Annotated in this window: 189 protein-coding genes and 1 pseudogene (1 of these 190 running past the window's edge); 107 read left to right on the forward strand and 83 right to left on the reverse strand. The window is 42.9% G+C overall.

Going from position 1 to position 230,686, the window contains the following annotated elements; all coding sequences use genetic code 11:
* The 4 genes from AACS00_RS08265 to AACS00_RS08280 form a co-directional block, all read left to right on the forward strand.
* Positions 1 to 2,059, forward strand: partial view of a response regulator gene (locus AACS00_RS08265; RefSeq protein ID WP_110167081.1) — the 3' portion only. The gene continues 1,361 nt to the left of window position 1, outside the view; only the last 2,059 of its 3,420 coding nucleotides appear in the window; its start codon lies off the left edge, out of view; the stop codon is at positions 2,057 to 2,059.
* A gap of 16 nt (positions 2,060 to 2,075) precedes the next feature.
* Positions 2,076 to 2,678, forward strand: coding sequence for a response regulator transcription factor (locus tag AACS00_RS08270; RefSeq protein WP_072670905.1), 603 nt, complete (start codon positions 2,076 to 2,078; stop codon positions 2,676 to 2,678).
* A 436-nt stretch (positions 2,679 to 3,114) separates the two neighbouring features.
* A complete protein-coding gene (locus tag AACS00_RS08275; RefSeq protein ID WP_110167276.1) occupies positions 3,115 to 3,651 on the forward strand; it encodes a winged helix-turn-helix domain-containing protein in 537 nt (178 codons plus the stop codon).
* Positions 3,652 to 3,742: 91 nt separating this feature from the next.
* Positions 3,743 to 6,265: a hypothetical protein gene (locus AACS00_RS08280; RefSeq protein WP_110167082.1), complete on the forward strand. Its 2,523-nt coding sequence runs from the start codon at positions 3,743 to 3,745 to the stop codon at positions 6,263 to 6,265.
* A gap of 189 nt (positions 6,266 to 6,454) precedes the next feature.
* On the opposite strand, the gene AACS00_RS08285 is transcribed toward AACS00_RS08280, so the two are convergent.
* Complete coding sequence (locus tag AACS00_RS08285) at positions 6,455 to 8,020, reverse strand: hypothetical protein (RefSeq protein WP_110167083.1); 1,566 nt, start codon at positions 8,018 to 8,020, stop codon at positions 6,455 to 6,457.
* 504 nt (positions 8,021 to 8,524) lie between these two features.
* Here AACS00_RS08285 and AACS00_RS08290 point away from each other — a divergent pair.
* From AACS00_RS08290 to AACS00_RS08395, 22 genes are all read left to right on the forward strand, one after another.
* Positions 8,525 to 8,773 carry an EscI/YscI/HrpB family type III secretion system inner rod protein gene (locus AACS00_RS08290; protein WP_072670908.1) on the forward strand — a complete coding sequence of 83 codons (249 nt, stop codon included), beginning with the start codon at positions 8,525 to 8,527 and terminating at the stop codon, positions 8,771 to 8,773.
* Complete coding sequence (locus tag AACS00_RS08295; protein WP_072670909.1) at positions 8,773 to 9,318, forward strand: type III secretion protein; 546 nt, start codon at positions 8,773 to 8,775, stop codon at positions 9,316 to 9,318. The genes AACS00_RS08290 and AACS00_RS08295 overlap by 1 nt, the downstream gene beginning before the upstream one ends.
* Positions 9,305 to 9,772 carry a hypothetical protein gene (locus AACS00_RS08300; RefSeq protein ID WP_072670910.1) on the forward strand — a complete coding sequence of 156 codons (468 nt, stop codon included), beginning with the start codon at positions 9,305 to 9,307 and terminating at the stop codon, positions 9,770 to 9,772. Before AACS00_RS08295 ends, AACS00_RS08300 begins: the two co-directional genes overlap by 14 nt.
* A gap of 36 nt (positions 9,773 to 9,808) precedes the next feature.
* Entirely contained in the window at positions 9,809 to 10,294 is a 486-nt protein-coding gene (locus tag AACS00_RS08305) for a tetratricopeptide repeat protein (RefSeq protein WP_072670911.1), read from the forward strand.
* A gap of 94 nt (positions 10,295 to 10,388) precedes the next feature.
* On the forward strand, positions 10,389 to 11,540 hold the full coding sequence (locus AACS00_RS08310; protein ID WP_072670912.1) for a hypothetical protein: 1,152 nt from the start codon (positions 10,389 to 10,391) through the stop codon (positions 11,538 to 11,540).
* A gap of 137 nt (positions 11,541 to 11,677) precedes the next feature.
* Entirely contained in the window at positions 11,678 to 13,135 is a 1,458-nt protein-coding gene (locus AACS00_RS08315; protein ID WP_072670913.1) for a hypothetical protein, read from the forward strand.
* A gap of 14 nt (positions 13,136 to 13,149) precedes the next feature.
* Positions 13,150 to 13,878, forward strand: coding sequence for a type III secretion system protein (locus tag AACS00_RS08320; protein WP_072670914.1), 729 nt, complete (start codon positions 13,150 to 13,152; stop codon positions 13,876 to 13,878).
* A gap of 38 nt (positions 13,879 to 13,916) precedes the next feature.
* Positions 13,917 to 14,468 (forward strand): hypothetical protein, encoded by a 552-nt coding sequence (locus tag AACS00_RS08325; protein ID WP_110167084.1) that lies wholly within the window; start codon positions 13,917 to 13,919, stop codon positions 14,466 to 14,468.
* A complete protein-coding gene (locus AACS00_RS08330; protein WP_072671217.1) occupies positions 14,458 to 14,871 on the forward strand; it encodes a hypothetical protein in 414 nt (137 codons plus the stop codon). Before AACS00_RS08325 ends, AACS00_RS08330 begins: the two co-directional genes overlap by 11 nt.
* A gap of 5 nt (positions 14,872 to 14,876) precedes the next feature.
* A complete protein-coding gene (locus AACS00_RS08335) occupies positions 14,877 to 15,446 on the forward strand; it encodes a hypothetical protein (RefSeq protein WP_072670916.1) in 570 nt (189 codons plus the stop codon).
* Between the two features lie 298 nt (positions 15,447 to 15,744).
* Positions 15,745 to 18,264, forward strand: a complete 2,520-nt coding sequence (locus AACS00_RS08340) for a hypothetical protein (RefSeq protein WP_110167085.1) — start codon at positions 15,745 to 15,747, stop codon at positions 18,262 to 18,264.
* A 151-nt stretch (positions 18,265 to 18,415) separates the two neighbouring features.
* Positions 18,416 to 19,012, forward strand: a complete 597-nt coding sequence (locus tag AACS00_RS08345) for a hypothetical protein (RefSeq protein WP_072670919.1) — start codon at positions 18,416 to 18,418, stop codon at positions 19,010 to 19,012.
* Positions 19,009 to 20,901, forward strand: a complete 1,893-nt coding sequence (locus AACS00_RS08350; RefSeq protein ID WP_072670920.1) for an FHIPEP family type III secretion protein — start codon at positions 19,009 to 19,011, stop codon at positions 20,899 to 20,901. The genes AACS00_RS08345 and AACS00_RS08350 overlap by 4 nt, the downstream gene beginning before the upstream one ends.
* Positions 20,902 to 20,910: 9 nt before the next feature.
* The gene (locus AACS00_RS08355) at positions 20,911 to 21,951 is read left to right on the forward strand and encodes an EscU/YscU/HrcU family type III secretion system export apparatus switch protein (RefSeq protein WP_110167086.1); all 1,041 of its coding nucleotides are present in this window, start codon (positions 20,911 to 20,913) and stop codon (positions 21,949 to 21,951) included.
* Positions 21,935 to 22,693 carry an OmpA family protein gene (locus tag AACS00_RS08360; RefSeq protein WP_072670922.1) on the forward strand — a complete coding sequence of 253 codons (759 nt, stop codon included), beginning with the start codon at positions 21,935 to 21,937 and terminating at the stop codon, positions 22,691 to 22,693. The genes AACS00_RS08355 and AACS00_RS08360 overlap by 17 nt, the downstream gene beginning before the upstream one ends.
* Positions 22,683 to 23,078, forward strand: coding sequence for a hypothetical protein (locus AACS00_RS08365; RefSeq protein WP_072670923.1), 396 nt, complete (start codon positions 22,683 to 22,685; stop codon positions 23,076 to 23,078). Before AACS00_RS08360 ends, AACS00_RS08365 begins: the two co-directional genes overlap by 11 nt.
* A complete protein-coding gene (locus tag AACS00_RS08370) occupies positions 23,065 to 24,066 on the forward strand; it encodes a hypothetical protein (protein ID WP_110167087.1) in 1,002 nt (333 codons plus the stop codon). Before AACS00_RS08365 ends, AACS00_RS08370 begins: the two co-directional genes overlap by 14 nt.
* Positions 24,067 to 24,081: 15 nt before the next feature.
* Positions 24,082 to 24,726: a hypothetical protein gene (locus tag AACS00_RS08375; RefSeq protein ID WP_072670925.1), complete on the forward strand. Its 645-nt coding sequence runs from the start codon at positions 24,082 to 24,084 to the stop codon at positions 24,724 to 24,726.
* A 3-nt stretch (positions 24,727 to 24,729) separates the two neighbouring features.
* Positions 24,730 to 24,942 carry a FliM/FliN family flagellar motor switch protein gene (locus tag AACS00_RS08380; RefSeq protein WP_072670926.1) on the forward strand — a complete coding sequence of 71 codons (213 nt, stop codon included), beginning with the start codon at positions 24,730 to 24,732 and terminating at the stop codon, positions 24,940 to 24,942.
* A gap of 13 nt (positions 24,943 to 24,955) precedes the next feature.
* Positions 24,956 to 25,510 carry a winged helix-turn-helix domain-containing protein gene (locus AACS00_RS08385; protein WP_083545027.1) on the forward strand — a complete coding sequence of 185 codons (555 nt, stop codon included), beginning with the start codon at positions 24,956 to 24,958 and terminating at the stop codon, positions 25,508 to 25,510.
* A 1,049-nt stretch (positions 25,511 to 26,559) separates the two neighbouring features.
* Entirely contained in the window at positions 26,560 to 28,095 is a 1,536-nt protein-coding gene (locus AACS00_RS08390; protein ID WP_375152948.1) for a methyl-accepting chemotaxis protein, read from the forward strand.
* A 340-nt stretch (positions 28,096 to 28,435) separates the two neighbouring features.
* A complete protein-coding gene (locus tag AACS00_RS08395; protein WP_110167088.1) occupies positions 28,436 to 29,533 on the forward strand; it encodes a YdcF family protein in 1,098 nt (365 codons plus the stop codon).
* A 163-nt stretch (positions 29,534 to 29,696) separates the two neighbouring features.
* Here AACS00_RS08395 and AACS00_RS08400 read toward each other — a convergent pair whose 3' ends face one another.
* Positions 29,697 to 30,299 (reverse strand): Fic/DOC family protein, encoded by a 603-nt coding sequence (locus AACS00_RS08400; protein WP_110167089.1) that lies wholly within the window; start codon positions 30,297 to 30,299, stop codon positions 29,697 to 29,699.
* A 259-nt stretch (positions 30,300 to 30,558) separates the two neighbouring features.
* Positions 30,559 to 31,281, reverse strand: a complete 723-nt coding sequence (locus AACS00_RS08405; protein ID WP_258306846.1) for an epoxyqueuosine reductase QueH — start codon at positions 31,279 to 31,281, stop codon at positions 30,559 to 30,561.
* A gap of 280 nt (positions 31,282 to 31,561) precedes the next feature.
* On the opposite strand from AACS00_RS08405, the gene AACS00_RS08410 reads away from it, so the two are divergent.
* The 3 genes from AACS00_RS08410 (at position 31,562) to AACS00_RS08420 (ending at position 35,222) form a co-directional block, all read left to right on the forward strand.
* The gene (locus tag AACS00_RS08410) at positions 31,562 to 32,485 is read left to right on the forward strand and encodes a cation diffusion facilitator family transporter (protein ID WP_110167090.1); all 924 of its coding nucleotides are present in this window, start codon (positions 31,562 to 31,564) and stop codon (positions 32,483 to 32,485) included.
* An 87-nt stretch (positions 32,486 to 32,572) separates the two neighbouring features.
* Positions 32,573 to 33,961: a DEAD/DEAH box helicase gene (locus tag AACS00_RS08415; RefSeq protein WP_110167091.1), complete on the forward strand. Its 1,389-nt coding sequence runs from the start codon at positions 32,573 to 32,575 to the stop codon at positions 33,959 to 33,961.
* Between the two features lie 130 nt (positions 33,962 to 34,091).
* The gene (locus AACS00_RS08420) at positions 34,092 to 35,222 is read left to right on the forward strand and encodes a conjugal transfer protein TraF (protein WP_072670933.1); all 1,131 of its coding nucleotides are present in this window, start codon (positions 34,092 to 34,094) and stop codon (positions 35,220 to 35,222) included.
* A gap of 135 nt (positions 35,223 to 35,357) precedes the next feature.
* Here AACS00_RS08420 and AACS00_RS08425 read toward each other — a convergent pair whose 3' ends face one another.
* Both AACS00_RS08425 and AACS00_RS08430 read right to left on the reverse strand, forming a co-directional pair.
* On the reverse strand, positions 35,358 to 37,892 hold the full coding sequence (locus AACS00_RS08425; protein WP_110167092.1) for a zinc-dependent metalloprotease: 2,535 nt from the start codon (positions 37,890 to 37,892) through the stop codon (positions 35,358 to 35,360).
* A 431-nt stretch (positions 37,893 to 38,323) separates the two neighbouring features.
* Entirely contained in the window at positions 38,324 to 39,532 is a 1,209-nt protein-coding gene (locus tag AACS00_RS08430; RefSeq protein ID WP_110167093.1) for a NupC/NupG family nucleoside CNT transporter, read from the reverse strand.
* A 935-nt stretch (positions 39,533 to 40,467) separates the two neighbouring features.
* Between AACS00_RS08430 and astA the strand changes: the two genes are divergently transcribed.
* The 3 genes from astA (at position 40,468) to AACS00_RS08445 (ending at position 45,367) form a co-directional block, all read left to right on the forward strand.
* Complete coding sequence (gene astA / locus AACS00_RS08435) at positions 40,468 to 41,511, forward strand: arginine N-succinyltransferase (protein WP_110167094.1); 1,044 nt, start codon at positions 40,468 to 40,470, stop codon at positions 41,509 to 41,511.
* Positions 41,512 to 41,550: 39 nt separating this feature from the next.
* Positions 41,551 to 42,894 carry an N-succinylarginine dihydrolase gene (astB, locus tag AACS00_RS08440; protein WP_110167095.1) on the forward strand — a complete coding sequence of 448 codons (1,344 nt, stop codon included), beginning with the start codon at positions 41,551 to 41,553 and terminating at the stop codon, positions 42,892 to 42,894.
* A 331-nt stretch (positions 42,895 to 43,225) separates the two neighbouring features.
* Positions 43,226 to 45,367, forward strand: coding sequence for a sensor domain-containing diguanylate cyclase (locus tag AACS00_RS08445; protein ID WP_110167096.1), 2,142 nt, complete (start codon positions 43,226 to 43,228; stop codon positions 45,365 to 45,367).
* Between the two features lie 36 nt (positions 45,368 to 45,403).
* Here AACS00_RS08445 and AACS00_RS08450 read toward each other — a convergent pair whose 3' ends face one another.
* From AACS00_RS08450 to AACS00_RS08475, 6 genes are read right to left on the reverse strand one after another with little or no spacing between them, the layout of a single operon-like run.
* On the reverse strand, positions 45,404 to 47,047 hold the full coding sequence (locus tag AACS00_RS08450; protein WP_110167278.1) for a BatD family protein: 1,644 nt from the start codon (positions 47,045 to 47,047) through the stop codon (positions 45,404 to 45,406).
* The gene (locus tag AACS00_RS08455; RefSeq protein ID WP_110167097.1) at positions 47,047 to 48,867 is read right to left on the reverse strand and encodes a VWA domain-containing protein; all 1,821 of its coding nucleotides are present in this window, start codon (positions 48,865 to 48,867) and stop codon (positions 47,047 to 47,049) included. Before AACS00_RS08455 ends, AACS00_RS08450 begins: the two co-directional genes overlap by 1 nt.
* On the reverse strand, positions 48,860 to 49,828 hold the full coding sequence (locus tag AACS00_RS08460; protein WP_110167098.1) for a vWA domain-containing protein: 969 nt from the start codon (positions 49,826 to 49,828) through the stop codon (positions 48,860 to 48,862). The genes AACS00_RS08455 and AACS00_RS08460 overlap by 8 nt, the downstream gene beginning before the upstream one ends.
* Positions 49,815 to 50,300, reverse strand: coding sequence for a DUF4381 domain-containing protein (locus AACS00_RS08465; RefSeq protein ID WP_072670941.1), 486 nt, complete (start codon positions 50,298 to 50,300; stop codon positions 49,815 to 49,817). The genes AACS00_RS08460 and AACS00_RS08465 overlap by 14 nt, the downstream gene beginning before the upstream one ends.
* 5 nt (positions 50,301 to 50,305) lie before the next feature.
* On the reverse strand, positions 50,306 to 51,235 hold the full coding sequence (locus AACS00_RS08470; protein WP_110167099.1) for a DUF58 domain-containing protein: 930 nt from the start codon (positions 51,233 to 51,235) through the stop codon (positions 50,306 to 50,308).
* A gap of 9 nt (positions 51,236 to 51,244) precedes the next feature.
* Positions 51,245 to 52,201 carry an AAA family ATPase gene (locus tag AACS00_RS08475; protein ID WP_072670943.1) on the reverse strand — a complete coding sequence of 319 codons (957 nt, stop codon included), beginning with the start codon at positions 52,199 to 52,201 and terminating at the stop codon, positions 51,245 to 51,247.
* Between the two features lie 287 nt (positions 52,202 to 52,488).
* Between AACS00_RS08475 and AACS00_RS08480 the strand changes: the two genes are divergently transcribed.
* The 6 genes from AACS00_RS08480 (at position 52,489) to AACS00_RS08505 (ending at position 61,288) form a co-directional block, all read left to right on the forward strand.
* Positions 52,489 to 54,402 carry a methyl-accepting chemotaxis protein gene (locus AACS00_RS08480; RefSeq protein WP_072670944.1) on the forward strand — a complete coding sequence of 638 codons (1,914 nt, stop codon included), beginning with the start codon at positions 52,489 to 52,491 and terminating at the stop codon, positions 54,400 to 54,402.
* Positions 54,403 to 54,755: 353 nt separating this feature from the next.
* The gene (locus AACS00_RS08485; RefSeq protein ID WP_110167100.1) at positions 54,756 to 56,672 is read left to right on the forward strand and encodes a methyl-accepting chemotaxis protein; all 1,917 of its coding nucleotides are present in this window, start codon (positions 54,756 to 54,758) and stop codon (positions 56,670 to 56,672) included.
* A 64-nt stretch (positions 56,673 to 56,736) separates the two neighbouring features.
* On the forward strand, positions 56,737 to 56,937 hold the full coding sequence (locus AACS00_RS08490) for a restriction endonuclease subunit S (RefSeq protein WP_072670946.1): 201 nt from the start codon (positions 56,737 to 56,739) through the stop codon (positions 56,935 to 56,937).
* Between the two features lie 297 nt (positions 56,938 to 57,234).
* Positions 57,235 to 58,593: an alpha-amylase family protein gene (locus tag AACS00_RS08495; RefSeq protein ID WP_072670947.1), complete on the forward strand. Its 1,359-nt coding sequence runs from the start codon at positions 57,235 to 57,237 to the stop codon at positions 58,591 to 58,593.
* Between the two features lie 442 nt (positions 58,594 to 59,035).
* Positions 59,036 to 60,265: a peptidase T gene (gene pepT / locus AACS00_RS08500; protein ID WP_110167101.1), complete on the forward strand. Its 1,230-nt coding sequence runs from the start codon at positions 59,036 to 59,038 to the stop codon at positions 60,263 to 60,265.
* A 144-nt stretch (positions 60,266 to 60,409) separates the two neighbouring features.
* Positions 60,410 to 61,288 carry a mechanosensitive ion channel family protein gene (locus AACS00_RS08505; RefSeq protein ID WP_110167102.1) on the forward strand — a complete coding sequence of 293 codons (879 nt, stop codon included), beginning with the start codon at positions 60,410 to 60,412 and terminating at the stop codon, positions 61,286 to 61,288.
* A gap of 9 nt (positions 61,289 to 61,297) precedes the next feature.
* Here AACS00_RS08505 and norR read toward each other — a convergent pair whose 3' ends face one another.
* Positions 61,298 to 62,884, reverse strand: a complete 1,587-nt coding sequence (gene norR / locus AACS00_RS08510) for a nitric oxide reductase transcriptional regulator NorR (RefSeq protein ID WP_110167103.1) — start codon at positions 62,882 to 62,884, stop codon at positions 61,298 to 61,300.
* Between the two features lie 189 nt (positions 62,885 to 63,073).
* On the opposite strand from norR, the gene hmpA reads away from it, so the two are divergent.
* Entirely contained in the window at positions 63,074 to 64,273 is a 1,200-nt protein-coding gene (gene hmpA / locus AACS00_RS08515) for an NO-inducible flavohemoprotein (protein WP_110167104.1), read from the forward strand.
* Between the two features lie 65 nt (positions 64,274 to 64,338).
* Here the strand turns inward: hmpA and AACS00_RS08520 are convergent, their stop codons facing one another.
* A complete protein-coding gene (locus AACS00_RS08520; RefSeq protein WP_004396923.1) occupies positions 64,339 to 64,548 on the reverse strand; it encodes a cold-shock protein in 210 nt (69 codons plus the stop codon).
* 501 nt (positions 64,549 to 65,049) lie between these two features.
* Between AACS00_RS08520 and AACS00_RS08525 the strand changes: the two genes are divergently transcribed.
* From AACS00_RS08525 to AACS00_RS08540, 4 genes are all read left to right on the forward strand, one after another.
* Positions 65,050 to 65,409 carry a hypothetical protein gene (locus tag AACS00_RS08525; protein ID WP_072670952.1) on the forward strand — a complete coding sequence of 120 codons (360 nt, stop codon included), beginning with the start codon at positions 65,050 to 65,052 and terminating at the stop codon, positions 65,407 to 65,409.
* Positions 65,410 to 65,677: 268 nt separating this feature from the next.
* Entirely contained in the window at positions 65,678 to 66,682 is a 1,005-nt protein-coding gene (locus AACS00_RS08530) for a response regulator (RefSeq protein WP_110167105.1), read from the forward strand.
* Complete coding sequence (locus tag AACS00_RS08535) at positions 66,682 to 67,125, forward strand: hypothetical protein (protein WP_110167106.1); 444 nt, start codon at positions 66,682 to 66,684, stop codon at positions 67,123 to 67,125. Before AACS00_RS08530 ends, AACS00_RS08535 begins: the two co-directional genes overlap by 1 nt.
* 42 nt (positions 67,126 to 67,167) lie before the next feature.
* The gene (locus AACS00_RS08540) at positions 67,168 to 68,643 is read left to right on the forward strand and encodes an NAD(P)H-hydrate dehydratase (RefSeq protein WP_110167107.1); all 1,476 of its coding nucleotides are present in this window, start codon (positions 67,168 to 67,170) and stop codon (positions 68,641 to 68,643) included.
* Here AACS00_RS08540 and AACS00_RS08545 read toward each other — a convergent pair.
* Positions 68,633 to 69,631: a 2-hydroxyacid dehydrogenase gene (locus tag AACS00_RS08545; RefSeq protein WP_004396926.1), complete on the reverse strand. Its 999-nt coding sequence runs from the start codon at positions 69,629 to 69,631 to the stop codon at positions 68,633 to 68,635. The two genes, AACS00_RS08540 and AACS00_RS08545, sit on opposite strands and share 11 nt — an antisense overlap.
* Before the next feature lie 555 nt (positions 69,632 to 70,186).
* Between AACS00_RS08545 and AACS00_RS08550 the strand changes: the two genes are divergently transcribed.
* Both AACS00_RS08550 and AACS00_RS08555 read left to right on the forward strand, forming a co-directional pair.
* Positions 70,187 to 71,233: a GMP reductase gene (locus AACS00_RS08550; protein WP_110167108.1), complete on the forward strand. Its 1,047-nt coding sequence runs from the start codon at positions 70,187 to 70,189 to the stop codon at positions 71,231 to 71,233.
* 323 nt (positions 71,234 to 71,556) lie between these two features.
* Positions 71,557 to 71,831, forward strand: a pseudogene (locus AACS00_RS08555) (regulator); the annotation flags it as partial.
* 244 nt (positions 71,832 to 72,075) lie between these two features.
* On the opposite strand, the gene AACS00_RS08560 reads toward AACS00_RS08555, so the two are convergent.
* A complete protein-coding gene (locus AACS00_RS08560) occupies positions 72,076 to 73,812 on the reverse strand; it encodes an ATP-dependent nuclease (protein ID WP_181397524.1) in 1,737 nt (578 codons plus the stop codon).
* 462 nt (positions 73,813 to 74,274) lie between these two features.
* Positions 74,275 to 76,356 (reverse strand): TonB-dependent receptor, encoded by a 2,082-nt coding sequence (locus AACS00_RS08565; protein WP_110167111.1) that lies wholly within the window; start codon positions 76,354 to 76,356, stop codon positions 74,275 to 74,277.
* A gap of 180 nt (positions 76,357 to 76,536) precedes the next feature.
* Here AACS00_RS08565 and fes point away from each other — a divergent pair, with 180 nt between their 5' ends.
* From fes to AACS00_RS08580, 3 genes are all read left to right on the forward strand, one after another.
* Positions 76,537 to 77,865, forward strand: coding sequence for an enterochelin esterase (fes, locus tag AACS00_RS08570; protein ID WP_110167112.1), 1,329 nt, complete (start codon positions 76,537 to 76,539; stop codon positions 77,863 to 77,865).
* 2 nt (positions 77,866 to 77,867) lie between these two features.
* Positions 77,868 to 78,062, forward strand: coding sequence for an MbtH family protein (locus tag AACS00_RS08575; RefSeq protein ID WP_110167113.1), 195 nt, complete (start codon positions 77,868 to 77,870; stop codon positions 78,060 to 78,062).
* 68 nt (positions 78,063 to 78,130) lie between these two features.
* A complete protein-coding gene (locus AACS00_RS08580; protein WP_110167114.1) occupies positions 78,131 to 86,599 on the forward strand; it encodes an amino acid adenylation domain-containing protein in 8,469 nt (2,822 codons plus the stop codon).
* Between the two features lie 34 nt (positions 86,600 to 86,633).
* Here the strand turns inward: AACS00_RS08580 and AACS00_RS08585 are convergent, their stop codons facing one another.
* From AACS00_RS08585 to AACS00_RS08595, 3 genes are read right to left on the reverse strand one after another with little or no spacing between them, the layout of a single operon-like run.
* Positions 86,634 to 87,401: an ABC transporter ATP-binding protein gene (locus AACS00_RS08585; RefSeq protein ID WP_258306847.1), complete on the reverse strand. Its 768-nt coding sequence runs from the start codon at positions 87,399 to 87,401 to the stop codon at positions 86,634 to 86,636.
* Between the two features lie 43 nt (positions 87,402 to 87,444).
* On the reverse strand, positions 87,445 to 88,482 hold the full coding sequence (fepG, locus tag AACS00_RS08590; RefSeq protein WP_110167116.1) for an iron-enterobactin ABC transporter permease: 1,038 nt from the start codon (positions 88,480 to 88,482) through the stop codon (positions 87,445 to 87,447).
* A complete protein-coding gene (locus tag AACS00_RS08595; RefSeq protein WP_083545006.1) occupies positions 88,482 to 89,552 on the reverse strand; it encodes an iron chelate uptake ABC transporter family permease subunit in 1,071 nt (356 codons plus the stop codon). The genes fepG and AACS00_RS08595 overlap by 1 nt, the downstream gene beginning before the upstream one ends.
* 122 nt (positions 89,553 to 89,674) lie before the next feature.
* Between AACS00_RS08595 and entS the strand changes: the two genes are divergently transcribed.
* Positions 89,675 to 90,958, forward strand: coding sequence for an enterobactin transporter EntS (entS, locus tag AACS00_RS08600; protein ID WP_004396937.1), 1,284 nt, complete (start codon positions 89,675 to 89,677; stop codon positions 90,956 to 90,958).
* 121 nt (positions 90,959 to 91,079) lie between these two features.
* Here the strand turns inward: entS and fepB are convergent, their stop codons facing one another.
* On the reverse strand, positions 91,080 to 92,102 hold the full coding sequence (gene fepB / locus AACS00_RS08605) for a Fe2+-enterobactin ABC transporter substrate-binding protein (RefSeq protein WP_110167117.1): 1,023 nt from the start codon (positions 92,100 to 92,102) through the stop codon (positions 91,080 to 91,082).
* A 355-nt stretch (positions 92,103 to 92,457) separates the two neighbouring features.
* Here fepB and AACS00_RS08610 point away from each other — a divergent pair, with 355 nt between their 5' ends.
* A complete protein-coding gene (locus AACS00_RS08610) occupies positions 92,458 to 93,342 on the forward strand; it encodes an isochorismatase (protein WP_110167118.1) in 885 nt (294 codons plus the stop codon).
* A gap of 57 nt (positions 93,343 to 93,399) precedes the next feature.
* Here AACS00_RS08610 and AACS00_RS08615 read toward each other — a convergent pair whose 3' ends face one another.
* Positions 93,400 to 95,025, reverse strand: a complete 1,626-nt coding sequence (locus AACS00_RS08615) for a (2,3-dihydroxybenzoyl)adenylate synthase (protein ID WP_110167119.1) — start codon at positions 95,023 to 95,025, stop codon at positions 93,400 to 93,402.
* 9 nt (positions 95,026 to 95,034) lie between these two features.
* The gene (locus AACS00_RS08620) at positions 95,035 to 96,216 is read right to left on the reverse strand and encodes an isochorismate synthase (protein WP_072670968.1); all 1,182 of its coding nucleotides are present in this window, start codon (positions 96,214 to 96,216) and stop codon (positions 95,035 to 95,037) included.
* A 145-nt stretch (positions 96,217 to 96,361) separates the two neighbouring features.
* Here AACS00_RS08620 and AACS00_RS08625 point away from each other — a divergent pair, with 145 nt between their 5' ends.
* Positions 96,362 to 97,135, forward strand: a complete 774-nt coding sequence (locus tag AACS00_RS08625) for a 2,3-dihydro-2,3-dihydroxybenzoate dehydrogenase (RefSeq protein ID WP_072670969.1) — start codon at positions 96,362 to 96,364, stop codon at positions 97,133 to 97,135.
* A 54-nt stretch (positions 97,136 to 97,189) separates the two neighbouring features.
* Here AACS00_RS08625 and AACS00_RS08630 read toward each other — a convergent pair whose 3' ends face one another.
* A complete protein-coding gene (locus AACS00_RS08630) occupies positions 97,190 to 98,263 on the reverse strand; it encodes a 3-deoxy-7-phosphoheptulonate synthase (RefSeq protein ID WP_110167120.1) in 1,074 nt (357 codons plus the stop codon).
* Positions 98,264 to 98,494: 231 nt separating this feature from the next.
* On the opposite strand from AACS00_RS08630, the gene AACS00_RS08635 reads away from it, so the two are divergent.
* From AACS00_RS08635 to AACS00_RS08645, 3 genes are all read left to right on the forward strand, one after another.
* Positions 98,495 to 99,217, forward strand: coding sequence for a 4'-phosphopantetheinyl transferase family protein (locus AACS00_RS08635; RefSeq protein WP_110167121.1), 723 nt, complete (start codon positions 98,495 to 98,497; stop codon positions 99,215 to 99,217).
* 175 nt (positions 99,218 to 99,392) lie between these two features.
* Positions 99,393 to 100,241 (forward strand): TauD/TfdA dioxygenase family protein, encoded by an 849-nt coding sequence (locus tag AACS00_RS08640; protein ID WP_072670972.1) that lies wholly within the window; start codon positions 99,393 to 99,395, stop codon positions 100,239 to 100,241.
* Positions 100,226 to 101,704, forward strand: a complete 1,479-nt coding sequence (locus AACS00_RS08645) for an FAD-binding protein (RefSeq protein ID WP_110167123.1) — start codon at positions 100,226 to 100,228, stop codon at positions 101,702 to 101,704. Before AACS00_RS08640 ends, AACS00_RS08645 begins: the two co-directional genes overlap by 16 nt.
* A 154-nt stretch (positions 101,705 to 101,858) precedes the next feature.
* Here AACS00_RS08645 and AACS00_RS08650 read toward each other — a convergent pair whose 3' ends face one another.
* Positions 101,859 to 102,749: a LysR family transcriptional regulator gene (locus AACS00_RS08650; RefSeq protein WP_072670974.1), complete on the reverse strand. Its 891-nt coding sequence runs from the start codon at positions 102,747 to 102,749 to the stop codon at positions 101,859 to 101,861.
* 232 nt (positions 102,750 to 102,981) lie between these two features.
* On the opposite strand from AACS00_RS08650, the gene AACS00_RS08655 reads away from it, so the two are divergent.
* Positions 102,982 to 104,811, forward strand: coding sequence for an L-tyrosine/L-tryptophan isonitrile synthase family protein (locus AACS00_RS08655; protein WP_110167124.1), 1,830 nt, complete (start codon positions 102,982 to 102,984; stop codon positions 104,809 to 104,811).
* A 145-nt stretch (positions 104,812 to 104,956) separates the two neighbouring features.
* Here the strand turns inward: AACS00_RS08655 and AACS00_RS08660 are convergent, their stop codons facing one another.
* Positions 104,957 to 105,886, reverse strand: a complete 930-nt coding sequence (locus tag AACS00_RS08660) for a sodium-dependent bicarbonate transport family permease (RefSeq protein WP_110167125.1) — start codon at positions 105,884 to 105,886, stop codon at positions 104,957 to 104,959.
* Positions 105,876 to 106,106, reverse strand: coding sequence for a hypothetical protein (locus tag AACS00_RS08665; RefSeq protein WP_110167126.1), 231 nt, complete (start codon positions 106,104 to 106,106; stop codon positions 105,876 to 105,878). The genes AACS00_RS08660 and AACS00_RS08665 overlap by 11 nt, the downstream gene beginning before the upstream one ends.
* 124 nt (positions 106,107 to 106,230) lie before the next feature.
* Here AACS00_RS08665 and AACS00_RS08670 point away from each other — a divergent pair, with 124 nt between their 5' ends.
* Positions 106,231 to 107,166 (forward strand): LysR family transcriptional regulator, encoded by a 936-nt coding sequence (locus AACS00_RS08670; RefSeq protein ID WP_110167127.1) that lies wholly within the window; start codon positions 106,231 to 106,233, stop codon positions 107,164 to 107,166.
* 69 nt (positions 107,167 to 107,235) lie between these two features.
* Entirely contained in the window at positions 107,236 to 107,919 is a 684-nt protein-coding gene (locus AACS00_RS08675) for a TVP38/TMEM64 family protein (protein ID WP_110167128.1), read from the forward strand.
* Between the two features lie 37 nt (positions 107,920 to 107,956).
* Here the strand turns inward: AACS00_RS08675 and AACS00_RS08680 are convergent, their stop codons facing one another.
* The 6 genes from AACS00_RS08680 to AACS00_RS08705 all read right to left on the reverse strand — a co-directional run bounded on the left by AACS00_RS08680 (position 107,957) and on the right by AACS00_RS08705 (position 112,645).
* Positions 107,957 to 108,367 carry a VF530 family protein gene (locus AACS00_RS08680; RefSeq protein ID WP_072670980.1) on the reverse strand — a complete coding sequence of 137 codons (411 nt, stop codon included), beginning with the start codon at positions 108,365 to 108,367 and terminating at the stop codon, positions 107,957 to 107,959.
* A 260-nt stretch (positions 108,368 to 108,627) separates the two neighbouring features.
* A complete protein-coding gene (rihA, locus tag AACS00_RS08685) occupies positions 108,628 to 109,581 on the reverse strand; it encodes a pyrimidine-specific ribonucleoside hydrolase RihA (RefSeq protein ID WP_110167129.1) in 954 nt (317 codons plus the stop codon).
* A 133-nt stretch (positions 109,582 to 109,714) separates the two neighbouring features.
* Complete coding sequence (locus AACS00_RS08690; RefSeq protein WP_110167130.1) at positions 109,715 to 110,398, reverse strand: Crp/Fnr family transcriptional regulator; 684 nt, start codon at positions 110,396 to 110,398, stop codon at positions 109,715 to 109,717.
* Positions 110,399 to 110,552: 154 nt separating this feature from the next.
* Entirely contained in the window at positions 110,553 to 111,281 is a 729-nt protein-coding gene (locus tag AACS00_RS08695; RefSeq protein ID WP_110167131.1) for a nucleoside phosphorylase, read from the reverse strand.
* On the reverse strand, positions 111,278 to 112,024 hold the full coding sequence (pnuC, locus tag AACS00_RS08700) for a nicotinamide riboside transporter PnuC (protein ID WP_110167132.1): 747 nt from the start codon (positions 112,022 to 112,024) through the stop codon (positions 111,278 to 111,280). The genes AACS00_RS08695 and pnuC overlap by 4 nt, the downstream gene beginning before the upstream one ends.
* 144 nt (positions 112,025 to 112,168) lie before the next feature.
* Positions 112,169 to 112,645, reverse strand: coding sequence for a hypothetical protein (locus tag AACS00_RS08705; RefSeq protein ID WP_110167133.1), 477 nt, complete (start codon positions 112,643 to 112,645; stop codon positions 112,169 to 112,171).
* Between the two features lie 355 nt (positions 112,646 to 113,000).
* Between AACS00_RS08705 and AACS00_RS08710 the strand changes: the two genes are divergently transcribed.
* The 4 genes from AACS00_RS08710 (at position 113,001) to AACS00_RS08725 (ending at position 117,241) form a co-directional block, all read left to right on the forward strand.
* Positions 113,001 to 115,151 (forward strand): TonB-dependent hemoglobin/transferrin/lactoferrin family receptor, encoded by a 2,151-nt coding sequence (locus AACS00_RS08710; protein ID WP_110167134.1) that lies wholly within the window; start codon positions 113,001 to 113,003, stop codon positions 115,149 to 115,151.
* A 280-nt stretch (positions 115,152 to 115,431) separates the two neighbouring features.
* The gene (locus AACS00_RS08715; protein WP_110167135.1) at positions 115,432 to 116,130 is read left to right on the forward strand and encodes an energy transducer TonB; all 699 of its coding nucleotides are present in this window, start codon (positions 115,432 to 115,434) and stop codon (positions 116,128 to 116,130) included.
* Positions 116,130 to 116,837 (forward strand): MotA/TolQ/ExbB proton channel family protein, encoded by a 708-nt coding sequence (locus tag AACS00_RS08720; RefSeq protein WP_004396959.1) that lies wholly within the window; start codon positions 116,130 to 116,132, stop codon positions 116,835 to 116,837. Before AACS00_RS08715 ends, AACS00_RS08720 begins: the two co-directional genes overlap by 1 nt.
* On the forward strand, positions 116,834 to 117,241 hold the full coding sequence (locus AACS00_RS08725) for an ExbD/TolR family protein (RefSeq protein ID WP_110167136.1): 408 nt from the start codon (positions 116,834 to 116,836) through the stop codon (positions 117,239 to 117,241). Before AACS00_RS08720 ends, AACS00_RS08725 begins: the two co-directional genes overlap by 4 nt.
* Here the strand turns inward: AACS00_RS08725 and AACS00_RS08730 are convergent.
* Positions 117,238 to 118,134 (reverse strand): helix-turn-helix domain-containing protein, encoded by an 897-nt coding sequence (locus tag AACS00_RS08730; RefSeq protein WP_072670990.1) that lies wholly within the window; start codon positions 118,132 to 118,134, stop codon positions 117,238 to 117,240. The two genes, AACS00_RS08725 and AACS00_RS08730, sit on opposite strands and share 4 nt — an antisense overlap.
* A 241-nt stretch (positions 118,135 to 118,375) precedes the next feature.
* Here AACS00_RS08730 and AACS00_RS08735 point away from each other — a divergent pair, with 241 nt between their 5' ends.
* Complete coding sequence (locus AACS00_RS08735; protein ID WP_072670991.1) at positions 118,376 to 119,587, forward strand: sugar efflux transporter; 1,212 nt, start codon at positions 118,376 to 118,378, stop codon at positions 119,585 to 119,587.
* 43 nt (positions 119,588 to 119,630) lie between these two features.
* Here the strand turns inward: AACS00_RS08735 and trhO are convergent, their stop codons facing one another.
* Positions 119,631 to 120,620, reverse strand: a complete 990-nt coding sequence (trhO, locus tag AACS00_RS08740; RefSeq protein ID WP_072670992.1) for an oxygen-dependent tRNA uridine(34) hydroxylase TrhO — start codon at positions 120,618 to 120,620, stop codon at positions 119,631 to 119,633.
* A 307-nt stretch (positions 120,621 to 120,927) separates the two neighbouring features.
* Here trhO and AACS00_RS08745 point away from each other — a divergent pair, with 307 nt between their 5' ends.
* Positions 120,928 to 121,374 (forward strand): DoxX family protein, encoded by a 447-nt coding sequence (locus AACS00_RS08745; RefSeq protein WP_072670993.1) that lies wholly within the window; start codon positions 120,928 to 120,930, stop codon positions 121,372 to 121,374.
* 89 nt (positions 121,375 to 121,463) lie between these two features.
* On the opposite strand, the gene AACS00_RS08750 is transcribed toward AACS00_RS08745, so the two are convergent.
* The 4 genes from AACS00_RS08750 to AACS00_RS08765 all read right to left on the reverse strand — a co-directional run bounded on the left by AACS00_RS08750 (position 121,464) and on the right by AACS00_RS08765 (position 125,221).
* Positions 121,464 to 122,303: a CPBP family intramembrane glutamic endopeptidase gene (locus AACS00_RS08750; protein ID WP_110167137.1), complete on the reverse strand. Its 840-nt coding sequence runs from the start codon at positions 122,301 to 122,303 to the stop codon at positions 121,464 to 121,466.
* A gap of 332 nt (positions 122,304 to 122,635) precedes the next feature.
* Entirely contained in the window at positions 122,636 to 123,898 is a 1,263-nt protein-coding gene (gene tyrS, locus AACS00_RS08755) for a tyrosine--tRNA ligase (protein ID WP_110167138.1), read from the reverse strand.
* Between the two features lie 149 nt (positions 123,899 to 124,047).
* The gene (locus AACS00_RS08760; RefSeq protein WP_072670996.1) at positions 124,048 to 124,839 is read right to left on the reverse strand and encodes a response regulator transcription factor; all 792 of its coding nucleotides are present in this window, start codon (positions 124,837 to 124,839) and stop codon (positions 124,048 to 124,050) included.
* Positions 124,840 to 124,849: 10 nt separating this feature from the next.
* Positions 124,850 to 125,221 carry a rhodanese-like domain-containing protein gene (locus AACS00_RS08765; RefSeq protein ID WP_110167139.1) on the reverse strand — a complete coding sequence of 124 codons (372 nt, stop codon included), beginning with the start codon at positions 125,219 to 125,221 and terminating at the stop codon, positions 124,850 to 124,852.
* A gap of 350 nt (positions 125,222 to 125,571) precedes the next feature.
* Between AACS00_RS08765 and AACS00_RS08770 the strand changes: the two genes are divergently transcribed.
* The gene (locus tag AACS00_RS08770) at positions 125,572 to 126,084 is read left to right on the forward strand and encodes an outer membrane beta-barrel protein (protein WP_072670998.1); all 513 of its coding nucleotides are present in this window, start codon (positions 125,572 to 125,574) and stop codon (positions 126,082 to 126,084) included.
* A 180-nt stretch (positions 126,085 to 126,264) separates the two neighbouring features.
* On the opposite strand, the gene AACS00_RS08775 is transcribed toward AACS00_RS08770, so the two are convergent.
* A complete protein-coding gene (locus AACS00_RS08775; RefSeq protein ID WP_181397526.1) occupies positions 126,265 to 127,803 on the reverse strand; it encodes an EAL domain-containing protein in 1,539 nt (512 codons plus the stop codon).
* A 325-nt stretch (positions 127,804 to 128,128) separates the two neighbouring features.
* Between AACS00_RS08775 and AACS00_RS08780 the strand changes: the two genes are divergently transcribed.
* Entirely contained in the window at positions 128,129 to 130,855 is a 2,727-nt protein-coding gene (locus AACS00_RS08780) for a cation-translocating P-type ATPase (protein WP_110167140.1), read from the forward strand.
* A 77-nt stretch (positions 130,856 to 130,932) separates the two neighbouring features.
* Here AACS00_RS08780 and AACS00_RS08785 read toward each other — a convergent pair whose 3' ends face one another.
* The gene (locus AACS00_RS08785) at positions 130,933 to 131,583 is read right to left on the reverse strand and encodes an HAD family hydrolase (protein WP_110167141.1); all 651 of its coding nucleotides are present in this window, start codon (positions 131,581 to 131,583) and stop codon (positions 130,933 to 130,935) included.
* Positions 131,584 to 131,879: 296 nt separating this feature from the next.
* Between AACS00_RS08785 and AACS00_RS08790 the strand changes: the two genes are divergently transcribed.
* On the forward strand, positions 131,880 to 133,619 hold the full coding sequence (locus AACS00_RS08790) for a SulP family inorganic anion transporter (RefSeq protein ID WP_110167142.1): 1,740 nt from the start codon (positions 131,880 to 131,882) through the stop codon (positions 133,617 to 133,619).
* 38 nt (positions 133,620 to 133,657) lie between these two features.
* Here AACS00_RS08790 and nagB read toward each other — a convergent pair whose 3' ends face one another.
* Positions 133,658 to 134,458, reverse strand: coding sequence for a glucosamine-6-phosphate deaminase (gene nagB / locus AACS00_RS08795; protein WP_072671003.1), 801 nt, complete (start codon positions 134,456 to 134,458; stop codon positions 133,658 to 133,660).
* Between the two features lie 407 nt (positions 134,459 to 134,865).
* Between nagB and AACS00_RS08800 the strand changes: the two genes are divergently transcribed.
* Entirely contained in the window at positions 134,866 to 135,117 is a 252-nt protein-coding gene (locus AACS00_RS08800; protein WP_072671221.1) for a DUF3081 domain-containing protein, read from the forward strand.
* 268 nt (positions 135,118 to 135,385) lie between these two features.
* Here the strand turns inward: AACS00_RS08800 and AACS00_RS08805 are convergent, their stop codons facing one another.
* The gene (locus AACS00_RS08805; protein WP_004396976.1) at positions 135,386 to 135,745 is read right to left on the reverse strand and encodes a DUF413 domain-containing protein; all 360 of its coding nucleotides are present in this window, start codon (positions 135,743 to 135,745) and stop codon (positions 135,386 to 135,388) included.
* Between the two features lie 217 nt (positions 135,746 to 135,962).
* Between AACS00_RS08805 and AACS00_RS08810 the strand changes: the two genes are divergently transcribed.
* Positions 135,963 to 136,868, forward strand: a complete 906-nt coding sequence (locus AACS00_RS08810) for a LysR family transcriptional regulator (protein WP_110167143.1) — start codon at positions 135,963 to 135,965, stop codon at positions 136,866 to 136,868.
* Positions 136,869 to 136,987: 119 nt separating this feature from the next.
* On the opposite strand, the gene AACS00_RS08815 is transcribed toward AACS00_RS08810, so the two are convergent.
* The gene (locus AACS00_RS08815) at positions 136,988 to 137,236 is read right to left on the reverse strand and encodes an Lpp/OprI family alanine-zipper lipoprotein (RefSeq protein WP_072671005.1); all 249 of its coding nucleotides are present in this window, start codon (positions 137,234 to 137,236) and stop codon (positions 136,988 to 136,990) included.
* Positions 137,237 to 137,788: 552 nt separating this feature from the next.
* Here AACS00_RS08815 and AACS00_RS08820 point away from each other — a divergent pair.
* Positions 137,789 to 139,171 carry a DEAD/DEAH box helicase gene (locus AACS00_RS08820; protein WP_375152949.1) on the forward strand — a complete coding sequence of 461 codons (1,383 nt, stop codon included), beginning with the start codon at positions 137,789 to 137,791 and terminating at the stop codon, positions 139,169 to 139,171.
* Between the two features lie 115 nt (positions 139,172 to 139,286).
* On the opposite strand, the gene AACS00_RS08825 is transcribed toward AACS00_RS08820, so the two are convergent.
* Together AACS00_RS08825 and AACS00_RS08830 are read right to left on the reverse strand one after the other, a co-directional pair.
* Positions 139,287 to 140,666 carry a YjiH family protein gene (locus tag AACS00_RS08825; RefSeq protein ID WP_072671006.1) on the reverse strand — a complete coding sequence of 460 codons (1,380 nt, stop codon included), beginning with the start codon at positions 140,664 to 140,666 and terminating at the stop codon, positions 139,287 to 139,289.
* Between the two features lie 387 nt (positions 140,667 to 141,053).
* Positions 141,054 to 142,712 (reverse strand): SulP family inorganic anion transporter, encoded by a 1,659-nt coding sequence (locus tag AACS00_RS08830; RefSeq protein WP_110167144.1) that lies wholly within the window; start codon positions 142,710 to 142,712, stop codon positions 141,054 to 141,056.
* 201 nt (positions 142,713 to 142,913) lie between these two features.
* On the opposite strand from AACS00_RS08830, the gene AACS00_RS08835 reads away from it, so the two are divergent.
* Positions 142,914 to 143,225 carry an isoamylase early set domain-containing protein gene (locus tag AACS00_RS08835; RefSeq protein ID WP_072671008.1) on the forward strand — a complete coding sequence of 104 codons (312 nt, stop codon included), beginning with the start codon at positions 142,914 to 142,916 and terminating at the stop codon, positions 143,223 to 143,225.
* A 358-nt stretch (positions 143,226 to 143,583) separates the two neighbouring features.
* Positions 143,584 to 144,897, forward strand: coding sequence for a peptidoglycan DD-metalloendopeptidase family protein (locus AACS00_RS08840; protein ID WP_072671009.1), 1,314 nt, complete (start codon positions 143,584 to 143,586; stop codon positions 144,895 to 144,897).
* A 76-nt stretch (positions 144,898 to 144,973) separates the two neighbouring features.
* On the opposite strand, the gene AACS00_RS08845 is transcribed toward AACS00_RS08840, so the two are convergent.
* Positions 144,974 to 146,803: a putative bifunctional diguanylate cyclase/phosphodiesterase gene (locus tag AACS00_RS08845; RefSeq protein WP_110167145.1), complete on the reverse strand. Its 1,830-nt coding sequence runs from the start codon at positions 146,801 to 146,803 to the stop codon at positions 144,974 to 144,976.
* A 286-nt stretch (positions 146,804 to 147,089) separates the two neighbouring features.
* On the opposite strand from AACS00_RS08845, the gene AACS00_RS08850 reads away from it, so the two are divergent.
* The gene (locus tag AACS00_RS08850; protein ID WP_110167146.1) at positions 147,090 to 147,443 is read left to right on the forward strand and encodes a hypothetical protein; all 354 of its coding nucleotides are present in this window, start codon (positions 147,090 to 147,092) and stop codon (positions 147,441 to 147,443) included.
* A gap of 99 nt (positions 147,444 to 147,542) precedes the next feature.
* Positions 147,543 to 147,677, forward strand: coding sequence for a hypothetical protein (locus AACS00_RS08855; protein WP_258306848.1), 135 nt, complete (start codon positions 147,543 to 147,545; stop codon positions 147,675 to 147,677).
* A gap of 55 nt (positions 147,678 to 147,732) precedes the next feature.
* On the opposite strand, the gene AACS00_RS08860 is transcribed toward AACS00_RS08855, so the two are convergent.
* Together AACS00_RS08860 and AACS00_RS08865 are read right to left on the reverse strand one after the other, a co-directional pair.
* A complete protein-coding gene (locus AACS00_RS08860) occupies positions 147,733 to 148,356 on the reverse strand; it encodes a glutaredoxin (protein ID WP_110167147.1) in 624 nt (207 codons plus the stop codon).
* A gap of 247 nt (positions 148,357 to 148,603) precedes the next feature.
* Positions 148,604 to 149,575 carry a porin gene (locus AACS00_RS08865; RefSeq protein ID WP_110167148.1) on the reverse strand — a complete coding sequence of 324 codons (972 nt, stop codon included), beginning with the start codon at positions 149,573 to 149,575 and terminating at the stop codon, positions 148,604 to 148,606.
* A 275-nt stretch (positions 149,576 to 149,850) separates the two neighbouring features.
* Here AACS00_RS08865 and AACS00_RS08870 point away from each other — a divergent pair, with 275 nt between their 5' ends.
* Both AACS00_RS08870 and AACS00_RS08875 read left to right on the forward strand, forming a co-directional pair.
* Positions 149,851 to 150,465, forward strand: coding sequence for a fumarylacetoacetate hydrolase family protein (locus AACS00_RS08870; RefSeq protein WP_072671014.1), 615 nt, complete (start codon positions 149,851 to 149,853; stop codon positions 150,463 to 150,465).
* Positions 150,466 to 150,535: 70 nt separating this feature from the next.
* Positions 150,536 to 151,183: a LysE family translocator gene (locus tag AACS00_RS08875; RefSeq protein WP_110167149.1), complete on the forward strand. Its 648-nt coding sequence runs from the start codon at positions 150,536 to 150,538 to the stop codon at positions 151,181 to 151,183.
* 59 nt (positions 151,184 to 151,242) lie between these two features.
* Here the strand turns inward: AACS00_RS08875 and AACS00_RS08880 are convergent, their stop codons facing one another.
* Complete coding sequence (locus AACS00_RS08880; RefSeq protein WP_110167150.1) at positions 151,243 to 152,949, reverse strand: phospho-sugar mutase; 1,707 nt, start codon at positions 152,947 to 152,949, stop codon at positions 151,243 to 151,245.
* 377 nt (positions 152,950 to 153,326) lie between these two features.
* Here AACS00_RS08880 and aroG point away from each other — a divergent pair, with 377 nt between their 5' ends.
* Positions 153,327 to 154,379, forward strand: coding sequence for a 3-deoxy-7-phosphoheptulonate synthase AroG (gene aroG, locus AACS00_RS08885; protein ID WP_110167151.1), 1,053 nt, complete (start codon positions 153,327 to 153,329; stop codon positions 154,377 to 154,379).
* A gap of 63 nt (positions 154,380 to 154,442) precedes the next feature.
* On the opposite strand, the gene AACS00_RS08890 is transcribed toward aroG, so the two are convergent.
* The 3 genes from AACS00_RS08890 to AACS00_RS08900 form a co-directional block, all read right to left on the reverse strand.
* Positions 154,443 to 157,277 (reverse strand): FAD-binding and (Fe-S)-binding domain-containing protein, encoded by a 2,835-nt coding sequence (locus tag AACS00_RS08890; protein WP_110167152.1) that lies wholly within the window; start codon positions 157,275 to 157,277, stop codon positions 154,443 to 154,445.
* 25 nt (positions 157,278 to 157,302) lie between these two features.
* A complete protein-coding gene (lldD, locus tag AACS00_RS08895; protein ID WP_110167153.1) occupies positions 157,303 to 158,439 on the reverse strand; it encodes an FMN-dependent L-lactate dehydrogenase LldD in 1,137 nt (378 codons plus the stop codon).
* 109 nt (positions 158,440 to 158,548) lie between these two features.
* Positions 158,549 to 160,252, reverse strand: coding sequence for an L-lactate permease (locus AACS00_RS08900; RefSeq protein WP_181397528.1), 1,704 nt, complete (start codon positions 160,250 to 160,252; stop codon positions 158,549 to 158,551).
* Here AACS00_RS08900 and AACS00_RS08905 point away from each other — a divergent pair.
* Together AACS00_RS08905 and AACS00_RS08910 are read left to right on the forward strand one after the other, a co-directional pair.
* Positions 160,251 to 160,418, forward strand: coding sequence for a hypothetical protein (locus AACS00_RS08905; protein ID WP_181397530.1), 168 nt, complete (start codon positions 160,251 to 160,253; stop codon positions 160,416 to 160,418). The two genes, AACS00_RS08900 and AACS00_RS08905, sit on opposite strands and share 2 nt — an antisense overlap.
* Before the next feature lie 34 nt (positions 160,419 to 160,452).
* Complete coding sequence (locus AACS00_RS08910; RefSeq protein WP_110167155.1) at positions 160,453 to 161,352, forward strand: LysR family transcriptional regulator; 900 nt, start codon at positions 160,453 to 160,455, stop codon at positions 161,350 to 161,352.
* A gap of 48 nt (positions 161,353 to 161,400) precedes the next feature.
* Here AACS00_RS08910 and AACS00_RS08915 read toward each other — a convergent pair whose 3' ends face one another.
* Positions 161,401 to 161,895: a hypothetical protein gene (locus AACS00_RS08915; protein WP_072671022.1), complete on the reverse strand. Its 495-nt coding sequence runs from the start codon at positions 161,893 to 161,895 to the stop codon at positions 161,401 to 161,403.
* Positions 161,896 to 162,121: 226 nt separating this feature from the next.
* On the opposite strand from AACS00_RS08915, the gene AACS00_RS08920 reads away from it, so the two are divergent.
* Positions 162,122 to 164,482: a Lon protease family protein gene (locus AACS00_RS08920; protein WP_110167156.1), complete on the forward strand. Its 2,361-nt coding sequence runs from the start codon at positions 162,122 to 162,124 to the stop codon at positions 164,480 to 164,482.
* 51 nt (positions 164,483 to 164,533) lie between these two features.
* Here AACS00_RS08920 and AACS00_RS08925 read toward each other — a convergent pair whose 3' ends face one another.
* Positions 164,534 to 164,998 (reverse strand): DUF2850 domain-containing protein, encoded by a 465-nt coding sequence (locus AACS00_RS08925; protein WP_072671223.1) that lies wholly within the window; start codon positions 164,996 to 164,998, stop codon positions 164,534 to 164,536.
* Positions 164,999 to 165,163: 165 nt separating this feature from the next.
* Between AACS00_RS08925 and ppnP the strand changes: the two genes are divergently transcribed.
* Positions 165,164 to 165,445: a pyrimidine/purine nucleoside phosphorylase gene (gene ppnP, locus AACS00_RS08930; RefSeq protein ID WP_110167157.1), complete on the forward strand. Its 282-nt coding sequence runs from the start codon at positions 165,164 to 165,166 to the stop codon at positions 165,443 to 165,445.
* Positions 165,446 to 165,699: 254 nt separating this feature from the next.
* On the opposite strand, the gene AACS00_RS08935 is transcribed toward ppnP, so the two are convergent.
* From AACS00_RS08935 to AACS00_RS08945, 3 genes are all read right to left on the reverse strand, one after another.
* On the reverse strand, positions 165,700 to 166,548 hold the full coding sequence (locus AACS00_RS08935; protein ID WP_110167158.1) for a pirin family protein: 849 nt from the start codon (positions 166,546 to 166,548) through the stop codon (positions 165,700 to 165,702).
* Positions 166,549 to 166,719: 171 nt separating this feature from the next.
* Positions 166,720 to 167,331 (reverse strand): alpha-ketoglutarate-dependent dioxygenase AlkB family protein, encoded by a 612-nt coding sequence (locus AACS00_RS08940; RefSeq protein WP_110167280.1) that lies wholly within the window; start codon positions 167,329 to 167,331, stop codon positions 166,720 to 166,722.
* Positions 167,332 to 167,676: 345 nt separating this feature from the next.
* A complete protein-coding gene (locus AACS00_RS08945; protein ID WP_072671027.1) occupies positions 167,677 to 169,215 on the reverse strand; it encodes a DUF3612 domain-containing protein in 1,539 nt (512 codons plus the stop codon).
* A gap of 158 nt (positions 169,216 to 169,373) precedes the next feature.
* Between AACS00_RS08945 and AACS00_RS08950 the strand changes: the two genes are divergently transcribed.
* Entirely contained in the window at positions 169,374 to 169,955 is a 582-nt protein-coding gene (locus AACS00_RS08950; RefSeq protein WP_110167159.1) for a hypothetical protein, read from the forward strand.
* Between the two features lie 119 nt (positions 169,956 to 170,074).
* On the opposite strand, the gene AACS00_RS08955 is transcribed toward AACS00_RS08950, so the two are convergent.
* Positions 170,075 to 171,091: a GGDEF domain-containing protein gene (locus AACS00_RS08955; RefSeq protein ID WP_181397533.1), complete on the reverse strand. Its 1,017-nt coding sequence runs from the start codon at positions 171,089 to 171,091 to the stop codon at positions 170,075 to 170,077.
* Between the two features lie 100 nt (positions 171,092 to 171,191).
* Positions 171,192 to 172,118 carry a chemotaxis protein gene (locus AACS00_RS08960; protein WP_072671030.1) on the reverse strand — a complete coding sequence of 309 codons (927 nt, stop codon included), beginning with the start codon at positions 172,116 to 172,118 and terminating at the stop codon, positions 171,192 to 171,194.
* A 184-nt stretch (positions 172,119 to 172,302) separates the two neighbouring features.
* Here AACS00_RS08960 and ppiC point away from each other — a divergent pair, with 184 nt between their 5' ends.
* A complete protein-coding gene (gene ppiC, locus AACS00_RS08965) occupies positions 172,303 to 172,581 on the forward strand; it encodes a peptidylprolyl isomerase PpiC (protein WP_072671031.1) in 279 nt (92 codons plus the stop codon).
* A gap of 323 nt (positions 172,582 to 172,904) precedes the next feature.
* Positions 172,905 to 173,552 carry an outer membrane protein OmpW gene (ompW, locus tag AACS00_RS08970; protein ID WP_110167160.1) on the forward strand — a complete coding sequence of 216 codons (648 nt, stop codon included), beginning with the start codon at positions 172,905 to 172,907 and terminating at the stop codon, positions 173,550 to 173,552.
* 88 nt (positions 173,553 to 173,640) lie between these two features.
* Here ompW and AACS00_RS08975 read toward each other — a convergent pair whose 3' ends face one another.
* The 3 genes from AACS00_RS08975 to AACS00_RS08985 form a co-directional block, all read right to left on the reverse strand.
* Positions 173,641 to 175,980 (reverse strand): VolA/Pla-1 family phospholipase, encoded by a 2,340-nt coding sequence (locus AACS00_RS08975; RefSeq protein WP_110167161.1) that lies wholly within the window; start codon positions 175,978 to 175,980, stop codon positions 173,641 to 173,643.
* 16 nt (positions 175,981 to 175,996) lie between these two features.
* Positions 175,997 to 177,229: an outer membrane protein transport protein gene (locus AACS00_RS08980; protein WP_110167162.1), complete on the reverse strand. Its 1,233-nt coding sequence runs from the start codon at positions 177,227 to 177,229 to the stop codon at positions 175,997 to 175,999.
* 519 nt (positions 177,230 to 177,748) lie between these two features.
* On the reverse strand, positions 177,749 to 179,794 hold the full coding sequence (locus tag AACS00_RS08985; RefSeq protein WP_072671035.1) for an alpha-amylase: 2,046 nt from the start codon (positions 179,792 to 179,794) through the stop codon (positions 177,749 to 177,751).
* Between the two features lie 302 nt (positions 179,795 to 180,096).
* Between AACS00_RS08985 and AACS00_RS08990 the strand changes: the two genes are divergently transcribed.
* Together AACS00_RS08990 and AACS00_RS08995 are read left to right on the forward strand one after the other, a co-directional pair.
* Positions 180,097 to 180,639: a hypothetical protein gene (locus AACS00_RS08990; protein WP_110167163.1), complete on the forward strand. Its 543-nt coding sequence runs from the start codon at positions 180,097 to 180,099 to the stop codon at positions 180,637 to 180,639.
* Between the two features lie 77 nt (positions 180,640 to 180,716).
* The gene (locus AACS00_RS08995; protein ID WP_072671037.1) at positions 180,717 to 181,625 is read left to right on the forward strand and encodes an aldo/keto reductase; all 909 of its coding nucleotides are present in this window, start codon (positions 180,717 to 180,719) and stop codon (positions 181,623 to 181,625) included.
* A gap of 89 nt (positions 181,626 to 181,714) precedes the next feature.
* On the opposite strand, the gene AACS00_RS09000 is transcribed toward AACS00_RS08995, so the two are convergent.
* Both AACS00_RS09000 and nadE read right to left on the reverse strand, forming a co-directional pair.
* Positions 181,715 to 183,040: an anaerobic C4-dicarboxylate transporter gene (locus AACS00_RS09000; protein WP_072671038.1), complete on the reverse strand. Its 1,326-nt coding sequence runs from the start codon at positions 183,038 to 183,040 to the stop codon at positions 181,715 to 181,717.
* Positions 183,041 to 183,455: 415 nt separating this feature from the next.
* Positions 183,456 to 184,295: an ammonia-dependent NAD(+) synthetase gene (gene nadE / locus AACS00_RS09005; protein WP_072671039.1), complete on the reverse strand. Its 840-nt coding sequence runs from the start codon at positions 184,293 to 184,295 to the stop codon at positions 183,456 to 183,458.
* A 130-nt stretch (positions 184,296 to 184,425) separates the two neighbouring features.
* On the opposite strand from nadE, the gene AACS00_RS09010 reads away from it, so the two are divergent.
* Both AACS00_RS09010 and AACS00_RS09015 read left to right on the forward strand, forming a co-directional pair.
* Positions 184,426 to 184,941, forward strand: a complete 516-nt coding sequence (locus AACS00_RS09010; protein ID WP_110167164.1) for a nicotinate-nicotinamide nucleotide adenylyltransferase — start codon at positions 184,426 to 184,428, stop codon at positions 184,939 to 184,941.
* Positions 184,942 to 184,974: 33 nt separating this feature from the next.
* On the forward strand, positions 184,975 to 185,448 hold the full coding sequence (locus AACS00_RS09015; RefSeq protein WP_110167165.1) for a hypothetical protein: 474 nt from the start codon (positions 184,975 to 184,977) through the stop codon (positions 185,446 to 185,448).
* Positions 185,449 to 185,549: 101 nt separating this feature from the next.
* On the opposite strand, the gene emrD is transcribed toward AACS00_RS09015, so the two are convergent.
* Positions 185,550 to 186,755 carry a multidrug efflux MFS transporter EmrD gene (gene emrD, locus AACS00_RS09020; RefSeq protein ID WP_110167166.1) on the reverse strand — a complete coding sequence of 402 codons (1,206 nt, stop codon included), beginning with the start codon at positions 186,753 to 186,755 and terminating at the stop codon, positions 185,550 to 185,552.
* Between the two features lie 322 nt (positions 186,756 to 187,077).
* On the opposite strand from emrD, the gene AACS00_RS09025 reads away from it, so the two are divergent.
* From AACS00_RS09025 to AACS00_RS09050, 6 genes are all read left to right on the forward strand, one after another.
* Positions 187,078 to 187,356 carry a hypothetical protein gene (locus AACS00_RS09025; RefSeq protein ID WP_110167167.1) on the forward strand — a complete coding sequence of 93 codons (279 nt, stop codon included), beginning with the start codon at positions 187,078 to 187,080 and terminating at the stop codon, positions 187,354 to 187,356.
* 228 nt (positions 187,357 to 187,584) lie between these two features.
* Positions 187,585 to 188,493, forward strand: a complete 909-nt coding sequence (locus tag AACS00_RS09030; RefSeq protein ID WP_110167168.1) for a siderophore ABC transporter substrate-binding protein — start codon at positions 187,585 to 187,587, stop codon at positions 188,491 to 188,493.
* A 274-nt stretch (positions 188,494 to 188,767) separates the two neighbouring features.
* On the forward strand, positions 188,768 to 189,706 hold the full coding sequence (gene vctD / locus AACS00_RS09035) for an iron chelate uptake ABC transporter permease subunit VctD (RefSeq protein ID WP_072671045.1): 939 nt from the start codon (positions 188,768 to 188,770) through the stop codon (positions 189,704 to 189,706).
* Positions 189,696 to 190,646 (forward strand): iron chelate uptake ABC transporter permease subunit VctG, encoded by a 951-nt coding sequence (vctG, locus tag AACS00_RS09040; protein WP_072671046.1) that lies wholly within the window; start codon positions 189,696 to 189,698, stop codon positions 190,644 to 190,646. The genes vctD and vctG overlap by 11 nt, the downstream gene beginning before the upstream one ends.
* Positions 190,647 to 190,652: 6 nt before the next feature.
* Entirely contained in the window at positions 190,653 to 191,414 is a 762-nt protein-coding gene (vctC, locus tag AACS00_RS09045; RefSeq protein WP_072671047.1) for an iron chelate ABC transporter ATP-binding protein VctC, read from the forward strand.
* A 210-nt stretch (positions 191,415 to 191,624) separates the two neighbouring features.
* Complete coding sequence (locus AACS00_RS09050) at positions 191,625 to 192,818, forward strand: acetate/propionate family kinase (protein ID WP_110167169.1); 1,194 nt, start codon at positions 191,625 to 191,627, stop codon at positions 192,816 to 192,818.
* A gap of 342 nt (positions 192,819 to 193,160) precedes the next feature.
* Here the strand turns inward: AACS00_RS09050 and AACS00_RS09055 are convergent, their stop codons facing one another.
* The 3 genes from AACS00_RS09055 to gcvH form a co-directional block, all read right to left on the reverse strand.
* Positions 193,161 to 193,397, reverse strand: coding sequence for an RNA recognition motif domain-containing protein (locus AACS00_RS09055; RefSeq protein ID WP_072671049.1), 237 nt, complete (start codon positions 193,395 to 193,397; stop codon positions 193,161 to 193,163).
* A gap of 178 nt (positions 193,398 to 193,575) precedes the next feature.
* A complete protein-coding gene (gene gcvP, locus AACS00_RS09060) occupies positions 193,576 to 196,440 on the reverse strand; it encodes an aminomethyl-transferring glycine dehydrogenase (RefSeq protein ID WP_110167170.1) in 2,865 nt (954 codons plus the stop codon).
* A 191-nt stretch (positions 196,441 to 196,631) separates the two neighbouring features.
* Positions 196,632 to 197,012 (reverse strand): glycine cleavage system protein GcvH, encoded by a 381-nt coding sequence (gene gcvH, locus AACS00_RS09065; protein WP_072671051.1) that lies wholly within the window; start codon positions 197,010 to 197,012, stop codon positions 196,632 to 196,634.
* Positions 197,013 to 197,336: 324 nt separating this feature from the next.
* Between gcvH and AACS00_RS09070 the strand changes: the two genes are divergently transcribed.
* The 3 genes from AACS00_RS09070 to AACS00_RS09080 all read left to right on the forward strand — a co-directional run bounded on the left by AACS00_RS09070 (position 197,337) and on the right by AACS00_RS09080 (position 200,781).
* Positions 197,337 to 197,960 carry a helix-turn-helix domain-containing protein gene (locus AACS00_RS09070; protein ID WP_072671052.1) on the forward strand — a complete coding sequence of 208 codons (624 nt, stop codon included), beginning with the start codon at positions 197,337 to 197,339 and terminating at the stop codon, positions 197,958 to 197,960.
* 234 nt (positions 197,961 to 198,194) lie between these two features.
* Entirely contained in the window at positions 198,195 to 199,328 is a 1,134-nt protein-coding gene (gene gcvT / locus AACS00_RS09075; RefSeq protein WP_110167171.1) for a glycine cleavage system aminomethyltransferase GcvT, read from the forward strand.
* Positions 199,329 to 199,674: 346 nt separating this feature from the next.
* Positions 199,675 to 200,781, forward strand: coding sequence for a S1 family peptidase (locus AACS00_RS09080; RefSeq protein WP_110167172.1), 1,107 nt, complete (start codon positions 199,675 to 199,677; stop codon positions 200,779 to 200,781).
* A gap of 5 nt (positions 200,782 to 200,786) precedes the next feature.
* On the opposite strand, the gene AACS00_RS09085 is transcribed toward AACS00_RS09080, so the two are convergent.
* From AACS00_RS09085 to AACS00_RS09095, 3 genes are all read right to left on the reverse strand, one after another.
* Positions 200,787 to 202,484, reverse strand: a complete 1,698-nt coding sequence (locus AACS00_RS09085) for an EAL domain-containing protein (protein WP_110167173.1) — start codon at positions 202,482 to 202,484, stop codon at positions 200,787 to 200,789.
* A gap of 273 nt (positions 202,485 to 202,757) precedes the next feature.
* Complete coding sequence (locus AACS00_RS09090) at positions 202,758 to 204,062, reverse strand: inosine/guanosine kinase (RefSeq protein ID WP_110167174.1); 1,305 nt, start codon at positions 204,060 to 204,062, stop codon at positions 202,758 to 202,760.
* Positions 204,063 to 204,226: 164 nt separating this feature from the next.
* Positions 204,227 to 204,703 carry a CreA family protein gene (locus AACS00_RS09095; RefSeq protein WP_110167175.1) on the reverse strand — a complete coding sequence of 159 codons (477 nt, stop codon included), beginning with the start codon at positions 204,701 to 204,703 and terminating at the stop codon, positions 204,227 to 204,229.
* Between the two features lie 173 nt (positions 204,704 to 204,876).
* Between AACS00_RS09095 and AACS00_RS09100 the strand changes: the two genes are divergently transcribed.
* Positions 204,877 to 205,410, forward strand: coding sequence for a hypothetical protein (locus tag AACS00_RS09100; RefSeq protein WP_258306849.1), 534 nt, complete (start codon positions 204,877 to 204,879; stop codon positions 205,408 to 205,410).
* A gap of 282 nt (positions 205,411 to 205,692) precedes the next feature.
* Complete coding sequence (locus tag AACS00_RS09105; protein ID WP_072671065.1) at positions 205,693 to 206,397, forward strand: HAD-IA family hydrolase; 705 nt, start codon at positions 205,693 to 205,695, stop codon at positions 206,395 to 206,397.
* A gap of 24 nt (positions 206,398 to 206,421) precedes the next feature.
* On the opposite strand, the gene AACS00_RS09110 is transcribed toward AACS00_RS09105, so the two are convergent.
* Positions 206,422 to 206,652, reverse strand: a complete 231-nt coding sequence (locus AACS00_RS09110) for a hypothetical protein (RefSeq protein ID WP_072671066.1) — start codon at positions 206,650 to 206,652, stop codon at positions 206,422 to 206,424.
* Positions 206,653 to 207,167: 515 nt separating this feature from the next.
* Between AACS00_RS09110 and AACS00_RS09115 the strand changes: the two genes are divergently transcribed.
* On the forward strand, positions 207,168 to 207,791 hold the full coding sequence (locus AACS00_RS09115) for a DNA-J related domain-containing protein (protein ID WP_072671067.1): 624 nt from the start codon (positions 207,168 to 207,170) through the stop codon (positions 207,789 to 207,791).
* A gap of 160 nt (positions 207,792 to 207,951) precedes the next feature.
* On the opposite strand, the gene AACS00_RS09120 is transcribed toward AACS00_RS09115, so the two are convergent.
* The 3 genes from AACS00_RS09120 to tesA form a co-directional block, all read right to left on the reverse strand.
* Complete coding sequence (locus AACS00_RS09120) at positions 207,952 to 209,607, reverse strand: ABC-ATPase domain-containing protein (RefSeq protein ID WP_110167176.1); 1,656 nt, start codon at positions 209,605 to 209,607, stop codon at positions 207,952 to 207,954.
* Between the two features lie 204 nt (positions 209,608 to 209,811).
* The gene (fabV, locus tag AACS00_RS09125; RefSeq protein WP_110167177.1) at positions 209,812 to 211,008 is read right to left on the reverse strand and encodes an enoyl-ACP reductase FabV; all 1,197 of its coding nucleotides are present in this window, start codon (positions 211,006 to 211,008) and stop codon (positions 209,812 to 209,814) included.
* Positions 211,009 to 211,153: 145 nt separating this feature from the next.
* Positions 211,154 to 211,771: a multifunctional acyl-CoA thioesterase I/protease I/lysophospholipase L1 gene (gene tesA / locus AACS00_RS09130; RefSeq protein WP_072671070.1), complete on the reverse strand. Its 618-nt coding sequence runs from the start codon at positions 211,769 to 211,771 to the stop codon at positions 211,154 to 211,156.
* On the opposite strand from tesA, the gene AACS00_RS09135 reads away from it, so the two are divergent.
* The 3 genes from AACS00_RS09135 (at position 211,770) to AACS00_RS09145 (ending at position 216,765) form a co-directional block, all read left to right on the forward strand.
* A complete protein-coding gene (locus AACS00_RS09135; protein ID WP_004396609.1) occupies positions 211,770 to 212,465 on the forward strand; it encodes an ABC transporter ATP-binding protein in 696 nt (231 codons plus the stop codon). The genes tesA and AACS00_RS09135 overlap by 2 nt on opposite strands.
* Complete coding sequence (locus AACS00_RS09140; protein ID WP_110167178.1) at positions 212,462 to 214,903, forward strand: ABC transporter permease; 2,442 nt, start codon at positions 212,462 to 212,464, stop codon at positions 214,901 to 214,903. The genes AACS00_RS09135 and AACS00_RS09140 overlap by 4 nt, the downstream gene beginning before the upstream one ends.
* Positions 214,904 to 215,298: 395 nt before the next feature.
* Entirely contained in the window at positions 215,299 to 216,765 is a 1,467-nt protein-coding gene (locus AACS00_RS09145) for an FAD-dependent oxidoreductase (RefSeq protein ID WP_110167179.1), read from the forward strand.
* Here AACS00_RS09145 and AACS00_RS09150 read toward each other — a convergent pair.
* Positions 216,762 to 217,502, reverse strand: coding sequence for a 5-oxoprolinase subunit PxpA (locus tag AACS00_RS09150; protein WP_110167180.1), 741 nt, complete (start codon positions 217,500 to 217,502; stop codon positions 216,762 to 216,764). The two genes, AACS00_RS09145 and AACS00_RS09150, sit on opposite strands and share 4 nt — an antisense overlap.
* Before the next feature lie 251 nt (positions 217,503 to 217,753).
* Here AACS00_RS09150 and galE point away from each other — a divergent pair, with 251 nt between their 5' ends.
* Positions 217,754 to 218,779 carry a UDP-glucose 4-epimerase GalE gene (gene galE, locus AACS00_RS09155; RefSeq protein WP_110167181.1) on the forward strand — a complete coding sequence of 342 codons (1,026 nt, stop codon included), beginning with the start codon at positions 217,754 to 217,756 and terminating at the stop codon, positions 218,777 to 218,779.
* 155 nt (positions 218,780 to 218,934) lie between these two features.
* On the opposite strand, the gene AACS00_RS09160 is transcribed toward galE, so the two are convergent.
* Together AACS00_RS09160 and AACS00_RS09165 are read right to left on the reverse strand one after the other, a co-directional pair.
* Positions 218,935 to 220,359 (reverse strand): methyl-accepting chemotaxis protein, encoded by a 1,425-nt coding sequence (locus AACS00_RS09160; RefSeq protein ID WP_110167182.1) that lies wholly within the window; start codon positions 220,357 to 220,359, stop codon positions 218,935 to 218,937.
* Positions 220,360 to 220,590: 231 nt separating this feature from the next.
* Positions 220,591 to 221,796, reverse strand: coding sequence for an aromatic amino acid transport family protein (locus tag AACS00_RS09165; RefSeq protein ID WP_110167183.1), 1,206 nt, complete (start codon positions 221,794 to 221,796; stop codon positions 220,591 to 220,593).
* A gap of 310 nt (positions 221,797 to 222,106) precedes the next feature.
* Between AACS00_RS09165 and AACS00_RS09170 the strand changes: the two genes are divergently transcribed.
* Both AACS00_RS09170 and AACS00_RS09175 read left to right on the forward strand, forming a co-directional pair.
* The gene (locus tag AACS00_RS09170) at positions 222,107 to 222,238 is read left to right on the forward strand and encodes a hypothetical protein (protein WP_256593214.1); all 132 of its coding nucleotides are present in this window, start codon (positions 222,107 to 222,109) and stop codon (positions 222,236 to 222,238) included.
* A 164-nt stretch (positions 222,239 to 222,402) separates the two neighbouring features.
* Positions 222,403 to 223,665, forward strand: coding sequence for a DEAD/DEAH box helicase (locus AACS00_RS09175; protein ID WP_110167184.1), 1,263 nt, complete (start codon positions 222,403 to 222,405; stop codon positions 223,663 to 223,665).
* A gap of 63 nt (positions 223,666 to 223,728) precedes the next feature.
* Here the strand turns inward: AACS00_RS09175 and AACS00_RS09180 are convergent, their stop codons facing one another.
* Both AACS00_RS09180 and AACS00_RS09185 read right to left on the reverse strand, forming a co-directional pair.
* Positions 223,729 to 224,508: a TetR/AcrR family transcriptional regulator gene (locus AACS00_RS09180; protein WP_072671077.1), complete on the reverse strand. Its 780-nt coding sequence runs from the start codon at positions 224,506 to 224,508 to the stop codon at positions 223,729 to 223,731.
* 119 nt (positions 224,509 to 224,627) lie between these two features.
* Positions 224,628 to 225,143, reverse strand: coding sequence for an NUDIX hydrolase (locus tag AACS00_RS09185; protein ID WP_072671078.1), 516 nt, complete (start codon positions 225,141 to 225,143; stop codon positions 224,628 to 224,630).
* Positions 225,144 to 225,481: 338 nt separating this feature from the next.
* Between AACS00_RS09185 and AACS00_RS09190 the strand changes: the two genes are divergently transcribed.
* Both AACS00_RS09190 and viaA read left to right on the forward strand, forming a co-directional pair.
* Positions 225,482 to 227,131 (forward strand): ATPase RavA domain-containing protein, encoded by a 1,650-nt coding sequence (locus AACS00_RS09190; protein ID WP_110167185.1) that lies wholly within the window; start codon positions 225,482 to 225,484, stop codon positions 227,129 to 227,131.
* Between the two features lie 13 nt (positions 227,132 to 227,144).
* On the forward strand, positions 227,145 to 228,587 hold the full coding sequence (gene viaA, locus AACS00_RS09195) for an ATPase RavA stimulator ViaA (protein ID WP_072671080.1): 1,443 nt from the start codon (positions 227,145 to 227,147) through the stop codon (positions 228,585 to 228,587).
* Between the two features lie 3 nt (positions 228,588 to 228,590).
* On the opposite strand, the gene AACS00_RS09200 is transcribed toward viaA, so the two are convergent.
* The 3 genes from AACS00_RS09200 to AACS00_RS09210 form a co-directional block, all read right to left on the reverse strand.
* Positions 228,591 to 229,250 (reverse strand): hypothetical protein, encoded by a 660-nt coding sequence (locus tag AACS00_RS09200; RefSeq protein ID WP_072671081.1) that lies wholly within the window; start codon positions 229,248 to 229,250, stop codon positions 228,591 to 228,593.
* A complete protein-coding gene (locus tag AACS00_RS09205; RefSeq protein WP_110167186.1) occupies positions 229,171 to 229,902 on the reverse strand; it encodes a hypothetical protein in 732 nt (243 codons plus the stop codon). The genes AACS00_RS09200 and AACS00_RS09205 overlap by 80 nt, the downstream gene beginning before the upstream one ends.
* A gap of 180 nt (positions 229,903 to 230,082) precedes the next feature.
* Complete coding sequence (locus AACS00_RS09210; RefSeq protein WP_072671083.1) at positions 230,083 to 230,556, reverse strand: peroxiredoxin; 474 nt, start codon at positions 230,554 to 230,556, stop codon at positions 230,083 to 230,085.
* Positions 230,557 to 230,686 lie beyond the last annotated feature (130 nt).

Genomic DNA, 230,686 nt, shown 5'->3' on the forward strand with positions numbered 1-230,686 from the left:
AATCAGTAAGGAAAATGATAATGCTAAATTGATACAGAGTATATTAGATAAAGCTATAGAAAATTTGGGGTTTTCCTATGTTGATGGATTAACTGCGAAGTGGGACTCTTATTTAATAAACTCAAGTGAAGTATGGGTTGATAAAGAAAGAGAAATAAAAAAATACTATTATTTAATGTTGGCCTTATTATTTTCTATATTGATCTATACTGTTTTTTATTTTATCAATGACTTCAAAAGAAAAAGACGATTAGCTGAATATGAATTTAAGTCTCGATTAATAGATGGTATCCCAATACCAATTATTGTTCGAGACAATGAATCTAAACTTATTCATGTTAATAAGGCATTTACGGATTTTTATCTATCCACTGAAGAATTAGTTTTAGGAAAGAAGACTTCTGAATATCGTAATGACTTTCTGGATGATGACTTTTTCATTAATAGTGAAATGGAGTTTTTTGAAATAATTAAAAATAGAGAGTCGGTCTATAAAGAAATAACCCTGACCCGTAATGGAGAAAAATTAATATTAAATGAATGGTCTGTTCCCTATTACTATGATGGAAATATTTCAGGTGTGATTACGGGTTGGATTGATATGACGGAAATAAATTATCTAAACTCGCAGCTCATTATCTCTAGAGATGAAGCATTAAAAGCCAACAGGGATAAATCAAACTTTATAGCAGTTATGAGCCATGAAATAAGAACCCCATTAAATGCTATTATTGGTTCATTAGAAGTTGCACTTATCGATAATGAAAAAAAATATCTTAACCAAGCATACACAGCATCATTAGATTTAATGTATATTTTGAAAAGCATTCTAGATATTTCAAAGGTTGAATTTATATCTTCGGATTTAAATATTGAGTGTGTGAAAGTTAAAAATTTAATTGAGAGTGTTTCTTATATATTTAAACCATTATCTATAAGTAGAGGGATAGACTTTGTTATAGATATTTCAATAGACGATGATATTGAAATATACACGGAGGTTAATTATTTAAAACAAATATTGAACAATATAATAAGCAATGCAATAAAATACACTGACGTTGGTTCTGTGTCCGTTATTTGTTATTTAATGAATAAGGATATAAACATTGAGATAATTGATACTGGAATTGGGATGTCTCAACAGCAAATTAATAATTTTGAGCACCCATTTGTGACTGAATCAGTAAAAAATGATAGTTATGGATTAGGTTCATCGATTATACATAAATTATGTTCAACATTGAATATACAGTTGAATATAATAAGTGAAGTTAATCAAGGGAGTAAATTCCATTTAATTATTCCAAATGCATTTAAGTTAAAAGGTTTAATTAAAAATGACACAGGAAGTCAAGATGATATTGATTTAAAAGGAAAGAAAGTACTTGTTGTTGATGATTATGAAATGAATTGCAATATAATTGAAAGACAACTAAATACTTTAAATATAGATGCAACAATATGCAGCAGTAGTATTGATGCTTGGAATTTAATCATTCGTGATCAAACAAAGTTTGATTTAATAATTACAGATTGTTACATGCCAGAAATGACAGGTTTTGAGTTGAGTGAAGTTATTCGATCGTGGGAAGTTAAAAAAAATAAAAAACCTATACCTATATTAGGTTTCACCGCCAACGCTCAGCAAGAAACATTTTCATTATGTATAGAGTCTGGAATGAATGATTGTATATTTAAACCAGTAACACTTAAATTGTTAAAAGAAAAAATCATTGCGACATTACAAAAAAACTATTGTTTTGATATGATTAATATTTATCGCACATCACATGAAATAGGTATGCCATTTGAAGAATTAATGGTATTAGTAAGCAATGCGTTAAAAGACGCTTATGACAATATCATGATGCCTAACAACTCTAGTGCTGATGTTTCAAATTTTATTCACAAATTAAAAGGCATAACTAAAATAATTGGTGATAAAAAAATCCTGGAGCTAATTAATGATTTTGAAAAATATAAAACGGAAGATGCACTAGATGATATTTTATTAAGGCTTGAGTTTTTAATCGAAAATATAGATTTGTTAAAATAAATTTTGAGGGTAACTTATGGCTAAGTTTTTACTGGTAGATGATCACTCTATAATAAGAGAGTTTTTAAAGAACATGCTAGTATCTATGGGGCATGAAATAGTCGATGAAGCAAAAACAGGCATAGAAGCGATAAAAAAAATTAAGGATTTAAATCCTCATTTTGTTATTTTAGATGTCGGTATACCTGAGCTTGACGGATTTGAAGTTATTAAGCGCTGCCCATCAAATGAAGAATTGAATTATATTATATTTTCTTCTATGCCAGTTAATAACATCAAAGAACAATTTAGTCAGTTTAGTGGTATATCCATTATATCAAAACAAGAAGATGTATATGATATAAAAAGAATGTTAGGTTCATTTATAAACAAAACCAGCTTGACATATAATAATCAACAAAATTCTTCAAATTCAGAAAATGCCACATATAACTTATCCTCACGAGAGTTACTGGTATTAAAGTACTTGTCTCAGGGGTATAGGAATAAAGAAATAGCTAACATATTAATGATTAGTGAGAAAACAGTAAGTACCTATAAAAAGAGAATAATGGATAAACTCGGTTGTTCAACAATATCAAGCCTTATATTATTCTCACACAGAAATAATATTTTATAATTGTATTACTACAGCAAAACAATGCTTATTTCATCAACTTGATGTCGAGTATTGTACTCCGTGTCGAGGGTTAAACCGTTGCCATGGACGGTGAAATTTCACGATGTTTATAGGACCAAAACCAGGTTGGTCTAACACACTATCTACTTTATTAGCTCAACGCTCTTGAAGGCCAGTTGTAGGCTAAGGGTAACTAGAACGCATAGGTGCAATTACGCTATTAGCTTGAAGTCAATAGAAAAAATTGCTTTACCTGAACACAAAGATGTAGGAATTTTCCTAAACATTTGTGATTCATTAGATGCTTTTCATTTTTGGTAATAATATTTCAGTCATTAGTTGTTGTCTTATGTTGAATGTGACGTCAAGAAAGCGTTTGCATTGAATGGTTAAGACGATCTTAAGATGCTTGGTCATTATGATTAAATGGGTTTATATGAGTGATAGATACTATCTTTTGGGTGAAACAGTAGCCTTTGACACATTGAAAAGAGAAATAACCGTAAATGAGAATGTTTACAATTTAGGGGGAAGAGAGTCTGACCTTTTAAAATTACTGTGTGAAAACCAAAATCAAGTATTGAAAAAACAAGATATACATATGAAAGTATGGGGCAGTATTTATGTCAGCGATACATCTCTGACAAAAGCCATCTCTAATTTAAGAAAGCAGCTTAGAGTGATTAATGGATTAGATTGTAGTATAAAGACCGTGCCTAAAGAGGGTTATGTTTTGATATCTGATAATTTATTAATGACAAAGTCTTCAGTGTCAGTCCAACAGGAAAAAACTGAAATTTTTGAAGATGTGCTTGAAAAAAGAAGTGACAATTTCCACGTTGAGTTTGAAAGTAAGGGAAAAAAAATTAAAAACTTCTTTGGTGACAGTATTTTTTATATATTATTTACATCTGTTTTTTCATCATCAATAATATTTCTTGTCAACTACACATTAGGGTGGCATTATTTGTGAAATTTAATGGTTTTTGTATTTTTGTATGTTTTTTTACTAATAGCTATGACACCATCTAATCATTATTTTATTATTAGATGGGGCGCTAGCAATGTTGAATTTTTTGGGATTAAAAAACAAAGAAGAATCCATAGAAATTGAATTGATTAATAATACGGATAACGAAAAAGAGCGAAGTGAAGCTATTGATTTATTTAAAAAAATAAAAAACATCAGAAATGACGAAATGATAGAAGAAGGGCCTAATCTATCAATGTTCAATCCTAATCTGAGTTTAAACGTAAAAAAAATATTGCTAGGTAGTTTATTATTTTCAGGAACTATACATTCAAAAAATTCATATCAGTCTGGCAATAATAAAAGTTTAGACTTCGATGAAAATTTTACATCAACAAAATTAAGTCACCGATCACTTCGGCATGCTATATTTCCTTCAACTACCATAAAGCCGATAGCTCAAGATGATGTAAAGATAGTTAAACTATTCGATTTCTCTTGTTTAAATAATGGAGAAGATTTAAGTTTTTCAAAAATAATACGTCAAATTGGAAAAACATTACAACAACCGATAACGACTATGGCTATAGAAAGTCAGAATGTTCTTAGTTGGAATAGAGGCGTTGGCTGCCCTCAGCAAGAAAAGATACAGGACATCACTCGTATTACTAAAGAAATTGATTCGATTGTTTCTCAAGTTGTCACTTTGCTTCCGGGGAGTAATGCTTTGGCTATCGCTCAGTATATCGTTGGCCCTCTTCTAATATTCGCTGCTAATGATCTTGAAGGTAAGCCTACGTCGCCTGAAGATGAACTGAATCTAATAGAACAAATTATTCAACAAGCCAAGGCATCTATTAGCACTAGTAGTCATATTGAACAGCAACACCTACGCACTAACCCATTGGGTGAGTCTCATTCTATATCAGTAGATCTTCCCAAGTTTAGTATTCATAATGGCATTAATCATATACCTATTAAAATAAATGGAAACCATGAGTTAGTGCAGATAAACATCAATAATGGTAAGTTATTGGCAGTTTTTCCTACAGGGGAAAACGGTATAAATGATCACCGTGAAGTATATTTTAATTATTTGGACCGAGAGTGGAGATTGACCGGAAACGGTAAACTTAATCGCTTTAGTAAAAAAGAACAACGTTTAGCACATGAACTATCTATTTATTCTACTCACTATCATAGGAAGGTTGATGAGGCGTTCCATGTGTATGGTGTTAAAAATCCTTTTTCTGAAAAACCGTTATATTTAAATGTTATAGATCTATGCGGACGATTAGTTCCATATCGACGCGATTTAGTTACAGGTAAGGAATTTATTTATGACTTCATGGTTCCTACATCTTCTGCTCATGAAGTAGAAAATCGATTTGGCGAATGGCATCTTAAATCAAAGCATACTCTTAATGTCTCATCTGCATTAAAATCATCAATTAATCAATATGGAATTGAACCATTAAAAATCAGTTCAGATGAGTTATCTTCACCAAATCACATTGGAATTCAGTTTTCTCGGAGTGGAAAATCTGTAATAAAGATTGATAATAATTATTATCTGGTCACTCAGCAGGGAAAGCAACTTCACCTAGGACATCGGAAAAACTTCCCGATTAATTTGAGAAAAATCAACAATCATGAAGTCAGAATAGAATTATCTGAAATGATATCGTCAGACAACAAAGCATTTAATTTATCAGATGTACCTATAATTAATGGACCTTGGAAAAATCGTATAGCACATCGGTTGATTAGTAAGTCTCTACCTATTGCGAAAGCTAAGATTAAAAATTCCTTAGAAATTATGAATAATCCTCAGTTTAACGATCAAGTTAAACTGGCACAAAATGCATACTTTGGCCGAGGATTTTCAGAAAACCCTCAAGGCCTAACGAAGTTACACCATACGCTATTTCAAATGGACTATGACTTAGGGCGTATCAGCAAGAAAAATTTTAATTTTATGCGTCATACTGGTGGGCATGCCACTGTAGCTGAGTTATCCAAAGAGCAGTATCGATTGTTAGATAAAAAACCTAATAGCAAGATTATAAACGTAGGGCGTGATGGATTTTATACTTATTATCAGAGAATGGGAAAAAGTAAATCAGCAGTCGCTGATTTATTGATTCATGAATTATCTCATGGAGCACCAAATACTCTCGACTTCGTCTATATTGGTACTAAACGACAAGTTAAAGCTGGTGATGTCGATGTTTTTGAGTTGATAAACCTCGGTAATAATAACCTCTATCGAAATCAGCGAGGTCATGTGCCACAAAGTGTTTACGCAGGGGCAGACCTAAGATCTATTGATAATATCAATGTTGCAGGTTCTAAAGGTTTGACAAATGCAGACTCAATTGCTCAATACATCTCTTTTTTGAGTAAAGCAAAAGATAATCCAGAGTCATTTAACAAAGATTATCAATCCTTACTTTCTGCAGCGAAAGTGTCTAATAATTTTCTAAAAAGGATAGAGGAAAGTGTGCTTGTTAGTCGTAGTCGTCGCGCGATAAAACCATTAAGTACGACTTTAACCAGTGTGATTTTAATGGTGGAAAGGAAATCTGGTCGCTATCATATTTATCGCCCGATTTAATAATGTAAATCAAATTTATATTCAGATACTTTTAAAAAAGACCCCGATATTATGGGGTCTTTTGGGGGTTGTAGTTTAATTCAACTAGGCTTAACCATTCTGATTTTATAGATAACTAAGCGACGTTAGTTATTTATACAATGGATTTCTATGATTAAAAACCAAAAAATATATTCGGCTTAGCATATGCTATTTTTTATGAGCCAGTTTTAGTTGTGCAAGCTCAGCTTTTAAACGTTCATTCTCTGCAGATATAGATTGATAAGTGAACTCACTGAAGCCTGTCGGCAGTCTTTGTTTAAGGAAGCTTTTAATGCTTTCTTGCAGTTTTTCTGGATTTTTAATTGCTTTACTGAATTCATGCTCCAATTTTCTAGCAGCAGTTTTATCGAGATCAGAGAAAAAACCATTAAATATATCAATGTTTCTGAATGACGAGGTAACTTGGCGCTGATAATCATTACTTAGTAGCTCAGTTCGAGTTGAATCATTGATTAATGCTATGCTAGCTTTTTGAGCTTTGGAAAATATCTCGCTGGTTTTTTCTCTTGTGGAAGCTACAGAACCATCGTTATACCTTTTCCTTGATGTAAGTGATGGTTGCTTTTGCATTTTATTTAGTCCCTCGCTTACGGTTAACCACCGGGAAGGGGATTCAATGTTACTTTCTTTGTTACTAAGCTGCATTTCCTCACTGATTTTTATTGGTTGATGACTATTGGCAACAATATCTGATTTCTTAAATATTGAGTGACTAAATAATGGTGAATTTTCTGTATCTTGTGTATAAGGTTTAATAATATTGAAATAAGCACGACAGTAATCTGGCATGTTGTCAATATCAGCCTGAGTCACGTTATTCGCTGGTAAAGAACCGATATGTTCATTAATTTTTGCTAAAATATCGAGTTCTATAGACTGGATTATCGCGTCACTAATGAATCCTGTTACCATATCTCTATCGCTGTTAGATAAGGATGAATATTGACTTAGAATTTTATCTGGTTGTTCTAATATAAGTTTCTTACCCGGTGACAATTCACTATCGCTTGATTTTGATTGTGTGATTTTTTCTGATTGGATGGACTTCTTTAACCCCTGAGTTCCACCAAACTTTCGGATTTGCGCGAACAGTTCATTTTTACTTGTGTTTGAGGATGAAACTTTACTCAGTGATTTCTCTGGTATTGGCATTGGTGGTGGCGGTGGTGGTGCAACCTGATCCCGATTATTATTTTCTTGATATTTAACGAGTGTCTTTAACCCCTGGGTTCCACCAAACTTTCGGATTTGCGCGAACAGCTCGTCTTTACCTGTACTTAAGGCTGAAACTTTAGTCATTGATTTCTCTGGTATTGGCATTGGTGGTGGCGGTGGTGGTGCAACCTGATCCCGATTATTATTTTCTTGATATTTGACGAGTGTCTTTAACCCTTGAATTCCATCAAACTGTCGGATTTGTGCTAATGTTTGTGTAGGCAGAGTGGCTTGAGGGAGTGCGTTTGACGGTTTGGATGTCTTACTATCGACCTCTTGTTGATTAAGTAGCCTATCGAGATCATCAGTGAGCTTATGAATAGTTATCTTGTTCTTATCTATATCTTTGTGTAGATCGGTAATAACACTTATGAGCCTCATCACTTTTTCTGGACTCACATTTGTTACTTTGTTGACCGGAAAAACTCCATCGCTTTCCTTTCTATCAAGTGGTTTCATTTTACAATTATTGGATTGAACAATAGCAGCTGGGTTCATGGTTTTATCCTAGTTGTTAGACACAGAAAATAATATCCCCTATGCAATAGTTAAATTCACGATAATATTTATGAAATATCCTTAATGCTGTTCCTTCCACTTGTCGTCAAGCTGTAATTTTAAGTCGATTGTGTATGGGTAAATTGTGGCGAACTTATTGTTCTTGCAGCCCTTCTTGTTGCGACTGTGAAAAGTTTTTGTTCGACTCGCGAAAATCTATGACGTGATTGAGTAACATTTAGAGTCCTAGATTGTTGTATAAACGTGCTTCACTACATCCGATTTATCAAAAAAGATGCATATCGATTCTGGCCTGCATGGTCCGATTGATCATTTGGTCTGGATTTTTCAGAAAAATTCCAGTTTACCCATTGGAGAAAATATAGAAAAGCTGGCATGTTGGGTAGGTGGTGAGTGATGTATGGGTTGTAACCCAAGTGAATATTGAGTTGGTTTACTCCTACATCCATTTTGTTTTTAAGCGAGCGGAGTTTATGTAAGACAATGATAGAGCTAGATATCCAAGCGATAAGACCATCAGTACTTGAAGATACGTTCAACAATATTGGTCAAGGCTTTCAAGAGATACTTGATGCATTAGATAAAGCGAATGCAAATGGGCAGACGTTAACAGTTCAAGATACCCTAGCGCTGCAGCAATCGGTTTTTCATTATACGATGTTCCAAGAAACCGTAACTAAAATTGCATCAAAATCGGCTAACGCCATTAATGAAGTGGCGAAGGCTCAATAATGAAATTTTTTTACCCATTGTTGCTACTTTTTTTATTTGGTTGTAGTGAGAAGGGCTCAACGCAAGTTGCCATTTTTGAGTCTGCGGATGTTGCAAACAAGGTCGTTGTTATGCTTTCTCATTATCAAGTCCCAGCAACATTATCTACTCAAAAGGAAAATTTTTTAGTACTTGTCGATAAATCTCAAGAAGGAAAAGCGAGAGCCTTATTAACAAAATTTAATTTCTATTTTCAACGTGAAGACCTTAATGATCTTCTAGAGTCTAAATTTGCCAGTTTAAGTAAACTAGAAACGGTTAAAGGCAATCTATTACAAAGTAAAGAAATTTTTAACAAATTAAGTGTTATTCCAAATGTGATGAGAGCAAGTGTCGTTGTTAGTGGTGATGTCAATAAACAGATATCAGTCCTGATCATGAGTTTTGAGGATCTCGAACCAGAAAACAAAAATAATATAGAACGGTTTCTAAAAGGGTTGGTTTCAGAAAAAGACAAGTTGACAATTAGCTATTTTGTTCAGAATTTATCAAATGAAACCATGTAAAAAACGTTATAAAAAGATACTCCATTATTATCTAAGTAAAAAGAAATTATCATCATCTGAGTTCTTTGTTTTGACTTCTTTAACTGAAGATGAAATAGCAGCTTGCTTCTCTTTATCTAGGCATGATGTTAGAGAAAATCTATTACTTTTAGGATTAGTAGTAGAGTATCAAGTGCTTCGTTTAAATACAGAAAGGAAAGCATTTTTATCATTACGCGATAAAATAGGACAAAAGTTATACCTATGGTCAGATGTGGTTGGTTTTTATGATATACCAATGGTTTCAGACACTATTTTGTCTGGACTTTTATTATTAAGAGAACATAACAAAAGACATGCATTGATATTAGCGATGAGATTAGGTCTCGATATACCAGAGGCATCAATTGGTATTAAATACCCTTATCGTTTGAGTAATTTTATCCAAAGAGTAATGAACTCTTCTTTAAGTTAGTAAATTTAAACTAGCCATGATGATTTAGGGTTATATATGAAAGAAGCAAAGATTGATTTCAATACCTCAGATGAGGAAAGCTTAGCTCTACTTGATAGTAAAAGCATCGAGCAGAAACTGTCTCAATTACGTCAGTCTAAAAAAGTCACGATAGACGACCTTAAAAGTATTTTTGCTTTAGGTGTTAAGTTTTATAACGATTTTCAATTCAAAGAAGCTGAAATTATTTTTTCTTCTTACACATCATTGAACCCATACGATCATCGCGGACCTGGCTCTTTGGCTGCAATTTATCTAGAAAATGGTCAATTTAACAAAGCGTTAGATGTGCTTAACGTTTTAAAAACCTACCCAACCAATGATTTGGATGAAACAGTGTTAAATATCGCGCTATGCCATTATAAATTAAAAGAATATTTACAGTCAGCAGCGATGTTACTAATCGTTAAATCAGAGAATTTGAGTGATTTTAACTCGAAAAGATATGCTTATCTTTCTCAGCAATTACGACCTTATCTTTGAATTTTATTTAAAAAATTTATGGTTATAGTCACTCTAACATTCTGTTTTTGTTATGAGTCTTACTTAAACCCATAAGTAAACAGCAGGGATTATTATGAGAATAAATGCTTTTAACGAACCATACTATAACGTTGATTATCAGAATGCTACGGATAAAAATAAGTATGGTTCTTTAGATAAAGATCTAGAGAAAATTGATCAAGCTCAAAAAGAGTTAATGGAAATAGATAAGCAGGTGGCTGCTACAGATAAACAGCCAAGTAATCCTGAAGTCATGGGAATGATTGCTACACATCAAAGTCAAGTTGTGAAGTCAATGTTAGAGGGAAACCCTGAAGAAGCGATTGCGCTGCTTCTAGCGAAAAGTATAGAAACCTATGCAAAGCGGCTGCAAGAAATTCAAGACTCAACCGGTGGTAAGGCTGCGTTTAGCGACGCATTACAAATCATGTTTGATAGTCTGATAAAAAAGGGGACACCAAGCGGACATGATTTAGAAAATATATTTCAGCTAGCCATCATGGACTTCATGTCAAATGAATATGAAGATTTAACACCAGATCTAAAAGAGGCGATGAGCCACTTTCTTGAAAGTACTGGTTCGGGATCTCATGGTGTGCATGAAGGATGGAATGGCCCTCACTTTGCCAACAACGTTGATAAATTATTTGATTTCATGCTGAAATATGCGCCGAAAGATAGCCTTTGTCATAAAGCTCTGAACAGTATAGATAAAAGTAGTTTAAAGTCACAATTAAAGAACAACTTTGATAACGAGGGCGGTTTTGTCGGTCTTAATGATTATGATAAAAATCCATCACATGGGTTATCGCCAATGCTGCGTATTGCCATCACGGCAGCGTATTTAAAAAATAACCCACTTGAATTAAAGGATGTTAATTTATTACTAACAGGCTCGATGGCTGATCTAAATGCATACATTAATAGTAATACTGAATATTCATCGGCAATGGAGTTTCTTTTTGCTAATGATGATAGTGGGCCTGGAGAAGGCTGGCGAATTGTAGATCAAGATGGAAGAAAAGTTATCGACTGGGAAGGTGTTGGATTATCGATAGAATACTTTGAAGGTATTTATAATCACTTTCCACAGCGAATATTAACCGAAGATGAGCTGAAAGAAGTTAACCGAATTGGTGACCAAGTAAAAATGTTGCAAGAAACTTTAAAATATTGGTTATCAATTATGCGTGATGAGCGTTTATCTACCGTACGAAATATTTAGAATTAGCAATAAAATTAAAATAAAAGAGTATACCATCGCTGGGGGATATACTGCTCGTTGGACGAGAAATGTGTAGTAATAAAATAGTACACATAATCCCAGCTAATCACATGAAGGGACAATACATGAGTACATTCATGAATAATATCTCACCGCAAGTTTACGTTAATGCGGTAGAAGAGGATAACCAAAAAGCCCAAGCTAAATCAGCCTCGTCCTCAGTGGTTGATGACATTAAGCCTAATCAACCTCTACCAGGTAGCGCTATTTCTCTTAATGCGTTATGGCGTTTGGTTGAAGAGCAGATGAAAGAAGTGGCTAATGCTATTTCAGGGACAGGGAAAGAAAACTCTGCAGCGAAAAAATCGCTGATTGATTTACAAAAAGATTCGCAAATCAATCAGTTGAAAGATCGTGAAAAGCAGCTTGAAGACCAGAAAAAAGCCCAGGCGAAGCAAGATTTCTGGAGCAAGTTTACCATGGCACTCGGTTTTATCGCTGCGATTGTTATTGCGCCTTTTAATCCAGTAATGGCTGCTATCATGATCGTGACTATGGTTGCGGCTATCGTGATCCCCAAAATTGCGGATAAAATTATGGAGTCACAGGGGGTTCCTCAGGCGACCCGCGATAAAGTAAAAATGGGGCTTGAAATTGGCATCGGCATTATTGGTATGTTGGTCAGTTTTAATCCTGCACAACTGGTGAGAAATGTCGCAAAAATGGCGGCAGATACTGCAATTAAAGCTGCTGCGATGGCTGAAAGAGCGATCATTGCGATGCGTAGTATGTTAGTGAATTTGAATCCTGCCAAATTGGCAGGCATGTTGGGTAAATCCGCTGCAAATAGTGCATCTAAAGTGACAAAGTTACTTGATACCGCACTTGACGCTCTCAAAGCCTTTAAAACGACGGTTGTGAATGCAACTAAAGAGGCCTTATCAAAAGCAGCCGATGCAGTATCTAAAGTTATTGAACAAGCATTGAATGCTATTAAGCAGTTAAAGTCACAACTGCTGAAAGCATTGGACAGTGCGACTGATGCGATTAAATCAACGGGTTCAGCGATTAAAGAGCAGCTAACGCATTTGAGCCAAGCTGTCGGCAAGGTTTCGTCCTCGATGGATGATTTGTTAGTCAGTTTAAAAAGTTTGAGTCCTGCAAACCTGATGAACAAAGTGTCACAAATGGTTGAAAAAATGTCTGACTTGCTGAGTTCAATGAAAGCAATGCGACCAAGCCAATTGCTGACTAAAGCCAAGCAAATGCTGGACGATGTGGTTGAATCACTCAAAAATTGGATGACTAACAGCGATAAAGCCGCGTTGCGTGCTACTCGTGTGAATCAGGCGATTGAAGTGGGTTCTAATGCCACCTCTGTTGTCAGCATGGGATACAGTATCAAATCAGCCGATATTAGGAAGGATATGGATATTTCTCAAGCTAAACAGGAAGCTTTGGAGACACAGATACAACAGATTTTAATGTTGCTTTCGCAAGCTATGCGAGCGGTGACACATGCCTTTGAATCACTATTTAAAACCCAAAGTGATTTCCGTCAATTTAATGAAAAAATGATTTCGATCAACATGTGATCCGGAGATAAATAATGACTTCAATTGTATTCAATACCCAGCTTTCAGACATTACGTTTTCCGAAAAATCTCAAGCTCAAAACAGCGTGACGTTTAATGAAAAACAGTGGAACAACTATGGAGACACACTCGATAAAGTCGAGAAAGGCTCTGTTTCAATGAGCGAGTTATTGGCTTTACTTGCACAAATCATCGAGTCATCCCAGCGTTTGCGTGCTCAAATGATGCAAAACCGTATCACAGAAGCCGTAGCAACAAATGACTTAGCGATAAAAATGTCTGGTGATAAATGTAGCGATGCCCAGCGTAAATTTGCTATTACGCTTGCTGCTGGAGTTGCAACAATGGCGATGTCTACCGCTGCCACAGTGCGTATGGGACAGAGTAAGACTTTAACTGACAAGCATGTGACTGATTTAACTAAAGGCAAAAATACCTCAGTGAGTTCACTTGATGCAAAGTCGATTAATCAGTTTACGGCTAGCTTGCAAGAAGCTCGCACCGCTAAATATCGCTCAGTTGCACAAATGAGCGAAATGGGCAGCAACATGACCGGTAATGTCAATGAAATTCAGCATGCTGATCAAGTTCGCCAACAAGAAGAATCTCAAGCGAGTAAAGATCTTAAAGAAAAATTTGATGCTCAGCTTGACCAATATATTCAAGATTTAACTCAAGAAGCTGTAAAGCTGAATGAAATCTTGGATGCAGTCGCCAAAGCCAGTTTGGCGACTAACCGATAACGGAGTGGGAGCGGGCTGCGGCTCGCTTCATTTAATCTATGCGTAGTGTATCATTTTCTATTTTCTCGAAAACAGAGAGAGTGTCAGAAGTTTCTTCTACTAAACAGACACGAGAGGAAAGTCAGCCGAAACGTGTAAGAGATGTTAAGCAAGTAGCGAAAAGAACAAAAAAGCATCCACGTCTATTTCGTATTCGTCGAAAGATGATGACTCCCCAAAATCAGCGTCAATTCGCTAGGTTATTGCAGGGTTATCAGTTAAAAGCTTTGAGAGATTGGCAGGGTTTTACCGATACGATTGTGGACCTTAAATCACTCAACGATGCGCAGCTATTTATTCTACAAGCGGCTTCGTACTCTGAACATTTATATCCTGAGTATCTTCGTAAAAAGCTTAAGCAGTATATTGATTCTTTGGGTGTTTTAGAAGAAGGGTTGGAGGCGGATAGTGGTACGTTGCAACAACTAATTGCTTATGAACATTATCTTGAAGGCCTACTTTCGCTGTTAGCATTGTGTAGAAAATACGACACTCGAGAGCGTAGTGGTCCGAAGGTAATGCGTAAAAATGGGCAAGATGATGAAAAATAACAAGACTCGTATCACTCATTGTCAGTTAGAAAATAAGCTCCTCGATCCTTATGAGATTTTGAAAAGTAAGTCTCAACGTTTGAGCTGGAACCAGTTATCAGATGCTGAGATACATCTTGATAAAAGAGCGGTAATTTCTTGGTTTGAACGATTAAGAAATTACTCAGAGGAAATGGTTAAAGCCATTATTGTTGAAGGAATTCTGGAAAGCCAGTTTCACAACATTACCTTTATTTTGCGTCTAATCCAGAGCCCAGATTTTACAGCAATGACTTCTAAGGAAAGCTATCAGTTGTTGTATGACATGGTATGTGAGATACCACAAGGGATCCGAGATTGGATTGATGAAAAAGATTATTTAATGAGTCGCGATGTACTTGCGCTCCTTTCACGGAATCGGTGAAGAGTATGAAACAACAGACAAAAGTAACGATCGAGGCCCGATATCAATTAACATCTGATATGCACGATAAAATCAATAGTATAGCAGGATGTCAATTTGACAATCGCTCGATAACACTTGATTTTATTGCGCCACGCTGGAAACGGGATTTTGAGGAAGATCTGCTTGAAATACGTGTTGTGCACATCGGTATTGAAGCTACTGGTTATATCCGTGCTTCTGAGGTGGAACGCTTGATAGGTGTTCAAGTAAAACACTTAGAAAACGATTATCTTGCTTACTTAATGACACAAGCGGTGGCAACAAAAGGTATTCATTACCAAGGATATTATTCTAACAAAGCGGTTACCAATACACTGTTTGAGAGTGTTCTGAGCTGTGGAGACTGGCAGGTTACTCTTTATGTAGATATCCAATCGTTAGATATTGACGATGACTATCTTGAGATTCAGCCCTGCCAACTCGATGGGAATCTTCGCTTGGCTGTCAGTTTCACTCCTTTTGAAACTTATCTCGATACGAACGAGATAATAGGCTTATCTGATGACGATATCGTTGTTGTTTTTCCGAAATAGATTCCTGTGAAACTTAACGATGTCGAGCAGTTCTTACTGCACTTAGAACAGAACGAAGGAATCGTGTTTGAACAGTATCCAAATTATGTACTCCTTCCGATAATCCCTTTTTTTCAACTGATTCATGTTCAGAATACATTGCAGGTTATTAATAGATTGCATTGTTTTGAACCCGCATCAAATGGCTTTTTGATTCGTGTAGATGGTTATCTGACCTTAGCTTGTGAAGAGCATAGCATAAGATATGATGATTTTCGCCGCATCACTATTCAATTACTAGAGACAATGAGGTTTTAATATGCCGTCATTCACACCTGTCAGTTCCCCTATATTCCCTGCCGGTTCTTCACTGCCTGCACTCGACGCTCAAATAACAAAAGTCAGTCCAAGTTCATCATTACTTACAAACCAACCCGTTAATGTAATGGTTAATCCGTCTCCGATTGCTCCTAATAGTGCATTACCTACCGAGTCTATACTAGCGAGTAATCAGGACAGTGATTCTTCATCTGAAAGAGCGGAAACTATTGAAACACCCGAACAAAAATTTAACAAAAAGAAAGTAAACACAAAGTCTAATAAATACGATAACAAATCTAAGGCAAAAGTCCATTTGGGCGCCTGCGCAGTGGGTAGCATTACCTTAGGAATACTTGCAGGACCGCTTGGGCTTATTTTTGCAGCGGCTTACATTAATGCGATGTGTGGGGTTATGTATGGAGGCTCTGAGTTTTATACGGGCGACAAAACTAATCAAGCAAAGAAAGAACCAGATCTTCAGCCTAAAGATACTCCGCATAAAACGACTCGAAATTTCAGCGTTCCTTCTTCAGAAGATGGGAGAATTCCCGATGAGACAGATGCTGGACGAGAAAAAGATCAAGACAGTAAAGATAATGTCTTTATTTTTGCTCCCGTGATTAATAACGACAACCGTACGACTATTCATGGTAACGTTTACTTTTTTAATCAAAATAATCAAAAAAATGATTCGTCAGCAGAGCCAAAAAGCTCATCGAATTTTTCTCAAACGGACAAGGAGACGAATACGACTCCAACGATGAGAGGAGCAAGACTGATTAGCCAACAAGAAGCAGAGCAATTAATTTCCCATTCATCAGTAGTTAATACTGCGGTTGAAAATGTGGATGATATTATTAACCAGTTTCATGGCGCTGAGCTCATACACGTTGATTTTCATGATGGAATGAACGCGATTGTTGATGCTCCTGAATCGCTCCGACACCAGATCTTATTACATCATAATGAAATCGGATCTCATACACCAACCTCAGCATCGTATAACGTGCAAGGTGCTGAAGATACCGGCGTTACAAGGAAGCGGCTTCTCCAATCTAACGTTTCCCAGCATCACCGAGGCGCTGATTTTGATGCTTTCATCGGTACACAAATCGCTCATTCCCAGGCTTCCGCTCGCTTGGTGGCGGATGAGTTACAAGAAAAACCGGTTATTGGGGCCACGGGGAGCCATCATTGGCAGCAAACCGAACAAGGAAGTTGGGTATTACAACCGAATAACCCAGCTCAAGCGCAAGCAGCATCAGCAATGGGAAGTTCGCTACAATCAACGCCAATTAACGCACCAGTGAGTGAGGGAGCGAATGACGTAACGAATGCTCAGACTGTAATTTCGACAACGAATAACATGAAGCGCAGCGATCATACTAGCGTAAAGGATAGTCCTCTAGCTAAAGCTGCTCTGCATCATCGAGGAGCCGATTTTGATGCTTTGATTGGTGAACAAATCGCTCATTCCCAGGTTTCTGCTCGTTTGGTGGCAGATGAGTTGCAAGAAAAGCCGGTTATTGGGGCCACGGGTAGCCATCGTTGGCAGCAAGCAGAACAAGGAGGTTGGGTATTACAACCGAATAACTCAGTTCAAGCGCAAACTCCATCAGCAATGGGAGGTTCATTACAATCAACGCCAATTAACGCGCCAGTGAGTGATGGCACGGATGCTCAGACTGTAATTTCGACAACGAATAACATGAAGCGCAGCGATCATACTAGCGTAAAGGATAGTCCTCTAGCTAAAGCTGCTCTGCATCACCGAGGAGCTGATTTTGATGCTTTGATTAGTGCACAAATTGCTCATTCCCAGACTTCTGCTCGTTTGGGGGCAGATGGGGTGCAAGAAAAGCCGGTTATTGGGGCCACGGGTAGCCATCGCTGGCAGCAAGCAGAACAAGGAGGTTGGGTATTACAACCGAATAACTCAGTTCAAGCGCAAACTCCATCAGCAATGGGAGGTTCACTACAATCAACGCCAACTAACGCGCCAGTGAGTGATGGCACGGATGATGTAACGGATGTTCAAGCACCAACTCTGACACCGGATTACGTCAAGCGTAGCGATCGTACCAGCACAGACTTAAAGAAAGTTATCAACGTTCATTTGACGTTTGATACTGAGAATTCTCATATAAATTTGGTTCCTACGACAAGCCAAGGTAGTCAGATAATTTCAGAAATTTTGCCACCGGTAACACCGGCAGATTTATCTAAAAAAATATCATCTTCCTGGACCAGAGTCATTTCTGAAGATGGTCAGGTTCGTTGGGTTAATCCGTTCCAATCTGCAGATCAATTAGTACTATTAACTGCAGGTCCTATTAGTGGTCTTGGGGGCAACTATACAAAAGGCACATGGAATAATCTACGCGATATAGAAGAACATCGAAAAAATCGGCTTAATAACCTTCAGAACAACCTAAGTTCTAAGGACTACAAAATGTTCAATATTCTCGATGGTAAGCTGGCTTGGCCGTTGCAGGAGGCAAACTTAAAGATTGCATAAGTAGTTGATTGCATAAGATGCCAACAGGTAAATGGCACTAAATTTTATAAAAAGACCAAATCAGGTTTATTCAGGTTTGGTCTTTTTTTTTCTTTTGCTTTGGCGATGAGTCTTAATTACTTTGTTCTTAATAGTAAAAGGAAGGTGTCCATTGTATATCGAAATAGAATCTGCAGATAAAGGTGTGCCTCAAATCACTTTTAAGCGAAATCTAAATACTAATATCATCAAAAAATCTGAACTGAATATATACCATGAAGCAAGAGCTTTATTGATGGCAATGGAAGACCATCTATCTGACTATCAAGCTGTATTAGAACAGAAAGTCATACAGATGATTGAAGATAAGGAGCAGTTTTTAAATTTTCGAATTAATAATACTTACCAATCAGTAGTCGAACAGTGGGTAGAACAACAAAAGCGTTGGTTAGATACCGCGGAAGAGCGTTTGGAGTCATTACTAGAAGAAGAAGAAAAAAAGATAAACCTTTTAAAAGATGAAATAAAAAAATCAATTATTTCAGCTATTCAATCAAGGATGACGAAATTGAGCCAAAGTGATAGCTTGATTTGCCATCTTATTGAATTCTTGCATGGTGAAGCAGAAGATGAAATGAAAACACTGAACGTTGATCATGTTCGTGATAATAATGGTGTTACACTTACTATCGAAAACCAAGATAGTATTATCAGTATCAGTACATCAGAACTTATTCATGAGCTTTATATCGGTTTGGAGCAGATATGATTCCGTTTTTTAAACGTTATCCAGTAATGTTTAACCCGAGTAGCGTTATTATTACTCTGTTATTACCGACCATTATCTTGGTAACTTTACCGGGTGTGGTAATTGATTCTTTAATCTTACTCAGTTTTATCAGTTCGATATTACTGTTAGTCATTATGTTAGAAAACGATCAACCATTGAGAGTCACATTTTTACCTACGGTGGTACTTTTATTAACAACATTCCGTCTATTGTTATCGATAGCGACAACTCGAAATATCATTGCTAATGAGGATGTTGGCCACGTCATTGAAACTGTTGGTGAGTTTGTCATGGGTGGCAACCTAATTTCAGGATTATTGATTTTTGTTATCATTACAATTGTTCAATTTTTAGTCGTCACTAAAGGCGGAGAACGTGTAGCCGAAGTGGGTGCTCGTTTCTCACTTGATGCATTACCTGGCCGACAAATGACTATCGATGGTGATCTAAAAAGCGGTTTGATCAGTGGTGAGCAAGCACAAAAACTTCGCGCAGATCTAAGTACAGAAAATAAACTTTTTGGCTCTTTAGATGGTGCAATGAAGTTTGTGAAAGGTGATTCAATTGCAGGAATTTTAATCAGTTTAGTGAATTTATTTGGTGGTATATATGTCGGTATTAACCAATTTGATCTTTCGTTATCGGAAAGTGTTAGTCGATTTTCAGTTCTGACAATTGGCGATGGATTAGTTTCACAAATACCAAGTTTATTACTATCGTTAGCGTGTGGTGTGTATTTAACTCGTATAAAAGGTGTTGAAGAAGATTCTAAACCTTTTATTGGTCAGTTAATGACACAAATCCGTTCTTTTTGGAAAAGTCTGTTAATTATTGGGGGCGTGATATTATCACTTGGTATAGTAAATTTAAATTTATTATATGTTTGTCTTCCCTTGGCTTTATTATGCACAATTCTTGCTCTAATTTTGCGCAGTAAGAATGCTGATATTTCTGGTACTGTAATTAATTTTGAACCAAAAGGAAGTGGAGTATTTGAAACTTTAAAATTCGTCTTGCGTGATAATCAGATGAAAATAGTTATTCAGCATCGGCTTGAAATGATGGAGAGGTCTATCTGGGGTCAACATGTTGGTATGCCAGCAATTATCGTAGATGAAGGACAAGAGCACGATATTGAAGTATTTGTATCGGATATTCTTATGTTCAGATTTTTACAGTCTGACACGAGTGATTTAATTGAAATAATGAATGATGAAGTTTTTCTCTTCAGTAATGATGTGCTAAAAAATATCTCCCAGATTGCAGATTACTTTATGCGCAGGCGCTTTGTTGATAAATATAATTTACAGTACACCAGTAATATTATTTTAGATTTAGCCAAGGAAAGTGAAGTTATTAAGAATGAAGTAGACGCTGCTATTGGACTAAATCGAGTGCACGATGTGTTAAAAGAGATGATTCGTTCACCTGAGTTTTATCTTGATCGCGTTAGTTTTTTTGAAGCATTGATTTATTGGTCTCGTATGGAAAATGAACCAAAAAATTGGTTGACGCGTATTCGTAATCAGGCTAAATATGAAATTACCTCTCGACTTATAAATGAAGATAATAAGATCCACGTTGCACTTTTGGACCCATTATTAACAGAGTTAATTGAGTCTTTTGTAGCAGGAGAAATAGAGGATGTAGATCAACTGATTGATTTACAATGCTCGCTAAGAAATGAAGTTTTACGTTTAACTCGCTTAAATGGTAACAAGCCCATTTTAATGGTTAATGATAATGAAATAACGAGTGTTAAGGCTTTCTTTCAAAAAGTAATGTCAACTTTACCAATATGCAGTCATAGTGATATCGCTGATTCCATTTATGTCGCTTCGTCTGAAGTTTTGCAAATTAAAGTTTAAGGATATTGTATGGAGTCAACAGAACCTAAAAAATATCCGCCTACTGAAAAGAAATTACGCGATTTAAAAAAAAAGGGTCAGTTTCCCAAAACGGAGATCGCCGAGCCAACTTTTGAATTAATTGCTTTTGTATTGATATTTTGCAGCATGATTTTTCTAATGTTTGAGTATAACAACGAATGGTTTGAATTAATACTTTATTCGGACACTCAAGTTGGTTTTCATCTTGTAAAATCTATACTAGGTTTATTTATAGGCAGTGTGTTCCTAGTTAAATTAATAATGGCTGTAATAAATTGGGTGTTAATAAACAATACAGTAATAAATACTGAATCATTAGGGTTAAAAATAGAGAAAATTCATCCTGTTACTGGCTTTAAAAATATTTTTGGTATAGCAGCACTTTCTCGTTCATTACGTAAGGTTCTAGAGTTAATTTTTCTTATTTTTTTGATGAAGTATGTTTTTGATGTTACTCATGGTGAATTAAACATACTAAAAGAAACGAACAACAGTAGCGATTTTCTCTATAAGTTTTTATTTTATATTATAGTGGTATCAATAATTTATATCGTTTATGGTGTATGTGTTGGCAGTGTTGACTTCTTGATTGAGCGCTATCACTTTCATCAAAAAAATAGAATGACTTTTACGGAAATGAAGAATGAGATGAAGGAGACTGAAGGATCGCCAGAAATTAAATCTGAGCGAAAACGTAAAATGCGAGAGGTCATGGATTCTCCAATAGTTAAAGGTCGACAACCGACTTTTGCTTTGGCTAATCCCACGCATATCTTAGTTCCAATATGTTATGACTTAAACATTGATAGAGCTCCAGTTGTCTTACAGATTTGTACAGATTTTTTAGCTCAAGAGGAACGGAAACGTTTGCAAGAAATGCATGTACCTATTATTGAAAATAAGCAGCTTGCGCGCGCCTTCTATCATAAAATGAAAAATGGTGAAGATTTTATTCCTAAGGAATTTTATCATGATGTAGCTATTATTCTATCAGCACTCAAAAGGAAAAATAATGCAAAGAAAATATAAGTCAGGTTTTATTTTTTCAAGTTTGCTAACTCTGATCGCTTGTAGTAATCCAATACGTGATGACAACGTAGTCCTTGACTATGACTGGGAACCCGATATTTATAACCTCGTTTATTCTCATGTTGCCGATGTAGATAACCTACATTTTTGGGTACGGAGAGCACCTGAGTATAAGGACGGTTCTCCCCATCAACGTGGATGCATTGAAATTGCTCAACCTAAAATGTCTAACCGATTTTACATCGCTAACCTTAATAGCTATGGATTAACGGAAGTTAAGAGTTGTGAAGGTGATTATTCCGCATTTAATAATATTATCGCACCAATACAAAGTCGAGCATTTGATATGTCTGTATGGAGCAGCAACAATCGAATGACTGTAACAGAGCTTGATGGTGCCCATTGGTTACTAAAGTTTGAAAGCTTATTTGTTGTTAATCAGTACCAATTGACCGACCAAGGACGTCATACTCTTGTGCGAATGGTTAAAGAGCTACAGACCCTCCCTATTGAAAGCTTATTGGTTTATGGCGTTGCTGACTCGTCGGGATCATACGCAGTGAATCGACAGTTGTCCGATAAACGCTCACAAGTTGTACGTGAATTTCTAGTCGAAGAAGGGATGAGAAACATCCCTATTAATATTAGAGGAAGTGTTGAAAATGCACGTTCAACAGCGCAAGAACGAGTCACTCAACGTCGTTTTATGATTGAGGTAAAGTTAAAAAATAATGGAAAATAGACGATTCTCTTTATTAGCTAGTGAGTTTATTCAGTTTACTCAGGGTACTGTAATGAAAGTAAAGCTTGGTGAAGCTTTGTCTTGTCAATATGGTGAACGTCAGTGTCGTATTGAAGATGCTCAACGAGTCGGGTTAGCTAATCAATTGTTAATCTTGGTGGAAATCCCTGAATTGACAACACGATCAGAGATTGCTTTACATTTGAACGGTGAATTTCATCTTAGTTCAGATGGCTATTTAGCTCGCCTTAGTAACGGAGCTTTTTATTTTATTCGCCATCGCCCGATCACTGAATATCCACAAGAGCTTGTTCGTTATTTAAGTGAAAGTGTAAAGATTGCCGAATGCTTGAGTACAGAGATAAAAGATTATGTGGTTGATTGAGTTTGTTGGTGGACATTTACATGGGGTAAGGTTACCGCTCGAATCATCGTTAGAAATAACTGGAAACAAAGAGAGTAAAAATCTTGAGGCATTAATTGTGCCTGAAATTTTACCAACGGACATGACATTGTTGTTTGAACTGAATGGGGCAGTACCAGTAGTCAAAGGCTTTAATAAAAGTCATCGATTGAAGCGTTTATCTGCCAATCGAGTGTATTGTTTTGAAGGGTTAAGTTTCTTTTTATTTAAGGAAGGTTCGCGTCGTCCAAGTTTGAGGCGTTATCGTTTCCGAGAGTATCGAACTTTGATCGTATCAAGTCTTCTACTCAATATTTTACTGACTGGGTTGGTGTTTTTTTTGTTTCAGATGCAACATCAATCGATGGTCGTTGGTTACTTAAAACAATTAGGTTCGGGTTATCTTAAAGAGGGAAAACTGTATGTTTTTGAAGAAAAGTCATTGGTAGGTTTGCCCAATAGCTGGCTTAGTCATATTAACCTGGTGAGTAAAAATGATTATTTACGAGCATCTCAGTTAACTCTTGAATTAGTCTCTGCATCCTCAGGTAAACCTCTTGTCAGTAAGATTATTCAACGCGAAGGACGAGACCAGATACGAGTAGAAATCGATGAAATAGATAATCGAGTTATGACATTATTTGGTCAATATGGTATTAGCTTTAAAAAAATAGATAATGACTGGTTTGTTTCTGATCAAGGAATAGCAACTCAACTGTTAAGAGAATCTGGCCTACATCAGGTTTTAAGTCATGTTAGATCAAGAGAAGTCGAGGAAGAAATTATTTATGAAAAAGATTTCCCGTATTCAATTTTTTATTCTACGACAGCCGGTCGTTATATCTATAATTCCCAGGTTCGTTATTGGGAGGGTAGTGAAGTACCAATGCTTGGTACAATAAAAAGTATTAAACCTAGTAAAATAATATTTGAAGATGGTTTAAAAAAACGTTTGTTTTTAATTAAATAGAATTAGGATTATAGTATGACAATGATCAACCCTTATATATCCACTTCTACTAACTCTGAATTAGTAGATAAGGAAAAATTATCATTATTGAAAAATGATACTCCTCAATTTTTTAGTGAGGATACGAAAGAAAATTTATTTAAAACACTTTTTTCATCGAATACTAAAGATGCTCTATTATTAATTGATCAAATTTTATCACAATACACAAGTAATCAAACTATTAAAGCTGATCGTATGGCAAAAGATATTGAGAATAAAGCAAAAGCGATTGCTGAAATAAATCGTTTATGGGGGTTAATTATGCAAGATAACTTGCCTCATACTAACCCTACAGATAATGATAAAAAGACGCCGTTGGGAGATAGTGTTTCAGGTAAATATCTAGATGAAATAAATAAAATTATATCATCATCTTTAAGTGATAAGCAGGGAATAGCAGCTATTACTGGAAAAGACCTAGAAAATTCTAAGAAACATAATGTTAATTATAATGAGCTTCAGGCGATGAACGCTACGATGACCGCTTATTGTGACACGATTCAAGTAGATTTAGACAGTCACCAGCAGCTGTTTAAAAATATCATGACTGAGCTCTCTTCTACGCAAGAAGAAATTCGTGATGTACGTCGCTCGATCGTTGCTATAGCGAAGGGGTAAAGCATGAAAATTGCTATTGATGTTGTGATTGGTCATTGCACTATGACTTTAAATGAACTTCAACAGTTACAAAAAGGGAAAATAAAATCTCTTTCTGACTTTGTACAATCGCAAGTGATGTTGAAGAGTGGCAATGAATTAATTGCTGTAGGTACTTTAATAAAAGTTGATGATCAATATTGTGTCTCTATTGATCAGGTTAATAAAAATGATTGATGAGGACAAGCCTATGGAAAGAAAGTTTTTTCTAGGAAACCAAGTTGTTTTCGATACTTTAAAGGGCGAAATTTCTTCAGATTTAAAATCAGTCGGGCTAGGTAGTAGAGACGCTGCCATCTTGAAACTACTGTGTGAGCAGAGAAATAAAGTTGTTCAAAAAGAAGATATCCATCAGCATGTATGGGGTAAAGTTTTAGTCAGTGAAACATCATTGACAAAAGCGATTTCAAATTTACGAAAATCATTGTCTTTATTTGAAGAGTTGACTTGTCAAATTAAAACTATACCAAAAGAAGGGTACGTGTTAATACAAGAAGATGATGTCTCAGATAGTTTTTGGCTAGATGAACTCTCTACATTTGATATAAAAAATGTCATAAATGGAAAAGCAACTAATAATAATGATTTTCTTTATATCCCTAAAGATGAAAGAGATTTGTTTTTTTCTAAATATGAGGAAAAAAACTTCCCTGAAAATAAATTTTTTTTCTTCTATTCAGTCTCTGTTGTTATATTAATTTTTGCTTCTATATTTTTGTTTTTCTATTGGGGGACTGTATTTTAGATATCTATAAAGGCGGGATCTAACTTTAGTCAATTCAAATGTTGGATTTTTTATATCCGATTGAATTTTTTAGATATTATATTAATCAGATCTTTTTTTTAACTACTGATTAAACAAAACGGTCATGATCAAATATTTAGATAAAATGTATAATTCCCTCTCACATATCAATTAGGTCAACCCCACGTTTGTGGTTGACCATGGGGGGATCTTACTCATCACATCTTAAAGAAAGAGGTAAGGGAAGCGATTAGAAGTTCGCTTGATGCATTCAATATCGCGATTTTTTGCTGATGGCTGATCAGGTAGAAATGCTTAAAAAATCGTTGATAAGGTAGATAATATGCTGGTTGAGGTTAAGAAAAACTAGCCAGCACCGCTTAATGAAATTTATACGCAGTGCCATGCTTATGGGGTATTACCGTAAAAGCCCCCGAGTTTTACGCTAGCACAACAACAGAGGGCATGGTTGTACGGAAGTTATGTAGTAAATGAGTTCTTGGTAAAAGAACGATTTTAGGATAACCAATCATGAGTGCTTGTTACGGTATTTTTCAAGTGAGTTATCATGATCTAACTCCTTAGGTGTGATGCATGTTGCATTTAATTATAGTATTGAATTGCCATCCATTCATAGGTTGATTGAATTCATTATACAAAGCCATTTTTCTACATAAAAACATAGAATTGAGATTCTAACTAATAAGTGCAATTCATGTTTTTTCATAAATCTATTTATAGCCAATAGTTGGTGACTATGATTGGTTTTATTGTAAAGATAACTAAATTTTAATTATAACTTTTTGTTCTATAAATATTTTTTGGTTTAGATATTATTTTATAATTTTTCACTTGGAGGATTTGTACAGCAAGGTTTACATTTGCTTACCTTTTAAACTCCATTTTTAGTTTCTTTGAAAACTACCATCATCCATTTGGATAAACATCTATGCAATTTTCATTAAAAAATTTTTCTATTCGGGTGCAAGTTATGCTTCCCGTTTTAGTTGCTACATTCGCTTTAACGGTCAGCTTATGGATCATTAAAAATGATCTGGAAGGAAAGTGTACGAGAAAACGCTTCAGTGATGAGAGTCTTATATCAAGATCAAACGGATGCGCTATCCGTTAATGTCGTCGATGATATTAATGATATGCGTCTTCATGTGGCTGATTCTATAATCTCTCCAGCCATTCGAAAGGACCTCATGGCTAAATTATTACAAAGACAAAAAAACATCAGTACTCATTTAAAAATATTACAGCAAGATGAGTATTATCAAAGCGATGTACCTCATATTCTTAATCTTGTTGATGAGTTTTTAAATCGTTCAAAACAGATGCTCACATTTTTAGAACAGTATGAAGAAGGGACAGCTTCTGAGAGTGAATTTGTTGCGAAGAATGCTTCGTTTCGAGATCAGGCAATAGATTTACTCGCGACAGTTGTCAATGTCAGTAATAGAGCAAAGGAGCGTGAAGCGAAAGCCTATGCTGATATTGAGGCGTACGAACGTTATGAAATGAATGTTGCTATGGCGATTGTCTTGTCTGTGCTTGGGATATCATTGATGATTGCTTGGGTGCTTTCAAAAATGATTGTTGCACCTATTCAGCATATTCAAGGAGTGATGCGTGAGTTGGCACAGGGGAATTTGACGGTCCGGGCAACAGTTGAGGGTAAAAACGAAATTTCAATTCTCAGTCAGGATGTCAATACCACCGCTTCTCAACTACATAGTATGGTCGATCATCTGAATCGAATCAGTGAAGAAGTGGCATCGGCGTCAACGGAATTAGCAGCGGTCATGACTCAAGCGGAATCAAATGCACAGCAAGAATTGTCTGAAGTTGAACAAGTGGCCTCTGCAGTGAATGAGTTGTCGAGTACGGCTGATAATGTCAGTGATAATGCCTCCGTTGCCGATTCGACGGCTCGTATGGCTGATGAATTAGCTAAATCCGGTTTGGCGATTTCTCAAGAGAGTGTTCAAGCGAGTGTTCAAATGTCGGAGGCATTGAACCATGCGGCAAGCTTAGTACAACGTTTGAAGGAGCAATCAGAGAAAATCAATGATGTCGTTGAAGTCATTCGTAACGTCTCTGAGCAAACCAATTTATTAGCGTTGAATGCGGCGATTGAAGCGGCTCGTGCTGGTGAAACGGGACGGGGTTTTGCTGTGGTCGCCGATGAAGTAAGAATGCTCGCGGGACGTACAGAAAGTTCGACTAAGGAAATCGGCGTGATTATTGAGGATTTGCAAAATCAATCCGTTTTAGCCAATGATAGTATGCAAACTACGATTGAAATGTTGGCTCATAATAGTGAGTTGACCCAGCGTGTAAGTGATGCATTGGTTGGCATTTCAGAATCGGTTTCGGATATTAATGATTCTAATACTCAGGTCGCCACTGCAGCAGAGCAGCAATCACAAGTGACACAAGATATTAATCGTAACGTGGTTAACATTTCTGAGCTTGTGCATCAGAATGTCACTGGTATTAGCCAGAGTGCCAGTGCGAGTGCTGAGCTTTCGCAACTTGCTGAGAAGCAAAAAGCACAACTTGCCTTCTTTAAATTGTAAATTTCTAGTCTTGTGTGCAAAGCCGTATTACTCGAAAGAGAATACGGCTTTTTTAATAAGGTGGTTTACATTTATTTTGTGTGTGGATAAATGATAAATTTTCAGGAAAGACAGGCAGTGTACTACTGAAAAGTGTAGATCGATAAAAACCTTAATTTTCTAGGTGAAATTTCAGTGTGGATACAGTGCGGATATAATCGGTTTTTGAGAGGTTGAGCCAGAGTTTAGCTATATTAAGTGCTTGAAAATAGTAATTTGCGAGTGATTTCACAATCATTATTTTGGGTAAATTTACAATGAAAAATTACTTGTTCATTTTTACTTAATAGAGAGTTAAGCCATGAAAAAAACTATTGTTGCTATGATGTTAGGTAGTGCTATGACGTTGGTGATGCCCGTTTACTCATTGGCGCAAACTCAAACGGCGGCAGTTCATTCTCGCGTTGACTACGCACAACTGGTTACTAAGCGTCAGGTTGTGGACCAATTGTTAGCGGATGCCGTTACTGCCTTTAAATCCCCCTCACGTATTTCTCATGCTGGTTTTACGGCCAAAATGCCGACGAACATGCAAATCGTCACTGACCGATTATTAGAGGCCTATCAGCTTGAGCCTTACCGTACCGATTTATTAATTTCCGCAGCGAATGCTCAAATATACAATAACGACATTGATAGGGCACTCGATCTTTACCAGCAAGCGTTAGCTGTTGCTCCTGACGATATCGATCTTCATTCTTATCTTGCGGTGTGGTTAAGAGTCAAAGGGGATGAGACGAAATCAAAGCAACATATGAATGCATTGGCTAAGCTGAACCCCGGCCGTTTATCCGATTTACAGAAGATTTTTGCTGTGGTGGATCGAATATTAACAACGCCATTAAAAGAAATTGCACATCAGCCTAAGGCTGGAAAAAATGCGATTGTCACTCTGGGGTATGCACTCAACCCCGATGGTTCAATGCATGATATTCTGATTGCTCGTTTAGAAACAACGTTGACGATGGCGAAGGCGGATCCTAATGCCGTGATCATATTAACAGGCGGTGTTCCTCAAAATCATAAAACTGAAGGCAAACTGATGGCAGATTGGTTGAGAGAGAAAGGCATCAACCCGAATCGCATTATTGAAGAGAACTACGCAACAAGTACGGTTGATAATGCATTATTCAGTAGCTACGCCTTAGCAAGACATAAAATAGATCATGCCACAATCATCAGTTCTGCTAGTCATGTCCGTCGTGGGCAGGCCTTATTTGAAATTGCCAGTTGGCAAACCGGCCCTCATGGTATTACTTTTGATACGGTCAGTTATCCTGATAAACCACTTGCCGATTTAAAACAAGTTAGTCAATCTGAGTTATTGGGTATTTATCGTGATGCCTTGAGAACTTATGGTATGTGGAGCTACCGTTCTTATCCACTAGAAGCTCGCTAAGGACACGTCACGTAATTTGTTGTTGCCTGCGGTGTTAGTGGTAACAACAAATTAGGCTTAATCTAATCGGTTGACACTGAGTATGCTTTGCTGGCGTATTTGACTAACGAGTATCAGTTTATGTCGCATTAATGAGGAAAGTTGTCGATATCGATAAAGCAATTTACAAGAGCTTGGTTTGGCTGATCGCTCTATCAAATAGTTCTTCGAGAAGCGATAAATTGCCGTGATAACCTTGAATATTGGCTTCAAGCCAGTGGTCTTTGGATACTTCAGGCCAATCCAGTTCATATCCTGCAACAAAAACTAACTCTTCAAAGAAAAAGCGTGTTGCTCTGCCATTACCTTCGCGAAAGGGATGAACGATATTAATTTCACAGAAAATATCAGCAATAAGATGTACAAACGCAGCTCTATCGACACAGTTACGTAGCTGAGGGATTCTTGCCAATTGGCGATTTAGCTCTTTTTCGATATAGAGGCAATTACAAAATCGGGTTGTGCCCTTGCTAATATCAACATCGCGGTATTTCCCTGCCCATGAGTAGACGTCTTGAAAAAGCACCCAATGCAGGGCTCGAAAGTGTTCAATGTCGAATTGCTCTAAAGTAGAAAGTTGGCTGACATAGTTGATGTATCGGTATTCAGCAAAGGCAGTTTCTGCTTCATGCAGTTCATCGCCGTCTTGAATATTCAGTTGATTTTTGAGTGTATCTGAATCGGGGTAGCAATAATGATCCCGACTGACGCCGTATTTATCTCGCATATCGGCGCTTTAGGGCTTCTAGGGTTGACGGTTTACCACTCGCGTTTAGGCCTTCGTAGGCAGTACTGACCTTAAAATTACTCAGCTTAGGCACAAATTTTCTTTCAATGGAGCGCTCTGGAATATCAATTTTGGCATAACTATTTTGCATATATTCACTCAACCTTATGATGTCACGTTGTCAGTGTAATGGTGTGGTTAATCAGGATCAAATGTTAAACGTAAGATTTTTTGGTTCGGTGATCTAGGAATAAGTGACTTACTCATCAGTATAATACTGCACACCAATTTGAATCCGTGGCCTATCATTGGCCACTCGCCAGCGGTTGGTATCACGCAGTGAGTAAATACAGCCGCAATACTCTTGTTGGTAAAAACGTTCTCGCTTGGCGAGTTCAACCATGCGACTTGCACCGCCTTGTTTGCGCCAGTTAAAAGTCCAGTAAGTCAGGTTTGGGTAACGTGCTGCAGCGCGTTGACCACAGTCATTAATTTGCTGCATATTTTTCCAACGCGAGATCCCTAAGCAACTGGTGAAAGTGTCAAACCCATTTTCATGGGCGTACAACGCAGTGCGTTCAAAACGCATGTCAAAGCACTCAGTGCAGCGAATACCGCGCTCTGGCTCCCATTCCATGCCTTTAACCCGTTCAAACCAGTTTGGCGCGTCATAATCTGCATCTATAAACGGAATACCCAGCTTCTCGGCAAAACGAATGTTCTCTTCTTTACGGATCAAATACTCTTTTTCTGGATGAATGTTTGGGTTATAGAAAAAGACGGTGAGTTCAATCCCCGCGTTAACTATTCGCTCCATCACATCACCAGCGCAAGGGGCGCAGCAAGAATGAAGCAGGACTTTATTGGATACATTGGCGGTTTCGAGAACGATAGTTTGTAAAGTGGGCATAAGAGTAAAGACATGATGGTGAATAAATAATGTTAACGTATTGTACCAATATGCAGTCAGTTTTCTAGTCATTAATGCTCAGTATAAAAATTGGATGAAAGTGGGCTCTTTTTTGGTTTTTGTGGTTTAAACATAACGATATTTTATGTTTATATCCGAGTTTTAATCAAATACTAATCTAAGTAGTGATAATTGTTTTTATTCAATTTTATAGTGTTGTTTTTATTAATTTTTATCTTAATGATTTAGCATGCTTATGATTGTATTTTTTATGAAAATTATAGACGTATTGTGTAAAAAACTTGTGCTATGATTCGCGGCGGTGAGTTGGGTGTTTTTGTGGAGTTCGGGAATGAATCGTAAAACCAGCGCAGCACTTATTTCGGTGGGTTCTAATAGCACGCTAATTGTGATGAAAATGACGGTGGGCATTTTGAGTGGCTCGGTGAGTATCATTTCAGAGGCAATACACTCTGCCATGGATCTTATTGCGGCGTTAATTGCGTTATTTGCCGTTAGTACCTCAGATTTACCCCCAGACGATAACCATCCTTACGGACACAGTAAAATTGAGAACGTTTCTGGTGTGTTAGAAGCGTTATTAATTTTGGGTGCAGCAGCTTGGATCGTTTATGAAGCGATTGCTAAGCTATTCGACCCTCAACCAGTGAGTGCTATCGGGTTAGGGGTGATCGTGATGCTGATTTCAGCTCTGGTGAATATCTTGGTTTCAAAACATCTTTATCGCGTAGCGAAAGAAGAAGAATCAATCGCGCTACAAGCGGATGCTCTGCATTTAAAGGCCGATGTATTAACCTCACTCGGTGTGGCGGTGGGACTATCAGTGATGTTGGTCGCTGGGTACTTAGGTTATGACTGGTATTTTATCGATGCGATTGTGGCCATCTTTGTTGCGGTATTTATTTCTCGTGAGGGAGTGAGCCTGTTGTGCGAAGCGTTTCATCCTTTGTTAGATCATCGTATTTCTGATGAAGAGTTGGCGCTGACTCGCCAAACCATTGAAACGGCTTGTGGATCAGAGATGAGTTTCCATCAGTTACGTACTCGTTACTCGGGGCGTCGTCGCCATATAGATTTTCATCTTACTGTACCTAAATCGATGTGTGTTGATGTTGCCCATCAACAATGCGATCGGATTGAAGCGGCGATCATGGCTGTACTGCCGAATGCGGAGGTGTTAATTCATGTTGAGCCTGATTATAGCCATTCAAGGCAAAGCGTTGTGAGCCGTCAATCGGTTGGTATTTGTAATTAACGGTTGCTACCCAATAGTAAAGGCCTCAAAATGGCGGACTTTGCGCGGTCTGCCGCGTTGTTTATTTATTACTATTGAGAATCATATATGGGTTTTACCTCGCTCGGTCTGTCTGCACCAATCCTTAAAGCTATTGAAGAAAAAGGGTATAACACGCCTTCGCCTATCCAAGTGCAGGCCATTCCTGCGGTATTAGAGGGCAAGGATGTCATGGCAGCAGCTCAGACTGGCACAGGAAAAACAGCCGGTTTTACTCTGCCCATTTTGGAGCTTTTATCAAAGGGTCCAAAAGCGAGAGCTAATCAGGTGCGCGCTTTAATTCTTACTCCTACCCGTGAGCTGGCTGCGCAAATTCAAGAAAGTATTCTAGTCTACGGTCGCCATTTACCGTTAAGCAGTGCCGTCGTATTTGGTGGAGTGAAAGTTAACCCACAAATGCAGCGGATGTGTAAAGGTGCAGATATTTTAGTGGCTACCCCTGGCCGATTGATGGATCTGTATAACCAAAATGCGGTTAAGTTTGATCAACTGGAAATTTTGGTTTTGGATGAAGCGGATCGAATGTTAGATATGGGCTTTATCCGTGATATTCGTAAGATACTGAAACTATTGCCAGAAAAGCGTCAGAACTTATTATTCTCGGCAACGTTTTCGGCTGAGATCCGAGAGCTTGCCAAAGGCTTAGTCAATAACCCGGTTGAAATTTCAGTCAGCCCTGCCAACTCAACGGCAAGAACCGTTGAACAGTGCATTTATCCGGCTGATGTGAAAAAGAAACCAGCCATGTTAGTTAAATTGGTCAAAGAGGGTAATTGGCAACAAGTGTTGGTGTTTATGCGTACCAAACATGGTGCTAACCGCTTAGTGACGTATTTAAATGAACAAGGTTTAACTGCGGCGGCGATTCATGGTAATAAAAGTCAAGGCGCACGTACCCGTGCGTTAGCCGATTTTAAAGCGGGTGATATCCGCATTTTGGTCGCCACCGACATTGCTGCACGTGGTATCGATATTCCTCAACTGCCACAAGTAGTCAACTTTGAATTGCCTAAAGTGGCTGAAGATTATGTCCATCGTATTGGACGTACTGGTCGCGCTGGAGAAGTAGGCAAAGCGGTCTCGTTTGTGTGTCAATTGGAAGCGCCAGAATTATTTGCCATCGAGCGTTTAATTCAAACAGTGTTACCACGAGTCAGCTTGGCAGGCTTTGAGCCTAGCAATGCGGTGCCTGAATCAAAGTTGGATACACGACCTTTAAAACCTAAAAAGCCTAAAAAGGTAAAACAGCCAGCCGAGGCGGTTGCGGGACAGAAAAATGCAGGTCACCGCGGACAAAGATCCAATGAGGCTCGACCTGCGAATAAATCTAATCCTAATTCAGCAAAAAAGAGTCCGTCTCATCGTACGCGTCGCCCTTCATCGACAACCAAAACGTCGACGGCTAAACCTGCACCTCGCTCAGCGAAATCAAACTAAGCGAATAATAGTCGCGCACTCATTTTATCAATAAGCGTGCGCGGTTAAAAAAATGGACAGTAATTTAGCGAGTTAGCTTTTCGTGTATTAACCTTATTGATGAGTGTTTTCACGTACAGGTGATAAGGATATGCAAAAATACACACAACTGGCAGTGGTGCTTGGGGCGTTTTTTTCTGGTTCTGCGTTAGCGGCGAATGCGGTCGCTGATGCGCGAGGGAATGCAATGGGTAATACAGGGGTGACCACCTCTGATTATCTATTAGCGCCGTTTTATAACCCAGCGTTAACCGCGGTTTATCGTAGCCGAGATGACTTTGGCGTCTTATTACCCGCCGTCGGTATTAACCTGCGCGATAGCGATGATAATTTATCGACGATTGATGATTTACAAGATGTGATCAAAGCGTTTGAAGCTGGTGATACTTCGCAAGCAACGCAAGATCGATTGAATCGTTATTTAGATGACTTAAATAACAATAAACCTTTTGCGGTGTCTGGTGGTTTAGGTGTTGCCGTCGCCATTCCGATGAACCGAGTTTCATTAAACTTTTTTGCGCGCGGCTACGTTGAGATCCTCGCGAAAGCACAGATCAGTGATGATGTTGATCCGGTCACTCGCTATCAAGACTCCAGTGTTGATCTCATGGCCTTTGGTTATTCCGAATACGGGCTTGCAGTGGCTAAAATGGTGCAGTATCGCGGCCACCAATGGGCTATCGGTGTAGCGCCGAAAATCCAACAACTCAAAACTTATCAACAGAGCTTAAGTGTTAAAGAATTTGATTTAGATGATTATGATCAGAGTGAAACCAGTGACAGCGCTTTTAACCTCGATTTAGGTGTCGTGTGGCTAAAAGATAACTATCGCGCAGGTGTGGCGGTAAAAGATCTGTTTAGTCAAAAAATCACGACATTTAATGGCATCAATCAATACAAATTGGATACTCAAGTTACCGTATCGGGTGGTTATGTCACCGATGCTTTCACCGCTGCTGTGGATTTAGATCTCACCAAACAATCTCGTTTTGACGGCAAAGGGGATGATACCCAGTTCTTACGCTTTGGTATTGAAGGTAATGCATGGCGCTGGGCGCAATTACGTGCTGGTTATGAGATTGATTTAGAAAGTAATCTTGATAATGCTATTACCGCAGGTATTGGTTTTAGTCCGTTTGATGTGGTGCGCTTTGATTTAGCAGGGAACTACGCCGGTAAACATCAGATGGGGGTTGCCGCTAACCTTTCGCTGACTTTTTAAGCTGATATTTATCGCGTCATTGTCTTTAGAGTGATGCTCTTTGCTAAAATAGAGATAAAGCGGCGGGCAATATGTCCACCGCTTTGACATGTATAACCGCTTCAGGTCTACTCGACGTTGAAGCGGTTTTTTATTTTATTTCAATGCGTTATTTATCATCTGATTAATAAACTGATAATGATTTTTCACTTCATCGCTCACGTGTCTTGAAAGGCGCATTTTACGAATCGCGTGGAGTTGCGCTAAAGCCTCAGAGCGAGTCACAAAATCGTGCTCACTTTCATTCTCTTTATCAAGATTTGCGATCACAATCAGACGTTGTACATAGCTAACCTGCAGCATTTGACTGATGCTGTTGACTTGTCTGGCATCGACAAAAATAGCGTTAGTTAATTCACTGAGCATCTGATTGACGCTGTATTGGTTACCATACAATCGACTATCGCTGAGACGCATCGTGACGTTAGGATGCAATAGATGATCGAGGACCATTTGCTGCATAGCAAAGAGGCGTTGGTGAGGTTTCGGATCCTCATTGATACCGTATCGATCAAATCCGCGTCGTTGAGGCTGCATATAATTGAGTAGCGGCATCATCTCTTGTAAGACATCAGGGGCAAAGACATAGTTGGCTAAAGTACGCATTGCGCGCTGTTGATCAGCAAGGGCGACGGGAGTAAATGGTTTGACTTGTGGATCCTGTCCAACCACCGCTCGCTCAACATAAATACCACCGATATAGCGCGAAACAACATTGGCCTGATTGAGATAGTGATTAAAGAGCACATTCGCGCTGATCAATAACTGCTGATGAGATTGACCAGGTACGCGAGCCGTTTGCAATAATTGAGGATAGGTGTGCTTAATCAGCTCAAAACGTTGCGTCGCATAGGTAATAGGATCTGAGCTGTGTGCGCCAATCATTGCTCGAGGGTCAATGTGGACGCCAGGAAAGAGCATATCATCCGCATCGTTAGCAAATGCCAATTCAGGTTGATGGGAACGCTGTAAAATACTTTCTAGGCGTTGCGACTCTTGTTCAGGATCTGCAAGGGCGGGAGAGTAACCATATTCAATCGCCCAGATATCGTAAGGCCCAGGTAAATAACTGTAATAATCACCTTGAGGTTTACCGACGGGGGCTAAGTTAATCGGCGCGTAATCCATTACCGATCCCGACAAAACCCCTTTAGTGAGTGACTTATCATGAATTTGCTCATTATCCCATAAAGAGTGTGACTTCATATTATGGCTCAGCCCCAAGGTATGCCCGATTTCGTGCATCACTAAATGGCGTAAACCTTGTTGTAAACGCTCATTGTCGGCAAAGGCTTCGCCAGTCGGTAAACCATAAGTTGCTCTTGCCATCATCAAACCTTGCTGTAGAGAATGGGCGGCAGAGCAATGCACTTGTTGTCCGTTAATGGTATGAGTGTGCGTTTGCTGAGTTTGATTGACAGGCGCGAACACTTGCTCGGTTAACCAAACATTAGACAGAAAAATATGCTCTAACATGATGTTTGCGGCAATAATTTCACCGGTTAAAGGGTTCGCCAGCGAAGGGCCGTAACCGCCAAACAGAGGTTGAGGAGAAGAGGTCCAGCGTAGTACGTTATAATTAATATCTCCCGCTTCCCACTCGGCATCATCCGGCTGCTCTTTGACGACCAATGCATTTTTAAATCCCGCAGCTTCAAAGGCGATATTCCATCCTTCTACTCCTTGACGAATCGCTTCTCGCCATTCATGAGGAGTGGTGTTTTCAATCCACCACACAATAGGTTCTACGGGTTCTGAGAGCGCTTGCTCTGGGTGTTTTTTCTCTAAGTGCCAGCGATTAATCACATCACCATAAGGAGCCCAACTGCTATCGGTCATCCGATCAAACGATTGAGTAAAGTAGCCAATTCGCGCGTCATCGACGCGTGGTTGATAGTTATTCTCAGGCAGTGCAATCAATGAATGTTGAAGACGGATTTGCGTGATCCGTGCATCGGCTTGAGCAGCAGAGCTCTCTTGTGGCTCATTGTTTAAGAATACATAGTCGATCACCACGTCGACATTACGCGGATAGACGCGCTCTGCGCTAAAACGCGAGCGATGTTCAAGCAGCTCTCCCATCATAAACCCTGCTCCTGATGAACGTCGGTCGAGAGTAGGCGTCAGTTTATGCAGTGCATCGCCGATGAATAATCTATCCGCGCTTAGTAGGATTTGCCCTTCTTCCTCGGCAATGATTGGTAGGGTTGCGAGGGTTGCTTGGCTAATATTCGCGTTAGCTGCTCGGGATAGAGGATTGTTGGGATCAAATTGAAAACGAGGATTCAACGCAACGATATCAATTCTATCGAAATAGCGACGAAATTCGATGACGCGAGTTTCACGAAAGTTGCCCCGAAAATGCCCTGCTTCAACAATACCATCCAGACTTTGGGCAAGATAAATCATTGGCTGATTGAGCTGTGATTCATTGATGGCAAATAGCGTCTCACCGGTAGTTTGGTCGCGATAAAAATTAATGAAACCTTCTTTATGACTCATGGTTTCAACGATACTGCTGTAACTCATGGAGTCATCGACAGTAGGCTCTTCAGCCCATAGTGGCGAGGAACTTAATAACGCTCCAGCAAGTAGCGCGGTAACTAAACGTTGACGAGAATGCATTATCATGCGGTAACGGTCCTTTATTATTGGAGGATATACCCTTCCTATTGGAGACGGTAGCGGTGTTTACTGTGAGCCTTTACCCTAGTCACCGAGTTATCTGTGTCTAGGGAATAATTAAACTGGCTAACTATCTGCAATGCCAAGTCGATAGACGCACAGGCAACCACACACTTCAAACCTAGCTCATTGAATAGTCGCGAGTATTGAGCTCGGCTATCAGACCATTATGCAACAATAAAGTTTATTTATGGAGAGTAGAAAAGAGTAAATCATGAGGCTCTCGATGCAATAACTAGCAAAACCCAGTGGGTAATCCAGTCAATCATTGAGCATAGAAGGGCGAAGATTAGATAAGATCTCTCTTGCTCTCAAAGGAGGACGAATCAGAGAGATAAGATAATGAAGAAGGGCTGAGCCCTTCTTCATCAAGAGATTTACAGTGAAATAAACAAACCAGCCAAACAAGCACTCATTAGGTTAGCAAGAGTGCCAGCAATCACGGCTTTCAGGCCTAAATTGGCGACCTCTGCTCGACGCTCTGGTGCCATAACGCCAATCGAACCGAGCTGAATCGCTATCGAACCAATATTGGCAAAGCCACACAAAGCAAAGGTAATAACCACTTGGCTGTACTCAGACAGTGCTTCTTTATGTTGGATAAAATCAATAAAGGCCACAAACTCATTCATGATCACTTTTTGGCCGATATAAGACCCCGCTTGAATCATTTCATGAGCAGGGATACCGAGTATCCAAGCCAGTGGTGCAAACAGATAGCCGAGTAAGAGCTGTAAAGTGATACCTTGTAAACCAAACAGTTCAGCAAAGCTCTCTAACCCAGTATTGACCATAGCGATTACGCTGACAAACGCGATGAGCATGGTTCCGACCGCGACAGCCACCTTCATGCCATTCATTGCGCCGCTTGCCAGAGCATCAATCACATTACTTTGTTCGCTACCATCAATGTGTACATCGGTCTGATCGCACGGTTTTCCTGCTTCAGGGACGATGATTTTCGCCATGAGCAAGCTACCGGGCGCCGCCATAAAGCTAGCGGCAATCAGATATTTTAGCTCAATACCGAGTCCTGCATAGCCTCCGAGCACACTACCTGCTACAGAAGCCATTCCGCCAGTCATTACTGCAAATAGCTCTGAGCGAGTTAATTTAGGTAAGAAGGGACGCACTAATAGCGGGGATTCACCTTGTGACAAGAAAATGTTGCCCGTAGCGACTAAAGACTCGGCTTTGCTGGTGCCTAAAAAGCGCTGGATCCCGCCGCCTAACCAAGCGATGACTTTTTGCATAATGCCTAAATAGTACAGCGCAGAGATCAGCGCGCTAAAAAAGATAATGATCGGCAAAACACGAATTGCAAAGATAAACCCAGTATTGGCTAAATCACCAAATAAGAAGGCGATGCCTACATCAGCAAAGCCTAACAGACTTGAAACACCTTGACTGAGCGCACCCAGTGCGGCTTGTCCCCAAGGAAAGTATAAGACCAGTGCAGCAAAGCTGACTTGCAGTAATAGCGCCCGTGAAACCGTTCTCCAATTAATAATCGTACGTTTCTCTGAGAGCAGATACGCCAAAGCGAGCAAGACCAGCATGCCCAATAAACTAAAAATAATTGTCATAATTTTTTTCGATGTCGTGAATGAATGGAAAGAGAGTGGGTGTCATGTTTATAAAAGGCGGGAACAGGCTACGGCACTGGCTAGCAGTGTAGGAGGGAAGTAATGACCTAAGCGGTCGCCGTTGTCTGTTCATAAAGCACCTTTACAAGCAAAGTTAACGAGCTGGTCCTATCCTAGGGTCGTTCACTATTCCATATGACGGCTTGTATTGGTGAGTTCGGATGCACACCGAGCGCGGAGTATAGCGATACAAAAAGAGATTTTCATCACATTTATTCAATTAATGAATGCGCAGTTTCGATTCTTTCACCGATTAAGCTAAGTAATCGGTTGCTTTGAACATTCCCTGCCATATTTTTTATTGGATCATCATTTATGATGTCTTGAAATAAATGGTTTATTTATAAAATAAAGTTTCATAAAGCCTAATTATCGAAAATAAGAGTAATAATATACGGCATGACTATGCATCAATGGTGATTATTTTTTCTCTTTTCGATTATGGGTTTCTATTTACTGAGTCGTGGATATTAAGCCAATCAATGTAGATTTTTGAGAGCGGGAAAATAAAAAAGGCTTAAATCTGCATTACCATCTATTAAAGTAATTCACTTATTTTTCAGTTTATTACGTTGGTTTTTGTTATGTTATTGACTTGCTTTGGTTGGTTTTTTGTTAAAAGTGTTGATATTTTTCTTTGTTTGAATTTACTATGTGAACAAGACAAAGTTAATTAATGTTTAGTAATAACCACCAAATTTTAAATAAATAGTAGCACTTCTGGATAATAATCCTTACTTGTTAGCATAACGTGTCAAAAATAATGCATTTTTAGTGATGAGTAGACAGTAAGAATTATTTGTGTGGCTATTTTGCATGGTTATGTTCTTCGTTTACGCCCAAGAACATCGCCCATCACAACAAGGATTCAAGTTATGATGCTTATTCGCCCAGTGACTAGGGATGACAAACCCGCATTGCTAGCTTTAGCTAAAAAAACCGGAGTGGGATTCACTTCGTTACCTCATCATGAACAGCGTTTAGCGCAGCGAATTGAAAGAATGCTGGCGACTTGGCAAGGAGACGCGCCACTGCATGATCAAGGTTATCTGTTTGTCTTGGAAGAGACAGAAAGCCAGCAAGTAGTTGGTGTCAGTGGTTTAGAAGTGGCGATTGGTTTAAATGAACCGTGGTACGATTTCCGGGTTGGGACTTTGGTGCATGCGTCCAAAGAGCTCGATGTTTATAACCAAATGCCGACCTTATTTTTGAGTAATGATCATACGGGATGCAGTGAGCTGTGCACACTCTTTCTCGATCCTGATTTTCGATTAGGTAAACATGGCCATTTATTATCGAAAAGTCGTTTGCTGTTTATGGCGAGTTTCCGAGAACATTTCACCGATAAATTAATTGCTGAGATGCGTGGTGTATCTGACGATAGTGGTTATTCACCGTTTTGGGAAAGCCTTGGGCGACGATTCTTTTCGATTGAGTTTAGTCAAGCGGATCATTTAACAGGGATTGGTCAAAAAGCGTTTATCGCCGAATTAATGCCGAAACATCCTCTGTATGTCGATTTTTTATCGGAGTCTGCGCAGCAGGTGATTGCTAAGGTGCATCCGAATACTGAACCTGCGCGTAAAATTCTTGAAGATGAAGGGATGCGCTATGAAGGCTACATCGATATTTTCGATGCGGGTCCGACATTGGAAGCGTACATTGATGATTTACGCATGGTTCGCGACAGTGAGTTATGTGAGGTGTTGATCGTTGACTCACCGCCCCAAGGTGAGATCACGTGGCTGATTGGTAACCTAAGTTATCATCACTATCGAGCAATGATCAGTAATGCGCAATACGCTGATCAGCAGATAAGGTTGACCGCTGAGCAAGCGGATCAATTGCGGGTCCAACAAGGTGATAAAGTCAGAATTGCCTCATTATTTGCGCAGCCGCGTGTGGCCGCGAGTTATTAATGTTCCCTTTTAAAATCAATAACAATAAGGACGTTGTCTATGTCAGCTTATGAAGTGAATTTTGATGGTCTAGTTGGGCTTACCCATAATTACGCTGGATTATCGTTTGGTAATGTAGCGTCAACTTCGAATAAAAATGCGGCTTCCAATCCGCAGCTAGCTGCGCTGCAAGGGCTCAGCAAGATGAAAGCACTTCATGATATGGGGTTCGTACAGGGTATATTACCTCCCCAAGAACGCCCTTGTATGGCGACTTTGCGTGAATTAGGCTTTAGTGGACGCGATGAGCAAATACTGGCTAAGGTTGCCAAGCAAGCTCCACAGCTGTTGGCTAATGTGAGTTCCGCTTCATCGATGTGGGTTGCTAATGCTGCGACGGTTTCTCCTTCGGCGGATACGGCCGATAACAAGGTTCACTTTACGGTTGCTAATCTGAATAATAAATTTCATCGTTCAATTGAAGCCACGACAACCCGCCGAGCACTGCAAGCGGTATTTTCTTCTGTTGAGCATTTTGTCCACCATGCTGCGTTGCCTCAACAAGCCCTTTTCGGTGATGAAGGGGCGGCAAATCATAATCGGTTATGTCGTGATTATGCAGCTCCCGGGGTCGAGTTGTTTGTGTATGGTCGTCAAGCATGGGGAGGAGATGTTGAACCACAGCGTTTTCCTGCTCGACAAACTCGTGAAGCGAGTGAAGCGGTGGCACGGTTGCATCAATTAAACGCTGCGCAGCGAGTGTTTATCCAGCAAAATCCGGCGGTGATCGATCAAGGGGTTTTTCATAATGATGTGATTGCGGTCAGCAATGGACCGGTGCTTTTCCATCATCAGCAAGCGTTTCTCGATCAAGCGCGCGCTTTTGCTGAGCTAGAACAAAAGCTGAACGCTTTAGACAGCCCATTTATCCCGATTGAAGTTCCGACCGAGTTAGTTGCGGTGCAAGATGCGGTAGACAGCTATTTATTTAACAGCCAGCTACTCACTAAAACCGATGGCAAAATGCTGATTGTCGTTCCTGAAGAGTCCCGTCAAAACCCGCGAGTGTGGGCGTATCTGCAGCAATTGATCAGCAGCGGTGGTCCGATTGATGAAGTTAAGGTGTTTGACCTGCGCGAAAGTATGTGTAATGGCGGCGGTCCGGCTTGTTTACGTTTGCGTGTTGTTCTCAATTCACAAGAGCTTAAAGCAACCAATTCGCGCTGTTTAATGAATGATCAACGCTTTGAAACGCTCAATCAATGGGTGAAAAAGCATTATCGCGATCGATTACTTGAGGCGGATTTGGCTGATCCACAATTATTAATAGAGAATCGAACCGCGCTTGATGAGCTAACTCAGATCATGGGCTTAGGATCGTTATATCCATTTCAGCGAGCCTAATTGGTTGAATCTGAAAAATAAAGGTCAGTTCTCTCACGGATGGACAAGAGCAGGACGTGGCTTCCTGTTACAGCTGGTTATCCTTTTTATCGTCCGTGTTTAAGGGTTAACCTTGTCTGTGGAAATTCTCACTATTGAGAATTTCCACAATTAATTATTGTGCTTTCCAAATAAAATGGAAACAACCTCTCAAAAATGCAGCTCATCTCTAAGATACATAAACCCTTTTAGTTAATTTGCGGCGCGGTTAACAGAGACTATTGGATCCGATTGAGTAACACAGCTGGATTCTCTAATTTGACTCTAGGCACTCTTGATTTAGGCTATGGTCATGTCTTCTCGTACCCTAGTAAAACAGCTCTCGACTTGCAGTAGTCATCGTATGTTGACTGAGGTTATCTTTCCCTTTTTACGCCAGATACTCTTACCTCAGGCGATGCACATCTTCCATGCACCTTCTCATCCCCATCAGGCAAAGAGTATTTTTACCGTAGGGCAACCGCTGTCAGTAGCTCAGTATCCAGAGACATTTTGGTTGTGGGCCGCTCAATTTGATTGCGCCGATAGCTTGATCCCGCTTGCGACCAATACTTGCAACTGGGATTATCAGCAAGCTATCCCATCAGAAGCGTATTTATTCACCCTCGATAACCACAGCGATAAACGTACCTATTTATTGTTTGAGGGAGTTTGTGAGCAGCGGGTGAGTCAGTTATTAGCGACAGGGGGACTTGAATGTTTACCGCTGATAGCGGCTCGTTGGCAGTGTATCCGTGCTGAAACAGACGCCGCACAAGAGTTTAAGCTCCGTGATAGCCGTGAGGCTAAGTATCGCGATGAGTTAACGCAGCGCGAAATTTTTATTGATAACATGAAACTGGTGCATCAATTAGCTCTTACCTTATCAAATCCGAGCAATTTGGATGAGTTGCATCGTGCATCGGTTGAAGCGGTGCGCGATAAGCTGGGGTTTGATCGAGTGGCTTTATTTTTATTAGACATCAAAAAACGCTGTTTTAGCGGCACTTATGGGACGGATGAGCAAGGACGAACGATAAGTGAGCATCATACTCAGTTCGATTTACATCAGTTAGAGCCACGATATATCGAAGCGATCGCCGACGGAAACTCAACGTTGGTGATCATCGATGATGCGCCGTTGTATACCGCAGGTGAGGTGATAGGACAGGGATGGAACGGCATGCTATTGTTGCGTGATGGTGAAGAAGTGTTTGGTTGGATAGCGATGGATAATTATTTTCGTCGTCAACCGATAGGTGATTATCAACGCCAAATGCTCGGATCTTTTGCTTCGTTATTAGCGCAAATTTATATCCGCAAACGGCAGGAACAAAACATGCGCATGTTACATGCGAGTATGGTCGAGTTATCGCGTTGTTTGACGGTGAGTGAAGTGTGTAAAACGGCGGTAGCCTTTGCGATTAAGCGCATGGGTATTGATCGTATGGCGGTGTTTCTGACCGATGAACAATGCAGTTACTTGCAAGGAACTTGGGGAACCGATATTCAAGGGAATATCGTCGATGAGGCGTATTTTCGTAGTTCTGCCATCGATAGTGAAATCGTCCTTTTAGCCAAACAATCACCGAATGAGGTGGTATTTAAAGAATCGGTGCCCATTTATCACGACAGTCAAATTGTTGGATTTGGTTGGACGGCGATGACGATGTTGACTGATAACGATAAACCATTGGCGTTTATTTCAGCCGATAACCTGATCCGCCGCTCTCCGTTAACGTCTCAGTTACGAGAAGTGATCCGCATGTTTGCCTCCAATTTAACCGAAGTTTTAATGCGTGCTAAAGCTCAGCAAGCGATCAATGAATTGAATGAAAACCTAGAGCGTGAAATCTATAATCGTACCCGAGAGCTACAAAAAGCCAATGAGAAGCTGGATTTACTGGCCAAAATGGATCCACTGACGCGTTTAGGCAATCGGCGTATGTTGACTCATTTGTTAGAGCAAATCTGCGAACAACATACCGTTCATTCGGTTGATTACGGCGTGATTCTGCTCGATATTGATCACTTTGGCTTATTTAATAACTATTATGGGCATCTTGAAGGAGACATCGCATTAATGCGGATTGGTAAAGTGCTCAGTCAACATACTCAGTCTGATGGAGAGCAATTTTGCCGGATCGGCGGCGAAGAGTTTGTCTTGCTACTGGCTAGGCATAATGCTCAGCAAGTCGCCTCGTTAGCAGAAACGATTCGCTGTGCGGTCGAGCAAGAGAATATTCCACATCACACTAGCCCTGTTTCTTCATGTTTAACGGTCTCGATTGGTTACTCTGTTGCTCGTTTTACGCCGAGTGAAATTCAATTTGAGCGTATGTACGCTGAAGCCGATAAAGCGCTTTATCAAGCAAAGCATCAAGGACGCAATACCGTAGTTGGGGCCGAATTGACCCCAACGTTGCCGGATTCATTGGATCATCTGCTCTCCTAATGACAAAGCCAATGCGCCTTGTCTTCACCTAGCCCGTTATAATTTCGCTAAGGGATGTTGAGTCTTAGCTGACCGCTTTAGCGCTTCTTGTTGAAGACGTTTTATTAGCGTATTAAGGGCTTGGTAGTCGCACGTTTGGTTTTTTAATGAAAATTTATTTTCATGCAGTGTATTCAGGGTTTGTCGTACTTGCTCTCGCTCTGCATCAGTCAATGGACTTTCATTTAACCAGCGTGAGAGGGCATGGTTAATCATCATCGCATCTTGAGTGGTTAAGGCATTCTGTAGCTGTTGCCAAGCGGAGCTAGGCTGAATATTGGTTGTTTCTTGTTCATTCAATCGGGTATGTTTTCGATATAAACGCCAATACAATCCGAGCGTGACTAGCCAGAAAGTTGCCAATAAGGCGGCCAGATACGGCCATAATCCTGCCTCTTTAACAATTATTGTTTGAGCAGACATTGCTGTCGTATGGTTCGGTTCAGAGGGCGAGATAGCATTGATGGGCTGAGTCGCTGAAACATCAAGGGATAAGCCTTTCGCTTGACTTAATTGGGCCTGTTTAGTGCGGCTATTCCACCAATGAATATTGATATCCGGCAGTTGGATTTCACCACTTCGCCGCGGGATCAACACCTGTTTGAGTTGCATCAGTGTATCTCCGTTATCTAAAGTGGTGAATTGTGGCTTTTGCTCGTAAACGCTAATCGAATCAGGATAACTCAGAGCAAGAGAGGGCAACTGCTCTGCAGAGAGCCCAGCCACTTGCAGGGTAATATCTCGGGTTAGAGCCTCTCCCACTTCGAGAGGATAAACGCTATCGGTGATAGGTGTGCCTTGACTGTTGGTCCAATGATCGGTGAGCGTCAACTGTGAGGTCGGTAGCCATGCCCCTTGGTAGTCACTCGGCTGCGGTTCAACCACTAATGAATAAGTGTTGGGTTCAGTCTTGAGGGGAATAATGCGCGCTCCACCATGTAACGTATTCCCTAAAAGGTATGAGCCTTGAAAACGAGGTTCAACTAAACGATATTCCCCTGCTTGAGTCGCTGTTAAGCGATACTGTTGCTCAATAATGGTCGCTTCTATCCCTGCGATCACCGTCTGATATTGTTGAGTTTCACCAATCTGATCAATAGTCATCCCATCCACGGACGGTGGTGTGATGTGGGTGTTTTGTAAGCGGCGGCGATCCGCTTTGATGGTAAGACGAGTCGTTAAGATAGTACTTTCTGCTGGATACAGAGTATCTCGTGACAAGGTACTGTGTAGTTGAACCAGTTCATCCATCTGTGGTGCTTGTTCATCAACACTGACTTGTATCGAGATGGGGTCGGTGTGTTGGCCGTTAAGCTCAAAGCTTGGGATAGTTAAGATACCTAAGCGATTGGCGGCTAGCGATAATGTCCATTCGCTGCGCTGGCTACGTTGATTGTTAATGATATTGACTGAAGACGCAAAGCTTGGGCGGCTGGTAAAAAAGTCCTCTTCTAGATGACTAAAATCAATCGCTTCTGCATTGGCAGGTTGATCACTGACAAGACGCAGTTGAAAGACTTCGTTTTGGACGACTTTATTTTTGCTGACCGTAGCATAAAACGATGCACTATAAGCCGAGAGACTGATGCTAGTGAGCAATATCATTAGCCAAAATGAAAAGTTGAGTCGTAACAATTTCATCACCATGGATTACCTTGATTTTGGGGAGTTGATTTCTCTTGAGCTTGTAAATACAGCTGTGCACGTAATAAGAGACTCGGATCGCGAGCGCTCTCGACTTGCTCTAAACGGCGCAGTAGCGGATCGCTTTCTTGTGTACTAGCTGGGGTTTGATCCACCGTTGGCTCATGGGGCAAATCTGGTTCTGATGCATTCGGCTCGGTCGGTGTTGCTGCTGAGTCAGATGTCTTTTCATCCGTATTTAACGTATCTGTATTTGACGAAGCCGAAGGTTCTGCATTCGGGCTGTTATCTTGGGGCGATTCTGATTGCGCTGACGAATGTGAGTCATCCCCGTTTTGGGGCGAGCTTTTCTCTTTCTCAGAGCTCGGATTGGCTTCGTTGCCCGGTGACGAATCTGCTTGCGACGAAGCATCGTCAGCGTCAGACTCTTGTTGCTGTTGCTGTTGCTGTTGCTGTTGCTGTTGCTGTTGCTGTTGCTGTTCAAGCGCTTGCTTTACCACCATTAAATTATGCTGCGCATCAGCATGCTGCGGATTATTGGCGAGTATATGCTGATAACGTTGTAGCGCTTCGGTCAGCTCACCAGCTTGGGCGAAAGCATTGGCTAGATTATATTGTACTTGCTCGCTGGGATTCTTGATTTGACTAAGCACGTCAATCGCACCTTGATAATCTCCGGCTTGATAGCGCGCAACACCTTGCCATTCTGGTTGAGAAAATAACCGTGCTGCGGTTTGATAATCACCTTGTTGATAAGCCTGCAGCGCTTGCTGATTTTGATTTAGCCATGCAGAGGCGTGTGCCGGTGAAACGGTTAAGCTACTACTCAGTGTTAGTAACGCCACCCAAATATAGCCACGTCTAAATAGTAATGCGGCTGGCAAAATGAGCAATAAAATCAACCAATAGCCTTGGTTTATTGCCACCGAGAGTGGCTCGGCTGATGTGGATAATGAAGCCTGATACTGAGATTGAGTGGCACTTAATAGACGGGTGACATCCTGATCATCTCCTCGATAAGCAACGAATAAGCCTTGCACTTCGTTAGCTAAATCTTGCATCAGTGAAAAATTGGTTTTAGCAATGACCGGTTGGCCATATTGATCGTTGAGTAGTGTGCCATCAGGCATAGCAATGGGTGCTCCACTTTCGGTTCCGATACCGAGCAAGCTTAACTGCCATGGTTTACCACGCACTAAAGCAGAGATCGCCGATGCTTCATTGGCGGAAAGATCGTCGGCGATTAATAGAATATCGCCTTGTTGAAATCCCGCTTGTTGGAGCATCTCAATGGCCAGTGCTACCCCTGCCGCCGCATTGGCTCCCGGTAATGGCATGATACTTGGCGATAAGTTCGGAACTAAGCTCGCAATCGTGGCTGTGTCGGTAGTTAAAGGGCTGACAATATAGGCATCCCCAGCGTAGGCGACCAAACCTGTGCTGCCTTCTTGCCAGCCGTTGAGTAAATCGAACACTTTGTAACGAGCTTGAGACAGTCGATTTGGCTTGATATCGGTAGCATACAGCGATCGTGACATGTCCATCACCACGACACGGCCACTCTGCTGGCTATAACTTGGCCGAGGCTGTTTTTCAAAACTAGGTCCTGCTAAAGCAATGAGGGCGATTAGCCAGCACACACCGAGCCCACCCAAAACAAGTGATTGCCGCTGACGACCCGCTAACCCTAATGCTTGGGCCAAATGGGGAGCAATGAGAGGTGTGGTTGTGGCGTATCGCAAAAGCCCAATAAGCACGAGGCCAACAGGTAGGATCCCGAGTAACCATAGGGGCGAAAGAAACATAAACTCAGACATGATGTCTCCTCAGCATCATCAAAATGATAGAAAGTAACAAACTTAGTGCTAACGGATAGCTGAATATTTCTTTTTGAGGTCGCCAAACATGAGTCGCTTGCTGAATCGGTTCAAGTTTATCGATCGTCTGATAAATGGTCTGTAAATCGTGTTTATCGCGCGCTCTGAAATACTGTCCCCCCGTCAAATCAGCAATCTTTTGTAGGGTTGCTTCATCAAGATCTTCAGCAGTATTAATACGACGCGTCATAAAAAAATCTCTTACCATCATTTCACCAGCCCCCACGCCCACCGTGTAAATCGTGGTGTGATACTGTTTAGCGATGTGTGCGGCTTCGATAGGGTCAAGTACGCCGGCATTGTTACTGCCATCACTGAGGAGGATCATCACCCGCTGCGGGGCATTACTCTCAATAAAGGTTTTGGTCGCAAGGCCAATACCATCGCCGATGGCAGTTTGAGTGCCGATCAGACGTAAAACGGCTTGATTAAGCTGTTGAGCGACCGTGGTTCTATCGAGAGTGAGCGGTGTTTGTAAATAGGCGTGATCCGCAAAAAAAATCAGTCCGAGGCGATCGCCTTGCCGCTGAGCGATAAAGTCACTAAGTACCTGTTTGACTGCCGTGAGACGATCGATATATTCATCGCCTATTTGCATGTCTTTTTGATTCATAGAATAAGACAGGTCGACCACCAACATCATATCTCTATGAGGCTGAGAGTGTGTAATGGGTTCACCATACCAAACAGGGCGTGCTGCCGCTGCGACGAGGCATATCCAAAGTGTTAGCACCAAACCTTTCATCAGCCATTGCTGTGGTTGGTGGTTATCACTGGACGGAGGAAGATAAGTGAGAGGTACTGCAGTAGTGGGTGGTTGCGGCGGTAAAAAAAAGTACACCAACAGTGGCAGTGGCAGTAAAGCCCACAGCCACCACCATACAAATTCAACGTTTGCCAAGGTTTCCTAAACTCCTCTTTTTCGGGGGCAATGCTTTATCTATCCACAAGTAGCAATCCGCAACCAAACGCTCCGGATGCTCGATGGGTTGTTTTTGATATAAGGCTTGTTGCCATAACGTGAGATTTGGCACAAAGAGAGGTTGCCCCAATTGGTTATCTAAAAAAACGTACCAGTCATGGCCCGTGAGGTGAGCAATGTCTTCACGTGGGAAATAACACAGCGCTGCTTGTCTCAGCAATTCAATCGCAGAAGAGGGGGTCTGATAACCCGCAGGCATACCGAGTAAACGTAGGGCTGTTTTTTTCGGAGCGAGGCGCTTACGTTTCCAGTGGATAAAAAAAGCAACCAATAGAATAACGCTAACAGCGCCTGCTGCGCTTGCCCACCATCCCCATGCTAATGGCCACCAAGAGGGCAAAGCAGGAAGATGAAGAGCATTAAGGTCGAGTAGTGATGAGGCTGCCTGCATTTAATTTAGAGTCCGGATAGTTGTGGTAACAAAGGCCGCCCACAAGAGAGTAGGCGATAGTCCATTGCCATACGTTGGCTCAATAATTTTAGTTTTAGTTTCTGAGATTCAAAGGATTTTTTGATACCGTCGCGGGTATTATTTGCTGAAAAGTTGAGCCAGCGCGTGTGTTGGTTATTTCTTACACGTTCTATACCACGAAAAGCGGTGATACCTTGCTCCAATGGATCGGCAATCTGTACTATGCGGACTTGATTATGGCGGCTTAATCGACTTAGTAATGGCTGCATTCCGTCATCATAGCGTACGAAATCGCTGAGCAAGATAATCTCACTGCCTTTAGGACAGAGTCGATCAAGCGTGAGTAAACCTTCCTGCATGGACGAATTTGATGCAGTAGTCGTTTGTTGCGCTTGTGTTTGTCTACTGACTAGTTCAGATAGAATACGCAATGCGCCATTACGCCGTGCGGTGGGTTTTAGTTCAATTAACTGGTTTCCAAGATCAATAACCGCACCAATTCGATCTTGTTGTGCCACGGCTAACCAACTGATTAAACTTGCCATATGAGCAGCTTGCACGGATTTAAACAGCAAAGTCGAACCAAACTGCATCGAAGGGCTAAAATCGACATAAACAACAACGGGTTTTTCTCGTTCTTCACAAAAGAGCTTAGTGTGTGGTTTACCCGTTCTTGCTGTTACTCGCCAATCGATGCTTCTGATATCATCGCCAGCCTGATATTGGCGCACTTCAGCAAAATCCATTCCACGGCCAAGTTGACGGCTTTGATGCTGACCGAGCAATGGAGCCCACAAACTTTTAGCTGGAGGGAGCCATTTCACGGCCTGTTGCTGGTAAGGCAGTAGTTCTTCAAGGCATAAGGTAACGCCATTGGCGTGCTCAGGTAATGATGATAGAGAAAGATTGGTCATCTATTTATCCTAGGCACTGCCGACTAATGTCAATAAGTGAGCAATAACTTGGTTGGGCGTGATGCCTTCTGCTTGCGCTTGATAAGTTAACAGTAATCGATGGCGAAGCACGGGATAGATCATCGCTTGGACATCCTCCGGGCTGACAAAATCTCTGCCGCTGAGCCAAGCATGCGCACGAGCACAACGATCTAAGGCGATAGTTGCGCGTGGGCTAACCCCCATCTCAATCCATTGAGCTAGTGTTGGGTCATACTCACTGGGATGACGGGTGGCCATGATAAGGCGGATGATATACTGCTCGATGGCCTCAGCCATATGGATATTGAGTACGGTTTGTCGAGCAGAAAAAATATCCGATTGACTCAAGACTGGCGGAGTAATAGAACGCTGTCCCAGAGCTTCTCCACGGTTAAGACGCAAAATAGCCAATTCATGTTCAGCATCAGGATAGCCCACTTCTAAATGCAATAAAAACCGATCCAACTGCGCCTCAGGTAAAGGATAAGTCCCTTCTTGCTCAATCGGGTTTTGTGTCGCCATCACTAGAAAAAGTGGCGGTAGTGAGTAGGTTTGACGTCCTGCGGTGATTTGTTTTTCAGCCATCGCTTCTAGCATTGCCGCTTGTACCTTGGCAGGAGCACGGTTTATTTCATCAGCGAGAACCAGTGAATGAAAAATAGGCCCAGGTTGGAAGGTGAATTCTCCTGTTTCTGGGCGGAAAATATCGGTACCGGTTAAGTCTGCTGGCAGTAAATCAGGGGTAAATTGTATACGATGAAACTCGCCTTCAATGCATTCAGCCAGTGATTTTACCGCACGAGTTTTTGCTAATCCTGGCGGGCCTTCAACCAAAATATGCCCATCCGCCAGTAAAGCAATCAGCAACTGTTGGATTAATGAGGATTGACCAATCACTTGCTGGTTTAAATAGTCTTGTAGTGTTTGAAAGGTAGTTAACTGCATGGACCTTAAACTCCCGATAGAAAAATCAGCTTTTGGTCAATGTATTACCCGAAAAGTTCCCACCAATACAGCAAAAAAATGCGGTACTTGAAGCGATTGGTGATGATTTCGACGCCGACGTTACGATGAGAAATGGAACGAAGTTCGGTATATAAATAAATGATTGGAAGAATACTCACCAAATTGCAATCCATTTCGTGATTTTTGATGGTTTTGTGCTAAACCTCTAAGTAGCAAAATTTCGATTTTATTAGTCTCAGCAGACATTGTTTGGTGAAGAGGATCCCATGCTCAAAAAATTAAGAATGACATCAAGACTGATCATTGTGTTCAGTATTCCTTTGACCATCAGTTTGTTACTGGCTGCTTGGATAGTAACCAATCAAGTCAGCTCCAGAGTGGTGGGATTAGGAGAGACATCGGTAAGCCGTACGGCGCAAAGTAGTTCGGAAATGGTCAGCAGTTGGGTTGAAGCCCGTATGGCGGTTGTCCGCTCCTTGGCACAAACCGAGACGTTAGCTTCAGGAGATACGCAAGCCATTTTTAACTACGTTAAACACTTTGGCAAAAACATGAGTTCAGAATTTGAAGTGATGTTCTTTGTCGATCTGAAAGGGGATGCTTACCACCACAATGGCGTTGTCGCGAGTCGAGCCGATCGTGGTTACTTTCAGCAGTTAGTGGTACAAAAAACTCAGCAGTCACTGGTCAGTGACCCGCTTTATTCGGGAACTTCAGGCAATGCGATCATTGTGTTGGCTCATGTGGTAAAAAATCATCGTGGTGAAGTGATTGGTTTATTAGCCGCAACCGTAACGTTGAATACTTTGACTCAACTGGTTGATAGTGTCGCTACCAATAATTCAGAAGCGTGGCTGGTTGACTCGCGCGGTGTGTATGTGGCACACAAAACGGCAGCCAAACGCCTAAAAGATAATGCAACTCAGGACAGCAACGCGGCTTACGCACAAATGAGTCGCTTAATGGTTGCTGGTCAATCAGGGTTAACCGATCTGTATTTAGAAAATAAGCAACATTATATGGTGGCTTACCATCCAGTTGCGAATACCCCTGGCTGGTCGCTTGCTGTTGCTCAACCGTACGATGATATTATCTCTACGGCACGTGAATTAACGGTCACCTTGTTACTGGCTTTTGCGGTGACCTTGATTTTATTAATTGTCATCATTCTGTTGGTCGCCAAAATGATTGTCAGGCCTATCAACGAAACGCGTGAGGCACTAGAGCAAATTGCTGCGGGAGATGGTGATTTAACTCAGCGTCTTAATGAAGAGCGCCACGATGAGTTTGGCGATTTGGCGCGCAGCTTTAACGCGTTTGTGGGCGGAGTGCATAGCTTGGTAAAACAAGTGGCTGAAGCTTCCATTCAGTTAGGTGCCGCGGCTGAGCAATTGGCGGTTTCAAGCCGAGAAGCGAATGATCAAGTACAGAAACAACGTCACGAAACGGATCAAGTGGCGACCGCGATGACCGAAATGGCTGCAACGGTGAACCAAGTTGCAGAAAATGCCGGTAATGCGGCTCAAGCGGCGGACCGCTCAAGTAAGTTTGCTCAAGAAGGCGAAGTAGTGGTAACGAAAACCACTAACGAAGTCCTATCCTTAGCGAAAGAAGTACAAACCGCGGTAAATGTAATAGAGAAACTGCAGCAAGACGCAGATTCTATCGGCAAAGTGCTTGAGGTGATCCGTAGCATTGCTGAACAAACGAACTTACTGGCTCTTAACGCTGCAATTGAAGCTGCCCGAGCAGGTGAACATGGTCGCGGTTTTGCGGTCGTGGCGGATGAGGTTCGAACATTGGCGACACGTACGCAAAGTTCTACCGAAGAAATTCGTGACATTATCGAGAAACTACAATCAGCGTCGAAGAATGCTTCGCAAGTTATGGATGGTGGTTATCGTAAGGCTAATGAAGTGGTCGATTGGGCCGAACAGGCTTCGGAAAAGCTGCGTGAAATTACCACCGCAATCATTACGATCAATGATATGAACATCCAAATTGCGACGGCAACTGAGCAACAATCGATAGTGGCTGATGATGTAAACCAAACACTCAACCGAATCAGCGGTGGAGTAGAGCAACTATCTGATGGCTCAACCCATATTGCGGCGGCCAGTGATGAATTGGCACGTTTAGCGACGGATCTACAGAATAGAGTCGGTCGCTTTAAGGTTTAAATTTTACTTTCTTTTCAATCCATATCGCCCCTAAAACTAGGGGCTTTTTTATATCCTTTCTACCTAAAAATCGAGTCATACTCACTGCCATTATTACTCTCAATGATCCTCAAAGACCAATCGATGATGCTATCAATCTATTGAAAAAGTGCATGTTTGATTGACGGTCTCGCTGTGGTCTTAAGCGATTGGAGTATTGATGTGCGGTGAATAATTATCAGTTTTTAATGAATTGAAGGCTTACTATGATGGTGAGCTATGCGTAAATATGAATTGGTTGCCGATTCTATTATACTCCTGACTTGATAATGTTGGTTCTACCCCCTGAAGGGATATCTATATAAGGTTGTACTATGTTTACATTCAAAAACATGACCATAAAAAGTAAGGTTGTGCTCGGTATGACGCTAGCCGTTTTAGCGTCGACGACCATTCTTGGTTTAATGGCTCAGCATCAAGCTAGGCAGACGCTAGAGCACCGTTTGGTTGATATTGAGCTCCCAACGATGCTGCATCGAATTGCGGAACAAATTGATCGAGACGTTAGTACCCTATTGCAAGCTTCTCAACAGATTGCAAACAATGTGTTTATCCAAGAAGTGATTGCGACCACTGATAGAAATGCAGAGCAAGAAGCTCAGCTTGTTCTTCAGCTCAACAATATTCGTCAGCAATACCGTTTAGATGATGCTTCAGTGGCGAATCGAGAAACGGCTTTTTATTGGAATCAAAATGGATTTCTCCGCCAATTGAATCGTCAGCAAGATGGCTGGTTTTTTGGTTTCACGGACTCTCAACAGCCAACGATGGTCAGTATGTTTAGAGAGCCGACTGGTGAGGTAAAACTGTTTGCTAACTACCAAATTGTCAATGGGATTAGTATGTCGGGTTTGTCTAAATCAATGGATGACATGGTACGTTTATTGACCAGTTTTAAGATTGAACAAACCGGCTTTGTTTATCTAGCGAATGCTCAGGGTGAGATTCAGGTTCATCATCAAAATGATAAACATCAACGTTCATTAACTCATATTTATGGCCCACAAGCTTCATCTCTACTTAATAAATCCACCTTTAATTTAATCACGGCTCAAGACAGCGGCGAAGAGGTATTTGTTGCCAGTCTCTATATCCCGAGTATGGATTGGTTTGTCGTTGCTTCTGTGCCTGTTCGAGAGGTTTTCGCTGATCTGAATAGCATGGGACAACGGATGATATTATTAACCTTGATGGTTGCTGGGGGCTTCATTATGGTGGGGATCCTTCTGGCTAACAGTATCGCCAAACCTATCCGCCAGATCGCTCAACGATTTACCGATCTCGGACAAGGTGATGGTGATCTTTCTCAACGTATTGAGATTGAAGGCACCGACGAAATTGCTCAATTATCACAAGGATTTAATGGCTTTATTGATAAAATTCATCAATCGATGAAAGAGGTTTCTGCGACGAGTCGAGCATTGCATCATGCTGCAGCGAACGTCTCGAATAAATCGCAGACCACGTTTGATAATAGCCAGCACCAGCGTGAACAGACAGTCCAAGTCGTGACAGCCATGAACCAAATGGGATCGACGATCAGTGAAATCGCCGCTAATGCTGCTACCGCTGCTGAAACCGCCAATGAGGCAGCAACAAGCACGCTACAAGGCAAAAAAGTGATCACTCAAGCCAAAGACACCATCGATCGTTTAGCCATTGATATGACAAATACAGGCGAAGTTGTTGGAGAGTTGGCGAAAAAAACGCAAGATATTGGCAGTATTTTAGATGTGATTCGAGAGATATCTGAGCAAACCAATTTATTAGCATTGAACGCAGCGATCGAAGCCGCGCGCGCAGGTGATCAAGGTCGGGGCTTTGCGGTTGTTGCCGATGAAGTTCGTAATTTAGCCAGTCGTACAGCAAGCTCGACGGAAGAGATACAAACTATGATCCATCAACTACAAGCTGACGCGAAAGAGGCGGTACAAGCGATGGAAATGGGACAAAGTATTTCAACTGAAGGGGTTGAATTCACCCAATCAGCCGCTCAAGAGCTAGAAACCATTTTACTGAAAATCCGAGATATTACCGATAGAAACACTCAAGTTGCTACGGCGACAGAAGAGCAATCGACGGTTGTTTACACCATTAACAGTAATGTTGAAGAAATTAATGTTGTGAATGAGAAAACGACGGTAACGGCGGAACAACTTGCTCAAGCCAGCCAAGAGTTAAGTGACTTATCACAGCGTCTTGATTCTATGGTGAGTAACTTTAAACTCTAACGTAGTCTAGCTACCTTGTGGTGACTTAAGTAGACTACGAGGTTTTTAATTGAAGAGGCATAGTATGAACGATATTGAACAAGAGTTAGAGAACATGACTGCTCAACTCAGTGATCAACCTGAAATACCATTACCCAGTCTAGAAGAGCAGCGCGCTTTAGTGGCTGAATTTAAGCGTTTAGAAGCGGCGGGTGAACTGACCCCAGAAATTCTAGAACAACATTTTGGGCAGTTTTTTGCTACCAGTGATGCGCCAGTTCATTAATATTGCTTTTTATTCAATCACAAAGGCATTGTAATGCCTTTGTGATTCTCACCATGCAGTCATACGACAAGTAAACGTATTTTCTCGACCGTTGTTAATCCTTTCCTCGCATTTGGTTACTTAGCCAAAGGGTGATTCTACGCCTTGAGTCTCCACCATCAATAATTCCACAAAGGGGGATGGCGCTTTAACCAAGCAACTTATAATCATGAGCACTATAATAGAAGCGTTCTAGCGAGCCGCATTCATTGATTTTCAAGTCTTCTTTCGCTGGCTAGACAAATAGGAGTATTCAGGATGATCAGTTCCCAGCCGACGGATGTCATTTTACACGCTTTTGATTGGCCTTATGCTCAAGTTACCGAGCATGCGTCAAAGATTGCTAAAGCAGGCTATAAAGCCGTACTTGTTTCACCACCCATGAAGTCTTATCAACAGCCGAGCGGTACTCCTTGGTGGCAGCGTTATCAACCACAAGATTATCGAGTTATTGATAATCAATTGGGCAATACCAGCACGTTTCAAGCAATGGTTGCGAGTTTAGAAGCGCTCGGTTTATGGGTATACGCTGATGTGGTATTTAACCACATGGCCAATGAATCAACCCATCGCTTGGACTTACAATACCCAAGTAATGACGATCTTAACGACTATGCTCAGCGTAATGAGTATTACCAACAACAGCGTTTGTTTGGTGACTTATCTCAACCTCTGTTTACCGAAGATGATTTTGTCGAAGCTTTTGGTATTAAAGATTGGCAAGATAAGTGGCAAGTGCAAAACGGACGTATTTCAGGTGGGCCACATGATGCAGGCTTACCTACGCTACGTGATAATTCTCATGTTGTGGAACAGCAAAAAGCCTATCTGTTGGCGCTAAAAGCAATGGGCGTGAAAGGGTTTCGGATTGATGCTGCCAAGCATATGACCATTGAGCATCTCAAGCGTGTGTGGAGTGAAGAGATCACTCATGATGTGCATATTTTTGGCGAGATCATCACCGATGGGGGAGCGACCAAAGCGGAATACAAACTGTTTTTAGAGCCCTATTTAGAGCAAACCCGTTTGGGAGCTTATGACTTCCCATTATTTCAGACCGTCTTTAATGCGTTACAGCCGAAAGGCAGTTTAAAAGCGTTAATTGACCCCTACTGCTTTGGTGAAGCGTTATCGAAAGAGCGCGCTATCACGTTTGCTATTACTCATGATATTCCTAATAACGATGTGTTTATGGATCTCGTGATGCCAGAAACGTTAGAGTCGCTGGCGTATAGCTATATTCTTGGTAGAGATGGCGGAGTACCGTTGATCTACACGGATTTAAACCCAAGTGGACTCTGTGCTCGTAATGGAAAACCGCGTTGGCAGAATGCTTGGTGTGATCCTAAGATTTTGGCTGGGATTGCCTTTCATAATCAAATGCATGGGCTACCCATGTTACCTATCGAAGCCAGTGATGATCTATTCGTCTTTCGTCGTGGTGAACAAGGGGTCGTGATCATCAATAAATCGGCTCGTAGCCAATCGGTTGAGCTTAAGCAATGGACGAATCAATTGTACGATCTCTACACTGGTGAGACGTTTGAAGCTCAAGGTAGTATGACGGCGATTGAAACACCAGCAATGAGCAGCCGAATGCTGGTAGTTCAACAATAGTGGATGATTTATCATCTTGATTCGAAAAAAAGAGCCTCTTGAATCGATAAGTTGATATCAAGAGGCAAGACGTCGTTAGCGAGATGTTTAGAGAGTGTAAGCCGTTTGAATCGTTAATATCTGTACATTAACCAGAGTGAGTTACCTTATCATTCTAGTTATGATGATGAAAAACGCCAATCGACAGCGCAATAATTGTCCATTTAATGATTTTTATTGGAGCAATGTCTCACTTATTTTGAGCGTTATCTTTCACCGCTTAGTGCTTCTGTTGAGACTAATCCACTAAAAACTGATTTATAGCAAGTTATCTGATCAGCAAAGACGTACTATCAAGAGCAATCAGTCGCGTATAAGGTGAAACCCTCTTAGTCTATTGGGCGAAGAGGGGCTTCGATACGTGTGCATTTTTAATTGCCTTGCCGAATAGTGAGTATTTACTATGCAGAATCTTGTTGAGCGTTTTTTACGCTACGTCACTTATGATACCCAATCTAAGCCAAAGAATACGCATACGCCAAGTTCTAGCGGACAACTCGTTTTTGCACAACATCTGGTTGAAGAATTACAGCAAATCGGATTGAGTGAGGCGAGTGTGGATGAATACGGCTATGTAATGGCCTGCTTGCCCTCTAATGTTCAGTACACGGTTCCGGCCATCGGGTTCATCGCTCATTTAGATACAGCACCAGACGCTTCAGGTAAACACGTCAAACCGCAAATTGTCGAACATTATCAAGGTGGCGATATTGCCCTTGGTAAAGGTGATGAGATTCTCTCACCGATTCAATATCCAGAACTGCATCAACTGCACGGTGAGCACTTAATTACTACCGATGGTAATACCTTGCTCGGTGCTGATAATAAAGCGGGAATTGCCGAAATCATTACCGCTATTGAGATGCTGATTGCCGATCCTTCCATTCCTCACGGTGATATTTACATCGCTTTCACTCCTGATGAAGAAATTGGTCGCGGTGCTGATCATTTTAATCGGCAAAAGTTTGCTGCGGAGTGGGCCTATACCGTTGATGGTGGTCCTGTCGGGGAACTGGAGTTTGAAAACTTCTACGCAGCTACCGCTCAGGTTATTTGCTACGGTGTTAATGTTCATCCTGGAACAGCAAAGAATAAGATGGTGAATTCGATGTATCTTGCCAGTGACTTCATTGCCATGATGCCGATGCAAGAGACACCAGAGCATACCGATGGCTATCAAGGTTTTTATCATCTTAAATCCGCTAAGATGAGCGTTGCATTATCACAGTTAGATTACTTAATTCGTGATTTTTCACGTCAAGGGTTTGCCGCTCGTAAAGCATTTATGCAGCAACAAGTACAGCAGCTTAATCAACGTTTGGCTAAAGGCCATATTGAATTGGTCATAACGGATCAGTATGCCAATATGAAAGAGCAAGTGATGGCGCACCCACATATCATTGAACTAGCCCAATCCGCGATGCTTGAGTGTGGCATCTCGCCAATCATTAAGCCTATCCGTGGTGGAACAGATGGTGCGCGTTTATCCTTTATGGGATTACCTTGCCCGAATCTTTTTACTGGCGGCTATAACTTCCATGGTATTCATGAGTTTATTACTATTGAGGGAATGGAGAAATCGGTGCAAGTGATTGTAAAATTAGCAGAAAAAACCGCACAGCGTTACGCATAAAGGATTGTTGTCAATCAACGCTAAGGGTTCCCTTTAGCGTTTTTTTATGGTTTTTTGATGCCTAAGCAACTTCATGTAGGCATAAGACCATCAATACGGTATAAAACACTCAATAAAAAAGATAATGGATTAGGAATTTTTACCATGCAACATCTCTACGTCGCCATTGCGTTTTTACAAGAAAATAAGTTGATATTAACACTACTTATTATTTTCTTGATCATGGCACTAAAACGGTTAGTGTTATCGCAAATTCGTGGTGAAGTCTCTTTTTTGACGGAAGAGCAGCGTAAATGGATGTCACGGACGAAAAATGGTGCTTTTGTTGCCACGATTTTAATTTTATTTTTACTCTGGAAATCAGAGATCAGTCAGTTTGCATTATCGGTAACCGCGATTGCCATTGCGATTGTCGTGGCTTCAAAAGAGATCATTCTTTGTTTCACCGGCTCTATTCAACGCGCCAGCTCTCGCTCATTTCGTATGGGGGATTGGATAGAAGTGGGCAAACTGTGTGGTGAAGTGATTGAGCACAACATGATGGCGACCGTCATTCAAGAGATTGATTTGCAGCATGGTCAATACCATTACACAGGCAAAACGGCGACGCTACCTAACAGTATGTTTTTCACTTACCCAGTGAAAAATTTAAACTTTATGAAGCGTTATGTCTTCCATAATTTCACTATTATTGTACCCCGATTCGTTAATTTGTATCCCTTGTTACCGATCATGTATCAGCGAATGGAAACGCATTTTGCTCATTTTATTGATGTCGCTCGGCGTTATAACAATATGATTGAGAAACATGCTGGCGTTGATTTACCCAGTGCTGAACCACACATTGAAATTTCCAGTGCAGGAGCTGGCGAGCAAGTGGTGCACTTTATGATCTTTTGCCCAACCGATAAAGCGAACCAATTAGAGCAATTGATCCGCCGAGATTTTATGGAGGCGTACGAAAAAGCTTTTCCACCTGAGCCACCTGTAGCGCAAGAACCCGCCCAAGAGAGTGAGAGTTAACGCGTCAAGTCATTCAATACTGTGGTTTCTGTGCAGTTGTATGCCAAGTCGTTTGGCAAGACGAGTTAAGTTGGCACGATCCACATCAAGTCTCCGTGCCGCTTTGGCCCAGTTGTATTCCGCTTCCTCTAAAGCTTGACAGATCAATTGACGCTGAAACGCATCGGTTGCGGTGCGTAAGCCTAATGATTTCTGATCTGACCCCCTGACAGCTTGCTCGACACAAGCTTGTGGAGGATGAGTCGTGATTAAAGACTCATCGAGAGTCCCGATTTCCATTAAATCAATGGTCACTAAGGATTGGTTAGACTGCAGAGCGCGAGCTTTGAGTGCGGAACGATTAATGACATGCTCTAACTCTCGAACATTGCCAGGCCATGAGTAATGGATAAGGTAACTGAGCGCTGGAGCGGCGATTTTTAATTGCACGATACCGAGTTTACGCCGGGTTTGTTCCAGAAAGTATCCGACTAATAAAGCTATATCACCGGTGCGTTCACGAAGTGGGGGGACCCAAATTGGATAAACACTTAATCGATGGTAAAGATCGGCTCGAAAACGACCGGCTTGAACCTCTTGTTTTAAATCCCGATTCGTTGCGGCGAGAATGCGAACATTGACGGTCTGTACCGTATCTTGACCGACGGGTTGAATCTCATTATTTTGTAATACACGCAGTAATTTACTTTGCGCTAATAAAGGCAATTCACCAATCTCATCTAAAAATAATGTTCCCCCATCTGCTAAAGCAAATTTCCCCATTCGATGACGTTCAGCGCCGGTAAAAGCGCCTTTTACATGCCCAAATAGCTCACTTTCAACTAAATTTTCAGGGATAGCGGCACAGTTCACATAGACCATAGGTTGATGTTTGCGAGCAGATAGCTGATGAATAGTGCGCGCAACCAACTCTTTTCCGACCCCTGTTTCACCATGAATCATAATGGTGAGATTGGATGGGGCGACAACGTGAATATCCGATATCATGATCTGTATTGCATCACTATTACCAATAATATCCCCTTTTTCTCGTAGCCAAACGTCTTCGTTGAGGGCTTCTAGACGCTGCTGGCTATACTTAGCTTGAGCTTCCAGTTGCGAGAGCGTCAACGCCAGTTTTAGCGTGGAGGCCGCGATCGCCGCTAAAGCCTCTAGACTACGCATGGGGATGTCATTAAAAGCGTTGGGGGTGAGGCTATCGAGGGTCAGAACGCCTAATAACACATCGCCAAAGAGCAAAGGTAGGCCCATACAAGCGTGAATCGGCAGATCATCGTCATGCTCCATCAGTAAACCATCAAAAGGATCGGGGAGTAGGCAGTCGGCTCCGAATCGCACTGGATAAGTCGATTGACAAATAATATCCAGTCTCGGGTGCTCTGAGATAATAAAACGCCGCCCCAGTGTGTCTCGGGTTAAGCCTTGCATGGCCAGTGGAATAAGTGTGTCATTTTGCCGTGACATCAACACCACACAGTCACATTGAATGGTCTTGCGAATCGCATCCAATAAGCGATGAAAACGATCTTGATCGTTAATACCGCTGGCTAAGCCAATCGTCATGTCTACTACGGTGGAAATAGAAAAATCTTGCATGGTCATCGCTCCTTTTGGACATGATAGAGTCAAAATGACCAATTTAAAAGAAGTTAATTTGACATGGTTTTATAGAGGGTTGTGTTATTATCTTTTAATAACAATATGTTAAGTGTTGGCATTGAACCTGCAATGGGATAGTGGAAGTCAGTTTGTTTTCAATTATCTTATATCAGGAGACGTCGATTTATGCTCAACAACCATACTATCGCAATCATTAAAAGTACGATTCCTTTACTAGAGTCTGCAGGACCCGCACTTACGGCTCATTTTTATCAGCGTATGTTTACTCATAACCCTGAATTAAAAGATATTTTTAATATGACACATCAAAAAACAGGTCGTCAAAGTGTTGCTCTGTTTAGTGCTGTCGCAGCTTACGCTAAAAATATCGATAACTTAGCGGCTCTCACTAGCGCTGTTGAACGTATCGCTCATAAACATACTAGTTTTAATATCCAACCGGATCATTATCAAATCGTTGGTCATCATTTGATTGAAACATTACGAGAGTTAGCACCAGAGGCCTTTACGAGCGAAGTAGAACAAGCATGGACAGAAGCCTATCTCTTCTTAGCACAAATTTTTATTGATCGGGAAGGCGAACTCTATTTACAGCGTAAACAAGCGATTGGCGGTTGGTCTAATGCGCGCGAGTTTATTGTTGCAGAAAAGCGCCCAGAATCATTATTGGTGACCAGTTTTATCCTAAAACCCAAAGATGGTTTACCAGTACTTGCTCATCAAGCAGGTCAGTATATAGGATTAGAAGTGAAACCTGCGGGACATCGATATCAAGAAATCCGCCAATATTCGTTATCTCACGCGACAAACGGCGAGTATTACCGGATATCGGTCAAGCGTGAAGGAGCGGACAATCAACACGCAGGGCTAGTCTCGCACTATTTGCACGATAACGTTCAAGTTGGCGACTCGGTTGCTCTCTATGCGCCAGCGGGTGATTTTTATTACGTTGAGCGTCAGCGTCCCGTGGTACTTATTTCTGCTGGCGTCGGTGTTACTCCGATGCAAGCGATGTTACAGACTCTTGCCGAGCAGGATAAAAATCAGGTTCATTATTTATACGCTTGTCATGACCGACAGCAACACACCTTTTTAGAAGAAACGGCGACACTCATTGCAGCGCAGCAAACCTCAGGCAAAGAATGGCAACAGCAGGTTTGGTATTTACGTGGTGAAGGCGCTAATACGCATACTGGTCAAATGGATTTATCAGCCGTAACTTTGCCAATTGATGACGGGGATTATTATCTCTGTGGTCCACTTGGTTTTATGGAAAATATAGTCAAACAGTTGATGAGTTTAGGCGTTGATGCGGAACGGATTCATTATGAAGTGTTTGGTCCTCATGCCGAGCTGAATCGTTAAGATATGAGAATATAAAATGAAAATAGCCAGCTAAGAAGCTGGCTATTAAGTATTAGGTTCGTCTATTACAGGACTTTGATGCTTTCAGCTTGAGGGCCTTTTTGACCTTGTGTGATCACAAACTCAACTTTTTGGCCTTCAGCCAAAGTGCGGAAACCTTCACTTTGGATAGCACTGAAATGAGCAAAAACGTCAGGACCGTTTTCTTGTTTAATGAAGCCGAAACCTTTAGTTTCGTTGAACCATTTAACGGTACCAGTAACAGGAGTAGACATAGTAAAAATCCTAAAAAACATTTTGTATATAGGCCGAATTCGGCACGGATAGCATGGAAAAGTAGATTGCTATTGCGTACGACACGACGGGAGTTACAAGGAATCCAACGAAACAATGTGTATACAACGAACTTCATTTCTAGCTGTCAATGAGTCTAGATCAATCTGTATCGTTGTCAATTGGAACTTGCGATGAATTGCAAGAGTTTTCGTTATTTTTTGCTCTAGGTGTCATTTCTGTGTAATTGATCATGTACTCAGTTCACTTTTAGCTCCAGTATGGGGAAATCTTTGAGCATTTATTGCTTGTTAAAGAAAGGTTTGTTATCGCTATAGCGCGAAAATTACTCTGTGAGCTAACCTCAAGAGTTCAATGATCAACCTTGTCTTTTATTATGCAAGGGCGTACATAATAAAGCGTTAATATGAGGTGTGGGTCGAGGTGGGTAGAACGGCCTCATTTCAGCGGCATACTTCCTCCTTTCACTAAGGTAGGCCACGATGAAAATATTAATCATTGCTGCGGTCTCTTTATTCGTCGCTATTCTCGTCTCCGCCGAGCACTTTCCTTCGTTATTACTTGGTTCTCTTACTGCTATTACGGCCGTCGTTGGGTGTTATGGCTTGGCGTTTAGTCGCGCACGATTTCCCGAACAAGCATTACTGCTGCTTTTTTGCGGTTTACTATTTAAGTTTGCGATCACCATTATTGGTGTCGTTTGGGGGATGGCGATGGGTTGGATGACTTCTCCCGCCGTTTTTGCACTCTCTTATTTGATTTTCTCTATTACTGCTACGTCATTGGGGTTTTATCTTCGCTCTCGTCAACGAGCCGATACCTCAGCAATGACTAAATCGTGATGTTAAGGTTACGGATAGCTTGGCTGTATTCTTCCTACCTGAAGCTGCAGCGGTGTTGGCCCCCAATGACATAGTCTGTCTATGCTTATGGGGATCGCCTGCTGGCAACTCCAAGTGGTTTGACCCTATGACTTGACCGTATCGAGTAACATCATCAAACGGATTTTAAAAAGTGCCATTTATCAATAATTAAATCACGATAACCTAGTACGCCGATTCGATTTGGGTATACACTTTTAATTAATAAAAGCTAACAATAGGTGGTGGTATGTCTTACCCAGTGTTGATCTGCGATGATTCTGCATTAGCCAGAAAGCAAATGGCTCGCTCTTTACCCGCTTCGTTGAATGCAGACATCACCTTTGCTGTACACGGTGTCGATGCATTAGAGCAGCTCGATAAGCACTCGTTTAAGTTAATGTTCTTAGATTTAACCATGCCAGAGTTAGATGGTTTTGAAACGCTTGAAGCGATGCGAGCGCGTGGTGATCAGACGCCGGTGGTGGTGGTCTCTGGTGACATCCAACCTAAAGCCAAAGAGCGAGTGATGGCGCTCGGTGCTCGCGCATTTATTCAAAAACCAATTGATAAAACGATCTTAAACGATGTTCTGCGTGAGCTGGTTGAGCCGTCGACGCAGCCGCGGATTGTCACGCCAGTTTCGATTGATCTCCCAGTCTTACGGCGTCGTGATGTTTACATGGAAGTGGCTAACGTATCGATTGGTCAAGCAGCCGACGCGTTGGCTCGCCATTTTGACGTGTTTGTTGAGTTACCTTTACCTAATATCAATATCTTAGAAGTCAGTGAACTGCATATGGCTTTGCGTGATCTGGCCGATAATGTTCAGGTTTCTGGTGTTTGTCAGGGTTTCAGTGGCGAAGGGATTGCTGGAGAGGCTCTGGTATTACTCAGTGATTCCAGCGTGGCGGATTTAAAAAAATTAATGAAAGTCCCGGTGGACAGCGAAGAGTTGGAAGAACTTGAATTATTGATGGACGTTTCGAATATTCTGGTCGGCTCATTTCTCAATGGGCTCGGTCAACAATCGGAGGTGCGCTTTTTTCAAAGCTCGCCCGTCTTACTTGGTCAACATATTTCGATAGACTCGGTGATTAAGTCAACCGCAGGTTCATTTACCAAAACCATGACCTTTGAGGTCAGCTACAATATTGAAGGTACCTCAATTCGTTGTGATCTGCTGTTTATGTTTGTCGATGAGTCGTTGCCGTTGCTCGATAATAAACTGGCTTATCTAATGGAGGATTTTTAATGCTTTCTCTCCCTGCTGAATTTGAGCAATTCCACTGGATGGTGGACATGGTCCAGAACGTCGATATGGGATTAATCGTCTTAAATCGAGACTACGAAATACAAGTTTGGAATGGGTTTATGACTCATCACAGTGGCAAGCATGGTCATGATGTGATTGGCAAATCTATCTTTACCATTTTTCCTGAAATCCCATCAGACTGGTTTAAATTAAAAACCAAGCCCGTGTATGACTTAGGCTGTCGAAGTTTCATTACTTGGCAGCAGCGTCCTTACCTTTTCAAATGCCGCAATGTTCGACCCATTACTCAACAAGCGGATTTTATGTACCAAAATATCACTCTTAACCCAATGCGTACGCCGACAGGAAAAATCAATTCTCTTTTTCTGTCTATTCAAGATGCGACCACCGAGGCGTTGGCCTCTTTACAATCTCGACAGTAAGTTAACGCGATGTGTCTCATCTAGTGTTGTAGGAAAATTATCATGCCTTTGCCCAGACTTTTTTATACCCCACAGCAAGTCAAACAAGGTGAACAGTTAGCCGCTAAGGCGCAAGGTTTAGAAATGTTTCGGTTGATGGAGCGTGCTGGCCAAGCGGTATTTACCATTGCTTTAGCTCAGTATCCGGCTTCTCATCACTGGTTAGTGTGTTGTGGCAGCGGCAATAATGGTGGCGATGGTTATATTGTTGCACGGCTGGCTCAATCGGTGGGTATTCAAGTCACGGTATGGCAGTTCGGCGATCCTGAATGTTTACGTGATGATGCACGAAAAGCTTATTATCACTGGTTAGATAGTGGCGGAGAAGTTTTTCCTTGTAGCGATACTATTCCAGATCATATCGATGTAATTATTGATGGATTATTAGGCATTGGTATTAAAGGGGCCGTTCGTCCTAAATTGCAAGCGGTGATCGAGACGATTAATGACCATTCCGCCCCAGTCGTTGCGATTGATGTGCCATCGGGTTTATGCGCTTTGACAGGATGTGCACTAGGAAGCGCGATTTATGCGCAGCATACGGTGAGTTTTGTCGGTTTAAAACAAGGTTTAGTGACAGGGAAAGCGCGAGATTATGTTGGCCATTTGCATTTTGCAGGGTTAGGCATAGAAGAAGCATTTAATGCGCAAAATAGCCCTACGTTGAAAGCGATCGATGTCAAGTCACCTCAGCGTTACTTACAGCCCAGAGCGAGGACTGCCCATAAAGGTTTGCATGGTAAGGCGCTCTTTATTGGTGGGAATAGTGGCATGGGTGGCGCTGCCATTCTAGCGGTACAGGCTTGTGTGCGAACGGGGAGTGGTCTGAACGCAGCTTTGGTTCATCCCGGAAATACCACCGCGATGTTGGTCAGTTGTCCTGAAGTGATGGTCGCCAGTTGGTCGGATGCCAGTTTGCTTGAACAGCGTTTAGCATGGTGCAGCGTGATTGCCATTGGTCCTGGTTTAGGGCGTGATGAAAAAGCGCAGCAGCTAATCAGAGAAGTTCAAAGTATCAATAAGCCCAAAGTCATGGATGCGGATGCGTTGTTTTTTCTCGCTCAATCCGCTTGTTTTGATCGGCAGCGAATAATTACTCCTCACCCTGCAGAGGCCGCAAGAATGCTCGCTACCGATGTTGAAATTATCGAAGCGGATCGTTTTCAGGCCGCACGCGCCTTACAGCAAAAATACGGCGGCGTAGTGGTATTAAAAGGCGCTGGTACCTTAGTCTATGACGGCGAAAGCCTGTATGTATGCTTGGCGGGTAATCCCGGCATGGCCAGTGGTGGAATGGGGGATGTCCTGACAGGGGTGATAGCTTCTCTACTTGCGCAAGGACTCTCTTTATTTGATGCGGCTAAAGTAGGGGTTTTGATCCACAGTCAAGCGGCGGATCAAAACGCCCATGAACATGGGGAAAGAGGGCTAATTGCAAGCGATCTTATTCCCCATTTACGCCGTTTAGTTAATCGTTGATCAACTCATTGCCGGATAGCTTACCTTGGCTAAATACTAAAATATTATTTAGCGTGGTTTGTGCGATGTTGTTTAACGCATCTTCGGTCAAGAAAGCTTGATGCCCGGTAAAGAGCACATTGTGGCAGGATGATAAACGGCGGAACACATCGTCAACAATGACATCATTAGACTTGTCTTGGAAGAACAGATCTTTCTCATTGTCATACACATCTAGGCCTAATGAGCCTATACGACCACGTTTCAACGCTTCAATCGCCGCCGCAGAATCAAGCAGCTCTCCGCGACTGGTGTTGATGATCATCACTTTATCTTTCATCTGATCAAACGCTTGCTCATTAAGCAGATGATAATTTTCTTTCGACATGGGGCAGTGCAAAGTGATCACATCACTATTAGCATATAGCTCAGGCAGCTCAACGTATTTTGCCCCTAGTTCAAGTGCAGCTGGATTTTGATAAGGGTCGTAGCAAAGCACCGTCATACCAAGCCCTTTTAAAATCCGCATGGTAGCAACCCCAATTTTTCCCGTACCGATCACGCCAACGGTTTTACCATAAAAGTTAAAGCCCACTAAACCTTCTAAAGAGAAGTTGGCTTCACGAGTACGTTGATAAGCTTTATGGAAACGACGGTTGAGGCACATCATTAAGCCCACGGTATGCTCAGCCACGGCTTCCGGTGAATAGGCAGGGACCCGCACTACCTGTAAACCTAATTGTTTCGCGGCGGCTAAATCAACTTTATCAAAGCCTGCGCAGCGCATAGCAATTAAACGAGTGCCACCTTGATAAAGTGTCTGTAGCACTTCTGCATCCAATTCATCGTTTACAAAAGCGCAAACGACTTGGCAATCTTTAGCCATTTGTGCGGTTTTGTGGGTTAAACGGAAATCATGAAAATGAAAGGTGAGTTGCTGAGGGTCAATAAATCGGTTGAAAGAGAGTTCATCGTAGTTTTTTGCGCTAAAAAAAGCGACATTGAGCATGGTGCTGTCTCCTCAAATAAGATCAGGCGAGTCAAAATAATACGCGCTTGCGAACATTACTGCTCTCGGTATAAACCTAATCGTAATAAAAATAAACCCTATTTTTTCTCTGGGATAGAGAGATTCAGCCTGCATTTCAGTCACATTCATCTCAAGAAACCGTTGTCGCAACCGTTTGCAAAACGAGGTCAGCCATCACACTTTTACTAAAGATCAAACATAAAATGCCACAGGCGGGTTTTGTTGCCCAAAGCGTTAAATAAAATACATTCAGAAGGGTTGGTGTTAACTTATTGATTTAACGTGATTAATAGACTTTGTTTGCATGGGAGAGGGTGTCGTTAGATAAAGGATATGAAATCTTCGCTAGCGTAGCACAAAAAAAAGTAAAATATCAGACTTGCCGGAAAGAAATCACGCCCTATAATGCTGAAAACCGGAGCGTCTGCCAACGCTCCGGTTTTTTTGTGTCCGAAACATACTCAGGTCTGCCAACTTGGGTATGCCGCACCCTTGCGCTAAGGCACAGATAGTGAATTAACTAAGGAAATAACCATGCGTATCGAACAAGAACTTAAGTTAGGTTTTAAAGATGTCCTGTTTCGCCCGAAACGTTCTACTCTCAAAAGTCGTTCTCAAGTTAACTTAACCCGCGATTTTACCTTCAAGCATAGTGGCCGTCAATGGTCTGGCGTGCCTGTGATTGCCGCCAATATGGACTCGGTGGGCAGTTTCGCGATGGCGAAAGCCTTGGCTGAACATGGGGTCATGACCGCGATTCATAAGCACTATACAGTGCAAGATTGGGCTGACTTTGTGCAAACGGCGAATGGTGACACCTTAAATAAGGTGATGGTTTCTACCGGCACTTCACCGCAAGATTTCCAGAAAACTCAAGATATTATGGCATTATCGGATGATCTGCTGTTTATCTGTATTGATATTGCTAACGGCTATTCAGAGCATTTGGTCGATTACGTACAGCAAGTGCGTGCTGCCTTCCCTGATAAAGTGATTTCTGCGGGTAACGTAGTGACAGGGGATATGTGTGAAGAGCTGATCCTCGCTGGCGCGGATATTGTTAAAGTCGGTATTGGCCCAGGTTCGGTTTGTACCACACGGGTGAAAACGGGTGTGGGTTACCCTCAGCTCTCGGCGATCATTGAGTGCGCCGATGCTGCCCACGGTTTAGGCGGTCGTATCATCGGTGATGGTGGCTGCGCTTGTCCGGGCGATGTGGCGAAAGCCTTTGGCGGCGGCGCTGATTTTGTCATGCTAGGCGGCATGTTAGCCGGTCATGAAGAAGCGGGCGGTGAGCTGGTGGTGAAAGACGGCGAAACCTTTATGAAGTTCTATGGTATGTCGTCCAAGAGCGCCATGGAGAAGCACTCTGGCGGCGTAGCCGGTTACCGCGCTGCGGAAGGTAAAACCGTATTATTACCATTTCGTGGCAGTGTCCACGGCACCATTCAAGACATCCTCGGCGGCGTGCGCTCAACCTGCACTTATGTCGGCGCGGCGGAGCTTCGCGAGCTCACCAAGCGTACAACGTTTATCCGCGTGTTGGAGCAAGAGAATACGGTGTTTGGTAAAGAGAAGTAATTTTTCTTTCTAATATACCTTACCAACTTGAACGCGCAGCGATGTTAGGCACGTTCTCGTTCACCCCAATTACCTAGTCTATCTATGTGATTGGGGATGAACGTGTCGGAAGACATTAAAGTTTGTGATAACAAAGTTTGAAACTCACTTTTGGACATAAATGTGTTACTAAAAATCGAACATTAGCAATTCACGAATAATTTTTTATAAGGCAAACATTGCCAGTCAATACGCCTTCATACAGTGCGCACTTTGTGCTGTTATGGTAAAAGTTTCAGCTATTTCAATTGGTTATGAAGCTCCCGATTTTGAAAATTTCATTAATGAAGTATTATGAAATGACAAAAAACTTTGTTTTTTGTGAATTTGAATGCGGCTTAACCGTGGAAGAGACAGCCAAACTTTATTTTAAAAGCGTGAGTTAAGTCAAGGAATGAGATAAGAGTAAAACGATACCGAGTGAATGTAAAAGGCTGATGAGAATGTCAAAAGGAAGAGGCTTTCACCGTGTGATTCATGGGAGGCCTTTAAAATGCGTTACGACAAATTAGAACTTCCAAATGGAAAATTAGTCACTGCCCGAGAGATATTAGCTGGTTAGAGATAGCCGCTCCAGATGATTTAAAAATAAATACTATATCCTTCCTACTTGAAGCTGCAGTGGTGTTGGCTACGCTCGTTCCCCCCAATCACATAGTTTGCCTATGCTCATGGGGATTCACTTACTTGCCGCTTACCTGCAACTCCAAGCTGTTTGGGTATAAACTCCTTAAATATGTGAGAGTTATTAGCGAGACTAAAAAAGTAGATAAAATTAGGCTCCTTAAGGAGCCTAAATCAATTTAGTGGGCCAACATCGCTTCTATATAAGAAATAAATGGCACATTTTTAAACTCTGGATGATCCTTGTTCGGGTACAAAACATTCTTCCAATAAATATTTGCATTATATGGCTTGCCCGCACTTGGAGAAGATTCTGTAAACCTTAACTCGAGTGGTATCGATGAGGCCTGATGAGCTGGTTCAAACGTGGTGTCATGTATTCGAATAAGACCAGTCGTATACTGCTTTTTGTCTTCAAAAAACTGCTTGCTTATTGACCCTTGAATATGGCTATCAAAAGAAGGGTTTCCTTCAGTATCATATGAACTAGGCGTTCTAGAGTCAGTATCAAAAATAGCGTGGTATTTGATCTTAAACTTAGAAAGTATCTTCTGATAAAACGGAATGTTGTTCACTGTTCCACAGTTCAATATGAAAAAGTCCTTCTTAGTTGGAAACTCTTGTAAATATGCACGAGCTAATACCTCTTCAGTTGGACCTTCTATTAGCAAAACCTCGTCAGCATAAAACGCTTCACAAACATGAGGGTTAAAACGTAGGACTTCATTCATCTCCTGTTTTAACTGTTCATCAGTCGTTACTTCTTTGGCGGCTTTTAAGAACTGATTGTTAATTTGATATATGTTGGTGCCAGAATCACTTTTCACTAGCCTGATAATAGATGATTTAGGCTTTGAAATATCGATCATAGATGGCGAGTGAGATGCACAAAGAACTTGGTAAGGCAAATCGTCCTCACTAACTTTGTAAATTAACTCCCTTAGTTCTTTAATGATTCTTGGGTACAAGAAAAGTTCTGGTTCTTCAAATAAGACCATATAGTCTTTACGGCCAGGTTCACGCTCAAACTTCTCGGCAACATCTTTCATCAACAACAAAGTGAAGATCGCTGTTCTTATTGTTCCGTGACCGACCTTATCTGCTGTTGCTGGAATGGCAGTATCAATATCGCCCTCAATGCCCAATTTAGCAAATTCAACGTTGAAATCTTTACCTAATTTATTCTCTGTCCAAACTAAGCGATCTTTAGATTCAGAAATTTTTAAAAGAGTATCACCAAATATTTGCGAGAAATATGAATTAACCGATGTCTGATAAGACTCTATTAGTTCAGGGTTGTACATTTTATCTTGTAGTTCTTTGATTTTTGATTTTGCTTGCTCTAAAGCAACAAGATCAGCCTCTTTAAGAGTATTTTCAGCCATACCTTTTAAGATGTCGTTTAGTATTTCTTTAGCCTCATCTTCTGTAGGCATTGCTTTTATGAAAACAGGCTTGGGTAAACAAGATTGAAAGACAGAATGTAAACCTATACTGGCATACCCAATGTTTTCAAACTCTTTTGTTTTGTAGTTATACGTTTGATTTATTGGTTTGACAGTTTTGCCATCTTGCTGCCAAGTTTTTCTGATCCTCAGGCAATCGTCTTTTACATACTTCTTGTATGATTCTTTCTGCTGCGGCGCAGCAGCTTCAATCTTAGTTCTGTCGATAGGTAGAAGACGGACCTCTATCTCAAACTCAATTTGATTGGTAAAGTCACTTTTAAAGAAGTCTACTTTTATAGGTTTTTCTTCTTTATAAAAGAATTGATATGCTTTTAGAAAAGTCGATTTTCCTACGTTGTTTTGGCCATACAAGAAAAGTGTATTGGTGTCTTCAAACACAATCTTGTTTTGATCTAGACCACCAGAGATACCTCTGAAGTTATTGATAGCAAAATAATTAATTTTCAAAATATGCCTACCGTTTGTTGTTCTGTAAACATTCTGCATATTACTCTTGTTTCACATAAACATCTTGTAGTCGCTTGCAGATTTATGACTTAGGTAGCAAACGTAATTCAAACAGTTCACAGATTATACTGAAACTCGCTTCGCTCAAATACTGGCGCACTTCGTTTGCGGTTCGACTGGTTCGGTGAGAGTGGATAGTACGGGTGAATTTACCTCCGTGATACATCTCGGGGATTAACAGCCAACAACATGGGAAGAATCGATAACTTTTAGTATTGCAAAAAACCGTGAACAGGGTGTGAATGAGTAAAAGGTCTAAACAACAATGGGGCAAAACCTTGCGAGAGCAAAAGGCAAACGACGACAGAACTCACTTGCTGCCGACCAACCACTTAAATAATAAACGTCCGATAATTATCGGACGTTTATGTGTTGGTTTTGCACGGTAATCAATAGCGCCTTTTAGAATTTATAGTCAGCGATGATACCGAATGTGCGTGGTCCGCCAACTTCGATCAGGTCATTCTTGTGACGTAACACATAATCCTCGTTGGTCGCATTTTTAACATAAGCACGAACGGTTAAGTTATTTATGTTGTAACCAGCATTGACGTTAAGCACCGTGTAGTCACCAGCTGAAGTACTTTCAGTGTTGGCTAAGTTAGTATAATAGTCTGAAACATAGTTAACTCTTGCGCCAAAGAATAAGCCTGAGTCAAAGTTTTGTGTAAAGCCTAAGCCTGCAGAAAGGTCAGGGGCATAGCTAAACTCTTTGCCAGTGAGATCGACGGTTGTTCCGCTAGGCCCTTGGGTGACTTCTGTTTTCAGTAAACCAACAAAGGCAAAAACATCCAACCCAGAATCAAACCAGTACGTCGTTTCAACTTCAGCACCATAAGTTTTACCTTTAGGGATATTCGCTACGTAATTATCGAATCGGCTACCGCTGTCTCCATAGACGACGGTATGGTAATTACGGTAATCGTTGTAAAAGATATTTGCCGTTAAACCAAGCCGGTTCTCTAGGAAAGTAGAACGTGAACTGAGTTCGTAGGTCCAGACTTTTTCCGGTTTAAATACAAAGAGATTCTCTTGGCCCTCGTTGTAGCCTATGCCACCAGCATTGTAGCCTTTACGAGCGGTTAAACCTAAGTTCCAAGTATCAGAGGCCTCGTAAGTTAAGCCAACTTTAGGCAGCAAGATACCGTTGTTTTCTTTTTCTTTGAAGTCGAGAGGCAATCTTGCATGGTCAAAATCACGATCAAGCTTGTCATGCTCGTAGCGAGCACCCAGTAACAGTCCCCATTGAGAGGCAATCTTGATTTTGGAATCAAAGTAAATGGAATGGGTTTGGACTTCATCAATACGTTTTAGTGAGTCAGTTTGTGTGTTTTGATCTTTAAAATAACTACTGAGTCCGAAAATCGCATTATATTTTTCGTCTAAAGAATTATAAGCCAGTTTAGCTTCTACAGTATAATTCTCCTCGTCCACATCACCCCACCAATCCGTTGAAGGATAGGCTTTAAACTTGGTTGAGTAATCTCGCCTTGCCAGTAGGAAATCGGCTTTAAGTTCTTCATTGATGAGATAACCGACATCAAGATTAACGTTCCAGCTTTTAGTTTCTTGACGACGAGTACCGCTGGCATCGGTGTATTCCAACTTACCACCATCTTTATCGACAAGGTTTGTATATTGGCCTTCTTCATTACGGCTGGCGACCGTGAGTTTCGCGGTGAGTTTATCGGTGCCAAAAGGTTGAAATAGCAGTTTACCCCGGACGTTATGAGATTTTATTTCTGAAGGATCCCAAGGGTATTGATCATTGTTTGGTAATGAATAATCGATCGGCGTATTGCCCGTTGTCCCTTCAGCGGCAATGCGGAAGGCAAGTTTATCTTCGACGATTGGGGCAGAGACAACCCCAGCTAAGTGGTATTTGTTGTCCTCATTTTCGTAGCCAACTCGGAACTTACTTTCTGTGTAAAACGTGGGGTCTTGGGTTTTGATGACTACGGCACCACCGATGCTGTTACGCCCTTGATTCGTTGATTGAGGGCCTTTGTATACTTCGACCTGCTCTGTATCCCACAGCCCAGCTTTACCGAAAGCTTCACCTGTCCAAGATTCAGATACACCATCAACAGTGGTATTCACCCGAGGCGTAGCTCCGGTCATGAATGAGATGAATCCATCTCCAGCTCCACCTCGTCCATCAACGCCACGAATGTGTGGCATTCCTGATGGGGCGTTAAGCACGTTAGGGACTCTATCCAGTAAATCGTAGTAAGTTCGGTCTTCGCCATTATCTGCTTCTGCAGTAAAAATAGTCACCGAACTGGTATTCTGCGCCAGCGTGCCGCCCAACTTTTCACCAAGAACAACAATCGTTTCTGAGGCCCGAACATTATTCGCTTCTTGCTGTTCTTGAGCGTAAACGACTGAGCTAGCGCTGCCTAGGCAAATCAGGCCAATCATCGTAGAAAGAGTACTCCTTGTATAGCGAGGGGTATTGTTACGGTTTAAGTCCATAAGCTTCATATTAAGAAATCCTTTAAAAATAGGGAAAATGTTTGATGTTGTAACCGTTTTTATGTAAAAGATTATTGCGGATGATTATGTTAATGATAATTGTTAGTATTTGCAATTATTGGTGGTGTGAATTTATTCCGCTGGCTTGTTTTTGATGAATAAGAGAGTGGTTGATGAATAGGAATAGTCATGTTGTTTGAAGAACCCAATGCACACAGCAACCCAAATCTTCATCAGGTTGGTCGATGGCTTTCTCGCGATGGTTGCAATATTGGCGATAACAGGTGGTGGCAACAAATGGCGTTTGAAGGGATGCCGATAGTGATGAATGCTGAGGATGAATACGCTGATGTGATCTTTATTTGGCGAGAACCGAGAGGTTCAGATATCCGAGAAGTGTACATTGATATTAATGGTGTCACCGACCATCACAGTTTTACTATGGCCAAGCTTTCTCAGATAGAAGGTACGGACGTGTGGTTTTATATCGCTTCTATTAAGCACACTTGGCGCGGTGGTTATTCTTTTATTCCAGTCCCTCATCAACTATGTCAGCCAAGTTATGTTGGCAGTTATCAAGAGAAAAGGGCTCAGCACCGTGAATGGTTAAAAAAACTATTTCCGTTGAGTTGTCGTGATGAGCTTGGCAGAAACCGATTGGATCATTGCCTGTGGGGAATGAGCAAAACACCGCTGCATATGCCTAATGCTCCGTCGCAAATCTATTGGCAAATTTTTGATCAGAATGGCGGTAACAGTCCCATTAAGTCGAGTTTCTCCCTCAACTGGCAGAGTAGGATACTGAATAACAGCCGCAGTGTATGGCTGTATTCCACCACACGCGATACGCAGAAAACATTGCCTGTTGTTTTTATTCTTGATGGCCGTTTTTGGTCTGAGTCGCTACCGATATACGACGCATTGTCATGCGCGACTCAGCAAGGCGTATTACCAGAAGCTCTGTATGTGTTGATTGATGAAGTGGATGGCCGTCTGCGAAGTGAAGAACTCAGTTGTAATCCGCTGTTTTGGCAAGCACTGATACAAGAACTATTCCCTTTAATTTCGGGGTATTTCACCATTAGTCAAGACCCCGAGCAAACCGTAGTCGTCGGTCAGAGTCTCGGTGGTTTGGCTGCTATGTTCGCTGCATTGAATTGGCCTGAGCGTTTTGGAGCGGTCGTGTGTCAGTCTGGATCATTTTGGTGGCCAGATTTTTCTTTGGTTAAACCGCCTAGTGACTATGTACCACCTGAGTCACCGCATCTTCTTAGTGATATGAGTCGACAGATACATCAAGGGTTGGGTCGTCACTGCTGTTTGAACATTTTTATCGAAGTAGGAAGTGGCGAAGACATCATGGTCGATCTTAGCTTGGACCTATACCAGCAACTCGCTGCTCAACGACACAATCTTCAATACCGAGTCTTTGATGGCGGGCATGAACGTCTATGTTGGCGTGGTGGCATCATCGATGGACTCTCTTACCTTTTTTCATTACCGCCGAAACGGAGTTAGACATGTCTGAACAATACGTTAATCCTTTTGATAATACTGAAAATCAGTTCACCGTCTTGATTAATCATCATGGTCAATACAGCTTGTGGCTTGAATTTAAGCCTACGCCATCAGGCTGGAAAAGTACTTTTGGCCCATCCAGTAAACAACGCTGCATCGAATATATCGAAGCTAACTGGCATGACATTCGAGTGTAAACCGCCCTTCAGTACAGTAAAAAATAACTAAAAAAAGACAAGTGATTATCATTTTAAGGAATGGATGAATGAAAGAACATCAAGTACCAGAAGAACAGTATCCTCTTATTGGTACTCAGCAGGGTATTTGGTTTGGGCAGCAACTGATGTTAAGACCCGAAGAATTTAACGTCGCCCATTACATCGAGCTTGATGGAGAGATTGATTTAGAATGCTTTAGCCAAGCTGTTAATAGCGGTATTTTTGCCGCTGATTCACTGCATTTTTACTATTTCGAGATGGATGGGGAAATTAAGCAGGGGATTATCGAGCCTAAGCAAGCTCAAAACGTTTTGGAGATCATGGATTTCTCGCAAGCGGCTTCTGTTGATGAATCGGCTCTTGAATGGATGAAAGAGGATCTCGCTACTCCGATTAATTTACAAGAGGCAAAACCAAGGTATCGACATTGCTTAATTCATGTGGGTGATAACAGCAAAACCAAGTGGCTATGGTATCAACGTTATCATCATATTGATGTTGATGGATTTAGCATTAACGCCATCACTGATTATATTGTTAGCGAGTATAATCGGTTAGTTGCGGGGACCGCTGGGCCAACTCCATTTACTCCTTTCAAAGCGGTTATCGATGAGCATCAGCACTTTCATCAATCTGAACAATATCAAGCGGCTCGTCATTTTTGGCAACAACAGGCACGTCAATTACCGGAAGCTCTCAGTTTAGTGACCGGAGGTAGACAAAGCTCGGCGAATATCGTTGAGAAATTCAACATTGAATTAGAGGGTGGCGATTGGCTTAATCGCGGAGGTCATAAAATTCTGCCTTCAGAGCTGGCGATGGCATTGGTATTTGCTTACCTACACCTAGTTTCTGGAGAGCAAAATATTGGTGTGGGCTTCCCATTTATGCGTCGAATGGGTAGCTGCGCTGCGAGCTCATCAGGGGCCGTCGTCAATATTCTACCGTTGACAGTAAACGTCGATCCTACAATGTCACTGTTTGATGTTGCTAGGTCGATGAATAAAGTTATCCGCCAAGCTCGTTGTTATCAAATGTACGATGCCGAACAAATTCAACGAGATTTAGGCAAAGTTGGGCAAGTTTTGTATGGACCAATTCTTAATTATAAACCTTTTGAAGAAGACATACATTTGGCAGGAATAAAAGGCCGGACGCACATCCTTTCAGCCGGCCCTATTGATGATATTGAGTTTTCTCCCCAGCTAAATAATAACCAACTGGGCTTAACGTTGACCGGGAATGCTGCGAAGTACTCTCAACAGTCACTGGCCTTGCATGCGCATCGTTTCGCTTATATGGTCGAACAGATAGCCCGTAATCCAGATACCGCTTTGCATACACTGGATATTATTCCGACGGATGAACGAACGAATATTGCTCGATGGTCTGCAGGAAAGACGCTGAATGAAAAACCTCAAGTTCAGACAGTGTTAGCCGTATTTGATCAGCAGGTTAAATTGAAACCTAATGTCGAGGCGCTAAAATTTGCTCAACAGAGTTGGAGCTTTATTCAGCTAGACAGAGCTGTTGAAAATAAAGCCCAGCAGATTAAGGGATTGGGCGCTCGCAAAGGTGATATCATTGGTGTCGCCATTCCTCGTAGTGCTGACACGATTATCACTATGTTGGCTATCCTACGAATAGGGGCAGTCTACCTTCCTATTGATTTAGCGTATCCTCAGGAACGTATCGAAACCATTTTAGAACAAGCCCAACCATGGGGAGTGATGGTGGAAAACCCTGAGCTCTTGCCGTGGAATCACCTTACCCGTTGTATCTCTTTGACTGATTTAGGCAGCCTAGCTGTTACTGAGCGTATCAAGGTTGATATTGATCCTTCAGATATCGCTTATATTGTATTTACCTCTGGCTCGACGGGTAAACCGAAAGGGGTAATGAACACTCATGGTGCGTTGCTCAATTTATTACATTCACATCAGCATTCCATTTTTGCTCGTACCATTCGATGTCTTGCTGAGAAATATCAATGTGCTGAGAACGATGTGCAAGTGAGAGCTGCGCATACGACATCATTCTCATTTGATGCGTCTTGGGAGCAAGTGCTCTGGATGCTCTGTGGTCATTCACTGTACCTGTACGATGATGAACAACGCAAAGATGCCTATGAATTAACTGAAAAAGTCAAAAAAGATCATATTGATGCATTAGATCTTCCCCCTCTATTATTGGGTCAAATGCTTGATAACCAATTGATGGAAGCTGAGCATGTCCCTTCACTAGTGTTAATCGGGAGTGAAGCTGTGCCAGAGAAACTCTGGTCGAGAGTGAAAGCTTATCCGCAATTGTTGGTGGAAAACTTCTACGGCCCCACCGAGTTTACCGTTGATGCCGTGAGTGCATCACTCAACGTCGATGACACCCCCGTTATTGGTCGCCCAATACTCAACGCTCAAGCTTATGTGTTAGACAAGCAATTAAATGCGGTTGCTGTTGGTGTGGTTGGTGAGTTGTATCTTGCTGGGGCCGGTTTGGCAAAAGGGTATTTAAATCAAGCTGGAATGACAGCAGAGCGGTTCATCGCTAATCCCTTTGCACATGGTCAAATCATGTATAGAACCGGTGATTTAGTGAAATGGCGTGATAATGGTCAGTTGGACTTTGTTGGCCGTAGTGACGATCAGGTCAAAATTCGTGGTTTCCGTATCGAGCTTGCTGACGTGGAAAGCATAATTAGTGCTATTGATGGCGTTGAAACAAGCGTGGTGGTGGCAGAGCGTTATGGAGAGTCTCACCGACTGATCGCGTACTGTACATTGGTCAATCCGGATCGGTCTGAGTTAAATGAATCTCTCTTATTGGCCCATATTTCCTCCTCTGCGCCAGAATACATGGTGCCTGCCGCTTTAGTGATCATCGATAAATTTCCTCTTAATGTGAACGGTAAAATTGACCGAAAGTCACTACCTAAACCTGTGATTCTGTCTAGCCATGGGAGCGTGGCTCCGACTACCCAAGAAGAGCAAGTCTTATGCGATGCGATTGCTGAACTACTTGGAATAGCAAAGGTTGGAACGTCGGACGATTTCTTTGCTCTCGGAGGAGATAGTATTTCTGCGATGGGCCTTGGCACATTATTACGGAAAGTGGGTTATGAGCTCCGCCCTAAAGAAGTATTTGCGGCACGTCAGTTAGGCGTGATGGCAACGTTGATGAAACCGCTTAGTATTGCTCGTCAAGGCACACTCAATCAGGATGGGGAAATTCGGCCTCTACCAATGTGGCGCTGGTTTGAAGAAACCTTTGCTGAAAACACGAGTTATGTTCAAGGTGTGTTTGTCGAGATCGAACCCGATGTGATGCTAGTCCATCTTCAAGCTGGATTAAAGCAATTGGTCGCTAATTATTCTGCCTGCCGCTTGATGAAACGAAATCAAGGTTACCGTATTGAGCCAGTGGAGAAGGTAAATACCGATTCTTGGTTGACAACGAGTCGAGTTGAAGATCTGGAATACGTTGATCTTGATGAAATGTTTGAACAATTTGGTCAAAGGTTAGCGCCGAACAGGAATATGCTCCAACTGATCCATGTTGTTGATAGAGCAGGGCGAAGTGGATTAATGATCCTTGCCCATCACTTGATCATTGATGGGGTCTCTTGGCGAATTTTATTGCCGCAGTTAAAAATGTTGGTTCGCGCGCAAGTCAATGGAACCAAGCCTGATCTTAACTTTGAGGTTACTGGACTGAATACTTGGTCGCAAGCGCTCTACCAACACTTACCACAGTTGATGAAGCAAGCAAAAGGTTGGATTGAGCAGGAGTCTTGCTTTATTGAGCCGTTAAAACCGTCAACGGCAAAGGGCCGTATTATTCATCATCGGGCATTGTTACCGACAGAGCTAACACAAAATGTTATTCGCTATTGCCAAGAATCCCGAGTGCTCGACATTGATGAGATATTGATGGCAGCGGTGACATCTGCACTAGGTAAGTGTTATCAAAAAGAAGCGATTAAGCTGAATTTAGAATCTCATGGTCGTGAAGAGTTTGACGCTGCACTGAACCTTACGCAAACCATAGGCTGGTTTACTACTGAATTTCCAATCGTCGTTGTTCTACCTAAAGACGGCGACCTTGTCGAGTTACTTAAACAGGTAAAACAATCTAAGCGGCGCATCAAGGATAAAGGCTTAGGTTATATGTCTTTGAGATATTTAGATAACGTATATCGTGATGAGCTTGCAGAATTATCTAAGCGTCATCAAGCATCGTTATTGTTTAATTACTTAGGACGTTTTGAGCAGGAACAGGGTAACTGGACTCCCATTCGTCGGCAGGGTAAGTTTGCCGATACGTTAGCGGTCTCTTTAAATAGCGATAACGCTCTGTTACATCCGTTAGAACTGAATGTTTTTGTCGATGAGAGTGACCAAGAGACCAAATTTGCTCTTAATTGGACTTGGGATGAAGCGCAATTCAGTCATGATGAGCTTCGCGTTATTGGCGACCATATCACTCAGCAACTTGAAGCGATTCTGGATTGGTTTAGTGCGCAACAAGAGCCACAAGCGATCCTTCGGGTTCCAGCTGAATTTACTGAAGATGATGTCTCACTCAACGATGCAGAAAGATTAGTCCATCGTTTTGGCCCATTTAGCGATATTCTTCCCGCTTTACCGCTGCAAGAGGGCTTATTGTTTCAATCACAACTGGGAGATGAGAAAAGTAACTACAACTCAACGACCCGATTAAGCTTCAACGGTACAATAGTACCGCAGCGAGTTCAGCAAGCGCTGAATGCCGTGATCATGCGTCATCGGCAATTACTGGCTAAATTCGACAGTTCGATTTTAGGAAGAACCGTTCAATTGCTTCCTCAAGCGATGGCTTCTTGGCCATTGAAGTGTGTCGATATTCGTAAAGAGAGTCGTCAATATCAACAGGCGTATCTTGAGCAAGTGGAAAAGAAAGAACTCGTTCGTCAATTTGATCTCAATAACCCTAATGAATCATTACTGGGTGCGACGTTAATCCATCATGGTGACGATCACAGCGCTTTATTTATTTCTGCTCATCATCTCGTTGTTGATGGTTGGTCAACCCCTATTTTATTGGCTGATTTCCTTGCCGCCTATGGCCAAGACAATCAAAGTCTGCCACAGATATCCTCTCAATATGCAGATGTCGTCAATCAACTTAAACTGCGGGATAAAGCCCCCGCTCAAGCACTTTGGCAACAGGTACTGAAGGACGTGACACCAACGATCGCCTTCGAAGATGTCCCCGTTGAGGATAGTGTAAAAGAGGGGGAATTGATCATTGGCGCAGAGCAAACCCAGCAATTAACCCAATGCTTAAGTCGTTATGGTTTGACGTTCAATTCATTGGTACAAGGGATTTGGTCATGTATTTTGGGGAGCATGACAGGTCGAGAAGATATCGTATTTGGTACGCCAATCTCTGGTCGATTTGGGCATATAAAGGGCATTGATGAGCACATTGGTTTGTTCAGCAATACAATTCCCGTGCGTATGAAACTGAATCCTAAACAGAGCTTGTTGCAACAATTACAAGCTCATCAGAACACGCAAATTCAGCTTCTTGAGCATGATGAACTGGGTTTGAGTGAAATTCAGCAGTTGGCGGGGGGCGAAACATTATTTGATACCTTATTAGTGGTGGAAAATTACCCTGATCATTCTGATTGGTACCAACGAGATTATCAGGGAGCGAAACTTACCCACATTCACAACCGAGGCTATACCCACTACCCATTGACTATCCTGGTTCTCCCTAGTGAGCAAATCCGTATTCTATTTGAGTATCGTGACACTATTGGTATTGCACAGCAAGTCATGCAACGTTTTGAGAGAGTACTGCAAACCATTATTGATGAGCCCGATATTCCCTTGTCACAATTGGATTTACGGTTAGAGGAAGAAACCGTCCTTCAGCAGCGTATTAACCAGACGGAAACTGAAGTTTGTCATAGTACATTAGGCATACTCATGGCCGAGCAGGCAAAGCGAACACCGGATCATGTTGCCTTGGTCGATAATGAATATAGTTTCAGCTATCGAGAGATGCGTGAACACGTCATTGCGATCACTAACTTATTGGTTAATCAGGGTATTAATATCGGTGATATCGTTGCCGTTGCGCTACCAAGAAGCGTTAAGCTCAGTCTTGCTCTTAACAGTATAATCGAATCTGGGGCCGCTTATCTTCCGTTAGATGTCAGTTATCCCGATGATAGATTGGCTTATATGATCAGCGATGCTAAGCCGAAACTGATCATCACCACCTCTGATTATAGCGAGCGTTTTAGCGATCTTGGTGAGCTTTTTATTTTAGATGAACTACCACAAGCCACACCCTATAGCGATGTAACGAGACAGCAAGCATTACGCCCAGAACATGGCGCGTACATTATTTATACCTCAGGTTCTACAGGTAATCCAAAAGGAGTGCTGGTTTCTCATCAAGCGATTATTAACCGTTTGCAATGGATGCAGCACGAATATCAACTTAATCACAAAGACGTTGTACTACAGAAAACACCTTGTAGCTTCGATGTGTCCGTATGGGAATTCTTCTGGCCATTAATTCAGGGGGCAACCTTAGTTATGGCTCCACCAGAATCGCATAAAGATCCAGAATGGCTTATGTCGATTATTGAAGATTATCAAGTCACGACGATGCACTTTGTGCCTTCAATGCTTGCTGCGTTTATCGCGTCGATAGCGGCGAACTCGGATAAAGAGCGCAACGTCGCCCCAAGTTTACAGCGCGTATTTTGTTCGGGTGAGGCGTTATCTAAGGATTTATCGACGGCCTATGCCAAGTGGATTAACGCACCGTTACATAATCTGTACGGCCCGACGGAAGCCGCTGTTGATGTGACCTATTGTCCAGCGTTTGGTGAATCACTGGACGAGAGTTTTGGCAATAGCGTACCGATTGGCTTGCCGGTTTGGAATACGCAGTTGTATGTCTTAGATAGCTTTCTGCGAGAAACACCTCTCGGTGTTCCTGGTGAGTTGTATCTTGCTGGAGAACAACTGGCGATTGGTTATCTTAATCGACATTCCCTTACCGCCGATAGATTTATAGCCAATCCGTTTACTCATGGAGAGCGCATGTATCGGACGGGAGATATCGTCCGTTGGTTACCGTCAGGGAAAATAGAATATTTGGGAAGAAGTGATGAGCAGCTAAAAATTCGAGGTCAGCGAATTGAACTCGGTGAGATCGAAGTCGCCCTTCAGTCTTTGCCAAGTGTTAAGCAAGCCTTGGTTTGTGCCAAAGTCTTCGGCTTAGAAAAAAGTATGGCAGGAGCCGATGAGCGTCAATTGGTTGGTTACGTGATTCTCAATGAAGATGTCCATATCGAGGGTGAAGCGCTTAAAGCTGCTTTGGCCGATTACCTTCCTGCTCATATGGTGCCCATCGCAATCATTATTATGGAGACATTTCCTCTCAGCGCTAATGGTAAGTTAGATCGTAAGGCGCTGCCTTTACCTAGCGATATACTGATAGGGGAAGGCCGTAAAGCGCGTCCTGGCTTAGAAACCCAACTAGTAGGTATTTTTGCTGATGTGTTAGGCATTGACTCGCTGTCTGCTGAAGATGATTTTTTCTCGTTAGGCGGTCACTCTTTAATGGCTATGAAGCTAGCAGCAGATATTCGACGAGTCTTAAATGTCCCAGTTACTGTCGGTCAAATCATGGTCAATTCTACGGTGGAAAAGCTGGCGTTATTACTGCTTGATGATAAGGCCCGTAATGATCCAACCTTAGCCGGGTTTGGAGACGTACTTCCTATCCGTGCCGGTCATGGGCCTGCTTTATTTTGCATCAACTCAGCATCGGGTTTTGCTTGGCAATACACAGGATTACCGAAGTATTTACAAGGACATTATCCTATTATTGGTCTCCAATCTCCACGCCCATCTGGGGCCATGGCGGTGGGAGCCGATATGCAAGAAGCTTGTGATATGTACCTGAAAGCCCTAAAGGCGATACAGCCTCATGGCCCCTATCATCTATTGGGCTATTCATTTGGCGGCAATGTGGCACATAGCTTAGCTGCTCAGCTTCAGCAGCAAGGTGAAGAGGTGGCCTTTCTTTGTCTTTTCGATACTTATCCACCCGAAGGGCAGGATTGGGAAGGGCCAATGAATGAAGAGGTGCAGGATGAAATCCAACGAGAGAAAGAGCGATTTCTTACCACCAATGATGTAACAGATGATGAACTTGATCAGCAAAGAGCCAAGATGTTTGAGGACATCACCGCCAACTATGAGGATGCGGTTCGGTTGCTGTCTGGGGCTCAATCGTTAAAGTATCAGGGGAGAGTGGAGTTATTTGTCGCTCAAAGAACGCTACCCCAAGGCTATGATATTGATCAGCACTGGCAGCCATTCATAACAGGGCTAGAAAAGTATTATTTTGATTGCTCTCATGAAGACATTATTACATCCGAACATGTTGGAAAAATCGGTGAGCAACTTAACCAACTGTTATCTGAGAAAAAGACGCTCAAAGCATAAGGAAAAACCGGCATACGCCGGTTTTTGTTCGTTATCAAGACTTGGGTATGATCAAGGGAGTATGGCTTAGAGGGTCATCAATAATAATACTGTGTAACCCATAGACGTGGTGGATCAATGCTTCACTAATGATTTCTTTTGGACTGCCTTGGGCGATAATCGCGCCTGACTTCATCACAATCAAGTGGTCTGCGTAGCGACAAGAATGATTCAGGTCATGCAGTACGGCAACGACGGTGCGATTCTCTTCTCGATTTAGCTTTCTAAACAGGTTGAGTAACTCAATTTGATGGGCGATATCTAGGTATGTTGTCGGTTCATCCAATAACAAGTAGGGCGTTTGCTGTACTAAAGCCATCGCTACCCATACTCGTTGACGTTGTCCGCCGGACAAAGAGTCAACCGTTTGCTGCAGTAATCCCTCTATATTGGTCGCTTGAATGGCATCCTTGACGGCTTTTTCATCTTCTAATGTCCAGCGACGTAGAAAAGATTGATGGGGAAAGCGTCCTCTTGCGACCAGTTCATGCACAGTGATACCTGTTGGTGCGATGGCAGATTGAGGGAGTAAACTGAGTATTTTAGCTAATTCCTTTCGTGGATATCGTTCGAGGTTCTTACCATCAAAGCAAATTTTTCCTTCACTGGGGGAGAGCAGTTTACTTAGCCCGCGCAGTAAAGTCGATTTTCCACAGCCATTGGGTCCAAGGATAACGGTAAATTGCTTATCTGGTATGTCAAGCGATAGTCCATGAGTGATCTGAGTATCTTGATAAGCGAGCGTGATATTTTTGGCTTGCAAGCGGCTCTCTTCAAATGTGGATTGTAGTGTATTTACCAAAATATCAGCTTCCGGATTGTTGAATTAAAAGATATATCAGATAGCAACCACCAATACTGATGGTGACAACTCCGACAGGCAATTGATTAGGGGCAAATAAATTAGCAGCGATAAAGTCTGATAAAGTAAGCAGCATTGCCCCCATTAATGCAGACGGAATGAGGGCGACTCCCCCTTCCTTCATCAACTTTTTCACCAATTGTGGCGCAACAAGAGAAATGAAAGAGATAGGGCCAGTCGTGGCGGTTACTGCTGCAGTTAAAATGACCCCGAATAATAGGGCGAGTTGGCGTGTTTTTTCGCTACTGATCCCCCGAATCTTTGCACTGTCATCGCCCATTTCTAGAATGTTCATTTTTCGTGTCAGCATGGCTGCTGCTACCAAAGCCACTAATATAAATGATAATGAAGGGATAATTTGCTTCCAACTCAACCCGTTAAGAGAGCCCGCTCCCCACAGGGCGGCGGTCATCGCAGTTTCTAGGCTGCTTGAAACCATCATCCAAGTATTCAAAGCGCTTAACATTGCACTGATACCAATACCGATGATGATAAGACGAAAACCTTCGATACCGTGCTTAAAAGCCAGTAAATAAACCACACCTGAGCAGACAATACCGCCGATAATCGCACCTAAAGCTATCTGGAAATAACTGCCTCCAATCAGAATGATGACAACAAGTGCACCAGTATAAGCACCAGTATTGAATCCAATAATATCTGGGCTGCCTAATGGATTACGGATTAAGGATTGAAACAAAGCGCCACTCACTCCTAGAGCGGCACCAAAGATGAGTCCGGAAGTGAGACGCGGTAGTCGCCATTCAAGGATGACGGCAGTAAGAAACTTTTCCCCTTTGCCAAGAAGCACTTGTGACAGCTCAGTAAAGGAGGTCTGTAACTGCCCAGTTGAGAGCGCAAGAGCTGCGACGATGATGGTGAAGCAGAATAAAACTAAAGACCATTTGAGCGAGCGTTTTGAGATAAGGATATTCAGCCAGCCATTTTGGCTACCTAGCAAAATAGTATTGGATGGTTGCATTATTGTTTACCAAAAGTGGTGACTTTACGAGCCAAATAAATCAAAACAGGGGCACCTACAAAAGCGGTCATAATAGAAACACGAATTTCATTGGGGGCAATAATTCTGCCAATAATATCGGCACTGATGATCAGCAAAGGTCCGAGTACGATCGAATATAGGGTCAACCATAACTGATGGGGGCCTGACAAACGACGAGCGATATGCGGGATCATGAGGCCAATAAAGCCGATCGGGCCTGCGATCGCTGTCGAGCTCCCACACAGTAACGCAATAGCAAATAACGCGGTAAGTTGTACGAACTTGACGTTTGTTCCTAATGTTTGTGCAATGTCTTCACCGAGAGAAATATTATCTAAAGCTGGGGCGATGATTATCGCTGCGATAATGCCAACTAGGATAGGCAAAATAGCCATTGAGACGAGTGAAAGATCTCGGATATCTAATGAGCCCGCGTCCCAAAAGCGCATTTCGTCGAACGCGATGGGATTGACCAAAGTGATTGAAGAAGACACGCCCGCAAGCAGAGCCCCGATAGCCACCCCGGCTAACGTCATCTTAAGAGGGTTAACTTTGGCTTCTTTGTATGTTCCGATTAAATACACAAAAATACTCGTGATCATTGCCCCTAAGAACGCTAACCAAAGATGTTCTGACATACTTTGATTGCCTAATACGACCACGCCAACTAAGACAAAGAAACTTGCCCCTGAGTTGACCCCAAGAATCCCAGGGTCAGCAAGAGGATTGCGGGTGATGGATTGAATCAAGCAGCCAGCGACAGCCAAAGCCGATCCGACGAATAAGCCGGTCAATGTTCTAGGTAGGCGGCTTTCTATAATAATAAGGCTGTCAGTAGAGATGGTTTGGGATAGCAATACATCAATGACAACACTGGGTGGGATGCTTTTTGCCCCAATAAATAAACTCGCTATACAGACAATAAACAGGGCAACGGTAAGAGAAATGAACTTACTCAATTGACTCGATAGTCGGTTAGAAAACAGAGTACTCAGTACGGATGTTTTGAGAACCTGTTGGTTCGCACTCAATTGTGGAAACACACTCACTACAAATACCAATAATAATTATTATCATTGGCGTTATTATATTCTAGTGGTTAGAATGTTCAAGTTTTAAGCTTTTATAGCTCAGAGCTACTTTTTGTTTCCTCAACTTTCGACGTAAAAATATGAAAACCTCCCAATTACTATTAGATTTTAGCCTGCTCAAAGAAAACCCCCATTTTAGAATGGTATTCATTGCTCGAATGATGTCAGTTCTTGCTTTAGGAATGATGACCGTTGCTGTTCCAATCCAGATCCATCAAATGACGGGGTCAACCCTGCAAGTCGGTCTAATTATGGCCTTAGATGGTATAGGTATGTTTGTCGGACTACTCATTGGTGGTGTACTGGCCGATAAATACGACCGAAGAAAATTGATTTTGATTGCCCGCGCGACCTGCGGAATCGGTTTTGGTGCATTAGCACTGAACAGTTTATTGGCTAATTCATCATTGGCTGCGCTTTATATACTTTCTGTGTGGGATGGTTTTTTTGGTGCGATGGGTATGACGGCTTTGATGGCTTCTCTACCGGTGATTGTCGGTCGAGAAAACCTACCCGCCGCAGCGGCTTTGAGTATGTTAACTGTGCGAATTGGGATGGTTCTTTCTCCCGCGATCGGGGGGCTTATCATTTCGTTTGGTGATGTGAGTTGGAACTACTTAGCCGCCTCTATTGGCACATTAGGTACCCTAATCCCTTTGTTTAAATTGCCTAAAATGAAAGCGACTCATCAGACACCGGAGAATCCATTACTTTCGTTGTATGAGGGGGTGAGGTTTTTATTTTCCAACAAAGTTGTTGGCTGTGTTGTGGTGTTTGGTACGTTAGAAACGTTAGCAACGGCGGTTAGAGTCATGTTTCCAGTTTTGGCTTTAGAGACGTTTACCGGTAATGCGACGAATGTCGGTTTAATGTATTCAGCCATTCCCCTCGGTGCAATGATAGGGGCGTTAACTTCTGGATGGGTGAAAATGTCACCTAAGCCAGGCATGGTCATGGTTTATTCGACAATGGGTACCTTTTTATCGATAGTCTTGATGGGATTAGCGGGCAACTTCTGGTTGTTTCTCGCGGTGTTGGTGGTCTATGGCTATTTAGGTTCTGTGGCGTCTTTGATCCAATATTCAATAGTACAGGGCCATACGCCTGATCACTTGTTGGGACGGGTCAGTAGTTTATGGACGGCACAAAATGTCAGTGGTGACTCTGTCGGTGCGTTAGGACTAGGTGCATTGGGTAAAGTTATGGCTCCAGCGATGTCAATTTTGAGTTTTGGATTAGGGGCGACTGGAATGGGTATATTGATGGTGATTGCATTTCGTTCGCTACGCCAAGCAACATTATTTGATCCTGCCTTAGCGCCTCCAGAAAAATTAACGGATTGCTCACAAGTGGCATCAAGCTAACGGATACCGCCTTATGTGAGGCGATATCAGAGCATGCCCTCTTTTTGCTTGGAGGTGCAGTGGTGTTGGCTGCGTTCGTTTACGTCAATCGCATCGTCTGTCTATGTGATTGGCGATAAACTCACTTACCGCCTACTGGCATCTCTAAGTCGCTGGGAGTAAATGTAGATTCTAGAGTGGTCAGTAAATTCATCGAGCTATAGTAGTCGAGCCGGAAAGAATCATTGCCCATTGGAAAAATATTTCCTTGTTTGATCACGGGTAAGTAGGCGATGAATTTGTTGTTTTTTACTCGTTCGATAGCGGTGTCATCGGCGGAAAATAACAAAATAGAGCGGCCAGTAATGGCATCAGCAAAGTGTTCTCCGTTGACCGGAACAATATCTTTACGTTTTCCCATTTGATGGTTGTTTTTAAGCCTATCTGGAAGCGGGCTTATGATAAACCCTAACGCGTTTAGAATTTGTCCTTGAGCTGAGCTTTCTGTCCAGAAGTTTCCGCCGCGATCATCGCCATAGTACACCATCGCTGAGACAGGTTGAGGTGGTAGTGATATTTTATCTCTTAATGCCGTAAGTTTGGCATCAAACCTTCTGATCGCGGCTTCAGCTTGTTGTTCTCTGTCGGTGATAGAAGCTAATAATCGTGCCAGTTCTTGCCAACTCTTATCATCATAATTGACGACAAGAGTAGGAGCGATGACTGAGAATTGTTGGTAGAGTTTCACCGCTGAGTCTCCGCCTGTTGCGGCAACGATAATCAAATCGGGCTGTTCTTTGGCGATCACCTCTGCATTCGCCGCGCCTTGATACAAAGATTTAATACTACGGTTGTAAGCAACTTGGCTCCACTGATGAAAGAACCCATTTTCATCGGCTACCAGAGTGTTGGGGCCAGTACCTCCTGAAGCAATCAGTGGAGCATCAATAGCCAGCAAGGTTCCTGTTATCGAGACGCTGGTAGAAACGATTCGTTTTGGTGGTTCGCTAAGGACAACTTCACCATAACTACTCGAAATCGTTTTAGGCCAGCCTTGGGAAATGGTTAGGTCTCTGGGAGATAAATGGGTTTCTGTGTTGTCGTTACATCCTATTATGCCAAGGGTAACAATAATTCCGAGCATGAGAAATGATAAGCGACGCATAAGGATCTCCAATGGTTATTGTGCGTAGGGTTTTCTTTAATAGGGCCTGACAGTAACACCGTTATATTCTCCCCTTGTTGGGTAGGTTCGTTCTCGTCACATCGTTATCAATGTTCATCGGTACTGATTGACCGTCTCGCGGCCACGTCAGGTTGTTTGGGGGAATAGTTGATAATGTATTGCGAATCACTATCATTATCAATTGATTTAAGTGGAATGGTTGTCTATTATCTCGTTAATGATAATTGTTAGCATTTGCTTTGCGGTGCAACTCAAATTAGAACGACTTTGTTCATATGCCTATGCATGTTGAACGCCAGTCAGTCAGCAACTTTTCTCCACAAGGATAGTAACAATGGCCATTCCTAAGATAGCAGCGTACCACATACCCTCAAGTGATTCGTTTCCAGCCAACAAGGTAAACTGGCAGCTAGATGCCAAGAAAGCCGTGCTATTGGTGCATGATATGCAGAATTACTTTATTAATTTCTTTGATAGGGCCGAGGCCCCTATCCCTGAGTTGATAAAGAATATTCAGTTAATAAAACAAGCCGCCGGTTTGGCTAATATTCCCGTGGTATACACGGCTCAGCCAGCGAATCAAGATCCAGAAGAGCGTGCATTATTAACAGATTTTTGGGGGACAGGATTGACCCAAGATACAGAAATTATTTCAGATGTCGCACCGAAAGAAGAGGATATTACTTACACTAAGTGGCGTTATAGCGCTTTTAAGAAAACGCCATTGCTAGAGTGGATGAATGAAACGGGTCGCGATCAACTGATTATCGTGGGTGTTTACGCTCATATTGGTATTCTTTCAACGGCTCTTGATGCATTTATGCTAGATATTAAGCCTTTTGTAGTCGGTGATGCCGTAGCCGATTTTTCATTGGCAGAGCACCAGCAGATGCTTGCGTACATTACTGGCCGAGCTGGTAGTGTGAAGTCTACGCAACGCGTGATTGAAGAAATTCATCACAGCATTCAATTCGTTGCACCGCTCAGTCTAGAAGTGATGCAAAAAGATATCGCAGAAATGTTAGATCTCGATATAGAAGATGTAGACGTTGATGAAAATTTGATGCTGATTGGTTTGGACTCGATTCGTGCCATGAGATTATTCGAAGGTTGGCGAAAGCAAGGTGCCAATATCGCCTTCTCTGAAATTATTAAGAAAGTGACATTGAGAGAATGGTGGCAAACGATTGAAAAAGCTAAGAATTACGAAATAGCTTAACCGTACCATTATTATAAAAAAACCGATTTCATCTGAAATCGGTTTTTTAGTGTTTCTTTAGTTTGTGGAGAATTGTTCTCTCAGTTGCTTTTTGTTAATTTTACCGACAGGTGTTTTGGGTAATTTATCCATAAATCGGATTTGATCAGGAATTTTGTATTCAGCTAGCCCTTTGGCATGCAGAAAACGTTTGAGTATGATTGGTTTAAGTGCTTTTTCTGGATTTAAAACAATAATCGCACAGCTGCGTTCTCCTAGAAATTCGTCTTGAACGGCAATTAGTGCCACATCATGTACATCTGGATGCTGTAATAATAGATTTTCGACTTCTTCTGCTGCAATCTTTTCTCCACCACGGTTGATCTGATCTTTATCGCGTCCAGTGACAATGATATTACCCTCTGGAGTCAGCTTGACTAAATCGCCAGTAGAATAGAACCCTTGATGATTGAAAGCGCGTTGGTTATGTTCTTTTGCTCGGTAGTAACCGCGAATGGTATATGGACCTCGGGTCAGGAGTTGTCCTTCCTGACCAGGGGGGACCGGTTTACCGTCTTCATTGAGCACCAGTATTTCGTCATCGGGGGAAATAGGCCGCCCTTGCGTTGAAACAATAACGTCGATGGGGTCATCCAAACGCGTGTAATTGACGAGGCCTTCTGCCATACCGAATACTTGCTGTAATTGACAACCTAGTTTTTCTGGTAACTGTTGTGCTGCACTTTGACTGAATTTAGCACCACCGACTTGCACTAGCTTTAAACTAGAAATGTCCTCGTTAGCTGAAGGTGCATATTGCATCCATAGTAAGGCTAAAGGAGGAACGAGCGCTGATACCGTCACTTTGTGGCGTTCTATTAAGTCAAATGCGGCTTTAGGCGATGAATCTTGACTGAGTATCACGCAGCCGCCGGAAAAAAATACCCCTAATGAGCCAGGCGAGCTCAGTGGGAAATTATGCGCAACAGGTAGTACGCATAAGTATTTGGTACTTGGGTTAAACTGACAAATCTCGATGCTGCCTATCACACTATAGACATAGTCATTATGGGTTCTCGGTATCAATTTTGGTGTGCCAGTTGTTCCGCCAGACAACTGATAAAAAGCGACATCTTCTGCTTTACTGTTTTGTTGGTAACAAGCATCCAAGTAAAGAGTATCGAGCGATTGAATATCGCTACAAGTGCTTTTACCTGATGTAATAGCGAATTTTAGTGATGGACAAGTTTCAAGCAATAATAGGGCTTGTTTTTGTGTATCAACATTTGCGATTTGATCAGAAAAAATATAAGCCTTTGCTTCAGCGTGCTGGCAGAAATAGCTCAACTCGTTATGACGATGTGCAGGTAATGCAAGAATGGGCTTGATCCCTTTCATGGTGAGAGCAAAAAAACAGAAGAAAAATTCAGCTTCATTGATCATCTGTAATACAACGTTATCACCAGCACTGAGGCCCAGAGCAGAAAAGCCTTTTGAGAGTTGGGCAATATTATTTTGAAGCTGTTGATAAGTATATTGCTGATCCTGACATACTAAGGCGATAGCGTCCGGTGATTGGACCGTCGTTACCGATAAGCAATCAAATAGTGTACGATCTTGCCAGTATCCTTGTTTACGGTAGTACTGCTCATAGTCCGTAGGCCAAGGTGTAAAGTCTAATGGTGTTGAAGTCGAAGAAATCATAGAACGCCCTTATGCCGTAAGTAATTCGTCAATCTTTATCCCTGCAGCTTTTAAAATGGTACTCATTTTTGCGCCTGTTTCTTCAAGTTCACTTTGTGGCGATGATTCATGGACGATTCCAGCACCAGCAAAAATGCACATTTCTCGTTGGCTAACTTCAGCACAACGAATGGTCACAACCCACTCACCATTGCCTCGCGCGTCACACCAGCCAATCATCCCGCTGAAATAACCACGTTCAAACTTTTCAATCTGTTTAATCGCTTGATAAGCCGAGTGCCTTGGGAAGCCACATACCGCTGGTGTCGGATGAAGTTCTGCCGCAATTTGAAGTGAGTTTATTTCTGGATCAATGGCTTGACCTTCTAATCTCGTTGAGAGATGGAGCATCGTTTCCGTTTCGATCACAGATGGCACCATGGGGGTAAAGAGATTACGGCAGTAGCCGCTGAGTACTTTTTCAACTTCTTCCACGACAAAGCTATGTTCATTTAAGTCTTTCTGAGTGTCGAGTAAAGAAGTGTGAGATATCTGGTTATCGGATTCATTGATTGACTTTGGACGTGAGCCTGCGAGCGGATTGGAAACCACATGCCCACCTTTTTTCGCTAATAGCAATTCTGGGCTTGCCCCCATCAGCTTAGTTTCTCTTCCAATATCGACAGCAAAAGTATAACCGAGAGAATTAATGGCAAGTAAGTTTCGTAGTAATGCGGTTTGATCAATGATTTGATCGGTGGCTATTCGCACTGATCGAGACAGTACGACTTTAGAAAGATCGGTAGTATTAAACAGGTTTAACAAGGTTGAGACCCCCTGTTTATAGTCATTGCCTGTAGGGGGAGAAATGACCGTCGCCTTGTTTGCGCCAACCTTATCATTTTTACGTTCTCGTGCACTACTGGAGACATACAGTTTTTCAGGGATAAAAAACTTAGTTGGAGTCTTTTCATCAAACGGTACGATAGCAAACAATACAGGATTATCATTCTCTGATTTTTTCACCTGTCCGAGCATTTGGTTAGCACGAACAGCTAGCTCAGAAAATGGAATAGCTTGATCGAGTTGTTGCTCAATACCTACACCCAGCATTGAGTTATGTGGCGATGCAAAGAAAAAAGGGGCAGTTTCTAGTTCTTGGCTCAACAGTTCTTCAGCCATTCTGGAGAATCCGACAACTTCGCGTTTCATAATGACCTCATTCACAAAGGTGGCAAATATTTGCTATTTGTTTCATACGCAATACGTTGTAAGATTATACATGATAACGATTATCAGTTTCAAATGATAATCGATCTTGTTTGGTGGCAGTTAATATAAAAGAGGAGATATTAGGTTGAATCAGAATAATCAAACAGTATTGCTAACAGGCTCAAGCCAAGGTATTGGGTATGCGGTATTGGAACGACTGCTCATCGAAGGATATAGAGTGGTTGCAACCGATCGATGCATTGACAAGCTTGATGAACATTTGGCCTCTTTGCAACGACAGTATGCTGAGAGGCTCGATTGTTATGCGATTGATTTACTTGATAGTCAATTAGATCAGAAAGTCGCGCAGCTTTGTCGTCAGTATCGTTTTGATCATTTAATTAGCTGTGCGGGAATCTTAAGCATCGGGAGTGTTTCTTCAATGCCTATTGAAGAAATTAGGAAAATGTTTGAAGTTAATACTTTTGCTGCCATGAGCATTATTCAGAATGTAGCCAAGGGAATGAAACAACGGAAGTCGGGAAATATTGTGGTTATTGGTTCAAATTCCGCTAATACGCCAAGGATGAATATTGGTGGATATGCAGCATCAAAATCTGCCTTGCATCTGTTAGTCAAGTGCTGTGCATTAGAGTTGGCAGAATTCGGTATTCGCTGCAATATAGTCAGCCCGGGCTCAACGAGAACAGAGATGCAGACACAGCTTTGGAATGAAAGTTACGGTGAGCAACAAGTGATTGAAGGAAATCTTGCTCAATATCGTCTAGGTATTCCATTGGGAAGGATGGCTGAACCTGCTGATATAGCGAATACGGTGCTTTTCCTCATGTCAGACTCTGCGCGTCAAATTACTATGCATGACTTACGAGTAGATGGCGGCGCAACGCTCGATAATTAATTATTCGATAATGTTAGAAAATTAAAATAAAACAGGCTCTTAGAGCCTGTTTTATTAAGCGATTTCTGACTGAAGACAGTGTACTTTACGATAATACTCTACTGCCTGAGCAAGTGTGTCTAGGAAAACAGTGCTGTCTTCCCAATCTAGGCATTCATCGGTTATCGATTTACCATAAATGAGAGTCTGATCAAGTCTTTGATTTCCACCTTTTAAGAAGCTTTCACACATTACCCCTGCTATATTTTGTTCTCCATCCATGAGCTGGGCAGCGATGTCTTTCACCACTTTCAATTGATTTTTAGCAATTTTACTGCTGTTCCCGTGGCTGCAGTCAACAATCAGTCTAGGGCTAAGATTGTTGGACTCTAAGTGTTCAGCTGTATTTTTTATATGTTCGCTTGAATAATTGGGAGTTAAGCCACCACGCAAAATAATGTGGCAATGTTTATTGCCTACTGTGTGTGCGGCCATTGGGGTGCCATCCGCTGAGGACACAATCAGTACATGATTATCTTGTGCTGCATGAATCGCATCAATAGAGATTGCGGTATTGCCATCGGTCCCATTTTTGAATCCGATTGGGCAATCTAATCCAGAGGCGAGTTGACGGTGTGGTTGTGATTCTGTTGTCCTTGCTCCAATTGCTCCCCAGCAGATCAAATCAGCGATGTAAGGTGCGATATTGGTGTCAAGAAACTCTGTAGCCGTTGGGATCCCAAGTTCAAGTATCGATTTCAGCAGCTTTCTGCTGCGATACAGGCCTTGAACTAAATCAAATTGGCCGTTCAAGTTAGGATCAACGATGTATCCTTTCCATCCTCTGCGGGTTCGTGGTTTTTCAAAATAAGTTCTCATCACGATTTTTAAGCTATCACGATATTTTTCTTGAATTTTGGCGAGCCGCAGCGCGTATTCTAGGGCTGCTTTAGGATCATGGATCGAGCATGGACCAATAATGACTAAGAGACGAGAATCCTCCCCACAGATAATACGCTTAATTTCCTCTCTTTGTTTTTTAACAAAGCGATACAGTCGTTCATCCACGGAAGTATTGGTTAACGATACGCCAATATCGGGCAAAGGGGAGAAGGTTGAAGCATTGATGACGTCGGTTATAGAGTGCATGGGCGTTTCCAAATCGAGCTAATCTGTGGTTTTCTATTAAACCTACATTTGTTAATGATAATTATTATCATTGAGTTTGAGGTATAGTGTGAGACTAATGGTAATTTGTCAATATTCAGAAGAGGTAGGAAAATGGGAAAATTCGTCCTAGTCTATATAACATATTGTTTTTCATTGTATTATAAGTATTAATACTAACCATTATCATTTTCTGGCTGAATAGAAATACTCATGTTTATTCCAAACTCGCCCAGTTTTTTAGAAATCAATTGGTTAACCGTGGATTATTCGTATCATTTCATCAATACCATGTTAATGGAGTATACCGAGTTACCTCACACCTTAAATCAAGCGGTATTGAAGCGAAAATGTGAGTTCTTGGCCGGTAGAGTGTGCGCACAACGTGGGCTGAATCAATTGATGGGCTCTCGCGTAGTGAGCATTAAAATCGGAGAACATCGGCAACCGATGTGGCCGACTGGGATAGTTGGGTCTATTTCCCATTGTTTGGGCTATGCCGTTTCAGCCGTTGGCTTTAAAAGCGACCAATGTATCTCAGTTGGAATCGATATTGAAAAAGTCATCACTACGCAATTTGCCAAAGAAATTACCAATCAGGTGTTGTCAGAGGGAGAGATGGTTTTTGCAGAACAGTTTGACGAATTTCAATCCTTCTTAACCCTTGTTTTTTCCGCGAAAGAGTCGATTTATAAAGCAATTTTTCCTTTTGTAAAACAAGTTTTAGATTTTGACTGTGTACAGTTGATTGCTGTGGATCAAAAACAACAGACATTACAATTTCAGTTTTCTCCTTTTTTACTTGAGGTTCTCAATTCGAGAGTGACGGTCAACTACCATTTTTGTCAGGCAGATACAGTAGCGACTTGGTGTTTGCTTTCAAAAAATCATCTTCATTTTAGAACGATGAAGGACGCGGTTAGCTTGATTGATTGAAGTCGTCGTTGTCTGGGCTTCGTCGTTTATCTCAATCGCATTGTGTGTTCATATTTAGGCGATTGTTCCTTGATCAGTAACGATGGGTTCTATTTTGGCTGTCTAGTCAATACGATACAGAAGGCGAATAATCTGACGGAGAAGTATTGACTAACCCAGTATGGAGACCGTTGAAATGCCTTATAAAATAACTTCACTCGACCCTTTTGGGGTTATGGTTGAAGCGCAACACTCTTCTACCCATGTTGTTGAGCTTGATATATCGAGCTTACGCCATTTGTTTGAGCGTCATCAGCTCGTGCTCTTACGGGGCTTTACGGTTTTTGAACAGGCTGAAGATTTTGCTGACTATTGTGAGCAATGGGGAGAAGTGAGCATATGGCCGTTTGGCCGAGTACTTGAGCTGATTCAAAAAGAGCAGCCCGAAGATCATATTTTCGACAGCAGTTACATGCCGATGCATTGGGATGGCATGTATCGTCCGCAAGTACCAGAGTACCAGATTTTCCAATGTGTCGAAGCTCCCTTACCCGGTAATGGTGGACGGACAACGTTTTGTCATACCATGCTTGCCTTAGACAATGCTTCGGAGCAGGAGCGATCATTATGGCGGAAAGCGACGGGACACTATCAACGTAAAATGGAGTTTTATCACAGTAAAACGGTCTCTCCCATTGTGATGCCTCATCCATATAAAGGCTATGAAGTCATTCGTTATAACGAACCCCATGTGGTCGACAATGGTGATTTACTTAATCCACCAGATGTTACGTTATCGGGCATTTCAGATAGTGAAGCGATGGCGTGCCATCAAAGTTTACGCCGCGCTTTGTATGACCCACGCAACTTCTATGCACATGAGTGGCAGTCAGGGGACATTGTTATTACTGATAACTTCTCTTTATTACATGGCCGCGAGGCTTTCACATCACATACACCACGGCATATTCGTCGTGTGCAGGTTTTAAGCAATCCGCCTTACCATAACCCTAGTTTGGAGTCGTACGAATGTCCGCAAGAGTAGTTGATATTGTTATTATTGGTGCAGGTCCAGTTGGTTTAATGAGCGCTTACTTAGCGCAGCGATGTGGATTGAGTACGGTTATCATTGATAAATCTTCAGAGCCATTACAGGTTGGTCGTGCTGATGCGCTTAATGCGAGAACGTTACAATTATTAGAAATTGTCGATCTGTTTGAGCCGCTGTATCCACTGGGTAAGCCTTGCAATACCAGTTCCGTATGGGCAGATGGACAATTTATTTCCCGCCAATCTTCATGGTGGGAAGCGTTGGAAGGCTGCTTGCATCCGCATTTTTTGATGCTTGGTCAGTCTTATCTTGAGCAGCTACTGGACGATAAACTCACGTCATTGAATGCCCCTGTATGGCGTCAAACATCGGTGAAGGATATTGTTATTCATCCAGAGAATTGCCTGACCGAGCTAACCAATGGCGAGATCATTGAGTCGCGTTTTGTGATTGGTGCCGATGGCGCTCAGTCGTTTGTTCGCCAGCGGTTCACTATTCCCTTCCAGATAGTGCGTCCGGAAATTATTTGGGCTGTGATTGACGGCGTTATTGACAGTGACTTCCCCAAAGTCCCGGAAATTATCGTCTTTCAAGCAGAGACTTCGGATGTCGCGTGGATTCCTCGTGAAGGTGACATCGACCGTTTTTATGTCCGAATGGATACGCATGACTTTACCGTAGAGCAAGTGATTGAAAAAATTAATCGTGCCATGGCACCACATCAATTAAGGTTTAAAAAGAGAGTGTGGTTCTCTCAATTTGCGGTTAAAGAGTCCGTTGCTGAGCGTTATGACATAGAAAATCGCCTCTTTTTAGCCGGAGATGCTTGTCATGTTCATTCTGTCAATGGCGGGCAAGGTTTGAATACCGGATTAGCCGATGCGTTTAATTTGATCTGGAAACTGAACATGGTCCTAAAAGGTCATACGAATGAGTCACTGCTAACCAGCTATCAAGAGGAGCGTCAACCCGTTGCCCAGAGTGTAATTGCCAGCTCGGGTGAGTTAGTGCGCTCGACCAAGTTTTCTGCAACGAATACTCATGCGCAAGATTACGTGAAAATAGTCGAGAAGCGTTCGGGCAATATTACCGGAATGGGCATTCGTTATGGTGAACAAGGATTAGTCGGTACGCGGATATTTGATTTTGTATTCAATACGCCAACGCAAAAAACTCGGCTTTATTCATTGCTGGATTATTGTCAATGGACATTATTGATCGCAAGTGATACCGATTATGAGTTGAATCTGCCAGAGTTTATTAAGGTGATTCGAATTGGCTCGCGGGCAGAATATGCTCCTTATTGGACCAGTCAAAATCCATACACTGACCAAGCGTTATTAATACGTCCAGATAGCTACATCCATTCAATCAATGATTTGCTTGATTTGAATGCGTGGTTAGCAACCAGTATCGAGGTAATATCGAATGGTTTATCAGTGCAACCTGAGCTTTAAGCGGTGAGGACGATGATCGTCCTCACCAACAGACAGTTGATGGTGGCGCAAATGATTTGCTGATTTCTTTGCCACTCATCGACTATCTAAAACGCCAGTGATGTTACCGACGACTCATTTTATGAGGCAAAATAGTCGGGTTGTTTATTCTCCATCATACTTTGAGTGATGCTATCAAATAATCAATAAAGCACCGTACACGAGGCGGAATATTTTTTCGACTTGGGTAGAGAATATTCATCGTTGTGCTGACTTGGTAAAAATCGGGAAATAACCGAATGAGTGATGGACCGGGGATTTTATCAATTAAAAAATGAGCGATAGGGCCAATCCCTAATCCATTTTGAATCATGGCCATAACACCTAACGGCGCATTACTGGTGTGTTTAGGTTGTAATTTTATTTGCTGCTCCTGCCCATTATGGTTAGTTAATGTAAGAATATTATTCGGTAAATTTAGCCGAGAGAGGTAAACCCAGTCGTGATCTTGTAAATCGTCTAGGCAAGTGATCGGCTTGGCGTTATTGAGATAATCTTGACTGGCGTAAATACCTAATTCAAAAGGAGCAATCACTCGGCCTACCATCGACGATGACGTCAACTCACCAATTCTAATCACTAAATCGAGGTTAGATTCGACCATATCTTGCAGACCATCATCTAAGCAAAGATCAAAATTGACGTGTGGATACTGTTGATAAAAGTCATTTAATAATGGATTGATCAGAAAGGTTCCGACGTCAATCGTCGTTCCAATACGAATTGTTCCTGATATCTCTGACGCTAAATGATTCACTGCTCCCAGTGCTTGATCAGCGATATTCAGTAAGCCACGGCTGTATTGATAAAAAGTGCTTCCCTCGGTGGTCAAACTAATTTTTCTGGTTGTTCGGTGAAGTAGCCGCACATTAAGTTTTTTTTCTAATAGCGTGACTTGTTCACTGACTTTGGATTTCCCCATGCCGAGTGACTCTCCTGCTAATGTGAAGGAACCACATTCGACCACTTTATTAAATATGGCAATACGTTTTAATTCATTAAGCATTACTGTTCCCTTATTGGTAACTTTGGGTTCTATTTTTGTCATCTAGTCAAACTGCGTTGTCATCTAAATAATGACACAGTCGATTAGAGAGAATTTGAATGCTTTGGTTTCGATTTAATAATAATTAAATTCTTAAACCCCATTTTCATGGGAGCGGTTCCATTCTATGGGTTGACAATAACCTAAATTGTCATCGTTTATTCAGTATTATGAAAATAATTAAGGGCTGGTTATGCTTGATGTTTACCGAGAAACAGAGATAGATAAAATTACGTTTATTTTACTTGACCAAATTATTGCGCAATGTGATGCATCGTATCAAGGGATTGCCACACTAAAACAGCAACTGCGTGATTCGATAAGAGAACAGAAAAAAATCAAATTACTATTACCTGCATTCCCATGTAAAACCAATAATTTAGATAAAGTGATCAGCCATGAGCCAGATATAGGTGAATATCTAGTGTTAAGACGCTTTTTACAGTGTCTTCGTGATATTGAAGCGGTTTATTCTCCAGGGGTCGTCTTATATATTTTTTCAGACTACCATACATTCTCAGATTATATCGCCGTTGATTTGTCTCATCATTATGCGTATTCTGATGGACTAAAAGAAATGCTTGTCAATATGCATGCTGAAGATTTAATAAAAATAATTAATTTTGAAGATTTTAAAGAGTTTGATCATCTTTGTGATACCGAGTATTTTTCTGGATTACGTAATATGTTTTCAGAGCCAGGCTATGCGGAAAATTTCACTGAGTTAAAACTTAGGAATAATAAAATGAATCAAACCTATCTAGGTTTGAAAAAATTCATGAATCAAGATCAAAAATATGTATTGTCAACGCTTTCTTACAAAGAGCGTCGTCGTCGTTTAGCTGAAATTGCTAAAGGAATGATGATACAAGGGAAAGCTCTAGATAACTTTCTAAAACAAAAGTTTTCCGATTCGATTCGTTTGAGTATTCATGAACATCCAATGAATGGAAAAAAGTATTCATTATATTTATTTACAGAGCGACAATTTAAAACACCTTGGCATAGCACAGTACTTTTTGATGCAAGCCAAGGTAAAGTGATGATTGACACTAAAGAAAACCATCTCGAGCGTACAGGCATTATTTTACCTATTTTCTATAAGGATAAAACATGGTGTTATTTACAATTAACTTGCGTTGATCAATCAATGAGTCACGTTGTCAGCCAACTTCGAGCAGAGTTACATCATGAAAAAGCAGGTTTACGTTTAATCAGTCCTACACCTTCTTTATCTGCGTCTGTCTTGAACATTAATGAATTGAGCCAACTAGTTAAAGAGTTTGGTTCGGTGTTATTGCATGGTTTTGCGCCTTTTCATCATCCAGATGATTTTTCGACTTGGTATCTGCAACATCGTTCTGCTGTCATTTTGGATAATGATCGCGTTGTTGAAAAATTGTCCGGTGATGCGCTACAGCAATCTATTGGTTGGCAATTCGCTACTTTATCTGATGCGATGGCTAATGGAACTTATCGATACGATTACGAAGATATTACTCCTCATGAATATGCTCTGTATTGCGCTTATTCAGAAACGCCTATCCATGTGACTACGATAGATGCTGGATTAGCGCCGTTAACCTTACGTGGTCAAGAACGTGAGCAACTAAGAAAGAGCATGTTATATCCAATAAAGCATCACCAAGACTACGCTGAGCAGGAATTACCGCCATTGATTCGTTATTGCCAAGTATCTCGGCAAGATATTTTGCGCTGGCAGGGTCACTCACGTGGTCAACATTCAACAATACGCTTACCGCAAGTGGATGGGCGATCAAGTGGAGAGCCGATTGAACAGCGTATTGACCATTTATGCACAGAGCCGTCTCTTTGCTTTGAAAATACTTTGGTGGCAGGAGGGGATATTCTTTTCGTAAATAACTTAACGACACTGCAAGCGAGCCATTCGTTATCACCGAGCAATCAATGTTGGCGTATTCAATTGCAGCCACCATCGATCAACTCACCATGGCAGCCACACAACCGTATGATGCAAAAGGCCGTCAGTGAAGTAGTGTGAAGATAAATTGATGTATGGATAAAAGGCACAGCAGCTTATCACACTGGGTGCCTTTTCTGATTTGTTTTACCCGTGATATAGAAGAGGCAGGTATTTATCTCTTGGGTGTAGATGATACCTATGGTCTCGAACCGGTGAACGGTATTTAACTAACAGCCTGGCCAAGAGCAATAAAAAATGGCACGTTAAATAGGACATTAAAAGGAAAAGTAATGCCTAATGCCGCGGTGATCGACATCCCTGCATTGGCTTCGGGCAAACTCTCTTTCATCGCGGCCGGGACAGCGATATACGATGCGCTGGCTCCAAGTACCGCCATCAGCGTGATGCCGCCCGCGCTAAACCCAAGCAGCATGCCGAGCCCTGTGCCCGCTAACCCGCCAATCATCGGCATCAAAATGGCAAAGCTGATTAAAAACAGGCTGTTATCTCTAAGCGTTGCTAATTGCTGACCGGCAATTAAGCCCATTTTCAGAAGAAATAACGCTAAAATAGCCGAGAAAAGGTCAATAAACAGTGGCGAAAGCTTGTGTACCGTGTCTCCCCCTACATAACCAATCACTAAACTGCCGATCATCAATAGCAGGCTTGGATTGGCGAGGAGTTCTTTTTTAAGAAAGTGACGATTAATCAGCGATATACTGCCTTTGGCGAGTATTAAACCAACGATGATCGCTGGCATCTCCAATAACACGACAAACAGAGGGAAATAAGCTTCATACGGGATCTGCTTGGCTTCGAGTAGAGCAACCGCGACGGCATAAGTAGCGACACTGACCGAGCCATAGTGAGCGGCAATGGCACCGGCATTAATCTTATCTAACTGACCAAAATATCTCAGCAGTGGGTAAGCAATCAGAGGCAGCAACAAACCGAATGCCACCACAATCAAAGCCATCACGACTAAGCTGGCCGCGATATGCGCTTGTAAAGCAATACCGCCTTTAAGGCCTATCGCAATCATCAGTATCAGACTGAGGGTTTTATACAGGTTATCTGGGAAAGGAATTTTTGCGCCCAGTAGCTGGCAGACAATACCTAGGATAAAAAAAGCAATTACCGCATCAAGCACCATGTTTAGTGCTCTCCTTACTTGTTAAGCTGATGGTGTGCACTTTTGTTTTGCCAGAACGATTAAACGCGGTTTTAACCCCTTGTAATGCCGTATAACTTGCCAGCAAAGTAGCACAAACAAGAAAACTAAACGCGTCATGCCCGATGGACAAACCCAAATAGTAGAAGGTTACTAGCATCATCACTGTGGTCATTGGCAGTGCCATTGTACGAAATCTCATCACACTCTCCTGCAAATTTTTCAGCATGTTAGGCGGTTTTAATAATAGATAAAAATAGATAATCACTAACTTTTATATAGATAATAATCTATATTATCTCAGTGAATTTGCTTGGAGGTGAGCAGTGGCATCGAGATTACACGCCCATATTGGCACGTTTCGCCAGCTAGAGATCTTATTAGCGGTTTATCATGGCGGAAGTATTACGGCTGCGGCTGACAGCTTGTTTTTAACTCAACCTACGGTTTCTATGCAGTTAAAAAAGCTTGCTGAGGCGATAGGCTTGCCGCTTTATCAACAAGTTGGTAGAACACTTCGTTTTACCGATGCTGGATTAGCCACGGTAGAAACGGCGAAAAAAGTACTGCACAGCTGTGAAGAATTGGACATGCGTCTGTCGCGTTTAAAAGGCCTTGAGTCGGGAACGCTCAAATTAGCGGTGGTAACCACGGCAAAGTATTTTATTCCTCATTTACTTGGCCCTTTTTGTCAGCGCTACCCCGGCATCGATATTCAGTTGACGATCGCCAACCGGCAGCAAGTGATGGAGCGCTGTGAGAATGGTGCCGATGATTTTTATGTGTTTAGTCATTTACCCGAAGGGTTAGAGCTGGACGTGATTGAATTTATGGCCAATGATTTGGTGGCGATTGCCGCGGCGAGCCACCCTTTCACACAGCAAGAGAGGGTATCATTAGCCGAGTTTTGTCAGGAAGATTTTTTGATCCGCGAAGTGGGTTCGGGAACCCGCTATGCAACGGAAGCTTTCTTTAAGAAACAACCTTATCAGCCTAATATTAAAATGACGATTGCCAGTAATGAGGCGATTATTCATTCGGTATTGGCTCGCTTGGGTGTGTCTATTTTATCTGCTCATACCTTGGCGTTTGGTAATATATACGGTGTTCAAGTGATTAATGTTGAGTCGTTACCGATCAAAACCAGATGGTCATTCTCGTGGACTCGGCAGCGCGTTTTATCGCCGATAGCCGAGGTTTTTCTCAATTATGTACAAACAGAAGGGCGTGAAATCATTCAGCAAACGGTGCAATTGTCATAGCGAGTCAGTTGCTTATGCAAAGCGCCAAGCCTGTATTGGCAGTCATGATGATTAATAGGGAATATAAATATGAAAAAGTGGTTATTACTGATCACGATTGCGATATTGGGCGTGGCATTTTTTGCACTCGATCTCAATCAGTTGCTGACTTTAGACGGCGTTCAGCGTCATTTAGCCCAGTTTGAACAATGGCGTAGTGATGCGCCTTTGCTGGTGATGGCGCTGTTTTTTACTGTCTATGTCCTTGTTACGGCATTATCTCTACCAGGGGCGGCGGTGATGACCCTCGCCGCTGGGGCGTTATTTGGTTTATGGTGGGGAACACTGATCGTTTCTTTTGCCAGCACTATCGGTGCTACCTGCGCTTTTTTAGTTGCGCGCTATTTATTGAAAGAAACGGTGCAACGGCGTTTTGGTGAGCGCTTACAAGCGCTCAATCATGGGGTAGAAAAAGACGGGGCCTTTTATTTATTTACCCTACGACTGGTGCCTCTATTTCCCTTTTTTCTGATCAATATTTTAATGGGCTTAACTACGCTTCGCGCGGTGACCTTTTACTGGGTCAGTCAAGTGGGCATGTTGGCCGGAACTCTGGTTTACGTTAACGCTGGGACTCAACTCGCCCAACTAGACAGCCTTAGGGGGATTTTGTCGCCAGCGATTTTATTCTCGTTCGCGTTACTAGGGATATTCCCTTTGCTGGCGAAAAAAGTGGTCGAGAAAATCAATCAACGCCGGCGAGTCAGTGAATAGTGTTTATCGTTACCCTGAAAGTGTATCGGATATTAAGTTAACGACGGCTTTGGCGACTGCGTGCCGCTCTTTCTTTATGAGCGGAAGCGGCTTTAGCTTGTGATTTCAAAATCGAGTCTACGGTTAATTCCATCGGCTCTTTGGGCTGTAAGCCATGAGGGAAGGTGCGTGCGCGTGGTGGAATATTAAACTCTTCACTGGAAGCGCGAGGCATACGTTTAAAACGATACAGATAAAAGTTTTCTAGCTTTTCTCGTGCCCAATCGGTTTTATTTAAATATTTGACACTACTGGCAATTGACGGATTGGTATGGAAGCAGTTAAAGCGCATCGCCGTATCTAAAATATCCCAGCCATAAAAATCCACCAGCTCTTGCAGTAAGGTTTCTAACTTAAGGCCGTGTAATGGGTTGTTCTTTTGTAGTTCGATTCTTTCTTGATCAGTCATGATAACCGGCTCCTAAGGGTAAACGGTAGATAGGGTAGGTATAGCAGGATTTGGCAGATATTGGTGATGTACTTGTTCATCCTTGCAGAGGGGGCGGATTCTAGCAGAGTTGATCGTACTTCCCTATGATTATCTCTATTCGGTTGACACTTATTCTTTACGACTTGAAGTTGCAGCGACGTCAGCTCAGCTCGTTTTAATATGCAGGCTGATCCAGAGTCGCTTATCTGCAACTCCAAGTCGTTTGGGTATCACATCATTTAGGAAGCGGATGGATGAGTGGTAAAATAGTGCAAACGTTCAATCAATAAATCGACAAATCCCTGCCGTTCAACATCAAATAATACGGTCGCATTGGCAGGCTGATTCGTTAGTTGATAACGATCAACCACGGTCATGCCTTGCGTATACTCACCTTGAGTTTCAATGCCGACCCAGCATGTTTGAGCTTTAAACAGTTCAGGGGCCAATAACCAAGCGATGGTGCATGGGTCATGCAACGGTGCGCCTGCTAGTCCCCATTTGGGGTCACGATGGTAAATCATAAAAAAGTCGAGCAATTCGGCCACGACACCAGCAATCGGGTTATCAATTTTCCGAATACGTTCGATATCCTCATCCATGATTTGCGCCCGATGGGTGACATCGAGTCCGCACATGGTGATCGGAATACCGGATTGAAAAACCACTTTCGCCGCTTCCGGGTCGACATAAATATTAAATTCTGCTGCCGGAGACCAGTTTCCGGTTTCAGCGCCGCCGCCCATTAGGACAATTTCTTGAATTTTCGGTATTAACTCACGATGTGTGGCCAGCAGTAGGGCAATATTCGTCAGTGGACCCGTTGGCACCAGAGTAACGGGTTGTTCACTTTGTCTAAGGATGTTAGCCATTAGCTCAACGGCGTGCTCCGTTTGAGGAGCAAAACTGGGGTCAGGTAAGGTTGGGCCATCCAGCCCCGTCTCACCATGAACATTATCAGCAATGATCAACTCGCGCATTAAGGGTTTTAGTGCTCCACCAGCCACTGGAATATCACTTCTACCCAGTAAGGTAAGAATACGTAAAGCATTATTTAAGGTTTTCTCAGGGGTTTGGTTACCGGCACTGGTGGTCACTGCTTTGATTGCTAACGATGGGGAAGCGCAAGCTAGAATTAACGCAATGGCATCATCATGGCCGGGGTCGCAATCTAAAATAATCGGACGTGTCATAAAAAGGGGTACTCCGTGTGTTTTTAGACTTCAGTGTATCGATTTTGCCAACCACAAAGTGTGATTGTATCGCTGAAACGAAGAAACCTAATGCAAACGAAAACCCTAAAGTGTGATGGTATATAAAATTAAGTTATTGAGGATTGCTCTTTAAGAAGCGTTGCAGCTCTTGTTCATCAACAATCGTTAGTCCAGTCGCGGTTTTTTCCACTAGCCCTTGAGCGATTAATTCGTTGACTGCTCGGCGATAGACTCTGCTTGAGGTACCAAATCGCTCGGCTTCTTGACTCGCTTTGCTAAAGTTCCCCAGCGCCATCGTTGAGCGTTGACGTAAAAGTAAGTCATAAGCAATGTTATAAGTCAGAGGATGGAGTAGGCGGTTAGTGTAGATCTCCATTGAATCACGGTAGTCTTCTGCCAACGCAGCGGCAAAATACACCATCATTTCGGGATGTCGTTCAAGGGCTTTCGCTAGCGAAGTGAGACAAATAATATCGACTTGTAGATGCTCATCGGCGGTGACCGTCCACTGACAGGGTGTTGCGGTAAAAAACTCCATCTCACCAAAAATATGATAGTCGCAGTTAGCCTCTCCTAATTGAAATCGTCGCCCGTTAGCGGCGAGAATGCTCATTGAAACGCGCCCGCCGGGAACTACGTAAATATGCTCTAGTGGTTCACCTTGCTTAAGAATATCGCTCCCAGCATCGATATAAGCGGTACTCATTTGGCACTGATAGATGAATGTCTTAAAGGCTTGCTTTTGTTCTACCAAGTAGGCGTGGAATCGACCGGATGAATAGGGGGTTATTTTCATAATATATCGACGAGAAATCAGGATGTTCAACGTTAGCTTGATTAGCTACAGGTGGCAAGTTTTGCTTTCTCTGATGTAAAAATCAATGAGCACTAAGAGATGAGATAAGCAGCGGTATGGTAGTCACCGCTGCTTAATGCGCTTGCAGGAAAAATTAAATGCAGTGGCTCAAGGCATCTAACGCTGCCGTTGCGGCAAGTGTTTCACCCGCCATCATCGCTTGATCAGCGTTAACGTATTGCGTGACGCCTTGCTGTACATCTTGCTGGTACAAAACGACATTATTGAGTACAGACGCAACTTGTAAGCCACGTAATCGCCCTACGGTGAGTAACGCAGATGTTTCCATATCTGCCCCCAAGACTCCTTTTTTATTCCAATAATGACACAGGTTTTGTTCTTCATCGGTATAAAAACTATCGTGTGAGCGAACCAATCCAAAATGGACCGCTGTGGGCTGCTGTGTTAAAAATGCGTGTAAGCGACTCAGAAGTGAAAAGCTGGAAAATGCAGGGTAAGTGTCTGCAATATAGGCTTTTGAGCCCCCTTCATCCCGTACCGCGGCTTCCGCGACAATCAGGTCACCCAGCTGAATGTTAGCCTGCATTGCACCCGCAGAACCAACGCGCACAATATGGCTGACACCGCACTGCTTTAACTCTTCTATCGCAATGATCAAAGAAGGTGCTCCAATACCAGTGCTGCATACGGTGATCTTTTGACCATTATAACGACCATTGAATAAGCGGTATTCACGATTTTCAGCAATCAGCTGAGGATTATCGAGTAGTGCTGCGATTCGATTGGCTCGATTGGGTTCCCCACAGACAATCACTCGATTGGCAACTTGGCCATGGGCAACATTGATGTGAGGCTGAATCATACCGAGGCCTCTTGAACTTGGTTTGCTGACGTCACGGTTTGGCTGTTACGTTGTGCAGTACGAACCCATTGCCGAGTTCCATTTGCGGCAATAAACATCAAAATAGCGTATTGCACAGACATTGCATAAACACCTTGAGTCGCATAAATACCGACGCTGATGATATTAATCACAATCCATAGCATCCAGTTTTCGACATATTTACGTGTCATTAAAATTTGCGCGACGATGGATAACACTGTCATGGCTGAATCCCAAAATGGAAAAGCATCGGGTTCTAACACAGGTTGTGCAAGTTCAGCTCCTAATCCATTCATGATTTCGACACTAATGTTTGCGAGAGCAAAAAAGAAAGGATCAATATAAACCGTCAGTAAGCCAATACTGACGATACTCATGCCCGCCGTGATCAGTAGCTTTTGTTTACTTAACCAACGAACTTGTAAAATATCACCTTCCGCGTTGGGTTTTGTCCATGCGTACCAACCGTAGACATTCGCGCAAAAAAAGAACAATTGAAGCAGCAACAAACCGTAGAGCTGAATTTGGAAAAAGATCACGGCAAATAGGGTGACGTTGAGCAAACCAAAAAGATAGTTGATGGTTTTTTCTTGGCTGGCAAACCAAATGCATAGCAAGCCAAATACGGTACCAAAAGCTTCGATCCAGCTCATGGCATAGCCAGAGCCAATCGGGATATTAACCAGTGTGTTATTAATATCGAGTAGAGCAAAAAGATCCATAGTCATTACCGTGGTGATTGATTGTATGCGCCTATCTTAAATGGTTCTTTGTGTTAATCGGGAGGACATATGTCCCCCTACGATTGAGAGCGATCATACATTTAATCAATAATCTGTTTTTTATAAAGGATGAAAACCGCTTATCTACTCTTCATATTTAAAGCGTGTAGTTATTTGATAGTCCGAGATAGTCAAATGCGACCGACTGCAAGGGTTACCTTGGTTATCAGAACCGACCGATAACTGTTTGTCTTGGTGATCGAAAACTATTTCAACATACTGGCAATCATCTTGGCCATCACGAAGATAAGGATTGTTAACGGTTGGTTTGACACTAAAAGAATGAGGATCTGGTGCGTCTAGCGTGAGTGGTGAGTTAACGCTCGGTCGAGCATCAGAGGCCAGATAATCGTAGCTTTCTTGATAATCAAGATAAGGATTATGAGTGGGTGGCAATTTGAAAATGAAACTGTCTTTTGCTGGCGCATCAAGGTCTAAGGTCTGTGCCGCTTTATCGCTAGTGCTTTGGTTAAATATATCCAATTCTTTTTCAGACGCTGTCACGGATAGCGAGATCAGTAACAGTGTCCCAGCCAACGTTGAGAATTTATGTGGTTGCATATGAGTACCTTGTCCATCTTTTATTATCAATATCTGGGAGCGGTACCATATACATTTTTTTACAAAAGTAAATAAATTTGGGGGTTGTAAAGGTAGCGTTTTACTGAGTTGGGTTTTTTACTGCGCAGCTTTGATTGTGATACTTATCACGTATTTTTGATTTCCACTGTATTGGCTAAACGATAGTTTTTAAATCTAACGTGTTAATAAATATAAGCATATTGAATTTTTTGGTTATTTTTAGCACAATCTCAACTTAATTTCTAGTTAATGCAAATGATAGTAATTGTTATTCGTATAAAGTAGTATTGCGCACATTGTAAATCTGTTATTGATGAATAAGGTAATCACTCAGATGTTGACTAAAACGCTACTTTCTACCTCAATATTGCTTGCTCTTTCTCCTGCGGTGTTTGCCGAAAAAACAACTCAGTTTGATGAAGTGGTCGTATCTGCGACACGGACGGCGCAAAGTCTTGATAATACCGCAGCCTCGGTAGCTGTGATCTCAAGTAAAGAATTAGAAGCGACTATGGTTAGAGACGTTGCGGACATTTTTGAATACACGCCGGGAGTAACGACCAGTGGTTCTTCACGTCAAGGAATGCAAACCATTAATATTCGGGGTATAGAGGGTAACCGCATTAAAATTTTGGTTGATGGTGTTACACAAAGCCAAGCTTTTGACGGTGGGCCTTACTCTTTTATTAATTCAAGTGCTATTAGCATCGAACCAGATATGCTGAAAAGTGTTGAAATTGTTAAAGGGGCGGCATCAAGCTTACATGGAAGTGATGCTATTGGCGGCGTTGTAGCTTTTGAGACCAAAGATCCACGAGATTTTTTAAAAGGGGATGCGACGACAGGTGGACAAATTAAATTATCTTATGCTTCGGAAGATAAATCATTCAGTGAACACGTTGCTATTGCTCATCGTAGCGGTGATTTAGAAACCTTAGTGGCGTTTACTCGTCGTGATGGTCAAGAGCCAAAAAACTTTGGTGATCATAAAGAAAATTATTCAATTTCTGGGCAAGATAGCGCGAATAATGACTTATTATTGAAGCTACAATATCAACTTTCTGAAGCGCATCGAATCGAGTTTACAGGAGAAATGCTGCGTAATCAGGTTGACTCTGATATTGTTCACTCAAGTTATAAAAATTATACCGGACGAGATATTACCAAGCAGTACCGTCTTGGATTAAAACATATTTGGTTTTCTGATTTACCGCTTGCCGATACGATAACCAGTCGAGTCTCATGGCAAAGTAAGGAAGAAAACGGTTTAACTAAGCGTTTTCAGCCAGCCTCTGCCGGAAGGCCTCCTTATCAACCCGCTAACAATGATAATCATCAAACGAAAGATTATTTTTATAGCGATGACAAAATTGAATTAGAAGCTCAGTTCGATAAGCTCATTACTTTAAATAATAGTGAGCATAATATTATGTATGGTATCAATTTACTAAGCAGTGATATTTCAAACATTAACAATGAATATAATTCTGATCCAGCGACACCAAATCAGGTGATTGTGTATACACCCGATGCCGAAGAGCAGAAAATTGGTTTATTTATTCAAAACGAAATTGCTTTGTTTAATGGTAATTTGATTGTAACACCTGGATTACGTTACGATTCATTCAGTACTGATCCTGGCGAGAATGCTGGAAAAGGACTATCCAAGTTTAGTGATTCTGCCATAACCGGGCGATTGGGTACTCTTTATCGTTTAGATCCAAACAGTGCAATTTTTGCGCAAGTGAGTCAGGGGTTGCGCTCACCTAACTTTACTGAGCTCTACTATACCTTTAGTAATCCTGCTCATGGTTACGTTAATGAACCTAATTCAAATCTTAAGTCTGAAAAAAGCCTTTCTTATGAGCTAGGCTATCGCCACAATAACGATTTTTCTGCAACAGATATCTCACTATTTTATAGCAGCTATGATGATTTTATAGAACAGGTAGTTACTAAGGTTGAATCGAGAATAAACTACTACTCTTATATCAATTTACGTGAAGCGACTATTAAGGGCGTCGAATTATCTAATCAGTTAAAGTTAGATGAATTATTGAATGCTCCACGAGGATGGACAACTCGATTAGCAGCGAATTATACCGAAGGTAAAGATGGTGATGGACGACCTCTTAATAGTATCAATCCATGGAATGTCGTGGCAGCTTTGAATTTTGATGATCCAGATTCGACATGGGGAACGAGTTTAAAACTCAACTATACTGCGGGAAAATCAAACCGTAATATTAATAATGATAAAGCAACTGGTGGTACAGAGAATCAAGTTGAGTTATCTAGTTCAACTATTTTTGATATTACAGCTTATTATAAACCAATCAAAGACCTGACTTTGACTGCTAGTATATTTAATATTGCAGATAAAGAGTATTACCGCTGGAATGACATTAGAGGTAAGAATATTTTAGATAATGATTATTCTCAAGCGAAGCGTAATTTTGCAATTACGGCAAAATATGAGTTTTAATTATTAAAGTAAAAGGTGATTTTGCTCTGCCATAGTTTTAGATTGTCTTCTGACATCTGAAGCTATGGCATTACATTAACTGATTATGCCCAAAACATTCATCCGACCTATCTCAAACTAAACTCTTATTCATTGAAATATAAAGCTTTACTGAAATTTTTACCTCTTCGGCTCAAGTCGTCATCTTTTGTAAATGATAATGCAATTGATAATTGATATTGTTTAGTTGTTGGGTAATAATCTCCCCATTAAGGCGCTTAGTTTTGATTTGGAGCACGACGTGAATTTCACCAGATATTGTGTTGCGGCGACACTTTCACTTGCCATTCATGGAACCCTGCTGTTGATGGATGATGAAGCCAAAGTTTTTGCTATGCCAGCTGGGAATCAATCGACCTCGGTATCGCTCCACTTTGTTGCTCAGCCTCAAACTGTACGTCATGAGCAGCCTGTGTCATCGCCAACTGAACCTAAACAGCAGAGCAAGCCGAATACGCCGAAGCCAGAGCAGAGAAAGCCTCAAGAAGCGAAAAAGGTAGTGAAGTCGGATAAACCTGCTCCTGCGACTCAACCATTGGAGAAAAAAACAGCGCCCTCATCATCATCGTCGGTAGTCAAGGAAGAACCGACCAATCAGTGGCAAGAGAATAAGGAGCCGGCTCCAGAGCCCAGTCGTAGTGGGATAACCAATCAACCTACGCTTGTGGAAACGCCCTCATTTCTTTCGCGCCCCACACCGCCTCACTACCCAAGGCTGGCTCAAAAGCGTGGTATTGAGGGGGTGGCTTTATATGAAGTGTGGCTGGATGAGCATGGCCGACAAATTAAGCAAATTTTACTCTCTTCATCGGGAGCTCAATTGCTCGATCAATCGGCGCTGAGTGCGATTAAACAATGGAAATTTTCACCTTACACGGTGAATGGGCAAACCATGGCTCACCGTGTGCAAATCCCTGTACGCTTTAAATTGGAAGGATAATGGAACTACTGACTCAACTTGAGCAAGAGCTTGGCCTGATGGCTTGGCCACTATTTTTGTGCTCTCTTTTCGCGACGATGATTATCGTTGAACGTCTAATCCAAGTGTTATTTACCCTTGGGGCCAGTCGAGGTTCGATTGGTGCGGCGCTTAATCAAATTTCTCCGATGCACAGCGATCAAATTGAAGCGTTAGCAGAGGAGTTATCGACTAGACGGTCACTACTTTACAAAGGGGTCGCGATGCTGTTGGCTCATCACGATTTTTCTAAAGGGCTACGTGAAGATACGGCGGGGATCTGGCTTCAAGATAAGCGCCATCAGCTTCATTCCGGATTACGATTATTATCCCTGATTGGTGCGATCAGTCCATTACTGGGTTTATTAGGTACGGTACTCGGATTAATTGAAATGTTTAAAGGTGTCGCGCTTTCGTCTGGCAATATTACACCGAATGATCTCGCCGATGGATTAGGGATTGCGATGCGCACCACGGCAGCAGGTTTATTGATTGCCGTTCCTGCGATTACTGCGGCTCAATTACTTGGTGCATGGGCAGATAGAGTCATGGCGAAACTTGAGCATACTTTAAACTATGTCAATCTATGGCTTGAAGGGGTGTCGCTACAGCATGACTGCACTACTAAAAATGGACGTTGCAGCCATGCTAATCATGTCGTTGAAAAAACAGCGGTCAATCCATCATGATTAAAACGCCGCCAACGACAGAATCATCACTGATGCCAGATTTAACGCCATTATTGGATATTATCTTTATTGTCATGGTCTTTCTGCTACTGACCGCAGCGGTTAAGTTTACGTCATTAGACGTGTCTTTACCGAGTACCGATTCACCTGTGGTCAGTGAAATCAATACCCAATCCATTACGGTGAATATTTTGGCTCAACAGCCATATTGGGCAATTGATGGTACCACTTATGTTGCTTGGCAAGATTTTACAGAGGCTTTATTAAAGCGCAGTAAAGCCAGCGCAAAACCGATTGTGATTGCTGCGGATAAAACCGCTCAAGTACAGAATTTGGTCAAATTACTGGCATTTTTACAAGATAATGGCATTGCAGCGACACAGCTTTTGACTGATGACGATTAACGTAGAGTTTGAAACTGATTGCGAAACGTTTTTGGTGTCATGGCTTTAATCGCTTTAAATTGGCGATTAAAATTAGATAGATTACTAAAGCCAGTTTTCTCAGCAACCAGAGCAATGGGAAGCGAAGAACTGGCTAGCAGCTCACATGCTTTACCGATGCGAAACTTTTTAAGATGTTCAGAAAAACTCATCGAGTAGTGTTTTTCAAATAAGCGATAGGTTGAGCTTTCACTCATATGCAGTACACGGCATAAATCGGTTATTTTTATCGGGTCAGCGAAATGAGATTCGATATAGCGTTTGGCAAGGTGGACTTTTTTGTGTGCTTCACTGTTGGCACTTAATTGCGATAGTCGGTAGCTAGAGGCTGATAAACGCTGAGCATCTTGATCTTCCGCCATGATCAATAACGACTCTACAATTCGTAGCGCCTGATAAGAACTGGCTAACTTTTCAATATCACTCAACTGGTTAGCAATAGCCTGAGCCGTTGCGTGGCTCAGTTTTAAGCCGTAGGCTGAACCTTCAAGTAAACGTTGAATAGACTGTGTCGGTGGTAAGATAGCTTGAATTTTATCAATCCATTCTGGTTTAAACCATACAATCGTTGAGTGCAGTGCTTGCGCTTGTTTGTGGTGTAGGCGCCCAGTGATCATATGAGGCAAGCCGGGGCCATATAATAATAAGGTGTGATCGTCCACGGTACCGCTAGCATCCCCTGCAAAATAGTTGCCCTGAAAGTTTCGGTTCGGATTGTGATAGAGCACCAATTCATATTCCGTATGATAATGCCACGGGCAAGAAAACTCTTCCGTATCCGCTTGGCAGTGATAATGGCGGATAACCCAGTCATGGTTTAGGCTCTGCAGTACATTTTCAATCAAGGGGCGCATAGCTGTTCTCCATCTATTTGCTCTGATCATAAAGGCTTAGCCTTTTCTGTCAAATGATGTATTTATTCTGACGGTTTAGTATTAAAAGTGGCAGGAATAGCATCATTTATCTTATCAGGATTGATTACACTAGCGGCGTGTTCTCCTACAACTTAAAGCGGCAGCGCCAAGCAACTTGGGAACATGGTAATTTTTATTTGTGACTCGTATCGGGTTACTTCCTGCCATTGGATAGCATGACATGTATCAAGATAAAACCGCCTTATTATTTATCATGACCGCCTTAGTGACGGGATTATGTGGGGCTTTTTTTTACCCATTATCGAGTCTATTTATTGTTGAAGCGCTCGGTGCTTCGCCGATGATGCTGAGTGTGTATATGGTCATGGCGGTTATCAGCTCCGTGGTAGTATCGCAGTGGTTAGCCAGACAATCGGATCGGCACTGGCAACGCAAAGTGATTTTATTGGTCGCACTTGGCTGCTATTTGATCACTGTGGTTAGTTTTACCCTCATTCGTAGTTATTGGTTAGCGATTGTTGTCGTTACCTTATTTGGTAGTGTAAGTGGCGCGTCGTTTGGTCAACTGTTTGCCCTTGGGCGGGAATACGCTGATCGCCATGTGGCAGATAAAACCACCTTTCTTGCCACGATGCGTGCAGGGATTGCCATTGCTTGGGTGTTTGGCCCTCCTTTGGCATTTATGCTCAAAGCCAGCTTTGGTTTTAATGCGGCGTTCAGTGTTTCTGCTGTGATTGTGACGATTGCTATTGTGCTGATTGCTAAATATTTACCGAAAGGTGTTGAAAAAGCGTCAGCCTCAGATCCTGCTGCCGCGTTATCATTACCCAAGCAAGGGGCGGTAAAGCGGCTTATCATTTTATATTGTATGACGATGGTGTTTACCTTTGCAGCGAATAACTTATACATTACCAGCATGCCTTTGTATCTTTCCCAAGAGTTGCTCGTTCCCGCTCATTGGTTAGGCTTACTGTTTGGGATGGCAGCGTTATGTGAAATCCCAATCATGTTGCTGGCAGGGAAATTAGCGCAGCGTTTTGGTACGACTCAACTTCTGTGCGTGGGTATAATGAGTGGTATGGCATTTTATTTGATTATGCTAACCAATACGACCTTCACCACTTTATTATTAGCGCAAATCCTCAATGGCTTTTTTATCGGTGTCTGTGCGACTTTAGGTATGGTGGTGTTGCAGGATATGATGCCTGATCGTTTGGGGACAGCTTCCACGCTGTTTTCTAGTATTCTTAGTATTAGCTCATTAGTGGCAAGTGTAGCCTTGGGTGTTGTGGGTGAGCTGTTCAACTATTTCAGTACGCTTTATGTCTCGCTGATTGGCGCTGTGGCAGCCTTAATTTTGCTGAGATTTTTTATGGGGTTAGCCGAAAAACATGAGCAGCGCGCTAGCGTTACTTCTAACGCGCTGAACTAGCCTTAATGAAGGCAATCATTAAGGCTAAAGCTTGAATGGCAGATTAACGAGGGGTTTTTTGGTTACGTTGCTGGGCTTTACGGGCTAACTTTTCAGCTCGTTTTTGTTCGATAATCTGCGCGGTATCGCTGCCAATGTGCGCTTCACCTCTTTGTTTGGCTAACTGCACTTGTTTTTCTCTTTCACGAAAGCGTGCCAATTGTTCTTCGCTATGAGTGCCAAAGCATTGTGGACAGCTAACCCCTTGTTCAAACTGTTCACTTTGCTTATCTTGTTCGGTAATCGGTAACCGGCAGGCATTACAGATTTGGTAATCACTTTCTTGTAATCCATGACCAACCGCGACGCGGCCATCGAAGACATAACAATCACCTTGCCATAAGCTCTCTTGCTCTGGCACTTCCTCTAAGTATTTTAAAATGCCACCTTCGAGGTGATAAACCTCTTCAAATCCTTGTTCTTTAAGATAAGCGGTGGATTTTTCACAGCGAATGCCGCCAGTACAAAACATCGCTACTTTTTTATGTTTCTCAGGATCGAGGTTTTGTTTTACATAGTCGGGAAACTCACGGAAAGTCTCGGTATGTGGATTTTGAGCATGCTTAAAGGTGCCAATTTGGATCTCGTAATCGTTACGAGTATCGACGACCAGCACTTCAGGATCGGAAATCAGCGCATTCCATTCTTTCGGCTTAACATAAGTGCCAACCACATGACGAGGATTAATACCTTCAACTCCCATCGTCACGATTTCTTTTTTGAGTTTGACCTTGCTGCGCTGAAAGGGCTGCTCTGAAGCCAAAGATTCTTTATAAACGGTTCCTTTGAGGCAAGGCTCTGTATCCAGCCAAGCAATTAAAGCATCAATGCCTTCTCGTGATGAGGCAACCGTGCCGTTAATCCCTTCGCTAGCGAGTAATAATGTACCGCGGATATGATGCTTTTCCATTAGCTCAAGCAGTGGAGCTCGTAGTGTTTGGTAATGGTTAAGCTCGACAAACTTGTACAGAGCACAGACAACATAGTGACTCATTGGAAACCTTTTAAAAACCGTATAAAGAGTTGGCACGTAGTATAGCGAAGCATGGCTTGTACAAACACGGATAGTTTATAGGGGTATAAACGGTACTTTCGGATAAAAATCGTGACAATTGAATGGAGGTTGTGCGGACTGAGACGAGCAGCATTGGCTCAATATTCATCTTGTTCAGAAATTTCGTATGTTATTGTCAGTTTATATGGGTTTCCATCACAATTTTTTTCTCTAAACTAAGCACTATCTTAGGAAAGACAATAACTCTTTGTCTAAATTGAATCGTTAAATTTATTGAGGAAAAGACATGAAATCACTCATTACCAAGCTGGTTGAATCAAAATCTGGTTACAGTACACTGGCTTTACGTATCCCGATTGGGATTGTTTTTATGGCACACGGCGCACAAAAGTTATTCGGCTGGTTTGGTGGTTATGGACTAGAGGGAACCGGACAATGGATGGCATCGATCGGTTTAGGCCCTGGTATGTTGATGGCATTTCTAGCCGGTAGTGGTGAGTTTTTTGGTGGTTTAGCCATTTTACTGGGCATTTTGACCCGTCCTGCTGCAGCGGTTCTCTCTATAACTATGTTAGTAGCTATTTTTGCGGTTCATTTTGAGCATGGTTTATTCATGTCGAATGGTGGTTACGAATTTGCATTAGCTTTATTGGCGGCCAGCGTGTCGTTAATGATGTCTGGTGCGGGGAAATTGAGTATCGATCAGATTATTTCTCAACGTCTTCGTGGCTAAGTTAGTGCATCAGCCTTAAAGCTGGTAATGAGTATCGAGATTAATAAAATGCCGACTTTGTACAAGTGCGGCATTTTTTGTTGTTTAGCCTATATCGAGACTTTAAGTGCGACTGGGTAAGTGAAGAAAATAAGATGGATAAAATTAAATAAGAAGTGCAAGAGCACGGCAATCCACAAACGACCACCGCAATAATAGATCGCGCCATAGAAAGTACCAGCTAAGGTAGCAAATAGTACTAAAGTGACGCCTCCTGCTAGGTGGGCTAAGCCAAATAGACTACTCGCAATAATAATACCTAAACCAAATCCCCACTTATCCGTTATTTTTTGTTGTAAATAGCCGCGGAAAAACGCTTCTTCTGCAACGCAGGTCAACAACGCATTATTAAGAGCAAATAACCACCACCATGTAGGGAGCGATAACTCTGGTTTAATCGCACCGAATCCCCAAGCAAGCAATAACAAACTGAATAATGGTAGTGAAAGTAAAACCACTTGCCGCCAAGGAATGCGCTGCTGATGACCTAATAGAGTAGGATAAGCTAGCAGAAGAGCAAAGAAGACCATCGGTTTATCGAGATTCAGATAGAGATTGAAAGGGACACTATTCGGCCCCGCTAGCACCCCATCTAAGACTTTAGGGTTTTCAAATCCTGGGATAATGTGTAACAACAATAAGCCACACCAAGCGAGCAAAGTACACTGTGCTACGGTTTGCCAACGCTTGGCGAGCGATGGTGTGTAATACGCGAGTATTAGCCCTAGTGAAACATACAAAAACGCGAGACTAGAGAGGCGTTCTATGAACCAGGCTCCAAGCAGTGAGAGAGCGAGTAAAGAGAAGGTGAGTAAAAGACGTTTTTGAAAACCCACGATTACGGCCAGCAACAAGGGTATCCAAATCCATAAAGAGGGATGAATTAGCATAAAAAATATTCTTAACGTGTGGTTTATTATTGAATGTTTATAGGGTCTGTTGACCTTTAGCGATTAAAACGTTTTTAGCTGAACCCTTCGAGCTGCGTTTATGGTTCTTTTTTACGGCGTTATCGTCTTCTCAGATAGAATACCTGTATTTCAAAGCCTCTGACTTGTATAAATAAGCCACAAATTGCTGAAAAAATCAGCTTAAAAGATCAGCAGGCCCTAATTATAGAGAATGATTAGCTGTCATCATATTCTACCAGTGAGCTGAGGTTTATTCGCTCGGTTGAGGTTGTAAGGCACCATAATTATGGTGCCTATTTACACTGTAAAACCTAATTGAGTTTGACCAAAGCAAACTGTTTCTTACCACGTTGAATGACATAATAGCGATCAAACAAGGCAAACTGACTACTGAGCTGTTCTTGTTCCATACGTTCACCATTAATGCGAATCGCACCGTTAGCTAACCATTCGCGGGCTTGACGTTTGGAGCTCGCTAAGTGAGTAACCAACATCAACTCAATAAGGTTATCCGCGTTATCCGCCTGATAACAAGGCAGCCCATCCAGTTCCAACTGCTGCAACTCAGCTAAACTCAGTTGGTTCATCTCACCACGAAATAGCGCTTGAGTGATACGCTGCGCGCTTAATAAGCCTTCTTCACCGTGTACAAAGCGAGTTAATTGTTCAGCTAGAACTTGTTGCGCTTGTGGCTTACCTGTACTGGCTTTGTCTTGTTGCTCAATGAGTTCAATATCAGACAGTGACAAAAAGGTGTAGTAGCGTAGGAAGCGATACACATCAGCATCATCGGTATTGAGCCAAAATTGATAAAAAGCATAAGGTGAAGTTTTGTTGCTATCGAGCCAGATAGCACCACTCTCTGTTTTACCGAATTTAGTGCCATCTGATTTAGTGATCAAAGGTAGGGTTAAACCATGAACCACTTGATTATTAAGTCGGCGCGTAAGGTCGATTCCGCTCACAATATTACCCCATTGATCATTACCGCCAATTTGTAATTTGCATTGATATTGTTGATTCAAATGGGCGAAATCAAATGACTGTAGCAGAGAATAGCTAAATTCAGTAAACGAGATCCCTTGATCTGGACGGCTTAACCGCTGCTTGACCGATTCACGGTTGATCATCGTATTGACGGAAAAGTGCTTTCCAATATCACGGAAAAAATCAATGACATTGATTTTTGTAATCCAATCAGCGTTGTTGACACAGAGGAGTGGCTGAGTCAGGTGTGGGGTCATCACTTGATCAATTTGCTGAGCCAAATCATTGACCCATTGCTGCACGGTGGTTGATGGGTTCAATGTTCGCTCCGCGGCTTTAAAGCTGGGGTCACCAATCATCCCCGTTGCGCCACCAATCAGAGCAATGGCGGTATGCCCCGCATCTTGAAAGCGCTTCAACATTAATAAAGGGACTAAGTGACCAATATGTAAGCTGCCAGCAGTGGGATCGAAGCCGCAGTAAAGTGTTTGTGGACGGTTCAAGAGCTCGCTGAGCTCGTCGATGGCAGTGCTTTGTGCAATTAAGCCTCGTTGGGCTAATTCATGTAGAAAATGTGCTGAGTTCATACGGCCTTTCATCTTTTATAGACTGGATTTGGCCAGAATACGGATAAAATCGATCTGAGACGATGTCCCTAAAGGGATAGATAGGGCAAATTTATGGTGAGGGGAAATAATCGCTGAGGTGAAGCTGATTGGGCGCGTTAACCCTGCTCTCAATAGCCTTTGGTGATCAAATGGTTTAAAAATAATTGGAATAATTCACTTAATGATGAGATTTGCAATTGCTGGTAAATACGTTTGCGGTGGTTTTTTACCGTTCCGTGACTAATGCTAAGCTGCGCGGCGATTTCTTGAGAATCGAGTCCTTGAACCAATAACGTAGTGATTTGTTGCTCGCGAGGAGTCAGGCAATCGGTGGCAAAATCAGCGATAGCTGCTGCTACCCAGTGGCGTAAATCATGCTCTGATTGACTGTTTTCTGCCAGAAATAATGCTTGTGATCCCCAATGTTGGCGGCATAACGCCTGCAAAACAGGAAACCTCTGCTTTAAGCCATTAATTTGTTGCTGTGAAATAGGCTGATCGGTTTGTAGCATGCCTAAGTAGATAACTATCCAGCGATTATCCTCCAGATCGACGGCAATACAGACTTCATCTTGCCAGCCCGTTTTTTGATAAAAATCGGTATGATAATTTTCCTGCAATGGATTGACGGGTTTAAACTCGCTACGTTGTAAAATGCCGGTTTTATGTTGCTCGGCAATCGCGACATAGAAGGGATCATATCGATATGAATGGGTTAAATAGTGCTGAAATAGCAATTGACGTTGCGAGGGCAGTGAATCATAAAGATAAATCGGGTGCTTATGCTGGCGATAGCCTAGGATCACAGCGCAGTCAAAAGTGACAAAGCGCTTAAGCAGTTGGATAAACTGAGCGGTAAACTGGGGTGTTTTTAACGCCGCGATAACCTCGCCAAGCTTTTGATATTCTATTGTATTCATTGTGGTTAACTTAATCTTTACTCATTATTAACTGGCGCATTTCATCCAGTCCACCGGCATCATGGACATGAGTAAATCCTTGCTTAATCAAGTATTGTTTAGCGATATTAGATCGGTTCCCTGTTCGACAATAGAGAACGATCGGTTGATCTTTGGTAAATTGAGTTAAGTCAGAGTGCATAATATCACTCAATGGGATGTGCAGAGCAGAGTGAAGGTGTCCTTGCGTGAATTCTTGTTCGGTTCGAACATCAATTAACACTGCACCTTCTGCGATCATTGACCAAGCAATTTCAGCGCGAGGTGAAGCGACGGTGCTTCCAGATAAGAGAAGACTGATGAATAGAGTTATTCTAGTCAAGCGTAAAATATAGCGTCGCATCGTGTTCTCCAATCAAAATGATAAATTGAGTGTTCAATGACCCAATTTGGTTATGGGCATTTTCTAGCATTTGATGCCGTCGATATCTATATAAGATAGGTGGGAGCGTTATTTCAATCATTTCGCAACAGTATGCCTATTTTGCGCTTTTTATTCCATAGGGTGTGATTACCTGTGCGCCAAGTGATTTAGTGATGACGATTCAGTAGTATGATATGGCTAGATTTTGCTAGGTACATAGTGATTTTGTGGCTTAGCTCTCCCCCGTGATAAAAAGGGCTAAGTTTTTTTGTCGATTAGCCGTTAAACTAGAAACACTTTTCGCTTTAGAGACAGATAAGGACATACTCATGAAAAAGTACTTTCCAACCTTAAGCTTAGCGGCTTTATTGTTGGCTGCTGCTGCCCCCGTTTATGCTCAATCTACCCCTTTTAATATGACGGCTAGCGCTGGTCCTACACAAGTGTCTTATGGCGGACAAAGTGCAACGGGTTATCAATGGCAAGTGCGAGGTTCCTACCGCTTAACCCCACTTAGTTCAGTTAACTTAGGCTATGGTGAAACGCACGCTGATTTAAAAGACAAAGAAGGTGAAAAACACGCCTATAAAGCCTATACAGTGCCTTTAACGATGACGCTGCGCCATCGAATGCAGATTGGTGATGTGTATTTGCGAGCGGGGGGCCAATACTATAATCGAACCTATAAAGACATTGAAAGTGATGGGTTTGGTTTGACGGGAGCCGTAGGGGTTAACCTAAATAACATGGATGGCTCGAATTTTTCTTTGGAAATTGGTTACAGTACTCAAGGTAGTGCAGACTCAACCTCGATCACCATTGGTGCTGGGATTGGTTTTTAATCAGACTCGTTGAGCTTGCTTTTGGTATTGGGATTTTATCCATCGCCATCCCGCTTGATAAATTTGCCTCGAAAGTGATACTCACGATACCGTGAGGGCTTTCGGGGTGATGGTTTACCAATCTATTCATCGAATGACGGATGATAAGTACAATAAGTTGAAGTAGGTATTAGTTGTTGATCACGTTTCGGCATGGAGTTTGTTGATGACCTCATTGATAGGCATGGCTCTGGCGTAGACATAACCTTGAATTAAAAATACACCTTGTTGAGCAAGATAGTCGACTTGATTAATCGTCTCCGCGCCTTCTGCAATCAATTCAATATTTCCTGCTTTTGCTGAAGCAATAATCGAGTCTAGCACGCTCTTTTTCACATCATCGGTTTCTATCGTATCAACAAACATCTTGTCTATTTTTATGCTGCGAATATGCAAATGTTGTAAGTAAGAGAATCCTCCATATCCTGTGCCGAAATCATCAATTTTAAACTGATACCCTTTTTCCATCAGTAGAGCGATTTCTTGGCTTGCAGCGGTTAAATCGTTGATAGGGATACGTTCAGTCAGTTCAAATTTTATCCGCTTAGCTTGAGGCCAATCCAGAGAGCTTAAAAGCGTTGAAAGATGCTGTTTTTCAATGTGTTCAGCGACTAAATTAATGCTAACCCAATGCGAGAGTGGTAAATGTTCCAGATCGTGTAAAACGATCTTAATGATTTGGTTGGTGATCTTAATGATTAATCCTGTACTTTCCGCAGCATGGATAAATAAATCTGGCGCGATTAGCTCTTGACCTTTTTGCCAGCGTAAGAGCACTTCGTAACCGACGATCTTTCCAGTTCGGCTATCAATAATGGGTTGATAATAGGGAAGAAACTCATTGTCGCGAATTCCTTTTTCAATTAAGCCTTCGATTGAATTACGATAATTTCGTACAATCCAGTAACTGCCCATCAGTAAACCACCGAATAAAAGGCTCAACGGTGTACCCCAGATCAATAGGTTATGTTGTACATACTGTTGTAAGGCTTGTCCTGCCCATAGTTCTTGCTTGTTGGCGGCGGCAATACCTTGCACTGATACATGTAATGATTGAGCATTAGTATCGTTGAGAATAGCTTCATTGCCTCTTTGTACCAATAAAACGGGACGATCTTGATTTACAAATCGCGCTTCATAATAAAAGCAGCCGGAACAAGGTTGATTAAGTTTGCTTTGTGTCCAACTACTATCTAAAACCCAAACCGCGGTATTACCATCTTGAGAAAATTGAATCAGCAGTTCACTTTCTGTTTCTGCAATCTCAGGGGTTGCAGCGAGAGAAAACATTGCCGCTCCTTTATTGTTTAAGTGGTTGAAAGCACTAGCTTCTAATGGGTATCCAAGTGTTGAACACTGCTCTCCTTGATTGGTTACGATACCCATAAAACGGATATAACGACTGTAATAATGAGGATCGCGAATCACTTGCCAATCATGAGGGCCACAATCAAATTGCAGTTGTTGGATTTGCTGCTGGATCATGGTTTGTAATTCATCACTTCGCGTAGCTAAATAATGTTCAATTTGAGCTTTTTTTTGTGTCAATAATAAGCTTGTAGCGTAAGTGCTGATCAGTGGAAAAGCAGCAAAATAGATCAACAGTGGCAGAAGCAACAAAGAGAAAGCGCGTTGTCTTATGCGATTGACTGGCAAGATATTGATCCCTAAAACGGTCATGTGTTTAGACTACTTTAGCACTCTTTGTGTCATCTACAGATGTCATGTGGGCAGATATTGCGAAAATGCTGTCTCAATAATGAGAATGCTGTATATTTAATAAGATTCTCTATCGCTGAGCATACTTAGCTCTGTACCGTAAGTGATTGACCTTGGTTGACAAAAAAATTTGAACACTAAGACAATTTTTTGCTTCTATTCTCATCAGTTGCTGCGCAGACGCTATCTTTATAAGAGCCTGTTTTAGTATGAGTGTCATGCATCATAGGTTAACAATACCAAGTTGTTTGTCTCTATTTGGGTTTCATTATTAAAGGAGGTGATTATGGAAAAACACTCACCGAACACCGCGAAAACGAGGGTCAGCCATCCGGTCTGGCATAGTCAATCTGAGCAGAATATTGTCGAGCAACTCAATAGTGATACAGACAGCGGCTTATCCTCTCAAGAAGTTCAAATCAGATTAGAACGTGATGGACGAAATGTCATTACTGGGCAGGCGATGATGCCAGCATGGAAACGTTTACTATTGCAGTTTCATAACCCTTTGATCTATATATTATTAGTAGCCACACTCGTCACGACTATTTTGGGTGAATACGTTGATGCTGGAGTTATTTTATTAGTTGTTTTAATTAATGCGTTGATAGGCTTTATGCAAGAAAGTAAAGCTGAACAAGCGATTAACTCTCTTAAGAGAATGTTATCGTCCAATACGACGGTGATCCGTGATGGTAAAAAACAGTCGGTAACGACTACGGATCTGGTGTGTGGTGATATTGTCGTTCTAGCATCGGGTGATAAAGTGCCTGCGGATATTCGTCTTTATCAGTGCCGAGATTTACAGATTGATGAGTCCACCTTAACAGGGGAATCGGTCGCTGTTGAAAAACGATTAGGTGAGTTAGCGCCTGATACGGTATTAGGCGATCGACAAAATATGGCTTTTGCAGGTACTTTAGTCACTTATGGCACCGCTCAAGGCATTATTGTTGCGACAGGAGATAATACACAAACGGGCCAAATTGCCAGCATGATTGCCGGAGCCACTCAGCTAGAAACGCCACTCACTCGGAAAATTCATGCCTTTAGTCAATTACTGTTATGGGTGATTTTAATTTTGGCTTGCGCCACTTTTTTTATTGGTTTGGGTTATGGTTTACCTGCTGCCGATACGTTTATGGCGGCAGTGGCATTAGCGGTGGCGGCGATACCAGAAGGGTTGCCAGCGGTTGTCACTATTACACTCGCGATTGGTGTCCGGCGTATGGCAAAACGTCATGCGATTATTCGTACGTTATCGGCAGTAGAAACACTTGGTTCGACCAATGTCATTTGTTCAGATAAAACGGGGACGTTGACCGAAAACCAAATGACGGTACAAAAGCTGTATGCGGGAGGCTTGGCTCTTGAAGTGACAGGTAGTGGTTATGTTCCACAGGGTGAAGTTCCTGAGATTTGGAAAACGAATGATGCTTTTCAACATTTATTGCGTGCTGGATTATTAAATAATGACTCGCGCTTGTTGGAAAAGGAAGATCGTTGGTTGGTGGAAGGCGATCCCACCGAGGGGGCGCTGATCGCTTGTGGCTTAAAAGCGGGATTAGACAATTCCTCTTGCCAGCAAACTTACCGTCGCCTTGATACCATTCCTTTCGAGTCTGATCGTCAATATATGGCGACTTTGCACTGTTTTGATGAGCAACGTAATTTGATTTACCTTAAAGGGTCGGTAGAACAAATCAGTCGCCGTTGCCGTCAACAATTGATGGCAGATGGCAGTTTGGTCACACTCGATCATGATAAGTTAGATGAGCAAGTCACCCAATGGGCCAGCCAAGGGTTAAGAGTGCTGGCTTTTGCGTTGCAGTGGGTCGATCATCATGAACAAACGCTGCAGCGTTTTAATCAACAGGAAGCAGAACCGAATCTTATTTTTTTAGGTTTGCAAGCCATGATTGATCCGCCACGGGCTGAGGCTATTCAAGCAGTAAACATTTGTCAAAAAGCGGGTATTCAAGTCAAGATGATTACCGGTGATCATGCGCTCACTGCTAAAGCGATTGCTGCTCAAATTGGGATTGCCAGTGCGACTCATTCGGATTTTGGCACTGTGTTAACGGGTCAACAGTTAAGTGAATTAAATGATGAGCAACTGAAACAAGCTTGTCGTGATGTGTCTGTTTTTGCTCGGGTTGCTCCGGAGCAAAAATTACAACTGGTTAATGCTTTACAATCTCACCACTTGGTTGTCGCGATGACCGGGGATGGTGTTAATGATGCTCCTGCTTTAAAGCAAGCTGATATTGGTATAGCAATGGGGATCAGTGGGACAGAAGTGGCGAAAGAAGCTTCAGATATGGTGTTGACCGATGATAATTTTTCATCGATTGAAGCAGCAGTCGAAGAGGGTCGTAATGTTTTTGATAACTTAACCAAGTTTATCACGTGGATTTTACCGACCAATCTAGGCCAAGGATTGGTGATTATGGTTGCGATTGTGTTTGGATTAACGCTACCAATCTTACCAGTACAAGCACTGTGGTTAAATATGACCACTGCCGTTTTTCTTGGCTTGATGCTGGCCTTTGAACCGAAAGAAGCCGGTATTATGCAACGGCAACCTCGCGAGTTAAAAGAGCCTATCCTAAATCGAGAAATTGTTGGGCGAATTATCTCGGTTAGTAGCTTATTACTCTTGGGGGCATTTGGACTATTCCAATGGTCGGTGGCACAAGGCGCCAGTTTAGAAGAGTCGCGTAGTATTGCGGTTACCTTGTTTGTCGTCGTGCAAAGTTTCTTTTTATTGAATTGTCGACGTCTAAACGGTTCGATTTTTACCATGTCATGGCAGACTAATCCGTGGATTATGGTTGGTATTGTTTTGATGATTTTCGCCCAATTGGCATTTTTATACTTACCTTTCATGAACTTACTTTTCCAAAGTGCGCCGATTTCAGCCACTTATTGGGCGGTAATGGTTGCCTACGGAATCGCAGTGATGATACTGATTGAGTTGGAAAAAATGTTGTGGCGACGTATGAAACGTTAATCATTATGTTAGCCAGCCGTTAGAGTGTTGAACCGACTCCGCAGGTTGGCTAACTTGTCATAATGGGTTTGCTTAGGTTATACCTGTAACTCGTTGAGTACGTGTCGTAATGATGGTCGAATATGGTGGCCCAGTGCTCTGATACTGTCATTAGGTTCGACGAGGTCTGGAATTTGAAACGTATGCATTTTGGCGGCCATCGCTGAGCGTACACCATTATTTGAATCTTCAAAGGCTAAGCATTGTCGTGGATCGACCGCCAGCCGCTGAGCCGCTAAAAGGTAGATCTCAGGATCGGGTTTACCATTAACAACTTCACAACCAGTGGTTAGGCAATCAAAATAGTGATCAAGTTTGGCTAAGCGTAATTTAATGGTAGCGACTTCTTTTTGCGTTGACGTGGCGACAGCGGTAGGAATATTGTGTTGTTTCAGCCACTCCAGCAACTCAATGACGCCTTCTTTGACTGGAATGGGTTGATGTTTAACGACCGCGTCGTAGCCTTTGCGCCATTCTTTGTGCAAACTTGGATAATCAAGCTCAGGACCATAACCAGCTTTTAAACCTTGCTCGATTCCTGCGGCGTTACAGCCAATCACGGATAGGTAAACCTCACGTAGAAAAGGAATACCTACCGTCTGGCATGCTTGTTCAAATACTCTTAAGCACACGCTTTCAGTATCAAGCAGTAGGCCATCCATATCAAAAATAGCAGCGTTATAATTCATAAAAAACCTTTGGGCAGAGTGAAGGAATGATCATTATTTTATGTGATAGCCAACGTCGATATAGCCTTACTACCAGACATTACGCTAGGAGCAAACTCAGGTCTATCTCTGTTATTTTTGGTTATATAAATCATCTGATTAGCCGAGATAGTTGATGACACTTGAGTTATGATAGAGGATGATCCATCTTTCTGTATCGTCGTCGGTCGCTCTAAGTTAAACAACAGCTTTGAGTTATTATTTGGCAATCTTTGGTAGGGTAAACAACATTGAAGTCAATATCAATCAAGCAGTGGATGCCTGGGCTATATCAGCTTAAGCAGTATGAAAAAGTGTGGTTGTTGGATGATGTTCGTGCCGCTTTTTCAGTGGTGGCGGTCGCACTGCCTGTCGCGATTGCTTACGCCCAATTAACCGGAGTCTCAGCGATTGTTGGTCTTTATTCTTGTGTTCTACCGATGATCGTTTATGCGCTATTTGGAACATCACGACAATTGATTGTTGGCCCGGATGCAGCGACGTGTGCCGTGGTTGCTGCTGTGGTGACGCCTCTGGCAGCTGGAGATCCGACTAAGCATTGGCAATTAGTCATCACTATGACAGCGATGACGGGGTTTTGGTGTTTAATTGCTAGCCGCTTTCGTTTAGGCCTTTTTGCTGATTTCTTATCTCGCCCTATCTTACTTGGGCTACTCAACGGGGTCGCTTTAACCATTATCGTTGGTCAGTTAGGTAAAGTCTTTGGCATTAAATATGAGCAGCGTTATTTTTTAGAGAGAATCATCGAAGCGCCTCACCGTCTATTAGATTTACATTGGCAGACGGTGCTCGTCAGTATTATGACTTTACTGATTTACTGGTTATCGAAACGTTTTCGGCCCGCATGGCCTGCGGCAATGTTAGCGATTGTTGTTGCTGCCATTTTAGTCTGGTTAACCAAACTCGATCGTTATGGGGTGAGTGTGGTTGGGGTTATCGAAGGTGGTTTACCTATCTTTCAAGCGCCAGCATTTAATATTGGTATCACTCGGGAACTGGTCGTGCCTGCTCTCAATTTAGCGGTGGTGAGCTTTGTCAGCATGATGCTGACCGCACGAAGTTTTGCGGCTAAAAATGGCTATGATATTAATCCAGATAAAGAGTTTCGAGCTCTGGGTTTAGCGAATTTAGCGTCAGCTTTTTCGCAAGGTTTTGCGATAAGTGGCGCGGACTCACGTACTGCTGTCAATGATGCCAATGGCGGTAAATCGCAACTGGTTTCAATCATTGCAGCAGTAGTGATTGGTTTTGTAGCGATTTTTCTTTATCAGCCATTACAGTACATTCCGAGTGCGGCATTAGGAGTCGTCTTGATTATTGCTTCGATGTCGTTGCTTGATCTCAAAGGAGTTTGGGGGCTTAAAAAGCGCAATCGGGATGCTTTTTACCTCTCTTCGATAACTTTGATTGCGGTGCTGGTTGTCGGGGTAATACCAGGCATCACGCTTGCTGTCTTGTTAGGATTGTTCCAATTTTTACGTGTGGTGATGCGTCCGAGCGATCAATGCTTAGGTTTGGATGAAGATGGCACGATCCGTACCATGGATGAATCTAGCAAAGCAGCTGCGATTCCTGGCCTATTACTGTATCGTTTTAATTCACCATTAACTTATTTTAATGCACCCTATTTCAAGGCACGATTATTAGAAAAGATCGACCAAAGCCCAGATCAGTTGAGCTGTGTCGTGATTGATGCTGTAGCAAGTTTTACTCATTTGGATTTAAGTGTCATGGCGGTATTGGCTGAAACGCAGACGTTACTTAAAAAACGTGGTATTCGTTTAATTCTTGCCGGACGCAAGCGCAGTTTACGCCAATGGTGTGAAGTAGCGGGCGTACCGGTTGGGGATGGCGGACTGGTGTTGCGTGCGGATATGTACTTGGCGATTAAGTTGACGGGTTGTTATCAACATGCCGTTGAAGAAGGTCAAATTCCGACTGTGCAAAAGGAACCTAATCCAGACGATCCACCTAAGCCTATTCCTGAGGTTGCTTAAATAATTAGGCCCGCGATTATGCGGGCCTAAATTTTTGCTTAGAAGCCTTTAATGTTTTCAGCTTCTAGCTCAGTAAAGTATTTGACCGTTTTGACTTTAAGCTCTTGAGTTGCTGGAGCGTCGCAGACAATCACAGCTTTAGGATGTAATTGTAGCGCTGATACGGTCCACATATGATTCACACAACCCTCAACGGCGGCTTGTAAGGCGAGTGCTTTATTATGTCCGGTGACGAGGATCATCACTTCTTCTGCATCTAACAAGGTACCGACACCAATCGTTAGTGCATATTTAGGTACTTGTGAGATATCACCATCAAAGAAGCGTGAGTTAGCAATACGAGTATCTTCAGTCAGCGTTTTTATCCGGGTACGTGAAGAGAGTGACGACGCGGGTTCGTTAAAAGCAATATGCCCATCATTACCGACACCACCCATAAACAGATTAATTTTGCCGTAAGATTTAATTTTATCTTCGTAGCGTTTGCATTCCAGCTCATGGTCGTCAGTGTTACCGTTTAACAAGTTAATATTCTGTGGCTGAATATCAATATGATTAAAGAAATTATTGTACATAAAAGAGTGGTATGACTCAGGATGGTCTTCAGCAATACCAATGTACTCGTCCATATTAAATGTCACGACATGTTTAAAGCTGACTTCACCTGCTTGGTACAATTCAATTAATGCTTTGTAAGTGGCTAGAGGTGTGCCTCCCGTTGGTAGTCCAAGCACAAAAGGGCGATCTGCCGTAGGTTGGAATGCATTGATACGTTTTGCGATATGTGCCGCAGCCCATTTACCAACCTGTGCCGCTTGTTGTAATGGAATTAATCTCATTGGTTACCCCTAATTATAGTCATTGATCCCCTGCGACTTGGAGTAGTTATGGTGTGAAGTCTGGCCCACCCATTTCTCTCAGTGCTCTGGATACGGTGTTAATCACATTAATTTTCATTATAAAATAAGTTATTGGTTACGGCTATGCTTTGGGTCAAAGTTTTTTGTTTTAGGGGGAGAGATTGCCGTTTGTCAGCCAATACATGCCTTTGCTATCAATTGATATCAACGGTTTTGGTTGATTTCAGACCATGTCTAACAGAAAAAATTTACAGGGTAAATTAAGTCTTTTCATTTTAGCTATTACGCTAGGCGGAGCGGTAGTGTCGATATTTAGAGTGAACGAGTGGCAAGAAGTTGTTCGGTTATCCATACTAAAGAAAACAGTACTCAAGGGAGTTACCGCGATGAAAAATGAACTTGAATCAAGCAAAATACTGCATGCTTACGAAAAAGTGATGGAATACGGGACACCGACAGAGTTTGGTAAAATTTATGAAGGCATAGAGGCATTTTCTGACTACGATGGATACACAGTGTATCTACGAGGCAATGGTGTTGAGCTTAAAGTCGGTTTCCATAACACGTATCATTTGGAGTATGACCAAGAGCATCTACGCGATAGTTTTCTGAAAAAAATTGCGCTATTGACTAAATAAGCGCTCTTTTCTCAAGCCACCGGATGCCATCATAAGATGATACAGCCAGCTGATTTTCGTCTTGGTGATATGTAACCGTTTATAAAACAAAGCCCCAAGCAGAAGTAGGCTAGGGGCTTTGGGAGAAAGATTCATTGGATTAAAAAACCAACCGCTAATGTAGCGTTTAAGTTATCAAGCGCAAGGCATAGACCGTAGAGCTGTGACTTAACACGCACTACAGGCTTAATTTAATTCCCGACTTGGCATCACCGAGCATCGGTAATGATTAATCTTCTTCAACTAAGCTTGGTTCATCATCAGTATAATCATCCGACGCATCGGGCTTATTACGTCCATTTAGGGTATGGAAGCGTTTACGACCACGTGATAGACGGACATACTTCATCCAAACTCGCTCGATCTTACTGCTCGCTAGTTCTGGATTGGCTAGTACTTCAACAAAATGTTGTTCTTCAGCGTTTTCTGGGACTAGCTCACCGGATTCAAGGCCGAGCATCGTATCTCCGTAAAGGATCAGCAGTTCTTCTTCACCTAAAGTGAAGTCACCAGACTTGGCAAAACCGCGGGGAAATTTTTTGGTATCGTAAAAACGTTTTTTACCGTGACGAAAGACTGTTTCAGACATATCAACCTCGTGTGAATACGCGGAGTACTTAAAGGTATTTTCGGCTCTATTTTCCAGTGATACGGCGTATCTCTGAGGCCATTTAGGTACACCACTACTTAGCTGTGGATTACGGCGAAAGTTAGGCGCAAACTCTGGAAAAGAAAAACAAAAATTTTTTATCGTCATAATTGTCGTTCCTTGTTAATCTTCACTGGTCATTGCAGAGGATTCAATAATGGATGTAAAAGTCTTTCGTACTTTTCTTGAACTGGCTAAAGTCCGTCATTTTGGACGGGCAGCGGAGAATCTTTATTTGACTCAAGCCGCTGTTAGCGCTCGAATCAAACAGTTAGAAAATTATTTTGATGCGCAACTTTTTAGCCGAGATCGAAACAACATTAAACTGACATCCGCTGGCGAGCGATTGGTCGGTTATGCTGAAGTCATGGTTGCGACATTACAGCAAGCTAAACTTGAGCTCTCTTTAGAGAGCGGTAAGGCGCTACAGTTAACATTAGGTGGGACACCTAACATATGGGATGCGTATCTGCAAAACTGCCTAAGCGCGGTTACCGATGCGTTTAGTGGCTATGGTTTTAAAGCTGAAGTGATGGGGAGAGAGCAGCTGAACCGTCAGTTACTTGAACGTACCCTAGATATGGCGTTTGCCTTTGATCAAATTAAAGCGGATGAGCTGCAATGTAAAAAGGTTGCGGACTTAGTCTTAGTCTTGGTGTCAACTCGACCAGATACCGCAGACAGTGTTTTTGAGAATCGCTATGTTTACGTTGACTGGGGAATGCGTTTTGCCTCAGAGCATGCCGACAGACATCCTCGTGCTCCTGCGCCCTTCCTACGTACCTCAACGGCGCGTATTGCTTTAGATTTTATTTTAGAGAAAGGGGGAAGCGCTTACTTACCAGCATCGGTAGTTGCGCCTTTCATCCAGTCAGGACAATTATATCGTGTGGCAGCCGTTGCCGATTGGTATTGGCCTATCTATCTGAGTTACCGAAAAAATAGTTCATCGATCGAGGCAATTCTACAGGTTGAGCAATTGGTGCAAAACATCGATCCGTTGACGGCGTACAGTTTGCAAAAAGCGGCTGAATTAAACGAAACCAAAACGGATAGTGATTAGCCGAAGGTCAACGAGCCTAGAGAGTGACGGCACAACATTCAGAGCCGTTAGTGATGGTTCGCGGTGAAGAAAAGTAAAAAGGGTAAGCTGAACTTACCCTTTTTACTGAATCGAACGATTTACTTAGTGTAAGACTGAGCAATATTATCGATACGCTCGTTTGCGCGTGCTGCCTCTTCTTGTGCAGCGAGAGCCGCATCAGTTAGCGATGCATTTTCACTTTTCAGTGCTGCAATTTGGCTATTGAGTTGGCTGACTTGGTTGTTTAACTGATCGATCTTGGTTGTCGTTGCTTCGTCAGGACCTGATGCACAACCAGCTAGAAGAAGTACAGAAGACGCTGCAGCTGCAAGTAACATTTTGTTCATATTGAACTCCTTGTTGATATTTATCAAATACGCCCTATACATTATTGTTCACTTGACCCTGGCGATCCTATCCTGCTTTGAGGCTAGCATGGTGTTGGCAAGACAAATTGAAACCAGTTGCACAACGTATGCTCATGGGATGGAACTTATCTTTCCGTCTACCAGCTTGCTTCAGGTTATCCGGATAGGCATTGACCAATCGCCTAGGTGTATACCATATAGTAGCGAGTTAAAGTGTAGACACTATTTTCATTCACGACTATAGATTAAAAGTCAAAATAACCCAAAATTTTATACCTTAATCAATTGTTTGGGCTTTGCCTCAATGTTTTATGGTTTTTAGATGGCCTAAAACACAGAATATTTTATGCGATTGCTATCTATAGCGGGCATATTCAAGTTATTATGGGGCTTAATACCGAGTCTCTACTTGACACTGTCATCAGAGGTTGAAAGCCGCATTTACTTTATCACAGAGCCTAGATCTAGGCGGATTGAAGGAAGCGTCATTTCGTTAACCGTCGTTACAAGTGATTTGGTATACTACGTTTGATGTTTTGTTGGCTGCCTACTTTTCAGGCGGCATCATTTTTATTGGAGAATCCTTTGCAGTTTAAAGAATTAGGCCTAGACAATCGCTTATTAAAAACATTAGCACATTATGACTTTAAGCAAGCGACCGATATCCAGCGACAAGCTATTCCTGTTGCAATGGCAGGTAAAGATCTATTGGCTTCGTCGAAAACGGGTTCGGGGAAAACGTTAGCCTTCTTGCTTCCAATGCTGCATAAAGCGCTAAAAACCAAAGCGTTATCTGCACGTGACCCTCGTGGCGTTATTTTGGTCCCTACGCGTGAGTTAGCAAAACAAGTTTATAGTGAGTTGCGTTCCGCATTAGCGGGATTAAGTTACACGGCAACCTTGATCACTGGAGGTGAGAACTTCAATGACCAAGTGAATGCCTTGCGTCGAGGCCCCAAATTTATTGTTGCGACCCCCGGGCGTTTAGCGGATCACCTTGAGCATCGTTCTCTCTTTTTACAAGGATTGGATACGCTGATTTTGGATGAGGCTGATCGGATGTTGGATCTTGGTTTTGCACCACAGTTACGACATATTCATAATGCTGCTAAACATCGTCGTCGCCAAACGTTAATGTTTTCTGCCACGCTAGATCATGCGGAAATGAACACTATTGCGCATGAGATGTTGAATGATCCTAAACGGATTGCGATTGGTTTATCCAATGAGCAGCATAAAGACATTCGCCAACGTTTTTATTTGTGTGATCACTTGGATCATAAAGAAGCGTTATTGGATCGCATTTTAAAAGATGCGGAGTATCGACAAGTGATCATTTTCACGGCAACCCGTGCAGATACTGAACGCTTAACGAATAAACTGAATGAGCAAAATTTAAAAGTTGTTGCGCTCAGTGGTAGCCTCAATCAGGCTCAACGTAATACGATCATGAGTCAATTTGAACGCGCAGTATTTAAGATCTTAGTCACGACCGATATTGCTTCTCGAGGATTAGACATTGCGAATGTTACACATGTGATTAACTTTGATATGCCAAAGCATACGGAAGAGTATGTACACCGCGTAGGTCGTACTGGTCGTGCTGGTAATCAAGGTGATGCAATTTCTTTGGTTGGCCCTAAAGATTGGGACAGCTTTAAACGAGTGGAAGCATTTTTACAGCAAGACATTCAGTTTGAAGTATTGGAAGGTTTGCAAGGTAAGTTTACTGGTTTACGCCCTCGTCAGCCGCTGAATAAAACTACGGTTGCAACCGGTAAAGTTAAAAAACAGGCTAAAAAATTGCCTCAAAAACCCGTGAAACGCGATAAAAGTTTTTATCAGAATGTTGCGGTGGGTGATTCGGTCTTTATTCCGAAAAAGAAAACAGCGCCTAAGCCTGATGACGAATAACGCTACTCACTTTATTATATTGTTCAAGCAGTCAAAGCGGTCTTAGTTAGCAAGAGCCAAAACAAAAAGCGCCCTCATTACTGAGTGGCGCTTTTTTTAATCAAGCCTTGTGAGCTTAGAATATTAAGTGTGCTACACCGACGATAACTGGTAGTGTGATCAGAGTACGGAGAATAAAGATCACAAACAACTCAAGAATATTGACAGGAATTCGGCTACCCAGCAGTAATGCACCGACTTCAGACATATAGATAAGCTGAGTTACTGACATCGCCGCAATCACAAAACGAGTCATTTCGTTATCGATTGACGCTGCTAAAATTGCAGGGATAAACATATCCGCGAAGCCAACCACAATCGTTTGTGAGGCTTGCACCGCCTCTGGTACACCTAACAATTCCAAATAAGGTACGAAAGGCTGGCCAAGGATCGCAAAAACAGATGTGTATTCTGCGATGATCAAAGCGACCGTACCCAACCCCATCACGACCGGTAAGACGCCAAATACCATATCTACGGCATTACGAACACCTTCACCAAAGACCGACTTTACCGATTTTACTTGTGCGGCTTTTTCTAGTGCGAGTGACATTCCCCAAGAGAATGCACTGTGTTCTTGTGGGATAGCATCGGCATCTTTATGTGGTTTAGTACCATCAATGAACTCATCTTTCTTCAAACTGAGTGGTGGTAGACGAGGAATAATCACCGCGGCAACAAAACCAGCCAAACAGATAGCGCCATAGAAAGGTAAAAACAGATGTTCTAACTGTACTTGTGCTAGTACCACCAAACTAAAGGTAATAGAAACAGCAGAGAAGGTTGTGCCAACTACAGCAGCTTCACGTTGAGTGTAGAATTTATCTTCATACTGTTTGCTGGTCAGCAAGATACCGACACTGCCATCACCAAGCCAAGAAGCGGTACAGTCAATCGCACTGCGTCCAGGTAGGTTAAACAAAGGGCGCATGACACGGCTGAGTAGACTTCCCATCAGTTCCAATAAACCAAAGTTTAATAACAAGGGAAGGAGTAAACCGGCAAAAATGAATACTGAAAATAAAGTCGGCAGTAAGCCTTCTAAGACTAATCCACCCGTGTTCTCTTCCCAAATCAGCTCTGGACCGACTTTAAAAAAGGTCATTAATATTGCAGCCCCACCAATCACACGAACGGTGAGCCAAACCCAACTAGGATTGAATAAATTGTTGAGGAAAGGGGAGTTAACAATCACTCGGGGTTTAAAGAGCTTGGTGGCAACCGAAGCAACGGACATAAAAGTGACAATGACCGTAATGATGTTCACTAAGTAATCACCGAATAGCGCTTGTATTGATTTCGCTAATACGGCAACCGGGATCGTCAAACCACCATTGTAGTAAACGGGTGCCATAAACAGGAACACACCAATTAATGATGGGATGAGGAACATCCACAGACTGGCAGCAGGGATATTCTTCTCCTGCGTTGGTAAAGTTTGAGAGTTATCTTGCATTGCTTTTCCTGTTTACTGCTGTTTAATTAAGGCCATTCCTTGGCATATTAATTCACTAAACATCCCTATTTAATCAATGTGCGCAGAATAACTATTTTCCACCTTGCTTGCAATACTATTCAATAAATGGGGTTAGTTATTCAATCGTTTGCGCTGTTGAAAAAACAGAGAACAGTGAATTGTTTTGTTATTGTTGCATTGGTTAAATTATTGTTTAAGTTGGCTGTGCTATTTTTGTGATTTGCAACACTGTTTTGTCGTGTTCGATGAGAGAAAAGAAAACCCTTATTCTTGAAGTTTCATCAATAATGTATTGAATAATAAAAAGAAATAAGGGTCTCGGTCGTTAGGTTTTTTAAAATCAAGATAATGTGGAGTGCGATTTAATTAATCATTGGTTGGGGTTTGTTTTGCTAAACTATCTTTTAATGCGTCGGAAAATGTAGCATAAAGATTCTGCTCACCAATTAGCTCTGTTATGCCTGAACGATGCAATTTTAGTGTCACGCGAGAGTTTGCTCCGGAAATCAGTACTTGAACCTGTTTTTTATGGAAGCGCTTGATCATCGCTTCCAGCGTTTGCAACGCAGTGATATCCATAAAAGGCACCCATTTTAAGCGAATGATTAAAATGCGTGGTGTTTCTTGGATATTACTCATCACATGTTCGAAGTTTTCTGCGGCAGCAAAGAAAAAAGGGCCTTCTAGAGCATACACCGCAATATCACGTGGTAATTGAGATAATCCATGCTTTGCAAGTTCTTGAGTTAAATCTGGGCTTGTACTTGCTTTCACTTCGACACTGGAGGCCATGCGTTTGACAAAATGTAAGGTCGCGATAATCACCCCGATATTAACCGCCACCACTAAGTCTGCGAATACGGTCAGTGTAAAAGTGATCAGCAAAATGGCCACATCTGCCTTTGGAGCTCGTTTAATTAATTTAATGAAGTGTGGCGCTTCGCTCATGTTCCAAGCCACGACAAATAAAATAGCACTCAACGTTGCTAAAGGAATATTGACTGCTAGTGGCGCTAAGACTAATAGAATGACAACGAGAGTCAGAGCGTGAATGATGCCAGATAACGGGCTATTACCACCATTACGCACATTGGTAGCGGTACGAGCGATAGCGCCTGTTGCCGCAATACCTCCAAAGAGCGGAGCGACAATATTTGCCATGCCTTGACCCACTAACTCTTGGTTAGAGTCATGTTTAGTGCCTGTCATTCCATCGGCGACCACGGCAGAGAGTAGCGATTCAATGGCCCCAAGCATGGCGATAGCAAAAGCTGGGCCAATCAGTGATAACATTTGGCTAAAAGTGATGCTGGGTATTGAAAACTCCGGTAGACCTTGCGGAATACCGCCAAAAGCAGAACCAATGGTGCGAACGCCATCAAAACCAATTGTATATTGAAAGACAGTGACGACAACCAAAGCCAATAATGGCCCCGGAACTTTACTTAACTTCGGAAGTTTTGGTCCCCAGATAACCAGCGCAAGTGAAAAGAGTGCCAGTAGGGTGGTCGTAAAATCTAGGCTCGGTAAAGCATAGAAAATGGCGATAAGTTTTTGGTGAAAGTGCTCGCCCGTAATCGTCGGTAAACCAAAAAATTCTTGCCATTGTCCAATCCAAATGATTACCCCAATACCACTGGTAAAGCCAACGATAACCGGATGAGGGATGTAGCGAATAATACTCCCCAGTTTAGCAAGACCAAGGACGAGTAATATCACACCAGCCATCATGGTCGCGATTTGCAGCCCAGTAATACCATATTGAGCCACGATGCTGGCTAAAATAACAATGAATGCGCCTGTTGGGCCGGCGATTTGTACTCGGGATCCTCCAAACAAAGAGACTATTAATCCAGCAATGATCGCTGTATAAATGCCTTGTTCAGGTTTGACGCCTGAAGCAATAGCAAATGCCATAGCTAAAGGCAGGGCGACCACACCGACAATCACACCAGCACTGATGTTTTTTATCCACTGATTGGGTTTGAGTAACCCAGCTTTGTAAGAATCATAAATGGCAAACATGGATCATCACCTCAGAAAAAGAAGGGAGAAATAGAGACGCGGAGGATTCTACGCTCATTTACCTGTCTGTAAAGGTTGAGGCTGGCCGACTCGGTGTTAATGGTTCACGTTGTTTGGGGATAGTGGTTGAGCATGTATGCAAGCGCGCTTATAATCTCTCCAGTTGTTCAAAATTGATACAAAATAGAAATGGAGTTTGTCATGATCAATAAACGTTTTTTTAAAACTAAGAATGAAGTGGAAGTTACTTTTGAACTTGAGGCCCCTCAAGATGCTGAGCGCGTAGATATTGTCGCTGATTTTTTAGATTGGCAACCTCAAGCCATGAAAAAAAGTGCAAAATCAAATGTATATAAGTTTAAAGCTCGTTTGCCTAAGGATGCAGAATTCCAATTTCGTTACCGACTGAATGAGCAGCAATGGCTCAATGATGCACAAGCGGATCATTATGTTGCCAATGAATTTGGCGAGGATAACTGTCTTGTACGCACTTATGAACCAGCCACTCATTAATTCAGATAGATGCTTTTCGCTGCCGGCGGTTGTTTAGTTAGTGCCAACACCGATCCTGAGAATTCGATGATGTCATAAAGTCGTTGTTGCATTAAGCGTTGTATCCACTAGATGCATAGCTTGGCGCAACAGCGAACTTATCATCGATAAAGAGTAGCGATAAACCAAACTTTTTTATTATGGCCTAGAGACGTCTGTTCCCTAGAATTCGCTTTTTGTCAGTCGATTAATTCAACTTTAATCAATAACTTTTCATAAATAAGCACACTTTTACTGATTATTTACCATACAAAAGGTGACTTTTTGGCGAGAAAGTCTTACTCTTTTGTCTCTTTTAACAGTACCAACGGGTTAAATTGTGCTATCCAAGTCTCTTTTTTTGCGCTTCTCCGCTTTATCTAAACGTAAGAAAGTCTCTGTCATCGGTTTACCTCTGCTCGCGTTGGCCGCTATTTCATCTTCAATCAACTCTACGACCTATTCGAAAAAGGTTACTTTATCTGTCCCCGAATCACACATTGTAGAAACGATTATTGCGGATGCGAGTGAAGCCAAAGTGGCTTATCCCGATTATGAATACCAAATTAAATCCGGCGATAATTTAAGCACTATTTTTAATCAGCTTGGATTCCGGTACCAAGATCTAATGAAAATTATGGAGACAGATTTAAACTATCTGGCTCTCGATACTTTGCGTCCGGGTAATATTTTACGCTTTTGGAAATCCCCAGGTAGCCAAGATCTTGCCAAAATGGAACTTGAATTTAACGTCGTCAAACGTGCGGTTTATACACGCCTCGATGATGGTAATTACGATTTTGCTGAGGTTGAAATTCCTGGTCAATGGCGAGAATTTGCCATGATTGGCGAAATACAAGGCAGTTTTTCTCAGTCTGCGAACCAAGTTGGTTTAGGGAGTGCAGATATTGATCAGATCGTGTCACTGCTTAAAGATAAAGTAAATTTTGGTCGCGATCTTCGCGCTGGTGATCGTTTTGAAGTGGTGTTATCACGTCAGTTTGTCGGTGAAAAATTGACTGGGAACCGAGAGATACAAGCGATCAAACTTTACAATCGTGGCAGTGAGATTACCGCCTATCTTTATAAAGATGGTCAGTATTACGATAAAGATGGGCAAAGCTTGCAGCGAGCTTTTCAACGTTATCCCACCACCAGCCAATGGCGGATGTCTTCTGGATTTGATCCTAATCGTCGCCACCCTGTAACGGGACGTATCGCGCCACACAATGGTACGGATTTTGCCGCGCCAACTGGCACCCCTGTTGTTGCCACTGGTGATGGTGTTGTCGTGATGACGCGTAATCATCCTTATGCAGGTAATTATATTACTATCCAGCATGGTAGTACTTACATGACGCGTTATTTGCATTTGAGTAAGATTTTAGTGAAAAAAGGGCAAAAGGTTACTCGTGGTCAACGTATTGGATTATCGGGTGCAACAGGACGGGTAACCGGACCACACATTCATTATGAATTGATCGTTAGAGGTCGCCCTGTGGATCCAATGACAGCTAATATTCCGATGGCGAATTCTGTTCCTAAGCAGGATATGGCCAACTTTATTGCCCGTCGTAATGAGTTAGACCGATTATTGGCCCAACAAGACAGTATGCTCGCGGCAAGCAAGGCTGGATCGGATTCTGATAGTTAACGATTAGGCCATTCAATTCAATCAATGAACGGCCATTGCCCTAATCAATAGCTAACAATCCCCCCAAGTGGTTTCATTACAGCTTGGGGGGATTATTTTGTAAGTAGTTCACCATCGCCAGTGGTTGCTGAGGCTTGGAAAAATAGTAACCTTGGATTGCATCACAACCCATTTCATATAATTTGGTTAACTCGTGTTGGTTCTCTATTCCTTCAGCAATTAAGTCAACATTCAACTGTTTCGCGAGTTGAATGATTAAGCTAATCACATGCTCCGAGGTTTTATTTAATAACAAGTTACGGATAAACGTGGCATCAATTTTTATGCAGTCAATTGGATAGCTATGAACGTAGTTTAAACTCGAATATCCAGTGCCAAAATCATCCAGCGCAATTTTAAAACCTAGCGCTCTTAGTTGATGTAAACGCTCAGAGACTTGATCAGTTTGAGTCAGTAAGACGCTTTCAGTCATTTCAATAATGAACTCTGAAGGATGGAATCCATACTGTTGAATGATTAAGTTGAGATGATTTAAGTAGTGAGAGGAACGAGCAAACTCATGGGCAGAGCAGTTGATACCTAAAGTGACTTTGTAGTTCAGCCCAGTTTCTAATACTCGTTTTGCTTGGCAAGCCAACTCGATAATTCGCTCACCAAGTTCAATTATTAACCCTGATTGTTCGGCTATCTCAATGAATTCTAAAGGAGAAATTGTACCGAGTTGTTTGTTTTTCCAGCGAGCCAAGACCTCAAAATAAGACCAGTGAGATTGATTGCGATAAACGATCGGTTGGATTTCGACATAGATTTCTGAGTGTTCAGTTAATGGGCTTTCAAGCTCTGCTCGTAACCCACTCACAATTTGGGTTCGGCGATAATAGTAATCATTTAAATGTGTGTCATAGCAACGAACTTGTTGTAGGCTGTGTTTTTTACAATCCATCAACGCCAGACTTGCATTGAGAATCAATTGATCCGCCGTCATGGGTGGTGCTGATTTTTTCGCAATGCCGATACTCAAACGAATTTTAATGTGGTGTTGAGTGTCTCGATAACCCTGATTCAATGTATCGATGATCAATTGACAAATTTTAAGTGGGTCATTGGAAAAAGTAATAAAAGCAAACTCATCTCCCGCTATTCGGAAAACTTGGTTCTGTTTATTGACATAGTGAAAGATAACATTAGCAACAAACTTAATTACTTGATCGCCGATGTAATGGCCGTATAGGTCATTAATCGATTTAAAATTATCAATATCCAGATAAGCGAGAGTGAATGATTGATAACTATTTTCCACTAAATATTCCAGTCGCTCAGATAAGTAATCACGGTTAAAAAGATTGGTTAGGTTGTCATGAGAAATTTCATAACTCAGTTGTTGGGCTAAGCTGTCAAAGCGCTGGTTTAGCCATTGATGGATAAGATGATGGCGAATAATACGGGCAACAACACAATGAAACTCAATTTCCGCCTCTAGTGCCGCTGGGAATTCATGAAAAGTCGATAGAAGCATGCCTAGTATATCGCCGTTATCAGCGTATATCGGAACACCGATATAGGTGATGACTGCGTCATGATAGAGCAAATGATTATCGTGAAATGGCCGATGATGTTGATCGTTATAAACCACATACGCCTGCTTGCATCTAATTAACTGCTCATAAAAGCTCCCTTTGAGTGAGTAATCGCAGGTAACAGGATGAGACGTTTTACCTGCGTAGCTCAATGTCCTACCTTTATAAAGCGATTTATCCACTTCTATCAAATAAGTCGCCCAAGAATTCGAGTTGGTATGTAATACATGGACTGAACGTTGATAAATATCTGATCTATCGAGTAAAAGGAGTTCATTTATGAGGTTAAGACTCGTTGCACTTTGAGTCAAAACGCTGGTTGCTACCATAGTTTTTTTCGCCTTTATATATCCTAATGATTACCGTGATTCCTCTCATTTTTAAATGAAAAAGCATTCACAGCATTTGATTGCAACTTATTAACTATGGATGAGGATCGGCTATTTTTCCACTGTTGCTAGCAAGGGAGCGATGACCTCATCGTCACGAATCAATAAGTAAAGAATGAACGATGGTGAGAAGCGGATTACGGCACTATATCGAACGACATTACCTAACCTTCGCATCTTGAAGTGACTTGGGTATAATCACCGGACTCAACTTATAGGAAATATCATGCAACAGAATCAATTTGAGGCTCTAGTAAAAAGCCTTTGTCAATGGTCAACGCTTCCACAAGTGCTTGACGCGCTCAAACAGTCTGATGATCAAGACATTGCTGATACGGCTGCGTCATTAACGGGTCAGTTTGCTCTTGCCGAGGTCGACGGAGAAGCGCGGATTTACCATGTTACGACAGAGATTGATGAGCAAGGGCAAGAGCAGGAGTTTGTGGAGCATGTGATGAATGAAGGCGACGAGGTAATCAAGTTTATCGCTTGGTTTTTTGAGTCTCAGTTTTCAGTCAAACACAAAGAGACTTATCAAGCTGCAGGAAAAACCTATCAGCAGCCCAAACGCACCAGTTAGTAATTTTACAACATAAAAGTGTGATATGTGTCTTGTTTTGGTTTAATGTTATGCTATCATAACCTTGTTCGGTAATTTAATTACATTTAGAGGTGGGTTATGGGTAACGATTTAGGTTCAGCCTACATTGGTCAACTTATCGCCAAGCAGATGATGCACGAAGCATTGTACGGTAAAGTAAAACCTAAGAAGAAATCTTTCATTAAAACAGTATGGAAGAAGCTCAGCAAATAATCTGAGTATAAAGAATATAAAAAAGCCCTGAGTGAATCAAACTCAGGGCTTTTGGCTATTTCTTCGCTAATGAAATAACGTTATTGAGCGGCTCATCTTGTAATGAACCGGTTTGAGGATGTTCAAGTAACCAAGTCTGCAGCGCGTCATAGCCTCCGATATATTGACCATCTAACCATATTTGCGGGACAGTCACTGGAGTTTTAGCACCAATGATGGCTTTAACTTCGGGGATCATTCGATAGAGAGCGGCGCTGTTTTTTACGACATCAAAATATTGAAAACGAATGCCAGCTTCTTGTAAGGCTAGCTTGGCTTTTTGACAATATGGACAAGAGGCTTTGCCATAAACAATATTGCCTTGTAAGGTCTCACGTTGTGCCGATTGCTCGATCACTGCTTGTACAAGAACCCCTCGATTGAGTGCTGCACCTTGGCTGATGACTTTACCTTCGACAATCACAATAGGAGCGTGCCAAGCACCGTATTTTAGTGGTTCCCACCAGTGACTAAGCCAATCTTTGCTTTGTAAATTAATTTCAATGCCTGCCAGTTCATTAGCAAAAGTATCTTCAAGAATATCCTGAGTTAGTGTGCATTCACCGCAGGGAATATTGACTTTAAACGGTCCAAATTGACCGGCCCACCGGTATAGGGTGATATTGATTGGTGTCGCCATAAGTAACCTCGACGGTAACAAGAGAAGTGAGTCATTGGCCTTATCTTTAAGTGGCTTAGCAATGACTCTTGGTAAGTATATAAGAATTTTTGTTAGTTTTGAGAGTTTATCGTCGGAAAGATAGAGCTCACCGATGGAGGATGCGTATTTAACAGGTTATGGGGGGTAAGGGACTAGAGCGTGGCAATGAAAAGGGCCAAGCGGAGCTTGGCCAAAAAGGACAGTATGCAATGGAGTTTATGAAACATTAAAAATCGTAACGTAATCCAAAACGTAGAGTATCTTCACTCTGAGTCTCAACGCCATTAACGACAACATCGTCAAGATTGTTCAGTTTATAGGAGATGTAGCTACGTAAAGCAGAGTTGAATTGGTAATAAGCGGCAAGTTCGAAGAAATCGGCGCTATCTGTCTTGTTTCCAGAGATTTTATCTTCACTTTTGCCGTAAACGCCTTTCAACGTCATCTGCTTGTTTAACTTATAAGCGGCGGCAAGTTCTAGAGCATTAAATTCACTATTGACTTTATCATCATTATCACCAAAAGAGTAAGTCGCTCCTAACGATAATGCATCAAGTTTATAGCCTACGCCGAGTAACCATTGATTTTGTTTACCTTTACCGACACCATTATCGCCAGCTGAGTAGGCTGCACCAAGGTCCAGTCCGATAGGTAAAGAATACAATCCAGAAATACCATATAAATCAGCATTATCTTTACTATTAGCGGCATAGGTTGCTTGCAGATTAAGTGCATCGAATTGACCACGATACGCAATCACACTGTCTGTTTTATCAGAGGCTGAGGTAATGTACTGTTGGATCCCTGAAAACTCGGTGGTATCGGTGAGATTAGAAATTTGTACCGCTGCCATGTCCTGTTTACCGAATGAAATATCACCGACATTGGTTGCAAAACCAGCATACATGTAGCGATTTTTAAACTCTGAGGTTCCGGTATTCTGTTCCGCTTCGTAAAAAGCAAATCCTCTTAGGTCATCGGCAACTTGAGTTGAGCCTCTTACATTCAGACGAGCACGCGTACTATCTTTCATCGTCCCATCTATTTCTGCGCCTTTATCACCGATAAAATCACCACGGAATTCAACGCGGCCACCAATTCTCAACTCCGTGCCATCAGCGCTATAAACGGTTGCGGCTAAAGATGATCCTGAGACCAATGCGGCGAGAATGGCGGTTGTCACTGCTGCTTGTTTCATTATTATTACCCTATTTAGTAAATTGAGCTTCATGCTCTATGGTTGGTTTGAGAGTAAGGTAGAACGTTTAAATGACGATTTGATTGCTCAAATGTGACGATTACATTTTGTTTTTATGGAAGAAAAAAGACTCGACCATGTTTTCATTTGCTTTTATTGCAGACGGGAAGTGAAGGCATTCATATGGTGTTTTTGATTTTTATCTTTCGATGAAAGCTTGGCGATTTTTTAAGATAGGTTACACTTTGTGCTCACTCATTATTCAAGGACGAGCGATGAACGCGATACGCTATGAACAACAATTGGTTTACCCATCAAAGATACTGTGTGTCGGCCGCAACTATGTAGAACACATCAAAGAGCTCAATAACTCGTTACCAGAGCAAATGGTGGTGTTTAATAAACCCAACAGCAGTATTGCAAAACAATTACATGCCTATCATCAAGAAACCTTGCACTACGAAGCGGAGATTTGTTTTCTTATTCGTAATGGCGATTACGCAGGTGTGGGACTTGGACTGGATTTAACCAAGCGAACTTTACAATCTCAGCTCAAGCAAAAGCAGCTACCTTGGGAGCGGGCAAAAGCGTTCGATGGCTCGGCTGTCTTTAGCCGTTTTATTGATTTAACCGGCATCGATATCGCCACTTTACAGTTAGAGCTATACATTAACTGTGTGCGAGTACAATGTGGTGGTGTTGCGCAGATGATTTTCTCTCCCGCGCAGATTTTAACGGACCTTCAATCTTATACTAGTTTGCTGGATAACGATGTGGTGATGACGGGAACGCCACAAGGGGTTGGTGAAGTGCATCGGGGTGATGTTTTTCTCGGCCGTTTAAAATCTGCCGACCAAACTTTAATTGAAGTGGAATGGTTGGCTGAATAGCTTCCTCAATAGTAATGTCGCTGGCTTTAAGATAGAATTCGCGACTTTGTGCTGCTATTGAGCGATGATAATGATTGATATGACTATTTTACCGCTGTACATCACCGCGGTAATTGCGTTGCTGTTAATACCTGGCCCTGACATGTTATTAATTGCCAGCTCAAGCTTGAGTTATGGGCGTAAAGTCGGCGTATTTGCTAGCTTAGGCAATGCGACCTCAGGCGTTATTTTAACCTTACTCGCTGCCCTTGGTGTCTCAGCGATGGTGGCGATGAGCCCAATCGCCCTCACTGTGTTACAAGTGTTAGGTGCAGGCTATTTATTGAAAATGGGCGCTGATTGTCTGCGCAGTGGCGCGAGTGATGCTCCTCATCTTGCTCAAGGGAACGCACTAAGTAGTACTTTTTATCAACGAGCTTTGGTCAGTAACTTACTTAATCCTAAGGCATTGGTATTTTTTGTGATGTTTTTACCACAGTTTGTGTCGAGCAATGTCCCCGCTAGCTCCGGTGAACAAATGTTAATCTTGGGGATTGTACTCAATATCTGTGGGTTACTGTTTAATTTACTGCTGGTAGGTTTAGTCGGCTGGGGCGGACATGTCTTGCTTGAGAATGCCAAGTTTCGTTTATATCAGCACAAATTGATGGGCGGGATCTTTTTCTTACTCGCCTTATGGATGTTGAGTGACCTACTGCTTAACTTTCTGTCCATTTGAAATTACAGCATCGCAATCAATCCTCGCTTTATTTGCTATAAAGCGAGGATTGAATCTATTTATCCTAGGCTGCTTTGATGCTCGCTGATCAGCAATGCCATTTGTTCTTCGGTGCGTTGTTCTGCATCAGCAAAACTTTCCTCTGCGCTAAACGTTCCAACCACTTCATAGTAGCATTTGAGTTTCGGCTCGGTTCCTGACGGACGAACAATCACTCTCGCTCCATCTTGTAAATGATAAATCAAAACATCACTACTTGGCCAAGTGAGCGGCTCTGTCGTGCCGTCTTGATGATAACGAACGGCGAGTTTTAAATCATCGCAGATGATCACAGCACGACCGGCAATGGTATGGGGAGGGTTCGCTCGTAGATGATCACCTATGGGTGGCGTATCTGGCGCGAGAGCAATACTGCGCTGCGCAGTAATGTATAAACCGTGTTGACGATATAACGTCTCTAATTGATCCCAAATAGTTTTACCTTGGCTATACAGTTCTGCCGCGAGTTGGGCAAAGGCCACCATAGCGGACAAGCCATCTTTATCCCAAACGCTATTACCGACGGTGTAACCTAAGGCTTCTTCATAAGCAAACAAGAATGGATGCTGCTCTGATTGCTTCGCCATTGCCACATTAGTTAACCATTTAAAACCTGTCAGTGTTTGGTAATAAACCGCGCCATGAACGGCAGCAATTTTACTGAGTAGGCTAGAAGAGACGATGGTATTTCCGACTAATGGGGCTTGATGCGCGGTATGACGGAGCAGGTAATCGCCGAGTAATGCACCGACTTGATCGCCCGTCAGCATTTGATATCCGCCTTCAGGTTTCGCCACGGCAACCGCGAAACGGTCGGCATCGGGATCATTGGCGCAGGCGAGCTCGGCATTCACCGATTCGGCTAAGGCTATGACTCTGTCCATAGCGCCGGCTTCTTCGGGGTTAGGGAAGTTAACCGTCGGGAAGCTACCATCGGGTTCGCGTTGCTCTTTGACACTCAGTACCTTATTAAATCCGGCGTCAGCGAGCAGGGTTTCTGCCATTTCGGCACCGACGCCGTGCATGGCGGTATAAGCGATGGTCACACTAGACGGATCAGTGTGATGCTGCAGCAATGGGCTCGCATTGATGGTTTGCCGATAGGTTTGATAATAATCATCTTGCAGCCAAACCAATAACCCTTGCTGTTGAGCTGTATCGAGATCCAGTGTTGGTACTGCTTGCGTTGCCGCTAAATCAATTTGACTGGCAATGCCGGAGTCATGGGGAGCAATGATCTGGGCGCCATTTTCCCAGTAGACTTTAAAACCGTTGTATTCTGGCGGATTGTGGCTAGCAGTAACGACCACTGCGGCGGCGGCTTGTAAATGTTTGACCCCAAACGCCACTACCGGAGTAGGCGCTACTTTATAGGTAAGATACACCTTAATGCCTAAAGCGGTCAGTACCGAGGCGGTATCTTGCGCAAATTGTTGTGAATCTGGGCGGCCATCATAGCCAATCACGACGCCTCGTTGTTTGGCATTGTCGACTTGCTGGATCAGATAATGACCAAGTCCGGCCGCGGTTTCTTGAATTACCAGCCGATTCATGCGGTTAGGGCCGCATCCCACCTTACCGCGTAGGCCAGCGGTACCAAATTCTAAGCGAGATTTAAAGCGATCGGCAATTTCATCTTGCTGGTGGTTATCAATTAAAGTTTGTAATTCTTTACGGGTACGGAGGTCTGGATCTTTTGCTAACCAGAGCGTGACGTTATTGTTCATCGTGGTCACCTTTAGTAGATAGTGTCAGTAGACATATTGTAAGTAATATTTATTCTCATTAATGGGCGCGCAATCGCTAAACGCTTTATCTTCTTGCTATAGCAACGGATGTTCAGTTAACCCAGCAGCGTCAAGCAAAAAGGCCAGCCATCATTGGAGTCGATGTAAAAAGTATATTCAAGTCGTTTGAAGATGAACATGTTTAATGGTGTAAATTTTAAATTACACCCCGTTGTTTTTGTATTGAATGCTGAGTTGTTGAAAATTTCCGAAAATAGTGCTTGTGATTGCTTGGTGAAGTGGTTAAGTTACTTACAGAGCATAACCGAGCAGTGATGGGAACTCCTGCAGTAATCAGTAATAGGAAGAAGTAAGCGATGTATCAAACCGATGATGTCAATATAAAACGTATCAAACAATTGCTGCCTCCAGTGGCCGTATTAGAGAAATTTCCTGCCAGTGAAGCTGCTTCTTCAACCACATTTCAAGCCCGTGAAGCGATACATAACATTTTACATGACCAAGATGATCGTTTGTTGGTGGTCATTGGCCCTTGTTCTATTCATGACCCTAAAGCCGCGATTGACTATGGCCAGCGCTTGAAAGCCTTGCGTGATGAATTAAGCGGTCATCTTGAAGTGGTGATGCGAGTATATTTTGAAAAACCGCGTACCACAGTGGGCTGGAAAGGATTGATTAACGACCCGTATCTTGATGATTCCTATAAAATTAATGACGGTTTGCGTATTGGTCGTAAATTGTTATTGGATTTAACCGATATGGGAATGCCAACCGCCAGTGAGTTTTTGGATATGATCACGCCGCAATACGTCGCGGATTTGATCAGCTGGGGAGCCATTGGCGCTCGCACAACCGAGTCCCAAGTGCATCGCGAGTTGTCTTCGGGACTGTCATGCCCAGTGGGATTTAAAAATGGTACTGATGGCAATATTAAAATTGCCACCGATGCGATTCGTTCTGCCAGTGCTTCACACCACTTTTTATCGGTGACTAAATTTGGTCATTCGGCGATTGTGGAAACGGCGGGTAACCCTGATTGTCATATTATTTTACGTGGCGGCAAAGAGCCTAACTACAGTGCTGAGCATGTTGCGGCGATTAAACAAGAGCTAGAAGTCTCCGGTTTAAAACAGAAAGTCATGATTGACTTTAGCCATGCCAATAGCTCTAAGCAGTATCAGCGACAAATGGTAGTGGCAGATGACGTTTGTGCGCAGCTGCGCGCTGGTGAACACGCTATCTTTGGGGTGATGATTGAGTCCCATTTAGTGGCAGGTCGTCAGGACTTAGTAGATGGTCAAGCACCGACTTATGGACAGTCGATTACCGATGCATGTATCGGTTGGGATGATACTGAAAAAGTATTACGTCAGCTCGCGCAAGCGGTTGAGGCGCGTCGTAACCTGTAAGGGATTTCGTTTTTGGTCGATAAAAAATAGGCGCTGAATCAGCGCCTATTTTATGGCGTCAACTTAATTATTTGGCCTTGATACTTCATCTAACAAATACAAAATAGATTGATAAGGGATCCCACTATGATGGGATAAGCCGATTTCACAAGTCCGGCTATTACTAAAACCACGTTGGCAGCTGGCGGGTACTTGTTGTTTCAGCGATTGTACGGCAGCTTGGTTGAGCTCTGGCGTGGTAAAGCCCTTGTCACCAGCAAAACCGCAGCATTGAATATGCTCAGGAACAATCACGTCTGATACGCAAGCTTGCGCGACCGCTAACATGGTCTTCTCAAGCGCCATTTTACGTGAGCTACAGGTGATGTGCAGCATGACTGTTTCTTGTTTTGGAGTAATGCTTAAATGCTCTAAAACATACTGACTGATAAAGCCTGCCGGTTCAAAAATCTGCATTGGCTGGGCAAAGTGATCCATACTGCGTTTGGCACATGGGCTGGTATCGATGAGTACTGGATAGCGGCCCTGTTCACTGGCTTGCCACAATGCTTGCTCTAACTGCTGCGCTTTTTGTGTGGCAATATCAAACATCCCTTTGCTGTCATAAGGCATACCACAGCATTGAGAAGAGACATCGTTTGGAATAATCGCCTCAAAGCCGGCTTTGTTGAGCAGGGATAAAGTCACTTCGGTCAGTGGCCGTGGGTCAAGGGCGTTTTTGCCTTGCGCCATCGTCCGGCTGGCGCAAGAGGGCAGGTAGACGACTTTTTTCTCGCGTCGTGGCAAATTCGCTGCTTGTTTTGCCAGTGGATAGCGATTAGCGCGAGGCAGCTCTGCCATCCATAAGGGGGTTTTGCCTTGGCTGAATTTGCGTAAGCTTTGGCTCAGTTGACTGACTCGCGCTTCTCCGCAGACGTTAGTTGCCAGTTGATTGACTTTAAGACCCGTTGTCACCAGTGCGGTAGTGGTGGCGAAATGATCGGCTGTCCAGCGCGCAATCGGAGTAAATTTGGCGTATTTTGCTTGGCGTAATTGTTTAATTAAATCGCCGGTGTTGATACCCACTGGACAGCGCTCGGCGCATAAACCAGTGGCGGCGCAAGTATCAATACCTTGATATTGGAATACACGATTCATTTCATCGCTAGCAATCTCTTCTCCCGCTCGCTGACGACGTTGTAATTCACGATACAGCACAATTCGCTGGCGAGGAGATAAGGTCAAGGTACGTGATGGACAAACGGGTTCACAGAAACCACATTCAATGCAGCGATCAACCAAAGGATCGGCGGCGGGCATAGGCTTAAGGTGTTGTAGATGTGCTTGAGGATCGGCGTTGATGATGACGCCAGGATTGAGCAGTCCTTGTGGATCAAACAGACTTTTGATGCGCTGCATAAGAGCGTAGCCTTCTTTGCCCCATTCTAGCTCGACATAAGGAGCCATGTTACGCCCCGTACCATGTTCCGCTTTTAACGAACCTTGATACTTGACCGCGACCAATTCCGCAACCGCATCCATAAATGCACCATAGCGGTCTATTTCAGCTTGCTGTTCAAAGCCTTGTGTGAAGACAAAGTGCAAGTTGCCTTCTAAGGCGTGACCAAAAATGATCGCTTCATGATAGCGATACTGATCGAATAGGGTTTGCAGTTCACGGACCCCAGCGGCGAGTTTTTCAACTGGAAAGGCGACGTCTTCGATGATCACCGTTGTGCCGACCTCGCGGACGGCGCCGACAGCTGGAAACATACCTTTACGAATGCCCCATAAGGTGGCAACAGTTTGGCTGTCACGAGTAAACGGCACCGATTGAATGATCTGATAATCGCTGAGGCTGTCCATAATGGCTTGGCACTGACTATCGAGTTCGACTTGTTGACTGGCGTGCGATTCCACCAACAGAGCGCAGGCTTCGATATCGAGTTCGGCAATAAAGTCTGGCATGCCAGGTTTATCAGCAACAGAACGGAGCGCGCGACCATCCATGAGTTCCACCGCAGCAACTGGCGTACTGGACAAGGTGGTTACCGCTTGGCAGGCTTGTTCAATAGTGGCAAAAACCAAGAGCGCTGAGGCTTTGTAGCGATGTTCAACTACGGTGTTATAGGTAATATCAGCGATAAAGCCGAGTGTGCCTTCTGAGCCGATTAACAGATGTTCGATGATCTCGATCGGATCGTGATAGTCAATGAGCGCATTAAGTGCATAACCGGTGGTATTTTTTAAGCGATATTTGTGACGAATTTGTTCAGTGAGCTGAGTATTGGCGCGAGTGTGCGCGGCTAACGTCTCAATGCCCGCGAGCAAGTCTGCTTTGCGGCGTTTGAAGTCAGCAATACTTTGCTCATCTCGGGTATCAAGCACGACGCCGTCAGCAAAAACGATGGTCATGCTATCTACGGTGCGATAAGAGTTGTGCGCGGTACCGCAACACATGCCACTCGCATTATTAGCGGCGATACCGCCAATTTTACAAGTATTGATTGAAGCGGGATCAGGACCAATTTTACGTTGGTAAGGGGCAAGGTATTTATTGGCGTCTGCGCCGATAACCCCCGGTTGTAGCCGAATTTTATGGCCGTCATCAAGAATTTGATGCTCACGCCAATCATCAGTTAAGGTGATCAAGACAGAATCAGACACCGCCTGACCAGATAAGCTGGTGCCAGCGGCGCGAAAAGTAAAATGAATGCCCAGTTCAGCGCAACACTGAATCGTAAATATCACTTCATCAAGAGACTGTAAACGTAAGACGATTTTAGGCACTAAGCGATAAAAACTGGCGTCAGTGCCATAGGCCAAACGCTGCGCTGGCTGAGTGATGATGCGCTCACTAGCAACGCGGGTTGCCAGTTGAGTGATCAGCTGCTGATAGTGTGAGGGTAACTCACTCATGTTGAACTCCTGTTATCACCACGGATTAACGATTCACCAAAGAATCACGGGAGAGATCTTGCACCCGTTTAGCACCGGTTAAGGTCATTGCCACGCGCATCTCTTTATCAAATAAATCCAGTAAATGTTCAACACCGGCTTGACCTTGCGCCGCTAATGCATAGACAAAAGCTCGACCCAGTAAGGTGCAATCTGCGCCTAAGGCAAGCATTCTGACCACATCCAATCCGCTACGAATGCCAGAATCGACAAGAATTTTTAACTCGCCTTTTACTGCATCAGCAATCTTAGGTAATGCCTGTGCGGTGGACAGTACGCCATCTAACTGACGTCCACCGTGGTTAGAGACTACAATGCCATCAGCGCCGAAGCGTACCGCATCTTTGGCATCTTCGACGTCTAAAATGCCTTTGATCACCATCGGGCCATCCCAGAAATCACGGATCCATTCGAGATCTTGCCAACTGATTGACGGGTCGAAATTATTCCCCAGCCAGCCAATATAATCTTCGAGTTTAGTCGGCGTCCCGCGATAGGTCGAAATATTGCCCAGATCGTGCGGTTTACCCAATAAGCCCACATCCCATGCCCAGCGAGGATGTGTCATCGCTTGCAGAATGCGTCGGCTTGCGGCATTGGGACCGCTCATTCCAGAATGCATATCACGATAGCGCGCACCGGGCACGGGCATATCGACCGTAAACACTAAAGTCGTCACGCCAGCCGCCTTAGCGCGCTCTAATACGTTTTTCATAAAGCCGCGATCTTTCAATACATAAAGCTGAAACCACATTGGACGAGTCAGGCTGGCGGTGACTTCTTCAATCGGACACACCGACACCGTCGATAGGGTAAAGGGAATGCCTTTATTGGCGGCAGCATGCGCGGCTTGCACTTCACCACGTCGAGCGTACATGCCGGTTAAGCCCACCGGAGCTAAGGCGATAGGCATGGCCAGCGATTCGCCAAACAATTCGGTCTCAAGGCTTAATTCAGACATGTCATTGAGCACTCGTTGGCGTAGGGCGATATCGGCTAAATCGGTAGTATTGCGACGTAGGGTGTCTTCGCGATACGATCCGCCATCAATATAGTGAAACAGAAAAGGCGGTAACTTCGCTTGAGCGGCTGCGCGAAAATCAGTTGAGGCAGAGATGATCATGGTTTGTATCCTTATAACAACGGGATCATGGATAACCTAATGAGTAAGTCGCGGTAGCGAGGGGTGTCTGTTCGCTACCGCGGTAAATATTAACAGCAGGATCGTTTGCTCATGAGTGTTCGGCTAGCATCAACACATCACTAACATTAAATCCATAAACAACCACCATGCCGATAATGGCGGTGGCAATCAGATAATACGCCGTCGGGATGATGGTTTTGCGTAAAGTCGCTCCTTCACGCCCCAGTAAACCGACTGTTGCTGAGGCAGCGACGACGTTATGAATCGCCACCATATTACCAGCCGCCGCGCCCACGGCTTGCAGGGCAACCACCACGACCGTAGAGATATTCAGTGTCTGCGCCACTTCAAATTGAAACTGGCTAAACATCATGTTAGACACCGTATTCGAGCCAGCAATGAAAGCACCTAAAGCACCCACGGTGGCACTGAGAGCAGGAAAGGCTTGCCCAACCAGACCTGCGGCAAAATTGGCGGTAGTCACAGGCATGCTGGCCAGATCTGCGCCATTAATACCGGAGTTGATAAAAATTCGTACCATAGGAATAGTAAAGACCAACACAAAACCAGCACCCACTAATGTTTTACTGGATTCGCCAACGGCTTTTAATAGCGGAGTAGGATTACGAGACTGTAGTAACACGGCCAAGATAGCGACAAAGACTAAGATGCCACCGGGCAGATAGAGCGGGTCAATCGATGTGCTGACTCCCGTTTCGCCAAGAATGTTATTAAAGCCCAGTTGTACACTCAGTAACATGGCTTTAAATTCACTGCTGACCCGGCTAGCAACCAGAATGACCGCTAACAACACATAAGGAGTCCACGCGAGAGCCAGCCCCATTGGTTTGGCTTTCATTTCATCAAGGTTCATTTTTAATGAGCCAAGCCATTCACTCGGCCACTCTGTTTCTGGTGGAAAATCCCATGTGGTTTTCGGTACTAAAAAGCCCTTTTTCGCGGCGGTAACCACAACGGCTAAACTGACTAATCCACCCATTAGGGCAGGAAACTCAGCGCCTAACAACACGCCAGTGAGCGCATAAGGCAGAGTGAAAGCCAAACCGGCAAACAGCGCAAAAGGTAAGATATCTAACCCTTCGGTCCAACTGCGGTTTTTACCGAAAAATCGCGTCAGCATCATCGCCATCAGTACTGGCATCAAGATACCAACAACTGCATGAGTGAGTGCAACACCGGTGGTGATTTGTTGTAAGTAGGCGTCCCAGCTGGAACCATTAGCCACTAAAGTTTCGCTAATATTATGGGTGTCTAGTCCACGGTTAACACCAACAATGATCGGCGTTCCCACCGCTCCGAATGATACTGGCGTTGATTGAATCATCATGCCCATTAACACCGCGGCTAAAGCAGGAAAACCAATCGCAACCAGTAAAGGTGCCGCAATGGCGGCTGGTGTACCAAAACCAGAAGCACCTTCGATGAAAGAACCAAAGCACCAAGCAATGATGATCGCTTGTATGCGACGATCGGGTGAAATGTCGGTGAAACCATTACGGATGGTAGTAATCGCTCCGGTATGTTTCAGTGTATTGAGTAGTAATATCGCGCCAAAGACGATCCATAATACGGAAACGGTAATGCTGAGCCCTTGCAAGGTTGAAGCAAGGACGCGAGTTATCGACATATCCCAAAAGATCAAAGCGATAGCAACCGTTAAAGCAAATGCCACCGGCATGGCTTTTTTGGCTGGCCAATTTAATCCGACCAGCAATACGGCTGCGACAACAATGGGTGAAAACGCAATCAGCGCCAGTAGGGTGTCACTCATGAAAGACTTCCTCGTCCTTGAACTCTCCATTCATAATGATGACTTAATACGTGCAGTAGGGTACGAGTTAAGTGGTGAGTTCGGTTGTTTAATTTTTATAGTTGTGATGCTTTTGTTAATAGCGGGTGAATTTACTCCTTTATTTTTTGAGGATATAGGGAAATAATGAAAATAATTAGTTCCTAAAATGGTGTAATCGAGTGCGCGCAGATGATCTGATTTTGTTCTCTCAAGTGATTGAGCTAGGAAGCTTTAGCAAAGCCGCAGAACAAAATAATCTTACTAATTCAGTAGTTAGCAAAAGAATCGCTCGTTTAGAACAAGAGCTAGCGGTACAGCTACTCTATCGTACAACCCGTAAGTTGACCTTAACTGAAGCGGGGAAAGCGTTATTAATCAGTGCCAGAAATGTGAAGCAAGCCACGCAAGAAGCCATCGATGCCTTATCAGGTTTTGGTGAAAATGTCAGCGGACATATCAGAATGTCTGTGCCGACTATCTCTGGAGATTTGCTGCTTGCTGATGCGGTTGCCGAATTTTGTAATCGCTATCCAGGGTTAACGGTGGATATGTCGTTAGATAATCGGTTTGTTGATTTGATAGAAGATGGTTTTGATTTGGTGATCCGTACGGGTTATTTAGATGACTCAAGTTTGATCGCCCGGCATATTTTGGATTCGCAATGGGTGGTGTGCACATCGCCCGCGTACCTTGCTCGGCATGGTCAACCAATAACGCCTGAGCAGCTTGTTACGCATAATTGTTTGCAATACGCTTATCAAACTACGGGTGCCAGTGATTGGGAGTTTAAAAGCCCAGCAGGAAACCGAATCGTTGAAGTTTCAGGCAGCTTTTCTACCGATAATGCTACGGCGCTACGCAAAGCCGCTTTGGGCGGGCACGGGATTGCTTATGTACCGCGCTGTTTGGTCTACCATGATTTTAAAGATGGGACATTGATCGACCTGTTTCCAGACCAAGTGGGTAAAAAGTTGGGTATTTATGCGGTGTATCCTTTTACTCGTCAGCCACCGAATAAAGTTCGTTTATTGATTGAGCATATTCGTCAGCGTTATTTAGCGATTGCCCATTATTTTTAACCCTTAACAGCCATCAACGATCAATGGACGAGTTTTGATCACTTGCTTTTAGTTGAGTCTCGCTCCTGCAGTCATTTGCCCTTGTTGATGTTTTAATTGAGTGAAGTAGCGATGAGCTTTTTCAACATTGGCATATTCTAACTGCCATGATGCTGCTCTTTGTGCATGACAAAATGCATTCATGTGTTCGAGTAAATCGTGACTATTTCTGTCTAATACGCTGGCAACGGATCTGACTAATGGATTGTTTTCAATGGATAAAAATTGCAGTAGCGCATAACTTTGGTTGAGTACCTGATAAGCGTTTTTCTGCTGTCCCATGGTATTAAGAATTTCAGATTGATATACCGCACAGTCTCGTAGGCCGCTGATTAAGCATACCAATTGGCAAGGTTTGGTTTGTGCGTGCTGCGCAGCGTGATGCAGATGTTGTGGAAGGTATGCCAAAACTTGCTCGAAAAGATAATGGGCCTCGGGCCAATGTCCTTGATTAACCAATTTTTCTGCTTTTTGATAGTAGCTCCAACATAAATTGAGATCCATCGTGACTCCGATATTGCTTAGGTAGTGAAGTTCTATTTAAAGATAATTTCACGGCAAATGCAACTGGTTATCATTTGCATTTTTCATGCTTGGGTTGTTGTTTATTTGTTCACTTAACCATGAATTAGTAGTAAGTCACTAAAAAGATTGTGCTTTTATTCTACACTTAGGCTAAAACTAAAAGCAGTAACACTCACAATAACAATCATAAGAACTAGGAGGGAGTATGGCGATTCAAAAATTGAATCTTGAGCAGCTCTACCACGTTGCAACTTTAGAGCATTTGCCATGTAAATCGACCAAAGAATTGGCTCCCATTGATGAAATTGTTGGCCAAGAACGCGCGCAAAAAGCGGTTGAATTTGCGATGTCGATAAAAGAAAAGGGCTATAACATCTATGCGATTGGACGCAATGGGTTAGGTAAGCGTACCATGATCTTGCGTTATTTACATCGCCATCAGCCAGAGAATAACGCGCTATTTGATTGGTGTTATGTGGCTAATTTCGATGATATTCGTACGCCGCGAGTGTTGAAGTTGCCCGCTGGAGTGGGGCAAACTTTCCGTCAAGATATTGAAAAACTAATGACCAAATTGGTCAATGCGATTCCGTTAGCGTTTGATAATGAACTCTACTTTAGCCGAGCTGACCGCTTAAAAAACCAACTCGCCCAAAAGCAGGAACAAGAATTAGCAGCCATCACTTTACGCGCTAAAGAGCGCGACATTAGCCTAACGATCACCAACCAAGGTGAGTATCAGTTTGTCGCCATGAATGGCGAAGAAATGCATACCGAAGAAACCTTTGATGCCCTGAGCAAAAAAGAGCAAGAGCATTTTTCACAGACCATCGATGAACTGGAAGTCAGTCTACGTAATATGGTTCGTCAGTTGACCGAATGGGAAGAGACTTACAGCGAAAAAATTAAAAAGCTCAATGATGACGTGACGCTGGACGTGATCAGTCATTTTATTAAACAGCTTAAGCTTGATTATTCTAAATACCCAGAAATCAAAACCTACTTAACTGAATTACAAAAAGATATCGTCGAAAATGTGGAGATCTTTTTGGACGAAACGGGAGAGCAAGGGGAGCTCGCTACCGCGGCGTTGGATAAAAAATTACCGCGTCGCTATAAAGTTAACGTGCTGGTGTGTCGCGCTTCGCAAGAATTTCCGGTAGTGGTCGAAGAAAACCCTAACTATCATTCCTTGTTTGGTTATATTGAAACTGCTACTTATAAAGGAACGGTATTTACCGATTTTTCACTGATCCGCGCTGGTAGTTTACATAAAGCCAACGGCGGCGTGCTACTGATGGATGCGGTGAAGGTACTGGAGCAGCCCTATGTGTGGGATGGTTTAAAACGTGCTCTGCGTTCACGTCAGCTCAGTTTCACCTCGCTAGAAAAAGAGGTCACCTTAACCGGAACCGTCTCGCTGGATCCTGAGCCGATACCTCTGGACGTTAAAATCATTTTATTTGGTGATTACCGAACCTATGAATTGCTGACGCATTATGATCCGGAGTTCAGTGAGCTGTTTCGTGTGACGGCCGATTTCGAAGATGAGATGAAGCGCACGCCAGAAAGTGAATTGCATTATGCTCGTTTTATTTCCAGCATAGTGCATGATAACAATATGTTGCATTGCGATCGTAAAGCGATTGCGCGCATTATTGAACACAGTTCGCGGATGACCAGCGATCAAAATAAGCTCTCTTTGCATTCCGCCCATATTGCTAATTTATTGCGTGAATCTAATTATGTTGCTCGGCAAGCGAACTCTAATATGATCCGACAAAATCATGTAGAAGAGGCACTCAATAACCAACAAATGCGAGTAAACCGTTTGCAAGAAGGGGTGATGGAAACCTTCCTCAATGGCACCACATTATTGCACACGGAAGGTTCCGCCATTGGTCAAGTGAATGCTTTATCCGTATTAGCGACCAGCGATCACGCCTTTGGTGCGCCGAACCGAATTACCGCCACTACCTCGTTTGGCGATGGCGATATTATTGATATTGAACGTAGCGTTGATTTAGGGGGCAGTATCCACTCGAAAGGCGTGATGATCCTTTCTGCTTACTTAAAATCCGTGTTTGGCCGCACCGCGCGTGTACCACTCACGACCACTATTACTTTTGAGCAATCGTACGGTGGTGTTGATGGGGATAGCGCAAGTATGGCCGAGTTCTGCGCTATTGTATCGGCGTTTTCTAGACAGCCTAACCGGCAAGATATTGCGATTACCGGCTCGATGAACCAGTTTGGTGAAGCGCAACCGATTGGTGGGGTGAATGAAAAAATTGAGGGTTTCTTTGATGTTTGTTCGATCAAAGGTCGTCATCCACAACAAGGGGTTATTATACCGCGCTCGAATCAACATCATTTGATGTTACGAGCGGATATTCTCAAAGCGGTGGAAAAAGGCGAATTTCATATTTGGGTGATTGACCATGTGACAGAGGCGATTGAACTCTTTACTGGTAAACCTGCTGGTATCGCGACAGAAGATGGCAGTTACCCAGTTGATACGATTTTCGGCTTGGCTCAGGCTAAACTCAACGCACTACGTAAATAAACTGAGCTTTGGATTACCACTTCGCTTTCTTACTGGCTCCTTCGGGAGCCATTATCGTTCTCTGAAATGCTCTGATACGGCTGAACGGCGGCTAGGTCCAGGTTCGGTAGAAATGGTGTGCTCGTAGCCTGCTCGAATAAAGCGCTGATGAGGTAGCGGAGGTTCAACTCGACGTAGCTGTGGTGAATCGGTGGTTCCTGACAGTTGATAAAGGGTTTCGCCAGTGCCTGTTCTGATCGCAATTGTCTTGCCATCAAATTCAAATTGTGTGGCAATTAAACGATGATCACGAAACACACCTTGTTCATTAAAGGTGAGCACTTCGGTTAAGTGGCTCGGCGCGCCAATTTCAATCCAAGAACCATGAACGTTCTTTGGATTAATATAATCGCGATAACTCACGATAATTAACAGCGCAAATCCGACGGCCAAGAGACTTAATATTAGCCAAAAGAGGACTTTAAACAGAAACGATTGACTATCAGGGCGGTATTTTCGGCTAGGTTTTTTTCTAATAACCACGTCATTCTCTCAAAGTATTTAGGATTTATTACGTAAAGCCTCTAGGTAAGCTGAGTATAGCATATTGTCATTAAAGCTAAGCTAATGATATCTTGAGTATCTGTTAAGTGATGAGTGGAAAATGCCACTCAAACTATTTTATCTCAGAAAAGGAATATCATGATTAAGGAAAATAGCTACTTTGATGGCAATGTGAAATCTTTAGGTTTTCAGCAGCAGGGCGAATCAATGACCGTCGGTGTGATGGCTCCCGGAGAGTATACCTTTGCGACGGATGCTCCGGAAAAAATGACCGTTATCAAAGGGTCATTAACCATTAAACGGACGAGCGATCAACAATGGTTAACGTTTCATAGCGGAGAGAGTTTTGCAGTTGATGGTCATTCATCGTTTGATCTTCAAGTGTCGCAAGCGACCGCTTATTTGTGTGAATTTTTATAGCGACTTATTCATCGTTCACAATAGGAACGACATTTCCTGCTGACCAAAAAAAGCCACACTGAATCAGTGTGGCAAAAACAAAAATATTAGGCAGTGGCTTTATTTTTGTTTAACAACCGACCTTATGGTCGAATAGACAGTAAACTTATTCTTCCTTTCCACTTACAGCGGCAGCCATCTTTGTTTGCTCATCGAGCTTGTTGATGAGGGCTGATCACCACTCTAAGTCGTTTGGGTATAGAGCTATCAGGCAATTAGTAGGTGGCAAATAAGCCCGCATTATAATCCGCAATCGCTTGCTCAATCTCTTGGTGGGTATTCATCACAAATGGACCGTAATGAACGACGGGCTCATTGATCGGTTCTCCCGCTAAAATCAATACGCCACTGGCCTCTGACGCTGATAATTGCAGGTTAGAGTTACGCGATAGTACCGCGAGTTCGCCTTGTTTTAAGCTCTTCCCTGCCACATCCACCGCGCCTTGATAAGCATAGAGTAATACATTGTAGTGCTCTGGGATGACTAGAGTGAGTTCACTGAACGATTGAGCGCGCCAGTCGGCAACGATGGTCGCGACGCCAGTTTGAGTTAGTGGGCCTTGCAGCGTTCGCTCGTCGATAGCCAGTTCTCCGGCAATGATTCTTAGCTTACTCACTGAGTCTGTTGAGTATTCAGTTATCGTCTCAGGTTGAAAATCATGATACTGGGCGGGAGCCATCTTGTGTTTCGCAGGTTGATTTATCCAAATTTGGAAACCGTGTAATTGCCCTTGCTCCATGATTGGCATTTCACTGTGGATGACTCCTCGCCCCGCGGCCATCCATTGTGCGCCACCGCTACGTAATTCGCCGACGTTACCCATTTGATCGCGATGTTGAAAGTGTCCTTGCAACATGTAAGTTAAGGTTTCGATGCCTCGGTGAGGATGAGGAGGAAATCCGCCAATGTAATCGGCGCTGTGGTCTGATTTCAGCTCATCGACCATCAGGAAAGGGGAAAACCTGTCATGGTTAAAACCAGCGATACGACGGATTTTGACTCCATCTCCATCCGAGGTTGCTCGAGCGGGAATTATCTGTTCAATGACGCGTAAGGGGTTCATGATCGTGCTCCATCATTAGAGGATGATCATAGCTTACCGATTACATCACAAAAAGGGAGCACAGAGAGTTGAGGATGTCATTCAAAAATTTTGAATATTGATATTGTTATATTTTCCGACACATTTTCTAAATGTAGGGCCGTTTTTATGATCTATGGTGTATGCCCATCACTAAATAATCTGCCTGAATGTGAGGTTGATTCTCGGTTGGCAAGCTTGACGAGTTTTAGGAATAGTATGTTGCCAACAGTGTTGTGTGTCTCCCGCCATCACTAATAATGAGCCATGGCTAAGCTCAAAGGTTAATTTTTCTTTACTTTGAATATGGCGCAGCGCAAAACGCCGAGTCGCTCCTAGTGATAATGAAGCAATGACAGGCTGATGACCTAATTCGGGTTCATTGTCTTGGTGCCAGCCCATCGAATCTTGACCATGGCGATAGAGATTCGCTAATACTGAATTGAATGGTTGATCTGCAACACGCTCACATTGTGCTTTCAGGGGCAATAAGGCTGGTGCCCATGGCTGTGGTGCTAAGCTTAAGCCGGAATAGCGATAAGCTTTTTCACCATACCAAGCGTGAAGCCGAGGCTGCATGATTGGTTTACCAAACATCATGATAGCTTGTTGCTGCCAATTCAGTTCCAATGACAGACGTTGATAAGCGTTATCGGCTTGTTCAAGGGATAAAAAATTTGGAATCCACAGTAATTGTCCATCCTGAATGGTTAGCCATGAGGGAGAGAGTGTGGACTCTTGAATAGAAAACAGAGTTGGCGTCATTATCATTCTCGTCAATCTTTTTGTCGTCAGAGTTAGCTTATGTTTGACAGGCGAAAAAACGATTATCGGCGGTCCAATTTTTTGCATTTTGCGCATTAATTGCAAAATGCAAAATCACTATGAGATTGGTTGTAATGAAACGGATGTTTTTTCGCCATGTTAACCCTAAATTACTGGATTTTTCGATTTTAAAAAGTTGGCACGTAATATGCTTTATAATATATGACCCTTTTAAGCCGAGGGTCACCTAGCCAACTGACGTTGTTAGTGAACCTTCTTGTTCACACAAAATATAGCCAATCGCGCCTTTTTTGCGGTTGGCTTTTTTTTACGTTGTTTTTCTTGTCAACGATCAACGCTCCCAGCTTTATTGGCACATTTATCATAGCAACTAGGCACTCGTGGGCATACAGCACCACGTGAGCAGATTAATCTTGCTTGATTATCAATCCCACGCTCAATCCAATTAATATTGAGAATTTTTGCAATCGTCAGCAAATCTTTTTTAATGTGTCTGGGGATGATGGTAGAACCTCCTTGTTGAACACAAGAAGCTTTGAGCTCTTCGGCTATCGAGCGGGCATCGCCTCCTTGAGCATCGATCGCAGGATTCAGATCAATCCCAGCACACAGAACTCGATTATTCCCCGCAGCATCAGACATATTCATTGATTCGCAGCAGTAAATACGCGGTTCATCACCGACATTTAAAATTGAAATCTGCGCGGAGCTACCGGGTAACGGTTCAGATAAACGACGAAATACGGCCCAGTGTTGGCAAGGATCATCAACTTTACGCATATTACCCCAAGGCAGGGGAATGCCATTACCGCGATACACCGCTTTAAGTTTTCCTTCGCCATAGGCATCAAAATAGTGCCAATAAGGGTAGGGAGAAACGACGGTCATACGGCGCATGGCAACCGAAGGAGATACTCCCGCTTTTTGATGTACGGAGATTTCATAACCATTACGATCCAACAGCTGGCGAAAGGGAACCTTAGGGCAAAGTAGAGCACCAGCAAAAAAGCTCGATTCAAAATCACGCCATGCTTGTAAAATATCTTGTGAGTTAAGCTCGGAAGTTTGCTGAAGATCGCTCTGTTCTTCCCAGCCATGAGTATGCCCAACCGAAAGCACACTTTTTAATCCCTCTTTACTGTGCAGAACGTTATGGCCGATATACACCGCTAAATCGTATTTCAGGCGTGTCGGGTATTGTTTTAAAATCTCATTAAGATAAATATTTCCCGGGGGTTCAAAAAAAGAAGTGACTAACTGTTTGGCGCTGATCCCCAATTCATCGACGACATCATGTGGCGTACGTGTCACCCAACGTATGGTCAATCCTAGACTTTTAGCGATATCGATTAAATCTTCTACCGCTAAATTAAGACGTTTTAGTCCGACTTCTTCTGCTGCTCGTTCTAAATCGGGAAAATGATTTTGTAAACTTTCTTGATGGGCGCGGATCAGTAAATGTGCAAATTGGCGTCCCGTTATCCCAGTTTGTGACAGCATCTCGGGAATCGCAATTTGTAAAATATCATTAGAAAATAGAAAGCTAGGTTCCAGTGCCATACCGCTTATTCCCCCGCGGTTACCTTTATTCGGGGTAATGTCGGCTTGTTCGGGCTCGTCATCTAAAAACCAACGTGGATCTTTTTGAAAAACTTCTGCAATCACTTCCAGCATTTCCACGCTAGGCACTCGCTTACCTCGTTCAATCATCGAAAGGTAAGAGACCGAAGGAGCGTATTCTGGATTAACCCGTATACAGCGCGCAGATAAGTCTTCCATAGTTAAGTGATTGCGTTTGCGCAAGTTTCTTACCTTGGTGCCTAAAAAATGTGACTGTCTAACTAAGCTTTTTGATATGGCCATTTTGTAAAATTCACATTGTAAAATTTTTGTTGTGAAATTGTAGTAAAAAATCCGCTAGTCTACAAACTAAGCCAGTCACAGAATTGAATGAAAATTAAACATCAGTTTGAAGTAATGGCTCTAGGACACAATAAATAGTTATCCACGAGGGAACGACAATGAATATGCTGACATTCGATAAGACCAACATTCAATCAACTCAACACCCGTTTATCGCTGAAGCTGTTTTCGCTGTGGAGACAACGAGTGCAAATCAACAGCGTGAAAGACAAGTCAAAGCTAAGCAGCTGCTTGACCGTTTATTTCCGCTAGAAAGTGGTTCACATCAAGAAGTCACCAGTTACGTGATCGATTATCACCATGTATTAGCGTATTTTAAAGATGGTCGTCACAGCGGTTTAAAGCATCCAAAACAGTTTGTCGCCTTCACAGGAAGTAAAGATCAACCTTGTTCAATCTTATTTCGAGAGGGGGATGGTAGTAGTCATGTAGAGCTGTTATTAGGTTGTTTACGCGGGACTGGTTGCGTGGAATTGGTTGAGATAGAAGATATTCAGTTGGAAACCTGCACGACGTTTAGTCAACAAATCAATGATCGCACGGCCAATACGGCGATCCGTCATTGGATAAGCCTCATTAAAGGTAATGCGCACGGTAAAGCACAAGCTTGCAGTGAAGATAAAGAATATACAGCCAAAAGTGGTGAAGATTACTGCCTTAGCTACGCTTTTCAGCTATAAGTTTGACTATTGACATTCAGCATTAGGTTGAGCGGCTTATTTTAAGTCGCTGACCGTTTGGATAGAAATCGAATATTTAGATGGCGATCATAGGGCCATCTAAATATTCGGTTGCGGTTTTAGAGCGGCATTACTCGGTTGCGACCAAGATTTTTTGCTTGATAGAGCATTTTATCGGCTCGATCAACTAAGCTATCCGCGGCTTCCAAGCTTTGATATTCGGCAACCCCAAAAGACGCGGTAATGTTGCCAATTTGCTGCCCAGAACGGCGATCGCGTACTAACAGTTTTTCAATTGAACGACGCACAGACTCAGCAAACTGACGCGCACTACGCAAGGTCATGTTAGGCAGTAGAATAACAAATTCTTCGCCTCCAAAACGGTAGGCCGTCATCGCTTCGCGACAATTACTTTGAATACGCTTGGCAATCGCTCTTAATACTGAGTCGCCAAATAGGTGACCAAAATCATCGTTATAACTTTTGAAATGGTCAATATCCAATAAAATGATGCTCAGTGCTTGCTGAGCGTGAAGCATGGCAAGCAGATCGTTGTTGAAAGCGCGTCGATTATATAACCCACAGAGTGGATCAAAGAGGGCATCTTTCTGTACTTCTGCTAACTGGCTTCTTAGTTTAGAGATCTCATCGCAAGCGGTTTTCAGTTGGTTGTTTAAAAAGCGTGTTGAATGACGGATATCTCTCGATTCGTTCACTAATTGTCGAATAATGCTCATCACCTCTTCTAAAGAGAGGTCTTCTTTTTCTACCCGTTCTAAATCGTAAAAACTTTTATCAATAATGGCTTCAAAAGCTCGAGTGTCAGTCATGGTATCCGACATTGAACTGGCGACTTCGCTGGCCAAAATTTCCATATTGGCGCGTAATTCACTGACTGTCGTTTCTGTTTTAGAGGCGATAAAATTTTTATAGAGCGCTTCACCAGAGCTGGGTGGGCACAAGCCAAAATGCTCCAAAACGGAATCCATCTCTTGATTTAACTGCGGTATCGCGTGATCGACATAAGTATACCAAAGTGCGTAATTAGCAGGCGTAGCGGCAACATGATGCTTCATCATCAGGGGGACCGCTTTTTTCAGGTTGGCAGTGGATTTTTTAAAAACGTCATCAGGCATCGGTTTACCCGCACTAGAGCTAATCAATTCTGTGGGCTAAGCGTAGCGGATTTTCGCTGATTTTGCTGCAAAAAGCCGCGGATCTTGCCGTTATCGTGTATTACATCGAGAGTGATGATGAGCGTTGTGATTCAAGTTTTTTCGCTCCTCTGAGCATCGCCTCGATAAGTTCAGTGGCGTTAAACTTTTCTAATGCCTCATGGGCCCCCACTTGACGAGCGCGATCAACGCATATTTCACTAGACAGTGAGGTGTGTAAAATACAATAAGCATGGCTTAAGCGAGAATCATTTTGTACCTCAAAAGCCAACTCGTAACCATCAAGACCGGGCATTTCAATATCACTGACTAAAAGGTCAATCGCATTATGTTCATCGGCTAAGTGGCGCATTAACTCGATGGCTTCTAAACCATTTTTACAAATTTGGTAAGGAATGTTGATCCTATCCAGCGCGTCGGCCAGTTGTTTACGGGCAATTGATGAGTCATCGACCAATAAAATATTCAGTGGTTTTAGACGCTCACGTTCAATATCGGTCAGCATCGGCACTTTGGTGGATTCGTATTGCGGATAGATTTTTGAGAGCAGCAGTTCGACATCCAGAAGTTGGACAATACGATCTTGATAACGAGTGATCCCTGTTACAAAAACATTATTGCCTGCAGTCACCGGCGCTGACTCAATGGATCGCCAATTACATTCGATGATTTTTTCAATTCCGCGCACCATAAAGGCAACCACGGTACGCAGGCAGTCAGTGACAATCAAATAACACTGTTTATATTCTTGAGGTGTAATCGGCCTAAACCCAATAGCTGCGGCCATATCAATCACTGGTACCGTTAGATTACGTATCGTCACCGTTCCCACCACATGATGATGAGAATACGGGATTTGCGTCATCGGTAAATAAGGGACAATTTCCCTTACTTTTAACGTTCCAATAGCAAACAGCTGTTGCTGTGAGTTGAGGGTAAACATCAACATCCCTTGCGACTGATTTGCTTTACTGACGGTTTTGGCCATAACACACTACTCAAAAATAAACACACTACACCCTCTATAGTAACTGAAAATTGCCGCTTCGTAACGCTATTGAGCTATTTTTAGCAGTTAAAGCTTCTTGACGAGCGATGAATATCGAAAAGATGCATTAGGTTACGGCTTTGGTTAAAATAAGCAGCTTTGTTATTAGATCGAGTATTTCCCTATGGCGAAAACAGCCGCTGCATTGCACATTTTAGTCAAGCACAAAGAGCAAGCTGATGAATTACTACAGCAATTAAAAAAAGGCGCTAAATTTCAAACCTTAGCCAAAAAGCATTCACTTTGCCCATCGGGTAAGCGTGGTGGTGATTTAGGCGAGTTTCGCCAAGGACAAATGGTTCCTGCCTTTGATAAAGCGTGCTTTCAAGGTGAAATTTTGACGCCGCAATTAGTGAAAACCAAGTTTGGTTGGCATGTAATAAAAGTACTTTACCGTACCTAGTGTTGTAGTGAACCATTCTTTTCTACTGAAGCTACCGCGCTGCGGTCGCTTCTTTCGAGCCAAGTATATTGTTTCCATACTCATGATGACTGACTCAATCAACATCGCCGAATGCTCTTACGGTTAGCTTGCTTTTTGCGTGGCACGCCTAGTTTGCATTAGATGATTGTGTTGCTTGAGTATTTATTGTGACAAAGTTTACAGATTTTCATCTTTTCAACTAAAAAAATTCACAAATTGATTTCCATCAAAATAGTGTGGTTTTTATATGCTACTGTGCGCGCCAACAAAAAGAATAATTAGCCCAAGAAAAGGAAAGTAGCATGAAAAAAACAGTCTGTGGATTAGCAGTCCTTACCATTTTAGCTTCAACTTCAGTGCTTGCTCATCAGCAAGGAGATATTTTGGTGCGTGCGGGTATTGCTAGTGTCGTACCCAATGATAGCAGTGATAAAATTCTTGGTTCACAAAGTGAACTGTCGGTGAACAGTAATACTCAGCTGGGCTTAACGCTAGGCTATATGTTGACGGATAATTTCAGTATTGAGTTATTAGCCGCAACGCCTTTCTCGCATAAGATCTCGACCGATCTTGGCGGTTTAGGGGATATCGGTAAAACTAAGCATTTACCACCGACGGTGATGGTCCAGTACTATTTTGGCGAAGCGGGCAGCACGTGGCGCCCTTATGTTGGCGCAGGCCTTAACTACACCAATTTCTTTGATGAAAAGTTTAATGATACTGGAAAAACAGCCGGGCTTAGTGATTTAAAACTGGATGATTCTTGGGGTCTAGCGGCCAATGTTGGTGTCGATTATATGTTGGATGATAACTGGTTCTTTAACGCATCAGTTTGGTACGCCAATATTGAAACCACAGCAAAATATAATCATGCAACTTTAGGTGCCCAATCCACTGACGTGAAAATTAATCCTTGGGTATTTATGATCTCTGGCGGTTATAAGTTCTAACGGATTGGCCTGATAACGCTCAGCAATAATAAAGGCAGGAAATCCTGCCTTTATTGTTTTCTATATTACCGCTTTGCGCTTTGGTTAATTAGTGCAGTACGGCTTCTGGAATCGCACCATTCAATTGGTTATTAAACAGAAAATCAATAGTTTGTTTTTGCATTTCACCATGGTTAAGTGTATCAGACTCATCATCATTCTGTGGGCCAATAAAAGTTGAATGCTTAGCTGTGCCATTATACTGAATAAAGACGCTGCTTTGCCCATTCACGGTTGGTGTCGAGCGGTTGATCGTCGTTAATCCAAGTAAGCTCGCCACTGGCTCTGTGCCAGCAAATGGCAGTATGCCTGCTTCCTTGGTGACATTCGGCACTGTATTATCATTGTGAACTTGAGTCAGCAATAACGGCGTTTTGATACCTGAGGCTACATTTGCCATTGGATCTATGCTGTCGAGCACCGATTGAGCGGCAAAGCTAAACTGAGCAAACAGTGCGTTCAATTGCGCTTTTTGTTCATCGCTGGCAAAAGATTCAAACAGACCGTAGCACTCAGCGTCCGTTTGCCCACTATGACAAAATCCCTTTACAAATTCTTGATACTGAGCAGAAGTAAGCGCTAAGTTATGTTTGATTTGTGGTGCAAAGGCGTTTGAACCAAATAGGAGTGGTGCGATACGGCCTCCAGAGTTATGGATTGCTGCGGCGCTAAAGTGATAGAGAGCATTCGCTTGAGGATTACCTAAATCCTGTTCACTTGCTGCCAGTGCGGACAGCCCGACAATACCACCTAATGAGTGACCGAGCAGTTTAAATTCACTATTTCCACTCAGTGTTGCCAAAGGTGAACCTGAGAAATTTGCTTTAGGCATGCTTAGCGCAGCGCGCAGCGCTAGCACATCCAAAATACTTTGACGCACATTATCACGGGCCACGGGTAAGTTAGCTAAGTTTAAATAGGCCAGCACATTGGTATTGGCTGAGCGCTGCTCATTTAAACTGCGCTCTCCGTGCAGTGGCATATCAATCGCAATCACCGCTAAACCCGCTTGAGCAAGGCGAAACGCAAACGCGTAAGCATTTTCTTTGGCTGAGGTAATGCCGTGCTGATAAATCACCACGTCCTTAACCGTACCCGTTTGGGGAGTAAAAAGTAAAAATGGCACGGTTTGCAGTGATTTAATGCTTGGCAGCGGTGAATAGCGGGTGATCAAACGCTCGCTGTCTAATCGGCTGCCATCGGTTTTCGTTAGCTCAAGACCGACTAATTTCATCTGCTGTTCTTGACTGGTTGCAAGCTCGGTAAGATCAATGCCAGCGCCCATCAATTGCGCGGCAATATGAGCTTGCTCGATAGGGTCTTTTAACGCTGCTGATATTTTCGCTAGGCTTGGGGAAGCGGCGCTAAACGCTTGTGTATTCCAATTTGCGCCAGTTTCAAGATAGTAAGGCAGAGTCACGGTGCCGTGGGTGACGTTAACCTTTGCTTCCGATGCGTTATAAGCGCCAATGAGAGTATTTCTTTGTTCGTTGTCAGCAATAAATTTAATAAAATGAGCATCATTTTTCAGTGCGGTCTCAAAGCTTTGAGTAGTTTGGAAACTCATTTGATAAGCAGCATTTGGATGTTCAAATGTTTGCTGCCAAACCGCTAATGGGTCTCCTTTCCCCACGCCGTAGGCCGTTGCGGCAGCTACAGCGCTTAAGGTATCGCCCACCGATTGGGTGCTAAACCAAGTGCTGTATACGATCTGTTCTGCATCAACACCGGTTGCGCTAAATAGGGCTTCCGTACCATGAGTGATTTTCTGCAATTGTGCCAATTGCCCTTGACTATAGATCCGCTGCTTGGATTTAAGAGTAGCATAGCTACTTGAGGTGCCGATTGGCTCGCCTTGTGCGTCTTTAACTTCACTGGTGATGGCTAAAATATAGTTGCTCGCTGGGTTTAATGGCTTAGTGGGGTAAATGGCGATCTTACTGGTCGCGGCATCGCTAAAGGCGACAAAGTCAACATTAGCTTTTGGTTGTGGACTGCCAGTCATTGAATCTGTCAGTTCAACTAGATAAATACCGGTTGTGACGGGGCCAGTTTCCAAATTGCCGCCAGTAAAATCCAGATACAGTGGCATAGTGGTTGACCAACCATCGAGCTGATTCATGGCAACGCGTGGATTACTGGGCGAGTTGTCACCATCCGTGGGTAAGTTCAAGGTGCCATCTTGCGGGTTCATCAACGCATACGATGGCAGCGGCACAGAAGGGTTAGCGCCGCTTAACTGAAATTTAATCTGTGTTTCGCGAGTTAATGCCTTGGCAATATGTGGCTCGTAGCTAATGGTGGGTGCGCCAGAGCTTTGCATTTCATCGCCGCATCCCGCTAACCAGAGAGCAGAGCAGAATAGGGAAATTTTAAGTAGTTTTTTCATGGGTATCTTAACCTATTTAGAACTGGTAATTGAGCTGGATGGCACTGATATAGGCATTGGCTTTGGTGTTGAAATTTAAGCTCTGGCCTGCGGCGTTGGTTTCGGTGAAGTTACCTTCCTTGCTTCTTACTAATGCAAAGCCCGCATCAAGGGTAACGGCATCATTCAAGGTGTAAGTAAAACCTGCTGAATACCAGTAGCGGTCACTATCTGGAATGCTCAAGGTGGCTTTACCCGCTTGTTCATCAAATGCTAAGCCAGCGCGCAGTGTCCAATCATGGTTAAGGCGATAGGTGGTGCCAAGGGACCAGCGTCCGTTGTCTTTATAGTCTTCTGGTTTTTGGAAGCAGACACCGTCTTTACACTCAGCTGAAGTGGCTTTGAGCTCTTTAAATGAACGCCATCCGGTGCGTTGATAGCCATAGTGAATCGCCCATTGATCATTGAGTTGATGAAAGGCGGATATTTCCCAAATTTCTGGTAGATCAAGCTTTAAGCGGCCGACGACTTCGGGCTTGCTCGCTGCGCCAGAGTTATAGCTGGAAAAGGTGCCATCATCAAAATCGAGTTTGACTTGTGAGCGGTAAGAAAATCCAAAGCGGTGATTTTCATTCACTGAGTAAAGTGCGCCAATATTCCAGCCATAACCTAGGGTATCGCCTTCCATAGAGATCAGCTTATCACTCGGCTGACCACCTAAGGTCGGAGCTAAGCCACCTTGGTGACGATTGAGCTCAGCATGAGCATAAACAAGATTAACCCCTGCGCCCAAACTAAGATGTTGATTGACTTTATACGCTAGGCTCGGGTTGAGGTTAACGGAAATTAACGCGGTGTCGCCTGCCATATCGCCGGCGTAAATATCGCTTGGGTAATCCGTTGCCACACCATAGGTAGTGAAAAGACCGATTCCCCAGCTCCACTGTTCATTGATTGGGCTTAAATAATAAGCCGCTGGAACCACTTGGAGAGGAGCAATATCCGACATTTTTTGCTGATTACTCAGATCATAAACATCGACATCGGGATCGATAATGCTCAATGCACCAGAAAATTGCGCGCGCTCAAAACGAGTCATTGCCGCGGGGTTGCGAGCTAATACACTGGCGTTATCTGCCACGGCGCCTTCACCAGAAAAGGCTCGTCCAAGGCCAGAGGCTGAGTGTTCAGCGACTTGAAAGCCAGCGCTATGTACAGAGCTGCTTACCATAACGGCAAGTGCAACCAGAGTTCGGGGAAAGGTGTTCATTCTCGTGTTCCTAAATATGCAACTGTCGTGGACGATTGAATGTATCCCCTTGCGACTTAAAGCTGCTGTGATATTGGCTGTACTTGTTCACCCCAATGGCACAGGTTGTCTATGCGCATTGGGATAAGCTCACTTGCCATTTACCAGTAACGCTAAGTTGTTTGGAGATAGCCACTATTGCTTTTATTGGCATGATAGATTCCTACCGCGTTCATGCGGCGTTTTGAAATCGTATCGCTACCTGTGATCGATAATTTTTATACTACGGGCATGTAATGTATAAAAACATAAGTTATTATGTTAATAATTTGTATTATTAATGTCAAATTATTGGTTTGTTACATTTGAGGCACGGATTATAAAAGTACATTTCGTCAATGTCTTATAGAAATTTTGTGGTAGTACCAGTAGGGGATTGAGCATTAGGCTAAGATTTTGTTTGAAATGACCAGAAAAAAGCAGTTTAAGCTGCTGTTTATTGGAGATTAAACAGCAGCTTGGTGGGTTTTAAAAATAGGGCTATTGGCCGACAAAGGCGACGACGACGCGATTATTGTCTAACGTACGTGAAAAGACATAAGCATTGTCTTGTGGGATCAGTTGATGAACTCCTGCTCCAATTGCAGGGTTATTTTGGCGAAATTGGCCTAAGGTTTGCCAGTGTTGCAGCAAGGCTGCGCGATCATTATCCCATTGCCAGTTCATTGAAGAGCGAGTCCCTTGATGAAAATCATCCGCATAAGGGCCGACTTCGCGAGCCACTTCATCACCATAGTAAACTTGGATGGCTCCTGGTGTTAATAACAAGGCATTGGCCGCATTACGTTGCATCTCGAGTGATTTAAAACGGCCAAAGAATAGTTCCGTGTCATGAGATGACATGTAACTGACCGGATTAAAATCAGCATGTTTGGCGAGCGTTTGCGAATAGGCTTGGTACACATCCTCCATAGTGCTTAAGCAAGCAGCGCCGCGATCCATTCTTTTTTGTAAATCAAAGTTGATCAGCGCATCGAAACCATCATCAAAATAAGGGCTACGATAAGCACTGTGTGCCCAAACTTCACCCATCATCCAGAACGGTTCACCTTGTTTTCCATGTTTGGTGCGCCATTCATCAAGGCGTTGGCTAGCGGTGGATTTCAGGCGTTGCCATACTTCTCCTTCGACATGTTTAACGGTATCAATTCGATAGCCATCAATACCAAAACGTTTTACCCAATCGGTTTGCCACTCGATGAGATAATCAGTGACGGTAAAATTGTCGCGCGCTTGGACTCGTGTTCCCGGATTATTGAGTAGCCATTGAGGTGGTTTGACATAAGTGTCTGCTTCAGTGAGAAAATCAGGTAAACCCGCTAACGTTAAGGTTAAATCGCTTGAGCCCGGCGCTGGATAACCCGGCAGCCCGGCACGTACCCAATCTTTACCCCACCATTGCTGCCAATTTGAGTTTTGATAATCAATATATTGATGAAAACTGTGCCACGTTTCGCCAGTTTTTGGTGCCCAATCGCTCCATTTTTCAGGCAGAGTGTTAGGTTTGACAACGTCAATGCCATCGAACTGCAAATCCGCTAAAGTCGCGTAGCCAGTATGGTTGAGTACCGCATCGAGTAGGACTTTCATGCCTCGCTTATGGGCTTCTGCCACTAAGGTGGCGAGATCTTCATCCGTGCCAAAGTTTTCGTCGATTTTGGTGAAATCTCGCGTCCAATATCCGTGATAGGCATAAAAAGGAAATGAGCCACTGTCGCCTCCGCCAATAAAGCCATGCACTTGTTCGACAATAGGCGAGAGCCAAATTGCATCAGTGCCAAGGCTTTTAATGTGATCGAGCTTTTTAATTATCCCTTTGAGATCTCCGCCATGAAAGGTACCAATTTCTTGTTGGCCATCTTTTTTACGGCCATAACTGTGATCGTTACTGGGGTCGCCGTTATAAAAACGGTCAACCATAACAAAATAGATATTGGCATTACGGTAAGTGAAAGGCTGTGGCTCACTCTTTAGCGGAGCAAGCAGAATAAGTCCGCCACTGGTTGGCGAGGGGGTTAAAGAGACCTGCCCGTTGTTAACGGTGACTATTTGACCGCTCATCGCGTCTTTTAGTTCGGTGCCTTCAGTAAAACTATCGGCTAAGGTCAAGGTAACCTCTCCACCTTGATATTGCTCACAAACGACCGAGGGTAGTGGGCGTTGAAATTCGGTTTGTTTCGCTGTGGTTGGCTGACGAACAAAGGCGATGGTTTTATGTTGCTCATCAAAACTGAACGCATAATCACCAGTAAAGCGGATATTCAGTGGTAGTTCTGTTACGGCACCACAGTTAAGCTTGATGGGAGTATTAAAACGAACAGTCTGTTCACTGTCAGCGTGACAGTCGCCCTCAATACCACTGATTTTTAGCGTGTAGTTATCCTTGGTTAACGGTATGACTAACGGCGATGTCGCGCTGAGTGGGAAATCTCGACTATTGGTGGTGGTCGAAATGGTGATATTGGGTGATGCCAGTACCGCTGGTGCGGCTAGCATCATTGCGTAGGTTAGCGTATGCAGTTTCATTCTTTTTATTCCTTGAATGATGATATCTCCTGCCAATGGCAATTCACCGCTGTGCTGGTCAGAGGTAGAGAGGCGAGGGAGAGAGTAAACCGAATTTCACGCTTTACCATAAGCGGTCGTGCATGGCTTGACATCATTCTTGCTGACTACGCCCTAAAAGTTTGATGCACTTCACTGCTTGCCCTTTGGGGGCGTAGAGCCTAAGGCGCTTGTTGTTGAGTTTAAGACTCGGCATGATGTGGTTTTGCAAAGGGAGGTATGCTCTCTTTCGTTTGTACTAGAGCTGGTCGAGGAAACATACGATGAGTAAATGGCTATTATGGTTTGGTTTATTTAGCCTACCTGCTCAAGCCGTACATGAAGATTTTTTGTTACCGTTTCTCAACCCCAATCACGCTCTACCGACCTTGTCTGAATGGCAAGAAAGTCATCAGTGGTTAGAGTGCGCAGAGGAGAGTGATCAGCATCGATGGTGCAGTGATGAATTTTATTATTACTCAACATTAGTTTGGGCCAGTATCGACTTTATCAATCAAGAACCAGCCATGTTAGTCTTACATCTGACCTATTCGGCTCATGACTGGAGTCAATTGCAATTAGCGCTGCGCCGAGATGGCTTTCAAGTTGAGCGCGTCCAGATCGCTGAGGCTATTTTTTCCGTTGATGATCAACGGATCGATAAAACCATCTCTGACGTTGATCGCCAGTTAATCTTATTTCTTAACCATCATGCTCATCGTTTTCCTAAGCGGCAGCAGTGGTCGATGTCTGGACGACACGTTGAGTTGTTGACCGATGGTAAGGATATTGAAGTGCGTTGGCTGACCGTGGGATCGAAGGACTAAATTCAGCGGCCTCTTATCGGACGTGGTGTGTTTAGCCTATTAAATCAAATAGAGAGTAAGGTAAAGGAGTAGAAATAATGATTGAGAAAGTTACGATGGCTTCCCAAGGTCCAGAATTTTCTGAGCTAGTGCAAGGATACTGGCGTCTTGGGGAATGGAACATGACGCCGCAAGCTCGTTTAACATTCATTAAGCAGCATCTTGAGTTAGGTATCAGTACCGTTGATCATGCTGATATCTATGGTAATTATCAATGTGAGCATTTATTTGGTGAAGCACTAGCACTTGAGCCATCACTGCGTGATCAGCTCCAGATCATCACTAAGTGCGATATTAAATTATGTGGTGATAGTTATCCTTCGCAAAAGATCAACCACTATGATACCAGTTCAGCGCACCTGTATCAGTCAGTCAATAGTTCATTACAACGTCTCGGCGTCAATGAAATAGATGTGTTATTACTTCACCGACCAGATGCATTGATGAACGCCGATGAAGTAGCCGAAGTGTTCTCTGATTTACATAAAGTTGGCAAGGTCAAACATTTTGGCGTATCGAACTTTAGTCCAGCTCAGTTTGATTTGTTACAATCACGCTTATCTAAGCCTTTGATTACTAATCAAGTTGAGATTAATCCGCTGAATATTCAAGTTGCGCATGATGGTACTTTGGATCAATTGCAACGTTTACGGACTAGACCGATGGCGTGGTCATGTTTAGCCGGTGGTCAACTGTTTAACGGACAGAGTGAGCAAATTACCCGAGTACGTCAGGTACTTGAAGAAATACGCGAAGAGATTGGCGCACAGAGTATTGATCAAGTGGTGTATGCTTGGGTACGTTGTTTACCTTCTAACCCTGTGGTGATCCTTGGTTCCGGCAATATCCAGCGTACACAAGCTGCGGTTGAGGCATTATCGCTGACGTTAACCCGCGAACAATGGTATCGAGTTTGGGTGGCATCCAAAGGACACAATGTGCCATAAGTTAAACCGATTAACCTTGCTGAATGAGATACCAGCCGCATCAAGCGTAAACGATGCGGCTGGTTATTATCAGCTGAGTGGATTAGTGATTAACCAATCACAAATTGTCCGAGCACATAGCCGACACAACATGCACTGATCACGCCCACTAGACCGGGAGCCATGAATGAGTGGTTAAAATACCATTTGCCGATCTTGGTGGTCCCCGTCATATCAAAGTTGACCGTAGCGATATCAGAAGGGTAGTTCGGAATAAAGAAGTAACCGTACAACGCAGGCATTAACCCGATCAATAACGCAGGTTCGAGTCCCAGTGCTACACCGACTGGTAGCATCATCTTCGCAACGACCGCTTGTGAGTTCACCACAACTGACACAATAAATAACGCCAAAGCAAAGGTCCAAGGATAGGTGTTCACCATATCAATGATCCCTGAGCGAAATTGTGGCATCGCATATTGAAAATAGGTGTCCGACATCCAAGCAATACCAAAAATGGCAATGGCTGCAACCATCCCCGATTTGAAAACCACGCCTTCTGGAACCGTTTTCGGATTAACTTTAGCGACTAATAAAATAATACCGCCGAAACAAAGCATCATCATTTGAATCACGGTCGCCATATCAATCGCTTTATTCCCCGAAACCATTCTGACTTCAGGGAACATAGCGATCAAAACAATGATCACAATTGAGAGAATAAAGAGCATGACAGAATTCTTTGCCGCAGCAGGGAGAACTTCATCTAATGATGTGGCGGTTGTGCTAAGAATTTTCTCTTTGAAGATGGGATCTTTTAGCCGTTCTTGATAGTCCTGATCTTGCTCGAGCTCTTTACCTCTACGCATGCTATAGAGTGACATCAGCACGGTTCCAAACAGAGTGGCAGGTACCGATACCATCAAAATAGATAAGAGTGTGATGTTGTGATTAATTGTCGATAGCTCTGCGAGATAGTAAACAACAGCGGCAGAAATCGGTGAAGCGGTAATGGCGATTTGTGAGGCAACGGAAGCGGCGGCCATCGGACGTTCGGGACGAATACCATTTTTTAATGCGACATCGCCAATGATCGGCATAATCGAGTAAACCGCATGACCCGTTCCAAGCAGAAAAGTCATGGTGTAGGTCACTAGAGGAGCAATCATGGTGACTCGTTTTGGGTTACGGCGTAACAACTTTTCGGCAACTTGCAGCATGTATTTTAAGCCACCCGCCGCTTCTAAGATCGACGCACAAGTGACCACGGCTAAAATGATCAACATGACCGTTACCGGAGGGGAGGTCGGAGGCATTTTAAAAATAAAGACTTCCACCACCAAGCCAATGCCTGAAACAACACCAAGGCCTATCCCACCATAACGGGAACCAATGTATAACACTATTAATAGGAATAAGAATTCCAAATACAACATACTAACCTGACCTTATCATTAAAATTGGGTATCCCAATTCACTCGGATAGCGTGTCTAGAAATGCTCGGTATTTCATCTCTATCTTGCTGTTCAAGTGAGTAGGGTGAATATTCTGTGATTGAGACGATTTATTGCTCAATAAGTTGAATATCTTGGCGTAATTAACGGATTAACCAGCGTATTTTCTGATTTCATCCACAAAAAGTATGAAGTGAAGTTCACACATATTTACATTTTAAAAATGGAAGTGACTTATTGTGATCTTTGTCCCATTAAAATCTGAAAAAGTTAATCTTTTTAAGGTGTTAATGTAGCCAAAGTGTAGTTTTTAACGCTGAAAGCAAGAAAAAGCCGAGCGGAGGCTCGGCTGTTTTCAGGAAACGGAAGGTGAATCCGAATCATGCACCACGCTGGTTATAATGATTCGTCATAAATGGTTGGGATCGGCTGTCGTTTATGTTGAGTAACTTGATAGATATGAATCAAACGTTCAGCCACATAGCTAGGGACTGGTTTACCTTCTAGAAAATCATCAATTTGTTGATAAGTGAGATTAAGTGCGTCTTCATCGGCTTTTTGTGGAGCTAGCTCTTCTAAATCAGCCGTAGGGACTTTGTTAACTAAGACCTCAGGTGCGCCCAGTGTGGCGGCCAGTAAGCGCACTTGGCGTTTATTGAGACCAAACAGTGGTGCTAAATCACAGGCACCATCACCATATTTGGTGTAAAAGCCAGTAATATTTTCCGCAGAATGGTCGGTTCCCAGTACCAAGCCACCGACATAGCCAGCGATTTCATATTGAGCAATCATACGTGCCCGTGCTTTAACATTGCCTTTGACAAAATCGATTTTGGCTTGATCATTAGGCAATAAGCCAGTGTTGGCGAGTGCTTGATGCGAAGCTGCATGTAAGCCATCGACGCCCGCTTTGATGTTGACCGAGACCGCATGAGTAGGTTGAATAAACGATAAAGCTAACTGAGCTTCTTGCTCATCTTTTTGTTCACCATAAGGTAAGCGAACGGCAATAAATTGGTAAGCTTGCGTTTGTTGTTCTTGATTGAGTTGATCAACGGCGAGCTGTGCAAGGCGGCCACACGTGGTTGAATCGACACCGCCACTGATCCCAAGGACTAACGATTGACAGCCAGACGTTAAAAGTTTGCGTTTAATAAACGTGACGCGTCGTTCAATTTCAAAGTGAGGATCAATGCTAGGTTGTACGCGCATTTCTTGTCGAATGATGTGTTCCATAAGATTTCCTTTCTGGCTTGCTAAACCGAGGTGGCTAAGGCTCGCATAATGAGGTGACTTAGGTATATCATACCGCAAACATGAAATTAGAAAACCGTGAATACGGGCTGAGTCTTGAATTGAGGAAACGATGCAAAAAGTGGCCGTCTTTGGTAGTGCGTTTAATCCACCGTCACTAGGGCATAAACATGTCCTTGAGTCGTTGAGCCATTTTGATCGCGTATTATTGATCCCCAGCATTAGCCATGCTTGGGGTAAAACCATGCTGGATTACGCATTACGCTGTCGTTTAGTCGACGCTTTTATTAAAGACTTGGCTACCAGCCATATCGAGTTGTTGGCGATAGAGCAAGTGTTATGGCAACCGGATCAGAGTGTGACAACTTATGCTCTGTTGACGCATTTACAAAGCCTGTGGCCTGACGCTGAACTGACATTTGTGATTGGTCCCGATAACTTCTTTCGTTTTCACGAGTTTTATCGAGCAGAAGAGATTGTGCGGCATTGGTCGGTGATGGTCTGCCCAGAAAAAGTGAACATTCGTAGTACCGATATTCGTCAGGCTATCGCCGCGAAGGAAAATATCCAAGGCCTAACCACTCCGAGTGTTGCCGCGCTCCTTGAACAACTTCAGGTTTATCGTTAATCCTATGCAAAACATCCAAAGAGTCATCGCTAAATGATGCAGCCGATAGTGCGGGGATGGTTGATGTTATCCAGCTCGGTCATGGACTGTTCGCCTTATGATGGCGTTGAGCCATCTTTATCAATCCGTTCGGTTATTTTTAGCCATCAAACGGTATGTGATGAATGGCGAGAGGCTAATTATACAGGGCTGACTTTGTCGGCGAATCGTTCAGAGAAACCGGATGATTATTGGACTGGATGGCTTACAGGCAGTGTGTTCAAGGCTGATCCAATGGTCAGTTCTAATTATCAGCAAGGTTATTTTGGTGTCAGTGTCTGGATGCCGGATGAGCTTGCTGAGCAAGAAGCGGAAATGACTTTAGAAGAATGGTTAAAAAATCACGGTGTCGCGCTTAGCTTGGCTTATGGCGATAAGAGAAACGGTTTACCTCGTTTACGCCTCGACTATCGTTGGCATGAAATGTCACAAACCGATTGGTTTTTACAGCTTGAAATCCCTTTTTAATCCTGAAAAATTAATCACAAAGCATCAGGGGCGTAATCAATACGCCCCTGATTTATTTGAGGTTGTACTCAAACAGCCTCAAATCGAAAGAACATGGTTTATCAAATTGGTAGTGGCATTGACTGTGATGGGTCTTGCGGCTTATAGACACGTTTTAAACCCAGTATCGCCAGCATGGACATCAATAACATAATGATCCCTAAAGGAAGCTGGTTGGTAGCAGGAAACAAAGAGGCGGTTAGCGTGGCTAAGCCTGCGCCTAAGTTTTGCATTCCGCCTAATATCGCACCACCAGTGCCGGCATGGTAAGGCAGTGGATTGAGCGCTCCGGTTGTCGCCGCAGGGAACAAAATGCCCGCACCGAGAAAATACACCGTTGCGCCACCAATGAGTGTTAATGCGGTCGTTTGGTCGAATAGACCAGGGATGAGGACAATCATTGAGCCACAAAAAATCGCCATTAGACCGACACGCAACGCTTGTTTTTCACTGTATTTCTGTGCGACGACGCTAGATAACCAAGCGCCAGCTAAGTAACCCGGAATGGGTGTTACAAACAATAAGCTAACGGTCGTCGCTGGCAGAGCTAATACGCCACCAAGTAATACACCTGCAGCCGCTTCAAAGACCGCTAAGCCAGCGAAGGTCGCGACTAAGCAGATTAAGTAACCTTGAAAGCGGTGATCCGACATCACAAACTGATAACTGCGTATCACTGGCTCTTTTCGGCGGTTCGCTTTCGGCAAGGTCTCGACTAAGCTAGTCAGTATCGTAATCAGCACTGCAATCGCAAAGAGCGATAAAAACAGATAGCTAGATCGCCAACCAAATGCCTCAGTTAAGTAACCGCCTAATACCGGCGCAATCAGTGGTGAAAAAATTAAACACATACTAATCAAGCTATTGGCTTGATGAAGTTTACTGCCGGTAAAACAGTCACGGGTGAGTGTACGACACATCGCGCCACCACAACCAATACCAAGCCCTTGAATAAAACTACCAGCTAAAAACCAGTGGTATTGATGAGCAAATAACGCAATCAAAGTCCCGAAAATATAAATGACTAACCCAACAATGATGATCGGTTTTCGGCCCAAGCGGTCAGACAGTGGTCCGTAAACAAACTGTGATAAGCCGTAGGGAATCAAATAACAAGCCATCACTGCTTGTAGTGCTGATGGGGAAACTAAAAACTCCCCAGCCATATGACCAATGGATGGAACATACATTGTTTGTGTCATTTGACCTACCGCCGCTAAAATCGCGATCAAGAAAGTCAATTTGACTAATGGAAATGTTGCAGACATTACGTTCTCCACCTAACAACATTAAAGCGTGAGGATTGATATTAAGTATGAATAAAAATAGCCAGCAAACCTTGGTTTACGGCGCGTGATATTAGTCATCAGTATACGGTTAATCAATCGAAAAATGATAAGATAAGCACGATATAATTCTATACTTATGATTAGATAAACTAATCCGAATGGGTGGGGTTACTTTCAATGGCGATGGGATGAAATTTATCAATACCACATCAACGTTGAGGTTTTTTTCGGCTGGCTATTGCTTTCGGTCTTTGAAGTCTCTACATTATCTAAATGAGAATTAATATCATGTGGGGTGTGTGTGTTAGCGTGGTTAGCAACGGTGTTTCTTCTAGTCGGATTAGGGATTAAATTGGCGGTCTCGTCACGTTGGGTTATTGGTGTGCTCAGCGGATTAACCTTATTATCTTGGTTTGTATGGTTTGATATACGCTTAGTTTGTCTTGGGTTATTTATCGCGGCTCCATTTCTTGTTCGCTTATCTAATCAACATACGGCCACATTATGCTTTTTACTGTGTGTGATGGGTTCCACGCTGGGTAGTTTACTCATTACGTTATTGTCTGTTCAATCAATATAACTTCGTTGGTCGCCTCAATATATTGGGGAGACGCCTCTATGTTTTATCATCAGTGAAATGAGAAATTTACAATAATAACCGCGTGATTACGTGGTTTTTCGTATTCAATATTCATCAAATCCGACCCTAGCTATTGCGAGGAAAAACAGAACTGGTTATAGTTCTTCGTACTCTAATGCGAATGCTTATCAAAATATGTCGCAGTCATTTTAGCCAGTAAGGAATCGTATGAAATCAATAATCAGTTGGGCAGCGTTGGGCTTGTTCACCTCAATGTCTGTTCATGCCGCCAATGTGACCATTGAACATCAAATGGGAAAAACCACACTACAACAAAACCCTCAACGTGTGGTGGTCATTGGTGTTGGCCCATTAGATGCTGTTGATTATTTTGGAATTAATCCTGTCGCCGTCTCAAAAGTTGCCGAATTGCCTGATTATTTAGCCAAATACCGAGGCGATGATTACGCTCCGGCGGGTTCGTTGTTTGAGCCTGATTTTGAACGTATTTTTATGCAAAAACCGGATCTGATCATTACTGGTCCGCGCGCGGCACGAACGGCTTATGATGAACTGAATAAAATCGCCCCGACTGTAGTATTTGCGGTGGATGATAACCAACCGTATTGGCAGAGCACTCAAGCTCAGTGGCGCAATTTAGGTAAAATTTTTGCTATTGAAGATAAAGTTGAAGAAAAAATCGCTCAGTTAGATAAAAAGTTTTCTGAGGTGAAGGCCTACAATCAGCAGCATCAAGCTCAAGCAATGACGGTAATGAGCTCTGGTGGCAATATTACCACCTTTGGCGCTAATTCCCGTTTTGCAGCCATTTATAAAGATTTTGGCTTCAGCGAAGCCGCACAGGTTAAGCAAACGGCTAACCATGGTAATTTAGTCTCTTACGAATACATTCGTCAAAACAACCCTCAAACGCTGTTTATTATCGATCGAGATAAATTAGTCAACAAAGGACAAAGCCATACGCGTGATGAATTTGAAAATCCATTGATTAAAGCGACCGATGCCTATAAGCAAGATCGTATGGTATTTTTAGATTTGAATGCTTGGTACTTGTCGATTGCTGGTGTGACCGCGACTGAGCAGATGTTAAGTGATATGCAAGTTAGCCTTCATTAATCCTATCGGTTTTCTGTGTGAGGCTGCTGCCTTGTTAATGCTCAATAATCGTCATTAGCCAGCGGTTTCACATGGTTTACATTAGGTCACTAGCAGACTTGATTGACACTCTGAGTCTGTTAGCGCTCTTAGATAGCTATCATCAACCAATCGTTATTGAAGTTTATCGATTAACGAAACTGGTTTTCTCTAATCATCATAAGATTGATGCTCTAGGCTCGGCTTACCATCTTGCTAGATTTGATTTCGTTTTTGTTGTTATTTGAGGTTAACTTTGAAAAAGTTATTACTCGTACTCCTACTGCTCAGTTTGTGTTCCTTATTTGTTGGCGTCGGGCAACTGTCCTTTTCTGCGTTGGTGCAAGGGGATGAAGTGGCTTGGCAATTGTTGCTGACGAGTCGTATTCCCCGTTTATTAGCGGTACTTTTAGCTGGTGGTGGGTTAAGCATTGCTGGGCTTATCATGCAGCAAATTAGTCAAAACCGTTTTGCGGCGCCTTCGACCTCTGGCACGATAGAATGTGCGATGCTTGGCTATGTGCTGAGTTTGGTATTGTTTGGTCATGGCGACAGTTTATTGCTGATTTTCTCTACGGCGATGATTGGTACACTGATTTTTGTCCAATTTATTCAGCGTATTCAGTTTAAAAACGTGGTGTTTGTGCCGTTGATCGGGATTATTTTTGGCAGTGTTGTGCAATCAGCAGCAACGTTTATCGCTTATCGTTATGACGCTTTACAAAACTTATCGGGTTGGGCGGTGGCTAATTTTGCCAACTTACTGAGTGGTGACTTTGAACTGCTCTACATTGCAATTCCTGTCGCGATATTGAGTTATTTATACGCCGCAAGAATATCCGCGGTAGGAATGGGTAAAGATTTTGCGATTAATCTCGGTCTCAATTATCAACAAGTGCTCACCCTTGGCGTCTGTTTGGTCTCGATTATGGCGGCATCGGTGGTGATGATTGTTGGCCAATTACCTTTTCTAGGCTTGATTGTACCTAATTTAGTCAGCTATTTTTATGGCGATAATCTGCGTAAAAATATTCCACGCACGGCGTTGTTTGGTGCATCTCTCGTACTGGTTTGCGACATTGTTAGTCGCGTGCTGATCTTCCCTTATGAAATACCAATTTCGATGATCATCAGTATTATTGGCGGCATTGCGTTTATCGTATTGATTTTGAGAGGACCTCAGCATGCAAGATAAACATAAAACGTTATTGATGCTGGTTTTGGCACTCGGTTTTGCGGTGCTATTTATTGGCGTAGGTCTTAATGCGGATAATTATCAGTATTTCTTGTCGCGTCGTATCCCGAAAGTGCTAGCGATTGTGGTAGCCGCTATCGCCATTGCTCAATCCTCCTTAGCTTTTCAAACCATTACCCATAATAGAATTTTGACACCGAGTATCATGGGTTTTGATGCCTTGTATCTTTTAGTTCAAGTTCTGGTTGTGGCTACATTAGGTAGTTTTAGTGTCATCATGTTGAACACTTACCTAAATTTTTCGTTATCGGTTCTGGCTATGCTGCTGTTTTCGAGCTTGCTGTTTACTTTTTATTTTCGTCGTCAGCGTAATAACATCATCGTTTTGCTATTACTTGGCGTGATTTTAGGTCAGCTATTTTCCAACTTTTCATCATTTTTTATCATGTTGATGGATCCTAATGACTTTGCAGCAGTCCAGGCGAAAATGTTTGCTAGTTTCAATAATGTTAACGTGAAACTGGTTTATGCCGTATCACCGTTATTACTCGTGGTGAGTTATTTACTATTCCGTATGCATCGTACACTCGATGTTTTTTGGCTCGATAATGATAATGCGGTTAGCCTCGGTGTTGATGTCAAGCGTACCACGCGTGATGTGATGTTGCTGAGTGCGGTGTTGGTCTCAATTTCGACAGCTTTGGTTGGACCGGTAATGTTTTTTGGCTTGCTGGTGACCAATTTAACTCGTGAATGGCTACGTTCTTATCAACATCGTGTGTTACTTATGGCTTGCTCTGCGATGTCGGTCGTTGCTCTTTTAGGCGGGCAGTGGATAGTAGAAAACGTATTTTCATTTGGTACCACCTTGAGTGTGATCATCAACTTCATTGGTGGGATTTATTTCCTCTCTCTTCTCTTGCGTAATAAAGTGGTGTAGCCCGTTATGATTCAATTAGACAAACTGACCAAGTATTTCGGCTCTCAAGCTGTGGTTCATCAAGCGAGCGCGCAATTTTCGAAAGGTCAGGTGACCTCAATTATTGGCCCGAATGGGGCAGGCAAGAGCACTTTGTTATCAATGGCAAGCCGCTTAATGTCACGTGATGAAGGTAAGGTTTGGATTGAAAGCCGTGAATTGGTGGATTGGGATACCAAAAGCCTCGCCAAAAAACTGTCCGTTTTACGTCAAGCCAACAATCTGACCATGCGCTTTACCGTACGTGAGTTAATCGCTTTTGGGCGTTTTCCACATTCTCAAGGCAAGCTCACGGTAGAGGATAACGCTATTATTGATCAAGCGATTGCCTATCTTGATATTAAAAGTATGGAGCATAAGTACCTTGATGAATTGAGTGGTGGTCAACGTCAACTGGCGTTTATTGCGATGGTCATGGCCCAAGATACCGATTGTGTTTTTTTGGATGAACCGCTAAATAATTTAGATATTAAACACTCACTGCAGATTATGGAAACGATCCGCCGTCTGGCGCATGATCTAAACAAAGCGGTCGTGGTGGTTATTCACGATATCAATTTTGCTTCTTGCTATTCCGACCGGATTATTGCCCTAAAAAAGGGAATAGTAGTGGCCAGTGGTTCGGTGGAAGAGGTGATTCAAGCTTCAGTATTAGAAGACATTTACGAAACGCCTTTTCGAGTCTTAGAGCTGGAAGGGAAGAGAATGTGTCTTTACCACACTGCATAAGGTGGTCGCCTTATCAAGACCAATAAGGGCAGAGAAATATTTCTCGCTAGAAAAGAATAGATTATTTGTTACAGATCAATAAAAGAAGCGGCCTAACTGAGCAAAACAACAAAACAAAAGTTGAAAGATTCAAAAATTATTGAATAATGGGTGGCACGAAAAAAGAGAAGCGCAGGCTTCAAACTCATAGTCGAATACAGGATACTCCCCATGTCGAACTCGTATGTGTTGGTTATTAACTCTGGTAGCTCATCACTGAAATTTGCGGTTATTGATTCTAATACGGGTGATGCCGTATTGAGTGGTCTCGGTGAATGCTTTGGGCTGGATGATGCTCGAATGAGCTGGAAATGTAACGGAGAAAAAGCCAGTTGCACCATTCAAGGTGAAAATAACCACCATCAGTTAGCGGTAGAAAAACTGGTTGAGTTAGTCAAAACTTACGGTCTTATCGATGAGGTGGTGGCGATAGGGCACCGCGTCGTTCATGGCGGCGAAAAGTTCACAAAAACCGTTAAGTTAGATGAGAAAATCGTACAAGAAGTCGAAGCGTTGAGTGATTTAGCTCCGCTGCATAACAAAGCTCATGCGATTGGTATGCGTGCAGCGATGCATGCTTTTCCTGAGCTGCCACAGTTTGCGGTTTTTGATACCGCCTTCCACCAAACGATGCCACCGAAGGCTTACACCGGTGGTATTGCTAAATCGCTTTATACCGAATTTGGTATTCGCCGATATGGTTTTCATGGTACCAGCCATTACTTCGTCAGTCGTGAAGCGGCCAAAATGCTCAATAAGCCCATTGAACAAAGCAGTTTTATCTCTGTTCATTTAGGTAATGGTGCATCCGTTTGTGCGATTAAAGATGGTCAGAGTGTTGATACCAGTATGGGCTTTACTCCTTTATCTGGTTTGATGATGGGCACTCGATGCGGTGACCTTGACCCTGGGATCATTGAATTCTTGTTGAAAAAAGGGTGGACGCAAGAGCAGGTATTTAACTCATTAAATAAAGCGTCTGGTTTCCTTGGTGTGTCCGGTTTAACCAGTGATGCGCGTGGTATCCTTGAAGCCATGGATCAAGGCCACGAAGGTGCGACGTTAGCCTTCCAAGTGTTTACTTACCGCGTGGCTAAATACATCGCTTCTTATCTTGCTGCCCTAGATTCTTTAGATGGAATTATTTTTACCGGTGGTATTGGTGAAAATGCCCTGCCTATCCGCCGTGAAATCTTACGTAATTTAAAAATTCTTGGTTTTGTGGAAGATGAGCAAGGTAATGAGCAGGCTCGTTTTGGTAATGCAGGGATCATCGCCAGATCAGAACCATTAGGTGCAGTAGCCCTTGTTGTACCTACTAATGAAGAATTTGTAATTGCTCAGCAGTCGATTGAATTGTTGTAATGAATAGTAAAAAAGATAGTGAAAAGCGAGCTTCGTGCTCGCTTTTTTGCTTCTTCAGTTGGATAGACCATCATTAGGCACGTGAATGACGACACACCTATTGCTCACGACACGACTTTCGCAGTTATTTTTGTTTATCCAAGTTAGCGTTAGCTTGTTATGGGTGATTACATCCGGAATCACAATTATCGAAGTAAATTAAGCCGTCTTTACTTTAATAATACCACTTGACAGAAAAGCACTGATTGATGGCGGCGTTAAGAAAAATAAGCTATCAAAATACAGTGATAAAATTGATCTATACGAAATAAATTATGGATGGCTATATCTATAAGCAACTACTTAATCAGCTTTTTTAACGCGAATCTTGCTTTTATGAACATCGCTTAAATTGAGATTAGCGATGGCTTGTTTGGCTTCTTCGAGATTCGGCATTTCGACAAAGGCAAAGCCTTTTGATTGACCAGTGATTTGATCCAGTACCAAGTTGCATGCTTTTACTTCACCAAAAGCAGAGAATAAAACGCGGATGTCTTGTTCGGTGGTAGTACGGGATAAATTTCTAACTAACAGTTTCATGAATAATAATCTTATAGGAATTGACGCTATATTGTCTCAGTTTCTCAAGGCGAAACCAAGGAAATCTTTGTGTTAACGATGTTTGTCTCGATAAGAGGTGATAAAAGGCGAGCCATTAAGCTCGCCATTGAATTTTCAAGTTAGTACATTGTTAGGTATCAATACCCACAACGGTTTATTACTCTTCGTAACTATCAATGCTTGGGCATGTACAGACCAGATTACGATCACCATAGACGTTATCGACCCGATTGACGGTTGGCCAGTACTTGGTCGTTTTGCTGTGCTCTGATGGGAAGCAAGCAACTTCGCGAGAGTAAGGATGCGACCATTGTTCAATGGTTAAATCCACTTGTGTATGCGGTGCGTTGACTAGCGGGTTATCTTCTAATGGCCACTCGCCAGTTTGTACTTTATCTATCTCTTGGCGAATAGCGATCATAGCATCACAGAAACGATCGATTTCAGCTAAGCTTTCGGATTCGGTTGGCTCAACCATCAGTGTACCCGCAACCGGGAACGACATAGTTGGCGCATGGAAGCCATAATCCATTAAGCGCTTAGCGATATCTTCTTCACTGATGCCGCTTTGCTCTTTTAATGGACGAATATCGATAATGCACTCATGGGCTACTCGACCATTATGACCACGATATAAAACAGAGTAGTGCGGACGCAGGCGCTCCATAATATAGTTGGCATTAAGAATCGCCAGCTTGGTTGCTTGCTCTAATCCCGTTGCTCCCATCATGGTGATATAAGCCCACGAAATAGGCAAAATGGAGGCACTGCCTAAATCCGCAGCAGAGACGGCATATTCTGTGCCTTCGATACCGCCTTCAATATGCCCAGGTAAGAACGGAGCTAAATGAGATTTTACTCCAATAGGGCCCATACCTGGACCACCGCCACCGTGTGGAATACAGAAGGTTTTATGTAGGTTAAGGTGCGACACATCTGAACCAATAAAACCGGGAGAGGTGAGGCCAACTTGTGCATTCATATTGGCGCCATCGAGATACACTTGGCCGCCAGCTTGGTGCACCATCTCACAGACTTGGCGTACTTGTTCTTCATAGACACCATGAGTCGAAGGATAGGTGATCATAATCGCAGACAGGTTCGCTCTATGTTTATCGATTTTCGCCGCCAGATCAGTCAGATCAACGTTACCATTATTATCGCATTTCACAACCACCACTTTCATCGATAACATGGAAGCGGTTGCTGGGTTAGTGCCGTGAGCCGAACTTGGGATTAAACAGACATCGCGGTGTCCTTCACCACGGCTTTGGTGATAACGCTGAATAGCAATCAGACCCGCGTATTCACCAGATGCGCCAGAGTTTGGTTGCAGTGAAAATGCATCATAACCGGTGATTTCGCATAATTTTTGTTTTAGATCTTTGGCTAATGCTGCGTAACCTTGCGCTTGTTCTTTGGGTGCGAAGGGGTGTAATGCGCCAAATTCTGGCCAAGTGACTGGGATCATCTCTGCGGTGGCATTGAGCTTCATCGTACAACTGCCAAGAGGGATCATACCGTGCACCAAAGAGAAGTCTTTATTCTCCAGTTTCTTCATATAGCGCAGCATTTGTGTTTCGCTATGATGAGTATTGAATACAGGATGAGTAAGGAAACTTGATTGGCGGCGGCAAGATTCAGGAATCGCGGCTAATTCATTATCAGTAATGGCGGTCGATAAATCGTCAATCGATTCGTTAACGGCAAAAACGTCAAATAGGGCTTTGATGTCTTCAACTGTCGTTGTTTCATCCAAGCTAATACCAAGTTGCTGCGCCGATTTACGTAGATTCATTCCGGCTAGTTGCGCTTGCTGATAAAGTTTTTCTGTTGCCGATCCAGTATTGATGGTTAGGGTGTCAAAGAAGCTATGGTGGGCGAGTTCATAACCGGCTTTGATTAACCCAGCAGCAAGAATGGCTGTGAAGTGATGGGTTCTGCGCGCAATGGTTTTTAAACCTTCAGGACCATGGTACACCGCATAGAAAGCGGCCATGTTCGCCAGAAGTGCTTGAGCGGTACAAATATTTGAGGTGGCTTTTTCACGGCGAATATGCTGTTCACGAGTTTGCATTGCCATGCGCAGCGCTTGATTGCCTTTGGCATCGATAGATACTCCGATCACTCGACCAGGCATAGTACGTTTGTGAGCATCACGAGTTGCCATAAACGCGGCATGAGGACCACCGTAGCCCATTGGCACACCAAAACGTTGTGCTGAGCCAATCACAACATCCGCCCCCATCTCTCCGGCCGGTTTAAGCAGTACACTGGCCAGTAAATCAGTGGCCACCGTAACCAGCGTTTTATTCTCATGCGCTTGCTCGATGATATTGGTTAAATCACGTACTTCTCCGCGAGTATTTGGGTATTGCAGTAAGGCACCAAACACATCGTGCTGCGCTAAGCTTTCGATGGGAGCCACCTTGACATCAAAGCCCAGAAATCCGGCTCGGGTTTTGATCACTTCAATAGTCTGTGGATGGACATCGTCCGCGACAAAAAAGACGTTACTTTTGCTTTTGCCAGCACGATGACACAGTGCCATGGCTTCTGCGGCGGCGGTTGCTTCATCCAATAATGAAGCGTTTGCTATCTCCATGCCAGTTAAGTCGATGACCATTTGTTGATAGTTAAGCAGCGATTCTAAGCGACCTTGGGAGATTTCAGGCTGATATGGAGTATAAGCGGTGTACCACCCTGGGTTTTCAAACACATTGCGCAAAATGACATTAGGAGTAAAGGTGTTGTAGTAACCTTGACCAATAAAAGTACGTTTAATTTGATTTTGTTGAGCAAAGGTTTTCAGCATCGCGAGCATATTGGTTTCACTTTGCGGCTCGCCAATATCAAGGGGGGCCTCTAAACGAATGTTAGCGGGGACGGTTTCCTTAATCAGCGCATCAAGACTTTCAGCCTGAATAGTCGCTAACATAGTCTGTTGATCATCGACGCGTGGTCCATTATGGCGTGCAATAAATTCATTTTGTGTGCTTAGGCGGTGCAGTAACTCGGTCATTTTCCCTTACCTATAGATAGAGCTGTCGCGTGGCTGACCATCATCTTCAACAACGCCGATCATATAAATAAGCGTTGACAGATAATCGGTATCGACGGGTTATAGTGAATAACGATGATGCTGAAAAAGCTGCCTTGGCTTCTACCATAGTAAGAGGCTTCGACCTATTGTGCGGCAGCTTCTTGGAACAACTAGTCTTCTTCAATCAAAGTGAGATATTCGTCTGCGTCTTTAAGATCATCGAGTTCAGAGGCATCGGACATTTTAATTTTAACAATCCAGCCTGATTCATAAGGTTCTTCATTGATAAGTTCAGGACGCTCGGCGAGATCTTCGTTTACTTCGATAACTATGCCCGATACCGGAGCGTAAATATCAGAAGCTGCTTTGACGGATTCCACCAAGGAAAAATTATCTCCCGCATCATATTCACTTTCGAGTTCAGGTAGCTCGACAAACACCACATCACCGAGCATCGCTTGAGCATGCTCTGAAATTCCAATCGTGACGGTACCATCTCCGTTATCACGCACCCATTCATGGCTATCAGTAAACTTCAGTGTTTTATCCATTATTTTTTCTCCAAATTGGTAGCGAACGCTCGCCGAGCGAGTGTGCAATAGTTCAAAAAGAACTTTTGTGTGCTTGCTCACTGAATTGAGCCAATCTGCTCTTTTTGAGGCTATTAAGCGTCATTGAACCAAACGATTGCTTAACTAACATGTTGGTAACATACCCCTTGCTAAATCAACAATCAATGAAAAATTTCCTATAGGAAACAAGCGTGCTATTTTTGTTACTTAAAGCACGCTTTACGCGCGTGTGGCTCTTTTTTATGCATAGAGCTTGATGCACAATGAATGCTCTTGACAGCATAACACCATAGGATAAAAAGCATGACCGAGCCCATTCATGATGAGTATCCATCCATGACATTAGCTAAAGAAGAGCGTGCAGAAAATATTGAGCCGCTTAAATTAGGGCCACGCATCAAGCAAGTGAGGGCGAATTTAGGCATCACCCTAGAAGAGGCGAGTCAGAGAACGGGGCTGGCTCGCTCGACATTGAGTAAAATAGAGAATGAGCAGATTTCTCCGACTTTTCAAGCCATGCAAAAGCTTGCCCACGGTTTGCAAATTGATATGCCACAACTTTTTGATCCACCTAAGAAAATTATCGCTACTGGCCGTCGAGATATTACCCGTAGCGGACTAGGGAAACCACATCCAACGCCTACTTATGAACATGAGCTATTGGCAACACAGTTGACCAATAAAAAAATGATGCCGTTCAAAAGTACCATCCGCGCTCGAGATTTTAGCGATTATCCAGATTGGGTAAGGCACGACGGTGAAGAATTTCTGCTGATTTTGAGCGGTGAGGTACTGTTTTACAGTGAGTTTTATGAGCCGGTGCCCCTTAGCGAGGGCGATAGTGTCTATTATGATGCGACGATGGGGCATATGTTAGTTTCCGTCAGTGAGCAAGATGCTCTGATTTTGTGGGTTACGGCAAAGTAGCGGTTCGATTCGTAGCAGTCATTTTGTTGAAAGCGACGATGAACAGTTTGTGATCTAAGTGTTAATTATTGCAGTATGCAGAGCATGAAACTTGTTCGATAATCAAAATAAGCGCATGCTTGTTTTTCTTGTTTATTATTGGAAACTTAAGCTAAGCACTGGAGCGTGATGAAGACTTTCTGGATACCGCTCGATCAACAGGCTTGATAGGCAATTCGCCACATGGAGAAAACAATGAATCAACAACCCCACTCAAATTCGCTACTGACTACCCCTTTGCATGCTGTACACGTTGAACTAGACGCAAAAATGGTGCCTTTTGCTGGGTATGATATGCCCGTTCAATACCCTCTAGGTGTAAAAAAAGAGCATTTACATACTCGTCAAGCGGCTGGATTGTTTGATGTTTCACACATGGGGCAATTGCGTTTACATGGTGTGGATGCGGCGGCGGCTTTAGAGCGTTTAGTTCCGGTTGATGTCATTGATTTACCCGTTGGCAAGCAGCGCTATGCGATTTTTACCAACCCACAAGGCGGTATTTTAGATGATTTAATGGTTGCTAACTTAGGTGATCATCTTTTCCTTGTGGTTAATGCGGCCTGTAAAGCGCAGGATATTGCCCATTTAACCGCGCATTTACCTGCTGGTGTCGAATTAGAGGTGTTAGAAGATAGGGCGTTGCTCGCCTTGCAAGGGCCGAAAGCGGCGATGATATTAGCTCAGTGGCAACCCGCTGTTGAGCAGATGCGCTTTATGGATATTCAGAATTTATCGATCAACGGTATTGAATGCATTGTCAGTCGCAGTGGTTACACAGGAGAAGATGGCTTTGAAATTTCTGTTCCGGCTGATCAAGCCGTCGTGTTTGCACAAGCATTAGCGGAGCATCCCGACGTCGAGTGGATAGGTCTTGGTGCTCGTGATTCGCTACGTTTGGAGTGTGGTCTGTGTTTATATGGACATGATTTGGATGAAACCACTACGCCAGTAGAAGCCAGTCTATTATGGGCGATACAACCTGTGCGGCGTATCGGCGGCGAACGGGCTGGAGGGTTTCCCGGCGCTGAAATTATTCTAAAACAGATAGAGAGCAAACAGGTTGCTCGTAAGCGTATAGGGTTAGTGGGGCAAACTAAAGCGCCTGTTCGAGAAGGCACAGAGTTGTTTGATGCTGAAGGTAATAAAGTCGGTATCGTGACTAGTGGCACCGTTGGCCCGACAGCCGCGCAACCCATTTCAATGGGGTATGTTCGAGCGGATCTAGCGGTGATTGGTCATGAGTTGTTTGCTGAAGTCCGTGGTAAAATGCTGCCGATGACGGTTGAGAAGATGCCGTTTGTGCCCCAACGTTATTACCGAGGATAGCGAACTTTTCACTTATCTTTTCTCGGTTAATGTTAAGAATAGAGCAGCGCAACCATGCTGCTTTATTCTTTTTCTCTTCGCTCAAGTGCCTTAATTTTTCAATGACTCACTCGGTAATTATTTGCCAAAGACCACTAGCCTAATAGTTTTCTTTTCTCTTTCCTTCTTACAATTTGCATCGCTAATTCGGTTGGATCAGTTCGCCGATTCTAATCCTATTATGGACCTCTGTTTATTTAGGTTGATGGACCTACTATTCACTTGCTGCATCAAGTTTTTTTGGGTTGATTCCGTTATCTAGAACTACACTTTAATTATCTTACTTCGCTAGATACATGAGGTGTTTATGATAAAGAAACCCAGTCAGATGGTTATTTTATGCCTCATGCTATTGATGAGTTCAATGGTTTTTGCTGAGCTGACACCACGTATCGTCAATGGTAAACCGACGACGATTACCACTTATCCTTCATTCGTTAGCTTATTTTATGATCGTATTGAATATGATCGCCGCTACAGTGCGGCGAGTTTTTGTGGTGGGACCTTACTTGACGATCGACACGTCTTGACCGCTGCTCATTGTTTGTTTGACGGAAGAGGATCGTTAGATATTCCGTGGCTACTATTTACCGTTGCGACCCAAGTCGATAATGAATCGGATTTTCCTAACGGTAATATCACCACAGTACGTGGTGAAGCGTTTTTCTATCATCCCAATTACGACGATTCCGTTAACTCATTATGGGCGAACGATATCGCGATCATCCGTTTAGAACGAGGGCTAAATGGGCAAGGGTTTGTTAATCGACCGACGAGCCAAGCTTATCGACTTGGATTTAATGGCAATGATGATGACGATAATGACAGTATTTTTGAAGCGGTAGGTCACGGTAATACGCGATCAGGATTTGATGAAGATGACCGATTACTGTTTACCACTATGCAGTATGTGTCTAATGCTCGTTGTCAGTTAGATGTTACGCCATTCGCGTTAGCGTTAAATCCCCATCACCTCTGCTTTAAAGGGGACGGCATTAATCCGGATAGCCGTCTTGCTAATGGAACTTGTCAAGGGGATTCGGGAGGTCCTATCTACTGGAATAATGCCGGTCATTTGGTGCAAGTGGGCATCACAAGCTTTGGTCCCGCGGAATGTGGCGTAGGTTTTCCACAATCACAGGTTACCTCAGTATTTACGGAGATTTATGGTTACCGTGAATGGATAGATCAAGTACTAAATGGACAGCTGACGGCTAACTATCTTGTTACAGAAGAGGCGCGTTTAGCGTTTTTAGCGGGGAGCGGTAGTTCATCGGTTTCACCTGCGCCCATTGCTGCAGACTCCGGAAGTATTGCATCACCGAACGCTTCGGGAGGTGGGGGGATTGATGGCTGGTTCAGCGCCCTACTCTTGCTTTTAGGATACGCGCGTTATCAGCAAACGAGGAAGTGATACGTTTAGTTGAGTAGGGTATAGCGGCTGGCGGTAGCTAAAGAAAGGGGTTTAGAGAACCAGTAACCTTGTAGATAGTTGACCCCCATTTGGCAAAACTTTTGCTGCATGGCGCTGTTTTCTATCCCTTCAATCACAATATCCATGCCTCTTGAGCGGCATAGCTGAACAATAAATCGTAAATACTCTTCAGAGGCGGTATTAGTCAGTGTTTTCAAAGCCATTGTTCGATCAATTTTGATTTGATTTAGGGGCAAATCGAAGAAGCTATAAATGGAACTTAAGCCAGCGCCAAAATCATCCAGTGAAAGTTGAAAACCCATCTTACTGAGTGTATTCAGTTGATTTAAAGCATGTCGGTTGCCGTCCAATATCACGGTTTCGGTCAGCTCAAGTACGATGGATGAAGGGCAGACCCCCGCCGCATCGGCCATCATTTTTATATTGGCAGGGAAATTGCTGTTAAGCAGTTGCAAAACAGACACATTGACGTTTACTCGCGTACTTGAGCCATGTTGAAAGTGGTAACGATGAATAAACTGACAAGCTTTTTCAAAGACTTGATAACCTAACTCAGTGATCAGCCCCTTTTTTTCTGCTACAGGGATAAATTCATCTGGATAAATCTCACCAAACTCGGACGATCGCCAACGAACTAAAGCTTCGAAACTGGCGACTTTACCAGTTTGCGCATGAATAATGGGTTGAAATTTAACCGATAAAGAGTGATGACATAAGGCTTCTTTTAAACCGCGTTCAATAAAAAAGTAGCGATCCACCGTATGCTGAGTTTTTCCTGCGTAAATCTCGATTCTTGAGCGACTTTTTTCTCCCGCATACTGACAGGTTTGTGCCGCAATATTGAGAATTTGTACCGCGCTGAGTTGATCTGAAAAATGCGGTAAAACACCAATGTTCATTCGATCACCCAATAGGTGACCTTGCTCTTGAGCAGAGTGAGAGTAACGCTCAAGAATCGATTGACACAATAGAGGTAAATCTTGGTCTGACACAGGTTCGCGTAATAAAATTGCAAAATCGTCGGAACGTACGCGATACAGTGTCGAGTGGTGATGAATCAGATTACTTAAAGCATTGTGCATATGATGAAGAATATGTTGAATGACTTCAGCACTGTACTGATTTAGGTAGGATTTAATGTCTTCAATTTGAATATACATCAGTGTGGCTGGCGATGCAGCACGTTTGGCATCATCGATGTCTCGTAATAGCTTGGTGGTGTTCGGCATCCCGGAAACGACATCATAAAATGCCGCTTGTTGCAGAAAAGACGTCATCTTTTTTTGTTCAGAAATGTCTCGGTGACTGCCGACCATAAACATTTCACCGTTTTCGACTTTAGTTACCGCAGTACCCAGTAACCAGATATAACGACCATCAACGGTTCTTGCGCGATATTCAGAAGTGACTCGACTTTCCTGATTAAGATGACCATCGACTCTTTGTTCTAGTGCCATCCTATCGAGTGGGTGAACCAACGCCATCCAATCTTCTAAAGCAATGGTGGCTGAAAAAAAACCAAATTGCTGATAAAAACTCGGATTATAAAAAGTCATGGTTCCCTGCTGGTCCATATGGAAAATACCTTCACTAAAGATATCAAAGATATGAATCAAACGCTGTTGGTGACGACTGAGAAGTGAATGGGTTGGTTCGATAGTGTTTTCTTCTGTCAACAACATGCCAGTACACCTGATCTTAATTGTTATCCGTAACCTACTATAACGTGTCGCTCAGTAGCGCTCAATTAACAATGTGTATTATCAGTCAGTTATAAGTCAAATTTGTGATAATTAAGGAAATCTCGATGCGTCTTCTTGAGTACAAAGTAATGTATGATGAGTCGGTTAGATGAAATTGACCACAGCTAGGTTAATCCCAACTGTGGTCAAAAATGATGATGTCTCTTCTATCATCGGTGATTTTTTATTAGCGACGACGCTGTATGAGAGAGATTAACGATCCCAATACGCTTCTTCTAAGCTGTCTTCACGCTCGGGCAGTGAGCGGGATAGGCGAGGTGAGTGCTGCGTTAATACTTCATAGCTGACTCGGTTGGCATACCGACAAATCTGTGAAAGTGATGAATAAGTCAAATAAGGCAACGCATGTTTTGCTGAGTTAGGCACATTATTTTGATGATAGCGGTTAGCGGCCATATCATGCAGTAAAGCGGACAGCGCACCATCGCCGGCACCATTAGTATTTTTGATTTCTAACGGTCCGCCTAAATAGGGGCCAATATGCGAGTATACTTTTACTGGTTGTTGACAATCTTCTTTACGCATCGCACGGCTAAATTCATAGCGGTTAAACTCAGGAATATTACCGGGCAGCAATGGTAGTTCAGTATCGCGTTTTGCTGAGTCATCGACATAACCTGCCATGTATAATCCAACCGGACCGGCAGTACACAACACTAAATCTACCCAATCTAACGCTTTATTGGCAGCTAAGAGCGGATCTTTCTCTCCGGTTAAGGCTTCCCCTTCTTCTTCATTCATCGCTAAGACGGTGACATGTTGCTTAAGATACTCTTGCCACCAAGTTTGATTACCTTCGATGACATATTTCGTCCCTAGAGTTAAAACAACAGGGACATGATGCGCTTTTGCTAGTTCAATGGCACGTTGCACGGCTTGTGGCATCGGATCATCAGCTTTGCCGCGCATGAGATATGACGAGACAACTAAAGCCGAGGCGCGAGCAAACACTTCTTCAGGGATACTTTCAGGGCGAAGCTGATTCATTTGCCCTTCATTAATCGCAAACGTTCGTTCACCATCTTCAGAGATCAAGGTATAGCAACGCCCTATTGGACCATCTACGGTTTGTAGATGGTTTAGGTTCATGCGTGAAGAGGTTTGACATAAATATCGATAGGCGTAAGAGCTCACTTCGATATTTTTAGACATCACACCCAATAAGACAGATTTGCTATCAGCGAGCACAGAATAATTGTGCAGTGTATTACCAATAGTATCTCCCGGGTATAAATGGGTGATCAGTTTACGCTCGACGAGCTCTTCATAAAGGGCGTCGGCTTGGCGCTCTTCTAAGACAAGTGAATGGCCTTTACTTAATTGGTATTTCGCTAAAAAAACATCATCTACTCTGGCTTCAATATCAACAATCGTTTGGCCAACACCAACCACTGTTGGATGGCGGAGTTTAGGCGTTTGTTGTATTTGGTTTACAAGCGGATCACGGGCGTGAGTAGGGAAGTAGTGTTTCGATTTGCGTTGTCCGGGAAACTTCATGTCCAGAGTCATTGGTGAGGAAAAGTTTCGCGGATATTATCACAAAAAAATGAAACAATTTATAATATTTGCATTATTACGAATGCCAATAAGAAGCGAAAGAGCAATCATCTGCACGATGGTTGCTCTTATGGACGATAAAACGCTCGCGACGTGTTCCATGGTTAAGGTGCAGTCTGTGTCGTTAGAGGGTGATAAGCCGCCGTACCCCATAACGGAACAGTTGATAGGCTGTGCTTAAAACTGCCAGAGGTTTCTTTGGTGGAATAAGAAACATACATTAAGGTTTGCGTTTGCGGATCATAAATACGTCTGATTTTCATGCTCTTAAAGAAAATACTCTTCGATTTTTTAAACACGACTTCGCCAGATTTAGATTTATCGATATTCGCGATCATCTCAGCAGTGATCTCACCCGTTTGGCGGCAAGATATCGAAGAATCAGAAGGATCAGCTAAGCTTAAATCCGCTTCAATACTGGCAATATGGCAAGTGACCCCCGTAACGATAGGGTCAGTTAAATGGTGGAGTTTAATGTCTTTCATGGTAAATAGTCCTAAACTCACATCGCCGACGGCAGAGCGATCACAGCCAGATAACAATACGGTGCTGATGGCTAGGATGGTTAATTTTTTAAACATACTTAAAGTCCTTGCTAAAACAGAGTGTGATAATAACAGTAAGCAAGACAAAAGCGCGTGGAGAACTGTGCTATGATAGGCAAAATATTGAGAAGCGACCTTAATTTTGCCTCTTTACTCCAGATGGGTAAGTATTTTTAGCAAAATGGCTCGCCAGAGAAGAAGAAATTCCTATGACCCATTTATCTTCACCTAACGCTATGCAATCACTGATTGATGCAAAGAATCAATGGTTGTATGACCAGGTTGATGTACAGTTCCCCACACCAGAGAGTTTGCAAGGTCTCGCTGTTTATCAAACCTTAAACCAAGCCTTACCGAATGAAATCTTTACGGCGCAGCGTCAAGTGTCTGAGAATCATTTAGCTGCTATTTATTTAGTGGATTTTCATCGCTTAACCATCGTGTTTGCGTTATTACAAGCCACTCGTTGTCAGCAACCGGAGCAACAAGCTTTACTCGTCGAGTTTTTTACGCAAATCATTTATTCGCCACCTTGCAGCTTATATTTGGGGTTTGCAGATACTCAACCGATAGCTGCTGCTATTGTGACCAGTGATGGCTCATCACTGCTTATCTCCGATGTAGTGATGCAACATAACCCGATCTTTACTTCTAGTGATGAGTTTGTCTCTGCTGTTGTGGCTAAGTATCAGCAAGATCATTCGCTTTCAGGTTCAATCTATATCGAATATTCCCAGCCATAACATTTTTTCTGAGTATTTGAGTCATCGTCACTAGGTTTTTATAGAAGAGAATCGTGATGTTGCTTGAAGATACGGGATTATTGTCTGTATTTCCCCTTGTTTTGTTAACTGCATCATTCGAGCGTTGTCTCAGCGGTATACACTACTCTGGGGCTTGTCTCTTTGCCCAGAAGTCGTGTTGATGATGAAGGCCATAGATGACAGATGAATGAGTGATAAGGTTAAGCCGCATTGGGATTTCTTAACGGCAGTTAGCCATCACAAAGCATAATAAGGACAGCCATGAAAAACCGTACTATTCGCTGCGTGATTTTTGATTGTGAAGGAACGTTGATCGATAGCGAGCGTTTGAGCTGTATCGCGCTGGTTCGAGTATTTAACGAACTGGGTGTCTCATTAACGCTCGAGAATGTGTTACAGCATTTTTCTGGTGGAAAAATTGCCGATATTCTGATTAATACCAGTAAATTTGCAGGTATCAATGCGGATATTGATCGACTAGAGCTTCGTTATCGACAAGAGCTTACTGCGCTGTTCCATGCAGAGTTGAAACCTATGCCAGGCGCGATTGATTTATTAGAGCAACTTAAACGCTATAATATTGAGTACTGTGTAGCGTCAAATGCACCACACGACAAGATGGCTGCTGAATTAAGACTGGCGGGTTTAGAGAGCTATTTCACGGGTGGGCGTATTTATTCGGCCTTTGAGGCAAATAGCTGGAAACCTGAACCCGATTTGGTGCGTTATTGTGCCATGAGTATGGGGTTTTCATTAGCAGATTGCGTGTATGTAGATGATACACCGAAAGGGGTTGAGGCGGGGATCAGCGCAGGAGTTATGACGTTTCAACTATGTTCACCTCTATTTTCTCATCCTGTGTTGCATCCTGATGTGATTACTCTGCATCATTTGCAACAATTGGTTGAATATCTTGGCGATACATCAACCAATAGTGCACAAGCTCAGACACTGATTAAGCGCTGAGCAGTCAACACGATGGTTTACCCGTCAATGCTGGGTTTGGGTTAAGGGGTGCAATTGATGAGGAAGATAAGTTGCTGCCAGTGTGACGGCTGGTTTACTTAATAAGACTTGTTGTTGGATCTGTTGTAACTGATGGGTATGGAAACCGCACTGTGCGCAAAAAAACTTCTCGCCGTTTTGAGAGATAAAAAACTCGTCATGTTGACATAATGGGCAAGCGTCAATATCAATATTGGGGATTCTTGTTGTCATCATTATTACTCAGCAGCATTAAAAATAATGTCTCATTTTCCCCTCTGATTTGAAGCCGCAAAAAACGTCGCTATTCGCTCCATTCTTGAAATTATTTTGACCATTCCAAGTGATATCGGGGGTTACTTTTATTAGATAATCTATTCATGTTATTTGGTGCTACAGCAAGAATGGCGGTGTTTATTATCAACAACTTTCCGCTCTCTAGGCACGATTGGTTAAGAATAGTGCAGTAAGCATAATCGGCTTTGTGACGATACTGATTAAATAAAGATAGCTTTGATTCATTTTTGAGAGTGATTTCATGTTTTCTGTTTTATTTGTGATACAGATCCATTGCGAGGGCTTTTTGTTCCATTTTCGTCAGTTGGAGTAGTGGCTAAATGAGGATTTACATTCGACAATTACATGAGAAGCGCAGACCAGTTCAAAAACTGACACTAAGCTGCGGAGGGAAGCTCGACAAATGCCTAGCTTTAGCTTTGAATGGGAATGAGACAACGTAGCGTGAGTAGAGTATGGCAAATTCACAGGCTTTGAGTACCACCTTTCAAACTTACATGGAAAACCCCTTGTTGTGGCCCATTCTAGAAGTTTTGAAACGGCAATCTTCTGGTTGGAAGGTACATACCTTAGCAGCTCATCTTAGCGAGCAGGGCTTAATTCCTGTTCTTGATAGTGCTGCTGATAAAGATCTTTTTAAGCGAAACTTTCTGATCATGAATGCGTTATACCAGTTACAAGAGATGTTGTATCCGAAAAACTGGTTACAAGTTGAGGCGATGGACATTGCGTTATTGCCAGTATTTAGTCATTCGCAATATGCCATAGACCCTGATGATCCGCTGCGTGATTATTACTCGCGTTGGGAGCACTATGAAGTCAGTGAAGGAGAAGTGAAGCGGTTACTGAATGAATTTTGGACCCGTTATCAGCGTTTTGTTGGAGGGGACGATATTAAAACCCTCGATCGTTCTCAAGCTTTACGATTATTTGAATTGCCCGCTGATGCCTCTTCTTTTGAAATTCGTAAGACCTGGCGTCGATTAGCGTTACGTTGGCACCCGGATCGAGATAATGGTAATGCTACTCAATTTCGAATCTTGTGCGCTGCTTGGAATGTTTTGAGGCATGATCATTAGGGTCTGTTTATCTCGAACAAAATTTAACCGCGAAAGATAAACAGACCCTAGATAAGATTGAGCATTTATCGTCGTTATATAATCTCCCCAACTCACAGAAACGGTTTGTTATCGTGGTGTGTTGGGGAGATTAAACATGACCATCGTTAAGCGGCGTGGATTATTCGGTTATTTTAAATTGCGCTTTACGCAGACGATTTAAGGTGGCCATCGCATCTAAAATACGTGGTTTCGCCAAATCGCCTTGATTGGGCATCCTGCTATACCATTCACCTTCTAATAATCCCTCCAGCTCTCGTGCCGGATGAGTTGCCCAACCAGGCTGCTGGGCAAGTTGAAAACAAAGCCAGCCGATAGCGTTAATCTCTGCAGAGGACTCTAACTGTTCCAGTGCCGAGATATCAGCAAATTCTTTACCAAAGCGTAGTGAACCAGTGCCTTTTGCTGAGACTCTAAATTTACCCTCTGCTAATATTTTTTGTAAAGCGCTACGGTTTAATGAGCGGGGGGGGAAAGCGGTTAATGGCGTTTCACACTCATTGCGACGTAAAGTGGGATGCTGTTGGATCACTTGTTGTGCTTTCGCAGTAACATCGATCGCTTGATAATCATGCATTTGAATTACGGTATCTGCGATATCTAAATAGTCGCCTGACCCACCCATTACGATCAAGGTTGAAATACCGAGTTCATCTCTTAATTGACCAATTCTATCAACTAATGGCGTGATGGGCTCATCGCCTTTTGCGACTAAAGCCTGCATTCTTTCATCGCGGATCATAAAGTTGGTTGCTGAAGTATCTTCATCAATCAGCAGTGTGCTAGCGCCTGCTTCAATCGACTCTTGTAACCAAGCGGCTTGTGAGGTCGAGCCTGAAGCATCTTGGGTACTAAAATCATGGGTGTTTTTACCCATAGGTAGATGATTGATGTAGTTGGATAAGTTTAAGTTATGAACACAGCGTCCTTCTTCCGCACGAATTTTCATTGCTTGCGGATCAGTGACAATACCTTCTCGACCATCACCGGGAATATGATTATAAATTGAACGCTCTAACGCGGTTAATAAGGTTGATTTACCATGAAAACCACCACCGACGATTAAGGTAATGCCTTTAGGAATTCCCATGCCAGTGATCGGGCCTTGGTTTGGCGTTATGAGTGTCACCTGTAGCGTTTTTGGTGCTTGAAAAGGCACGGCTTCTTTCATTGGTAGATCGCAGTTACCTGCGATACGAGGCAAAATACTGCCATTAGCAACAAAAGCAACCAACCCATTGGCCGATAATTGATCACGCAGAGCTTGTTGATCTTCAACCACTTGGCAATGAGTAATTAAGGCCGCCTTATCGAGTTCACGCTCTAAAGTTGCTCGACGGATAAATTTAGGTAGATGAAACGTCAAAATATTAATGGCTTTTTTGGCCAGAATATCACGACCTTCTGCTGGTAAATTGATTCGAAAACGCAGCTCAATACCTTGCTGATTAAACAGAACGGACGTGCTATCCAGCACCGTTTGTCCAGTCAATGAGATAGATAAGCTGTTTTCTTGCTTGGCTAGTTCAGCAAAACGGCGGGCGATGAAATCACGTGCGGCTTGCTGGTAAGTGGCTGAGCAGTCTTTTAACCATTCTAATCCGGTCAGTGACCAAGCACGTTGTGCCCGTAAACGAGAGGCTGATGCGTAAGGATCAGACTGAACATGGTCGATAGACAGGGTAAAATCACCAAAATCATACTGGCCTTTTATTTTTTGATAGGCACGGTAGTTCTGTTTTTCGAGTTTTTTCAGGTTTGCAATTAATAGATCCATCTCGAGTATCACTTATTGAGAATGACAAAGGCGCGATTATAGGGACCGCTATAGACAGAGTAAAGCAATCATACGGAGTTCTCACTGCCTTTGCTCTTTTTGCTCCTATGCTTCACGGCTGTCAGGCCATCGCCCCCAAGTGTAAGACCATGCATACATCATGGGGAGAAGAAGGCTATTGACTGAAGAGCGCATTAATGATGACTAAGAATGGTTCATAAAAGGCGAAAGGTCGACGTCTTGTTGGTAATCTATCTCTGGAAAATCAAAACCATTTAAACGCAGGAATTCTTGCTTGAAGCCTTGATAATCGCCTAATTCAGCAAAATTACTGGCATTCATTTGACGCACCAGATCGCAAACTTGTGCTTGGGTATCAGGGGCCAATTCCCATTCATCAATTCTTAGTAAACGCTCCCCATCGACAGGTACAGGCTGACCGGTATAAAGTTTCTCGCTGAATAAACGTTGCATTTGCTCAATGCACCCTTCGTGGGTGCCTTTTTGTTTCATTACGCGATACAAGGCGAGTATATAGGGGGTAAACGCGGGGATAAACACACTTGCTTTTGTCACTAATGCCTTACAAACAGTCGCGTAAGCGTTGCCATCGTAATTAGCGAGTTTCAAGTTTAAGGCATGGCTGGTTTGGTGCAGGTCGACTTTTGCTCGGCCTAATGTGCCATCAAGATAGATGGGATGCGTCAGTTCTGAACCCACGTAAGAGAAAGCAAGGGTTTTACATCCTTGTGCTAAAGAATCATGGTTAATCAATGTGTCGATCCAGTTTTCCCAATCTTCGCCACCCATCACTTTTAACGTGTCTGCAATCTCTTGCTCTGAAGCAGGCGGTAAGGTGGTGTCTAACCACTGATCATCTTCCAGAGAGACCGTCGCGCCAGTGACACTCTCACCAATCGGCTTGATCACTGAGTGCCAGAATTCTTCGCTATCGCCTTTGCGGCGCATACCACTGGCAATGCTATAAATGACTAAATCGACTTCACCTTCAAAATAGGTTTCAATCGCTTCAATCACTTGTTCTTTGATGTGTTGTGAAAAAACGTCACCAGTAATATTTATCGCGACTCGTCCCGCTTGTTCCGCGTACTGTTTAAAGAAATGGTTATTATAAAACCCCGCGCTGCCAACGCCTTTACTCGATGGGCCACGCTCTAATGAAACGCCGATGGTATCGGCGTCTGCGCCACCAAAGGTTAAGGCGATTCGAGCCGCGAGTCCAAAGCCGGATGAAGCGCCTAAGATCAACACCCGCTTAGGACCTTGATTGATCGATGGCGCGGATTTTACGTAGTTAATTTGTTGAAGGACGGCTTGCTGGCATCCATAAGGATGAGCAGAGCGAGCAACCATGCCCTGAATGAGTGGCTCAATGCGCATAAAGATGACCTGTGTGCAGTGGATGAACCAATAAAATAACGTAAAGCATGGTAAAGTTTATTGAGCTGAACCATTAAATCAGACAGTTTTAGGCAATTGACCATTGCTAGCGTAACAAGCCGATGAACGGGCACTGTGTCATTGGTTACAATAACGGTGTGAGCTTCTGGGCCATAAATTGAGCGATCCAAGGTTGAGCGGCTGAGTTTGGATGTAACCCATCGCTCATCATCCACTCGGGATTGATGATCACTTGTTCAAGGAAAAAATCGATCAGGGGTAGATCAAACTCTTTGGCTAAGCGAGGGTAGACGTCCGCGAATGAGTCACTGTAACGTTTACCATAGTTGGGCGGCGTTTTAATTTGCATTAACACAGACTGTGCATTGGCTTGCTTAATTTGTTCGATCATTGTGCGCAGATTATTTTCCACCACTTGAGGGGGAAAACCACGTAAGCCATCATTCGCGCCAAGGGTAATCAGTACCGTTTGAGGTTGATGCTGCTCAAGCAGAGAAGGGAGCCTTGCCAGTCCATTACCAGTAGTATCTCCGGAAATACTGCCGTTAATAACCGTGATATCTTGGTGTAATGCTAATTGGCTTTCAAGTAAGGTTGGCCATGCTTGCTCAATCGGCATTTGATAGCCTGCGCTTAAGCTGTCACCCAAAATCAACAAGGTTTGACTACGTGCAGTCGTTGTAAATAGCATCACGCTAGAAAAAATAAACCCTAAAAATAACAAAGGAAGTCGTTTCGCCATGCAAAGCTCCGTTAGCTCAGTACCATCTGTGATTTCAGTCCAGTCAGTGTCAAAAGTTGTCTCTACTGAACAGGAGACCTTAACCATTCTTCATGATATTAATCTTACCATTGGTGCTGGTGAAAGCGTAGCGATTGTCGGCAGCTCTGGTGCGGGTAAATCAACGTTAATGACGTTATTAGCAGGCTTAGATACGCCAACACAAGGTGAAGTATATCTGCTGGGGCAGGGGCTTTCTTCGCTGGACGATGAAGCAAGAGCGGCGATCCGCAGTCAATCGATTGGGTTTGTATTTCAGAGTTTTTTACTGATCCCAAGCTTATCGGCGCTCGATAATGTCACTCTACCTTGTCTCTTAAAAGGTGAACCTGAAAATCGAGCGCGAGCTGAGGCGTTATTGACCTCGGTTGGTCTCGCCCATCGCCTACATCATTCGCCTAATCAATTGTCTGGTGGTGAGCAGCAGCGCGTGGCCCTTGCTCGTGCATTTATGGTTGAACCGCAAGTACTGTTTGCTGACGAACCAACGGGCAACTTAGATCAAGAAACGGCCAGTAAAGTGATTGATCTGCTATTTGAGCTTAATCAACAGCATGGCACCACGTTAGTACTGGTGACTCATGATCCTAAACTGGCTGCTCGTTGTCAGCGCCGCTTTTATATGCAAGCAGGCAAGTTGGAGGAGCGAGTGTGAAACTAACCCAATCATCGGCTTTGAATCAGCGATTTTTACGTTGGAGTTTGAGTGAAATTCGTCATGGTCAACTGTGGCCTATTTCGCTGGCGTTAACCTTGATTATCGCCTGTGTGTTTGCACTCAGTGCGTTAGCTGAGCGCATGGAGCAAGTGGTCGTTAAACAGGGTAAAGACGCACTTACCGCGGATAGTGTGTATGTTTCTGCTCATCCGATACCAGACTCTTTATTAACGCTTACTGAGCAGAAGTCGTTGAGCACTTCGCAAATGACCCGTTTTGCGACGATGGCATTTAGTGAGCACGGAATGCAATTGGTCGGAGTTCGTGCGGTGGACTCAGCATATCCGCTGCTTGGCAAAATGACCTTAAGTGACGGTGTTGACCTGTCTCATCGTGTACAAGCTAACCAGTTGTGGTTAGACGATCGTGTGTTTGCTCAACTTAATGTAGAGATAGGTGATACGGTTACTTTGGGGGACGCTGATTTTCTGGTTAGTGGACGAGTCGTTGACGAGCCTGGTCTTAGTTTCAATCCTTTTCAACAAATGCCGGTGGTTTATATTCATCAAGCGGATGTAGAGAAAACCGGAGCACTTCAGTTAGGGAGTCGTGTGCAATATCGGTTATTCATTCTTGGTACGGATCATCAGATCGAGTCATTAAAATCATCACTGGAACTCGGACCGAGTGACGAGTGGCGAGATCAAGAAACGACTAATCAGAGTAATGAAGTTTTTGAACGTACTCAGCAATATCTGTCGTTAACGGTCGCGATTGTGATCATGATGGCGGCGACGACGTTGGTATTAACCTGTCAGCATTATGTGTCGACGCGGCAGCGTACGATTGCCATGCTAAAAAGCCTTGGCGCGAGCAAAAAATGGATCGTGCGTTGGTTAACTATTCAAATTGCACTGCTGCTACTTTTTGCTGCATTAGGTGGCATCCTAATTGGCGTTGGATTGGAATTTTTACTCAGAATACCTTTGGTTGATTTATTACCCAACCCTTTACCTACCTATGGTTTTCAACCGGCCGTTATTGCGTTACTGTCGAGTATTTTGATTGCCGTGCCCGCATTAGGCATTCCTCTTGGTTATCTCCTGAATGTTAATGCTGCCAGTGTCATTCAGCCGGTTAAAGTGGCTCGCCGTCACTCATGGAATGCACTGCTAATAGCCGTACCATTGGTGCCTATGGCAGTGGTTTACTGGCAAAACCAACTGGTGTGGATCATCTTATTTGGCATTCTTGGGCTGTTTTTTGTCTTAGCGGTGATCAGTCTGCTCTTTATTCGCGTATTGGGCTGGCTGCCGCTCAATACCGCGATGCGATTGGCATTAAGTCGAATCAATCGTTCAAGTGTTTCCACGGGATTGCAGTTTGGTACCTTATCACTATCGCTAATGTTATTGGCTGTTATGTGGTTAGTTCGCACCGATTTACTGGCGGATTGGCAAAAAGTATTGCCTGCCGATGCACCGAATGCTTTCGCAATTAATATTGCCGATTATGAAAAGCAAGCCTATTTGCAAGCCCTTGATGAGGCAGGTCTTGAACGCTCCGAGGCGTTTCCGATTATTCGTGGGCGACTTACCCATATTAATGGTCAAGTCGCTCAGGAAAGAATTGACAATGGAGATGGCCCTAACGCGCTGCGCCGTGAGCTCAATTTTACTTGGGGTGAGGAATTACCGAGTTATAACACGATTGTCGAGGGGCAATGGGTGGCCAGTCAGGCGGTGTCAATTGAACAATCCTTAGCTCAAGAGTTGGGTATAGAAGTGGGTGACACACTGAGTTTTATGATCAGTAGTCAAACTATTAGTGCGGTCGTTAATACGATTCGTCACGTAGAATGGCGAGAAATGAAACCGAATTTCTTCGTTATATTTTCGCCTGATGTGATGCAAAACGTATCAGGTAGCTGGATGGTGAGTTTTCGTATTGAGTCTGATCACCAATCCTTGCTCAGTGAGTTATCTCGCCAGCACCCGACAGTAAGCTTAATGGACATTCGAGCGATGGGCGAAAAAATTCAGCAGTTACTGACGCAAATCGTTTGGTCGATTACGGTGTTGGCTGCGCTCGGGATGTTAGCGGGTATCTTGTTGATTTTTACCTTACTGCGGTTAAGTTTGAGTCAACGTCAACAAGAAATACAGCTTTATCGTACATTAGGGGCGAGTCGTCGTCGGGTCACATCAACCTTATGGGCAGAATATGGCGTGATGGCATTGATTGCTGGACTGGTGGCGGCAATCAGCGCTGATGTGATAGTCGGCAGTATCATGTATTGGGGATTTGACTTATCCCCAACCGTACATTTTTCCATGTGGTTAACCTTACCAGTCATGACTTTTGCTATCTTGGCTCTTGTCGTTAGTAGCTTGTTGCAGCGATTGTTAACTCCGATCAATCGTGCGTTTAGTTGATGGTATCTTGAGTAAATAAATAACTTATCCACAAAAACAGTGGATAAATGTTGGGATAACTTCCTTGGCTATTGATAGCGATCAGCATGCTAAGCCAATGCCGCTCAAGCTTACCGATAATTGGTTATTCACAGTGAGTGACAGTTGGAGATAAGCGGATAATTAGTCAAGGCTTTTTTGATAAATTTTATATCGTTGATAACGGTGCCACGTTACATTAAACCGCCGTGATCCAGTGTGCATTTTGGGATGCTCTCATCACGCATGGCTTTCAGCGATGATCGGTGAGTCTGTTATGGTGAGAGTGAGACCCATTTGGGTATAACATCGATAAGACCTTGTGAAAAATGTGATTTTCATAACCTTTTACACGTTTTAGAATAGGCAGCAACGTAATGACCAACGGCAGTGAAATGTTACTTACTAAACCAGAAATACAGGCCCCGAGTATTGCCATTATTGGTGGAGGGGTCGCCGGTGCCACCGCCGCGGTGCATCTGAGTGAACTTAGCCTAAAGGTGACCTTGTTGGAAAAGAGCGCTGGTCTAGTCAATGGACCGCCGATTTGTCATCTTCATGCGGGAGGTAATTTATATCGAGAAATCTCTCAGCAGCAGTGCATCGAATTACTGCGTCAATCGATAGAAACCGTAAGGCTTTATCCACACACTTTAAACCGGCGACCAACAGTGATCGCTATTCCACACAGCGATCCTGGTTCGGCAGAGGAAATATTACCGAGGTTAGACGTTATTCGTTCTGCCTATCAGCAACTTGTCGTCGAAGATTCGCAAAATAAAATACTCGGTGAGCCCAGTGACTATTTTCGTCTTTATCAACAAGATGAACTTGAACGTCTGGCATTGAGATCTCAACCGAAAGTACCCATTAGTTTCGACGATTGGTTAATCCCTTTTGCTCAACATACGGATTTATCGCAGCTTAAATATCCGGTTGTTGCGGTGCAAGAGTATGGTTGGAGCGTCTTTCGATTAGCGGCCAGCGCACACTTAACCTTAGAAGCGTTACCGAATTGTCAGATACTGACTCAAGCAACGCTGATTGACACTCATTTTGCTGAACAGCAGTGGCAGTTGACTTACCAAGATCGTGATGGCCATTCACATCAGTTACAGTGTGACTATTTAATTAATGCCTGCGGTTACGAAACCGGTAAAATTGATGACTTAACTCATCATCCTCGTCAGCGTCTGGTTGAGTTTAAAGCAGCCTTTGTCACTCATTGGCCGCGTTGTCATCAAGAGTGGCCTGAGGTGATTTTCCATGGCCCGAGAGGAACACCACAAGGAATGGCTCAGCTCACTCCTTATGCGGATGGTGTTTTCCAATTGCATGGTATGACGCAAGATATTACGTTGTTTGATGATGGTTTGGTGTCTTCAACACCGGAGTCTTCACAACCTTGTTTGCCTACTTATCTGCAGCAGAAGCTCACTCAAGGCTGGTCAAACCAGGCGCTAAGTGAACGGACTTTGAGAGCGATTAAGCACATGAGCCAATTTGTACCCGAATTTGCTTGTGCAGAGATTGGTGGTAGTCCGTTATTCGGTGCTCAGCAGATCCCTGGGGAAGATGCATCATTGCGAGCCGCAGATGTTACGTTTGAGGCCAACCAGTATGCTCGCATTGAGGTTGTAAAAGGCTCATCGGCCTTGGAAGCTGCGAGAAAGCTCGTTGCGACTTGGCAATTAGCCGACGTTGATGCGGGATTATCCATTGAACAGCAGCATCCAGTATGCTTGAGTTTTAGTGAGCAACAAATTGAGCAAAAAGCCATCCAATTAGCGGAACAACGTGGTTATCCGATAGCGTTAGCTAAAGTGGTTAGCTCAAGGTATTAACACCACTGTTCTCTAATGCGGTTGATTAACTCAACCGCTCTAGGATGGTTTGGATCGATGCATAACGTATCCGCTTCAATCGCCAAAATAAAACCGTCTGCACTGGTTACTTTTCCATAACGAGTGATTTGTTTGACTTGGTTTACTATCGCCTCTTCATTGCGTAATCTGCCATTTGCTGATGTATCGGGCGTTAACTGCCCGTTAGCCAGATACGTTCTATCGGCAAAAGCTTCAAATAAGAGTGGTACATCAAAACGATCCGCCAAATCGAGATAATCTTGGTTATTCGGCGAGGCTAAGATCATCAGGGGAAGATTAAAACAAGAGACAGCATCAACCACTGAACGGAAAATATTTTTATCCTTCATCATGTCACGGTATAACGCGCCATGGGGTTTGACATAGCTTAACTCGGCATTTTTGCTCTCACACAAGGCCTTGAGCGCACCAACTTGATAAATCACAATATCGCATATCTCTTCATCCGACATGGCGAAGGAGCGTTGACCAAAGCCTTGTTTATCAGGATAGCCAGGATGAGCACCAATCATGACGTCGTTTTGTAGTGCTAAGTCAATGGTTTTACTAATGATATGTGGATCAGCAGCATGGAAACCACAAGCGATGTTAGCCATATCGATATGAGGCATAATTTCTTCGTCTGTCCCCATTCTCCATACACCAAAGCCTTGGCCCATATCACAATTTAGTTTGATCGTTCGTGTTGTACTCACAGAGGGTGATCCTTATTGGTTATCCCTTACTTATCTGGCGTTGAATATTAGTCATTGTTTAAGTCCATTTATCATTATCTTATAGGATAAGATCAACACGATGACAGTTTTTTTCTTGGATTCTTTATTGGTATTTTGAAACAACTTAACGATAGAATAGGTTTATGAACGTGGTCAATCGTGCTGCAATCGAATCGATGACTCAAACGGATAACTAAGATGCACAAATTAACGAACAAAGGTAGCTAGGTATGAAAGTGTTAGTCACCGGAGGAATGGGCTATATCGGTAGTCATACTTGTATCCAAATGATTCAAGCGGGCATGACGCCAGTTATTGTTGATAACTTATATAATAGTAAAGCCTCGGTATTGGATAGAATTGAGAAAATATCAGGTTGTCGTCCCGTTTTTATTCATGGTGATATTCGTGATAAAGCGCGGTTAATGAGTATCATGGCCGAACATGCAATCGAATCGGTGATTCATTTTGCTGGTTTAAAGGCCGTCGGTGAATCAGTACAAAAGCCGCTTGAATACTACGATAACAATGTTAATGGTACTTTAGTGCTCGTTTCTGCGATGCGTGAAATGGGGGTAAGATCATTAATATTCAGTTCTTCTGCGACCGTATATGGCGATCCTGCTAGTGTGCCAATCACTGAACTGTTTCCGACCAGTGCGACCAACCCCTATGGGCGTAGTAAATTGATGGTCGAAGAGTGTCTACATGATTTTCAACGTGCTAATCCAGATTGGAGCATCACGCTGTTGCGTTATTTCAATCCGGTTGGCTCGCATCCATCGGGAGAGCTTGGTGAAGACCCGCAAGGCATTCCGAATAATTTAATGCCGTTCATTTCTCAAGTTGCAGTCGGGCGGCGCGAATGCTTGTCTATTTTTGGCAGTGATTATCCCACCAAAGATGGTACTGGCGTACGAGATTATATTCATGTCATGGATTTGGCTGATGGGCATATTGCGGCGCTACAAAAAGTGGGTGTTCAGTCAGGGCTGCATATCTATAACTTAGGCACAGGTCAGGGGTACAGCGTATTAGAAATGGTCAAAGCCTTTGAAGCCGCTAATCAGTGTCAAATACCGTATCAGTTAGTGGCAAGACGCCCTGGTGATATTGCCGAATGTTGGGCTGATCCAACGAAAGCTCAGAAAGAACTTAATTGGCAAGCGACACGCACCCTACAAGAGATGGCACAAGATACTTGGCGTTGGCAATCACAAAATCCTCAAGGTTATCCAGATAGCGAAACGATATAATTGAACAACCTGACTAACCATTACTTATTTTGAGTGATGGTTAGTCGTTATTGGTCATCAACAAATGGTTATCAATAAAAAAGCCAGTCACATGAGTTTGACTGGCTTTTTAACAAATCAATTCTCGTCTCAAGTCGAGAGGGGAAGACTGTGGATTAATTTGTTTGGTAGCGGCTCAATATCTGACTAAGATTTTGTGTCGCTTGACTGATTTCATTAATCCCAGACGAGGATTTTTCTGCGACTCGGCGAATGGTATTGGACTGACTACGGATATCGCTCAATTCTGATGCGATATCATTAGCGACTGAACTTTGTTCTTCTGCAGACGTTGATATTTGCACACTCATATCATTGATCATCCGTGCCGAATGAGCGATTTTTTCAATATCTTGGCCAATTTCCATTACTAAGCTGCTGCTACTTTGTGCTTGGCTCACCGTTTGTTCGGTCATTTTTGCTATCGTACGGCTTTCACTTTGCAGTTTTTCAATCATCGATTGAATATCAATAGTGGCTGATTGTGTACGGCTAGCGAGAGTGCGAACTTCGTCAGCAACGACAGCAAATCCTCGACCTTGTTCACCTGCTCGCGCGGCTTCAATCGCGGCATTGAGTGCCAGTAGGTTAGTTTGTTCAGAGATAGCGTTGATGGTGGTGATCACTTCATTAATCTTGATCGCATTTTCATTTAAGGTTGTCACCGATGAGGATGTTTGACCGATAAATCGTGATAATTGTTCAATTTCGTTGATCGCTTGAGTGACTCGACGATGACCAATCTCGACTTGTTTCGCATCCTGCTCTGCTTGTTGAGTCGCTTGACGTGAAATGCTCGATACTTCTTGAGCGGAGGCTGTCATTTGCTCCATTGCGGTGGCAACAGAATCTAGCGACGCGTACTGATTATGAATTTGTTTTTCACTCTCTTTCATTTCACCAGCGAACACTTTTGAGGTGTCGGTCAGTGTCGCTGAGTTGTTTTTGACTGTGACGACTAATTCAGTCAAGGTATCCATGGCTTTATCTAGTGCGCAGCCAATGGTACCAAACTCATCACGCCCGGGATGAAAACCTAATCGAGAAGTAAGATCACCTTTCGCAATTTTTTGCGTCGTAGTGTAAAGATCCCATAGAGCTCCACCTAAGAAAGTTGCAATCCAATAACAAAGAAGACCGAACGGAAGAACCCACAAGTAACTGAATAAAAGCACCTTGAAAGCGGCAGAGCGCATTTGCTGCTCTTGACGAGAGAAATCTTCCGTTAAACGATAGACCTGCCCATTCTTGCTTTGAGCTGTCGCCATAACTCGACCTTGTTGATACTGCGTATCTTGCAAAGCGGCGCGAGATTCTAACCCTGGGATCAAGGTAATGTCATTTTGACTGATAATCCCTTGTAATTTGTACTCTACGGCTTGTTTTGCTTGAGTTTCAAAGTTAGCGATGGTGTACATATAACGAGCGCCAGCTAGGGCGCTAAGTGTGATAAAAAAGAGCGCAAACACGGCCCACATCTTATCGTTGATGGATATTTTGATGAATACACGATCAATCATCCTGAATGGAACTTGTTTCATATCTTCTCCGGTGTAGCACTATGGCGTGGGGGTTGAGCGATTTTACGGCTATCTGAGCGATTAAAGTGTGTAATATCCCATATATTTATGAAATATATATGTACCAATGTTTCAGAAGTGAGAGGTAGATCGATATATTCAGCGTTTATATAAAAGCCCGAATAAGGATTCTTATTCGGGCTTTGAGAAAGGTCATAAAGAATTCAAAGCGGGGCGCTTGAATGGCAGTGATTAGCCGAGTGCGGGAAGTGCACCTATGGTGATCATCAATTGGGCAGCAACAATTAATAAGCCAATAACCCCTGTAATCATCAAGGCTGGCTTACCGCCAATGACTTGATAATACTCAGATGAGGAGGCTTGGCTTCTGACGCGCACGACCATAGCAATCGGTAAAAATATCGCCAGAATCGCTAAAGCGATGGCCGCATAACCTAGAGCCATAATAAAGCCCTGTGGGTAAAATAAAGCAAACAACAGTGGGGGGGTAAAAGTGGCGACAGAAGCGACGAAACGATTTATCCCAGCGCCTTTTTTACGTAGCGTATCACCCATAAACTCAAACAAACCTAAGCTAACGCCGAGGAAAGAAGTCAGCAAAGCCAAATCTGCGAAGATACCGATCATGCTCCCCAGGCCAGATTGGTGTGCACTGCGTGCTAATGTGCCAATTAAGGCAGATAAACCACTATTTTGAACCAGCTCAGCTTGGCTGACGACACCGAGTGTGGCTAATTGCCACAGAATATAAATGATCAGTGGGATAGCCGAACCAATGACGATTGCTTTACGCAGTGATGGGGTATGTCCATCAAGATAGTTGACGATAGCGGGGATGCTGCCATGAAAACCAAACGAGGTGAAAATTACGGGTATAGAAGCAATGATCAGTCCCTGTCCAAGTGGCATACTCAATAAGTATGACTCAGTAACATTAGGGGCAAGAAACGTCAGTACCATGATCATGGCAATGATTTTACCGGCAAACAATAAACGGTTAACTTTATCGACCGTCGCTGTACCAATGGTGACTACGGCTGCGACAATAACGGTAAACAGCAAAGTTCCTGTTGGCGCAGATATGTTGAATCCAGTAAATTCACTGATTCGTTGAGTGAACTGCCCACCACCTCCAGCGATATAAGCAGCACACAACGAGTAAAATAAGAACAGCATCGCGAAGGTCGCTATCCATTTGCCTTTTGTGCCGAGTATCTCTTTTGCGAGAGTGTGCAACGTGGCGTCTTGACTTGAGTATTGATGGATTTCGACCATCAATAATGCGGTGAAGGCCATTAAGGCCCATAGACCAAGCATAATCAGTAATGCCGTCGAAAATCCAAGCCCTGCAGAAGCTAAGGGCAGAGCAAGCATACCTGCACCAATCGTCGTTCCTGCAATAATTAAGCTACTACCTAACAGTTTTGATTTGATCATATTGTAAACTTATCTGTACGTTTATTGAGGGTTAAATGAATGCAACGGGGTCAGTCAAACAATAATTAGGTCGCTGCTTACGTTTTTTGGTTATTCTGAATAAATTAATCAATAAGGTCAATGGGATTGTAAAAAATTAAGTTCATTAGTGTAATTTTATTTATACACTTAATTTTGGCTAGCATCTGACTGGTGATGCATCGCTGACTGTGCTAAATGTGTTGTCGCTATTATTTTTGTTAAGTACGGTATAACACCACACGGAGTGGAAAAGTGATGCACTTTTCCAGTAATAACACAGGAGGTCGGGATGACAGACCAGATAAACATTAACGATGATAGCTTAGAGCTATTGGACGCTTTGGAAATTGGTTGCGAATTGAGTCACTACGATACAACGGCTTATGACACCAGTGAGGCTGACGTTACCTTACTCTGTTAGTTCTCATCATGATTTCCATTTGCGTGCAAAATGATCACTATAGGTGGCGATTCTCATTTTCGCAAAGCCAAAGCCATAACTATTTGCTACAATCCGCGCCCAGATTTTCTTTACGCTCAGCGTCGAACGCTGGGCGTTTCTTGTATTTTTAAAAGGAAAGTAGCATGTCTTCACCCTTCAAAACCTTTTTAGACTTGGGTATTGCACCTACTTTAGTTGAGAGCCTGAATGCGTTAGGTATTGAGACGCCAACAGAAATTCAAATTCAGGCCATCCCACCCGTTTTGGCAGGACACGATGTCCTTGCTGGAGCACAAACCGGAACAGGTAAAACGGCGGCCTTTGGTTTACCGCTTTTACAGCGCTTGGCAGCATCGAAAACTGATGTTGATGTGAGCAGTAAGGATATTCGTGCTTTGGTGTTGGTGCCAACGCGTGAGCTTGCCCAGCAGGTATTTGACAGTTTAACTGCTTACGCGAAAGGCAGTGAGTTAAAAATTGTTGTTGCTTATGGCGGCACCAGTATGAGTGTGCAAAAACAGCATTTGCGTGGTGGTGCTGATGTACTTATCGCCACACCTGGGCGGCTTTTGGATCACGCACATGTAAAAAGTCTTTATTTGGGCAACGTACAAACCTTGGTGTTGGATGAAGCGGATCGAATGCTGGATATGGGCTTTATGCCCGATATCCAAAGAGTCTTACGTAAGTTAAATCGTGCACGACAAACGTTATTCTTTTCTGCCACCTTTGATCAAAAAATTAAAGCACTGGCTTATCGGATGATGCATGAGCCGATAGAGGTACAAGTGACACCAGCGAATACGACAGCAGATACAGTGTCACAAATGGTTTATCCGGTTGATAAAAAACGCAAAAGCGAGCTATTGGCATATTTGATCGGTTCACGTAACTGGCGGCAAGTATTGGTCTTTACTAAGACCAAGCAAGGGAGTGATGCTTTAGCTCAAGAACTGAAGTTGGATGGGATCAAAGCGGCTTCGATCAATGGTGATAAAAGCCAAGGCGCGCGACAAAAGGCGTTGGATGATTTTAAAGCTGGTAAGATTCGGGCGTTAATTGCCACGGATGTCGCCGCGCGCGGGATTGATATTTGCCAGTTAGAGCAAGTGGTTAATTTCGACCTACCTTATAAAGCGGAAGACTATGTTCATCGCATCGGTCGCACCGGACGGGCTGGGCAATCCGGTTTGGCGGTCTCTTTAATGAGCCCACAAGAAGAGCCGCTATTGCAAGCGATTGAGCGATTGTTGGATCAACGCCTACCACAAGAGTGGCTAAAAGGTTTTGAACCATCGCCATTAGAATGCTATGACGATACGCCTCCTCTGCGATTGAGCCGCTCTGCGGAGAAACGTCAATTAAAGGCTAAGCTGAAAATTCACGCCAAACGTGGCAAAAGATAGTTAAACATATAACCCTCCTTCAAAGGCGTGAGCCTTTAGGAGGGGTATGTGTTAGATCTTGGCTTAATCTTTTGTCGCTGATGCGTCTTCGTCAGTGGAGAGGTTTTCCGATGGATGAGAGAGGGCGCACTGTTTTCGCCAATCATACTGCACATCATAGACCAGCTCTTTGACGGAACGAGGAGATAAAACATACTCATCGGTAATGCGGTATTTTTGAATCATCAGCCCATTAAACAGTTGCCAGTGGTTGAGTAAGCACTGGTCGAGGTCCGCTTTTTCATCTCGCCATGTTTCTTTAAGAAAAGGCGTTAAACTGGCCGCACTGTGGGTGTACATGATCATCTGCCATTTTACTTCCCAAATTTTGATCGGTGCTTCAGGGCATTGCTGATTGTACTGTTCGGCAAAACCTTCAATTAATCGTTCTATTTCACCCGAAGTATCCATAAAGTAGTCGATTAATGCATCTTCTTGACGCACAGCATCGGCAATCAATTGGATGGGTTGCTTGACAATCAATCCATGAGCCAGCAGGCGCATGATAAACAGATAGACTTTCACGTTAGCTGGCATGGATTCTGGGATCTCTTTGATAACCCTACGCATATAATGCTCAACATACAGATGCAGGCCGTCACTAATGCTGTGCCAGATTTTCTCTTTACTACCGAAATGATGACGAATCAAACTGTGTGATACCCCCGCTTTGTCACTGATGTTACGCAAGGAGACTCGTGCATAACCGAAATCACAAAACAGTTGTGCTGCAACTTTGAGGATATGATAGCGAGTGTTCAGTGCATCTTCAGCACTGCGCCGCCCTTGTCGTTTTTCCGTCATGTCACTTCTTCATTGATTGATTACTGTGATGTTTTACCAGATCTACCGCAGAGTTTCACGGATAACTGGCGCATGGAGAGATTGAATGCACAAAACCTCGCCTTAATTGATGCGAAGGTTCATAAATAACCGCAGAGTTTGGCTTTACTTAAGCAAGCGATGGTTTTTGCATCGCTGATATCGCCATCAATAATGTACTGTTCGAGCTCTTCAATCGTTAGGCTTAATACCTCTATCAGTTCATCATCATCACACTGAAAGCGTTGAGTTTTCGTTAGTTGTTTGGCGACAAATAGATATTGTATTTCGTCACAAAATCCGGCCATCGGCGTTACTTGGCCTAATTCAAAAAATTGTTCGCCACTGTAGCCAGTCTCTTCCTCTAGCTCACGTTGTGCACATTCAAGTGCTGTTTCATTATTTTCGATGGTCCCTGCCGGTAATTCGAGTAACCATTTTTTTAACGAAGGTCTGAATTGACGAATAACGATCACTCGTTTATCGGTTGTTATTGGCAATATAACCGCTGCACCCGGGTGTTTGATGGTGGTATGGACCAAGGTTTGTCCGTTTGGATAGATAATGGTTTCTTCAACCAGTGCAATGTTTTTCCAGTGGTGTATGGTTTTTATCATGGACTAATAATCTATTTTTTATCTGTTGAAATGCCGAGGCAGTCAGCGATGAATAAAAGCAATAAGGTATCAACAGAGGGCGGTTATCGTTAAGCGACTAACCTTACCCCATTTAATAGGATACCCCAACTCAATTGAGGCTCAGACGTGACGTTTCTACGAGTTTGTTATTGAGTCATCAATAGCTTGGGAGGTAATTCTGCAAACTTTGATCTCAATCCTTTTCTCACGATTGAGATCTGGTATAAGGCAGGCCCGAGTTTAAAATACAACTTGTAACAAATTAATAACGAATGTATAAATCCCGCTGTACCCTCAGCCAGCTACGGAGCGTTTCTATGATTTCCCCTTCTTCTCATGCACAAAAAGCGTTACTGGCAGAAAGAATTAATAAATTAGCCAAAGCATTGGCTGATGGCGTGTATGAGCGTGAAAGTACGATTAAGCTCTGTTTGCTCGCAGCCCTGACGGGTGAAAGTGTTTTTTTACTCGGCCCTCCCGGGATTGCAAAAAGTTTAATTGCCAAACGTCTTATCCAAGCTTTTGAGAGCAGTAGCTATTTTGAGTACTTGATGACTCGATTTTCTACCCCTGAAGAGGTTTTTGGCCCATTAAGTATTCAAGAATTGAAAGATAATGGTCGCTATCTACGCCTAACGGATGGCTACTTACCGACGGCACAAGTGGTTTTTTTGGATGAAATATGGAAAGCAGGACCGGCGATTCTTAATACATTGCTGACGGTCGTTAACGAGAAGACGTTTAAAAATGGCAGTGATATTGAACGTGTTCCGATGCGTTTGTTGATTTCGGCTTCCAATGAATTACCTGATGAAGAGAGTGGTCTTGATGCTTTGTACGACCGTATGTTGGTACGTGTTTTTGTTAACCGTATTCAAAATAAACAGAACTTTAAATCGATGTTAACGGTAGGCACGCCACAAGAAGCGAAAATTCCGGATGGACTGGCAATCACCGATCAAGAATATCATCAATGGTTAAGTGAGTTAGATAAGCTGACGTTAACCGACCCGCTGTTTGAAAAACTCTATCTGTTAAAAGCGCAATTAGAACAAGCGGCGCAAGAGAGTGGTTTACCGGCCGATGATGTTTATGTTTCTGATCGTCGTTGGAAAAAGTCGGTGAAGTTATTGAAAGCGTCTGCTTTTTTTAATGGACGAGATCAGATCAGTCCGCTGGATTTACTGTTATTACAAGATTGCTTATGGAACAGCCCCGAGTCTCGTGAATTGGTGTATCGAGTGACTCGTGAGTTTGCGTTACGTGAGGCATTTGATCAATCTCAGGTTGAGCAACAAATTGACCGCTGTCGTATTGAATTGACGTCCATTCAGCAGGCGTTAGAAAGTGAATTAGCCATGGAGCCGTCACTAGAAACCACCAATGGCTTAAGAAAAAAACAATTTCATCAATACGATCTCAGCCAAGCTAAACTTTATCAAGTGGGGCAAACAAAGAATCTCGTTAAACTGGTATTGCTGCAAAACAATTTATCGGTTGCTGAAGCAGAAAAAGGCGATAGTCGATGGATTTACCTTAGTAAGCCTGAGCTGCAAAAGGCGATTAAACAAGGACAGGGAGAGATTTACGGTTACGTTAACCACAATCCGAATGTATTCCGGTTACGGATCGAATTGGATGGACAAGGGAAGTTAGTTATCAAAGATATTGCCAATCGCTCCGTATTGTTAGCGTTGGTGACTAAGCAAGGGTTAGATGAGCAACAGTATCAACTTTGGTTACAACAAGCGGAACAGGCGTTGGCACAACTCAAGCAAACGGAGCATCATTTACGTCAAGTGCGTTCAGATTTTCATAGTGCGTTACCACATAACTTTATTGATCCCGAGCTGCCTGTGGCGATGCAGTCGATATTGCATGAGTTACAGCAGCAATTAGAAGAGACGCACAGTGAGTTTGAGAAAACCGTTCAGCGTTTTAGGCAGTTAAGTGATTTTTTTAGTTAATTGAGGTCTGATTATGCTCGGTGCAGACAGCTTGAATATCGTTTTAGCCATCGCGGAATCTGGCATTATTGAAACCGCCGTCAATGATCTATTGGCGCGTTCACAAATGATGATGGTTGAAAATGATGGTATTCGTGCGTCGGTAAAAAATCATTTAGCGAAGTGGCATAGTCAAGTTAAACAACAGATTACCCAAGTCACAGAGAGTGAGCATTTTCAAACTGAAATGGCACTTTACCAACAAGTGATTCATTGGGATGAAGAAACCTTTTTCAGCAAACTACCGGAACTGGTCAAGCAGTTAGAAGGGATGTCGTCTTTTTATCTGAAAGCTCGTCAATTAATGGAAGATAACAATGCACTGAAAAATCCGATGTTTGCTCATTTTTTCTGTGACCAATGGTACAAAGCTTTAAGCGAAGAAATTAAACAAGCGCAGATTATTGAGCTTGAAGCGAGTAAAGAACAGGCTTATGCCGAGTTGTACCAGCGGATGGAAACGTTGCGTAATATGGATGATGTTACCCAATCTGGTGATGAAAATCACGTTGGACGCTTATGGGATATGGCGGCCGCTAAGTTAAGTCGAACCGATCTAAACGTCATGAAACGTCACGCTGACTTCCTCAAAAAACATAAAGGGCTACAAGAAATCGCAGAGCAACTCGGACGAATGGCCAGTCAAATTGATGATCCTTCGTTCAATCCAACGCTAAATGAACATCCTGAGGTGGTGGAAGAGAAATCTGATCAAGCGACCGATGACATTGTTGGCATTCATCCTAGTGATGATCTCAATAAGTTACTGCCGAATGAAATTCTTTTCTTGAGTCATCCAGAACTCGAAGTGATTTTTTATAAGCATCTGATAGATAAGCGCTTAATGAACTATCGTATGCAAGGTAAATCACGCACGCTGCGTAAAGTTCGTGCTCAATCTGCCGAGCATGCGCAGTTAGAATTAGAAAAAGGGCCGTTTATTATTGCCATCGATGCATCAGGCTCAATGAAAGGTTTTCCTGAGCAGTGCGCCAAAGCGATGGCCTACGCTTTGATGCAAATTGCGCTAGCCGAAGATCGTGATTGTTTTGTGATGCTGTTTTCAACACAAGCAATTGTCTATGAGCTCACGCGGCAAGATGGTCTGCGTGAAGCGAGTGATTTTTTAAGTTATACCTTTCATGGCGGGACTGATCTGCAACCTGCGTTAGAAAAAGCGATAAGTTTGATGCAAGGTGAGCGATACAAAAATGCCGATCTGATGGTGATTTCAGACTTTATTGCGCCTAAGCAGAACGAATCGATTTTGCTGCAGGTTGAAGATTTAAAACGCAGCCATAACCGCTTCCATGCGTTGACCTTGTCTCGTCATGGTAATCCCGAACTGATGACCATGTTTGATCACTGCTGGCATTACCATCCTAATTTATTGGGTAGACTGGTGAAGAAATGGTAGCCATCAACGTTTGCTATTAAGGATCTGCTGGATACGTGGGTTGAGCGTTTTCCCGTGTTGCTGCTCATACTCCTCCCGTTTGAGATCATTGACGTTTTTCACTGAATGGGTCGGGAGTAAGTTGTTGGGCAATTCAGTCACTAGTTTCCCTTTTTCTTCAAGCCTTTTCGCTTCCAAATAATATTTTTTAAACAGTTGATCTAACTTGGCTTCCGCCACTCGTTTTAAGTCATACAGCTTGTTTTGAACTAACCATTTCTCAATGTTATTTTCTGGTTCGCGCGCGAGTACGCGGATCCGGCTGTCGAGTAGCTCTTCGGCAGTAAGAGCATCACGCAGTACCCAAAGCTCGCCCATTTGTGGTGGCCAGCTATTGCCCAACTGAATACGTTCATGACAATGCTTTAATACTCGGTTGAGACTATTTGGATCTATCGATTCAGCGAAATCAATAAATTTACCCGTAGGCAAACTGCCATACTGATATTCCCATTGCGTTTCATAAACACTCAAGAACGAGCCAAAAACATGTAAGCACCAGTCGGAAGGCTCCTCAGGATGAACACTATCGACTGCGATGGGCTCAGAAGGTGGGCTTTTTTCCTTTTTGGATAAGCTGCTGTCGGAAGCGCTCAGATGGGCTAAGCTTTGGTTTATACCCATTTCCCGTAGTTTGCTCTCGATTTCCTGAATGTTCAGAGGTTTTCGCTTGCTGTCTTTCATTGAGTTTCTCGTTAGTCAACCAATACTGGAGTTTGTTTTCTAATCGGGCGACGGTTAATAGCTCGCTGGCTTTAGACTTGTGCCAGAGAACAAACTTTTTCCACACTAATAGATGATCATTGTTAATGCCAGAGAATTTAAAAGCACGCTCTGCCCACATGGGGATTTCACTCTCATCCAAATCATGCGTTGCGATTGCGTTCCCTTGCAGTAAATTAGACGAGTTATTGCGATAGTGTAACGCTTGCTTTGGCAGATTGGGAAAGTTTTCCTGTTGTGCAGGTGCAGGTGCAGGTGATTTAATGGCTATCGATTGGCGCTCTTCTTCGCTAATCCGCATCTGGAAAATATGCAGCTCATGACCATGACGATAGTCTACTTTGATTTTTTCAAGCCGTTGCTGTTCACATAAAGCACGTAAACATTCGGCTAAACCAAAGGTAGATAAGCAGCAGAGTGGGCCCATATGCTCTAAATTAACCGTGACATAGCCCATATCATCCGCGCAGTCGGCGAGCAGTAATAAAACCAGTTTTTCCGTTGCACTTGCGCAGTTGAGTTGCCAGGCTAGATGGGTATATTTTGCGCTCACTTATCTTGCTCCGACTTCTGTATAACGTAAAAAGAAACGTTATTGTATGTCAGTCGCATAGGGAGTTGTAGGCTTGAGAGTAATTAAATTCATTTACACAATAGCGATATGCGAAAGAAATGAATTGGCCCCATTATGTTTTGGGGCCATAAGTATTATCAATAGTGGCTTAAGCGTTGATTACAGTAGCGCAAGTAACGTTTCTGCTTTACTGGCCTCGAAGGCTTTCCCTTCTTCAACATTGAGTGTTGTGACAACGCCGTTTTCAATGATCATCGCATAGCGTTGTGAGCGGATGCCGCCAAAACTGCCAGTGTCCATTTCAAGACCGAGAGCTTTGGTAAAACTAGCATCACCATCGGCAAGCATTAATAGCTCAGAGGCATTTTGCGCTTCGCCCCATGCTTTCATTACAAATGCATCATTAACCGCAACACAGGCAATCAGGTCAACGCCTTTCGCTTTAAAGGTATCGGCATGAACCACGTAACCAGGTAAGTGGGCTTCTGAACAGGTTGGGGTAAATGCACCTGGAACAGCAAATAAGACCACTTTTTTGCCCGCAAACAATTCTTGAACATTATGATTAACCATACCATCGGCGGTCAGTTGGCTGAGTGTTGCCGCAGGTAAAGATTGTCCTTGCTTGATCATCTTGGTTCCTTAATCGTGAGTTGTCCCTGCGGTTTGAAAATCAAATCGCCTGAGGGAAGAGATTACCCATCCAGTGTAACTCTAAATACGATGACCAACCACCGACAAACTGTAGGGAAATCATGATGAG

The sequence above is a fragment of the Vibrio sp. 11986-1-5 genome, from assembly GCF_963878025.1.
In the GTDB taxonomy this organism is placed as follows: domain Bacteria; phylum Pseudomonadota; class Gammaproteobacteria; order Enterobacterales; family Vibrionaceae; genus Vibrio; species Vibrio injensis.

Coding starts and splice junctions, on each gene's coding strand:
- AACS00_RS08725 (WP_110167136.1), top strand. CDS start 116,834: ATGATTAAAACGCCGCCAACGACAGAATCATCACTGATGCCAGATTTA.
- AACS00_RS09015 (WP_110167165.1), top strand. CDS start 184,975: ATGATGCAGCCGATAGTGCGGGGATGGTTGATGTTATCCAGCTCGGTC.
- fabV (WP_110167177.1), bottom strand. CDS start 211,008: ATGCGCATTGAGCCACTCATTCAGGGCATGGTTGCTCGCTCTGCTCAT.
- AACS00_RS08995 (WP_072671037.1), top strand. CDS start 180,717: ATGATTGAGAAAGTTACGATGGCTTCCCAAGGTCCAGAATTTTCTGAG.
- AACS00_RS08990 (WP_110167163.1), top strand. CDS start 180,097: ATGAGTAAATGGCTATTATGGTTTGGTTTATTTAGCCTACCTGCTCAA.
- AACS00_RS08805 (WP_004396976.1), bottom strand. CDS start 135,745: ATGTCTGAAACAGTCTTTCGTCACGGTAAAAAACGTTTTTACGATACC.
- AACS00_RS08350 (WP_072670920.1), top strand. CDS start 19,009: ATGATTCCGTTTTTTAAACGTTATCCAGTAATGTTTAACCCGAGTAGC.
- AACS00_RS09080 (WP_110167172.1), top strand. CDS start 199,675: ATGATAAAGAAACCCAGTCAGATGGTTATTTTATGCCTCATGCTATTG.
- AACS00_RS08735 (WP_072670991.1), top strand. CDS start 118,376: ATGTATCAAGATAAAACCGCCTTATTATTTATCATGACCGCCTTAGTG.
- AACS00_RS09000 (WP_072671038.1), bottom strand. CDS start 183,040: ATGTTGTATTTGGAATTCTTATTCCTATTAATAGTGTTATACATTGGT.
- AACS00_RS08430 (WP_110167093.1), bottom strand. CDS start 39,532: ATGACAATTATTTTTAGTTTATTGGGCATGCTGGTCTTGCTCGCTTTG.
- AACS00_RS09120 (WP_110167176.1), bottom strand. CDS start 209,607: ATGGATCTATTAATTGCAAACCTGAAAAAACTCGAAAAACAGAACTAC.
- AACS00_RS09190 (WP_110167185.1), top strand. CDS start 225,482: ATGATTTCCCCTTCTTCTCATGCACAAAAAGCGTTACTGGCAGAAAGA.
- AACS00_RS08285 (WP_110167083.1), bottom strand. CDS start 8,020: ATGAACCCAGCTGCTATTGTTCAATCCAATAATTGTAAAATGAAACCA.
- AACS00_RS08420 (WP_072670933.1), top strand. CDS start 34,092: ATGCAAAAATACACACAACTGGCAGTGGTGCTTGGGGCGTTTTTTTCT.
- AACS00_RS09200 (WP_072671081.1), bottom strand. CDS start 229,250: ATGGGTATAAACCAAAGCTTAGCCCATCTGAGCGCTTCCGACAGCAGC.
- norR (WP_110167103.1), bottom strand. CDS start 62,884: ATGCAAGATTTTTCTATTTCCACCGTAGTAGACATGACGATTGGCTTA.
- AACS00_RS08660 (WP_110167125.1), bottom strand. CDS start 105,886: ATGGTGCTTGATGCGGTAATTGCTTTTTTTATCCTAGGTATTGTCTGC.
- AACS00_RS08390 (WP_375152948.1), top strand. CDS start 26,560: ATGATCTGGAAGGAAAGTGTACGAGAAAACGCTTCAGTGATGAGAGTC.
- AACS00_RS08865 (WP_110167148.1), bottom strand. CDS start 149,575: ATGAAACAAGCAGCAGTGACAACCGCCATTCTCGCCGCATTGGTCTCA.
- AACS00_RS08785 (WP_110167141.1), bottom strand. CDS start 131,583: ATGAATTATAACGCTGCTATTTTTGATATGGATGGCCTACTGCTTGAT.
- AACS00_RS08295 (WP_072670909.1), top strand. CDS start 8,773: ATGAAATTTTTTTACCCATTGTTGCTACTTTTTTTATTTGGTTGTAGT.
- AACS00_RS08360 (WP_072670922.1), top strand. CDS start 21,935: ATGCAAAGAAAATATAAGTCAGGTTTTATTTTTTCAAGTTTGCTAACT.
- AACS00_RS08405 (WP_258306846.1), bottom strand. CDS start 31,281: ATGACTAGAAAACTGACTGCATATTGGTACAATACGTTAACATTATTT.
- AACS00_RS08385 (WP_083545027.1), top strand. CDS start 24,956: ATGGAAAGAAAGTTTTTTCTAGGAAACCAAGTTGTTTTCGATACTTTA.
- AACS00_RS08690 (WP_110167130.1), bottom strand. CDS start 110,398: ATGAAAATAACCCCCTATTCATCCGGTCGATTCCACGCCTACTTGGTA.
- gcvT (WP_110167171.1), top strand. CDS start 198,195: ATGAATCAACAACCCCACTCAAATTCGCTACTGACTACCCCTTTGCAT.
- ppnP (WP_110167157.1), top strand. CDS start 165,164: ATGATTAAGGAAAATAGCTACTTTGATGGCAATGTGAAATCTTTAGGT.
- AACS00_RS08335 (WP_072670916.1), top strand. CDS start 14,877: ATGAAACAACAGACAAAAGTAACGATCGAGGCCCGATATCAATTAACA.
- AACS00_RS08580 (WP_110167114.1), top strand. CDS start 78,131: ATGAAAGAACATCAAGTACCAGAAGAACAGTATCCTCTTATTGGTACT.
- viaA (WP_072671080.1), top strand. CDS start 227,145: ATGCTCGGTGCAGACAGCTTGAATATCGTTTTAGCCATCGCGGAATCT.
- AACS00_RS08545 (WP_004396926.1), bottom strand. CDS start 69,631: ATGCTCAATGTCGCTTTTTTTAGCGCAAAAAACTACGATGAACTCTCT.
- AACS00_RS08845 (WP_110167145.1), bottom strand. CDS start 146,803: ATGGTAGCAACCAGCGTTTTGACTCAAAGTGCAACGAGTCTTAACCTC.
- AACS00_RS09110 (WP_072671066.1), bottom strand. CDS start 206,652: ATGATGACAACAAGAATCCCCAATATTGATATTGACGCTTGCCCATTA.
- AACS00_RS08450 (WP_110167278.1), bottom strand. CDS start 47,047: ATGAAATTGTTACGACTCAACTTTTCATTTTGGCTAATGATATTGCTC.
- AACS00_RS08410 (WP_110167090.1), top strand. CDS start 31,562: ATGAATCGTAAAACCAGCGCAGCACTTATTTCGGTGGGTTCTAATAGC.
- AACS00_RS08780 (WP_110167140.1), top strand. CDS start 128,129: ATGGAAAAACACTCACCGAACACCGCGAAAACGAGGGTCAGCCATCCG.
- AACS00_RS08640 (WP_072670972.1), top strand. CDS start 99,393: ATGCCTTATAAAATAACTTCACTCGACCCTTTTGGGGTTATGGTTGAA.
- AACS00_RS08980 (WP_110167162.1), bottom strand. CDS start 177,229: ATGAACACCTTTCCCCGAACTCTGGTTGCACTTGCCGTTATGGTAAGC.
- astA (WP_110167094.1), top strand. CDS start 40,468: ATGATGCTTATTCGCCCAGTGACTAGGGATGACAAACCCGCATTGCTA.
- AACS00_RS08955 (WP_181397533.1), bottom strand. CDS start 171,091: ATGCCTGATGACGTTTTTAAAAAATCCACTGCCAACCTGAAAAAAGCG.
- AACS00_RS08835 (WP_072671008.1), top strand. CDS start 142,914: ATGATCAATAAACGTTTTTTTAAAACTAAGAATGAAGTGGAAGTTACT.
- AACS00_RS08465 (WP_072670941.1), bottom strand. CDS start 50,300: ATGCAGGCAGCCTCATCACTACTCGACCTTAATGCTCTTCATCTTCCT.
- AACS00_RS08855 (WP_258306848.1), top strand. CDS start 147,543: ATGGGTAACGATTTAGGTTCAGCCTACATTGGTCAACTTATCGCCAAG.
- AACS00_RS08645 (WP_110167123.1), top strand. CDS start 100,226: ATGTCCGCAAGAGTAGTTGATATTGTTATTATTGGTGCAGGTCCAGTT.
- nagB (WP_072671003.1), bottom strand. CDS start 134,458: ATGAGATTAATTCCATTACAACAAGCGGCACAGGTTGGTAAATGGGCT.
- AACS00_RS08775 (WP_181397526.1), bottom strand. CDS start 127,803: ATGACCGTTTTAGGGATCAATATCTTGCCAGTCAATCGCATAAGACAA.
- AACS00_RS08750 (WP_110167137.1), bottom strand. CDS start 122,303: ATGCTAATTCATCCCTCTTTATGGATTTGGATACCCTTGTTGCTGGCC.
- AACS00_RS08610 (WP_110167118.1), top strand. CDS start 92,458: ATGGCCATTCCTAAGATAGCAGCGTACCACATACCCTCAAGTGATTCG.
- fepG (WP_110167116.1), bottom strand. CDS start 88,482: ATGCAACCATCCAATACTATTTTGCTAGGTAGCCAAAATGGCTGGCTG.
- AACS00_RS08720 (WP_004396959.1), top strand. CDS start 116,130: ATGGAACTACTGACTCAACTTGAGCAAGAGCTTGGCCTGATGGCTTGG.
- tesA (WP_072671070.1), bottom strand. CDS start 211,771: ATGGCGAAACGACTTCCTTTGTTATTTTTAGGGTTTATTTTTTCTAGC.
- AACS00_RS08950 (WP_110167159.1), top strand. CDS start 169,374: ATGAATATGCTGACATTCGATAAGACCAACATTCAATCAACTCAACAC.
- AACS00_RS08425 (WP_110167092.1), bottom strand. CDS start 37,892: ATGATAATGCATTCTCGTCAACGTTTAGTTACCGCGCTACTTGCTGGA.
- AACS00_RS08480 (WP_072670944.1), top strand. CDS start 52,489: ATGCTCAAAAAATTAAGAATGACATCAAGACTGATCATTGTGTTCAGT.
- AACS00_RS08890 (WP_110167152.1), bottom strand. CDS start 157,277: ATGAGTGAGTTACCCTCACACTATCAGCAGCTGATCACTCAACTGGCA.
- AACS00_RS08765 (WP_110167139.1), bottom strand. CDS start 125,221: ATGCGACGCTATATTTTACGCTTGACTAGAATAACTCTATTCATCAGT.
- AACS00_RS08800 (WP_072671221.1), top strand. CDS start 134,866: ATGAAAAATGAACTTGAATCAAGCAAAATACTGCATGCTTACGAAAAA.
- AACS00_RS08630 (WP_110167120.1), bottom strand. CDS start 98,263: ATGCACTCTATAACCGACGTCATCAATGCTTCAACCTTCTCCCCTTTG.
- AACS00_RS08860 (WP_110167147.1), bottom strand. CDS start 148,356: ATGGCGACACCAATCAATATCACCCTATACCGGTGGGCCGGTCAATTT.
- astB (WP_110167095.1), top strand. CDS start 41,551: ATGTCAGCTTATGAAGTGAATTTTGATGGTCTAGTTGGGCTTACCCAT.
- AACS00_RS08340 (WP_110167085.1), top strand. CDS start 15,745: ATGCCGTCATTCACACCTGTCAGTTCCCCTATATTCCCTGCCGGTTCT.
- rihA (WP_110167129.1), bottom strand. CDS start 109,581: ATGACACGTCCGATTATTTTAGATTGCGACCCCGGCCATGATGATGCC.
- AACS00_RS08505 (WP_110167102.1), top strand. CDS start 60,410: ATGCAACATCTCTACGTCGCCATTGCGTTTTTACAAGAAAATAAGTTG.
- nadE (WP_072671039.1), bottom strand. CDS start 184,295: ATGGAACACATCATTCGACAAGAAATGCGCGTACAACCTAGCATTGAT.
- AACS00_RS08475 (WP_072670943.1), bottom strand. CDS start 52,201: ATGCAGTTAACTACCTTTCAAACACTACAAGACTATTTAAACCAGCAA.
- AACS00_RS08650 (WP_072670974.1), bottom strand. CDS start 102,749: ATGCTTAATGAATTAAAACGTATTGCCATATTTAATAAAGTGGTCGAA.
- ompW (WP_110167160.1), top strand. CDS start 172,905: ATGAAAAAAACAGTCTGTGGATTAGCAGTCCTTACCATTTTAGCTTCA.
- AACS00_RS08300 (WP_072670910.1), top strand. CDS start 9,305: ATGAAACCATGTAAAAAACGTTATAAAAAGATACTCCATTATTATCTA.
- AACS00_RS09115 (WP_072671067.1), top strand. CDS start 207,168: ATGGCAAATTCACAGGCTTTGAGTACCACCTTTCAAACTTACATGGAA.
- AACS00_RS08495 (WP_072670947.1), top strand. CDS start 57,235: ATGATCAGTTCCCAGCCGACGGATGTCATTTTACACGCTTTTGATTGG.
- AACS00_RS08280 (WP_110167082.1), top strand. CDS start 3,743: ATGTTGAATTTTTTGGGATTAAAAAACAAAGAAGAATCCATAGAAATT.
- AACS00_RS08665 (WP_110167126.1), bottom strand. CDS start 106,106: ATGAGATTTCGTACAATGGCACTGCCAATGACCACAGTGATGATGCTA.
- AACS00_RS09030 (WP_110167168.1), top strand. CDS start 187,585: ATGAAATCAATAATCAGTTGGGCAGCGTTGGGCTTGTTCACCTCAATG.
- AACS00_RS08635 (WP_110167121.1), top strand. CDS start 98,495: ATGTTTATTCCAAACTCGCCCAGTTTTTTAGAAATCAATTGGTTAACC.
- AACS00_RS08525 (WP_072670952.1), top strand. CDS start 65,050: ATGAAAATATTAATCATTGCTGCGGTCTCTTTATTCGTCGCTATTCTC.
- AACS00_RS08945 (WP_072671027.1), bottom strand. CDS start 169,215: ATGGCCATATCAAAAAGCTTAGTTAGACAGTCACATTTTTTAGGCACC.
- AACS00_RS08470 (WP_110167099.1), bottom strand. CDS start 51,235: ATGACCAATCTTTCTCTATCATCATTACCTGAGCACGCCAATGGCGTT.
- AACS00_RS08365 (WP_072670923.1), top strand. CDS start 22,683: ATGGAAAATAGACGATTCTCTTTATTAGCTAGTGAGTTTATTCAGTTT.
- AACS00_RS08705 (WP_110167133.1), bottom strand. CDS start 112,645: ATGCAACCACATAAATTCTCAACGTTGGCTGGGACACTGTTACTGATC.
- AACS00_RS08445 (WP_110167096.1), top strand. CDS start 43,226: ATGTCTTCTCGTACCCTAGTAAAACAGCTCTCGACTTGCAGTAGTCAT.
- AACS00_RS08455 (WP_110167097.1), bottom strand. CDS start 48,867: ATGTCTGAGTTTATGTTTCTTTCGCCCCTATGGTTACTCGGGATCCTA.
- AACS00_RS08400 (WP_110167089.1), bottom strand. CDS start 30,299: ATGCGAGATAAATACGGCGTCAGTCGGGATCATTATTGCTACCCCGAT.
- AACS00_RS09210 (WP_072671083.1), bottom strand. CDS start 230,556: ATGATCAAGCAAGGACAATCTTTACCTGCGGCAACACTCAGCCAACTG.
- emrD (WP_110167166.1), bottom strand. CDS start 186,755: ATGTCTGCAACATTTCCATTAGTCAAATTGACTTTCTTGATCGCGATT.
- AACS00_RS08485 (WP_110167100.1), top strand. CDS start 54,756: ATGTTTACATTCAAAAACATGACCATAAAAAGTAAGGTTGTGCTCGGT.
- AACS00_RS08540 (WP_110167107.1), top strand. CDS start 67,168: ATGCCTTTGCCCAGACTTTTTTATACCCCACAGCAAGTCAAACAAGGT.
- hmpA (WP_110167104.1), top strand. CDS start 63,074: ATGCTCAACAACCATACTATCGCAATCATTAAAAGTACGATTCCTTTA.
- entS (WP_004396937.1), top strand. CDS start 89,675: ATGAAAACCTCCCAATTACTATTAGATTTTAGCCTGCTCAAAGAAAAC.
- AACS00_RS09170 (WP_256593214.1), top strand. CDS start 222,107: ATGACAGACCAGATAAACATTAACGATGATAGCTTAGAGCTATTGGAC.
- AACS00_RS08850 (WP_110167146.1), top strand. CDS start 147,090: ATGCAACAGAATCAATTTGAGGCTCTAGTAAAAAGCCTTTGTCAATGG.
- AACS00_RS08760 (WP_072670996.1), bottom strand. CDS start 124,839: ATGAATACAATAGAATATCAAAAGCTTGGCGAGGTTATCGCGGCGTTA.
- AACS00_RS08655 (WP_110167124.1), top strand. CDS start 102,982: ATGCTTGATGTTTACCGAGAAACAGAGATAGATAAAATTACGTTTATT.
- AACS00_RS08810 (WP_110167143.1), top strand. CDS start 135,963: ATGGATGTAAAAGTCTTTCGTACTTTTCTTGAACTGGCTAAAGTCCGT.
- vctC (WP_072671047.1), top strand. CDS start 190,653: ATGATTCAATTAGACAAACTGACCAAGTATTTCGGCTCTCAAGCTGTG.
- gcvP (WP_110167170.1), bottom strand. CDS start 196,440: ATGACCGAGTTACTGCACCGCCTAAGCACACAAAATGAATTTATTGCA.
- AACS00_RS08675 (WP_110167128.1), top strand. CDS start 107,236: ATGAAAAAGTGGTTATTACTGATCACGATTGCGATATTGGGCGTGGCA.
- AACS00_RS08975 (WP_110167161.1), bottom strand. CDS start 175,980: ATGAAAAAACTACTTAAAATTTCCCTATTCTGCTCTGCTCTCTGGTTA.
- AACS00_RS08790 (WP_110167142.1), top strand. CDS start 131,880: ATGCCTGGGCTATATCAGCTTAAGCAGTATGAAAAAGTGTGGTTGTTG.
- AACS00_RS09050 (WP_110167169.1), top strand. CDS start 191,625: ATGTCGAACTCGTATGTGTTGGTTATTAACTCTGGTAGCTCATCACTG.
- AACS00_RS08550 (WP_110167108.1), top strand. CDS start 70,187: ATGCGTATCGAACAAGAACTTAAGTTAGGTTTTAAAGATGTCCTGTTT.
- AACS00_RS08875 (WP_110167149.1), top strand. CDS start 150,536: ATGATTGATATGACTATTTTACCGCTGTACATCACCGCGGTAATTGCG.
- pepT (WP_110167101.1), top strand. CDS start 59,036: ATGCAGAATCTTGTTGAGCGTTTTTTACGCTACGTCACTTATGATACC.
- AACS00_RS08375 (WP_072670925.1), top strand. CDS start 24,082: ATGACAATGATCAACCCTTATATATCCACTTCTACTAACTCTGAATTA.
- AACS00_RS08320 (WP_072670914.1), top strand. CDS start 13,150: ATGACTTCAATTGTATTCAATACCCAGCTTTCAGACATTACGTTTTCC.
- AACS00_RS08315 (WP_072670913.1), top strand. CDS start 11,678: ATGAATAATATCTCACCGCAAGTTTACGTTAATGCGGTAGAAGAGGAT.
- AACS00_RS08935 (WP_110167158.1), bottom strand. CDS start 166,548: ATGAACCCCTTACGCGTCATTGAACAGATAATTCCCGCTCGAGCAACC.
- AACS00_RS08940 (WP_110167280.1), bottom strand. CDS start 167,331: ATGACGCCAACTCTGTTTTCTATTCAAGAGTCCACACTCTCTCCCTCA.
- AACS00_RS08490 (WP_072670946.1), top strand. CDS start 56,737: ATGAACGATATTGAACAAGAGTTAGAGAACATGACTGCTCAACTCAGT.
- lldD (WP_110167153.1), bottom strand. CDS start 158,439: ATGATCATCTCTGCCTCAACTGATTTTCGCGCAGCCGCTCAAGCGAAG.
- AACS00_RS09105 (WP_072671065.1), top strand. CDS start 205,693: ATGAAAAACCGTACTATTCGCTGCGTGATTTTTGATTGTGAAGGAACG.
- gcvH (WP_072671051.1), bottom strand. CDS start 197,012: ATGGATAAAACACTGAAGTTTACTGATAGCCATGAATGGGTGCGTGAT.
- AACS00_RS09090 (WP_110167174.1), bottom strand. CDS start 204,062: ATGAAGTTTCCCGGACAACGCAAATCGAAACACTACTTCCCTACTCAC.
- AACS00_RS08880 (WP_110167150.1), bottom strand. CDS start 152,949: ATGAACAATAACGTCACGCTCTGGTTAGCAAAAGATCCAGACCTCCGT.
- AACS00_RS08915 (WP_072671022.1), bottom strand. CDS start 161,895: ATGGATCTCAATTTATGTTGGAGCTACTATCAAAAAGCAGAAAAATTG.
- AACS00_RS09165 (WP_110167183.1), bottom strand. CDS start 221,796: ATGATCAAATCAAAACTGTTAGGTAGTAGCTTAATTATTGCAGGAACG.
- AACS00_RS08370 (WP_110167087.1), top strand. CDS start 23,065: ATGTGGTTGATTGAGTTTGTTGGTGGACATTTACATGGGGTAAGGTTA.
- AACS00_RS08355 (WP_110167086.1), top strand. CDS start 20,911: ATGGAGTCAACAGAACCTAAAAAATATCCGCCTACTGAAAAGAAATTA.
- galE (WP_110167181.1), top strand. CDS start 217,754: ATGAAAGTGTTAGTCACCGGAGGAATGGGCTATATCGGTAGTCATACT.
- AACS00_RS08770 (WP_072670998.1), top strand. CDS start 125,572: ATGAAAAAGTACTTTCCAACCTTAAGCTTAGCGGCTTTATTGTTGGCT.
- AACS00_RS08275 (WP_110167276.1), top strand. CDS start 3,115: ATGAGTGATAGATACTATCTTTTGGGTGAAACAGTAGCCTTTGACACA.
- AACS00_RS08530 (WP_110167105.1), top strand. CDS start 65,678: ATGTCTTACCCAGTGTTGATCTGCGATGATTCTGCATTAGCCAGAAAG.
- AACS00_RS08270 (WP_072670905.1), top strand. CDS start 2,076: ATGGCTAAGTTTTTACTGGTAGATGATCACTCTATAATAAGAGAGTTT.
- AACS00_RS08830 (WP_110167144.1), bottom strand. CDS start 142,712: ATGTTTGCCATTTATGATTCTTACAAAGCTGGGTTACTCAAACCCAAT.
- AACS00_RS09070 (WP_072671052.1), top strand. CDS start 197,337: ATGACCGAGCCCATTCATGATGAGTATCCATCCATGACATTAGCTAAA.
- AACS00_RS08330 (WP_072671217.1), top strand. CDS start 14,458: ATGAAAAATAACAAGACTCGTATCACTCATTGTCAGTTAGAAAATAAG.
- AACS00_RS08415 (WP_110167091.1), top strand. CDS start 32,573: ATGGGTTTTACCTCGCTCGGTCTGTCTGCACCAATCCTTAAAGCTATT.
- AACS00_RS09185 (WP_072671078.1), bottom strand. CDS start 225,143: ATGATAAAAACCATACACCACTGGAAAAACATTGCACTGGTTGAAGAA.
- AACS00_RS09010 (WP_110167164.1), top strand. CDS start 184,426: ATGCAAAAAGTGGCCGTCTTTGGTAGTGCGTTTAATCCACCGTCACTA.
- AACS00_RS08730 (WP_072670990.1), bottom strand. CDS start 118,134: ATGCGCCCCTTGATTGAAAATGTACTGCAGAGCCTAAACCATGACTGG.
- AACS00_RS08290 (WP_072670908.1), top strand. CDS start 8,525: ATGATAGAGCTAGATATCCAAGCGATAAGACCATCAGTACTTGAAGAT.
- AACS00_RS08325 (WP_110167084.1), top strand. CDS start 13,917: ATGCGTAGTGTATCATTTTCTATTTTCTCGAAAACAGAGAGAGTGTCA.
- AACS00_RS08520 (WP_004396923.1), bottom strand. CDS start 64,548: ATGTCTACTCCTGTTACTGGTACCGTTAAATGGTTCAACGAAACTAAA.
- AACS00_RS08820 (WP_375152949.1), top strand. CDS start 137,789: ATGTTTTGTTGGCTGCCTACTTTTCAGGCGGCATCATTTTTATTGGAG.
- AACS00_RS09095 (WP_110167175.1), bottom strand. CDS start 204,703: ATGTTTAAAAAATTAACCATCCTAGCCATCAGCACCGTATTGTTATCT.
- AACS00_RS09145 (WP_110167179.1), top strand. CDS start 215,299: ATGACCAACGGCAGTGAAATGTTACTTACTAAACCAGAAATACAGGCC.
- AACS00_RS08825 (WP_072671006.1), bottom strand. CDS start 140,666: ATGCAAGATAACTCTCAAACTTTACCAACGCAGGAGAAGAATATCCCT.
- AACS00_RS08905 (WP_181397530.1), top strand. CDS start 160,251: ATGAAAGACTTCCTCGTCCTTGAACTCTCCATTCATAATGATGACTTA.
- AACS00_RS08900 (WP_181397528.1), bottom strand. CDS start 160,252: ATGAGTGACACCCTACTGGCGCTGATTGCGTTTTCACCCATTGTTGTC.
- AACS00_RS09180 (WP_072671077.1), bottom strand. CDS start 224,508: ATGACGGAAAAACGACAAGGGCGGCGCAGTGCTGAAGATGCACTGAAC.
- trhO (WP_072670992.1), bottom strand. CDS start 120,620: ATGAGTCACTATGTTGTCTGTGCTCTGTACAAGTTTGTCGAGCTTAAC.
- AACS00_RS09055 (WP_072671049.1), bottom strand. CDS start 193,397: ATGAAACTGTTAGTTAGAAATTTATCCCGTACTACCACCGAACAAGAC.
- AACS00_RS08565 (WP_110167111.1), bottom strand. CDS start 76,356: ATGAAGCTTATGGACTTAAACCGTAACAATACCCCTCGCTATACAAGG.
- AACS00_RS08620 (WP_072670968.1), bottom strand. CDS start 96,216: ATGAAACGCGAAGTTGTCGGATTCTCCAGAATGGCTGAAGAACTGTTG.
- AACS00_RS08305 (WP_072670911.1), top strand. CDS start 9,809: ATGAAAGAAGCAAAGATTGATTTCAATACCTCAGATGAGGAAAGCTTA.
- fes (WP_110167112.1), top strand. CDS start 76,537: ATGTTGTTTGAAGAACCCAATGCACACAGCAACCCAAATCTTCATCAG.
- aroG (WP_110167151.1), top strand. CDS start 153,327: ATGTATCAAACCGATGATGTCAATATAAAACGTATCAAACAATTGCTG.
- AACS00_RS08815 (WP_072671005.1), bottom strand. CDS start 137,236: ATGAACAAAATGTTACTTGCAGCTGCAGCGTCTTCTGTACTTCTTCTA.
- pnuC (WP_110167132.1), bottom strand. CDS start 112,024: ATGGATCTTTTTGCTCTACTCGATATTAATAACACACTGGTTAATATC.
- tyrS (WP_110167138.1), bottom strand. CDS start 123,898: ATGAACTCAGCACATTTTCTACATGAATTAGCCCAACGAGGCTTAATT.
- AACS00_RS09135 (WP_004396609.1), top strand. CDS start 211,770: ATGCAAAGCTCCGTTAGCTCAGTACCATCTGTGATTTCAGTCCAGTCA.
- AACS00_RS08695 (WP_110167131.1), bottom strand. CDS start 111,281: ATGATTCAGCCTCACATCAATGTTGCCCATGGCCAAGTTGCCAATCGA.
- AACS00_RS08985 (WP_072671035.1), bottom strand. CDS start 179,794: ATGAAACTGCATACGCTAACCTACGCAATGATGCTAGCCGCACCAGCG.
- AACS00_RS09175 (WP_110167184.1), top strand. CDS start 222,403: ATGTCTTCACCCTTCAAAACCTTTTTAGACTTGGGTATTGCACCTACT.
- AACS00_RS09100 (WP_258306849.1), top strand. CDS start 204,877: ATGACCCATTTATCTTCACCTAACGCTATGCAATCACTGATTGATGCA.
- ppiC (WP_072671031.1), top strand. CDS start 172,303: ATGGCGAAAACAGCCGCTGCATTGCACATTTTAGTCAAGCACAAAGAG.
- AACS00_RS08395 (WP_110167088.1), top strand. CDS start 28,436: ATGAAAAAAACTATTGTTGCTATGATGTTAGGTAGTGCTATGACGTTG.
- AACS00_RS08920 (WP_110167156.1), top strand. CDS start 162,122: ATGGCGATTCAAAAATTGAATCTTGAGCAGCTCTACCACGTTGCAACT.
- AACS00_RS08575 (WP_110167113.1), top strand. CDS start 77,868: ATGTCTGAACAATACGTTAATCCTTTTGATAATACTGAAAATCAGTTC.
- vctG (WP_072671046.1), top strand. CDS start 189,696: ATGCAAGATAAACATAAAACGTTATTGATGCTGGTTTTGGCACTCGGT.
- AACS00_RS08535 (WP_110167106.1), top strand. CDS start 66,682: ATGCTTTCTCTCCCTGCTGAATTTGAGCAATTCCACTGGATGGTGGAC.
- AACS00_RS08310 (WP_072670912.1), top strand. CDS start 10,389: ATGAGAATAAATGCTTTTAACGAACCATACTATAACGTTGATTATCAG.
- fepB (WP_110167117.1), bottom strand. CDS start 92,102: ATGCGTCGCTTATCATTTCTCATGCTCGGAATTATTGTTACCCTTGGC.
- AACS00_RS08710 (WP_110167134.1), top strand. CDS start 113,001: ATGTTGACTAAAACGCTACTTTCTACCTCAATATTGCTTGCTCTTTCT.
- AACS00_RS08745 (WP_072670993.1), top strand. CDS start 120,928: ATGAAATCACTCATTACCAAGCTGGTTGAATCAAAATCTGGTTACAGT.
- AACS00_RS08380 (WP_072670926.1), top strand. CDS start 24,730: ATGAAAATTGCTATTGATGTTGTGATTGGTCATTGCACTATGACTTTA.
- AACS00_RS09085 (WP_110167173.1), bottom strand. CDS start 202,484: ATGTTGTTGACAGAAGAAAACACTATCGAACCAACCCATTCACTTCTC.
- AACS00_RS08960 (WP_072671030.1), bottom strand. CDS start 172,118: ATGGCCAAAACCGTCAGTAAAGCAAATCAGTCGCAAGGGATGTTGATG.
- AACS00_RS08870 (WP_072671014.1), top strand. CDS start 149,851: ATGAACGCGATACGCTATGAACAACAATTGGTTTACCCATCAAAGATA.
- AACS00_RS09160 (WP_110167182.1), bottom strand. CDS start 220,359: ATGAAACAAGTTCCATTCAGGATGATTGATCGTGTATTCATCAAAATA.
- AACS00_RS08680 (WP_072670980.1), bottom strand. CDS start 108,367: ATGACTGATCAAGAAAGAATCGAACTACAAAAGAACAACCCATTACAC.
- AACS00_RS08615 (WP_110167119.1), bottom strand. CDS start 95,025: ATGATTTCTTCGACTTCAACACCATTAGACTTTACACCTTGGCCTACG.